This window comes from Paenibacillus sp. MB22_1 (genome assembly GCF_047200555.1).
Lineage (GTDB): Bacteria > Bacillota > Bacilli > Paenibacillales > Paenibacillaceae > Fontibacillus > Fontibacillus phoenicis.
In genome coordinates this window covers 195,515-382,500 of the sequence record NZ_JBLADV010000002.1, presented here as the reverse complement: position 1 = coordinate 382,500, position 186,986 = coordinate 195,515, and the positions used below count along the sequence as shown (strand labels likewise).

Annotated in this window: 172 protein-coding genes, 16 tRNA genes, 1 rRNA gene, 3 pseudogenes, 4 riboswitches and 1 other annotated feature (2 of these 197 running past the window's edge); of the genes and pseudogenes, 145 read left to right on the top strand and 47 right to left on the bottom strand. The window is 51.9% G+C overall.

Annotated elements, in window-relative coordinates:
* From ACL02P_RS13500 to ACL02P_RS13420, 17 genes are all read left to right on the top strand, one after another.
* A 23S ribosomal RNA gene (locus tag ACL02P_RS13500) occupies positions 1-2,049 on the top strand; it begins 883 nt to the left of the window's first position.
* Between the two features lie 67 nt (positions 2,050-2,116).
* A tRNA-Asn gene (locus ACL02P_RS13495) sits at positions 2,117-2,189 on the top strand.
* A gap of 66 nt (positions 2,190-2,255) precedes the next feature.
* A tRNA-Ser gene (locus ACL02P_RS13490) sits at positions 2,256-2,347 on the top strand.
* Positions 2,348-2,365: 18 nt separating this feature from the next.
* A tRNA-Glu gene (locus ACL02P_RS13485) sits at positions 2,366-2,437 on the top strand.
* A 90-nt stretch (positions 2,438-2,527) separates the two neighbouring features.
* Positions 2,528-2,603: transfer RNA gene (locus tag ACL02P_RS13480), tRNA-Val, on the top strand.
* Positions 2,604-2,691: 88 nt separating this feature from the next.
* Positions 2,692-2,765 (top strand) — tRNA-Met (locus ACL02P_RS13475).
* Between the two features lie 35 nt (positions 2,766-2,800).
* Positions 2,801-2,877 (top strand) — tRNA-Asp (locus ACL02P_RS13470).
* Between the two features lie 15 nt (positions 2,878-2,892).
* A tRNA-Phe gene (locus tag ACL02P_RS13465) sits at positions 2,893-2,968 on the top strand.
* 20 nt (positions 2,969-2,988) lie between these two features.
* Positions 2,989-3,065 (top strand) — tRNA-Thr (locus ACL02P_RS13460).
* Between the two features lie 3 nt (positions 3,066-3,068).
* Positions 3,069-3,154, top strand: a tRNA-Tyr gene (locus tag ACL02P_RS13455).
* A 7-nt stretch (positions 3,155-3,161) separates the two neighbouring features.
* Positions 3,162-3,235 (top strand) — tRNA-Trp (locus ACL02P_RS13450).
* 30 nt (positions 3,236-3,265) lie between these two features.
* Positions 3,266-3,341: transfer RNA gene (locus ACL02P_RS13445), tRNA-His, on the top strand.
* 21 nt (positions 3,342-3,362) lie between these two features.
* Positions 3,363-3,434, top strand: a tRNA-Gln gene (locus ACL02P_RS13440).
* 5 nt (positions 3,435-3,439) lie between these two features.
* Positions 3,440-3,514 (top strand) — tRNA-Gly (locus ACL02P_RS13435).
* An 11-nt stretch (positions 3,515-3,525) separates the two neighbouring features.
* Positions 3,526-3,599 (top strand) — tRNA-Cys (locus tag ACL02P_RS13430).
* Positions 3,600-3,609: 10 nt separating this feature from the next.
* A tRNA-Leu gene (locus ACL02P_RS13425) sits at positions 3,610-3,695 on the top strand.
* A gap of 23 nt (positions 3,696-3,718) precedes the next feature.
* A tRNA-Leu gene (locus ACL02P_RS13420) sits at positions 3,719-3,802 on the top strand.
* A 119-nt stretch (positions 3,803-3,921) separates the two neighbouring features.
* Here the strand turns inward: ACL02P_RS13420 and ACL02P_RS13415 are convergent.
* Both ACL02P_RS13415 and ACL02P_RS13410 read right to left on the bottom strand, forming a co-directional pair.
* Entirely contained in the window at positions 3,922-4,287 is a 366-nt protein-coding gene (locus ACL02P_RS13415; RefSeq protein ID WP_009224686.1) for an ArsR/SmtB family transcription factor, read from the bottom strand.
* Positions 4,288-4,358: 71 nt separating this feature from the next.
* Positions 4,359-4,655: a hypothetical protein gene (locus ACL02P_RS13410; protein ID WP_009224687.1), complete on the bottom strand. Its 297-nt coding sequence runs from the start codon at positions 4,653-4,655 to the stop codon at positions 4,359-4,361.
* Between the two features lie 269 nt (positions 4,656-4,924).
* Between ACL02P_RS13410 and ACL02P_RS13405 the strand changes: the two genes are divergently transcribed.
* The 4 genes from ACL02P_RS13405 to ACL02P_RS13390 all read left to right on the top strand — a co-directional run bounded on the left by ACL02P_RS13405 (position 4,925) and on the right by ACL02P_RS13390 (position 11,031).
* Entirely contained in the window at positions 4,925-6,514 is a 1,590-nt protein-coding gene (locus tag ACL02P_RS13405) for an IS5 family transposase (protein ID WP_051425225.1), read from the top strand.
* Positions 6,515-7,043: 529 nt separating this feature from the next.
* Positions 7,044-8,717 (top strand): spore germination protein, encoded by a 1,674-nt coding sequence (locus ACL02P_RS13400; RefSeq protein WP_412837474.1) that lies wholly within the window; start codon positions 7,044-7,046, stop codon positions 8,715-8,717.
* Between the two features lie 24 nt (positions 8,718-8,741).
* Positions 8,742-9,845: a spore germination protein gene (locus ACL02P_RS13395; RefSeq protein WP_260071649.1), complete on the top strand. Its 1,104-nt coding sequence runs from the start codon at positions 8,742-8,744 to the stop codon at positions 9,843-9,845.
* Complete coding sequence (locus ACL02P_RS13390; protein WP_260071648.1) at positions 9,838-11,031, top strand: Ger(x)C family spore germination protein; 1,194 nt, start codon at positions 9,838-9,840, stop codon at positions 11,029-11,031. The genes ACL02P_RS13395 and ACL02P_RS13390 overlap by 8 nt, the downstream gene beginning before the upstream one ends.
* On the opposite strand, the gene ACL02P_RS13385 is transcribed toward ACL02P_RS13390, so the two are convergent.
* Positions 11,010-11,405 (bottom strand): hypothetical protein, encoded by a 396-nt coding sequence (locus ACL02P_RS13385; protein ID WP_412837473.1) that lies wholly within the window; start codon positions 11,403-11,405, stop codon positions 11,010-11,012. The genes ACL02P_RS13390 and ACL02P_RS13385 overlap by 22 nt on opposite strands.
* A 234-nt stretch (positions 11,406-11,639) precedes the next feature.
* On the opposite strand from ACL02P_RS13385, the gene ACL02P_RS13380 reads away from it, so the two are divergent.
* The 8 genes from ACL02P_RS13380 (at position 11,640) to ACL02P_RS13345 (ending at position 25,237) form a co-directional block, all read left to right on the top strand.
* Positions 11,640-12,890 carry a GntR family transcriptional regulator gene (locus tag ACL02P_RS13380; protein ID WP_260071646.1) on the top strand — a complete coding sequence of 417 codons (1,251 nt, stop codon included), beginning with the start codon at positions 11,640-11,642 and terminating at the stop codon, positions 12,888-12,890.
* 191 nt (positions 12,891-13,081) lie between these two features.
* A complete protein-coding gene (locus ACL02P_RS13375; RefSeq protein ID WP_260071645.1) occupies positions 13,082-14,071 on the top strand; it encodes a carbohydrate ABC transporter permease in 990 nt (329 codons plus the stop codon).
* Entirely contained in the window at positions 14,049-14,972 is a 924-nt protein-coding gene (locus tag ACL02P_RS13370; protein ID WP_412837472.1) for a carbohydrate ABC transporter permease, read from the top strand. Before ACL02P_RS13375 ends, ACL02P_RS13370 begins: the two co-directional genes overlap by 23 nt.
* A gap of 144 nt (positions 14,973-15,116) precedes the next feature.
* Positions 15,117-16,586: an extracellular solute-binding protein gene (locus ACL02P_RS13365; protein ID WP_323077740.1), complete on the top strand. Its 1,470-nt coding sequence runs from the start codon at positions 15,117-15,119 to the stop codon at positions 16,584-16,586.
* A gap of 24 nt (positions 16,587-16,610) precedes the next feature.
* Complete coding sequence (locus tag ACL02P_RS13360; protein WP_412837471.1) at positions 16,611-19,652, top strand: alpha-mannosidase; 3,042 nt, start codon at positions 16,611-16,613, stop codon at positions 19,650-19,652.
* An 82-nt stretch (positions 19,653-19,734) separates the two neighbouring features.
* The gene (locus ACL02P_RS13355; protein WP_339300158.1) at positions 19,735-22,062 is read left to right on the top strand and encodes a hypothetical protein; all 2,328 of its coding nucleotides are present in this window, start codon (positions 19,735-19,737) and stop codon (positions 22,060-22,062) included.
* Between the two features lie 68 nt (positions 22,063-22,130).
* The gene (locus ACL02P_RS13350) at positions 22,131-24,161 is read left to right on the top strand and encodes a glutaminase domain-containing protein (RefSeq protein ID WP_412837470.1); all 2,031 of its coding nucleotides are present in this window, start codon (positions 22,131-22,133) and stop codon (positions 24,159-24,161) included.
* 233 nt (positions 24,162-24,394) lie between these two features.
* Entirely contained in the window at positions 24,395-25,237 is an 843-nt protein-coding gene (locus tag ACL02P_RS13345) for an aldo/keto reductase (RefSeq protein ID WP_009224699.1), read from the top strand.
* Between the two features lie 61 nt (positions 25,238-25,298).
* Here the strand turns inward: ACL02P_RS13345 and ACL02P_RS13340 are convergent, their stop codons facing one another.
* From ACL02P_RS13340 to ACL02P_RS13325, 4 genes are all read right to left on the bottom strand, one after another.
* Entirely contained in the window at positions 25,299-26,156 is an 858-nt protein-coding gene (locus ACL02P_RS13340; protein WP_412837469.1) for a YitT family protein, read from the bottom strand.
* A gap of 146 nt (positions 26,157-26,302) precedes the next feature.
* The gene (locus ACL02P_RS13335) at positions 26,303-26,794 is read right to left on the bottom strand and encodes a cation:proton antiporter regulatory subunit (RefSeq protein ID WP_412837468.1); all 492 of its coding nucleotides are present in this window, start codon (positions 26,792-26,794) and stop codon (positions 26,303-26,305) included.
* Positions 26,795-27,012: 218 nt separating this feature from the next.
* Positions 27,013-28,341: an IS1380 family transposase gene (locus tag ACL02P_RS13330; RefSeq protein WP_009227150.1), complete on the bottom strand. Its 1,329-nt coding sequence runs from the start codon at positions 28,339-28,341 to the stop codon at positions 27,013-27,015.
* 204 nt (positions 28,342-28,545) lie between these two features.
* Complete coding sequence (locus ACL02P_RS13325; protein WP_412837467.1) at positions 28,546-28,899, bottom strand: hypothetical protein; 354 nt, start codon at positions 28,897-28,899, stop codon at positions 28,546-28,548.
* A 313-nt stretch (positions 28,900-29,212) separates the two neighbouring features.
* On the opposite strand from ACL02P_RS13325, the gene ACL02P_RS13320 reads away from it, so the two are divergent.
* The 3 genes and pseudogenes from ACL02P_RS13320 to ACL02P_RS13310 all read left to right on the top strand — a co-directional run.
* Complete coding sequence (locus tag ACL02P_RS13320) at positions 29,213-30,766, top strand: NADH dehydrogenase subunit 5 (RefSeq protein WP_412837466.1); 1,554 nt, start codon at positions 29,213-29,215, stop codon at positions 30,764-30,766.
* Positions 30,760-33,381 (top strand): DUF2309 domain-containing protein, encoded by a 2,622-nt coding sequence (locus tag ACL02P_RS13315; protein WP_412838248.1) that lies wholly within the window; start codon positions 30,760-30,762, stop codon positions 33,379-33,381. The genes ACL02P_RS13320 and ACL02P_RS13315 overlap by 7 nt, the downstream gene beginning before the upstream one ends.
* Before the next feature lie 17 nt (positions 33,382-33,398).
* Positions 33,399-33,650, top strand: a pseudogene (locus tag ACL02P_RS13310) (DUF2294 domain-containing protein); the annotation flags it as partial.
* 26 nt (positions 33,651-33,676) lie between these two features.
* Here ACL02P_RS13310 and ACL02P_RS13305 read toward each other — a convergent pair.
* Positions 33,677-34,582 carry an IS1595 family transposase gene (locus ACL02P_RS13305; RefSeq protein ID WP_412836674.1) on the bottom strand — a complete coding sequence of 302 codons (906 nt, stop codon included), beginning with the start codon at positions 34,580-34,582 and terminating at the stop codon, positions 33,677-33,679.
* Positions 34,583-34,675: 93 nt separating this feature from the next.
* Here ACL02P_RS13305 and ACL02P_RS13300 point away from each other — a divergent pair, with 93 nt between their 5' ends.
* Together ACL02P_RS13300 and ACL02P_RS13295 are read left to right on the top strand one after the other, a co-directional pair.
* Complete coding sequence (locus ACL02P_RS13300) at positions 34,676-34,825, top strand: Na-translocating system protein MpsC family protein (protein WP_412838247.1); 150 nt, start codon at positions 34,676-34,678, stop codon at positions 34,823-34,825.
* Positions 34,816-35,322 (top strand): hypothetical protein, encoded by a 507-nt coding sequence (locus tag ACL02P_RS13295; RefSeq protein ID WP_412837465.1) that lies wholly within the window; start codon positions 34,816-34,818, stop codon positions 35,320-35,322. The genes ACL02P_RS13300 and ACL02P_RS13295 overlap by 10 nt, the downstream gene beginning before the upstream one ends.
* Before the next feature lie 526 nt (positions 35,323-35,848).
* Here ACL02P_RS13295 and ACL02P_RS13290 read toward each other — a convergent pair.
* Positions 35,849-37,029: pseudogene (locus tag ACL02P_RS13290) on the bottom strand (IS1380 family transposase).
* Here ACL02P_RS13290 and ACL02P_RS13285 point away from each other — a divergent pair.
* The 3 genes from ACL02P_RS13285 (at position 36,950) to ACL02P_RS13275 (ending at position 40,022) form a co-directional block, all read left to right on the top strand.
* Positions 36,950-37,501 (top strand): hypothetical protein, encoded by a 552-nt coding sequence (locus ACL02P_RS13285; RefSeq protein WP_412838283.1) that lies wholly within the window; start codon positions 36,950-36,952, stop codon positions 37,499-37,501. The pseudogene ACL02P_RS13290 and the gene ACL02P_RS13285 sit on opposite strands and share 80 nt — an antisense overlap.
* A gap of 37 nt (positions 37,502-37,538) precedes the next feature.
* Positions 37,539-37,907 (top strand): Ger(x)C family spore germination C-terminal domain-containing protein, encoded by a 369-nt coding sequence (locus ACL02P_RS13280; protein WP_412838246.1) that lies wholly within the window; start codon positions 37,539-37,541, stop codon positions 37,905-37,907.
* 393 nt (positions 37,908-38,300) lie between these two features.
* The gene (locus ACL02P_RS13275; RefSeq protein ID WP_412837464.1) at positions 38,301-40,022 is read left to right on the top strand and encodes a methyl-accepting chemotaxis protein; all 1,722 of its coding nucleotides are present in this window, start codon (positions 38,301-38,303) and stop codon (positions 40,020-40,022) included.
* Between the two features lie 398 nt (positions 40,023-40,420).
* On the opposite strand, the gene ACL02P_RS13270 is transcribed toward ACL02P_RS13275, so the two are convergent.
* Positions 40,421-40,792 (bottom strand): hypothetical protein, encoded by a 372-nt coding sequence (locus tag ACL02P_RS13270; protein ID WP_412837463.1) that lies wholly within the window; start codon positions 40,790-40,792, stop codon positions 40,421-40,423.
* A 145-nt stretch (positions 40,793-40,937) separates the two neighbouring features.
* Positions 40,938-41,104, top strand: a riboswitch (cyclic di-AMP (ydaO/yuaA leader).
* 66 nt (positions 41,105-41,170) lie between these two features.
* On the opposite strand from ACL02P_RS13270, the gene ACL02P_RS13265 reads away from it, so the two are divergent.
* From ACL02P_RS13265 to ACL02P_RS13255, 3 genes are all read left to right on the top strand, one after another.
* A complete protein-coding gene (locus ACL02P_RS13265) occupies positions 41,171-42,514 on the top strand; it encodes a TrkH family potassium uptake protein (RefSeq protein ID WP_412837462.1) in 1,344 nt (447 codons plus the stop codon).
* Between the two features lie 17 nt (positions 42,515-42,531).
* Positions 42,532-43,194, top strand: coding sequence for a potassium channel family protein (locus ACL02P_RS13260; RefSeq protein WP_412837461.1), 663 nt, complete (start codon positions 42,532-42,534; stop codon positions 43,192-43,194).
* A gap of 135 nt (positions 43,195-43,329) precedes the next feature.
* Positions 43,330-44,964: an IS5-like element ISPaen2 family transposase gene (locus tag ACL02P_RS13255; protein ID WP_412837460.1), complete on the top strand. Its 1,635-nt coding sequence runs from the start codon at positions 43,330-43,332 to the stop codon at positions 44,962-44,964.
* A gap of 515 nt (positions 44,965-45,479) precedes the next feature.
* On the opposite strand, the gene ACL02P_RS13250 is transcribed toward ACL02P_RS13255, so the two are convergent.
* Positions 45,480-46,322: a YitT family protein gene (locus tag ACL02P_RS13250; protein ID WP_412837459.1), complete on the bottom strand. Its 843-nt coding sequence runs from the start codon at positions 46,320-46,322 to the stop codon at positions 45,480-45,482.
* Positions 46,323-46,953: 631 nt separating this feature from the next.
* Between ACL02P_RS13250 and ACL02P_RS13245 the strand changes: the two genes are divergently transcribed.
* From ACL02P_RS13245 to ACL02P_RS13185, 13 genes are all read left to right on the top strand, one after another.
* Entirely contained in the window at positions 46,954-49,830 is a 2,877-nt protein-coding gene (locus tag ACL02P_RS13245; RefSeq protein WP_009224707.1) for a Na+/H+ antiporter subunit A, read from the top strand.
* Entirely contained in the window at positions 49,821-50,159 is a 339-nt protein-coding gene (locus tag ACL02P_RS13240; protein WP_009224708.1) for a Na(+)/H(+) antiporter subunit C, read from the top strand. The genes ACL02P_RS13245 and ACL02P_RS13240 overlap by 10 nt, the downstream gene beginning before the upstream one ends.
* Positions 50,152-51,627, top strand: a complete 1,476-nt coding sequence (locus ACL02P_RS13235; RefSeq protein WP_009224709.1) for a Na+/H+ antiporter subunit D — start codon at positions 50,152-50,154, stop codon at positions 51,625-51,627. The genes ACL02P_RS13240 and ACL02P_RS13235 overlap by 8 nt, the downstream gene beginning before the upstream one ends.
* Before the next feature lie 43 nt (positions 51,628-51,670).
* Positions 51,671-52,156, top strand: a complete 486-nt coding sequence (locus ACL02P_RS13230; RefSeq protein WP_009224710.1) for a Na+/H+ antiporter subunit E — start codon at positions 51,671-51,673, stop codon at positions 52,154-52,156.
* A complete protein-coding gene (locus tag ACL02P_RS13225) occupies positions 52,153-52,443 on the top strand; it encodes a Na(+)/H(+) antiporter subunit F1 (RefSeq protein WP_009224711.1) in 291 nt (96 codons plus the stop codon). Before ACL02P_RS13230 ends, ACL02P_RS13225 begins: the two co-directional genes overlap by 4 nt.
* A complete protein-coding gene (gene mnhG, locus ACL02P_RS13220; RefSeq protein ID WP_009224712.1) occupies positions 52,421-52,795 on the top strand; it encodes a monovalent cation/H(+) antiporter subunit G in 375 nt (124 codons plus the stop codon). The genes ACL02P_RS13225 and mnhG overlap by 23 nt, the downstream gene beginning before the upstream one ends.
* Positions 52,796-53,005: 210 nt before the next feature.
* Positions 53,006-53,302: a hypothetical protein gene (locus tag ACL02P_RS13215; RefSeq protein WP_036644963.1), complete on the top strand. Its 297-nt coding sequence runs from the start codon at positions 53,006-53,008 to the stop codon at positions 53,300-53,302.
* Positions 53,303-53,363: 61 nt separating this feature from the next.
* Positions 53,364-54,038: a PspA/IM30 family protein gene (locus ACL02P_RS13210; protein WP_323077731.1), complete on the top strand. Its 675-nt coding sequence runs from the start codon at positions 53,364-53,366 to the stop codon at positions 54,036-54,038.
* Between the two features lie 6 nt (positions 54,039-54,044).
* Positions 54,045-54,545 (top strand): PspC domain-containing protein, encoded by a 501-nt coding sequence (locus tag ACL02P_RS13205; protein WP_412837458.1) that lies wholly within the window; start codon positions 54,045-54,047, stop codon positions 54,543-54,545.
* 3 nt (positions 54,546-54,548) lie between these two features.
* The gene (locus tag ACL02P_RS13200; protein WP_016310893.1) at positions 54,549-55,250 is read left to right on the top strand and encodes a PspA/IM30 family protein; all 702 of its coding nucleotides are present in this window, start codon (positions 54,549-54,551) and stop codon (positions 55,248-55,250) included.
* A 114-nt stretch (positions 55,251-55,364) separates the two neighbouring features.
* Positions 55,365-56,015 carry a cell wall-active antibiotics response protein LiaF gene (gene liaF, locus ACL02P_RS13195; RefSeq protein WP_412837457.1) on the top strand — a complete coding sequence of 217 codons (651 nt, stop codon included), beginning with the start codon at positions 55,365-55,367 and terminating at the stop codon, positions 56,013-56,015.
* Between the two features lie 18 nt (positions 56,016-56,033).
* A complete protein-coding gene (locus ACL02P_RS13190; protein WP_412837456.1) occupies positions 56,034-57,116 on the top strand; it encodes a histidine kinase in 1,083 nt (360 codons plus the stop codon).
* Entirely contained in the window at positions 57,091-57,744 is a 654-nt protein-coding gene (locus tag ACL02P_RS13185) for a response regulator transcription factor (protein WP_028538810.1), read from the top strand. The genes ACL02P_RS13190 and ACL02P_RS13185 overlap by 26 nt, the downstream gene beginning before the upstream one ends.
* Before the next feature lie 135 nt (positions 57,745-57,879).
* Here the strand turns inward: ACL02P_RS13185 and ACL02P_RS13180 are convergent, their stop codons facing one another.
* The 3 genes from ACL02P_RS13180 to ACL02P_RS13170 form a co-directional block, all read right to left on the bottom strand.
* Complete coding sequence (locus ACL02P_RS13180; protein WP_009224720.1) at positions 57,880-59,022, bottom strand: Ger(x)C family spore germination C-terminal domain-containing protein; 1,143 nt, start codon at positions 59,020-59,022, stop codon at positions 57,880-57,882.
* A gap of 76 nt (positions 59,023-59,098) precedes the next feature.
* Positions 59,099-60,397: a spore germination protein gene (locus ACL02P_RS13175; RefSeq protein WP_412837455.1), complete on the bottom strand. Its 1,299-nt coding sequence runs from the start codon at positions 60,395-60,397 to the stop codon at positions 59,099-59,101.
* Positions 60,360-61,439 (bottom strand): GerAB/ArcD/ProY family transporter, encoded by a 1,080-nt coding sequence (locus ACL02P_RS13170; protein WP_412837454.1) that lies wholly within the window; start codon positions 61,437-61,439, stop codon positions 60,360-60,362. The genes ACL02P_RS13175 and ACL02P_RS13170 overlap by 38 nt, the downstream gene beginning before the upstream one ends.
* Before the next feature lie 107 nt (positions 61,440-61,546).
* On the opposite strand from ACL02P_RS13170, the gene ACL02P_RS13165 reads away from it, so the two are divergent.
* The 4 genes from ACL02P_RS13165 (at position 61,547) to ACL02P_RS13150 (ending at position 66,560) form a co-directional block, all read left to right on the top strand.
* Entirely contained in the window at positions 61,547-62,359 is an 813-nt protein-coding gene (locus tag ACL02P_RS13165) for a hypothetical protein (protein WP_412837453.1), read from the top strand.
* A gap of 27 nt (positions 62,360-62,386) precedes the next feature.
* Entirely contained in the window at positions 62,387-63,142 is a 756-nt protein-coding gene (locus ACL02P_RS13160) for a fused MFS/spermidine synthase (RefSeq protein ID WP_339300138.1), read from the top strand.
* A gap of 122 nt (positions 63,143-63,264) precedes the next feature.
* Positions 63,265-64,815: a glucose-6-phosphate dehydrogenase gene (gene zwf, locus ACL02P_RS13155; protein ID WP_412837452.1), complete on the top strand. Its 1,551-nt coding sequence runs from the start codon at positions 63,265-63,267 to the stop codon at positions 64,813-64,815.
* A 161-nt stretch (positions 64,816-64,976) separates the two neighbouring features.
* Positions 64,977-66,560, top strand: a complete 1,584-nt coding sequence (locus ACL02P_RS13150; protein ID WP_412837451.1) for a peptide chain release factor 3 — start codon at positions 64,977-64,979, stop codon at positions 66,558-66,560.
* Positions 66,561-66,637: 77 nt separating this feature from the next.
* On the opposite strand, the gene sspI is transcribed toward ACL02P_RS13150, so the two are convergent.
* Positions 66,638-66,874, bottom strand: a complete 237-nt coding sequence (gene sspI / locus ACL02P_RS13145) for a small acid-soluble spore protein SspI (RefSeq protein ID WP_009224726.1) — start codon at positions 66,872-66,874, stop codon at positions 66,638-66,640.
* A 439-nt stretch (positions 66,875-67,313) separates the two neighbouring features.
* On the opposite strand from sspI, the gene ACL02P_RS13140 reads away from it, so the two are divergent.
* Positions 67,314-67,988, top strand: coding sequence for a potassium channel family protein (locus ACL02P_RS13140; protein ID WP_412837450.1), 675 nt, complete (start codon positions 67,314-67,316; stop codon positions 67,986-67,988).
* Positions 67,989-68,203: 215 nt separating this feature from the next.
* On the opposite strand, the gene ACL02P_RS13135 is transcribed toward ACL02P_RS13140, so the two are convergent.
* A complete protein-coding gene (locus tag ACL02P_RS13135; protein ID WP_016310842.1) occupies positions 68,204-69,448 on the bottom strand; it encodes an IS110 family transposase in 1,245 nt (414 codons plus the stop codon).
* Positions 69,449-69,854: 406 nt separating this feature from the next.
* Between ACL02P_RS13135 and ACL02P_RS13130 the strand changes: the two genes are divergently transcribed.
* Positions 69,855-70,661, top strand: a complete 807-nt coding sequence (locus ACL02P_RS13130) for a TrmH family RNA methyltransferase (protein WP_260070575.1) — start codon at positions 69,855-69,857, stop codon at positions 70,659-70,661.
* 2 nt (positions 70,662-70,663) lie between these two features.
* Here the strand turns inward: ACL02P_RS13130 and ACL02P_RS13125 are convergent, their stop codons facing one another.
* Positions 70,664-72,475, bottom strand: coding sequence for a sensor histidine kinase (locus tag ACL02P_RS13125; protein ID WP_260070572.1), 1,812 nt, complete (start codon positions 72,473-72,475; stop codon positions 70,664-70,666).
* A 71-nt stretch (positions 72,476-72,546) separates the two neighbouring features.
* On the opposite strand from ACL02P_RS13125, the gene ACL02P_RS13120 reads away from it, so the two are divergent.
* The 9 genes from ACL02P_RS13120 to ACL02P_RS13080 all read left to right on the top strand — a co-directional run bounded on the left by ACL02P_RS13120 (position 72,547) and on the right by ACL02P_RS13080 (position 83,536).
* Positions 72,547-73,956 (top strand): response regulator transcription factor, encoded by a 1,410-nt coding sequence (locus ACL02P_RS13120; protein ID WP_412837449.1) that lies wholly within the window; start codon positions 72,547-72,549, stop codon positions 73,954-73,956.
* Between the two features lie 35 nt (positions 73,957-73,991).
* On the top strand, positions 73,992-75,443 hold the full coding sequence (locus ACL02P_RS13115; protein WP_412837448.1) for an ABC transporter substrate-binding protein: 1,452 nt from the start codon (positions 73,992-73,994) through the stop codon (positions 75,441-75,443).
* Positions 75,444-75,686: 243 nt separating this feature from the next.
* Positions 75,687-76,853, top strand: a complete 1,167-nt coding sequence (locus ACL02P_RS13110; protein ID WP_260070569.1) for a substrate-binding domain-containing protein — start codon at positions 75,687-75,689, stop codon at positions 76,851-76,853.
* Positions 76,854-76,922: 69 nt separating this feature from the next.
* Positions 76,923-78,422 (top strand): sugar ABC transporter ATP-binding protein, encoded by a 1,500-nt coding sequence (locus tag ACL02P_RS13105; RefSeq protein WP_260070568.1) that lies wholly within the window; start codon positions 76,923-76,925, stop codon positions 78,420-78,422.
* A complete protein-coding gene (locus tag ACL02P_RS13100) occupies positions 78,403-79,386 on the top strand; it encodes an ABC transporter permease (protein WP_260070567.1) in 984 nt (327 codons plus the stop codon). Before ACL02P_RS13105 ends, ACL02P_RS13100 begins: the two co-directional genes overlap by 20 nt.
* A gap of 25 nt (positions 79,387-79,411) precedes the next feature.
* Positions 79,412-80,581: a Gfo/Idh/MocA family protein gene (locus ACL02P_RS13095; RefSeq protein WP_412837447.1), complete on the top strand. Its 1,170-nt coding sequence runs from the start codon at positions 79,412-79,414 to the stop codon at positions 80,579-80,581.
* Positions 80,582-80,606: 25 nt separating this feature from the next.
* Positions 80,607-81,644 carry a zinc-dependent alcohol dehydrogenase family protein gene (locus ACL02P_RS13090; RefSeq protein ID WP_260070565.1) on the top strand — a complete coding sequence of 346 codons (1,038 nt, stop codon included), beginning with the start codon at positions 80,607-80,609 and terminating at the stop codon, positions 81,642-81,644.
* Positions 81,645-81,689: 45 nt separating this feature from the next.
* Positions 81,690-82,535 carry a sugar phosphate isomerase/epimerase family protein gene (locus tag ACL02P_RS13085; protein WP_260070564.1) on the top strand — a complete coding sequence of 282 codons (846 nt, stop codon included), beginning with the start codon at positions 81,690-81,692 and terminating at the stop codon, positions 82,533-82,535.
* Positions 82,536-82,567: 32 nt separating this feature from the next.
* Entirely contained in the window at positions 82,568-83,536 is a 969-nt protein-coding gene (locus tag ACL02P_RS13080; RefSeq protein ID WP_260070563.1) for a sugar phosphate isomerase/epimerase family protein, read from the top strand.
* A gap of 8 nt (positions 83,537-83,544) precedes the next feature.
* On the opposite strand, the gene ACL02P_RS13075 is transcribed toward ACL02P_RS13080, so the two are convergent.
* Positions 83,545-83,907: a hypothetical protein gene (locus ACL02P_RS13075; RefSeq protein ID WP_260070562.1), complete on the bottom strand. Its 363-nt coding sequence runs from the start codon at positions 83,905-83,907 to the stop codon at positions 83,545-83,547.
* Between the two features lie 217 nt (positions 83,908-84,124).
* Between ACL02P_RS13075 and yunB the strand changes: the two genes are divergently transcribed.
* Positions 84,125-85,015, top strand: a complete 891-nt coding sequence (gene yunB / locus ACL02P_RS13070) for a sporulation protein YunB (protein ID WP_412837446.1) — start codon at positions 84,125-84,127, stop codon at positions 85,013-85,015.
* An 11-nt stretch (positions 85,016-85,026) separates the two neighbouring features.
* Here the strand turns inward: yunB and ACL02P_RS13065 are convergent, their stop codons facing one another.
* Entirely contained in the window at positions 85,027-86,079 is a 1,053-nt protein-coding gene (locus tag ACL02P_RS13065) for a M23 family metallopeptidase (RefSeq protein ID WP_412837445.1), read from the bottom strand.
* Between the two features lie 165 nt (positions 86,080-86,244).
* Between ACL02P_RS13065 and lipA the strand changes: the two genes are divergently transcribed.
* Together lipA and ACL02P_RS13055 are read left to right on the top strand one after the other, a co-directional pair.
* Positions 86,245-87,141, top strand: a complete 897-nt coding sequence (lipA, locus tag ACL02P_RS13060; RefSeq protein WP_412837444.1) for a lipoyl synthase — start codon at positions 86,245-86,247, stop codon at positions 87,139-87,141.
* A gap of 20 nt (positions 87,142-87,161) precedes the next feature.
* Positions 87,162-87,524 (top strand): YutD family protein, encoded by a 363-nt coding sequence (locus tag ACL02P_RS13055; protein WP_009224733.1) that lies wholly within the window; start codon positions 87,162-87,164, stop codon positions 87,522-87,524.
* A 30-nt stretch (positions 87,525-87,554) separates the two neighbouring features.
* Here the strand turns inward: ACL02P_RS13055 and ACL02P_RS13050 are convergent, their stop codons facing one another.
* The 3 genes from ACL02P_RS13050 to ylbJ all read right to left on the bottom strand — a co-directional run bounded on the left by ACL02P_RS13050 (position 87,555) and on the right by ylbJ (position 91,244).
* Entirely contained in the window at positions 87,555-89,048 is a 1,494-nt protein-coding gene (locus ACL02P_RS13050) for a S41 family peptidase (RefSeq protein WP_050769737.1), read from the bottom strand.
* Positions 89,049-89,105: 57 nt separating this feature from the next.
* On the bottom strand, positions 89,106-89,909 hold the full coding sequence (locus tag ACL02P_RS13045) for an NAD kinase (protein WP_036645006.1): 804 nt from the start codon (positions 89,907-89,909) through the stop codon (positions 89,106-89,108).
* Between the two features lie 111 nt (positions 89,910-90,020).
* On the bottom strand, positions 90,021-91,244 hold the full coding sequence (gene ylbJ, locus ACL02P_RS13040; RefSeq protein ID WP_412837443.1) for a sporulation integral membrane protein YlbJ: 1,224 nt from the start codon (positions 91,242-91,244) through the stop codon (positions 90,021-90,023).
* A 325-nt stretch (positions 91,245-91,569) separates the two neighbouring features.
* Between ylbJ and ACL02P_RS13035 the strand changes: the two genes are divergently transcribed.
* Positions 91,570-91,947 carry a globin gene (locus tag ACL02P_RS13035; protein ID WP_009224737.1) on the top strand — a complete coding sequence of 126 codons (378 nt, stop codon included), beginning with the start codon at positions 91,570-91,572 and terminating at the stop codon, positions 91,945-91,947.
* A 54-nt stretch (positions 91,948-92,001) separates the two neighbouring features.
* Positions 92,002-92,700 carry a DUF2225 domain-containing protein gene (locus tag ACL02P_RS13030; protein ID WP_260070558.1) on the top strand — a complete coding sequence of 233 codons (699 nt, stop codon included), beginning with the start codon at positions 92,002-92,004 and terminating at the stop codon, positions 92,698-92,700.
* 105 nt (positions 92,701-92,805) lie between these two features.
* Here the strand turns inward: ACL02P_RS13030 and ACL02P_RS13025 are convergent, their stop codons facing one another.
* Positions 92,806-93,036 carry a hypothetical protein gene (locus ACL02P_RS13025; RefSeq protein WP_412837442.1) on the bottom strand — a complete coding sequence of 77 codons (231 nt, stop codon included), beginning with the start codon at positions 93,034-93,036 and terminating at the stop codon, positions 92,806-92,808.
* Positions 93,033-93,236, bottom strand: coding sequence for a YycC family protein (locus ACL02P_RS13020; RefSeq protein WP_036644968.1), 204 nt, complete (start codon positions 93,234-93,236; stop codon positions 93,033-93,035). The genes ACL02P_RS13025 and ACL02P_RS13020 overlap by 4 nt, the downstream gene beginning before the upstream one ends.
* A gap of 110 nt (positions 93,237-93,346) precedes the next feature.
* Between ACL02P_RS13020 and ACL02P_RS13015 the strand changes: the two genes are divergently transcribed.
* Both ACL02P_RS13015 and ACL02P_RS13010 read left to right on the top strand, forming a co-directional pair.
* The gene (locus ACL02P_RS13015) at positions 93,347-95,149 is read left to right on the top strand and encodes a M3 family oligoendopeptidase (RefSeq protein WP_323077685.1); all 1,803 of its coding nucleotides are present in this window, start codon (positions 93,347-93,349) and stop codon (positions 95,147-95,149) included.
* 208 nt (positions 95,150-95,357) lie between these two features.
* Complete coding sequence (locus tag ACL02P_RS13010; protein ID WP_009224742.1) at positions 95,358-95,774, top strand: hypothetical protein; 417 nt, start codon at positions 95,358-95,360, stop codon at positions 95,772-95,774.
* Between the two features lie 79 nt (positions 95,775-95,853).
* Here the strand turns inward: ACL02P_RS13010 and ACL02P_RS13005 are convergent, their stop codons facing one another.
* On the bottom strand, positions 95,854-96,081 hold the full coding sequence (locus ACL02P_RS13005; RefSeq protein WP_016310922.1) for an alpha/beta-type small acid-soluble spore protein: 228 nt from the start codon (positions 96,079-96,081) through the stop codon (positions 95,854-95,856).
* Positions 96,082-96,245: 164 nt separating this feature from the next.
* A complete protein-coding gene (locus ACL02P_RS13000) occupies positions 96,246-97,235 on the bottom strand; it encodes an aldose 1-epimerase (RefSeq protein ID WP_412837441.1) in 990 nt (329 codons plus the stop codon).
* A gap of 121 nt (positions 97,236-97,356) precedes the next feature.
* Positions 97,357-97,631, top strand: a binding site (T-box leader).
* An 80-nt stretch (positions 97,632-97,711) separates the two neighbouring features.
* Here ACL02P_RS13000 and trpS point away from each other — a divergent pair.
* From trpS to ACL02P_RS12985, 3 genes are all read left to right on the top strand, one after another.
* A complete protein-coding gene (trpS, locus tag ACL02P_RS12995) occupies positions 97,712-98,695 on the top strand; it encodes a tryptophan--tRNA ligase (protein ID WP_009224745.1) in 984 nt (327 codons plus the stop codon).
* A gap of 227 nt (positions 98,696-98,922) precedes the next feature.
* Positions 98,923-99,861 (top strand): heme o synthase, encoded by a 939-nt coding sequence (gene cyoE / locus ACL02P_RS12990; RefSeq protein WP_009224746.1) that lies wholly within the window; start codon positions 98,923-98,925, stop codon positions 99,859-99,861.
* Between the two features lie 15 nt (positions 99,862-99,876).
* Positions 99,877-100,476 (top strand): SCO family protein, encoded by a 600-nt coding sequence (locus tag ACL02P_RS12985; protein WP_412837440.1) that lies wholly within the window; start codon positions 99,877-99,879, stop codon positions 100,474-100,476.
* Between the two features lie 12 nt (positions 100,477-100,488).
* On the opposite strand, the gene ACL02P_RS12980 is transcribed toward ACL02P_RS12985, so the two are convergent.
* The 3 genes from ACL02P_RS12980 to ACL02P_RS12970 form a co-directional block, all read right to left on the bottom strand.
* Positions 100,489-100,848 (bottom strand): toprim domain-containing protein, encoded by a 360-nt coding sequence (locus ACL02P_RS12980; RefSeq protein ID WP_036644969.1) that lies wholly within the window; start codon positions 100,846-100,848, stop codon positions 100,489-100,491.
* Between the two features lie 130 nt (positions 100,849-100,978).
* Positions 100,979-103,057, bottom strand: a complete 2,079-nt coding sequence (locus ACL02P_RS12975; RefSeq protein ID WP_412837439.1) for a serine hydrolase domain-containing protein — start codon at positions 103,055-103,057, stop codon at positions 100,979-100,981.
* 433 nt (positions 103,058-103,490) lie between these two features.
* Positions 103,491-104,660: an MFS transporter gene (locus tag ACL02P_RS12970; RefSeq protein ID WP_009224750.1), complete on the bottom strand. Its 1,170-nt coding sequence runs from the start codon at positions 104,658-104,660 to the stop codon at positions 103,491-103,493.
* A 304-nt stretch (positions 104,661-104,964) separates the two neighbouring features.
* Here ACL02P_RS12970 and ACL02P_RS12965 point away from each other — a divergent pair, with 304 nt between their 5' ends.
* From ACL02P_RS12965 to ACL02P_RS12925, 9 genes are all read left to right on the top strand, one after another.
* Positions 104,965-105,408 (top strand): hypothetical protein, encoded by a 444-nt coding sequence (locus tag ACL02P_RS12965; RefSeq protein ID WP_009224751.1) that lies wholly within the window; start codon positions 104,965-104,967, stop codon positions 105,406-105,408.
* A 44-nt stretch (positions 105,409-105,452) separates the two neighbouring features.
* On the top strand, positions 105,453-106,613 hold the full coding sequence (locus tag ACL02P_RS12960) for a transglutaminase domain-containing protein (protein WP_260070552.1): 1,161 nt from the start codon (positions 105,453-105,455) through the stop codon (positions 106,611-106,613).
* Between the two features lie 226 nt (positions 106,614-106,839).
* Positions 106,840-108,876, top strand: a complete 2,037-nt coding sequence (locus ACL02P_RS12955) for a peptidoglycan D,D-transpeptidase FtsI family protein (RefSeq protein WP_412838245.1) — start codon at positions 106,840-106,842, stop codon at positions 108,874-108,876.
* Between the two features lie 100 nt (positions 108,877-108,976).
* Positions 108,977-110,977 (top strand): peptidoglycan D,D-transpeptidase FtsI family protein, encoded by a 2,001-nt coding sequence (locus tag ACL02P_RS12950; RefSeq protein WP_412838244.1) that lies wholly within the window; start codon positions 108,977-108,979, stop codon positions 110,975-110,977.
* A 198-nt stretch (positions 110,978-111,175) separates the two neighbouring features.
* Positions 111,176-112,150: a metal ABC transporter solute-binding protein, Zn/Mn family gene (locus ACL02P_RS12945; RefSeq protein WP_009224755.1), complete on the top strand. Its 975-nt coding sequence runs from the start codon at positions 111,176-111,178 to the stop codon at positions 112,148-112,150.
* A gap of 21 nt (positions 112,151-112,171) precedes the next feature.
* Positions 112,172-112,930 carry a metal ABC transporter ATP-binding protein gene (locus ACL02P_RS12940; RefSeq protein WP_009224756.1) on the top strand — a complete coding sequence of 253 codons (759 nt, stop codon included), beginning with the start codon at positions 112,172-112,174 and terminating at the stop codon, positions 112,928-112,930.
* A gap of 4 nt (positions 112,931-112,934) precedes the next feature.
* Entirely contained in the window at positions 112,935-113,897 is a 963-nt protein-coding gene (locus ACL02P_RS12935) for a metal ABC transporter permease (protein WP_260070551.1), read from the top strand.
* 1 nt (position 113,898) lies between these two features.
* Positions 113,899-114,792 (top strand): metal ABC transporter permease, encoded by an 894-nt coding sequence (locus ACL02P_RS12930; protein WP_009224758.1) that lies wholly within the window; start codon positions 113,899-113,901, stop codon positions 114,790-114,792.
* Between the two features lie 202 nt (positions 114,793-114,994).
* On the top strand, positions 114,995-115,798 hold the full coding sequence (locus ACL02P_RS12925) for a prohibitin family protein (protein WP_323079134.1): 804 nt from the start codon (positions 114,995-114,997) through the stop codon (positions 115,796-115,798).
* A 115-nt stretch (positions 115,799-115,913) separates the two neighbouring features.
* On the opposite strand, the gene ACL02P_RS12920 is transcribed toward ACL02P_RS12925, so the two are convergent.
* Entirely contained in the window at positions 115,914-116,951 is a 1,038-nt protein-coding gene (locus ACL02P_RS12920) for a LacI family DNA-binding transcriptional regulator (protein ID WP_323077674.1), read from the bottom strand.
* A 494-nt stretch (positions 116,952-117,445) separates the two neighbouring features.
* Here ACL02P_RS12920 and ACL02P_RS12915 point away from each other — a divergent pair, with 494 nt between their 5' ends.
* The 8 genes from ACL02P_RS12915 (at position 117,446) to ACL02P_RS12880 (ending at position 128,821) form a co-directional block, all read left to right on the top strand.
* The gene (locus ACL02P_RS12915; RefSeq protein WP_412838243.1) at positions 117,446-118,369 is read left to right on the top strand and encodes an ABC transporter permease; all 924 of its coding nucleotides are present in this window, start codon (positions 117,446-117,448) and stop codon (positions 118,367-118,369) included.
* Between the two features lie 44 nt (positions 118,370-118,413).
* On the top strand, positions 118,414-119,295 hold the full coding sequence (locus ACL02P_RS12910) for a carbohydrate ABC transporter permease (RefSeq protein WP_412837438.1): 882 nt from the start codon (positions 118,414-118,416) through the stop codon (positions 119,293-119,295).
* Positions 119,296-119,351: 56 nt separating this feature from the next.
* Positions 119,352-120,962: an ABC transporter substrate-binding protein gene (locus tag ACL02P_RS12905; RefSeq protein ID WP_339300089.1), complete on the top strand. Its 1,611-nt coding sequence runs from the start codon at positions 119,352-119,354 to the stop codon at positions 120,960-120,962.
* Between the two features lie 75 nt (positions 120,963-121,037).
* Positions 121,038-122,492, top strand: coding sequence for a glycoside hydrolase family 32 protein (locus ACL02P_RS12900; RefSeq protein ID WP_028539808.1), 1,455 nt, complete (start codon positions 121,038-121,040; stop codon positions 122,490-122,492).
* Positions 122,493-122,571: 79 nt separating this feature from the next.
* Positions 122,572-123,462: an ROK family protein gene (locus ACL02P_RS12895; RefSeq protein WP_412837437.1), complete on the top strand. Its 891-nt coding sequence runs from the start codon at positions 122,572-122,574 to the stop codon at positions 123,460-123,462.
* Between the two features lie 119 nt (positions 123,463-123,581).
* Positions 123,582-127,409 (top strand): GH32 C-terminal domain-containing protein, encoded by a 3,828-nt coding sequence (locus tag ACL02P_RS12890; protein WP_412837436.1) that lies wholly within the window; start codon positions 123,582-123,584, stop codon positions 127,407-127,409.
* A gap of 115 nt (positions 127,410-127,524) precedes the next feature.
* On the top strand, positions 127,525-128,325 hold the full coding sequence (locus ACL02P_RS12885) for a Cof-type HAD-IIB family hydrolase (RefSeq protein ID WP_323079132.1): 801 nt from the start codon (positions 127,525-127,527) through the stop codon (positions 128,323-128,325).
* Positions 128,326-128,335: 10 nt separating this feature from the next.
* Positions 128,336-128,821, top strand: coding sequence for a DUF456 domain-containing protein (locus ACL02P_RS12880; RefSeq protein WP_036645012.1), 486 nt, complete (start codon positions 128,336-128,338; stop codon positions 128,819-128,821).
* Positions 128,822-128,926: 105 nt separating this feature from the next.
* Here ACL02P_RS12880 and ACL02P_RS12875 read toward each other — a convergent pair whose 3' ends face one another.
* Positions 128,927-130,291 (bottom strand): ISNCY family transposase, encoded by a 1,365-nt coding sequence (locus ACL02P_RS12875; RefSeq protein ID WP_019007868.1) that lies wholly within the window; start codon positions 130,289-130,291, stop codon positions 128,927-128,929.
* A gap of 212 nt (positions 130,292-130,503) precedes the next feature.
* On the opposite strand from ACL02P_RS12875, the gene ACL02P_RS12870 reads away from it, so the two are divergent.
* Positions 130,504-132,138, top strand: a complete 1,635-nt coding sequence (locus ACL02P_RS12870; protein ID WP_009224762.1) for a polysaccharide biosynthesis protein — start codon at positions 130,504-130,506, stop codon at positions 132,136-132,138.
* A gap of 403 nt (positions 132,139-132,541) precedes the next feature.
* Here ACL02P_RS12870 and ACL02P_RS12865 read toward each other — a convergent pair whose 3' ends face one another.
* Complete coding sequence (locus tag ACL02P_RS12865; RefSeq protein WP_412837435.1) at positions 132,542-133,840, bottom strand: DUF2515 family protein; 1,299 nt, start codon at positions 133,838-133,840, stop codon at positions 132,542-132,544.
* Positions 133,841-133,987: 147 nt separating this feature from the next.
* On the opposite strand from ACL02P_RS12865, the gene ACL02P_RS12860 reads away from it, so the two are divergent.
* From ACL02P_RS12860 to ACL02P_RS12825, 8 genes are all read left to right on the top strand, one after another.
* Complete coding sequence (locus ACL02P_RS12860; RefSeq protein WP_260070548.1) at positions 133,988-134,356, top strand: thioredoxin family protein; 369 nt, start codon at positions 133,988-133,990, stop codon at positions 134,354-134,356.
* A 148-nt stretch (positions 134,357-134,504) separates the two neighbouring features.
* Positions 134,505-135,500: a heme A synthase gene (locus ACL02P_RS12855; protein WP_323077663.1), complete on the top strand. Its 996-nt coding sequence runs from the start codon at positions 134,505-134,507 to the stop codon at positions 135,498-135,500.
* Positions 135,501-135,674: 174 nt separating this feature from the next.
* Complete coding sequence (locus tag ACL02P_RS12850) at positions 135,675-137,441, top strand: UbiD family decarboxylase (protein ID WP_412837434.1); 1,767 nt, start codon at positions 135,675-135,677, stop codon at positions 137,439-137,441.
* Between the two features lie 14 nt (positions 137,442-137,455).
* Positions 137,456-138,172 (top strand): Cthe_2314 family HEPN domain-containing protein, encoded by a 717-nt coding sequence (locus tag ACL02P_RS12845; RefSeq protein ID WP_009224767.1) that lies wholly within the window; start codon positions 137,456-137,458, stop codon positions 138,170-138,172.
* Between the two features lie 127 nt (positions 138,173-138,299).
* Positions 138,300-138,457, top strand: a riboswitch (SAM riboswitch).
* 202 nt (positions 138,458-138,659) lie between these two features.
* Entirely contained in the window at positions 138,660-139,673 is a 1,014-nt protein-coding gene (locus ACL02P_RS12840) for a methionine ABC transporter ATP-binding protein (RefSeq protein WP_009224768.1), read from the top strand.
* Positions 139,673-140,341, top strand: coding sequence for a methionine ABC transporter permease (locus ACL02P_RS12835; RefSeq protein ID WP_009224769.1), 669 nt, complete (start codon positions 139,673-139,675; stop codon positions 140,339-140,341). The genes ACL02P_RS12840 and ACL02P_RS12835 overlap by 1 nt, the downstream gene beginning before the upstream one ends.
* A 60-nt stretch (positions 140,342-140,401) precedes the next feature.
* The gene (locus ACL02P_RS12830; RefSeq protein ID WP_009224770.1) at positions 140,402-141,283 is read left to right on the top strand and encodes a MetQ/NlpA family ABC transporter substrate-binding protein; all 882 of its coding nucleotides are present in this window, start codon (positions 140,402-140,404) and stop codon (positions 141,281-141,283) included.
* Positions 141,284-141,682: 399 nt separating this feature from the next.
* The gene (locus ACL02P_RS12825) at positions 141,683-142,456 is read left to right on the top strand and encodes an SDR family oxidoreductase (protein WP_009224771.1); all 774 of its coding nucleotides are present in this window, start codon (positions 141,683-141,685) and stop codon (positions 142,454-142,456) included.
* A gap of 105 nt (positions 142,457-142,561) precedes the next feature.
* On the opposite strand, the gene ACL02P_RS12820 is transcribed toward ACL02P_RS12825, so the two are convergent.
* Complete coding sequence (locus ACL02P_RS12820; protein ID WP_009224772.1) at positions 142,562-142,807, bottom strand: NifU family protein; 246 nt, start codon at positions 142,805-142,807, stop codon at positions 142,562-142,564.
* 78 nt (positions 142,808-142,885) lie between these two features.
* Between ACL02P_RS12820 and ACL02P_RS12815 the strand changes: the two genes are divergently transcribed.
* Complete coding sequence (locus ACL02P_RS12815; RefSeq protein ID WP_323077661.1) at positions 142,886-143,119, top strand: YuzB family protein; 234 nt, start codon at positions 142,886-142,888, stop codon at positions 143,117-143,119.
* A gap of 22 nt (positions 143,120-143,141) precedes the next feature.
* Here the strand turns inward: ACL02P_RS12815 and mqnE are convergent, their stop codons facing one another.
* A complete protein-coding gene (gene mqnE / locus ACL02P_RS12810) occupies positions 143,142-144,248 on the bottom strand; it encodes an aminofutalosine synthase MqnE (RefSeq protein WP_412837433.1) in 1,107 nt (368 codons plus the stop codon).
* A gap of 196 nt (positions 144,249-144,444) precedes the next feature.
* On the opposite strand from mqnE, the gene ACL02P_RS12805 reads away from it, so the two are divergent.
* The 4 genes from ACL02P_RS12805 (at position 144,445) to ACL02P_RS12790 (ending at position 147,904) form a co-directional block, all read left to right on the top strand.
* A complete protein-coding gene (locus tag ACL02P_RS12805; RefSeq protein WP_009224775.1) occupies positions 144,445-144,801 on the top strand; it encodes a HesB/IscA family protein in 357 nt (118 codons plus the stop codon).
* A 236-nt stretch (positions 144,802-145,037) separates the two neighbouring features.
* On the top strand, positions 145,038-146,072 hold the full coding sequence (locus tag ACL02P_RS12800) for a tyrosine-type recombinase/integrase (protein WP_412837432.1): 1,035 nt from the start codon (positions 145,038-145,040) through the stop codon (positions 146,070-146,072).
* Between the two features lie 14 nt (positions 146,073-146,086).
* Positions 146,087-146,875, top strand: a complete 789-nt coding sequence (locus tag ACL02P_RS12795; protein ID WP_412837431.1) for a helix-turn-helix domain-containing protein — start codon at positions 146,087-146,089, stop codon at positions 146,873-146,875.
* A gap of 822 nt (positions 146,876-147,697) precedes the next feature.
* Positions 147,698-147,904, top strand: coding sequence for a hypothetical protein (locus ACL02P_RS12790; RefSeq protein ID WP_412837430.1), 207 nt, complete (start codon positions 147,698-147,700; stop codon positions 147,902-147,904).
* Between the two features lie 44 nt (positions 147,905-147,948).
* Here the strand turns inward: ACL02P_RS12790 and ACL02P_RS12785 are convergent, their stop codons facing one another.
* Both ACL02P_RS12785 and ACL02P_RS12780 read right to left on the bottom strand, forming a co-directional pair.
* Positions 147,949-148,407: a DUF3102 domain-containing protein gene (locus ACL02P_RS12785; protein WP_412838242.1), complete on the bottom strand. Its 459-nt coding sequence runs from the start codon at positions 148,405-148,407 to the stop codon at positions 147,949-147,951.
* A 200-nt stretch (positions 148,408-148,607) separates the two neighbouring features.
* Positions 148,608-148,811, bottom strand: coding sequence for a helix-turn-helix domain-containing protein (locus ACL02P_RS12780; RefSeq protein WP_412837429.1), 204 nt, complete (start codon positions 148,809-148,811; stop codon positions 148,608-148,610).
* Positions 148,812-148,980: 169 nt separating this feature from the next.
* On the opposite strand from ACL02P_RS12780, the gene ACL02P_RS12775 reads away from it, so the two are divergent.
* The 21 genes and pseudogenes from ACL02P_RS12775 to ACL02P_RS12675 all read left to right on the top strand — a co-directional run.
* Positions 148,981-149,661, top strand: coding sequence for a hypothetical protein (locus ACL02P_RS12775; RefSeq protein ID WP_412837428.1), 681 nt, complete (start codon positions 148,981-148,983; stop codon positions 149,659-149,661).
* Positions 149,651-149,848, top strand: coding sequence for a hypothetical protein (locus ACL02P_RS12770; RefSeq protein WP_412837427.1), 198 nt, complete (start codon positions 149,651-149,653; stop codon positions 149,846-149,848). The genes ACL02P_RS12775 and ACL02P_RS12770 overlap by 11 nt, the downstream gene beginning before the upstream one ends.
* Complete coding sequence (locus ACL02P_RS12765; RefSeq protein ID WP_412837426.1) at positions 149,838-150,344, top strand: hypothetical protein; 507 nt, start codon at positions 149,838-149,840, stop codon at positions 150,342-150,344. The genes ACL02P_RS12770 and ACL02P_RS12765 overlap by 11 nt, the downstream gene beginning before the upstream one ends.
* A gap of 689 nt (positions 150,345-151,033) precedes the next feature.
* Positions 151,034-151,390, top strand: a complete 357-nt coding sequence (locus ACL02P_RS12760) for a hypothetical protein (protein ID WP_412837425.1) — start codon at positions 151,034-151,036, stop codon at positions 151,388-151,390.
* 75 nt (positions 151,391-151,465) lie between these two features.
* Positions 151,466-151,726 (top strand): helix-turn-helix domain-containing protein, encoded by a 261-nt coding sequence (locus ACL02P_RS12755; protein WP_412837424.1) that lies wholly within the window; start codon positions 151,466-151,468, stop codon positions 151,724-151,726.
* A 20-nt stretch (positions 151,727-151,746) separates the two neighbouring features.
* Complete coding sequence (locus tag ACL02P_RS12750) at positions 151,747-152,232, top strand: hypothetical protein (RefSeq protein WP_412837423.1); 486 nt, start codon at positions 151,747-151,749, stop codon at positions 152,230-152,232.
* Between the two features lie 470 nt (positions 152,233-152,702).
* Positions 152,703-152,981: a helix-turn-helix domain-containing protein gene (locus tag ACL02P_RS12745; protein WP_412837422.1), complete on the top strand. Its 279-nt coding sequence runs from the start codon at positions 152,703-152,705 to the stop codon at positions 152,979-152,981.
* 433 nt (positions 152,982-153,414) lie between these two features.
* Entirely contained in the window at positions 153,415-154,392 is a 978-nt protein-coding gene (locus tag ACL02P_RS12740; RefSeq protein WP_412837421.1) for a hypothetical protein, read from the top strand.
* 86 nt (positions 154,393-154,478) lie between these two features.
* A complete protein-coding gene (locus ACL02P_RS12735; RefSeq protein ID WP_412837420.1) occupies positions 154,479-154,856 on the top strand; it encodes a hypothetical protein in 378 nt (125 codons plus the stop codon).
* 675 nt (positions 154,857-155,531) lie between these two features.
* Positions 155,532-155,900 (top strand): hypothetical protein, encoded by a 369-nt coding sequence (locus ACL02P_RS12730; protein ID WP_412837419.1) that lies wholly within the window; start codon positions 155,532-155,534, stop codon positions 155,898-155,900.
* 1 nt (position 155,901) lies between these two features.
* A complete protein-coding gene (locus ACL02P_RS12725) occupies positions 155,902-156,231 on the top strand; it encodes a cold-shock protein (RefSeq protein ID WP_412837418.1) in 330 nt (109 codons plus the stop codon).
* Positions 156,228-156,518, top strand: coding sequence for a hypothetical protein (locus ACL02P_RS12720; protein WP_412837417.1), 291 nt, complete (start codon positions 156,228-156,230; stop codon positions 156,516-156,518). The genes ACL02P_RS12725 and ACL02P_RS12720 overlap by 4 nt, the downstream gene beginning before the upstream one ends.
* 18 nt (positions 156,519-156,536) lie before the next feature.
* Positions 156,537-157,409, top strand: coding sequence for a hypothetical protein (locus ACL02P_RS12715; RefSeq protein ID WP_412837416.1), 873 nt, complete (start codon positions 156,537-156,539; stop codon positions 157,407-157,409).
* Positions 157,406-157,669: a hypothetical protein gene (locus ACL02P_RS12710; protein WP_412837415.1), complete on the top strand. Its 264-nt coding sequence runs from the start codon at positions 157,406-157,408 to the stop codon at positions 157,667-157,669. The genes ACL02P_RS12715 and ACL02P_RS12710 overlap by 4 nt, the downstream gene beginning before the upstream one ends.
* 63 nt (positions 157,670-157,732) lie before the next feature.
* Positions 157,733-158,131, top strand: coding sequence for a hypothetical protein (locus ACL02P_RS12705; protein ID WP_412837414.1), 399 nt, complete (start codon positions 157,733-157,735; stop codon positions 158,129-158,131).
* A complete protein-coding gene (locus tag ACL02P_RS12700; protein ID WP_412837413.1) occupies positions 158,131-158,556 on the top strand; it encodes a hypothetical protein in 426 nt (141 codons plus the stop codon). Before ACL02P_RS12705 ends, ACL02P_RS12700 begins: the two co-directional genes overlap by 1 nt.
* Positions 158,557-158,571: 15 nt before the next feature.
* Positions 158,572-159,789 (top strand): hypothetical protein, encoded by a 1,218-nt coding sequence (locus ACL02P_RS12695; RefSeq protein ID WP_412837412.1) that lies wholly within the window; start codon positions 158,572-158,574, stop codon positions 159,787-159,789.
* A 13-nt stretch (positions 159,790-159,802) separates the two neighbouring features.
* Positions 159,803-160,003, top strand: coding sequence for a hypothetical protein (locus ACL02P_RS12690; RefSeq protein ID WP_412837411.1), 201 nt, complete (start codon positions 159,803-159,805; stop codon positions 160,001-160,003).
* Positions 160,000-160,605, top strand: coding sequence for a hypothetical protein (locus ACL02P_RS12685; protein WP_412837410.1), 606 nt, complete (start codon positions 160,000-160,002; stop codon positions 160,603-160,605). The genes ACL02P_RS12690 and ACL02P_RS12685 overlap by 4 nt, the downstream gene beginning before the upstream one ends.
* The gene (locus ACL02P_RS12680; RefSeq protein ID WP_009224801.1) at positions 160,580-161,044 is read left to right on the top strand and encodes a phBC6A51 family helix-turn-helix protein; all 465 of its coding nucleotides are present in this window, start codon (positions 160,580-160,582) and stop codon (positions 161,042-161,044) included. Before ACL02P_RS12685 ends, ACL02P_RS12680 begins: the two co-directional genes overlap by 26 nt.
* Positions 161,045-161,767: 723 nt before the next feature.
* Positions 161,768-161,863, top strand: a pseudogene (locus ACL02P_RS12675) (iron-sulfur cluster assembly accessory protein); the annotation flags it as partial.
* Positions 161,864-161,907: 44 nt separating this feature from the next.
* Here ACL02P_RS12675 and ACL02P_RS12670 read toward each other — a convergent pair.
* Positions 161,908-163,101 carry an AI-2E family transporter gene (locus ACL02P_RS12670; RefSeq protein ID WP_260070543.1) on the bottom strand — a complete coding sequence of 398 codons (1,194 nt, stop codon included), beginning with the start codon at positions 163,099-163,101 and terminating at the stop codon, positions 161,908-161,910.
* 170 nt (positions 163,102-163,271) lie between these two features.
* Positions 163,272-163,496 carry a hypothetical protein gene (locus ACL02P_RS12665; RefSeq protein WP_009224804.1) on the bottom strand — a complete coding sequence of 75 codons (225 nt, stop codon included), beginning with the start codon at positions 163,494-163,496 and terminating at the stop codon, positions 163,272-163,274.
* A gap of 196 nt (positions 163,497-163,692) precedes the next feature.
* Here ACL02P_RS12665 and ACL02P_RS12660 point away from each other — a divergent pair, with 196 nt between their 5' ends.
* Together ACL02P_RS12660 and sda are read left to right on the top strand one after the other, a co-directional pair.
* On the top strand, positions 163,693-164,355 hold the full coding sequence (locus tag ACL02P_RS12660; RefSeq protein WP_009224805.1) for a YheC/YheD family protein: 663 nt from the start codon (positions 163,693-163,695) through the stop codon (positions 164,353-164,355).
* Between the two features lie 224 nt (positions 164,356-164,579).
* Positions 164,580-164,723 carry a sporulation histidine kinase inhibitor Sda gene (gene sda / locus ACL02P_RS12655; RefSeq protein ID WP_028540204.1) on the top strand — a complete coding sequence of 48 codons (144 nt, stop codon included), beginning with the start codon at positions 164,580-164,582 and terminating at the stop codon, positions 164,721-164,723.
* Positions 164,724-165,117: 394 nt separating this feature from the next.
* Here the strand turns inward: sda and ACL02P_RS12650 are convergent, their stop codons facing one another.
* Complete coding sequence (locus ACL02P_RS12650) at positions 165,118-166,116, bottom strand: NAD(P)/FAD-dependent oxidoreductase (protein WP_323077613.1); 999 nt, start codon at positions 166,114-166,116, stop codon at positions 165,118-165,120.
* 441 nt (positions 166,117-166,557) lie between these two features.
* On the opposite strand from ACL02P_RS12650, the gene ACL02P_RS12645 reads away from it, so the two are divergent.
* Positions 166,558-167,751: an NAD(P)/FAD-dependent oxidoreductase gene (locus ACL02P_RS12645; protein WP_009224808.1), complete on the top strand. Its 1,194-nt coding sequence runs from the start codon at positions 166,558-166,560 to the stop codon at positions 167,749-167,751.
* A gap of 1 nt (position 167,752) precedes the next feature.
* Positions 167,753-168,004 (top strand): hypothetical protein, encoded by a 252-nt coding sequence (locus ACL02P_RS12640; RefSeq protein WP_260070541.1) that lies wholly within the window; start codon positions 167,753-167,755, stop codon positions 168,002-168,004.
* A 170-nt stretch (positions 168,005-168,174) separates the two neighbouring features.
* On the opposite strand, the gene hemQ is transcribed toward ACL02P_RS12640, so the two are convergent.
* Complete coding sequence (gene hemQ, locus ACL02P_RS12635) at positions 168,175-168,921, bottom strand: hydrogen peroxide-dependent heme synthase (RefSeq protein WP_412837409.1); 747 nt, start codon at positions 168,919-168,921, stop codon at positions 168,175-168,177.
* 214 nt (positions 168,922-169,135) lie between these two features.
* Here hemQ and ACL02P_RS12630 point away from each other — a divergent pair, with 214 nt between their 5' ends.
* On the top strand, positions 169,136-169,429 hold the full coding sequence (locus ACL02P_RS12630; protein ID WP_009224811.1) for a YuiB family protein: 294 nt from the start codon (positions 169,136-169,138) through the stop codon (positions 169,427-169,429).
* Between the two features lie 76 nt (positions 169,430-169,505).
* Here the strand turns inward: ACL02P_RS12630 and ACL02P_RS12625 are convergent, their stop codons facing one another.
* From ACL02P_RS12625 to ACL02P_RS12610, 4 genes are all read right to left on the bottom strand, one after another.
* Positions 169,506-169,841 carry a helix-turn-helix domain-containing protein gene (locus ACL02P_RS12625; RefSeq protein WP_009224812.1) on the bottom strand — a complete coding sequence of 112 codons (336 nt, stop codon included), beginning with the start codon at positions 169,839-169,841 and terminating at the stop codon, positions 169,506-169,508.
* A 148-nt stretch (positions 169,842-169,989) separates the two neighbouring features.
* Positions 169,990-170,577, bottom strand: a complete 588-nt coding sequence (locus ACL02P_RS12620) for a CalY family protein (protein WP_260070539.1) — start codon at positions 170,575-170,577, stop codon at positions 169,990-169,992.
* Positions 170,578-170,668: 91 nt separating this feature from the next.
* Positions 170,669-171,274 carry a signal peptidase I SipW gene (gene sipW / locus ACL02P_RS12615; protein WP_412837408.1) on the bottom strand — a complete coding sequence of 202 codons (606 nt, stop codon included), beginning with the start codon at positions 171,272-171,274 and terminating at the stop codon, positions 170,669-170,671.
* 1 nt (position 171,275) lies between these two features.
* The gene (locus ACL02P_RS12610) at positions 171,276-172,535 is read right to left on the bottom strand and encodes a hypothetical protein (RefSeq protein WP_412837407.1); all 1,260 of its coding nucleotides are present in this window, start codon (positions 172,533-172,535) and stop codon (positions 171,276-171,278) included.
* 461 nt (positions 172,536-172,996) lie between these two features.
* A riboswitch (cyclic di-GMP riboswitch) is annotated at positions 172,997-173,081 on the top strand.
* A gap of 39 nt (positions 173,082-173,120) precedes the next feature.
* Between ACL02P_RS12610 and ACL02P_RS12605 the strand changes: the two genes are divergently transcribed.
* The 3 genes from ACL02P_RS12605 (at position 173,121) to dnaI (ending at position 176,038) form a co-directional block, all read left to right on the top strand.
* Complete coding sequence (locus tag ACL02P_RS12605) at positions 173,121-173,294, top strand: anti-repressor SinI family protein (protein ID WP_260070536.1); 174 nt, start codon at positions 173,121-173,123, stop codon at positions 173,292-173,294.
* 202 nt (positions 173,295-173,496) lie between these two features.
* Positions 173,497-175,047, top strand: a complete 1,551-nt coding sequence (locus tag ACL02P_RS12600; protein WP_260070535.1) for a DnaD domain protein — start codon at positions 173,497-173,499, stop codon at positions 175,045-175,047.
* 37 nt (positions 175,048-175,084) lie between these two features.
* Positions 175,085-176,038, top strand: coding sequence for a primosomal protein DnaI (gene dnaI, locus ACL02P_RS12595; RefSeq protein ID WP_009224818.1), 954 nt, complete (start codon positions 175,085-175,087; stop codon positions 176,036-176,038).
* A gap of 93 nt (positions 176,039-176,131) precedes the next feature.
* Here the strand turns inward: dnaI and ACL02P_RS12590 are convergent, their stop codons facing one another.
* Positions 176,132-176,287: a hypothetical protein gene (locus ACL02P_RS12590; RefSeq protein ID WP_009224819.1), complete on the bottom strand. Its 156-nt coding sequence runs from the start codon at positions 176,285-176,287 to the stop codon at positions 176,132-176,134.
* A gap of 272 nt (positions 176,288-176,559) precedes the next feature.
* On the opposite strand from ACL02P_RS12590, the gene trxA reads away from it, so the two are divergent.
* Positions 176,560-176,877, top strand: coding sequence for a thioredoxin (gene trxA, locus ACL02P_RS12585; protein ID WP_009224820.1), 318 nt, complete (start codon positions 176,560-176,562; stop codon positions 176,875-176,877).
* 144 nt (positions 176,878-177,021) lie between these two features.
* A complete protein-coding gene (uvrC, locus tag ACL02P_RS12580; protein WP_412838241.1) occupies positions 177,022-178,839 on the top strand; it encodes an excinuclease ABC subunit UvrC in 1,818 nt (605 codons plus the stop codon).
* On the opposite strand, the gene ACL02P_RS12575 is transcribed toward uvrC, so the two are convergent.
* A complete protein-coding gene (locus tag ACL02P_RS12575; RefSeq protein ID WP_397376598.1) occupies positions 178,799-180,511 on the bottom strand; it encodes a CPBP family intramembrane glutamic endopeptidase in 1,713 nt (570 codons plus the stop codon). The genes uvrC and ACL02P_RS12575 overlap by 41 nt on opposite strands.
* Positions 180,512-180,860: 349 nt before the next feature.
* A riboswitch (cyclic di-AMP (ydaO/yuaA leader) is annotated at positions 180,861-181,023 on the top strand.
* Between the two features lie 67 nt (positions 181,024-181,090).
* On the opposite strand from ACL02P_RS12575, the gene ACL02P_RS12570 reads away from it, so the two are divergent.
* From ACL02P_RS12570 to ACL02P_RS12560, 3 genes are read left to right on the top strand one after another with little or no spacing between them, the layout of a single operon-like run.
* Entirely contained in the window at positions 181,091-182,434 is a 1,344-nt protein-coding gene (locus ACL02P_RS12570) for a TrkH family potassium uptake protein (RefSeq protein ID WP_009224823.1), read from the top strand.
* A 17-nt stretch (positions 182,435-182,451) separates the two neighbouring features.
* Entirely contained in the window at positions 182,452-183,114 is a 663-nt protein-coding gene (locus tag ACL02P_RS12565; protein WP_009224824.1) for a potassium channel family protein, read from the top strand.
* A gap of 42 nt (positions 183,115-183,156) precedes the next feature.
* Positions 183,157-184,437, top strand: a complete 1,281-nt coding sequence (locus ACL02P_RS12560) for an ArsB/NhaD family transporter (RefSeq protein ID WP_009224825.1) — start codon at positions 183,157-183,159, stop codon at positions 184,435-184,437.
* Between the two features lie 99 nt (positions 184,438-184,536).
* On the opposite strand, the gene ACL02P_RS12555 is transcribed toward ACL02P_RS12560, so the two are convergent.
* The gene (locus tag ACL02P_RS12555; RefSeq protein WP_009224826.1) at positions 184,537-185,448 is read right to left on the bottom strand and encodes a LysR family transcriptional regulator; all 912 of its coding nucleotides are present in this window, start codon (positions 185,446-185,448) and stop codon (positions 184,537-184,539) included.
* 283 nt (positions 185,449-185,731) lie between these two features.
* Here ACL02P_RS12555 and ACL02P_RS12550 point away from each other — a divergent pair, with 283 nt between their 5' ends.
* Together ACL02P_RS12550 and sdhA are read left to right on the top strand one after the other, a co-directional pair.
* Complete coding sequence (locus ACL02P_RS12550; RefSeq protein WP_009224827.1) at positions 185,732-186,403, top strand: succinate dehydrogenase cytochrome b558 subunit; 672 nt, start codon at positions 185,732-185,734, stop codon at positions 186,401-186,403.
* Between the two features lie 126 nt (positions 186,404-186,529).
* Positions 186,530-186,986 carry the 5' portion of a succinate dehydrogenase flavoprotein subunit gene (gene sdhA / locus ACL02P_RS12545; RefSeq protein WP_009224828.1) on the top strand. The gene runs 1,289 nt beyond the window's last position, so only the first 457 of its 1,746 coding nucleotides appear in the window; the start codon lies at positions 186,530-186,532; its stop codon lies beyond the right edge, outside the window.

Here is a 186,986-nt window from a genome sequence, read left to right as displayed (position 1 = left end):
AGCCTCGGTGGGACAGTCGTGGAGGTAGAGCACTGATTGGGTGCGGGGCCCGCCAAGGGTTACCAAGCTCAGTCAAACTCCGAATGCCATAGACTGAATAACCGGGAGTCAGACAGTGAGTGCTAAGATCCATTGTCAAAAGGGAAACAGCCCAGACCATCAGCTAAGGTCCCCAAGTGTGTGTTAAGTGGGAAAGGATGTGGAGTTGCACAGACAACCAGGATGTTGGCTTAGAAGCAGCCACCATTTAAAGAGTGCGTAATAGCTCACTGGTCGAGTGACTCTGCGCCGAAAATGTAACGGGGCTAAACACACCACCGAAGCTATGGCTTGATATGTATGTATCAGGGGTAGGGGGGCGTTGTGTATAGGTTGAAGTCAGACCGGAAGGACTGGTGGACAGTACACAAGTGAGAATGCCGGTATGAGTAACGAAAAGATCAGTGAGAATCTGATCCGCCGAAAGCCTAAGGGTTCCTGAGGAAGGTTCGTCCGCTCAGGGTAAGTCGGGACCTAAGGCGAGGCCGAAAGGCGTAGTCGAAGGACAACAGGTAGAAATTCCTGTACCACCGTAATCCGTTATGAGCGATGGGGTGACGCAGTAGGGTAGTGACGCGAGCTGATGGATGCTCGTCCAAGCAGTGAGGCTGGTGTGTAGGCAAATCCGCACACCGATAAGGCTAGGCTGTGATGGGGAGGGAAAATTTACAGTACCGAAGGTCATGATCTCACACTGCCAAGAAAAGCCTCTAGCCAGGAGAAGGTGCCCGTACCGCAAACCGACACAGGTAGGCGAGAAGAGAATTCTAAGGCGCGCGGAAGAACTCTCGTTAAGGAACTCGGCAAAATGACCCCGTAACTTCGGGAGAAGGGGTGCCTCGGTAGGGTGAATAGCCCGAGGGGGCCGCAGTGAAAAGGCCCAAGCGACTGTTTAGCAAAAACACAGGTCTGTGCGAAGCCGCAAGGCGAAGTATACGGGCTGACGCCTGCCCGGTGCTGGAAGGTTAAGGGGAGCGGTTAGGGTTTAGCCCGAAGCTGTGAACCGAAGCCCCAGTAAACGGCGGCCGTAACTATAACGGTCCTAAGGTAGCGAAATTCCTTGTCAGGTAAATTCTGACCCGCACGAATGGCGTAACGACTTGGGCGCTGTCTCAACGAGAGATCCGGTGAAATTTTAATACCTGTGAAGATGCAGGTTACCCGCGACAAGACGGAAAGACCCCATGGAGCTTTACTGCAGCTTGATATTGGACTTGGATACGATTTGTACAGGATAGGTGGGAGCCTAGGAAGCCGGAGCGCCAGCTTCGGTGGAGGCGCCGTTGGGATACCACCCTGATCGTATCTAGGTTCTAACCTGGTACCGTAATCCGGTACGGGGACAGTGTCAGGTGGGCAGTTTGACTGGGGCGGTCGCCTCCTAAAGAGTAACGGAGGCGCCCCAAGGTTCCCTCAGAATGGTTGGAAATCATTCGAAGAGTGCAAAGGCAGAAGGGAGCTTGACTGCGAGACTGACAAGTCGAGCAGGGACGAAAGTCGGGCTTAGTGATCCGGTGGTACCGCATGGAAGGGCCATCGCTCAACGGATAAAAGCTACCCTGGGGATAACAGGCTTATCTCCCCCAAGAGTCCACATCGACGGGGAGGTTTGGCACCTCGATGTCGGCTCATCGCATCCTGGGGCTGAAGTAGGTCCCAAGGGTTGGGCTGTTCGCCCATTAAAGCGGTACGCGAGCTGGGTTCAGAACGTCGTGAGACAGTTCGGTCCCTATCTGTCGTGGGCGTAGGAAATTTGAGAGGAGCTGTCCTTAGTACGAGAGGACCGGGATGGACGCACCGCTGGTGTACCAGTTGTTCCGCCAGGAGCACAGCTGGGTAGCTAAGTGCGGACGGGATAAGCGCTGAAAGCATCTAAGCGTGAAGCCCCCCTCAAGATGAGATTTCCCAATTTAGTAAGACCCCTTGAAGACGACAAGGTTGATAGGCCTGAGGTGGAAGTGCCGTAAGGCATGGAGCTGACAGGTACTAATCGGTCGAGGGCTTATCCAAAAAATAAAATGCAAATCTAGTTTCGTATCCAGTTTTCAAGGATTCAACCTTGAAAACTTCATAATGTTCCCTGATAGCTCAGTCGGTAGAGCACTCGACTGTTAATCGAGTTGTCACAGGTTCGAGTCCTGTTCGGGGAGTCAAAGTCCCAGGAAGTAGGTTATACTTCTGAGATACACTTCATAACTTCCTGGGATCCTATATCTGGAGAGGTGTCCGAGTTGGCCGAAGGAGCACGATTGGAAATCGTGTAGGCGTCACAAGCGTCTCGAGGGTTCGAATCCCTCTCTCTCCGCCATTATTATTCTTTCTACATGGCCCGTTGGTCAAGGGGTTAAGACACCTCCCTTTCACGGAGGTAACAGGGGTTCGAATCCCCTACGGGTCATTTCTTCCCTTCATGATTTCAAGTTGATTTTGCTGACTGACTTGATTTCTGAATGGGGGATCTGTTACAATATAACTTGTCCTTTCCCATGGAGGCTTAGCTCAGCTGGGAGAGCATCTGCCTTACAAGCAGAGGGTCGGGGGTTCGATCCCCTCAGCCTCCACCATAAAACTTCACTTTTTGGGGTGAAGTTGAGTCTCTGAAGTATATTCCGATTACTTTTCGGGGACCCCAAAATAAAATAGTATTATTGACGCGGGGTGGAGCAGCCCGGTAGCTCGTCGGGCTCATAACCCGAAGGCCGCAGGTTCAAATCCTGCCCCCGCAATTATCCTCTTTAAGAGGATGCAATCATTCTAGTGTGGAGCCGTGGTGTAGAGGCCTAACATGCCTGCCTGTCACGCAGGAGACCGCGGGTTCGAATCCCGTCGGCTCCGCCATTTAACTTCATATAAGGCTCGGTAGCTCAGTTGGTAGAGCAGAGGACTGAAAATCCTCGTGTCGGCGGTTCGATTCCGTCCCGAGCCACCATTCAACAATGTTGTTGAAGAGCCGGTGTAGCTCAATTGGTAGAGCAACTGACTTGTAATCAGTAGGTTTGGGGGTTCAAGTCCTCTCGCCGGCACCACGTGGAGGCTTAGCGAAGTGGCCAAACGCAGCAGACTGTAAATCTGTTCTCTTACGAGTTCGGTGGTTCGAATCCATCAGCCTCCACCAGTTTCCTAGGGGCATAGTTTAAAGGTAGAACAAAGGTCTCCAAAACCTTTGGTGTGGGTTCAATTCCTGCTGCCCCTGCCACATTTTTTCACTTGATAACTTTATATTATGGCGGTCGTGGCGAAGGGGTTAACGCACCGGATTGTGGCTCCGGCATTCGTGGGTTCAAGTCCCATCGATCGCCCCATTTCTTTCCAATCAAATATAGTGGGGATTAGCCAAGCGGTAAGGCAACGGACTTTGACTCCGTCATGCATAGGTTCGAATCCTATATCCCCAGTTTAAGCGGACGTGGCTCAGCGGTAGAGCATCGCCTTGCCAAGGCGAGGGTCGCGGGTTCGATTCCCGTCGTCCGCTCCATTCTATATTATGGCGCCATAGCCAAGTGGTAAGGCACAGCTCTGCAAAAGCTTTATCCCCAGTTCGAATCTGGGTGGCGCCTCCATTGATACTTCGCGGGAGTGGCGGAATCGGCAGACGCACAGGACTTAAAATCCTGCGGTAGGTGACTACCGTACCAGTTCAAGTCTGGTCTTCCGCACTTTTGATTAAAACTTTATATGTGCCGGTGTGGCGGAATGGCAGACGCGCTCGACTCAAAATCGAGTGGGGAGACCCGTGGAGGTTCGAGTCCTCTCACCGGTACCAACTGTGAAATTAAGCTCTTGGGATCAGGAATCCTAAGGGCTTTTTTATTGTTTAGGAAATTATGCTCGGTGGTGTAATCTGTGTCTACTATTCAGTCTAGCAGCAGAAAGTAGCGTTTTTTAGCCATGGTTGTACTTTATGAAGAGGCGACTTTGCTCGATATGCGTGTCGTCAAGTGAATAATAGACCGTTTTTCCAACCTTGCGCCGCTTAACAATTCTGAGGTTGCGCAAATATCGCAGTTGATGAGAAACGGCCGATTGACCCATTTCGAGGAGCACTGTCAGGTCGTGCACGCAAAGCTCCCTTTTTAGCAAGGCGCTGATGATTTTGACGCGCGTCGGATCGCTGAAAGCCTTAAACCAGTCGGCAAATTGAACCGCTGCTTGGTTATCGATAAGCTCCGCCTTGATAGCTTTTAAATCAACGAGTGTGCCCGAGCAGTTCGTATCACATTCTTTCGCTGTATTTATGGACTGTGTCATGGACTATCCCCTTCTGTAAGGCGTTTGCATCATTTTATCAAAAAAAGATTGGTTAAACGAAATTATTACAATTAAGCGACTGTTGTCATCACAATAACATATAAGGCTATAACGAGCAAAACGCTGAGCGAAACGGCGAGATACGCATTTTTGTTTTTTTGGAACAAGTAAAATATGGCGGCGATATATCCCAATGCAATAACAATATAAATAAAGATCATCGTATTTAGGCGGAGCTGAAGCTCCGCATTTTCATAACCTTGATGAATCATAGGGATTGCTTGTCCATAAGGAAGGGCCAAAGCATTTAGGTATTCGGGCGCAACCGCATTTGTCAAGTAAAGTCCGGACAGTACAATGACCAGCATCGCGAGCGTTGCTACGGGGTGGAACCATGACAGGAAGCGGCGCCAGGAGTGTACAGGTTTAAACTAACCTGCCACCAGCAATGTGCCGGACCAGATTGCAACCGCAAGAAAATGAAGCGTGTACGTAGGGCTTGCTGAACGAACAAAAAATCCTTATTCCACAAGGGATTTGAGCTACTTTTGTCGAATTTATCTGCAAGGAAAACATAGAAAATTGGCAAAAAACCTTGCAGATGGAGTGAGCGAACGTGTTCGTGCCGAATCGGGATATGGCAGATCTGTTGGAAAATTTCTACTTACCCTTTGGCGGGAAGCTTAATCCTGGGAATCGCTGGGTACAGCTTGCCGCACTCATCCCTTGGGATAAAGTGGAAGAGAAATACTTCCAATCCTTCTCATCGATCGGCATCGGTCAAAAAGCATATTCGGTTCGCATTGCACTCGGTGCCCTCATCATCAAGGAGCGCCTTGGTTTAAGTGATCGGGAGACCACGCTGCAGATCCAGGAAAATCCGTATTTGCAGTTTTTTCTCGGCTACAAGGAGTACGTGGACGCAGAGCCGTTTCATCATTCGCTTATGACGCATTTTCGGGAACGACTCAGCATCGAGATCCTTGCGGAGGTCAATGATTGGATTGCACAAGCGGCATTGAAAGCGGAACAAGAAGAAGCTGCAACATCTAAATCCAAGAAACCATCGAGACGAGACAACGATGACGACGACACCGGCGGTTCTCAGTTGACCATGATGGAGTCAGAGAAAGCTCTCACCATTCCCGAGGAAGTTCATGCCCCGGCTAAGAATCACCGCAACGCGACAAAACGGTTCCATGATTTGCCGCCCGCGTGCGAGCCGACAGCAAACGCCATGAATAAGGGAACCCTCATGCTGGACGCTACATGCGCACCTGCGGACATCAAATATCCAACGGATCTGGGGCTCTTGAATCATGCCCGAGAAATCCTCGAAGATATCATCGATGTGTTGCACCATCCCCATATCGGACAGATGGAAAAACCGCGAACCTACCGCAAGCAAGCCCGAAAAGCGTTCCTGGGCGTCTCCAAACAACGCAAAGCGTCAGGCAAAGTGATTCGAAAAGCCGTTAAGAAGCAACTCGGCTATGTGGGCAGAGATTTGCGAATCATTGAAGAACTCATAAAGCACACGCCGCTTGCGGTACTGTGCAAAAGACAATATCGCTTGCTTCTCGTGATCTCGGAGCTATACCGGCAGCAGCGTGACATGATGGAGAACAAGACGCATACCGTACCGGATCGCATTGTGAGCATCGAACAGCCGCATGTTCGTCCGATCGTCCGCGGCAAAGCCGGCGCTAACGTGGAATTCGGCGCTAAAATCGCCGCCAGTCTGGTTGATGGCTACGCCTGGATCGAAACGGCTGGGTGGGACAGCTTCAACGAGGCGACCACGCTGCAGGATTCGGTGGAAGCGTACAAACAGCGGTTCGGATATTTTCCCGCCGTCATTCTGGCCGACAAGATCTACCGCAATCGCGATAACCTGAACTACTGCAAGGAACGTGGGATTCGTCTTAGCGGACCGAAGCTTGGCAGGCCATCCAAAGAACAACGTGACGCCGATGATCGAAAGCAAGAGAAGCAAGACGCTGCACAGCGCAATGCGATCGAAGGAAAGTTCGGCGAAGGCAAACGCAAGTTGGGTTTGGGCCGAATTTGCGCCCGCGGTGCTCATACAAGTTTAACTGTCATCGCTATCCAGTTTCTGGTTATGAACCTGGAACGGCGACTGCGGGTTCTTTTTTTCTCTTTTTTCAGATTCATTGCGTTCCGTCCGATTTTTTGCATGAAAACTGCAAAGAAAATCACGGTCTAGGCTCATGCGTTGCGAGCAGCTTAAATTGATCTTGTTCAGCAAGCCCTACGTAATGAGCCCTATATTGCCGTACCAGGCGACAAGGTGGTGTTGAATTCCAGCCGAATTTGGCCGATTGCAGTGTTTACCACTTCATCCTGGATTGGGGAAGAAGAGGTCAGCTTGGTATGCGCCGAGGTAATCGTTGGAGAGACAAAGGTAAACATCGTAATAAAGAAAATACTTTTCTCATAAAAATATCGCTCCGATCATGTGTGATAAGTTCAGATTCTTTCGCGAATAATGAAGATGCGAATTAAATATCATTGACATACACCATAGGGCGTGATCTATATATCCCCATATGATCATATATGAATAAGCGTTCGTGTGTAAATTATCCTTTGGAGCCGAGGAAAGCTTAGGGAAGGAATAGTTGATGTAAGGCTCCCCGGCAAACCAGATTCACGTTGCACAGCGTGGAAAGGAAATGAATATATAAACCGTTTTTGGGGAAATTAATCCAAATAAATGATTAAGGTGATCTATCGTGTGGTCGACAATCACAGAATATATCCCCGACTGGCCGACTTTCATGCTGGCCGGGGTTACTCTGCTCATTCCTCTCCTCATTTTTGCGTTGCATCGCTGGTTTCGCTCGATTGTCACGGATAAGCACGGGCGCTCAAGGGAAGGATTAACGACAGACCGTGTTTTTCTGGAAACTCATAATAGTACGGATTCGCAGCTGTCCGGCGAATATGAAATCGATCTTATGCATCTTAAAGAAACGATCGGCCAAAATGACGACGTTCATTTTCGAGAATACGAACTCGCCGGGTTTGGTGCGCGAGCGGTACTGATCTTTGTTGACGGTATGCAAGATGAACAGTTGATTAATAGCCACATTATGCAAGTGCTTATGCTGAAGTCGGATAACAGTGCTCAGCAAGGGATGAAGTTTCCCCCGGAGGAGGGGTTAGTTTCCTACTTCAAACAAAACCTACTGCCGGTTACCGAACTAACGGAAGTCGTTGGCAAACGGGAACTCAGAGAATCGATTCTCGCAGGGTATACGGCTTTAATGGTTGAAGGAATGGCGTGCGCGCTGCTTGTGGGCACCCCCTGCGTTAAATCCAGGGCGATAACGGAGCCAACTTCGGAAGCGCTGCTGCGGGGGCCAAGATTGGGCTTTACCGAAATCCTGAGCGATAATACAGCGATGCTCCGGCTCCAAGGACGGACGGAACAAATGGAAATCAAGAAATACGTTGTCGGCAACGTAATCAAGCGGGATCTTGCGATTGTCTACATGAAAAACATTGTGAATCCGGAGTTGCTGCAGGAAGTGGAGCAACGCATCGCCAAGATCGATCTGGATTACATTGCCGAATCCGGCTATGTCGAGCAACTGATCGAAGACGACATCCTAAGTCCTTTTCAACAGGCGCAAAATACGGAACGTCCGGACCGGGTCATGAGCGCCTTGGTGGAGGGGAGAATCGCCTTACTCCTGGATGGAACCCCCTTTGCGCTCATTGTTCCGGTGACCTTCAGCATGCTGCTGCAGTCCCCGGAAGATTATTACGAACGATGGATGGCAGGGTCACTTTTACGGATGCTGCGTTTTGTTGCGGCATTTATGTCTCTCATAATTCCAGCGATGTATATTTCATTTATTTCTTTTCATCCCGGACTGATTCCGACGGAATTAGCCATTACGATTATCGAGGCACGCCAACGGGTTCCATTTCCGTCGTTGATCGAAGTATTAATCATGGAAGTTTCGATCGAAATTTTGCGGGAAGCGGGGGTTCGGCTGCCCAGGCCCATCGGCTCCGCGATGGGCATCGTCGGCGGTCTGATTATCGGAGAGGCCGCCGTTCAGGCGGGGATCGTTAGTCCGTTTCTGGTCATCGTCGTTTCGGTAACCGCCATCGCTTCCTTTTCGATTCCGATGTACAGTGCAGGAATCACATTGCGTATGTTGCGATTCGTAGGCATGTTTTTTGCAGCAGTACTGGGGATATTCGGTACGATATTGTTTTTTTTGCTGATTTGCAGCCATCTGACCAAGCTGGAAAGCTTCGGTGTGCCATATGTCACGCCCTTTTCGCCGATCCGTATCGGCGACTGGAAGGACTTGTTCGTCCGTGCGCCCTTGACATTAATGAAACGCAGACCCGAATTGTTGAAGACGGTCCGCAAACAACGCAGATCTTAAACCGAAAAGCCAGGAGGGGATCACTTGTTTATTCGTACCAACGACAAAATCACCTCATCGCAAGCGGTCATCTTTATGACCAACAGTGTTCTGGGAGCTGGCATTCTAACGTTGCCCCGGGATGTGACCGAAAAAATGCGTACCCCGGATTCCTGGCTGTCTGTATTGCTGGGAGGCGTCGTTGTGATGCTCGCGGTGCTGCTCATGGTCAAATTAAGCCAGCAGTTTCCGGGAAGCACGATTTTTGAGTTTTCTCAAAAAATTGTCGGGAAAGTGATGGGCAGTATAATGTCCCTCCTGATCACCGTTTATTTTCTGGTGTTGGCCGGATTTGAGATTCGCGCTCTGGCAGAGGTGGATATCTTTTTATTGCTGGAAGGTACCCCCATATGGGCTGTCATTATTCCGTTCATCTGGACGGCGGCCTATTTGATTTCTGGAGGAATCAACAGCATTGCCCGCTTGTGTCAAATTATTTTTCCTGTGAGTATCCTGATTTTGCTGCTTAGCTTATTTTTCAGCATGAGGATGTTTGATATCAATCACTTGCGGCCTTTTCTCGGTGAAGGATTGCCTCCGGTGTTCAATGGCTTGAAATCGACAATGCTTATTTTTGCGGGCGGTGAAGTCGTTTTGTATTTAGTTGGCCATATGGAGCACCCCGAGAAAGCGGTTAAGGCGATATTGGCTGGCTTGAGTATTCCGTTCGTTCTTTATTTTTGCGCCACCGTGATCGTCGTGGGAAGCATGTCGGTTGACGCCGTTCTAAGAAGCACCTGGCCGACGCTTGATCTTTTGCGAAGCTTTGAAGTCACCGGTTTGTTTTTTGAACGACTTGAATTTCCGTTTTTGGTCATCTGGTTAATGCAGATGTTTTGCAATTTCACTATCTTTTTCTTTACGACGGTCTTGGGCGTATCGAAAATAATGCGCATAAAATTCCCAACCGCGCTCTTTGCACTGATGCCGGTGGTTTTTATCGTCGCTCTTGTTCCCAAAAACATGAACGACTTATTTACGCTTGGCAGCGCCGTCGGAAACACCAGCATGATAATTTTCGCTTTAGTTACGATTCCGTTATCAACCGTATACCTAATTCGGAAGAAGGGACTCAAACCGAATGCGTAAGCGCCGTATTTTGTCGCTGTTTCTTGCCGCTGGCCTGCTTGCGTTGCAAACAGGTTGTTGGAGCAGTAAAGAAATTGAAGATTTAAGCTTGTATATCGGATTGGCCTTGGATGCGGGAGAACCGACGACCGTTGAACGGGAGCTGGAGAAACAAGGAGGAAATTATCCTAAGCGAAATCTGATTACGGCTACGATCCAGATCGTTCCGATGGGAAACTTCAGCAGCGACAAACAATCAGGGGGTCAAGGGAGGAAAAGCGAATTTCTGAATATGTCGGAAACCGGGGATTCTCTGTTTGAAATCATGCGGCAGTATTCGCTTCGCCTGAAGCGGGCGGTCATCGGCCAGCATTTGAAGGTGATCGTCGTATCTACTGAGTTGGTTCGTCAGCAGAGCATCGACAAACTGATGGATTTCGTGCTTCGCGATAACGATACACGCCCTAGCTGCATCGTATTATTGAGCAAAGGGAAGGCGAGAAAAACGCTGGAAATGACGCATTCCGGAGATCCCCCCGCTTTCAAGCTGAGGGACATGCTGCAAGAACGTTTTAGGACCGGCAAAATTATGAATGAGGTGAATCTGACCGAGTTGAATGAGAGGTTGGGCACCAAGCAGAGCTTTCTCCTGCAGGAGGTGTCTAAGTACGGTGGGGAAACGAAATTTACGGGAGCGGGGATAATCAAAGGGTCGACCGGCAAATGGATCGGCACATTGGATCAAACGGACGTGGAGAGCATTGCTTGGATTCAAGGCGATGTTGAAGGTGGGGTGATCAAAAGCTATGATTGGCGAAATGAAACGATCACTTACGAGGTTGAAGACGAGAAGACGCAAATCACCCCCCGGATCGAGGAAGGGCGGCTTTCGTTTCATGTCAAGATTGAATCGGAAGGGCGGTTAATCGAAAACTGGGATCTTGAGGAAGACCCCTCCAAAACCGAATTTTTGGAGAAAGCAAAGAAGATCTTCGAAAAAAGGCTAAACCAAATGCTCGAGACGACGATGCATAAAATGCAGTCAGAATATAAAACCGATGTGGCTGGGTTCGGCAACCGGTTGAGGATCACGCACCCTAAATACTGGAAGGAAGTCGAAAGCCATTGGGACGACGTTTTTAGCCGTACGCCGGTGACCTTTGACATCGACTTTACGATTACGGATTACGGTGCATCCAAGAAATGAACGACATCCTCGACAGCCCAAAGCAGGGCCAAAGGATCGATTGAATCCCCAACCGATTCTTTGGCCCTGCGATGTTGATTGTATCGGAAATTGTCGCCTTCGCTGAAGGTGTAGGTCACTTCTACGGAGCTGAATTCACCCGCAACGTCGCTGCTGACCATCCGAGATAAGCGTTCCCGGTGGAGACTTTGTAACGTCGGCACATCCAGCTGTTTTACTTTCCCGAAGTTTGGAAGCGCTTGTAATTTAGGCCAGCTGATCGTATTCTTGGACGCGGTTTCCACTGAGGATTGTGCCGATGCAGAGGTGGTACCTAAGGATAAGGACATGGTGCAGAATAAAATGAGACAAGTCATCGTTATTTTGCGAAACAAATGCGTTCACCTCGTATCCTCATATTAGGGCTCGTAGACAGGTTCCTTGAAGCGCTGAATCACAAATCCCCTCCTTTTTTTACGAAAGTGTAAAGAAAACGATAGAACGTGTATAATATGTTTAATATATCCAATAGTCAATGTCAAGCGAGTGAATGACTTGAAATAGATTGACGAAATGCTATAAATGATATAATGTAAATATATGGGGAGAAATAAGATAGGAGAAGTCTTATGCAAAACGAACGTAAACCGTTATATATGCAGATTCAACAGCACTTCAAAGAAATGATCCTGCAGGGCAAACTGCGGGAGAACGATAAGATCCCCTCGGAAAAAGAGTTAATGGAACAGTTCGACGTCAGCCGAATTACGGTAGCCAATGCCTTGATGCAGCTGGCGAAGGACGGCTGGATCTACCGGATCCCCGGGCGGGGAAGCTTCGTCAGCGAAGGCATCGGTGAGCTGCTGCAACGCCATCAAGGCTCTCTGGCGGAGGGGGGATCATGGCCCGTGCTGGACGGAAATGCGGGGGCGCCGGTCCATCATCTCGGAGCGTTAAACGGAGGGGTAGCTGACCCTTCGCTGGGAGGGATCGAAGCCGCATCCCATATTCCGGGGCGCACCACGATCGGGCTAATTATGCCGATGCTGGTAGACTATTTTGCCATTCGGCTGCTTCAAGGAATTAATAACATCCTTGAAGACAGTCCATACAGCCTGCAGATCGTCTTGACGTACAATTCCATTGACCGGGAGAAGGAAGCGATCAACGATCTGATTCGCAAAGGGGCCGCCGGGCTGATTATTTTCCCAAGTGATGCGGAAACGTACAATGAGGAAATTTTAGCCCTGAAGATGCGAGGTTACCCGTTTGTGCTCCTCGATCGGTATTTGCCGGGAGTAGCTACGAACTTGTCGCGCAGCGACGGCTTAATCGGCGGACAGCTTGCCGTTGACTATTTGTGGGGCCTGGGGCATCGCGACATCGCCATTTGCTCCGATTCGCCGTTGCCTACAATTACAGTGGAGGAACGGATTAACGGATATATGGAGGCGCTCAAACAGAAGGGAGCGATGATTAATCCGGCACTGATCCTCACCGATTTCAATGTGGATTACAGCGAGATCGACAAGAAGCACCCCTTGTACCGGTTTATCAAGAACCAGATTGCTACCGCTTATATCACACTGAACGGACGGCTTGGCCTGCACATCTACTCAATATGTAAAGAATTAGGGCTTCGGGTGCCGGAGGACATCTCGATCCTGACGTTTGATGATCCTTCGCCGGGGCTGCATGAATGGGGATTCTTCTCGCATATTTCGCAATCGGAAATCGAGATGGGAGAAGCCGCAGCCCGGATTTTGCGGGACATTCTCGAGAAGCCTGAGCTTAAGGATGCGGGGTATACTAAAGTCATCCTGGAGCCAAAATTAATTGAAAGTCAATCTACGGGACCCCTTGCAAAACGAGTAAAGTAAGTAGATTGACAGGGCACCTGCTTGCCCTTGCAAGCTAGGTGTCTTTTTTTATGCTAAATTAGCAATAAATGATATATCTAATTCTTGACATAAATGACATAGTAAAATATAGTTAATATTACAAATAGATAATACAACTTAGAACAAAAGCTTTATCAGTGCACTTCACAGTAAGGAGGGTTGCTTGGACGATGGAAACCGCGGGATTACAGAAGCGAAAAGCAACGCAGCGCAGGTTAGGGAAGCACAAAGATGCTTTGATCGCCGCCGTTATCCTCGTGCCGATGTTTTTGGCATGGTTGGTGGTTTCGGGTTTTCCCACTTTGTTCGGGTTCGTGTTAGGGTTCTTCGAATGGGTGGGGTTGGCAGATACACCTAATTTCATCTGGTTCGATAACTTCATCAGCTTCTTTCAAAACCCGGTGTACACGGATGCATTGTGGAGGTCGATCTGGCTGGGCGGACTGGTCACGGTCATTACGCTGGGAGCAGGCTTTTTTGCTGCACTGCTGATGAACCTGCCGCTGTTCGGCAAAGGGTTTTATCGTTCCATTTGGTACATCCCCGCCATCACGGCAACGGTTGCGACCACGCAAGTATTCAACATTTTTCTGGATTCGAACAATGGGGTCATCAACAACCTGCTGAAAGCGATGGGCAAGGAACCGATCGTATGGCAGTACTCCGTCGGATGGGGCATTTTCTGGATTGTGGTCTATTCAGTCTGGAAAGGGGTAGGCGGTGCAGCCTTAATCTGGTTGGCCGGTCTGCAATCCGTGGATTTGTCCTTGTACGAGGCGGCGGAAATCGATGGTGCGGGACGGTGGCATAAGCTGCGGTATGTCACGTTGCCAGGGTTAAAACCCATCGCGACGTATATCGTCATTACGAACTTGATCGCAGCGATCCAGATTTACGAGCAGGTATTATTCATCACGAACGGCGGGCCTTACGGGCAAACCGAAGTGCTGGTGTTCCGTATTTACCGGGACGGCTTCTGGGACTTCAATTTGGGGATGGCTGGCGCTTCCTCACTGATCATGGCCTTGATCGTTATTGTTGTGACTGTGCTGTACTACAACTGGTCAACGAAATCCGATCGTCGGACAAGCATTCCGATCAAGCCCGTCAAACCCGCGAAAAAGGAGGCGCTCCCACATGCCCAGTCCACTGAACGCTAAAGTTAGCAAACAGTTTAAGCCCGTTCATTTACTGGGACATCTCATTCTTCTTGGCGTTGGGCTCATTTTGCTGTACCCGTTGATCTTTATGGTGCTTGCCGGTTTTTTCACCAAGACGGAATTCTCCTCAACGGTGTTAGGCATCTTCCCGCTTCCTAAAGCGCCAACGCTGGAGAACTTCAAGGCGCTGATCGCTGGGTCCACGGATGCTGCAGTAGCCACTTATATGAAGAACTCGCTGATTCGTACAGCTTACAACACGTTTTGGGCAATTTTGACTTCATTTTTGGCTGGATACGTGTTCGCGCGGCTGCGGTTTAAAGGGCGGGATACGATCTTCCTGATCATGCTTGCCACCCAGATGATTCCCGGGACGCTGGCGATCATTCCGACTTACCTTGAATTTGCCCGCTTCCCGTTTGCCGGGGGAAACGATATCTTTACCGGCGGAACCGGTATTCTGAACTCCTGGTGGGTTTACTTGATCGGTGGGCCTAGCATCAATATTATGGGGACGTTTCTGGTGAAGCAGTCGCTGGAAAAGGTGCCGCTGGAAATCGACGAAGCCGCTATTGTGGATGGGGCCGGGACGATCCGGTTGATCTTCCAGATTCTATTCCCGCTGCAGCTGCCGATTATGGCGTTTATCGCGATCACGACAGCGCTGGGAACGTGGAACGATTTTATTACACCGTTCTTCTATACAACGGACGACAGTTTGCAAACGCTTCCTGCGGCGATCACGCGGATTTCCTCCGTTGGGGCAAGCCCGGGTGCCGTGATCAACTATCCGATGATTATTACCCTGAGCCTTGGCATCACGATTCCTGCGCTGCTGATCTTTGCCTTCTTCCAGAAGTATATTGTGCAGGGCCTGGCGAACACAGGTATCAAAGGTTAGGAAGGCCGGGAACTCATTTCAATGTAGAAGGTGCACTGCGGTCCGTTATGGATCGAACCGATGAAAACAGTTCAACACCCGTATTGAAAACTTGACTTAATGGACACTCACGCTGAATAAAATGACTTTTGGAGGGGTTCAAGCATGTTGTTGAAAAAGATGCATGTCATGTTTCTATCGCTGTTGCTCATCGCCTTGTTAGCAGGTTGCGGATCTGGGGGCGGCAACACAGGTGGCAATCAAGCCGCGAACACCCCGGGAACCAGCCAGAATGGGGCTTCGGGAAATGAAGGTTCGTCGTCAACTGAAGGCGCTACCATTACCGTATTAAATGAAGGAGCCGTAGCGATTGGCGTCGGGGTGCTGAGCGAGCTGCTGGAGAAAAGCAAGGAAAAAACGATCGCCGACGAGACGCTGAATCCCCGGATTACAGAGGAGGATTACAACTATACGCCTGGTCAGCCGCTGAAAAAAGCCGGCGTCTTCCCGTACTATTATCAATCGATTATCAACGAGAAAATGAAAAGCAAAAACATTACGGTCAAAACCGAGGACTGGGGTTGGGGCGAACCGCTGATCCAGAAGCAAACAGCGGGATTCCTGGCGAAAAACATGCCCGACATCATCGTTGGGGAAACACAAATGCCTGGGTTTGCCCAACAGGGATTGCTTGAGCCGTTCCCGGACGACATGGCCCAAGAAATTCGCGAAAAAGTAGCCCCGGCAGCCTGGAAGCCGATGGAGTATGACGGCAAAATTTACGGTTTTGCCTCGCAACCTGGCGTTAGCAGCTTGTTCTGGAACAAGAAGCTGGTGCAGGAGGCAGGCCTGGATCCGGACAAAGCGCCAGCAACCTGGGATGAGCTGTTGGCTAACGTGAAGAAGGTAACGGAAGCAGGCAAAGGGAAGTTCTACGGCGGCGGGGTCTATGCCGGGCCGAATGCCGGCGGGTATTTGCGGTATGGTACCTTGCTTGTTATCAATGGCGGAGGATTTGCGGATGATCAAGGCCAACCTGTCTTTAACTCCGATGCCAACGTAGAAACGGTACAGTTCTTGAAAGAGCTTAACGCCAACCATCCGGCTGGATTGATGGTGAACACTACTGAAGGAACGTATTTCGACGCGTTTAAAAAAGGACAAATCGCATATCTGATCGATGGACCGTGGCGTGCGATCGAGAGCTCGCAAATCGGAATCGATTACGGAATGTCGCAAATTCCGCTGTCCCCGAATGGCAAAGCCGGCAATATCACCATCGGCGCCGCGTTCCATGCCGTACCGAAGGATGCAAAGAACAAGGAAGCTGCATTTGAGTATATCCGCGCGATGTACAGCGAGGAGATCCAACAACTGATCGCCGATACAGGCGTCCGGTCTCCTGTACTGAAATCGGTGGCTGAGACCGATGCATATAAAGAGGCGCATCCGGAAATGTATCAGCACTATCTGGCGATGGCCGGCAATGTGCAAGGGTTGCCAACGTTTAAGAATTCAGACTCCAAGGTATGGCAAATCTTTGGTGAAGCCGTGACGAAAGCGTTAATGACCAAGGAGGATATCAAGTCTATTCTGGATGACGCTCAGAAGAAAGCGGAGGCCTATACCAAGTAAATTATATTGAAAGAGTGATGCAGCATGCCGTATGAAACGAACCACATTATGATCCAAAAGGCAAAGCAAAGGCTTGCCAAACTGCAGGATTACATTTACCGCCCGATTGCCGGGCTTGAGGTTGAAGCTTGGGTAACGAAAGAGCCGGTCCCTTACGCCGAGCGAATGAGCGGCCGGCACATACGGCTTCAGCCCGGGGATAAATGGGGAGAGCTGTGGGATTGCGCCTGGTTTCATTTTCAAGGGACCGTACCGGAAACGGCCGCTGGCCAAAAAGTCGTTCTGTTGATCGATATTAATGGAGAATTATGTCTCGTGGATGAAGCGGGAACCCCGCGACAAGGCTTAACGAACGTTAGCTCCGAATTCGACTACAGCCTAGGTCGGCCTGGTAAGCGGGTGGTGGACGTCAGCGCTGCCGCCCGAGGCGGGGAAACGATCAATCTGTGGGGAGACGGCGGCTGCAATGACCTATTTGGACATTATCGCAGCGGAACGCTGAAGGAAGCGGACATCGCTATTTGCCATGAGGAAGCCCGGCAACTGGCCTACGATCTGGAAGTGTTAATCGAGCTGGTTGAGCAGCTGCCGGATTCCAGCGCCAGAAAAGCCCAGGTCCTGCAATCCGTCTACGAGGCAGCTCTTCAGCTGTCGGAGATCAATGAGGAATCGGTACGCTTGGCGAAAGCGCATGTGGCCCGCGAATTGGCGAAGAAAGGCGGGGATTCCGTCCTGACGATCAGCGCCATCGGCCATGCGCATATCGACCTGGCCTGGCTGTGGCCGATCCGCGAAACGATCCGCAAAGGAGCCCGGACTTTCTCTACGGCGCTGCGGAACATGGAGAAGTATCCGAGTTACGTCTTTGGCGCAAGCCAGCCGCAGCTGTACCAGTGGATGAAGGAGCACTATCCGCAGCTGTACGCCGAAGTGAAGGAGCGGGTCTGCGAAGGACGCTGGGAAGCGCAAGGCGCGATGTGGGTCGAACCGGATACGAACATCTCCGGCGGCGAAGCATTAGTGCGGCAAATCCTGTATGGCAAGCGATTCTTCCGTGAGGAGTTCGGCAAGGACATGAAGGTGCTGTGGCTGCCTGACGTCTTTGGGTATACGGGCAGTCTGCCGCAGCTGCTGAAGAAGTCCGGCGTCGACTATATGATGACGCAGAAACTCTCCTGGAGCACCTACAATACGCATCCGCACCACAGCTTCCTGTGGGAAGGCATTGACGGGACGAAGGTGCTGACGCACCTGCCGCCGGAGGATACCTATAACAGCCCAGCGGCCCCGCGATCGCTGACCAAGATCGAGCGGGACTATCTCGATCGGAACGTCTCGGAGCATGCGCTGATGCTGTTTGGGATCGGCGACGGCGGCGGTGGACCAGGAGAAGAGCACCTGGAGCGGCTTGAGCGGGAGGTGAACCTGCTGGGACTCCCGCCGGTCGTTCAGGAGCCTGCGATCACCTTCTTCAAGCGGCTGGAACAAGAGGCTTCGCGGTTCCAAACGTACCGCGGTGAGTTGTATCTGGAGAAGCACCAAGGGACATTAACCACGCAGGCGCGCAACAAGTGGTATAACCGCAAGCTGGAAAAAGCACTGCGTGAGCTTGAATTCGCGGCTTCGCTGCAGATTGCCCTGGGCGAAAGCCCTGCAGAGTACCCTGCCGCCCGGTTGGAGAAGATCTGGAAGGAAGTGCTCTTATACCAATTCCATGATATTTTGCCAGGATCTTCGATCACCCGGGTGTACGACGAGTCGCTGGAGCGCTACGCTCAGCTGCTGGAGGAAGTCCAAACGATGATTGCGGAAGCTTATGGACGAATCGCTGGGCGGTCCGGAGCTGCCGCCGGTGAAATTGTTCTGTTCAATTCCTTGCCTTGGGACCGGCAGGAATGGGTAGAGATCGGCGGAAGCTGGAAGTATGTGCAAGTGCCGGCGATGAGCTGGCGCAAGCTCACGGAGGCTGCGGCAGAACCATCGGCTTCGGAACAAGCATTGATTGCCGAGGACTTCCGGCTGGAGAATGAACGGCTTGCGGTTCGGTTTGCCGAGAACGGCAGCATCGTGTCGCTGTACGATAAGGCCGCCGGACGGGAAGCGGTTCAGCCGGGCGCTGAGGCCAACGTATTTACCGTCTACCATGATGACGGCGATGCCTGGGATTTCCCGCGCGACTATCGCGATACGATTGCTGGAACGATGACGCTGGAAAGCCGACGCGCTTACGTTTCGGGGCCGCAGGCGGTTGTTGAGCAGGTTTACCGCTTTTGGGAATCGACGTTAAAGCAAACGATCCGCTTGCTGCAAGGTGATGGTCTGCTGCGCTTCGATACGGAAGCTGATTGGCGAGAAACGGGTAAAATGCTCCGGGTTGCTTTCCCGGTGGCCGTTGTGAGCGATCAGGTGAACTGCGAAATTCAGTTTGGGGTGTTAAAGCGGCCGACGACGCGGAATAATGCGATCGAATTTGCCCGCGACGAAATCTGCGCTCACCATTATCTCGATCTGTCGCAGCCGGATTATGGCGTGGCGCTGCTCAACGACAGCAAATACGGGCACAGCGTGGAAGGCAACGTGCTGGATTTGAACCTGCTGCGCAGCCCGGGATATCCGGATCCGCAGGCCGATCGGGCGGAGCATCGCTTCACTTATGCTTTGTACCCGCATGCGGGCGACTTTATCCAAGCCGGCGTATACCGCAAAGGCTATGAGCTGAACATTCCGATTGCATCCGCAGCGGCCATCCCGGTGACGCCTCAAGGCGGCGGGAAGTCTGACAGCAGTTCCTTGCACGGGAAAGCTTTCCTTACGATCGATCATCCTAACGTGATGGTGGAAGCGGTGAAGAAGGCCGAGGACAGCGATCATCTGATCGTTCGTCTGTACGAAACGGCAGGAGCTGGGGCGGATGGAGAGCTGAGCTTTGGGCCGGCTTGCCGAACCATTGAAGAGGTGAATCTGCTGGAGGAGCCGATCGGGCTGCTAGCAGAAAATACGGATCGGATTCGCTTGCAATTTACACCGTTTGAGATCAAATCGATTCGCGTTCAGTTGGCTGAATGATGGATAGAGTGTAGAGGTTATAAGTTAGCTGTGAATGAGGTTGGCTGTGAACGAACTCTAAGTTACAAGGGAGGGCTTAGGCGTGACGGGAAGAGCACGGGCGGAAGAACGGACCGGATTTCAGGAAAGCGGCGCTTATCATGCGGCCTATGATCTGCAGACGGATTTTGTGATGGTGTACGGCATTGGGGAGTCGATGCCTCAGCGCATTCGCGAATGGGCGGAGCGGGGCTACCATGTGCATCTCATGACCGGGGTGTCCTGGGGCGGTTACCAGGACTATCTGAACGGCCGTGTTGACGGCCGCTCCCATTGGGACGAAGCCCAGAAATATCAAGACGGCGAGACGATCATCCACGGAACCTCGGTGGATATTCCCTACATGGTGCCAACCATCAGCTATGCGAATTTTCTCATCGAGCGGATTCGGCCGGCTGTGGATGCCGGTGTGGAGGCCATTCACCTGGAGGAACCGGAATTCTGGGTGGAAGGCGGATACTCTGAGGCATTCCAGCGTGAATGGCGCAATTACTATAACGAGCCTTGGCAACCGCCCCATACTTCGGAGGACGCGCAATTCCGCGCCTCCAAGCTGAAGGCTTATCTGTACACGCGTTGTTTGGACCGTATCTGCTCGGCGTTGAAGGAATATTCGCTGGTCCGGTATAATCGACCGCTGCGTTTTTTTGTACCCACCCACAGCTTGATTAACTACACCCAATGGCGGATCGTCAGTCCGGAATCCCGGCTGCTCGACTTGCCGGCGATTGACGGTTATATCGCCCAAATTTGGACGGGGACATCACGCACCGCGAACGTATACGAAGGGAAACGTGCGGAGCGGACATTCGAGACGGCGTTCCTGGAATATGGCATCATGCAGGAACTGGTGCGCGGGACGCACCGCCGCATGTGGTTCCTGCACGATCCGATCGAGGACGATCCGACACGGACGTGGATCGATTACCGCGAGAACTACACGAAGACGCTGATCGCTTCGCTGCTGCATCCGGCGGTTTCGCGCTATGAGGTTGCCCCTTGGCCGCGGCGGATCTTTCAGGGCCAATATCCTTCCGCGGACGGCAACGGCAAAGAGGGGATTCCGTCCGATTACGCGACCGTGCTGCTGAACGTAATGCATACGCTCGGGAATATGGACCAGGAGGAGGTCCAGGTGTACGGCAATACCGCCGTCACCGGCGTGCTTCTGGCCGATTCAGCCATGTTCCAGCGGAAACGGATTGGGACGCAAACGTCCGGTTTTATGCAAAAATACGACGGGACGAACGAGGTGGAGTTGACCGATGATTCGGCGGTGGAGTTGCTGAACTTCTCGCCTTTTTATGGGCTGACGCTGCCGCTTGTCAAGCATGGGCTGCCGGTACGGCCGGTCCAGCTTGATAACGTTCGGCGGTTCCCGGGATATTTGGATGACTACCGCGTGCTGGTTTTAAGCTATGAATTTATGAAGCCGGAATTCCCGGATTTGCATAACGCTTTGGCCCAATGGGTGCGGGAAGGCGGAGCGTTGATTTACGTTGGAGACGACAGTGATCCGTATCACCGGGTACGGGAATGGTGGAATCAGGGACGGCGACGCTACGATTCTCCTCGGGCTCATCTATTCGAATGTCTCGGCTTGCCAAGCGCGGCCGGGGCAGCAGCAGAAGGCATCACCCGAGTTGGCGCTGGGTTAGTCAGCTACTTGCCGTTGCGGCCGAATCGGATCGCGGAGAGTGCAGAGGCGGCGGAACGCTATCGCGCCGCAGTACGGGAAGCGATGGAGCTGCTGGGTAGCGGGGAAGCGCCTGCGGCGGCGGGGGATTCACCCGCAGCGCAGACAGCTGCTGAAGGCTCCGCAGAAGGAAAGCCGGCTCCAGCAGACGCGCTCCGTTGGGAACCAGTCAACTATTTTCATCTCCGCCGCGGTCCGTATGTGATCGCTTCCGTCATGACCGAGTCAGTCAGCGATGCGCCGCTGGAGCTCGAAGGACTTTTCGCTGACTTGCTTGATCCCGGTTTGCCGGTCAAAGAGCAAGTTGCGGTGCAACCCGGACGCCAGGCCTTACTTTATGATTTAGCATACACCGGGCCGGGCAGCCACAGCACCGACTCCGAACCCGGCTCCAAAGTGATTGCTGCATCCTCCCGGATTGAGGATTATCGCGAGGATGAAACCGCCATTACGTTTACGGCCAAGGGGCCTCGACCGCTGCAGGCCGTGGCGCGGATTCGCTGTGAAGCGAGACCAACGGCGGTGACGGCAGAAGTGTTGGGACCGCAGCAGGAAGACGGCTCTGCTTCGGCGCCAATCATCTCCCTGCAGTTCGAATGGGACGCGAAGTCACACACGTTGCTCCTTCATTACGAGCATGGAGATGGAGGAACCCGCATCACCGTGACGAAATAGGAAACGAAGTTTAACAGATAAAAAGTGATTTAACAAATCGCGAGATCCAGATAGGAGGCAGATTACAAATGAACACAAAATTGCGTCCACCGGCAGTACCTTTGGTCACCGTTGATCCCTTTTTCAGCGTCTGGTCGATGGCTGATCGTCTGACCGACGATTTCACTCGCCATTGGACCGGGCGTCGGCAGGCGTTCACCGGCCTGGTGTATATCGACGGCGTAGCCTGGCGGTTTGCCGGACGCGTCGAGTCTAACCCGGAACGGTATTATACAGAGCCGGAGGCGATGAACCAAACCGGACTTGAAGTCACGCCGCTCTCCACCCGCTATCAGTTCGAGGCGGGAGGAGTTGCGCTGGACGTGACCTTTACAAGTCCGCTGCTGCCGGACGATCTGGAGCTGCTGTCGCGGCCGGCTTCCTATGTCGCTTTCCGCGTGCGTTCCCTCGACGGGAAGCCCCACCAAGTGCGGGTCTATGTCGACGTAACCGGGGAATGGTGCGTTAATGAAACCGATCAGGCGATTACTTGGCAACAAGAGGTGCAGGGAGACCTCACCGTACTGCAGGTCCGACATGTCGAGCAGAACCCGCTCCATAGCTCCGGCGATGACCAGCGGATCGATTGGGGCACTTTCATGCTGGCCGTCAAGCAGACGCCGGATGTAGAGACCTATCTGGATCAGGCACAGATTCGCAAGCAATTCGTTCGGGAAGGTGAAATTCGCCTGAAGGAAGGTTCGACTCCGCTTTCTCAACCACAGCCCGTTCGCGAGGCCGAGCTCGCTATGGCTTCGGTGTGGAATGTCGGTGAAGTGACCGGAACGGACGAGAAGACGCACTTAATCGTTCTTGCCTATGACGACGTATATGCGATTGAGTATTTTGGTCAGCCTTTGGAGGCGTATTGGAGAAAAGACGGGAAAACCTTCTCGACCCTGCTCAGCGAAGCGTTTCGGGATTATCCGGACGTTCTTGCACGCTGCGATTCCTTTGATGCCAAGCTGCGCGAGGACGCAATCCGCGCCGGCGGGGAGAAATATGCCGATATCCTGTCCTTATCCTACCGGCAGGCGATTGCAGCGCATAAACTGGTCCTTGATCCTGAGGGACAGGTGCTGTTCATGTCGAAGGAATGCTTCAGTAACGGCTGTATTGCCACGGTGGACGTGAGCTACCCTTCAATTCCGCTGTTCTTGCTGTACCAGCCGGAGCTGGTCCGAGGCATGATGCGTCCGATCTTCAAATACGCCGCCAGCGACGCCTGGACGTTTGAATTTGCTCCGCATGACGTGGGTCAATATCCGCTGGCCAACGGTCAGGTTTACGGCGAGAACAAGCTGGAGGGGCAAATGCCGGTGGAGGAGTGCGGCAATATGCTGGTCATGGCGGCCGCAGTTACGCTGGCTGACGGGAATACAAGCTTCGTTCAGGAGCATCGTGAGTTGCTCGCCCAATGGTCCAACTATCTGGTGAAGCATGGGCTTGATCCGGAGCATCAATTGTGTACCGACGATTTCGCAGGGCATCTGGCACGCAATGCGAACCTGTCAGCGAAAGCCGTGATGGGCGTTGCCAGCTATGGGCTGTTATGCGAACTGCTGGGCGATCAGGAACAAGCGGAGCGTTACCGCAAAGCCTCTGCCGAAATGGCGCGCCAGTGGGAAGTGCTCGCCGCCGATCCGAGCGATGAGAACCATACACTGCTCGCCTTTGGTCAGCCGGGGACCTGGAGTCTAAAATATAACCTCGTCTGGGACGGCATCTTCGGAACTGGCTTGTTCAATCAGGAAATCATCCGCCGTGAAGTGGCATGGTATCAGAAGAAACAGGAACGGTATGGCACACCGCTGGATAATCGGGCAGCCTATACGAAGGCCGACTGGCTCGTCTGGGCGGGGGCGCTCGCGGAGACGCGCGAAGACTTCCAGCGGATCGTTGAGCCGCTCTGGGTATTCCTGAACGAGACGCCGGACCGCGTACCGTTCACGGATTGGTACGACACGAAGACGGCGCGGCAGATCGGCTTTCAGCATCGGACGGTAGTTGGCGGCTTGTTCATCAAGCTGCTGAAAGATCGTGGATGGGATCGTGCGTAGTATTTGAATCTATTCGATATTTCGAATAAAATTTGCCAGTTCACACCGAAAAAAGCGATTCTATTCGATATTTCAGATAGAATCTTGGTTTTGGGCCGACTTCGACGCAAATCTATTCGAAATTTTATACACATTCCGCAGAAATCGCCGCTTTCGGCGATTTCTGTTCGTTTTTTCATATAGATTCGATTATGATAGTCTGAGAGAGTACTTATCCGAAAGGAGTGTTCATCTTGGGTCATATCATTCCGGAAATGACGTTAAATGACGGTTTGAAGCTGCCGGTGGTCGGGCTGGGAACCTACACGCTCCGTGGCAGCGAAGGTGTGCAGTCAATCGTTCACGCGATCCGCTCCGGCTATCGTTTGCTGGATTCCGCGTATAACTACGAGAACGAGGGAACGGTTGGTGAGGCGGTAAGGCGTTCTGCGGTACCGAGGGAAGAGCTGATCATCACGTCCAAGCTGCCCGGGCGTTACCACACGTACGATAAAGCGGTCAAGGCGATCCAGGAATCGTTGTACCGGGCGCAGCTGGATTACTACGATCTGTATTTGATTCATTGGCCCAATCCGATTCAAGGGCATTACGTGGAAGCGTGGCAAGCTCTAATCGACGCCCGAAAATGGGGGCTGATCCGCTCCATCGGCGTCAGCAATTTCTTGCCGGACCACCTGGACCGCCTGATCGAGCAAACGGGCGTGACGCCAAGCGTAAACCAGATTGAGCTGCATCCGTTCTTTAATCAGGCCGAGCAGCGCAAATATCATGAAGCGCACGGAATCGTCACGGAATCCTGGAGCCCGCTGGCCCATGGCAATGAGGTGTTGCAGCATGAGACGCTCCGGCAAATCGCCGAACGGCATGGCAAGTCGGTGTCCCAAATTATTTTGCGTTGGCATTATCAGCTGGGCGCTGTATCCATCCCGAAATCGGCCTCTGCAGCTCGGCAGATCGAGAACCTCACGATCTTTGACTTTACATTGGACGAGGAAGAGATGAAGCAGATCAATGGCTTATCCCGTCCGGACGGGCGGATTAGAAACCAGGATCCTGCCGTTTACGAAGAATTTTAATATTTACGCGTACCCCCGAAAACGAACGAGCCGCAGGAGTAAATTCCTGCGGCTCATTTCGTTAGTTCCTTGGAAGAAACGTAATTTCACTCTCGCGGTCGCATTGATGGACGATGGAAATCAAGCGGGACCGCTCCAACCGATGGCATTGGAATTCCAAAATGCCCATCCCTTCCTCGTCCCCGGGTGCTTCGGGATCCAGCCGATAAACGGCCGAACGGTTCAGATATCGAAGCAGCTCCCCCTGGATGGCGGCGCAATGCCGGCTCTTAATCCGCACCGTTAGGGTGAAGATCCCACCTTGGACCGGAAGTTTGACGGCTTCGAAGGCGGACAGGTAGGCGATAACCGAATAGAGGGCCTGCAGAAAGCCAAAATGAAAGCCCGCACCGATCAGGATCAGACAGTTCAGCATCAGCAAGATCCGCTCCGGGGACAATCTGCCATATTGGAGCTGCTTCACGGCTTTCTCCGCAACGTCCAGCGCCCCTCCAAAACGCAGGGCTAAACCAAGCCCAAGTCCCAGTGATAATCCCCCGATCAGCGCTGCCAGCAGCGGCTCGTCAATCAGGGAAGGATAAGGATGGAGCACAAGCGTCCCCAATGAAAATACCAATACGCCCAGCACTGTGAAGATCCCGTAGGACCAGTTGATATTTTTACGATATAGAAAGAGCAAGGGCAGATTCAACAAGAACAAGAACAATCCAAGCCGCATCTCCGTCTTTAACGCCAACAATGCGGATAATCCGGTCATTCCTCCAACGACAATGCTATGGGGCATCAAGAACAGCTCTAAGCCGACCGATGCAAGCAATGCGCCGGCGATGACGCCGGCAGCATGGCCAAACGTCGGAATTAGTGTCTTGAAGCCGCCGCGGGTCTTCCGGGAGGAATGAATTCTTAACTGGTGTTTCAAACCGACCCCTCCTTACTGGATAAACCCATCATCAAGGGCAGGCGGTTCTTATACCAAGCAACGGATAGATCGCGGACGGTAGATCATCGGATCGCCGCGATCAGGGCGAAGGACAAACCGCCTTCAGCACGAGATGATCCAATGAATTATTTTCCGCTTAATAGGATCTGTCTGATTTGCTGTTGATGGAGCCGTTCGCCAAGCACGACCACCGTCGCCTCGGAGGTCAGCATCAGATCAGGTCCGGGATTGATGTGTTTCTTGTGGTTCTTCTCGATTACGGCGATGATCGTCGCTCCAGAACGCTGACGAATTTTCAACTCGCCGATGGTTTTGCCAATCGCTTTATAGTTCGAATCTAATTTATACCACTCAATGATCAGATCGCCTAAAGCCACTTCAATGTTCTCCATTGCTGTTGGCTTATATGCCGCACCGCTAATAATGGCAGAGACGTATCGCGCTTCATCGTCATTTAAAGTTACCATAGAGACACTGTTGTCTGGATCATCCTCGTCGAAATGAGATAATTCGCGCCGTCCATCATTATGAATAACGATCGAGAGTTTGTCGCCGCTGCGGGCCTGGACCACGAATTGTTTACCGATTCCTGGCAGATCTGTTTCTTTGAGATTCATTTGAGTCAAGCCTCCAGTTTTTAGAGTCATTTTCCATTTTGGGTATTACCTGAATCCGTGACGCTTTGTATTGCTCGATTGAAAATCTGGTTGTTATTGTAAAATGTGCGATTTTTGACGCTGACAAACTGTTTAATGAGATCGCACTCTGATGGAGCGCATGATCAAACAGACCTTGGCTGACAAGGCCTTATTGACCCCTATAACATTCCATCCTGTCAGGTAAAGGCACAGTAAATACGACGGATAACGGGAAACCACGGACTGTTGCAGCCGAAATTGAATCGAATACCTCGCGCATGTCGAACCAATCTTGCCGCCATGTAAATAATATTCTGGATAACCGTACGAATACGGCGACGCTGCACGTTGTTTCGAATCGGCGAGTCATGCTCACGCAGACTCTCCTGGCCGATGATTCGAAGAAGGTTATAGGCAAACAAGCCGGCATGCAGTACGAGATCATTCGTTGCGAATTTTCCTGCAGGCAGACGCTCCAAATCCAAATCGGTTTTGATTTCGCTGTGGAATTGCTCACTTGTCCCATGATCGCGGTAAAGCTCAATCACTCGTGACGGGGCACAGCGAAGCGACGTCCAATAGACGCTCACTTCAATTTCCGGGAACAGCAACACTTGTCCATCCCGATCAATCGTTCGATGAATGACGTGGAACACTTGGCGAAGGGGGCGGTCGAATCCCTTTTCGCGAAATTCTATCGCGCCGATATATTCGACTTTTCCTTCGCGCTGCTGGCAGGCGATTCCCGTCGTTTCCGCAATGCGCAGCCACATTTCCTTCGGTTCTCTGCGGAGATTGGCCTTGATGATATAGTCGGCTTTCTCGCGATGACAAACATGCAAATTTTCGGCGCTGTCGTTTCCAGCGTCCATGCGAATGAGCAGCGGCAGGTCCGTTGCACGTTTGGCGTATGCGATGCTCTGTTCTAAAAATGCGGCTGTTCCCTTCTGGCAATGCACACTGCCCTCACGCAGTTCCACATTAACGCCATAGCCTTCTTGGCCCAGGTAGGCAAAGATGGGAGCATAGCCGTCAGTCCCTTTGTAAGTACGAGATACGCCTTCTTTCTTTGTGCCGGAATTGTCGAAAGGAGATACGTCGATATCCAGCGGCGCATAAGCCTTTTCACCTGCTGTCAGCCCTGTTAATGGAGCCTTTACCTTGCGAATGAGATCAGCGGATTCCTCAAGTAAAATCCGGTTCCATTCCGGCGTCTGTGCTGCGGCGTCAAGACGCTGGCGAAGAGTCGGGCTGGAGGGGACTTTTTGGAGCTGAAGGCAGATTGTGAATACATCGTCTTTTCGAAACGGCTCAATATGGTCAAAGTCGCTCTTGCCTTGGCAGAGCAGGCCCAGATAGCTCTTCATGACATCGGCGTGGGAATGAATCGGTGTTTTCATACTTTTGATCTTTGTATGATTCAGGCGCTTTCTAAGTCCAGTATGCGCAAGCAAAGCGCCAACGGTTGCAAGACCGGCGTGAGTAGAGAGAATTAACTCTTTCGAGCGGACAAATTGGATCTTCATAGAGCACCTCTCAGGTGAAATTGGAAAAGTTATGATTTTCTTTTAATTTCTTTACCGGAGGTGCTTTTTCCTTCAATTATCTTTAATTTTCAAAGAACCTTTATCACGGATTCAGGTATTACAAAATGAGCCTCATGCGATTTCGTTTTAAAAAAAACGTGTAGGTCATGCAGGAGACTGGATCAAAAAACGATACAACTTCGGTTAAGCCACGAACATGCTCGTAAATTTGATGGGCATAAGCAGACGCCGCTTTAACAGCAGGCAGAATAACGGTCGGAAACACGCCCATGGCGCCAGCAGCATAAAGCTGATCAAGGCCGGGACGGCATCCAGTTGATGCGGGGTTCTGTCGATAAACAGCTTGCCGTAAGACGGTGTACTATTGAGGCGAAGTGATACCTTGTTCTGCACATGGCCATAATCGGTCTCAAGCGTCTCTTCCCCACGAGACTCTGCATGAACGGGGGATGAAATAAAGGAAGGGAGGGACAACGCCAGGACCAACGTCAATACCACCACAGCTAACCAACGAAGCCTTAGTTGTTGCGTTGTCATGCGTAATCCCTCCCCTCGACATCTATTTACTTATCTTAAGGATAACATATCGGCGTCATTCTTTCCAAAGCTATACAGCGTTCTTTTCATTATTGACAGATTGCTGAATAAGAATTATTATAAACTGTATATTTGTCAATAGCGTTCAAGAATATTTTAGCAAACAGTTAATTTAATTGACTGGGTTGAAAAGATAAATTCTTGACCAGAGATTTAAGGAATCAGGTAGACTTTTCAAAAGCGTGAAGAAGCTAGTTGAAAGTAAACCGGCAATTTTCTGGAATTCGTGGCGTTAAGACCGCGGAACCCGAAGTTGTCGGTTTTTTATTTTAAGATTTTATTGAAAGGAACGTTGTATGTGCTAATTCCAACTCTTTTTTTGGGATTTATTGGAATGTCATTGTTGAGCGGTTTTGTGATAACCTGTCTCAAAGCTCCGTTAAATTATATTCCCTTTCACCTTGGAATCTTGTCACTTCCTCCTGTCATTGGGCTTCTGTCGCTGGTCTTATCATCTGCAGGCGTAAGCTGCGGTCCGTGGTACTTTGATCGCTTGTCCTGGCTAATGGCATGGTTTGTAACCACGATCAGCTTTTTTGTTCAGAAGTACTCCATGCGCTACTTGCTTGCGGACCAATCTTATCGTAAATACTTTGCCCTGTTGACGATCACTGCAGCAGCTGCTTCGGTCACCTGGCTGAGTAACGACTTTCGCTTGTTATTGGCAGGTTGGGGGGTGACTTTGTGGGGACTAACCGGGCTTATCGGGTTGAGGAAAGAATGGCCTGCCACAAGACACGCAGCGGCGTTAAGCGGTAAGCTCTTGGGAGCAAGTTGGATATTGTTGTCGGTCACGGTATTATGGATTGCCTACAGAACAGGAATTTGGGAGTTTTCGTTGCTTTCGCAAAGTAGCTTGGATGAGCTTCATGCATCAGAGAGATTATTCTTGAATATGCTGCTTTTTATTTCAGTTATGATTCCGGCAGCGCAGTGGCCGTTTCAGCGATGGTTGCTGGACTCGGCTGTTGCGCCAACGCCAATATCCGCAGTAATGCATGCAGGGATTGTGAATGGCGGTGGAATATTCTTGACTCGATTGGCTCCGCTGGCCACTGAACATAGTCAGCTGATTCTTCTGATTACTTCGAGCCTTTCTGTGTTGCTGGGAACCGGATTTATGTTGGTTCAGGTCGATTACAAGCGGCAACTGGTAGGTTCCACTATAGCACAGATGGGCTTTATGCTGGTTCAATGTGCATTAGGCTCCTATTGGGCGGCTATTGCTCACGCAGTACTGCATGGTTTGTTTAAGGCGACACTATTTTTGCAATCCGGTTCGGTGGCGAAACCTAAAGACAGTGTTCCTCATGCTTCCAAGTCCCCGGCAAGTTTATGGATCATTGCTGGAGGAGCTATAAGTCTTGTAGGAGGAACAGGAATCTGGATCAGTTCACATGTGGAGTCCTATCAAGTGATCAGCGCTGTAATTTTTGGCCTATCCGCATTTATATCCTGGATGCAAGTTGTAGCTTCCGGACGCGGCTGGATCAGCAAGATAACGGGTATGATACTGGTTGCTGGAACCGCGGTCTTGTTTAATGTAATTCACAAAGCATTTAAACAGATGTTGCATCCTGCGTTGCCTGAAGGTACAACATTGTCTGTGACAATTGCATTTATTTTCCTGCTCGTTATTGTGATGTGCAATCTGCTTTTTGCATGGTTTATTCGCAATCGAACACTACCGGTTTCCGTTATTGTTTATCTTTGGCTTTTGCGGTTAAGCGAACCGCAAAACAATGCGGTCGAAGTCCGTACCAGGAGACCTATTTCAACCTCAGTCGGAAGGAGGACGCAATATTGATGAATACAGTTACTACATTTGACCAGTCGTCTAATTCAGACAAACAATTATATTTTTCTCGCTTGAAAATAAATGGATTTGTCCAGTCGGCCCTGAAAGTTATAGTTCCGCTTGATCCGATTCACAGATTTGCGGCGCGCAGTCCGTGGGCTGGGCTAGAAGAGCAATCATTTGAGCAAACGGCTCGTCAGCAAATGCAAATATGCGGGATTGATATCTTTCCTAGTGAAGCAATATTGTGTCAAGCTAGAAATCAAGGCGAAATTCGGGAGGAGGTTATCGAAAAACTGTTGCAGAAATGGCTTGATATGCAGTTTCTAGAGTTGCCCAGAAAGGCGGCAGAGCAGTTTTGTCGTGCCGCACTTAAGCTGGACCAACCACCTGAGGCATTGTTAGAAGCGCCAGAGTTATCAGCTTTGGTCCAAAAAGTAAAACGAACCGGGTTCCGTATTTCGGAAAGCGATGCAGTTCAAACATACACCAGACGTTTGGAACAACAGTTAGGTATCGATCTGGCTAGCCACCTGGATCGCTACCTAATTAAATGGTGTAAATTATTTTTGGACGAATCACAAGCTTCCTGGTCGATGCCGTTTCGCGAAAAAGGATTTTACAGCGCATGGAAAAAAATCATTTGGTATGAACCGGGTTTGACGAAAGAAATGCGCAAGCTTCTGAAATTTTTGCCCGAAACTTCCGAAGAGACACTTTCGGCCGCTTTGTCTGCTTTAAATATTCCTGAATCCATGACAGAAGACTATCTGAGGGCACATTTGCTTGCCTTGCCTGGCTGGGCAGGTGCGATGTTGTGGCGTTCACAGCACAACAGCCAACCCAATACATTGATGACGGACTATTTGGCAGTGCGGATTTGGATGGAATGGGCTTTGCTTCAATCTTATCTTCCAATGCTGAAGCCTGAAAAAGAAGTTCATGTGTCTGTTAAGCCCTTATTAGCCGAGGCTATTCATTGGGCAGGAATGCCGTTGGACTTATGGTCAGGGTTATCGGTCGAAGAAATCAAAGCGCGAATTATGCTGGCATACCGTTTTGATCATTTTGCCAAAAAGCACCTGTTATTGGAAGCGTGGGAAGAAACCTTTGAACATGGTATAAGAGAAATAATAATTTCTGAAGGATTAACCATTGAGCAAAATACAGTACCCGTTTCAGCTCAATTTGTATTCTGTATCGATGTTCGGTCAGAACCTTTGCGACGGAAAATTGAACAATCTGGGCCATTCGAAACTCTGGGAACAGCAGGCTTCTTTGGCTTGCCGATCGAGAAGAATGAGCTTGGGTCCATTCATACTCATTCTTCCTTGCCAGTAATTAGCAAACCTGAATTAAGGGTTGTTGAAATTTCAACTGAATCAGAGACGGATAAGTATCAGCGAAGGAAACAACTATTCAGTTCCATTCACAATGCTCTCCAGACAATGAAGCAAAATCTCTTGACCAGCTTGTTGATGCCGGAGATCTTCGCCCCTTGGTTCAGCATGCAGTTGTTTTTCCGCAGCATCCTGCCTCGGGCAACGGGGAGAGTGACCCGCAAAGCTCAAGAAGCATGGATGAGCAAGCCTGAAACTGATTTTGAAATCTATCACCGATCTGAATGGCCTGACAGGCTTACGTGTGAGGAGAAGACAAGTTATGTAAAGCAGGCCTTAGTTTCTATGGGACTTACTGAACAATTTGCTCCGCTGGTTGTCTTCTGCGGTCATGGAAGCAGGAGCGCCAATAACCCGTATGCCTCCGCACTGGACTGCGGAGCTTGCGGAGGGGCTTCGGGAGGCTTCAATGCGCGTCTACTGGCAAAGTTATGCAATGAAAGAGAAATTAGGAATGCACTAGCAGCAACGGGGATATTGATTCCGGAGTATACGACTTTTGCTGCCGCCGAACATGTCACCACAGTGGATGAGATAAACTGGTTGTATATGCCCGATCTTTCAAAAGAAGCTCATAGAGCGTTAATTCGTGTCCAAAGCGTGCTGCCGGATATCAGCGAACAGGTTAAAACTGAAAGGATAAGAAAGCTGCCCAATATTCATCTGATTTCAAATGATCCTAAAGCGGCAGCAGAACGTTTGGCGGAAGATTGGAGCGAGTTGCGTCCGGAATGGGGATTGGCAGGCAATGCCGCAATAATTATAGGAGAACGCAAGCTTACAATGAACAGTGATCTGGATGGGAGAGTATTTCTTCATAATTATCAGTGGCAAAAGGATACAAACGGAGCGATACTTGAAAGCATTATTGCAGGGCCTGTTCAGGTAGCGCAATGGATCAATTTGCAGTATTATGCGTCTGCGGTTGTACCACACTACTATGGAAGCGGCGACAAAGCCACACAGACAGTAACTTCCGGTATTGGCGTCATGCAGGGGAATGCCAGCGATTTATTATCTGGTCTTCCCTGGCAAACCGTCATGCGGACAGAGGGGGAATTATATCATACTCCATTAAGATTGCTTGTAGTCGTTCAGGCGCCTGAAGAATACGTGGATCGATTGTTGAGGAATGTTCCAGAATTCCGTCAAAAGATACGAAACCGTTGGTTACGTCTGGCATCCATTGATTCGGAAGGACATTGGAAAAGCTGGTCGTTATAAGAAGAGGAGGAGAATTCTTGGATAAAACCAAAGGAACGCTGGAAGCGGAAATAAGTAAAGCGTTGACCAATTGGGAAAAAAGTTATCTCGGGCGGGGGTCTGTTTTTGTCAAGTCAGATATCTTGAGGGATATGATTATTGTTACCATGCAAAAAGTTCTGACTCCTGCCGAATATTCGTTGTGTCAGGATAAAGAAGGCCTGCTGCATGTGAAGACGAATCGAAATCGTCTGGTTGAATCCGGTGTTGAAGATTTGAAAAAAATTATTTGAATATCAAGTTAGCTCCGCTAAGGTCAAGATATGAGTTTCTGGTAGGTGATGGTGTCGGTTGAAACACAGGCTGTCAGCAGTCGATTGAACAACTGGCCTTCAAACCGTCTGCGGTTGGTGCGGAAGCAAAATTCATCCAAATACGCTTGCAGGTGCTTGGGAGCCAGACCATGATAGGTGCCGCCAATAAACGCTTTGGCATTGGAAATCATCGTGTGCAGCCATTTCAGATGATCGGGGTTTTCCTTGACGTTAAACTCGAGCGGCTGGTGATCGTAACCTTCCTCCGCGAGCTTGCGATACGAGCGGTACGCATCGCTGCTGATGGTGGCACCGGGCTCGATATGGTGCCGGGCAAAATCGACCAGCGTCTTGCCTTTGACATTCGGAATGACCTTCATTTTCACATATTTCGGCGCTCCTTTTCTGTCCAGCGATACGGCTGCCAGTACAGGGGTTTGTTCCGTGCCGCGACCGCGTTTGCCGCCTTCGGTCGGCGCCCCAAAGAACGCGTCATCCAGTTCGACCAAACCGGCCAGTTGGTAGTGGGCATCGCGATCTCCCATGGCTTTGCGAATCTTGTGAAGCATTAACCATGCTGTGGGGTAGGAGATTTCCAGTTCGCGCGAAAGGAAAACCGCGGAAACGCCGCGTTTATCGTGCGCCACAAGGAAAATCGCCCAGAACCAGGTCAGCAGCGGCGTATGGGATTTATGCATAATGGTGCCGGCGGTAACCGAAGCCTGATACTTGCAGCGCGTGCATTGATACAGCTTACGGCTTTCCAGAAAGTAGAACGCATCGTGCTCGCATTTGGGGCAACAGAAGCCGTTCGGCCAGCGAATCTGAAACAGATGCTCGCGGCATGCGTCTTCCGAATGAAATTTCTCTTGAAATCTCTTTAACGTCATCGCTTCTTGTTGTGCCATGCCAACCACTCCCGAACACTCGTTTGCACCTAGTATATCAAACAAATGTTCGTATGTGAAGGATTTGCTGAGGCAACTTGATATTCAAAAAAAATTATCCTGGATATCACCGGTCTGGAAGTGTTGAGCTTCTTCACTGATGTCAGCACCCAGACCGGTGAGCGAGTGATGTTGTTCAAGCTTGCAAGCAATTTGGAGAAACTTGTTTCAAACCGCTCGAAGGAGGTGATTCGATGGATATAAACCAACAAAAAATACTGCTGTTGACAGGAATTAACCAAAAAATTGAATCCGAGATATATGAAGTGATTCGGACTAAACCGGAAGGCATAGTGACGTTGCATGCTGCAGGTCCATTGATTGTTCATCAGTACGGCGATTTAATGCGGACCATACTATTACTAGTATATAGTGAAGGTATCAAAGACATTTATGTGGTCGGGGTACATGAGCAGCATTATAATATTGATGATGCCCCGAATTTATACGATCACCTTTACAGGAACTTGGAATTTAGAGATAAACTGCAAGTAATAGATTATTTATTCAGCAGTAACCAGATCGAATTCCCCAATATCAGCTTGAAGGAATGGCTGGCAGGCGGCAAATTTGTGCATGAGAGCGTACACCGAAGTGTTGAAATGCTGCGCAATCATCCATTAATGCCTTCAGACGTCAGGATTTACGGTTTATTCCAGAATGAAGGCAGGGAAATTGTTCAGTTTCCATCCGTGTTGTAAATCCGTATCGTATTATTTGTATCGTTGATCAATTTCAAACTTGCCATTGCGGTGGCGATCAGCGTATTTGGCTTATCCGAAATTCCCACAGCAAACTCCCCATTCGGCATAGTCGATCGGTCGTGCTCAAACTGATTAGAGACTTCGTTTCGCTATGCCTGTAAGCGCATGATGCAAAAGCAACTGGTTTTCTCAAACTTCACATGGATAATCAGAGTGCCCCTTAAGGCAGAGGAAAAACTATCTGCATTAGCTTGCGGGGGCATGAGAAACTCCTTCTTAAAATTAAGTGGATGATCCCTTACGCCAGCACCGGACCTTGATCTTATGGACTTTCATTCAGGATAATGAACCTGAATTTCGAAAGCGCATAAGATCAGTGCAAGATGCTAAAGCAATGGCGACTTAAGATGTAAAAATGTAGGAGTTTTCCATGCCCAGTGGAGACAGAAGCTTGCAACAGATGGTCTTTCCCCCTCCCCAATGAAGAGGCAGTCCATATTTCCATGTAAAATTTTGCTGATCATCACTCTAACTGCGCCACTCGAACCTCGATTCGTTTCCAGACATGACGGCTGGGAAAGTCCTTCGCAAGCTTTAGTATGACAGAGCGGCCATGCCGAATGAGCGTCGCGGCGCAATAAAAGAACTCCAGACGGAACCGGGCAATCGTATAGCCTTGATGGACTGGCTCACAGCAGTTACGTTTGAAGCGCTCGAACAAATTGTAGGCAAGCAGCTTGATCAGCAGATCCAGACCATTGGCTTTAAAATCACCTGTCGCAATGCGATCGATGGAAAACCCGTTCTTAGCTTCCTTGATGTAATTTTCCATGCAGCAGCGTTGGTTGTAGAAGCGCCACAAATCGATCGGTTCCCAATCCAGATTGGTCACGATCGCTTCGTATTGCCAATCTTCGTCAAACACGATGCGGCTCTGGTCGTCAACGCACACTTGCGCCTTACGAATGACCGCTACGCGGGGGGACCTTTTCCAAGACGTTGCTTTGTAAATCAAGGTGATGCCTTCGATGATCCAGTCCTCGTCAACATAACGTGTCCAGTAGCGGCAAGTCCCGACTTCAGCCGCCAGTCGCTTGGTCCATTTGAGTTTGCCGACATAGCCGATGCGGTGCTGCTCCCACAAGCTGTAAAAATCTTCACCACCAAAACCTTTGTCGAACCTTGCGTACTTCACCTTGTGTTCTCCAATCAGGCCAAACGTTTGATTTAAGAATTCGGTGGCATCGGTGGAGGAATGCGTATTTCCCGGTCGAAGCACGGCGTTCAAGCTAAGCCGGCTCTGACCTTCAAAAGCGAGCAGGGGATGATAGCTTTTGCGTCCGGGCTTATGCGGATTCGTGCCCTTGGCCGCGTTGGACTGATCGCCGTACACGGTCTCCACCGTGGAATCCAGATCGAGAATCAGCTCAGGTGGCAAGCAGGGTCGAATGATCTCTTGATTCAGCCTCCGCAGTTCGTTATCCAGAGAGGGACAGGAACGCCCAAGCCGGATCAATTCCTTGTACAGCAGACTGTAATGCGGGCAGCGTCCGCCGAGAAAGCGCCTCAGCAGCACATCGCCTCCGGCAGTTTGATTTTTTCGAGAAAAGCCAGGAAGATTTTGATGCCGCCGAAGCTCGAAGCGATACGTTCGAAATTCAGGTTGAATACTTCAGAAATCGGGGATTCTCTTCTGGAAATCATGCGGCAGTATTCTCTTCGATTGGAGCGGGCAGTCATTGGCCATCATTTAAAGGTGATTGTAGTATCCACCACCTTGGTTCGAAACCAAAGTATTGACAAGCTGATGGATTTCGTGCTTCGAGATAACGATATACGGCCTAGTTGTATCGTGCTTTTAAGCAAAAAGTTGGCGAGGGAAACATTAGAGACGGGACATCCTGGAGAAGTCCCGGCCTTCATATTGAGAGATACTCCTCGTGGGCGCTTTAGAACCAGCAAAATCATGAAAGAAGTGAATCTGACTGAGCTGAATGAAAGGTTAGGATCCAAGCAGAGCTTCCTTTTGCAGGAGGTGTCTAAACGCGGAGACGAAATACTGTTTACGGGCGCCGGGATTATTAAAGGGGCTACTGGCAAATGGATCGGTACATTGGATCAAACAGACGTAGAAAGCATTGCCTGGATTCAAGGCGATATTGAAGGGGGGCATTAAAACCTATGATTGACGCAATGAACCACTAACCTACGAAATTGAAAGCGAGAAATCCCGAATTATTCCTCAGATTGAAGAAGGTCGCCTTTCCTTTTATGTCACGATTGAATCGAAAGGCCGTTTAATTGAAAATTGGGATATTGAAGAAGATCCCTCCAAACCGGAATTTTTGGATAGGGCGAAAAAAGCTTCTGAAAATAGGCTAAACCAGATGATCAATGCGACAATGCAGAAGATACAGTCAAAATATAAAACGGATGTGGCTGGATTTGGTGATAGCTTGAGGATTGCGAATCCTAAATATTGGAGGAGGGTTGAAAATCATTGGGACGACGTCTTTAGCCAAACACCTGTGACTTTTGAGATTAAGTTATCGATCACGGATTATGGTGCCTCAAAACAATGAACCAGGCTACCCTTATTTAGAAATCGTCGAGCATTACAGCTGAGCACACTCGATGACTTTCTCTCAATAGTTGGCTTTCAAAGTCCGATCTGTTATTGCAGTTGATTGGAGATTATGAGTACTACTTTTAGGAAATATGAACCCGATGTTGTTTTCGTGTATAATGTGATTTAAATCAATAAACCTTTGGAATAACCTTGCATAAGGAGGATTTTATGTTCAAAATAATGGATTGCTGATGATACAGCGTTTATGAGGATGATGCTGAAAGAGATTGTAAAGGAAAGTGGTTTTGAAGTAATAGCGGAAGCTGAGAATGGCAAAGAGGCTGTTCAATATTTCACAATGTCCTGATCTGAATTCTACTTTACATCAAGGGGAAATCTATTATTTATGAAAAATCTATTCATTCGTTTTAACCGTATACAGAACAAGATTGGGCTTGGCTTTCTCGTGGTTGTCATTTTTTTTGTCTTTGCTCTTATCAGCGTAATTCAACAACTATCTTCTTTTGAGAGAGAGACGCGATTGATTACGGATCATGACATGCAGGTACATAGTCTTGCCCAGTCCATCGAGAAGGATTTGGTGGATATGGAAACTGGTCAAAGAGGATTTGTTATAACCGGTGAAAACAAATATCTGGAACCTTACACCAATGGCAAAGTTAACTGGCAGAGGCATTATGATGCCCTCTATCAGCTTGTTGCAGATAATCCTGACCAACAAGAGAATTTGAAAGCTATTCGTGAAAATGTCGAACACTGGATTCAAAGCTCAGGCGAGGAAGCAATTACATTAAAAAAGGCCAATGACAACAAAGGCATTCAGCAGTTTTTTCAGAACGACCCGGGGAAAGAGGCTATGGATTCCATACGTGAGCAGCTTTCGTCATTTCGTTCCATGGAAAAGCAGCTTACGATGAAGAGAGTAGCGGATCTTGAAAAGAAAAATGGTCAACTCCGGTTACAACTGTACGGTTCTTTCTTTATAATTCTCATCGTATCTGTAATCTCTGCCATCTTTACAGGTACACTAACAACCAAGAACGTACGTAAAGTAGAAAAAGCGATTGCTGAAATCGCTTCTTCCGGTGGCAACCTGACAAAACGAATTACAGTAAAAACCAAAGATGAAACAAAAGATTTGGCGGATCAAACCAATTTAATGTTATCCAGTCTCCAAAATATGATCACTGATATACAAGGCAACACTCTGGAATTGGAACGATCCTCATCCATATTGAAGGCTGGTGCAGAAGAGGGAGCCAATTCCGCCGATCAAATATCTGAATCAGTTAGACGCGTAGCGCAGGGGGCAGAGCACCAAGTCTCACAGGCGCAAGAGATGTCTGCGATCTTGCAACAAATGGTATCTGGACTGGAACAGGTTGCTGTGACGTCAGTCGATGCTTCCAAACTTGCTAAACGAGCACAATCCGTCGCTACGAGAAGTGCCGGTGAGATGCGTGATACTGCGAAAAAAATAAGCAAGATGGAAGAAACATTTTCCGACATTCAAGCTTCAGCTCTAGAACTGGCATCGTTGTCCGAGAAAATACGGGATGTCGTTACATATATTCAGGAGGTCTCCACCCAGACCAATTTGCTGTCACTGAACGCTGCTATTGAGGCGGCGCGCGCTGGCGATCAAGGCCAAGGTTTTGCCGTCGTAGCCGGAGAAATCCGCAAACTGGCAGATCAGGCGGCGTATTCGACTCGTGAAATTCATGAAACTATCGAAGTGATGTTAAACGGAATAAACGGACTGGTCCAAAAGCTAGAAGAGAACAGTCGTGGCGTCAAGGACGGGATTCAAGCCATGTTGAAAGCTGGAGATTCTTTCCAGACTATTACGAACGAAGTGGACAGTTTGAGTGTTCAAGTTATGGATGTTGCTTCTTCTGTGGGGCAAATGTCTGTCGGGAGCAAAGCGATCGAAGGTTCTATTAGAGAGATCACGAGGATTACTGAAGAGACCGCCTCGTTCGCTGAAGAGGTCTCAGCTATGACTGAAGAGCAGGCGGCCACAAGTCGTGAAATGTTCCAAACCGCTCTCCAGCTTAACGAAATGTCAGATTCCCTGAAAGCGTTAGTTGGAAGATTTAAAGTCTGAGTGCAAGTCCCGATTTCCTTGTCTTAAGGAGAACGGGACTTTTTTAGGTGTAAATGAAAGCTTCTTGAAACTGTATAGACTGGAGTTGACATGAATTCTGCCGCTTTCATTACCACTCCACCTCCGGTTGAACGGATACGGATATTTTAGTTGAAGACGTATTGCAGAAGGACAACGTCTTCGAAAACACAATTATCTTCTGGAATGGTGACCAGGCTTTAACTTGTATCTTCCTGTATTAGTTAATTGGACATGGATACTTACATTTCGTAACGCATCCTGATGCAAAACAAAATGATGTTTGGTCTCCATCCGATGCCATAACTCGGGATGGTGTCGATACAGCGGTTCTGCCAAATTGTAGATATCGACCTCACGCATAAAGCCCTTAAGGTAAGTCAGACGAATTTGCCTTTCCATTTTTTTCTTTGCAAGGTCGAGTAATTCTTCTTCGGATATATTCTGATGTAAACACGAAGACCTTGAACTGACGGTAGAATTCGCACTTTTGGCTTCTCCATGACGAGAACAGCTACTGACTGGGTCCCACGTTCGAGATAAAGTGGCGAACGAACCATCTTTTTATACATCCAGGGGAATCCTTTTCCGACGCATACAGGGGCTTCCTTCGTCTTTTGCTGGCCTTCCAGCTTAGCAACGCTGGAAAAATCCATTAATTGCAAGTAAACAATGTACTTTATTATAGTCAATACAAAATTACCCGCCAGACGAAAAGTAAAAATGACGAGAAACGGCAATAACTTTGGCAAGTCTACGCATCATTTAGATTGGGGGCGAAGTTGATCTGCACAATTCCTTATTTCGTCTTTTTCTGGTCTTTTTCTTGAAAATAGAGCTTTGTGGCGAGACGCAATAAAGGATATAATCCATTTGACAAAAATGAATGAAAACAATTGAAAAGATTGGCCGAATTTCGTAATGAAAACGGGGGAACCATATATTTTGGGGTGAATTTCCCGGAGCTTCAACTTCATATATGGGAGGATGAAGCGTCCGCGAATAGGGCAACTGGGCATGTCCGAATCCGTCAGCTAACCTCGTAGGCCTGTGCATCAGGAACCAAACACCGAAAGGCATTGGATTTCCAGTGCTTTTTTTCTTTTGTTCTTTTTCAGAACGACGATGAGGTGAACGCATTGCATTCCAGGAAAATCAACCTTTCTCCGCCGCAGATATTGGTGATCGGCTTTGCGCTCATTATTTTGCTGGGGGCGTTGCTGCTCATGTTGCCAATTTCCAGCACAACCGGGGAACCCCTTCCGTTTGTCGACGCATTGTTCACGGCTACTTCAGCAACTTGTGTTACGGGGTTGGTCGTAGTCGATACCGGCACCTATTTTTCAACATTTGGACAAGTCGTGATCATCCTCCTAATCCAGATTGGAGGGCTTGGGTTTATGACCATGGCCACTTTGTTTTCCCTTGTCCTGAAACGAAAAATATCGTTAAAAGACCGACTCATCCTCCAAGAAGCGATGAACCAAAACTCTGTTGAAGGAATCGTACGCTTAATCCGCAAAGTTTTGTTATATTCGCTCCTTATTGAATCCAGTGCGGCGGTGATGTTTGCGATCCGCTGGTCATTTGATATGCCGATTGGTCGGGCGCTGTATTTTGGAGTTTGGCACGCGGTCTCAATGTTCAATAACGCCGGGTTTGACTTGTTTGGTGGATATCAAAGCTTCACGAAGTACGTTGCTGATCCGATCGTGAACTTTGTTGCGATGTTTCTGATCGTCTCGGGAGGGATCGGATTTATTGTACTGTCTGACGTATTTGAGTTGCGAAAGCGGCGGAAGCTGTCGTTGCATTCGAGGGTGGTATTGACGATGACGTTGGCGCTGATTGTGATCGGGGCGATAGTCATTTTCATCTTTGAGTTCACGAACTCGAAGACGCTTGCTCAACTCAGTTGGAGCGGCAAGATCTGGGGTTCGTTTTTCCAATCGGTGACACCGCGTACGGCGGGAGCCAACACGCTGGATATTGGGGCATTGCGGCAGGCAACGCAATTCTTTATGATCATCCTGATGTTTATTGGAGCCTCCCCAGGCTCGACGGGGGGCGGTATTAAAACGACCACATTTACGATTCTGATCGGCTCGGTTGGCTCAATGATTCGCGGAAGGACTGACCTGGTCCTGTTCCGATTCCGGATGGCCGGGGAACGGGTCTTCAAGGCGCTTACGATCACGATGCTAGCCTTATTCCTTGTCATAGCAGTGGCAATGGTATTGTCTACCACGGAGGACGCGAGCTTTCTATCGATTTTGTTTGAAACCACTTCGGCTTTCGGCACGGTCGGATTGACGATGGGATTGACGGGGAAACTGACGGTTATCGGTAAAATTATCATCAGCTTCACCATGTTCGCCGGTCGGCTCGGGCCGCTGACGCTTGCTTATGCGCTTGGTCCGAAGAAAGGAAAAGAGCTGTACCGCCATCCAGAAGGCAAAATCATTATTGGATAAGGGGAAAACGGGCAAAAATGAAAAAGCAGCAGTTTGTGATCATCGGCTTGGGGCGCTTCGGCTCGAGTCTGGCCTTGAAACTGATGGAGTTAGGGTATGAGGTTCTGGGCATCGACCGGAATGAAGAGATCGTGGAAGAATTTGGCGATCGGCTCACGCATACGGTTGTCGCCGATGCTACAGAAGAAGAGGTGCTGAAGTCGCTGGGGGTTCGCAATTTCGATTGCGGCATCGTGGCGATTGGCACCGATATTCAAATGAGCATCCTGACGGCCATTCTCCTCAAAGACCTGGGCATTCAAACGGTAGTTGCCAAGGCGATCTCCCTTCTGCACGGTCGAGCTTTAGAGAAGCTGGGGGTGGATCGGGTGATTTATCCGGAACGCGACATGGGGGTTCGTGTGGCCCATCAGCTGGTTACTCCAAATTTGCTGGATTATATTGAACTGTCGAAGGAATACAGCATCGTAGAAATGAAAGTTCCCGCTTGCTTGAACCATAAAAGCATAGGTGACCTCAATATGCGGGCACGCTTTGGCTGCAGCATCGTGGCGATCCACCGCAATAGCGGCATCCTGATTGCTCCCACCGCGATGGATCAGCTTAATGAAGGCGACATTATGGTTATCATCGGATCAAAGAAAAATATCGAGCAATTTGAATCCATCATCAATTCCTAAGTAGGGCTTGCTGAACACTAAAAAAAAACAACAAAAACCGCATAACAACAAGGATTTTAAGGCCCATTTGTCGAAATCATATGCAAAGGAAATGCTTGAAAACCACCTAAAACCTTTGCAGATGGAGTGACGAAGATGTTTAAGCCGACCGCGCACCTCGATAATCAATTGATCCTGCCTGGCGATTTCTTTCTGCCCTTTGGCGGAAAGCTGGACGAGGACAATCGCTGGGTCCAGTTGGCGCGGTTGGTGCCGTGGGCGGAGGCTGAGAAAACATACGGTCAATTTTTCAAAGACACCTTTCGCGGCCAGCAAACGATCAGTCTTCGGATGGGGCTCGGTGCGCTCATCATTCAGGAGCGAATGCAACTGACCGACAGAGAAACGTTGGAGTCGATCAGCGAAAATCCTTACATGCAATACTTCATTGGTCTGCCTGGATTCGTCATGAAGCCACCGTTCCATCACTCCATGATGACGCATTTCCGCAAGCGTCTGACGGACGTGCTGGCAGAGTTGAATGAGATCGTCGCCACCGAAGGTGCGAAGGAAACGAAAGATGATGATGACAGCAACAACGCGACCGGCGGCGGTAAAGGCCAAGGGAAGCGCTCGAAGAAGCGCGCCTCTGATGAAGAAGTCGAGCAGCAAACCATGTTTGCACAATCGCAAGTCGCATCGTCAGAAGCAGCGTCTCCCGTGGAGTCGATGGCTACAAAGTCAGAGGTTTCTGAAACGAATAAACTTGTTTGCGAAGCGCATCCGAAATCGACCGCAGAATGGGAAGCCCCTGAGCAGCCGAATCAAGGGACCGTGCTGGTGGATGCCACCTGTGCGCCGGCGGATGTGGCGTATCCGACCGATCTGAATCTGTTGAATGAAGCGCGGGAGAAGCTCGAAGCGATCATCGATACGCTGCATGAGCCGGTCATCGGACAAATGGCGAAACCGCGCACGTACCGAGAAAAAGCGCGCAAACAGTTTCTGGCCGTTTCCAAGCAACGCAGACCGGGGCCGAAAGTGATTCGCAAAGCGATCAGGAGGCAACTCGGTTACGTTGGACGGAACCTCTCCATCATCGCCGAGCAAGCCAAGTCGCAACCGCTCACGCTACTTGGCCGCAAAGCCTATCGCGACCTGCTGGTGATTCACGAACTGTACCGTCAGCAGCTTCACATGTACAACGAGCGTTCCCACCAGATGGAAGACCGGATCGTCAGCATTCATCAGCCGCATGTCAGGCCGATCGTGCGCGGGAAAGCCAAGGCGCGCGTCGAGTTCGGAGCCAAGATCGCGGTAAGCATGACGAAGGGCTACGCGTTCCTTGATCGGCTATCTTGGGATAACTTCAACGAGAGCACGACGCTCATGGACGTGATCGAGAAGTATCGCAGCCGCATGGGATTCTATCCGGCTGTCGTCCAAGCGGATCAGATCTACCGCACACGCGAAAACCGGAGATTCTGCAAACAGCATGGGATTCGGCTCAGCGGACCGGCACTGGGACGCAAGCCGAAAAACGGCCCGACAAGCGAAGATAGGCAAGTGGCCAAACAGGATACCGGAGAACGAAACGCAATCGAAGGCAAGTTCGGAGAAGGCAAGCGCAAGTACGGGCTTGGCTGTATTCGAGCACGCCTTGCAAAGACAAGTGAATCCGTGATTACGCTGCAACTTCTGGTGATGAACCTGGAGCGCAGGCTCCGCGTTCTTTTTTGCCTCATTTTTACGCTGCTATCTCGCAGTCGCCTAGCCATGAGTTTCGGTTAAAGAATCGTTCAGCAAGCCCTAAGTAGGGTGGGATGGTGGCTTACTAGAACATCTTTACCACAACGCGGAACAGATGCTTGACAGCGTTGCTGAGTACTTTCAGTGATTTTTTGTTTCCGGGATGCAGCAAGGGTGTGAGTGGAATCCATGATGATGGTTTTGGACTGAGTCCTTTCTCGATGCAATGGCGTACAACGCCCTTGAGCACTTTACGTCCAATCGCTGGGGACGCAGGTCAATCTGGCTTCGATCATGGGAGCTTTGTCCTGCGCGTACGATCTGCCGGAGTCCCGGTTGTGGAAAGATCACAGAGCAGGCCTGGAAAAAGCGTTGCAAGGGGTGGGGCTGCCGGAAAGCGACCGCGCCGAGCTTATACCGGGTGATCTTCGAGAGTGGAGAGTGACCGGTGAAGCTGGTCGTTCAACCGCTGCTGGAAGTGGACGGGGGGCCCGGTGCGATGCCGTCGGAAAAAGAAACCGGGCATAATCCTTTCCTTAGAGGACGGTTGTAAAAATTCAGTAAAACTTAATTTCACTTTCACGGTCACATTGTTGCACAAGGGAGATTAGACGCGGCCTTTCCAGCGTGTGGCATTTACATTCCAAAATCCCTATTCCGTCTTCTGTTTTTCCAGGTTCTTTAAGGATGATAGAAGAACAGTTCAGGTAACGTAGCATTTCTTTTTGAATATCTTCGCAATGTTTGGTGCTGATCCGGACCTTTTGAGTTAAGAAGCCCACTTGTAAAGGAAGTTTGCAGGCTTCGAGAAAGGATAGGTACGCAACTGCCGAATAGATGGCTTGCATTAAACCAAATTGAAAGATAACTCCAATCAGGATCATGCAGTTTAGCAGCAATAGGCTCCATTGTGGGTAAAGTTCACCGTCGAATGAACGTTCGATCGTTTTTTTCAATATGTCCAATTCTGCCTCAAACCGGAGAGCTAAACCAAATCCAAGCCCTAATAAGGCTCCTCCAATTAGCGCCGACGGGAGTGGCCCTATAGTCAGAGAAGGGGAGGGTCGGAGTACAAGTGTCCCCAATGAAAAGACCGACAAACCTATGACAGTAAAAGTTTCGCGAGACAAAGAATTTTTTTTTCGATTAAGCAGCATAATTATAACATTAAGAAAAAACAGGAACAGCGCAAGTCTGAATTCAGTAAGTAGTGCGAGTAAGGCAGATAAACCTGTTATTCCTCCCACTACGATGCCATGAGGCATAAGGAAAAACACTAGGCTCACAGAAGCAAGTGATGCACCAGTAATAATTCCGGTAACGCGGATCAAATTTGAAACAGGGGGCCTTGAACTGCTACTGGATTTTCTGAGTAAATGAACTCTTACTTGATATTTCATATCGCCCTCCTGGCTCGGTAGAGGCTGCATTTACAGCATGTACATTAATTATTATAACAGGTATTAGTTCTGACATCGAGGAGTTATATTTCAGGTGGAACCAGATCTCAAACAAAGTTTGCTTGGCTGGATTAGCAATTTCTTTTGTTCTATGGTTGTATGTGTTTTGATTTTCTTATATATTCCCTTGAAGAAAAAGGAGATACTCGCTGGACTTGAATGTGAAACGGACGATTTGGATCTTCCTGAATCATGAAATTCGAATGTGAATCAGAAACTCTGGACTCCAGTTCTCTGCCTGCTGCCAAGACAATGAGAAATATACTGCAGCAAACGAACAATTTCCTTAACACGGAATCACTCCTTTCGATAATTAAGTGATTCCCTATAAGGATTGAAGATATACGAACTCTTGATTACAGACCTTTACAATGTAATGGAAAGCCGTTATATTATTTAATACAGGAAATTTGTAAAATTGAATTATGGATTGAACCGGAGGAGCCTGCCAATTGGGCTCCTTTTGTCTATTTTAAGGGATACTGGAGGTATGATCATGGAGTAATTGGAAGGCGAAATATGGAAACACTAAAGAAATCTGGAACATCTGTGAGGACTGGAGGGTATTCGTTTGTCGCTACTTCATGCTGTTATCATGGCGCCATTTTTAATTGCCGCATTCATCCCGTTGTTGCGCAAGAAAAATATGAGCCGCATCCATCCCGGATGGTTTGTTCTATGGCTGCCGGTTTTGTTATTTTTGTACTTTCTTTCGCACATTCCCGCCGTAAACGAAGTGAAATCTTATTCTGCCGCGATGCTTTGGATGCCGTCGCTCGATGTCGATTTTTCGTTCTATCTGGACGGTCTGGCTCTGCTGTTCGCTTTGTTGATTACAGGCATGGGTGCGCTGGTCGTGTTGTATTCCATTTATTATATGGACAAAGATAAAGAAGCGGTTCATCGCTTTTACGTCTTCTTGTTCCTGTTCATGGGAGCCATGCTCGGCGTAGTCATCTCCGACAATCTGATGGTCTTGTACGGCTTTTGGGAGTTAACCAGCATTTCTTCGTTTCTGTTGATCTCTTTCTGGCATATGAGAGAAGAGGCGCGTTACGGGGCGTTAAAATCGATGCTGATCACCGTATTCGGGGGGCTGGCCATGTTGACCGGCTTCCTTATGCTTTACGTGATGACGGGAACCTTTAGTATTCGAGGAATCATTGTGCAGCATGGGGTGGTTTTTGACCATCCGTTATTTGTTCCTGCTCTCGTCCTCGTACTGCTCGGTGCATTCACAAAGTCGGCGCAATTCCCCTTCCACATCTGGCTACCGGATGCTATGGAAGCACCGACCCCGGTCAGTGCCTACTTGCATTCAGCCACGATGGTCAAGGCAGGGATTTATTTGGTTGCTCGGTTAACGCCTGTTTTTGGGGCGAACGGCACATGGTTTTGGCTGTTGTCTGCTGTGGGCTTGTTCACGATGATTTTCGCCTCGTTTCGAGCGATTAAACAGCATGATCTAAAAGGGATGCTTGCTTTTTCTACCATAAGTCAATTGGGGCTCATCATGTCTTTGCTGGGCGTTGGCTCAGCGGGCGGTGCGGTAGCCGGCAACAGCATGCTATATACCGCCGCTACGACCGCCGCTATTTTTCACATCATTAACCACGCGATCTTTAAGGGCTCATTGTTTATGGTTGTTGGGATTGTGGATCACGAGACGGGTACCCGCGATATACGCAGGCTCGGAGGCTTGATGTCGCTGATGCCGATTACGTTTACGATCGCAGTAATCGGCGCATTTTCCATGGCAGGTATTCCGCCGTTTAATGGATTTTTGAGCAAGGAAATGTTCTTCACCGGAATGTTGAACGTTTGGAGTTTGGATATCTGGAATGTTCAAACTTTCCGCATCCTGTTCCCGATCATTGCTTGGATCGGAAGCGTATTTACGTTCGGGTACAGCATGGTGCTCGTGTTCAAGACGTTTACGGGAAAATTCAAACCGGACCAGCTTGAGAAAAAACCGCATGAAGCCCCGCTAGGCATGCTGATTTCTCCCGTGATCCTGGTTGCATTGGCGGTCACGATTGGTTTATACCCTAACTTTCTTTCGCACACCTTAATCGCTCCTGCAGTCGCTGCGGTGCATCCAGGACTGCTTGCAGCCGGTGAGCATTTTGAGGTTCACATCAGCATGTGGCACGGTTGGACCCCGGAAGTGTTTATGACCCTCGGTGTCATCGTAGCTGGCGTACTGCTTTATGTCGGATATGGAAAGTTCCGTTCAATCAGAGAGACTTGGGAGCGTTCGTTTACGTTAAATCGGGTTTATGACCTGGGATTAAGCGGAATGGAACGATCGTCGCGCCGATTGACAGACCGTTACATGAACGGTTCGGTCCGGCGTTATCTGATGTATATCTTTGTATTCCTCATTGCCTCTCTTGGGGGGACGATGATTGCAACGCAGAGCTTTTCGCTGAATATGGAGAATTACTCTTCGGTAACCCTGTATGAGATGGTTATCGTGGCCGTACTGGCGATTTCCGCCTTGTCCGTGCCGTTTGCTTCTGCGCGAATTCCCGCAATCATCATGACGGGCGCCGTTGGTTATATGGTGACGTTGCTATTTGTCATTTTCCGGGCCCCCGATTTGGCGTTAACTCAAATGATCGTCGAGACCGTATCCGTAACGTTGTTTTTGCTCTGTTTCTATCACTTGCCCAAACTGAAGAAGGAGAAAAACAGCCAGAGATTTCAACTGACTCGGCTTATGATTTCACTGGGGGTTGGTGTCATGATGACGCTGATCGCTCTTAGTGCGGGGGGCGTCAAGCCATTTGCATCGATCGCAGATTATTTCCTGGATAATAGTTATGAATTGGGCGGCGGTAATAATGTGGTTAACGTGATTCTCGTGGATTTCCGCGGGTTTGATACAATGCTGGAGATTACTGTATTAGGAATTGCAGCACTGTCTATCTTTTCAATGATCCGTCTTAGTCTTGCATCTGACCACCTGGGAGTTAAGCTTTCGTATGGGAAGCTTGAACCAAGGCCAGTCCGCAAAAGAAATGACGTGATTTTTAAAACAACTTCCAGAGTAACTGTTTTTCTTATCTTGATCTACTCCCTATTTTTGTTTCTGGCCGGACACAACAATCCCGGCGGCGGGTTTATAGGCGGACTGATGACGGCGTCGTCACTGGTATTGCTGGCACTCGCTTTTGGGAAGGGGACAATGGGCAATATTGTTACGGTTGATTTTCGCAAAATGATCGCTGTAGGGCTGCTAATCGCCTATCTTACAGGCCTGGGTTCACTTTTGTTTAATGTGCCATTCTTGACTCACGCCTTTAATCACTTCCATTTGCCGATTCTGGGCGATGTTGAATTGGCAACGGCTGTCTTGTTCGACCTTGGTGTCTATTTGACGGTAGTGGGCGTAACCATGACGATCATATTATCGATAGGAGGGGACAAAAAGTCATGGAATTAATCATGTCTTTGGCCGTAGGCATTTTGTTTATGGTCGGGGTGTATCTCATCCTATCCAAAAACCTGCTTCGAATCATCCTGGGGACGTCTTTGCTAACGCATGGCGTTCATCTGCTTCTGCTTACGATGGCTCGGTTGAAAAACGGAGCGGCTCCACTTCTCGGGGAGAACGCTTCATCTTATGTTGATCCTGTTCCTCAGGCACTCATTTTAACATCGATCGTCATTAGCTTTGGAGTTACTTCGTTTTTTCTCGTTTTGGCTTATAAGGTCTATCAGAAGCTGGGGACAGATGATATGGAGGAGCTAAGGGGGGAAGAGGATGAATAATCTGCTTGTGTTTCCGCTGATCATTCCTTTGCTCACCGCGGTGGCGTTGATTTTTGGCCATAACCGGATCATGCTTCAGCGTTGGATAAGTTTGGTCGGTTCGCTGATCCATCTCGTGGTATCCTGTTTGATCGTGCGCCAAGTACATCATGATGGGATTCAAACCCTGTATATGGGGGGGTGGCTTCCACCCTACGGGATTATATTTGTAGCGGACATGTTCGCTGCTCTGCTGGTGCTGTCCACTTCTGTTGTCAGCTTGGCCTGTTTGTTATATGCCTTTCGGACGATCGGCCAGGATCGGGAGCGCTACTATTTCTATCCCTTCTTTCAGTTCTTGATCGTGGGCGTTTGCGGGTCGTTTCTGACTGGGGATTTGTTCAATCTGTTTGTTTGTTTTGAAGTGATGCTTATCGCCTCCTATGCTCTGATTGTACTCGGTGGGACCAAACGCCAACTGCGGGAAACCCTAAAGTATATTTTGATTAACATCGTCTCTTCAGCGCTGTTCGTCGCTGCCGTAGCTTACTTGTACTCCGTAACGGGGACGCTGAATATGGCTCACCTGTCCGTACGAATTGCGGAGCTTGAGCAAGCTGGGATCTTGACGGTGATTGCCGTTATGTTATTGACTGTGTTCGCGCTGAAGGCAGGTCTGCTGCTGTTCTTTTGGCTTCCCGGTTCGTATAGTGCGCCTCCTGCCGCGGTTAGAGCGGTTTTCGCCGCTTTGCTTACCAAAGTAGGGTTATATGCCATCGTAAGGACGGTAACGCTCCTCTTCCCCTATCAACCGGACCTTATACGTGACGGGATCGGCTTGATGGCGATGGCGACGATGGTTCTCGGCGGAATCGGCGCGGTTGCTTACACCAATATTCACAAGATCATTAACTATAACGTGATCCTGGGTATCGGTTTTATCGGCTTTGGGATCGCCGTCGGAAATCATGCCTCGATGGATGGGGTGATCTTTTACCTGCTGCACGATATGTTGGCCAAAGCGCTATTGTTCCTGCTTGGCGGTATGCTGATCAAAGCGGCCGGGACGGAGGATTTAAGGGAAATGGGCGGTCTGATCAAGCGTTATCCATTGCTCGGATGGTTGTTCTTCATTGTGACGCTGGCACTCGTCGGAGTACCGCCACTCAGCGGTTTTCCGGGAAAAATGCTGATGCTCCGCGGAGGCCTGGAATCCGGAAATGTTCTGTTGACCGCAGTAGCGGTCCTTTCAAGCCTGTTGGTTTTATATTCCTTAATTCGAGTGTTTATCGGGGCTTTTTTGGGGGAAGAAAAGCGCAGCGAAATCGGCGAGGAGAGTTTTAAAGGTTTATTGGCTATTACCTTCGGCTTGCTTGTGCTGCTCGTCGGGATGGGACTGGGTGCCGAAGAGATCTATGCCTTCGTATCGCAAGCAGGTCGTATCCTCGTAACTCCTGAATTATATGTAGAAGCCGTATTAAAGAGGTGAGCCTTATCACCCCGACCGATATTTTGAACGAGGAGTAGATGGTATGTTTATGCAAATATTGCTGAACCTTCTAATTGCCGTCATCTGGATGTTCTTGAATAGCAGCTGGTCCGCTTCAGGATTTTTGATCGGTTTTGTGATCGGACTGGTACTCATCGGCCTGTTTAGAAGGATTTGGCCTAACGACTTTTATTTGAAAAAGGTTTGGGCAATTCTGAAGCTATTGATGTTGTTTAACAAGGAATTGGTTGTTTCCAGCATTACGGTGATTCGGCAAATCGTACGTCCGAGGTTGAACATACAACCGGGTATCTTCGCTTACTCAACCGAGTTAAGAAGTGACTGGGAGCTTACGTTGTTGTCCTGCCTGATTACGCTGACTCCGGGGACGCTCACGCTTGAGGTCTTGTCGGATGGGAACACGAACACATTATATATTCATGCCATGGATGTAGCAGATGCGGAGCTCCTGGTTAATCAGATCCGCGGCTCGTTTGAACGGGCGATTATGGAGGTGACGCGCAAGTGATGTCGACTTTTCTGTATCTGGCTTTGGGTATCCTGTCCTTGTCCATTTTCGGTTGCTTGTTTCGGTTGCTTAAGGGGCCGTCGCTGCCTGATCGGATTATGAGTCTGGATTCCATCGGAATTAATATGCTGGCGATGATCGCTGTTTTTTCCATGTTCCAGCAAACGAAAGCTTATATCGATATCATTTTGCTAATTGGCATTCTTACATTTATCGGTACGGCCTCATTGGCTAGATTTATCGAAAGGGGGATCGTGTTCGAAGATGGAGATCACGAAAACAGGTGAAGTTTTGATTGGGATTATCGTGCTACTCGGTGCGCTTCTTAGTGCACTTAGCACCTTTGGACTTCTGCGTCTTCCTGACACTTACTTACGCTCGCATGCGGCCACGAAAAGCACGACGCTGGGTATATTGTTTATTCTGGGTGCCGCCTTCTTTTACTTCTTGATTTATTTGGATTATGCCGATGCAAGCGCCAAGCTGCTTCTTGGCATTGTGTTTGTGTTTGTTACTGCTCCTGTTGCCGGGCATTTGAACGGCAGGGCTGCTTATCGCAGCGGAGTCCCCTTATGGGAGCAAAGCGTTCGGGACGACCTGAAGAAGGAGTTCGACCGCCAAAGCTCAGCCCCAAAGTGAAAGGAACTGGCATCGGTACTTACCGGTGCCAGTTTTTAATTGGTTCAATTGTTTACGATATGGAGGCTGCGAGTTGCGCCTCCTCCAGGCTGAGCGTATCCTCGACTTAGGTCTAGGGTGAAAAACCGTCCCCAGTCCGTTTTGGATAACCCGTAATCATCCTAGAATAGAGACATAAGGTTGATCAAATGAGAGGCGGTGAAATATTCAATGAGAACCAATCGACCGAATGTATTTGCTATTGTACTGATTGCCCTTGGCGCACTGATTCTGCTGGGCAAGTTAACTCCTTTCCTAGGCAGCCTGTTCGGACTGGTGATTGCGATTGTCATGATCGGTCTCGGCTATTACGGGATTCGACGGGGGAACGCCTTCTTCGGATGGCTGGTGTTGATTTTCGGGGTCATTTCCTTGATCTCCAAGCTGGCCTGGCTGATCGTTCCGCTCTTAGGTATTGGATTAATCGTTTACGGTATCTCTTCCTTAAGAGGCAAACGGAGTTACTGATTGATTAAATACATGCAGATGAACTTGAATGTGAACCGAAAGGTTAGGAGGGAAGGATGTCATGAGTGTATTTCGTCGAGTACGAGATATTACGGTAGCTACTCTAAATGAGAAGTTGGAACAATCGCAGGATCCGGTTCGCTTGATCGACCAATTTCTGATAGAAACGCGGCAGGAAATTGCGGAAGCCGAGAAGCTTCATTATCAATACAGCGGACATGCGAAGCAATTGAAGCAGCAGGTCGATCAAGCCAAGGTCATGCGCGACAAACGTGAGGAACAAGCGCTGCTTGCTTTGAAAGCAGGCGAGGAGCACTTGGCGAAGCTGGCCCTGCAGGAGAAGATGCTGTACGAGGAAAAGGTGGAACAATACACCGAGTTGTACACGCAAAGCATAGAATCGCTGCAGGAATTAGAAGCCCAGCTAAACGAATTGAAGACCGAATATCAGGTCGTATACAACAAACGGCAGTACTACTATGCAAGAATGGAGACGCTTCGTTTACAGCAGCGGATGAACCAGCGGATGAACGGTTACGGCGTGCAGGATGTGCCGAAGATGTTCCATCGCTTGGAGGACCGGGTGTCCGATATGGAATGGGAAGCCCGCAGCCTGCGCGAATTGCGGAGAGCGGGTTCGGATTTCTTGAACCAAGCCGGCTCCGCCATCCAATCGACTCTGGAACAGGAGCTCTCCCGCTTGAAGCAGAAGCTAAATAACCAGCGAGAGGAGTAAGAATCGATGGGAAGACCCTTGTACCGATCCAGACGGGATCGCTGGATCAGCGGTTTGATCGGAGGGCTCGGAGAATATTTCGGAATTCACGTCGGCGTGCTCCGGTTGATCGCTTTTCTTAGCATATTTTTTACCGGCGGGACAACGATCTTTATCTACTTCATCGCTACCTTGGTGATCTCCAAGGAGCCATATCAGCCCCACGATCCGTACTATCATGGCGGATGGCCGGGCAGCGGCCCGCATCCGGGTTACGGCGGTAAACGCCGGGACTTCTACGAGGATCAACGCTTTGGTCCCCGTCCACCGTACGGTAATCCAACCGGTAATACTTACGGAACCCAGCCGCCGCAATACGGCGCAGGTGCTTCGGGAGCCGGCTTCCAGTCCGCTCCGGGTGCATCCAGTCTGGATTCTATGATGGAAGATATTGAGAAGAAAGCCTTGAAAAAAGAATTGGAAGAGCTGCGTAAGAAGCTCTCCGAATACGAGAAGGGAGAAGTGTAAACGATGGGAGTATTCAAAAGAATTAAAGATATTACGAAAGCGTCTGTAAATGATTTGCTGGATAAGGTGGAAGACCCGATTGTCATGCTGAACCAATACCTGCGCGATATGGAGGCTGAAATTCGCGACGCCGAAGTGACTGTTGCGAAGCAAATGGCCAACGAGCGCCGGATGAAGCAACGTCTGGATGAAGCGATCCGTATCTCTGCACAACGGGAGGCTCAAGCTGAGCTGGCACTCCGCAATGGGCAGGAGGAAGTTGCCCGCAAAATGCTGGAGGAGAAAATCCATTACGACCAAAAGCAAACGGAATTCGCCGAGCTGCACGCGCAAGCTGAAGCACATGCTGCCGAACTCAAACAGCAGCTGCACGATATGAAAGACGAGTTCTATAAACTGCGCAACAAACGGAACGAGCTGGTAAGCCGTGCGCAAATGGCGAAAGCCAGAAAGCAAATGTCGCAAATCAGCACGCTGCATACGATCGAAAGCGGCAACGCTTCGCTCGGATTCCACCGGATGGAAGAGAAGATCATGCAACTGGAAGCAGAAGCCGAAGTTGCGGGCATGGTTTATCGTGGATCCTCGTCTTCCCCTTACATCAGCCCGGCTGATGCCGAGAAGCAGTTGAAAGTGGATGCGCAGCTTGAAGCGCTGAAAGCAAAATTGAACCCATCCGCAGCCCGCGAAGAAGACAAGGAATAGGTACACGTCCGCTGGACATTGTGATATTCTAAATACTGGTGAAGCCATACGGTATGGGAGGCCATGCCGTTATGGCTTTTTACGACTCTATGAACCTGCAGGGAGGTGCGGCACATGGATACACGGAAAAGGTTCTTAGCCATCGGCTTAATCGGATTTGGCTTACTGTTGATTTTCGGGAAGTGGCTGAGTTTCTTTACCATTGTCGCCCTCTTTTTGCTTGGGTTCGGCATATATAAAATCCGGCAAGGGGAACAGGTCAAGACCGGCTATATCTTGATGGCGGTCGGCAGCGGACTCATCCTGCTGGACCATTTTATGCTGATCTTGGCGATTCTGATGATCTCGCTGGGGTACTACTACGCGAAAGTTCGCAAAACCCAACCGCAAGGCAATTACGTGCAGAAGCAAAACATCACCTCCAGCATCCGCTGGGACCGCGATCCGTGGAACTTGCGGAACACAAGCATGTGGCATGTGCTTGGCGAGCTTGACATCGATTTATCGCTGGCGATGATGGAAGGTGGGCATAACGTCCTCATGTTTCAAGGGATTGTCGGGGACGTGGATTTAGTGATTCCGGAGGATTACGGCGTGGAGATCGAAGCGTTTGTCCTGTTCGGACAAATCGATTTCAGCCACGACAAAGAGACGGGCATGCTCAATCGGCTGTATTGGAAGTCGCCGAACTACGAGGTCCGTGACCAAAAAGTGAAAATCATCATTTCCTATCTTGTAGGAGATGTCGATATACGATTACTTTAGACAGGAGGAACGTCCCGCATGAAATCGAAAAAGCCGAGCAACATGGTCTCCCGCAGCATGCGCGGAGGGATTCTCCTGTCTATTATTACGATGGCAGCCACCATTTATGTGATGTATACATATGGGTATTTTCAGCCTCAACCGTCCTGGGCGACGGCCATAAAAGCCGGCACGATGCTGCTCTCACTGCTTCTTATCATCGGAGCAGCTCACGGGTTCTTTCTAGGGTATCGCCCCAAACGACAGATTGACGGTTTGCGTGAAGCTTTGTTGCAATGGGAGAAGGGCAATCAAACCGGGAGCGTTCCCAAGCTCGGCGAAGACGAACTGGGCCGACTGGCAGAGCAGCTGGAGCGGATCGGCAAACGCTGGGAGGAGCAGGTGTCCTCGCTGCAGCGGTTATCCACGCACAACGCCCAGTTGGCCGAGCAAGCCCGGGTATCGGCGATCGTGGAGGAGCGGCAGAGGCTGGCCCGCGAATTGCATGACGCCGTATCCCAGCAGCTGTTTGCCATCTCGATGACGGCTACGGCTGTGGGACGTACGCTGGAGAAGGATTTCGACAAAGCGCAGCGTCAGGTCGAACTCATTGAGGAGATGGCGTCGGTGGCGCAGTCGGAGATGCGCGCGCTGCTGCTGCATCTGCGTCCGGTCTATCTTGAAGGCAAGGAATTGTCGCAGGGCTTAAGCGATTTGGTCAAAGAGCTAAAGACGAAGGTGCCGATGGATTTAACCCTGGAGATCGACGAGGATTTGAATTTAGGCAAAGGGATTGAAAACCATCTGTTCCGCATCATCCAGGAAGCGATGTCCAATACGCTGCGCCACGCCAAGGCGGACAAGATGGAGATTCGGATTCACCGCCGGGGCGAAGCAGTTAAGGTGACGCTGCGCGACAACGGGATCGGCTTCGAGATGGACGACAAGAAGCAGGCTTCGTACGGCTTGTCGACGATGCAGGAGCGCATCCACGAGATCGGCGGATCGATTCAGTTTATCACCGCGCCCGGCAAAGGGACGCGTATTGAGATATCCGTTCCACTAATTCATGAAGAAAGCGGGGATGAAGGCAGTCATGGAGATGGAAGACAAGGAGATTAAAGTACTGCTTGTGGATGACCATGAGATGGTAAGAATCGGCCTGGCGGCGGTGCTGGGCACCGAAGAAGGGATCGAGGTTGTCGGAGAGGCCAGCAGCGGGGAGGAAGGAATTCGCCTGGCGCAGGAGTACCGGCCTGACGTCGTGCTGATGGACCTGGTGATGGAAGGCATGGACGGCATCGAAGCGACTCGGCAGCTGCTTGCCTTGCATCCGGACTGTAAAGTCATCGTGCTCACCAGCTATCTTGATGACGAGAAGATGTATCCCGTGATCGAAGCCGGGGCGTTCAGCTATTTGCTGAAAACGTCGCGCGCTTCCGAGATCGCTGAGGCGATTCGCGCAGCAGCCCGCGGCCAATCGGTATTGGAGTCGCAGGTCGCTTCCAAGATGATGAACCGGTTCCGCCAACCAAAGGTGGAGGCTCCGGCTCACGAAGAGCTGACCGAGCGCGAAATGGACGTTCTGCGTTTGCTGGCTCAAGGGAAATCGAATCAGGATATCGCCGACGAGCTGATCATCGGGATCAAAACGGTGAAATTCCATGTCACCAATATTTTAGCGAAGCTTGGCGTAGAGGACCGCACGCAGGCGGCTATTTACGCATACAAAAACGGGTTGGCGGAGTGAATTTCTGCCAAACCGTTTTCTTAAGATATCAGAAAGTATAAACTTCGGGGCATTGGCATCCTGATATCGCAAGAAAAAACTTCCGCTAAACGCGGTCTGTCTACTTTGAATGTACGTCGATAGACGTTTTTCTTATTAGTTCAACAAGTTATAGGCTGAGGAGTGAACGAGGGTCACCTCGGCCTGGACCTGATCCAATTCCATGATGGAAATCAGGGACTTTCCTTGGGAACGGAGCTGCTTCCACCGCGCCTGGTCATAGCGGTAGAGCTTCTCTTCCAGATTGTATAGGTCGATATGGCGAGCCTTCGCAATGTCGAAGGAACGCCTGATTTCGCGTTCGATGGTCTCTTCGGCCAAGGCACGGAGCCGGGCGGCGGCAATCCCGCCTCCCGCCCCTACCTCCGTGATATAGGCTTTGGCGCGCACGTTCAAATTGATCCGAATGGGGTCACTACCCGCGCCGATTTGTACGTCCGGATCGCGATGCGCGATATTGATCGTCACCGGGGATCCATCCTCTAAGGATAAAGGCAACGGAAAGCTGATCATTCTGTGGAATGCCACGTATCTCGCCCCCTGAAGCATTGCCGGGTCAACTTGTCCACGGTTGCGGCCTTGTGCGATGGCATATGCGCCGACGAGCTTGATTTGAGGAATAGGTTTGCCCTCCCCCTTCCAAACCTCGTCAGTCCAGCTGATCAGGGGTAACAGCCTCGTCACCGCAGGCTCCTTCACCCCGTCCATCAGCTTGATGAGCCGAATGGGCTCGACGAAAGAATAGAGTTTAAATAATTCTTCGGGTTCAAGCAGCCCCGAATTCAGCACCGACTCATTCAGAAGGGAGATGCTCGCAAACACATCGGGAATTTGCTTGTCGGTGCCAAACACCCAAGGCGTGTACCGAAGATCACGGGTTTGGATCAAGCCGTTGACGGCTTCCGGCAAATGCTTGTCCAGCAGCGCTTTGGAGAAGATGATCGTTCGGACATGCGTCCAGGACGTCCGTTGCTGCGAGGCGGGGTAGAGCGAAATCAAAGCCTCGTCGATCGTCTTCCCCTCGCCTTTTCCGATCCAAACCTTCCCGTTTCCGGTTTCAACCGCCCCCTCTTGTTTAGCAATCTCTGCAAAATCCAGCAACTGGGCATAAATGATGAAACGGCCATCCGCATAATCGACACCCAATGCGGTGATAAAATTGATATTTTGCGCCTCTTTCATATCCCAACAGCCCGTCAGCAGCAGGATCAGCGCAAGGAAAGCCCGGATCGCTCTCAAGGCTTGTCCCTCCTTGCCGTTTGATCCAGCGGATGCAGAATGCGGGGCCGCCTCTTCACGGATTTCGACGGCTTCTTCAGGACCGCTTCGGCAAAGTCGCTTTTGACGAACGGGGAAAATGGCGATATAGATAAGGCACGCCATAGGACTCTAATGAGGCAAGGTAAAGGATTAGACCGATAAAACCGATCAGGAACCCGAACATCCCAAAGATGGAGGACAACAGCAAAATCACGATGCGAAGTTGGGCTGTCGTACCGCTTAACGTCTGATTCTCTAAGGTCGAACTGGCGACGATGGCGATCGCCACGGCGACGATGATGGTCGGCGAGGTGATCCCGGCGCGGATGGCGGCATCTCCGATAATCAGGCCGCCTACGACCGTTATCGTTTGTCCCATGGCATGGGGTAATCTTTTGCCTGCCTCGTTAAAGATCTCGAACAGAAACAGCATGACGAAGGTTTCAAACGGGACCGGAAACGGCAAGCCATGCCTCGATTTGCTGATGGTTGCCAGCAGCGGGACGGGGATTTGCTCCAGATTAAAACTGGTTAACGCGACATAGAAGCCCGGGAGAAACAGCCCGACGGTCAGTCCGATGAGTCTGAGCACTTTTTGCACGGACACGATGTAATAAGGGGTGTTGGCATCCTCTGGAGAAATCAGCAGATTCATCAAGGTCACAGGAGCAACGATGGCGATCGGATTCCCATCGGCCAACACGGCAAATCGGCCCGCCAGCAGGGCATCGACAACGTAGTCCGGTCTCCCCGAGTAATCGGTCAGCGGGAATAAGGCTCGTTTATGCGCTCCCTTCACGACGGATTCGATATACGAGGTGCCGATAATTGCATCGGTGTCAATCTCGTACAATCGCTTTCGAGCCTCTGCGAGAATGTCCGGGTTAATAACATCTTGAATATAAAAAAGCGCAATGCGCGTTTCCCCCCGCGTCCCTTTGATGATCTCTTCCACCCCCAGGGAAGCGGTCCGTAGCCGTTTTCGAATCAACCCGATGTTGGTCGTCAGGTTTTCAGTAAAGCCGTCACGGGCTCCCTTGACGGCCGATTCCGTACTGGCTTCTTCGGGGGAACGGCCTGGCGGGTTCGAAATATCGCAGCTGAAGAAGGTCTGGTTGTATTCAAAATAAAGGACCAGCTTGCCGGAGTAGACTTGAAGAGTAAGACGATGCAGCAAGTCCGGCCCTTCGATCCGGTTTAACGGCAAATAGGGATTGGCTCCGAACGCCTCGATTCCGATATTGGCCTGTTCCCGACACAGTTCAGCAAGCCGCGGATAGACCACCTCGCTCAACTGTTTCAAATCCGTCATCGGCTCACAATAGATTAAGGTGATCGAACGCCCCGGCTCCATCCCGGCAGCAAACGGGCGAAGCTTGACGTCGGAGGAAGTCTGGAAATATTGGATCAGGAACGGAATGTCGATCCGGTCTTCTTGTTGGCCGGACGGCCGGTCGCTGAAACACGATGTCGGTAAAGGTATAACAGCTAAGTAAAATCAGGATGAATGCGAGGACCGCGAGCAATGTGGGTCTCCAACGGGGATTTTGCTTCTTCCACATATCCGCGATGACGATCATCGCAAAGGAAATACGGATAAAGCTGCCCGACAACCATTGACAGATCGAGAAAAAATCGGTTTGCGATACGTATTTGCCAAAACCGGCGATTCTCCATTCCTCATAAGCCGGGTAACGCTGAACGGCCGCCTCAAACGGGTTGAACTCGGTGATGGCGCCGGTCAGTGGACCCAGCATTAGACCAAGCAGAATCAGACTGAACACGATGAATTGGATTCTGGTTAATGGGGCCTTCAGGTATGGGTGAAGGAAGAAGACAAAAAAGATCTCGAACAACCCGGCACAGGCGTACAATACTCCCTTGAAAACCGGAATCCATCCCTGTTCCAAGAGAGGGAACAGCAGACTGTAATCTTTGAATTCGACGTTGACGATGGCGACATAGAAGCCAAGCAGTACAACAAGCGGCAGCAAGATACCGGAGGTGACGGCGATTGTTTTCATGCCCTTCAGCGCCCCAACGAAACAAAGCAGCATCAAGATCAACGAGCTGGCCAAAACCGGAGTGTAAGGCAGAAACGTCACCTTCATCCACATTACGGTATCATATAAACTGAACCACGCCGTAGCGAAGAAGAACGCTGTCATCGCCCATTGAAACCCAAAAGCAGGAATTCGGCCCAGCCGATGGCGAATCCATTCGGGAAGAGGTTGGGTTCCAATCCGGGACGAAGTGTAACGAATGAGGCAGACCACAAGTGCAAATGGCACGGCGGACAGTAGCACGGAAAACCAGGCATCCCGTTTGGCGATTTGCAGCAAGGCCGGGATGATGAAGACATGGTTTATGAGTCCGAGGGCCAACATCAACGTCATGATAGCCTGAAAATTCGTAGCTTTCGGCGAGCGGATTATAAGCTTCCCCATCCTGATAGGTTTTGGCTCTATACATTGAGTTATTATTCGCAGAGGAGGCGCGTGACATGCAAAACCGCAAGTTATGGAGTATTGGGTTGTTGATCCTCGTTTGCGCGATGCTGCTGGTCGGCCTGCAACGGATCCAAGCGACTGAGCAAGAAGCGGCCGTTCCAGATTCACTGAAAGACGCGGAGCAGCAGTTGGACGCGCTGGTTGCGATAGGCAGGGCCGTAACGTCGGATCCGTTTCGGATGACACTGAAATGGCAAGGTGAATGGAACTCGCTGCTTTCCGCAGAGGAAGCGGCCGGGGTGTTAGCCAGCCGGTTGGGGCTGTCGAATCCGGAGGCGGGGACTGTTCAAGGGCGGACGGTTTATGAGTCCCAAGGTCAGATCGAGGGGATTCGCGCCGAGCTGGAGCTGATCACACTGGAAGAGGGCAAGAATTATGCGATGCTTCGCTTGGAGGCCGCCGGCGGGGATCCGGCGATATGGGAGCAACTTCAGGAAGCCCAACGGATGGCTGGGGAATCGCTGGCAGATGAAGGCGTCGATACGCGATGGAATGCAGCAATACAGGGGATGGCCTGGCCCGCATCCGCTACAGATGAGGGGACGGACTCCGGTGAACCCGTGCTCGCCGCGACGCTTGACCGCTTGGAATCGCAAATTGAGCGATCCGCCAAACTGAAGTTGAAGCAAGTCGAAGCGTTTGGGGACGAAGGGACGGCCAGCCGCACATATCGGGTGGATCCCTTGCCGATCACCGTCCTCAGCGGCGATCATCACGTGGCATTGCAGATGGCTGTCCATCGCAACAGCGGCACCGGGATGGATGAGATTACGATCGGTACGCCGCTGCTAACCGTAGAATATTAGAGATCGTGAAGGAGGCAACGGGGACTCGTGCAACATCTGCTGCTGCATCAGCAAAGCTGCTCGGAAATCTTCGTCTATGAAACGGACGAATTATACGGCGAGCGCGGGGCGTTTCGCGTCCTGCAATTCGCCAGCAAGGCGGTGCAAGGCGCAATGGATATGAACCGGCCCGAACGGATCATACTGGAATATCCACGGGCGATGTTGTATTTGCTTCAGCGCCATGTTCCCGATCCCGGACGGGTGTTCATCATCGGCCATGGAACGGGAACGATCGCCAGCCATTTGAGCAGGAGCGACGTTATTGTGGCGGAGATTGATCCGGTGGTGGCGGAAATTAGCCGCAACTTTTTCGGCTATACGGGTGATTCGGTACGCATCGGTGACGGGCGTTCTTTGCTTGAAGAAGAGAAGCCGAATTCCTTCGACGGAATTATCGTGGATGCGTTCTCCGAACAGGGTACGCCGGGCCATTTAACGTCGCTTGGTTTTTTTCAGTTGGCGGCAGAAAGACTGGATCGGGAAGGGATCCTGCTTCTGAATCTATTTGGCCGAGGGGCAGAAGACGCATGGATTGCCGCGCTCACTGCCACGTTGCGGGAAGTGATGGAGTATGTCCGGGTGTTTTCGCTGCCGGCAGGTCAGCCTCATGAACCGCGGAATATGCTGATCGCGGGCAGCCGCAAACCGATTCAGTATCAAGCCCACGGCATGGCCGGGTTTGTTGAGGTCGAGCCTCCAGCGGGGTATATCATTTATGACCCCATATCTATAGATAGATGATGGAATCCGTCAGGCGAATGTGCTAAAATGGCATCACATCCCGTGATGCCTTGTAAAGAGATGTCATTGATCGGGAATGAAGTTTTAAATTCACCAATCTTACATAGAAAGAATGAGGAGCCATGGCTGACAATTTCTCACAACCAACAGTTCAGCCCCCAGGGGCGGTATTTTTTATTTTCGGGGCTACCGGAGACTTAGCGCGCCGCAAGCTCTTCCCGGCCATCTATTCCTTGTATCGCGAAGGGAAATTGGCCGAGGATTTCGCCGTCATCGGTGTAGCCCGGCGTCCGCGTTCGGACGAGGAATTCAAGGATGACCTGTATCGTTCGATTGAGGAATTTTGCCGATATAAGATCGACGACCAGGAGCAATGGGGGCGCTTTGCGGAGCATTTTTCCTACAAATCGCTGGACATCAATAACGTTGACGGTTATCACGAACTCAGAGAACTGACCGAGTCCATGGAAGCGCGGTTTGGGATTCCCGGAAACCGTCTGTTCTACTTGGCTTTGGCGCCGGAGCTGTTCGGCAGCGTATCCTTTAACCTGCAGAAGGGCGGCATGTTGAATACGAGCGGCTGGCACCGGTTGGTGATTGAGAAGCCGTTTGGGTATGATCTGCAGTCTGCTCAGAAGCTGAACGAAGAGCTGAGTCAGGTATTTAAAGAAGAGGAAATTTACCGGATCGACCACTATCTCGGCAAGGAGATGGTGCAGAACATTGAAGTGATTCGCTTTGCGAATGCTTTCTTCGAGCCGCTCTGGAACAACAAGCATATCGCCAATGTGCAAATTACGCTCAGCGAGACGGTTGGCGTGGAAGAACGCGGCGGATATTACGATCATGCCGGTGCGTTGCGTGACATGGGGCAGAACCATATGCTGCAAATGCTCACGATGATCGCCATGGAGCCGCCAAGCCGCTTGTACGCGGAGGACATCCGCGACGAGAAGGTGAAGGTGCTGCGCTCACTGCGTCCGTATGAATCGGTGCAAGAAGTGAAGGAGAACGTGGTTCGCGGGCAATATATCGCAGGGGAAGCGAAAGGCAAGAAGCTTCCGGGTTATCGTGAGGAGGACAAGGTTGACCCGAACTCCAATACCGAAACGTATTTTGCGGCCAAAGTGTTCGTTGACAATTTCCGCTGGGCCGGCGTGCCGTTCTATATTCGCACCGGGAAGCGGCTCCCCGTCAAAACGACGGAGGTCGTTGTGGAATTCAAGGCGATGCCAACGAATGTCTATCTCGGTCAGAAGCACAAGCTGGAGCCGAACCTCCTCGTGATCCGCGTGAATCCGATGGAGGGCATTTACATCAAGATTAATGCCAAGAAGCCGGGTTCGGAATCGCAAATCCAGCCGCTGGCGATGGACTTTTGCCAAAGCTGCCTGGTGGGGATCAACTCGCCGGAGGCTTATGAACGCTTGATCTACGATGCGGCTCAAGGGGATTCGACGTATTTCACCCGTTGGGACGAAGTGGCGGCGGCTTGGGCCTTCGTTGATCGAATCGCCGCCGCTTGGGCGCAAAATCCGTCCGACATCAGTACGTATCCTGCCGGTTCTTGGGGGCCGAAGGAAGCGGACGAGCTGCTGGCGAAGGACGGCTTCCACTGGTGGCCGGTGAACGGCCAGGAGGAAGACAACGTCGTTTGGATTAACCCGAATTAATGCTGCGTTGACCGTGAACGATCCGGCCTATGGGCGAATAGAATAGGTTTAGCTGGAAACACCTTCATGTCCCGTCTGGGCGTAAGGTGTTTTTGCTTAACGGAAGGACAAAATATGTTACAATAGAGAACGTGAATTTGTGGAACGAGAGGAAAGTGAGCATGAGCAAAGCATTGGACCAAGTGCTGCAGCAGGAAGTGGACAAACGGCGTACGTTTGCAATCATTTCCCACCCGGACGCCGGGAAAACGACGCTGACCGAAAAACTGCTGCTGTTCGGCGGCGCGATTCGCCTCGCCGGATCGGTCAAGGCGCGCAAAGCGAGCAAACACGCGACAAGTGACTGGATGGAAATCGAGAAGCAGCGGGGGATTTCCGTTACTTCTTCCGTCATGCAGTTTGATTATAACGGCCATCGGGTGAACATCTTGGATACGCCGGGCCACCAAGACTTCTCGGAGGATACGTACCGGACGCTGACCGCAGCAGACAGCGCCGTCATGTTGATCGACGTGGCGAAGGGCGTTGAGGCCCAGACGATCAAGCTGTTCCAGGTCTGCGCGAAGCGGGGCATTCCGATTTTCACCTTCATAAACAAGCTGGACCGGGAAGGCCGGAACCCGTTTGAACTGATGGAGGAAATCGAGCAGGTGCTGGGCATCCGCTCCGTGCCGATGAACTGGCCGATTGGGATGGGCCGCGAGCTGTCGGGTGTGTATGACCGGATGAAAAACCAGGTTGAGCTGTTCCAGGGAGACGACCACTCCACGATCCAGGTGAAGAAGGTGGATGGGTATACCGATCCAGTGATTCGCGAAATGGCTGGCGAATATCTCCATGATCAGCTGTGTCAGGATCTGGAACTGTTGGATGTGGCGGGGGACCCGTTTGATTTTGAGAAGGTTCGCCGCGGCGAATTAACGCCGGTGTTTTTCGGCAGCGCGGTGAACAATTTTGGCGTGCAGACGTTCCTGGAGAACTTCCTGCAGTTGGCTCCAAAGCCGACGCCGCGCCGCAGTACCCAAGGCTTGATTGAACCTACGAACGAGAAGTTCTCGGGGTACGTGTTCAAAATCCAGGCGAACATGAACCCGGCCCACCGCGACCGGATCGCCTTCCTGCGCATTGTCTCGGGCAAGTTCGAACGCGGCATGACGGTGAAGCATGTGCGGGCGGGCAAGGAGATCAAGCTGTCCCAGCCGCAGCAATTCCTGGCCCAGGATCGGGATATCGTCAGCGAAGCGTATCCCGGGGACATCGTCGGGTTATTTGACCCGGGGATTTTCCGGATCGGCGACTCGCTAAGCCAAGGCAGTGAAATCGTATTTGACGAGCTGCCGACGTTCTCGCCGGAGATTTTCGCCAAGGTGACGGTGAAGAACGCGCTGAAGCATAAGCAATACCAGAAGGGGATCGACCAACTGACCGAGGAAGGCACGATTCAGGTGTTCACGACGGTCGGATTTGAAGATACGCTGCTGGGCGTGGTTGGGCAACTGCAGTTCGAGGTGTTTGAATACCGGATGAAGAGCGAATATGGCGTGGATGTCCAGCTTCAACGGATGCCGTACCAGTTCGCGCGCTGGATCGTAGGCGACAAAATCGACCCGTCCAAGTTCCGGATCAATTCCACGCTGGTGAAGGATAAGAAAGGCAATTATGTCGCGTTGTTCGAAAATGAATACGCGATGCGGACGGCGATGGAGAAAAATCCAGACGCCAAGTTCCTGGAGACCACACCTTAAGAAGTGAAGGTCCGCAGCCTCCCGGACAAAGGAAAGACCGCCCTTGGACAGGGCGGTCTTTGTTGTAGCGGGCAGTTCTATTTCAATGGTTTGAGGCTAGCCTGATCCACTTGCTGCTTGAGCACGGATACCAGTTCATTTTGTTTGGACGTATCGATATGCTTCCAGATCGTTTCGAAGACGACGCCAAGACCTGGCAGTGCGGCTTCCTGAGCGTCGATCGAACCTTCGATCATCTCCCGCAGCCCTTGCTCGTCTTTGCCGTGAATTTTGTGCATAATCGCTTGACGCAGGTCGAGTGTAATGGATGGCATTTAGTTTCCCTCCTTGAAATATGTGACTTGCCCGGTGTTAATTTGCCCGATTGGAACTGGGATAATGCGATCTGATGTGCTCTGGATATGATTTGCATCTGATCCGACAAATCAGGACGTGAGGTGGTCTGGAACCTCAGCCAGACCGCGGTTGCGATGTAACGGACCGTAATGACGTTATTTTTTCATTTCCCGGATATTTCCCGTTCTAATGGACTCCAGAGCTCTTATTGGGCTGTTTCGGCGGGGATGACACTAGTTTGACTGAAAATAAGGTCTTCTCAGTCCGTTAAACTCAGGGAACTGTGCCAAGCTGAGCAATAACGTCTCTGGTGTCCGTTAGTGCATCTCTTGCCTCGGCTGCTGCCCTCCCCCATGCTCCTTCCTAACAAGATTGTGGTATACTAATTCGGATGGATAAAATATGGGTGGTGAGAGCATGGCAAATGCAGCGAAGAAACAGTTTGCCGTGATCGGTATGGGGCGGTTTGGCTTAAGCGTGGCAACGGCGCTCAGCAGCATGGGCTTTGACGTGCTGGCGATCGATGCGGATGAACATCATACGCAGGCCGTGGCCAATCTGGTCACGCACGCCGTAACCGCGGATTCCACCGATGAAGATGCGCTGCGCGCACTAGGGATTCGGAATTTTGACGTCGTTGTCGTGGCGATTGGGGAAGACATCCAGGCCAGCATTTTGACAACGCTGATCCTGAAAGATCTGGGCGGGCCGCTGATTGTGGTGAAGGCGCAAAATGAATTACATGGCAAAGTGTTGCAGAAAATTGGGGCCGATAAGGTCATTTTCCCGGAACGGGATATGGGGCTTCGGGTGGCACATCATCTGACTTCACCGAACGTCTTGGATTACATCGAATTGTCCGACGAGTACAGCATCGTAGAGATGCGCGTCAGCTCGCAGATGATCGGCAAAAACCTGAAGGAGCTGGATATTCGCGCCCGGTTTGGCTGCAACGTAATGGCGATCAAGCACGGCAGCAAAATGAATATCTCCCCTTCGGCATCGGTTCCGCTGACGGAGGAGGACGTGCTCGTCATCGTCGGCGAGAAAGGCGATTTGACGAAGCTCGAGCTGGCTTACGCGGAGGAGTAAGACGAGCCTCGCTTCGTGAGCGACGGATCATTTTTAAACCATGTTAAGTCCAGCGGTATGATGTCAAGCTGTTGATTTAATCGAATTGGAAATTTCCCGTGCCTGTTGAGCGCGGAGTCACGAAAAAAGGGCGCATCAAACCAAACCCAGCCAAAAACCATGTCAGATACCAGATTTTTACTGGGAATTCGTGAAGGACTAAGGCAAAGGAGGCGTTAATCCTTGGCGCTATTCACCTTCCTTCGAGGCGTGTAGAGTTGGCCGCTGCGTAGCAGCACATCGACCAGACGCACGAGTTTTCTTGCCGTTAAGACGAGGGCGCGTTTGTGTTGATTCTTGGGCACTTCGTGATACTTCTTCCGGTAATATTCACCGAATTCTTCATCGCGCATCCTAACCGAGTTGGCAGCTTCAACGAGGTAGTAGCGCAGGAATCGGTTGCCGGATTTGATGCGGGCGGTGTCCTCCGCCTCGAAGACGCCGGACTGGTGCCTGCGCCACGTCAGACCCGCGTACTTGGCGACGGCGGCTTGATCCTTGAACCGTTCAATATCGCCGAGTTCGCCGAGCAGACCGGCTGCATAGACTTTGCCGATGCCGGGCACTGACAGCAAGCACTGAGCGCCTTGAATGCCGTCGAGGACCCGCTCGATCGCTTTGTCGAGATCCTTGAGCTGCTTCTGGATGCTGCGGATGGATTCGATGGAGGTGCCGAGCACCAGGTCAATCGAATCCTCCACGACCTTGGACAGCCGATAGGAGGCGCGGGCAGCTTGCTGAATGCAGCGGGCGACCCGCTCGGGATCGGGGAAACGATTGCGTCCCTTGTCCCGCAGATAGTCGGCCAGATCGGCCACGTCCATCTCGGCGATGTCATCGAGGCTGAACTTCTCGGAGAGCATCTCCATGAGCGCATGGCCAAACACGGAGCTGTCGACCTCGGTTGTAAACGCATTGCACTTGTAGAACAGGTTCTGCAAGAAGTACTGCTTCTCGCGAGCCAAGTTATGGACCAAGTGGAAACGCATGCGCGTGAGGCGTTGAAGGGCGACATACTGCTCCTGCATGACGATGGTGGTCGTCAGGCGGCCGAAGCGCAGGCGATCCGCAATGACCCAGGCGTCGAGCCGGTCGGTCTTGTCCATATCCGCATAGGCTTCTCTGAACTTGCTGATGAGCTTGGGGTTCAAGGTGAACACCTTGGCCTTGCGCTCTCGAAGCGCTGGATCCTGATGCAGGTACATGGCAGGGTGCCAGCTGTAGACGGAAGTGGCTTCCAAGCCGATGTGAATCTCGGTGACGGCCAACTTGTCCGCTGCAGCGACGATTTGGTCACGCAAGTGCGAGGCGCCATTCAAATTGTTTTTGACAGTGAGTGTCTCAAGCTTGTCACCGTCAGCGTTCATGAAACACGCTTCGAGCTCTTGCGAGCTCACGTCAATACCGACAAAAAGCTTCAAGTGAAATTCCTCCTTTCGCTAGGGATTCAGGGAATGGACGCTCCGGGATGCCTCCGGCGCACGCGCAGATCTATCACCCTCGCGTATGAGGACACACTTCGGGCCATGAGCTGCCCCGGATCTGCTAAAACCGGGCATGGGATGCCGAAGGGAACAGCCAGCGGGTAAGAAGCTCAGACGCGTACCGGAGAAACAGACTTAAGGAGTAGACGATGCTACTGGAGGCAGAAGGATTTCCCCGAATGGACCCTACGTTCCATTGTCCAGAGGCATACCGGAAAGTCCAGTCCCTGATGGAATTTTCAAAGAACAAGCTGGAAATTTGAAGGCTGTTTTCCATCCCCCGGGGGGATGGAAATGAACCTAAAAGAGCTTTTTAAAGATACTATACGAGGATGGAAAAGATATGAAAATTTTGTCTGCACAGAACCCTCGCGTCAAGGAATGGGCGGGGCTGCTTGAGAAGAAAAATCGGGACAAGCAAGGGAAATATCTGATTGAGGGCATTCACCTCGTGCAGGAGGCGTTGCAGTCGCGGGCGGACGTGGAATGCGTCTGCTATGACCTCGAGCACGGCATTCCGGTCGAGCTGAAGGCTGCGGCGTCCGCCGGGCTGGACGTCGACTGGATCGGCGTGTCCGCCGCCGTGATCGCCAAGTGCAGCGATACGAAGTCGCCGCAGCCGGTGTTCGCGGTCGTGCGCAAGGACCGCGGGACGGTCGCTCCGCTCCTTGCGAAGGAGCGGAGCTTGGTGGTCGTGCTCGACGGTGTGCAGGACCCCGGCAACGTCGGCACGATCATCCGCAGCGCCGATGCGGTTGCGGCGGACGGGGTCATCGTCGGCTCTGGCTGCGCCGACATCTACGGGCCTAAGGTGCTGCGCGCCACCATGGGCTCGCTGTTCCACCTGCCGGTCGTGCATGCCGACCTGGCAGAGGTGCTACCGCAGGCGAAGCAGCTGGGCATCCGGCTGGCCGGCACCAGCCTGCAGGCGGCGGCGAACTGCTTCGCCTACGATTTCACGCAGCCCGTGTGGCTGCTGTTTGGCAGCGAAGGCGGCGGCCTTAGCCCGGCGGTCCGCGAGCTCATGGACGATGGGCTGCTGATCCCGATGCGCGGCAAGGCCGAATCGCTGAACGTGGCGATGGCCGCGTCCGTGCTGCTCTATGAGGCGATGCGGCAACGGTATTTTTCAACCGGTAAAAATTCCTAGATTCATTCCGCTTCCCGCCGCGCGGGCAAGTGGAATTCCACGCACGTGCCTTCTTCTGGCGAGCTGTCGATCCGAAAGTACGCCTGTTCGCCATAGACGATAACGAACCGGCGGTAGGCGTTGTAGATGCCGGTATGCTTTTTGAAGAAAGGGTCCTCCGTCTCGCCGCCGCTTTCGATCATCCGGTGCAGCTTCTCTAGCACTTCCTCCGGGATGCCCATCCCCGTATTGTAAACCCTAACCCGCAAATATTCCTCGAACAGCTCCACGCTGATCCTAAGCAGGAACTCCTCCGCGCCCATCGCGGGGCTCCAACCGTATTTGATGGCATTTTCAACATAAGGCTGAATACTCAGTTTCATGACCGGAAACGATAAAGCTTCGGGGGCGATATCGAAATCGGCCCGGACATCCCTGCCGTTGCGGTAGTAATGGATCGTTAGGAAATTCCGGATATAGCCAATTTCTTCTTGCAGCGAAGCCCACCCGCTATCGTTGCGAACCGTGTATCTCATCATGCGGGAGACTGACTGCACCATTTCCCCCACCGCCTCGCCGTTATTGCGGATGGCATAGGATTCGATCGTCTCAAGGGTGTTGAACAAAAAGTGGGGATTGATTTGCGCTTGAAGCTGCAGAAGCTCCCGCTCCTTCTCTTTCATTTTCGACTGGTAAACCTCGCGTTCCATATCCTGCAGCTTCACCAAGGTCTGGTTATAGCTTTGGATGAGGAAGCCGATTTCATCCCGGTGCTTGGGCTCGGGAACCGGAACATATTGGCCGCGCCCGAGATGCTTCATTCCTTTATGCAGGTTGTACAGCGGCTGCAAAATCTTGTTCATGACCGGAAAAGCCATTATTAACGCCGCGGCCAGGCTGATTCCGGCAATCAAAAGGGTCAGCCGGAAAGTCTGCACGGCGCCTTCTTTGATCCGGTCCAGGGGAGCCATCCAAATTAGCCCCCATCCCGGTTCCGACAGCTCTGTGTAACTGGCCTCATACTCTTTGCCTGCCGAAGCGAATAAAAAATGGCTTTGCTTCTCCGGCTCCCGATCTGCCCGCGCAAACAGAAAATCGCTAAGCAGCTTCTCATTCAGCGGCTCGCCCGATACGGCGGTTCTTAAGTCGGTATGGTACAGCACAAGCTGGCCGCCGGCGTTACTCTGCCCGCTGCCGAGCATATCGGTCAATTGATCCTCCCGGATCTCGATCACAAACCAGGACATCGTCTCTCCGGTATCGACGTTAATGATCGGGCGCACATAGGAAAAGACGCGGTCTTGGGTATACGAAATATACTTTATGGGATGCGGAGGCAGCAGCCGGGGCGACGTTACGGACAGCAACGATTGATACATCGGATCGTCCTCAAAGGAATAATCGGGGTTCAATCTTTTCTGGTACGACTCGAAATAGACTTTGCCCGCGCGATCCAGATACAGCGTGCCGAGCACTTCGGGATGGAATTGCAGAGAGCTTTGGATGATGGAGCGGAACTTCAGGATATGATCGGCCTGATCGGACAAATGGCCGGCTGGCGAGTTTACATATTTCTGGAAATTTGGATCGGTGAACAGATTGTCGAAGGATTGGTTCAGATTTTGCAAATAACCGCTCACCTCTTTGGCGACAAACTGCATGTATTGGCTGGAAATCAACGCCGAATAACTGGTGCTGGAGCGGTACATGAACAGCTCGGAACTGCCGCTTACCAGAAAAATAGGGATGATCGACAGGAGGATTAACAAAATAAACAGTTTGAGCTTTAAGGATAAATGGTTTACTATTCGTTTAAGAGATTTTACCGGCTGCAATTGATGTTCCCCCCTTAGCTAAAAATCTCTTTTCCGCACAAGCTTCAGCCACGCTTGAAGGAGTGAAAAAGATGAAAATTTGCGTTGCCGATGACGAGATGGAAGTTAGGCTTAGTATTATTCAAAAGCTGACGGCTTTATTTCGCGATGAGCAGATTTTCGATGTCGGGTTTGGCCGTCAGGCGGCGGAGCAGATTAAGCTGGTTAAGCCCGATCTGGTGTTTCTCGATATTCGTATGCCCGAGATGGACGGGATTGAAATTCTACGCTTTTTGAAGGAGACAAGCTCCCGGATCCATGTAGTGATTATATCAGGGTACGATGAGTTTGAATATGCTCGGAAATCGCTTCAATTGGGTGCGATGGATTATTTGTTAAAACCTGCCGACCGAACCCAGCTATCTGAGATTGTCGAAAAAGTGCAGAAAGAGTTGACCGCTGCTCTTCTTACGGAGCTCGATTTGCTCGTCTCCAAGGAGCCTGGAGTACGGGCGATTCTGAAGGAGATCCATCCGGTCAACGCAAGCCTATGGTTTGATGAGCGAATATGGAAGCGCATACAATTTGAGGATGGGCCGCCGTCGGCGGATTTTCTCTCCCGGGAAATACTGCTTACGTTTGTTACGGATGCGGGAAGCCGGGGAAAGGTCGTGCAAACCAATCTGGATCAAGGCGGAGGGTGCTTTAGGGAAAAGAAGAAATTTGCCGAAGCGCTGCTGCTTGAATATCGGAGGAACCGGCAAACCGTTTTTTTTCAGCTTAAAGGTGAAGAGGCGGCGCTCAACCCGAAAGAGCGGAAGGCGGCGGCGAAGCGGGCCGCGAAAATGCGGCAGGAGATGATCAGCCGGGCCAGAGGCGGAGATTTTGCAGGACTTGAGCGCGACCTTGAGCGATGGTTTGACTGCTTGGAGCAAGCTGGGTATGAGGAGCTGCAGAAGGAATGCGGTTATCTGATGTCGCTCTTGGATGAAGGGCTAAGCAAGCAGGAGATCATTTATCTGGAAGAAGATACCTTATTTTACTGGGCCGATTGGGTAGCAAGGCATCGTACTTGGGATGAGCTGAAGGGTAAAATCAAAAAAATAGTCCTTGGCGGAGTTAAGGCGCTAAAAAACCTTGAACAGCAGCAGGAGCAGAACGCTTCCGGGCTGCAGCCTTGGCTTCTTGAAGCGCTCCGCCTTGTCGAAAACTGCAGTGACCCGAACGTAAGCCTAGAATGGATCGCCGAGGAGGTCAACGTCCACCCGGTTACGTTAAGCCGAATCTTCAAGCAGCAGACCGGCATGAATTTTGTGAAATATTTGACGCAGAAGCGGCTCCGCATGGCCCGGACTCTGCTACTTGAAACGAACAAAAAAATCAATGAAATCGCGGAAGAGGTCGGATATGCGGATTACCCTTATTTCCGGAGTAAGTTTAAGAAGGAGTTCGGACTGTCTCCCTCCGAGTTTCGCAAAAGTCACGGTATAGCGTCGGATTAACTCTGGGAACATACAGCATGTAAGGGGGGAAAAGTATGAACAAAAACCACGTGCTACTCCTGAAGATCGTTTTTACGCTGCTGGCCTTCGCGGCCGGCACCGGCTGCTTGAACCGCATGATCGAGCCAGCGAAGCCGGACGAGAAGGAGAGCCGGGCGCAGCAGCAGGTGCTTCGCGTGCTGTACTCAAACCATGAAGCCGGGCCGGAAGCCGTTATCGACGCCATGGAGACGTATTCCCGGCAGACCGGCATCCGCATCGAAGTGGAGGCGCTCCCCTACAACAATCTTCAGGAAAAGGTGTTCTCGGAGCTTGCGCAGGGGAAGGGAACCTATGATCTGATCGCAGTCGATACTCCATGGATGCCCAAAGTGATTGAGCATCTGGAGCCGCTAAGCTCCTATATCAAGCAGTCGAATCATCCGGATTCGATCAAGCTGGACGATTTTATCGCCAAAGTCTTCCTGGACACTTCCGTCTTTAGGCCGGACTCTCCCCAAGCGGAGCCTCCTTCGCTGGAGACGGTAAGTTTAGACGGGATTACATCGGCCGGTTTTGAAATATGGAGCCTGCCGATTCAATCGAACGCGCTGACGGTCAGCTATCGCAAAGACCTGTTTGAATCGCCGCAGTATCGGGAAGAATTCCGGCGATTGTATGGCCGGGAGCTTGAGATTCCCCGCACCTTCGGCGAATATGCCCAAGTCGCCAAGTTTTTTACCCGGGATACGGATGGCGACGGCAAGACGGACTTGTACGGAACGACGTTGATGGGAAGCCGGCACGAAGCGAATTTCGTGGATTTCAAATCCTTCCTCAACTCCTTTGGCGGCCGTTTGTTTGACGATGATTTTGAGCCGGCTCTTCAGAGCAAGGAAGGGGTAGAGGCGCTGCAAACTTACGGGAGCTGGATTAACGAGTACAAGATTACGCCGCCGGACGTCTTAACCTATACGTGGGACGAAGTCTCCGTCGTGTTCGAATTCGGAAAAGCGGCGATGGGGATGAACTATCACAACATGAGGCTGAATCCGAAGGTCGGCGGAGAAGTGGGGTACTTTATGTTTCCGGGAACGATGGAAGGCGGCGCTTTGATCCGAGGCCCCCATTTCGGTTCTTGGGGCCTGGCGATCAACCGTTACTCCCGGCAGAAGGAGGACGCTTATGCGCTGGCGGAATATTTGACGAGTCCTCAGTCCCAGATGGGGTATTTGAAGTTTAACCACCATGTGACCCGCAAATCGGCTTATGAACAAGCTCAGCATATCACCGATCCGTCCCTCCGCGAGTATTACCGCGTACTTGGAGATTCGTTAAGAGTCGGCGTAGGCCGGCCGCGCATCACGAATTACGAACAAGTATCGGATGCGGTGCAGTCCGCTGTCCATGAATACCTCACCGGCGAAAAAACGGCGCAAGACGCGCTTTCCGATGCGGCGGCGGAGGTGAGAGGGCTGATGCGGCAGGCCGGATACCATAAAAGTTAAGATGAACCTCCAACAAACACATCCAACCTAGAGCGAACATCCGCTCATCCCGGAGCGCCGTTTCTTGCGGGCGCGCCGGGATTTTTTTATGCCCGGAGCCGGGTGTGTTGTAAGCGCTAAAAACATCCCCCCACATAGCTAAATTCGTCTTCTATTTCAAGCCGATCCGGCGCTCTATACTGTGGGTATCAAGCAGCCGGGGGACAGCTTGAAAGCGATCACAAAATACCAGGGGGGAACAAAATGAAAAAAGTATGGATGGGAACTTGCCTGGCGCTTGCGCTTAGTCTTGCGATTGCAGGCTGCGGCAAGCAAAACGCCGCAACCAACACCGGAGCCGGGCAGGAGAATCCGAATTACAGCGCCACTTCGGGGCCGCTTACGATCAACCCGAATATTCCCGACCTCGAGGTGCTCGATAAAGGTCCGGGCGGCGTGCAGGCCGTATCGGCCAAGTCGCTGAAGCTTACCGAGGAGGAGCTTCAGAAGATCAAGGAAGGGAAATACAAAGCGGCGATTGTCATGCACTACTCCGGTACGGACTATATGTCCGCCGCTGTGAACGCCATGAAGAATACGTTCAAACAAATGGGCATCGAAGTCATAGCCGTAACGGATGCGCAGTTCAAGGCGGAGAAGCAGGTGAACGATATCGAAACCGTGCTCGCCAAGAAGCCGGATGTGATGATTTCCGTGCCGGTCGATTCGGTATCGACCGCGGGCGCTTACAAGAAAGCCGTTCAGCAAGGCGTCAAGCTGGTATTTATGGATGGGGCGGCTGACGGGCTTGTCGCAGGCAAGGATTATATCAGCATTGTGTCGGGCGACAACTACGGCAACGGCGTCCTGGCGGCTGACATTATGGCCGAAAAGCTTGGCGGGAAAGGCAAAGTCGGCATCGTGTACCATGACGTGAACTTCTTTGTGACGAAGAACCGTTCGGATGCTTTTGAAGCGACGATAAAAGAAAAATACCCGAATATTGAAATCGTCACCAAGGGCGGTATTACAGATCCCAATAAAGGGCAGGAGGTTGCTGCCGGAATGCTAACCAAGTATCCCGATATCGACGGCATCTTTGCTCCCTGGGACGTGCCGGCAGAAGGCGTGATGGCCGCGGCCCGCACGGCGGGGCGAAATGATCTGGTGGTGACGACAGTCGATCTGGGAACCAACGTCGCGATCTCGATTGCTTCGGACGGCATCGTGAAAGGGCTTGGCGCGCAGCTTCCATATGACCAGGGGGTAGCGCAGGCAATCCTGGCAGGCTATGCCCTGTTGGGCAAGGAGGCGCCCGCTTACGTGGCTTCTCCGGCGATCAAAGTCACAAAAGAGAATGTGCTTGAGAGCTGGAAGCTGATCTACGGCGTAGACGCTCCCGACAGCGTGAAGAACGCCGCGGCAAAGTAACCAAATTTGCGGAAGCGGGGACGGCCTGCAAACCGTTCCCTTGCTTCCTGGTAAAGAAGGTGAGACATCATGGACCGTAACGTACTCGAAATGAAAGGCATCAGCAAAGCGTTTAACGGCGTCAAGGTTCTGCAAAACGTTGACTTTTCCTTAAAAAAGGGCGAAGTACACGCCTTGATGGGCGGGAATGGAGCCGGAAAATCGACGCTGATGAAAATACTGACCGGTGTTTACAACGCCGATCAGGGAGAGATTTATATCGATGGCGAGCCGGTAAGCATCAAAAGTTTCGAGGACGCGCAAAAGAATAAAATTTCGATGATTTTTCAAGAGTTCAGCTTAATTCCCACGTTAACCGTGTCCCAGAATATTTTTCTCGGCAGGGAAGCCAAAACGGCGGCAGGTCTGCTTGACGATAAGGAGAACGAGCGCAAGACGGAGCGGCTTCTCCATGAACTCGGCGTAAACATCAAGCCTACGGAACTGGTGCAAAATCTGGGCGTCGGCTATTGGCAGATGACCGAAATCGCCAAAGCGCTGTCGCAGGAAGCCAAAATATTGATCATGGATGAACCGACCTCTTCGCTGACCAAGAGCGAAACGGAAATTTTGTTCTCTTTTATCAGACGTCTGAAAGAAAAAGATTATTCCATTATCTATATTTCCCACCGGATGGATGAAATTTTTCAAATCTGCGACCGCGTCACCGTGATGAGAGACGGAAAGAAGGTTACGACGGAAGTGATCGCCGAGACGGATATGGATACGGTGATCCAGCATATCGTGGGCATGGAGTTCAACAAAGCGTTTGAGTGGAAAGAGCGGAGCTATTCGACCGATTTGACGCCGGTGCTGGAAGTGAAGAAGCTGACCTCGGGAACGAAGGTTAAGGATGTCAGCCTGCGCGTCTATCCGGGAGAAATTGTCGGCATAGCCGGGTTAATGGGAAGCGGAAGAACGGAGCTATTGCGGGCGATCTTCGGAATCGCGCCCATCGAAAGCGGCGAAATTTTGATCGAAGGGAAGCCAAAGAAGATCGGCAGCGTGCGCGACGCGATCGAAGCCGGGCTGGCGCTGATCCCGGAGGACCGACGGATGCAGGGACTGGTGCTTCAGCACAGCGTAAAGGAGAACATGATCCTGCCGATTTTGTCCAAGCTGAAGAAAGGATTGCTACTGGACGACAGAAAATCGAACCAAATCAGCGAGCGCTTTGTGCGGAAGCTGAATATTAAGACGGATGGCATTTTTAAGCAGGTGAATCTTCTGTCCGGAGGCAATCAGCAAAAAATCGTCTTGGCCAAATGGCTGGCTAACGAACCGACGGTGCTGCTGCTGGACGAGCCGACCATCGGCGTGGATATCGGAGCGAAGACGGAAATCATTGATATCGTGCGGGAAATGGCCGACAGCGGCAAAGGAATTGTTGTTGTTTCTTCGGAACTCCCCGAACTTCTGGCGCTTAGCGATCGGGTGATCGTGCTGCATGAAGGACGCGTCAAAAGAGAACTTGATCGCAGAGACATTCAATCAGAGGAGGAGCTGCAATATGCAATCCAGGGATTCTAACGTGCAGACGGCCAAAACGGCGCTTAGCCTCAAAAAATTCGATTGGCGGGATTATATCGTTTATTTGGCGTTTGTAGGCGTGTTCATTTATTTTTCCGCCATGCTGTTTGACGACGGATTCCTTACGGTCGGCAATCTGCTCAATATCGTAAGGCAGACGACGACCATTACGCTGATGGCGCTTGCCATGACCTTCGTCATTAGCACGGGGGAAATCGACCTGTCGGTCGGCTCCATCACCGCCCTATCCTCGCTGGTCGGCGCGCTTGCGCTGCAAGCCGGATTCGGGCTTCTTGGCGGCTTGATCGCCGGGGTAGGCGCGGGCCTTATCATCGGCCTCATTAACGGGCTTCTGGTGACCAAGGTGGCGATCCCCTCCTTCCTCGTTACCTTAGGGACGATGGGGGCGGTCAAAGGGATGGCGATGTGGATTACGGGAACGGCTCCGGTATCCATTGTCCATGAACAGTTCAACTTTATTTTCGGATCGGGGGATATCGGTCCTGTGCCGATTCTGCTGATTTGGACTTTAGTCTTCACGGTGATCGCCCATATTCTGCTTCGCAAAACCTCCTTTGGCCGGCAAGTGCTGGCGATCGGCGGGAACGAGAGCGCGGCGCGTTTCTCCGGCGTCAAGACGATGAAAGTGAAGCTTTGGGTGTTCTTGGGCACGGGCTTTATGGCCGGATTGGCCGGGCTCTTGTATGCGGGGCGCATGAACGCCGGACGATTTTCCTTCGGCGAAGGAGACGAGCTGTCGGTTATTGCCGCGGTCATTCTGGGCGGCACTAGCCTGTTCGGAGGAGTGGGCACGATCATTGGCACGGTTGTCGGCTCGCTCATGATCGGAACGATTAACAACGGGCTGATCATTATGGGACTGGACGTCAGCCAGCAAATGATCATTAAGGGATTGATTATTATTCTGGCGGTAGCTTTCGGCAAAAAAGCGATGAAGAAATAAGAACCGAATTGGGGAGGACGGAGAGATGAACAAGACGATCAACGTTGGCATTATCGGGAGCGGATTTATCGGACCGGCCCATATCGAAGCGATCCGCAGGCTGGGATTCGTTCAGGTCGTCGCCATCGCCGAGCAAAATGAGGAAAAAGCCCGGGCTGTCGCCGAGAAGCTGAATATTCCTAAGGCTTACGGGGATTACAAGGAACTGCTTAGCGATCCGGACATCGACGCGGTTCACAACTGTACGCCCAACCATCTGCATTTTGAAATCAACAAAGCGATCATGGAAGCGGGCAAACATGTACTGTCGGAAAAGCCGCTGGCCATGGATGCCAAGGAAAGCGCGGAGCTGGTTAGGCTGGCGAGAGAAAAAGGGGTTGTCCATGGAGTCAACTTTAACTACAGACAGTACCCTATGATGAAACAGGTTGCGGAAATGGTTCGACGTGGCGATCTCGGCAGTGTCTACCTTGTTCACGGCGGCTACCAGCAGGATTGGCTCCTGTACGACACGGATTTCAACTGGCGGCTGGCTAAGGAGGTGGGCGGAAAATCCCGCGCTGTGGCGGATATCGGCTCCCACTGGTGCGATACGGTGCAGTATGTGACCGGGAAGCGGATTAAGGAAGTGTTAGCCGACCTTTGGACCGTACATCCGGTGCGCAAAAAACCGAAGGTAGCCCAAGTCACGTACAGCGGCCAGGCGCCGGACGGCGATGGCTATGACCCGGTGGAGGTCAGCACGGAGGATTATGCGTCGGTGTTGATTCATTTTGAAGACGGCACTAAAGGGGTGTTTACCGTTTCGCAAGTAAGCGCAGGCCGCAAGAACCGGCTCAGCTTCGAGCTAAGCGGAAGCGAAAAATCCGTGTTCTGGGACCAGGAAGAGCCTGCCCGGCTGTGGATCGGGCATAGGGACCAGCCGAATCAGACGCTGATGGCGGACCCGGGGCTGTTCTATGAAGGAGCGAGGGACGTGGTTCATTATCCCGGAGGACATACCGAAGGCTGGCCGGATTCGATCAAAAATATGATGCTTCGCTATTACACCTTTATCCGGGAGGGGAAAGATCTGCTTAAGGAAAGGGCGGATTTTGCCACCTTTGAAGACGGGCACTTATCGATGTGTATTACGGATGCGATTCTGCAAAGCCATGAGCAAAAACGATGGGTTCAGGTTCAGCATCTGCTCTAATAAAAAAAATTGGGAGGGACCAGACATGAGTACGACGATGAAAGCGGTCAGTTTTCCGGGGAACAAAGCGGTGGAGATCAGGGAGGTGCCGATTCCGGCTCCGGGCCCGAGAGAAGTGCTGATCCAAATGAAGGCGTCGGCGATTTGCCGCAGCGACATGAGCTTGTATTACGGGAACAAAGGCGTCGTCGGGCAAGGCAATACCGGAGCCGTGTATCCGGGCCATGAGCCGGCCGGACAAATCGTACAGACAGGTGAGGGCGTTGAGCGCTTCAAGCCCGGCGACCGGGTAGCGGTCTATCTGGCGGTCGGCTGCGGCGAATGCCAGTTCTGCAAGAGCGGCTATAAAATGTTCTGTAAAGAATGGAAGTGCATCGGGTTTGACCGGCATGGCGGGGACGCCGACTACATCGCTGTACCGGAGGACAACTGCATGAGAATTCCGGACGGCATGAGCTATGTTACGGCCGCGGTGTCCACGGATGCCGTAGGCACCCTGTACCATGCCCAGAAAAGACTGGCCGTCAGCGGCCGCGACACCATTGTGATCTTTGGCCTCGGTCCGATGGGCGGCGCTGGCGTCATGGTGGCTAAAGGGCTGGGAGCGACGGTGATTGCCGTGGATATGCTGGACGAGCGCCTGGAGATCGCCAAAGAGCTCGGCGCGGACTATACGATTAACGCCAAGGAAAATGTATTGGAGCGTCTGTCGGAGATCACGGGAGGACGCGGCGTCGACGCAGGCATCGACTGCTCCGGCAATCCGGTTGCGCAAAATACGATTCTGGACAGCCTTCGCCCGCACGGCCGAGCCGCCTTTATTGGAGAGGGCAAAGAAGTAACGATCAAGCCGAGCGAGCAATTGATCCGTAAACAGATAACGGTGATGGGCTCCTGGTATTTCCCGATTTTCGAATATGACGAGATCGCTAAGTTTATTCAGGATAAGCGTCTGCCGGTGGAAAAGCTGGTATCGCACACCTTCAAGATCGAGGAGGCGGAAACGGCGTTCCGGATGTTCGATGAGAGAAAAACGGAAAAAGCCGTGTTCGTCTGGGAATAAAGAAGCCGGATACCCCAATTTATTCCATATAAGGAGAGATCGAATATGAAAGGCATCTCATTCAACACTTGGACGTACAGCGGGTTCCCGGTATGGGTTCCTTCTTACCCGCTGGAAGAGGCGATCCGCAGAATCGCTTCCTTCGGTTATGACGGCATTGAAATCGGCTGCGCCAGCCCGCATGCCTGGCCTGAGACGGTGACGAAGGAACGCCGCGCCGACATTCTGAAGCTGCTCAAAGCGGAGAATCTGAAGGTATCGTCGATGCTGCCCGCTCCGGGGGGCGGGCCCGGCAACAATCCAAGCTCGCCGATCGCGGAGGAGCGCCGGTACACGATCAATCATTACAAGGATGTGCTTCGTTTAGCCCATGATTGGGAATGTCCTACCGTCATGTACATTGCCGGTTGGGTCGTGTACGGCACGCCGCAGTCGGACGCCTGGAATTACAGCCTGGAGGGGCTCGTCGAAATCGGCAACTATGCGAAGGAGCTCGGCATTACGATCGTTGTCGAACCGACGCCGGCGGACAGCAATCTAATCGAAACCGCCGACGATGCGCTGCTGCTAAGCGAACAGTCGGGCCTGTCCAACGTCAAAGTCATGTTCGACACCTTCCATGCCCTGTACCGCAACGAAGTGGCAAGCGATTATGTGTACCGGATGGCGGACAAGCTGCATCATGTGCATCTGGCGGACAGCGACCGCCTGCCTCCGGGACAAGGACGCTGCGACTTTACGGAAGTCTTCAAAGCGCTCAAAGCGATCAATTACGACGGTTACCTTTCCATGGAAGTCGGGTTCCATACGCGGCAGGCGGAGCCGGACTGGTATGCGAAAACTTCCATCGAATATGTGAGAGCGAAATTGAAGGAACTGGATTGGGAGTAGTTATGTAGCTGGAATAAAGGAGGATGAGCGGGATGAAGTTAGGCGTGTTTACCGTTATATTTCAAGATTTGCCGTTCGAGGATATGCTCGACCGGGTGAAGAGCTACGGTATTGAAGCGGTTGAAATCGGTACAGGAGGATATCCGGGCAGCGCTCACTTGAATGCCGATCTGCTATTGACCGACGAGCGCAAGAGAGATCGGTTTTTGGCCGCGATTCAAGAGAGAGGGCTGACGATCTCGGCGCTTAGTTGCCACGGCAACCCGCTCCATCCGAATAAGGAGCTCGCCCGGGAGTACCACGAAGCTTGGAGGAAAACGGTTCTGCTCGCTTCCAAGCTGGGAGTGGACACGGTGGTCGGATTTTCAGGATGTCCGGGCGATTCGCCGGATGCCAAGCGGCCAAACTGGGTCACCTGCGCGTGGCCGCCTGAATATTTGGAAACGTTGGAATGGCAGTGGCAGAAGGTTGCCATCCCCTATTGGAAAGATGAAGAGCGGTTTGCCAGAAGCCACAGCGTAAAAATCGCTCTGGAAATGCATCCCGGATTCCTGGTGTACAATCCGGAAACTTGCCTTAAGTTGCGCGAGCATACCGGCCCCAACCTCGGAGCGAACCTCGACCCGAGCCATTTGTTATGGCAGGGCATCGATGTTGCGGAAGCGATTCGGATGCTGGCGGAACAGGACGCCTTATTTTATGTTCATGCGAAGGATACGAACCTGTCTTCGAGGAATGTGGCCCGTAACGGCGTACTGGACACCAAACCTTATACCGATTGGCTGAACCGTTCCTGGACTTTCCGCAGCGTAGGCTGGGGTCATGACGCGTCGGTCTGGAAAGAGATCGTCAGCACGCTAAGAATGGCAGGCTACGATAACGTCATCAGCATCGAGCATGAAGACGGATTGGCTTCGGTGCATGAGGGACTCTCCAAAGCGGTGGGATTTTTAAAAGAATGCATGCTCACCGAACCTCCTGTTGATGCTTGGTGGGCTTAAAGGCGTTATTACCCGGCGCTTTCAGGGCAGTTTAATTTCACGCAGAGCGCTTTTTGGTTTAATTGCAGATCTTTCATGTATGTATCGATTTTTGCCGCCAGATGATTGATGATGATTCGCTCGGCTTCCTCAATATGTCCCTCCCTGCAAAACACGGAAGCTATCAACCTGCCGTCGCAGTAATGCTTCGTTTCCAGCACGGCGGTGTTGAGCTTCTCTTTATACAGTCTTTTTACGGGGCCGGTTGCCGCTTTGATTTCATAATAACGGTTTGTTTCGATCAGCAGTTTCCATGGCGTGACCTTGAATTCCAATTGATCTTTGTGCAAATTGCCGACGACCTGATACAAAAACTTTTTGGAGCTGTTCATGCTGAAAATCCCCTTGCAAGACGGTTTATATTTTGTATAATTATGCGATTTGTAGCAATGATTAAGTATAATTTACCAACAAACGATTCTAATGAACTATAAAACAAAAAAGCTTGAAAAACAAGGGCAAAGCGCCAAACAATCCGCTTCGTCCTTCTTTTTTTTCCTGTCCGGCATAATTTGTATAGTAGTGTTACCGCTGCAGGGGGGATGAAACATGCGGATACGACGACGACGCGGATGGCGAAGCCGAACAAGGCGGCCGAAGCATAGACGGACGATTTGGATCGTTCTTGTGATCATCACGGTGATCGGCTTGGTGCAATTTGTGCAGTATGTCGAACGCCGGATGACAGGGCCTATCATTCATCTGGCGCAAATTCGAGTCAAGCAAATCGCGACAGAATCCATTAATGACGCCATCACCGCGCAAGTCGCTAATCAACAACAGGTCGAAGAATTGATCGATTGGAAGATGGGCGATAACGGGAAAATTACCGGGTTTATGCTCAACTACTCGGCCCATATGAAGGTGACGTCTGAAACGATTCAAACGGTGCGGCATACGCTGGTGGAAGTCGCTCGATTATCGGAATCCATCCCGCTGGGGCAGGCTCTCGGCAGTCCGATCCTGGCTTCCTTTGGTCCCAGCATCCCGATCAAAATCGAGCCCAAAGGGGATGTGAAGGTTGACCTGAATACCCGGCAACAGGATGCCGGGATTAATATGATTCTTGTCGAAGTGTACCTACGGGTAAAAACGGAGCTGGCCGTAGTCGTCCCGTTTGACATGGAGTCGCAGACGGTCGAAACGGAAATCCCGGTGTCCTACCTGCTTGTGGTCGGAGATGTGCCGATGTACTACTATGACAGTAAGGGCAACCCGGTTGGTGAAGGCCAGGCAAATGCACCCAACATTGCGCTTCCGGTGCTGCCCGGTGACAAGGATACGACCGAGCCGCTAACAAAGGATAAAGCGGTTTTGCCGGATGGAACTGGAGGAACAGGGGATTCCAATTCCGCTGGGAATACAGAGGCCGGAAACAAGGAATCAAGCTCGGAGGAGTCGGAAAGCTCAGAGACATCCGATGCGGGGGGACATGAATAAAAGGGCGCCGATTATTTGGTCGCCCTTTTATTTTTTTTGGAACGTTCGGCTTGCTCCCATTTCTTCAGCAGAGGGTAAGGATCAAACGCCCATTCCGTGCTTCCCGTATCCCGATAGATTCCGTAATGCAGATGCGGCGGGAATTTTCCCGACGTTCCTGGCGGGCCATATCCGCTGCTACCGACCCAGCCGATCGTTTGCCCGGGTTCGACGAAATGACCGACCTCGATTCCTTTCTCATAACCTTGCAGATGCGCATAATAGTGGTATCGGTTCTGGATATCCCGGATACCGATGCGCCAGCCCCCGTAGGGGTTCCAACCTTTTGTTTCCACAATCCCGTAGCAGACGCTGCGTACCGTGACGCCCATCGGGGCAAAAATATCCGTTCCCTCATGGATTCGGAGGCCGCCCCAGCCGCGCCGATCTCCCCAGGTATCGCGATAGGTATAGGAACTGCGCAGCGGAAGCGGAAAGGCGCTGTCCGTTAAGTCCAGCTTGCCCCAGTGCTTGTACATTTTCGCGAATTGGCGAATCCGTTCGACGGCAGCATCATTTTGATAATAACGCCATAAGGCGATGCGGAAATCCTCATCTTGATAGCCAAAGCTGGTTAAGTAAGAAGCCAAGGTGTACAAGGCGTCTCGATCGTTCTTCGGATCGGCCGCGCCATCTGCGGTGGCGTCTTTCCCGACGCCGCCAAACAGTTCGATGGTGGCTGGATTCCGGTCCTCGGGATCGGGATTCAGCGGCCCAGTCCAGAACGCTTCCTTGAAGCGAAATCCGGTTACGCGCTGCTCTTGCTGTTGTTCCTTACGCGGCGTGATGGTGCGTTCATATTGATCCACAGCCGCAAGCCAATACCAGGGAACATTCGTCAACAACTCCATTTCTTCGTACAAGGTGCGTCGTTGCTGATATACGCTGACTACCGCCTTCTCTGCTGTTCCTGGAGCGTTCGCCTCTGCAGCGCCTATGCCGGATATCGGCCAAAATGAGGTAATCAGCATCACGCAGGCGATGCACCAGAGCGCTTTGCCGCGGGCAAACCGTTGAGACTTCAAGGCAAGTATTCCTCCTTCGCCTTTATTTTGCACGCGATTCGTGACCCTCTTAGATTGAGGCAAACGCTGTTTTTTTATTCCATATGCGAAGTAGGTTTTTCCAGCGGTTTCATGATATAATAAATGGCGCTACAGCTTATATCACAAGAAGGAAGGTCTTGCGCTTTGGCTAAACAAATCCAGGAACCGAAACCGGATTGGATTCGTATCAAATTGACGACAGGTGACAACTATCAAGACATCAAGCAGATGATGCGCTCCAAAACTTTGCATACCGTTTGCGAAGAAGCGCGTTGTCCGAATATATATGAGTGCTGGGCCAACCGGACGGCAACGTTTATGATTTTAGGCGATATCTGTACGCGGGCATGCCGCTTCTGTGCGGTAAATACCGGGATGCCAACTGAGCTCGATTTGCAGGAGCCGCAGCGCGTGGCTGAAGCAACGGAGCAGATGAATTTGCGACACTGCGTTGTGACCAGCGTAGCCCGGGACGATTTGAAGGACGGCGGGGCAAGCATTTTTGCCGGGACGATTAAGGCGATCCGGGAACGCTTGCCGTTCTGCAGCGTAGAAGTGCTTATTCCAGATTTTCAGGGGGATGAGGAAGCGCTGCGGATCGTGATGGATGCGAAGCCGGATATTCTGAACCACAACATCGAAACGGTGGAACGGTTATCTGACCGCGTTCGCGCGAAGGCGAAATACCGCCGCTCCTTGGAGCTGCTCCGGCGGGCGAAGGAGATGCGGCCGGAGATTCCAACGAAGTCCAGCATTATGCTGGGTGTCGGGGAAGAGTGGGACGAGATTTTGCAGGCGATGGACGATCTGCGGGCCGTGGACTGCGATATTTTGACGATCGGGCAATATTTGCAGCCTACTCCGCAGCACCTGCGCGTAGAGAAGTATTATAAGCCTGAACAGTTTGCAGAGTTGAAGGAAGAAGGCATGAAGCGCGGCTTCAGCCACGTGGAATCCGGCCCGCTCGTGCGCAGCTCGTATCACGCGCATGAACAGGTCCAATCGGCCAAGAAACAAGCCGGCGTACCCGTTTTGCCGTAAACCGAAAGGAGGATGGAGCTTTGATTCAAATTGGCGGCAGAACCTACGAATTGATTCGGAATTATCGGGATGCGTGGGATCCTGAAGCGTTTAAGCAGCGTTACAGCGAAGTGCTTGACCGCTATGATTACATTATTGGGGATTGGGGTTACGAGAAGCTCCGCCTCAAGGGTTTTCTGCGGGACAACCATCCCAAGGCCAATCGGGATACCGCGTATTCCGGCATCACGGATTATATTAACGAATACTGCAATTTCGGCTGTGCTTATTTCGTTCTTCAGAAGGTGCGGGACAACCATAAGGACAAGGACGCAGCGAAGGACAAAGATGCCGGAAACGGTAAAGACGTTCAAGTACAGGAAACAGAAACGGCCCCCGAATAATCGGGAGGCCGTTTCTGTTGTTTTATGTTATTACTTCATAGATAAGTTCAGTATACCTTGTTTATAGCTCCATGTCAGCTTCGGATATTTCTTCTGGAACTCGTGCAGCTCGAGATAAGCTTCACCATCTACAACTTTGATCGTTTTGGCAGCCAAGGTAAATCCGGTTTGCTTCCCAAGCGAATCGGTGATGGTTAACTTCCCGTTCTTCGAATTCCACACCGGCGTTCCTTGAATCAGCGACGATAATAAGCGGGAAGGGGCGTAAATGAGTTTGCCGTCCTGAATCACATCGATATATCCCGGGAAAGCCGCTCCGTTAATGTTCAGCGAGGCAGGTCCGCCGGATACGCTGATATGCCGTACCCCGGCTGCATACATCCCGGTAATCAACTGCGCTGCTGCATTGTTCTTCACCTCAACGTCCGGCTTCAGCCCCACATGGTTGAAATCCAGCTTATTTGGCGTCAAGTAGGCTTGGACTGTCAGCTTCAATGAGCTGCCGTTGGACAGCGGGAATACGTTCTGAATGCGCGCCTTCCCGTAAGTTTGATCCCCCACAACCTTGGCGATTCCGTTGTCGCGCAGCGCCCCCGTCAAGATTTCCGATGCGCTGGCGGTCAGACCGTTGGTCAGCACCACGACCGGCATCCCGATGTCTTGGCCACCCGTGATTTCAACGGGCTGCAGCTCTCCGCTTTGGCCGGAGGTGTACATCAGGATCCCCTCCTTCATGAACTGCTTGGCGATGTTGGCCGCCGATTCGACGTAACCGCCAAGATTGTCACGCAGGTCCAGTACGAGAGCGCCAATCCCTTCCTTGCGCAGGGCGGCTAATTTTTGCGCAAATTCCTCATCCGCTGTATCGGAGAAGGAGGTCACGGCGATGTAGCCGACCTTGCTGGAAGGAATGACCTTGCCGGTGACGGAAGGCAATGAGAAATGCGCTCTTGTGATCGGAAATACTAGAGCCTGTCCGTTACGGTTGATCGTAATGGTGACTTGGGTATTTTCCTCCCCTTGAATCCGTGCGACATCCTCGCTGCTGGTTACCGGCTTCGCATCCACCTTGGTGATGATATCGCCTGCCAGAAGGCCGGCTTTGGAGGCTGGAGAATTGGGCAACACGTCGGTGATGTACAGCTTGTTGTTATAGAAGCGAAGCGTAACTCCGATGCCAACGAACTCCTGATTTACGCTATTCTCGAAGCTCTCCAGTTCATCCTTGGAATAGTAATCGCTATAGGGATCGTCCAGCGTATAAACCATGCCGCGTATCGCATTATCGAGAAACTCCTGACGCTCAACGCCTTCAATGTTGTAGGCTTCCAGGTAGTTCAGCACTTCCTGAAGTGTCTGAAGGTCTGTGGAGGTTTCTGACGTTCCCAGCTGAATGATCGTTCCAGCTGCGGTGGTACCGGCAGCGCCTGCCGTCCCGGCCGCTCCAACCGTCTGGGGCAAGCCCAGCAAGGCGAGGGACAACATCGGGATGAATGCATACTTGCGGAATGAGCTTAAGATCATATTCAGTTCTTCCTTTACAATATTTTCGATATCCAAAGAGCTTGTCAGACCTGCCGATTAGTCCAGGAACGCATTGCGGACCCGGTTCCAAAACGGAAACGGCCGATAACGGACAAAGCTGATCTTCTGATCCGACACCTGGCAGCGTACGGACACTAGATCGTCCATCGGCAGGTTGACGTGGTCAATGGTCAGCAATAAGCGCTGTTCCTTGCGCGAATAAATGTCGCAATGATGATGCTTGGGCAGCACCAACGGAGAGCCTAGCGTCCGGAACACCCGATTGTTGATCGAAGCGATCTCTGTGATCTGCAGCGCTTCAATCGTCGGATGGATCATCGCTCCCCCCAAGCTCTTGTTATAGGCAGTACTGCCGGAGGGGGTGGATACGCAAATGCCGTCGCCGCGGAACATTTCGAACATTTGGTCATTGATGTCCACTTGGGCAACCACAGTGCCATCGACGCCCTTCAGCGTAAATTCGTTTAAGCAAATGTGGGAAGAGCTGCCCGACCTCTTCTGAATCTCCAGATCGATTAAGGGGTAACGGACGATGCGCGGCCTGAGCAAGCCGGGATCTGCATGACCGCTCATCATTTCCACCAGCTCAGGAATTTCGTCGGCTTTCCAGTCGGCGTAAAAGCCCAGATGGCCCGTGTGAATTCCTACAAATGCGATGGAAGGAATCTGATCGATAAACGTATGGAAGGCATGAAGCATTGTGCCGTCTCCGCCGATGGAGACAACGATGTCCGGGGATTTCGCATCCAGCTCAAGCCCATGCTGCGCAGCAAGCTTATGAAAGGTTTGGCTTAATTCCACAGACAGCTGATCGCCGCGGTCAAGTACAAAGTATCTCAAGTTGACAAGCTCCTTTGAAAAAGGCTGTTCAAAAACGAACATTATTTTGAACATGCGCTTGAATATCCTTTTGTAAAGATCATAATCAATTCGTCCGCAGAACACAACGTTTCATTTTCGGTGCCGCTGGCGGCGAATGATTTCGGCCAGGAATGACAAAATAAGTAGGATGGCCAGGGTCACCAGGAAGAAACGGGACGCTCCCGGAACAGCACCCCAACCGTAAAGCACTTCTTGGCCTCCAAACTCAGGAGGATGAATCGCCCACGCCGGCGCGGCCCCCATCAGGGGGTTCCAGAGAAGCAGCAACAGCCCGGCGGAAATCACGGCATGAAGGAACCTAGCGATTAGAAAAGGAAAATAACGCAGGTCAGCTCCATTTAAGATGCTGGCCACTTGGGCATGAACCGATAAGCCGCCCCAAGAGAGAATGAAAGCTGCTGCTGCGGCTTTGAACTGCAAAGGGATTCCCTCCGGCGCCGCGGATGCTTTAGCGCCCAAGGTGACTTCAAACAAGCCGCCCATGAGGGGCTCGGCTAACTGGCTGGGCAGACCCAGCAGCGGCAGCAGCTGTTGGAACCCGGTATATAGGAAGCCCATGAAGCCCGAAGCGGTGAGCACCTCCAGGATCACGGAAAAAAATACGACCAGGCCGCCTACTACGGTCATCAGCTGCAGGGAGGAGGCAACTGCCTGCCGCAGCAGCTCTCCGAGGCTGCGTCCGTCCTGAACCCGGGCTTCATGCATGGCCTTAAGCGCCAGCTTCAGGCTGAAGCGCCCGGATTCATCGCCTTCACCGGGATCTGCCGGCAAGTTTCGGTCCGGACGGTAGAAGCGCATGACCAGGCCGATCAGCAGGGCCCCTCCATAATGGGTCAAAGCGAGCGCCCCGGCCAGCTTCGGATTGCCAAAGAAGCCGACAGAGACCGCCCCGATGAGAAAGATGGGGTCGGATGACGTCGTGAACGAGACAAGTCGTTCTCCCTCTACCCGGGAAACGAGCCGTTGCTCGCGCAGCTTGGTCGCCAGCTTGGCGCTGACGGGGTAGCCGGAAGCAAACCCCATCGCCAGCACGAACCCGCCGCTGCCCGGGATCCGAAACAAGGGCTTCATCAGCGGGTCCAGCAGCTTGCCGAGAAAATGCACAATCCCAAAGCCTAGCAGCACTTCGGATATGACGAAGAACGGGAATAGGGACGGGAACAGCACGTCCCACCAGATGGCGAGGCCGCGAACCCCTGCCTGCCAGGAAGCTTCCGGGTAACAGGCCATCAGAACGGCCAGCATCAGCGCGGCAACGAGCAACAAAACAGCCGTTAAGCGTTGGAATTTCATGGGTACGCCTCCACATCAAATCATAGTGAAGTGTATGAAATGAATGGGACAAACAGCACAAAAAAATAAAGGAAGCGGTTTCAAAAAAGGGCTGATATTTTTGAGCTTCTATGCTAAAATGATGCTTAAGACCAATATAGAACTTTAGTACCAGCTATCATTTGATCAAACATGGTGCAGCAGCCAAATTTTGAGGATGGAGTGATGTTCATGAGCATTGTCGCAGCTACTGATAGATTGAAAGACCGCATTCGAGTAGAAGCTCCTTTGGTAGGAGCTTTTATTTTTTTTTGATATAATAAGGAAAAACGGAGGCGGTGAACAGATGAATCAAGGCTTGAGTTTATACGACAACCTCGGCGGAGAAGAGACGATTCGGCGGTTGGTGGAAGCCTTCTATCCGCGGGTTCAACGTGATCCGTTGTTAGGACCCTTATTCCCGGAAGACATTACTCCGGTCATGGAGAAGCAATTTATGTTCTTGTCGCAGTTTTTTGGAGGCCCGTCCCTCTACTCTGATGCCTTTGGTCATCCGATGATGCGTGCCCGGCATTTGCCGTTTCCGGTGACGACGGAACGCGCCGAGGCTTGGCTGGCCTGCATGAAAGCTGCGCTGGAGGAGATTGGAGTCGAGGAGCCGCTGCGAGGGATCGTGCTGGAGCGTCTGTCCGGCCCGGCTTTTCATTTCGTGAACACACCTTAGACCGATGAACTAATGTGCCGGGCAGGGCAGATTATTGAAAGGAAGTAGGACGTTTTGGAACTTGAACCGCTTTATCAGATCAAGGTCACTTGCATCCATTGCCAGAGTGAATTTTCGACCTCGCGTGTGCGTCCGAGCTTTAAACGGGCTGTACGTACGGATACGGATTTTTGCGGCTATTATCAGAAGGAGAATCCGGATTATTACGTCGTTCGGGTATGCCCGTCCTGCGGTTTTGCTTCGACGGAAAATTCGGTATCCCGCTTGACCGACCGGCAAAGAGCCCTCTTCCAAGAGGCGATCGGCAGCCGGTTTAACCAGAAGGACTATGGCGGGCGCCGGGATTGGGAGACTGCGATGGAGACGTACAAGCTGGCGCTGATTTGCGCACAAACCATCGGCGAAACCGACCGGATTATTGCCAGCTTGCTGCATCATATTGCTTGGTTGTATCGATACAAGAACAACGTCGAACAGGAGAAGCGTTTTCTGGAGTATTCGCTGGAAGCCTACATCCGCGTTTACGAAAAAGAAGGCGTCGGCGGCAGCGATGCCCGCCTGATGTATTTGATCGGCGAGCTGAACCGGCGGATTGGCAAGTACAACGACGCAGTCAAATGGTTTGGGCGCGTCATTAATGACAAGCGGATCATGGATGCGGCGATGATTCGGGCATCCCGCGAGCAATGGGCGCTGCTGCGCGAAGAAATGATGAATGGCGGACATGAGCTGCCTGAGGAAATGCGCGGTTGACGGAACGGACAAGCAGACATCCAAGCGTAGACATGACGAAGGGCCGTATCCAGAGGAAACGGCCCTTTAGATCGCTAAAGGCGACCTGGTCACATTACGTTATTTCTACCGGACAACCTTATCGGTTAACAGGTAATCGTTGTCACAGTCAAGGACATGTAGCTTGTTCCCGCAGCAGGGGAAGACGAGCAGCTTCTTCTTCCCCTCGTGGATCGATTTCAACTCGCGGGGCTTCAGAGGCAGCAGCACGTTACGGCTGGAGCAAAATGGGCACTCATGGACATACACGTCCCCCATGACAACATCATAAGGCCACGTTTGGTTACAGGGGATCATGAATGCTCCGGTTCGTGACCGGCTTGGCTGGCATCTCCGGCTTCCGCTTCTGCGGAAGGCTGGCCTGCTTCTTCTTTCGCCAGTTCTGCGATTTTTTGCATTAAAATGTGCTGCGGCATATGCATAAGGTGCTCGACCGGCACCTTGAGTTTTGCGGCTAATTTCACGGCGGTATCCGCCGATATTTGCAACGGTCTCATGGAAATCCCCCCTGTATTCAGACAAGCGTTATAATAGAGCATCCTCTACTAGCATACACTGTTATCCCATAAGGCATCAATTATAAACGATACGGAAAGGAAGCGAACTTATGTCAAGATTCGTAGGAACCCTTCAACCCACTTGGGACCTAGAAACGATTTTCCCGGGAGGCTCTGCCTCCAAAGCGCTGCGAGATCATCTGGATGCTCTGGAACGGGACATTGCCGCATACCAGGCGAAACTGCAAGAGCTGCAGGCCCCGTCTACTGTAGAAGAGACCAAGGCGTTGGACAGCCTGATTGTGGATCTGCAAGCAGCAGACAGCCGTCTGTCCGAAGCCGGCAGCTTTATCGGCTGTTTGACGGCGCAAGACCAGCACGACAAGAAAGCTCTCCAGCTTGACGCCAAAGTCACTTCGTTAAACGCTGCATTCAATAACGTGATGACTTTATTCTGGAACCTGCTCCGATTGACGAACGATGAGGTGTGGGAAGCTTGGATGCAGCGGGAGGAAATCGCGCCGATCTCCTTCTTGCTTCGCGAGAAACGGGAGCAAGCGCGGGAGAAGCTTGCGCCGGAGCTGGAAAATCTGGTTTCCGATCTGGCAGTAGACGGTTACCACGGCTGGGGTCAGCATTATGATACGATCGTTGCCAAAGTGGGAGTCCCCTTTGAAGAGGACAATGGTGAGGTCAAAATGCTATCCGTCGGCCAAGCGGCCAACAAGCTGGATGATCCGGACCGGAACGTGCGCGAGCGCGTGTTTCCAAAATGGGAGGAAGCCTGGACCAAAGCGGAGGACTATTGTGCTGATGCGCTGAACCGCTTGGCAGGGTTCCGGATCAAATTGTACGAGAAACGCGGATGGGACGATATCCTGAAGGAACCGCTGGCCCTTAACCGGATGTCCAAAGCCACGCTGGATGCGATGTGGCAAGTGATCGTCGAGAACAAGCCGAAATTCGTCGCTTATCTGGAGCGCAAAGCCAAGCTGCTTGGGGTGGAGAAATTAAGCTGGACCGACGTGGATTCCCCGCTGGGCCAAGCCGCCGGCAAAATTACGTACGAACAGGCGGCCGAAGACATCGTCCAGCAGTTTGGCAAATTTAGCCCGAAGCTGGCGGAGTTCGCCACCATGGCGTTTAACAAGCGCTGGATCGAGGCCGAGGACCGTCCTGGTAAACGGCCGGGGGGATTCTGTACCTCTCTGCCGCTGAGCAAGCAGACGCGGATCTTCATGACGTTTGGCGGGAACGTATCCAACGTATATACGTTGGCGCATGAGCTGGGGCACGCCTATCACCAGTACGTGATGGAGGAGCTGCCGAGATTTAGTCAGGATTACGCGATGAACGTCGCGGAGACCGCTTCGACCTTCGCGGAAATGATCCTGGCTGACGCCTTCGTCAAAAATGCGGCAGATGATCAGCAGAAAATTGTTCTGCTCGCCGATAAGGTGCAAAATTCGATCAGCTTCTTCATGAATATTCATGCCCGCTTCTTGTTTGAAACCCGGTTCTATGAGAAACGCCGGCAGGGATTTTTGGATGCCGCCGAGTTGTGTGAATTGATGGAAGAAGCACAGCGCGAAGCCTTCCAGGGGGCGCTGGGCAGCTATCACCCGCATTTCTGGGCATCCAAGCTGCATTTCTATATCACAGATGTGCCTTTCTATAATTTCCCTTACACCTTTGGGTACATGTTCAGCACCGGAATTTATGCGCAAGCGCTGCGTGAAGGCCCAAGCTTTGCGGCGAAATATGATGCGCTGCTGCAAGACACCGGCCGGATGACGGTGGAAGAGCTGGCTGCCAAGCATCTGGGCGTGGATTTAACGAAGCCGGATTTTTGGCGCGATGCGATGGCGGTATGTGTGGCCGACGTTGACGCTTTCTTGGAATTAACCCAATAACCAACTGTATCTGCTTCACAGGTTTAGGTCCTCGAAAGAGGGCCTTTTTTGTTGCAGCATTTTGTCGGAAGATAGAAGAAAATATTGGACGAACAAGACATAATTAGTCAATATATAGCATAATGTTGATGTAAAAGGAAATTTAACCTATAATGTGACATAAGACCTATACCATAGGTTGCATTCTTTGGGGGAAAGGTGGGAGAATATGCTGAAAGCCGAGCAACTATCGCTGGTTAGGCAGATCGACATGGTTTTTAAGGAACTGGAGGAGGAGCTGTCGGGATTAACTTCGGGTACCGTATTTCTGCAGATCCGGAATAATACCATCGGGAAGTTTGGCATCCGCCACAATCCGATTGCGGGTCGAAACGGGCAGCTTAGTGAAGAACCCTACGGACTAAATGCAGAACAGATCCACTCTTTTCGAAAAATGGCGATTGAAGCGCTGAAGTACAAGCGGTACTGGACGCATGGCGAGATCAGCTACGAATTTGCCCTGCGCCAAGGGGCCGTAGTCGTGGATGCAATCATGGAATCGAATTATAACATGGCCAATTTGCTGATCCAACGGTATCCGCAGAAGGAGAAAGGCGCTAGTACATACCGAAAGCTGTCTTCCTAAAGGGTTCAACATTCAAGGGAAACAGGCGATCTGCTAAGCAGACCGCCTGTTTCTATAGAGGGTAATGGGAGGATGCAAGTTACAGGTTCGAACGACCCGACAACTGTTGCTCCGCCATTTGAACCAAACGTTTCGTGATATAGCCCCCAAGAGAACCGGTTTCACGGGAAGTATAGTTCCCATAGTAACCGTCTTGCGGAATTTGTACGCCCAATTCCTGAGCTGCTTCCATTTTCAGTTGTTGCAGCGCAGCAGTTGCTTGAGGAACAATAAGGTTATTACGGCTTCCGCGGCTTTGACCTGCCATGTTTGTCACCTCCTTTGGCGTTTGTGATGTTAGTATGGTTCGTAGGGTGCAAAATATGCGGGGAGCTTCAAAGCTATGGCAGTGGTAATGATTTCTTCTCGCCGAGAAGATTTGTTATCACGAAAAAAACGCCTTCCAACGGAAGGCGGAAATTTTGAAAAAGGTTAAGCTTCGTTATCATCACCGGTATTCGGATAGATCATTTCTAGGGAAAGATTTAATTCCAACGTTTGTTGCGGCGTCAATTCGATCAGCCCGGTCTCACTGGCGGGAAGGTTCAAATTTGGAGCGTCCGGCAACCAAGTGTATGGTTCAATGCAGAAGAATTGATCCGCTTCCCCCTTGGAGTAGATCACCCAAAATTTAAAATACTCAGGATCCGCTGCGTAGCGCAGGCCATAGCCGTCGTCGCGCAGCATCAACGCTTCGACCGGCTTATCTCCGATTCGCAGCATCGTATCGCAATTCACGCCTTGCAGATTCATGCCCGAGTTTAACGCATCCCATATCCCTAGCGGAGCGGTCTTTCCGTTAGGAATGTTCTCCTCGTCCAATTCGTAAAGCTCCGTCACCGGCAACTTCACTTTCCAGCGCCCAGGCTCGCCGTCAATTCGAAACCAGGTATGCAACCCCAAACCGAAGGGGGCCGGGTTTTGACCCAGGTGCGTAATTTTGAAGGTTTGCGTTAATCTTGCCCCTTGCAGTCTGAGCGTCATTTCCAGCTTCAAGGGCTCAGGATATTGACGGATCCAATTTGGATCGTCAGAGGTTTTGAATTCCGTTGTGATGGTGCAGCCTTCGTCGTCTTCTTCGATATCGCTCACGCACCAGCTTTGCGTACGGTGCAGACCGTGGATGTGGTTGTCATTTGCCGTATTGCGATCAAATTGATATTCTTGCCCGGCATACGTGAATTTCCCTCTGCGAATGCGTCCGGGGGGAGTTAAGAGCGGGATGCCGAAATGATATGGCTTCTGCAGGTAGAAATCAAGTTCGTTCTCTTCTGGATGACGCAGCACATCGCGCTGCTGGACATTGTCCCATATACGAATGACGTTATTTCCTAGGCGAGGTAGCAGCGTGACTTCAAGCTCGCGGCTATGTAAGATGTACGTATCGTAACCGTTCCATTGCCCTTTGGTCACCTTTTTCATATCGTTGCTCCTTTTCCCACATAATCAGTTCCTTAAGCTAGACTAATCATAACACTTTTTGCGTAAGACGAAAAATAGATTTGACACCACCGCTGGTGTTATTTATGATGATAGGCATAACGAGAAAGCGTTGATGAGGGGAAGTAAGCGAAGTTTCCGTTCTGCAGAAAGCCGGTGGTTGATGCGAACCGGTGAAGGAGCTTGTGCCGAATGGGCCTCGGAGCGCCAGGTTGAACGCAAGAGGCGGCGAGCCTGTTGTCAGTAGGCCGGCCGGGTCATCCACGTTACGGATTGGAAAGGCTGATCTTGTTGAGGCATCGCGTCTAAGCTGACCGCGAACCCCAATGCTCCAACCATCAGCAAATAAGGGTGGCACCACGGTCTCACGTCCCTTGCGGGCGCGGGGCCTTTTTGCATTTTACCAAAACCGGGGTCTTACTCATGCAGCATTTGAATCAAAGGGAGGAATTTTCGTCATGAAGAGAGTATTATCTGGCATCCAGCCCAGCGGCAAACTGACACTAGGCAATTACATCGGGGCTATTAAGAACTTCGTGGAGCTGCAGCATGATCATGCCTGCAACTTTATGATCGTGGATTTGCACGCGATCACCGTTCCGCAGGAACCGGCAGCATTGACGGAGCAATCCGAAGCGGTTGCGGCGCTTTATCTCGCGGCCGGTATCGATCCGAATAAAGCAAATGTTTATCTGCAATCCCATGTGATGCAGCATGCCCAGCTCGGATGGCTGCTGACGACGCTCACCTCGATGGGCGAACTTGAACGAATGACCCAATTTAAAGACAAATCGGCCGGGAAGGAATCCGTTGGGGTTGGGCTGTTCGTCTATCCTGCTTTGATGGCGGCGGACATCTTGATTTATAACGCTGACCTGGTACCGGTTGGGGATGACCAGAAGCAGCATTTGGAATTAACCCGTGATTTAGCAGGACGGTTTAACCATCGGTTTGGCGAATACTTTACGCTGCCGGAGCCGTACATTCCTGAGGTTGGGGCACGCATCATGTCGCTGGATGATGCCTCCAAGAAAATGAGCAAAAGCAATCCGAACCCAGGCAGCTATATCGCTTTGCTGGACACGCCGGACGAAATCCGTAAGAAGATCAGCCGGGCAACGACCGATTCCGGACGCGAAGTGAGATTCGATCCGGCGACGAAACCGGAGATCAGCAACCTGATTACAATCTATAGCCAATGCTCGGGACTGACTATCGCAGAAGTGGAGCAGCGGTATGAAGGGCAAATGTATGGTCCGTTCAAAAAAGACTTGGCCGAAGTGGTCGTCAGTGTGCTGGAGCCGCTCCAACAGCGGTACCGTGAAATCCGCGAGTCGGGCGAGCTGCGCAGCATCTTGCGCCAAGGGGCGGAGCGCGCTTCCGAAATGGCTGAGAAAACGCTGCAGGATGTTCAGCGCCTGATGGGGTTTGTCGGAAAATAAACGATATTTTGAAAGAAAGCCGCCGGCTGCGCCCGGCGGCTAATTGTGTCACTAAATTGTCATAGTTAATGCGCGATATTCCATCGATTGTCAAACATTTCAGGGTTTTGATATGATAAAGTTTATAGCGTAAGGGTAAAAACGTTGAACGTTTTATGAATGATCAATAGAGGTAAACCTAAACCTAAACTGAACTTTATTTCAAATATAGGAGGAATGAATCGCGCGTGGACAAACCATTAAGTGTTCAGGCTTCTTCGGAATCCGCTGCGTTGTCCGTGAGACCTACTCCTCCGGGAGAGACGGCGACTTGGAGAGATTTTATCGCCTTAACGAAACCGGGCATTTTGCGTTCGAATCTGATTGCGGCGTTTGCCGGGTTTTGGGTGGCTTCCCGCTGGGAGCTTGATTATATTCAATTAATTGTCATGTTGCTGGGGACGACGCTGGTGATGGCATCGTCCTGTGTCTTTAACAATTACTTCGACCGGGAGATGGATACGAAGATGGCCCGGACGAAGAATCGCGTCCTCCCCACGGGGAAGCTGGCTCCGAAGACGGTGTTATGGTATGCCGTCATCTTGGGAGTGCTGGGCCTTTCAGTGTTGTTTATTTTCTCCGGTCTGCTGGCCGGGTTGTTTGGTGCGGTAGGGATGTTTGTCTACGTGGTGGTGTATACGCTGTGGCTTAAGCGGAGCTCGACCTGGAGTACGTCGGTTGGTGCCATCTCCGGCGCCATGCCGCCTGTCATTGGCTATGTTGCGGCATCGGGACGGATCGATTTGGGAACTTGGATGCTGTTCGCCCTGTTGTTCCTCTGGCAACCGCCCCATTTCTGGGCGCTGGGGATTCGCCGTACCGAGGAATACCGGGCCGCTGGCTTCCCGCTGTTGCCGGTCGTGAAGGGCATTCCGCGCACGAAGTTGCAGATGATCCCTTATCTTGCATTGCTGATTCCGATTCCGATTTTGATGTATGCCTACGGCTATACGGGCGTTTGGTTCCTCATCATCGGCTGCCTACTGTCGGTAGCTTGGCTGCTCATGGCACTTCAGGGATTCCGGGCTAAGGATAACGACGCTTGGGCGAAACGGGTATTTATTTTCTCAGTGAACTATTTAACGATTGCTTTAATCGTGATGATCTTGGATACGGTAAGGTTGTAATTAGGGGGATGGGGAATGGCGGTTTTGAAGAAATATAAATGGACATGGATTCTGCTGGCCATCTGCGTGATTCTAGCCGGTTATCTGCTCTGGGATACGTATGCGAAGCCTAAGCTTCCGGTGATCCGTCCTGTTGCGGATTTTAGCATGGAGAACGTAGACGGCAAGACGGTGACGCTGCAGGATACGAATGGCAAAGTCCGGCTGTTTTATTTCTTCTTCGCCAACTGCCCTGACGTTTGCCCGATCACAACCTTTCGGCTGAGCCAAGTACAGGATATTTTGAAAGAGAAAGGCTTGTTCGGCAAAGATGCTTCGATCGTCTCGATCACGTTTGATCCGGAACGTGATACGCTGGAGAACATCAAGGCGTTTGGGGATAAATTCAAAGCGGATTATTCCGGCTGGTATTTCCTGCGCGGGGATCAGCAGAAGACGATCGACCTGGCGATGGACTCCTTTAAAATTCTGATCGACAAGGATGCGGATGGGAATTTCGTGCATATGGATCTCATCGGTCTCGTAGACCGTAAGGGCCAACTGCGGGAAATTTACCGGCCGGAGGCGACGCCGGATGAAATCGCTGCGGGTGTGATCAGCCTCGTCAAGGAGTAACTCACTTCGCGATCAAAACTTGTCATAGGAAGCCGGTGTTGGGGGATAGACAATGTATTCCTCCAGCCCGGCTTTTTCTAATTGGGCGATCAGGTATTCATCGGGCGTTCCTTCGACTCCGGCATATCCCCGTCTTGTATAAATTTGCTCCGCATCGGGAAAAGCATCCCGAAGTACGCCGCGAATCCGTTTGCCGGAAGGATCGTTGTCGAGGAACAGAAACAACTCGTCATCCTTGACCTTCTTGCGCAAGCTCTCCAGCTTCTCAGTGTTTAACGTACCAAACGTACAATAAATGCGGACTTCTTCGTCTAATAAGCGCCGCAGCTTGCTGCGGTCGTTCTTCCCTTCCACGATAATGCTAATTGGCAAAATAAATCCCCTCCGGGCTAAAGCGTAAACCTCCAAGCTGGGGTCGTTACGCTTCTAGTTTATACCCGGGAGGGGACTTCATGCAAAACTGCTAGAAATTAGATAAGAAAATAAGGACAAGTATTATCGATTAGTTCAATTCAATGCCAAAACGCATGCCTGGATCGCCAATAAACACAATGGTTCCGTTCTCGGGCAGTTTCACTTGGTTACTGCCGCTGGCCACCGAGAAGTTCACGCAAGCCCCGGCGGCGTCATAAACCGCAAAGGATGCCTTGGCTGGCAGATCTACGGTGATCGTCTTTCCAGCGGCTTTCGCCGGAATGGTGAACCAACGGGCTTGCTCAGACGGCTGCAAGGTCACCGTGGACTTCTTGCCGGGGTACAACTCTTGGATTTGATCACCGCTGAGGTACAAGGAGCCGGCGGCCTCCAAATATTCGCTTCCGCCTTGGGTAAAGAAGCGGTATTCTGCGGAATCCCGGCTGCCTGTCGTTGGAACCTGATGTTTGCCCATCAGCGTATCAGGGCCCGTAATTTGTTTGTCCATCACGTAACCGGGCAAGCTGTCCGTACGGTTCACTTGAACGACCGGCAACATCATGAAGTAAGCCATCGAGCTGTATTTTTCCGATACGAGGTAATAACTTTTCCCATCGCGTTGCTTCCAGGCTACCTCAACTTCCGGTGAAATGGCGTTTTCCTCCAATTTCTCCGCGGAATACAGATTAAGCGCGAGCTGACCTAATTCAGGAACGGTGGCGTATTGTCTTTGCCATAGATAGGTGCGCCCGTTCTTCTCCTTCACGAAGCTGACCTTCAGTGAGCCGTCTTCGCTGACAAAGGTGCCGTCTTTCGTATAAACAAGCTTGGGAAGTCCTAACGATTCGCCAGGTGCAAACGGGGATGTGATTTGGATTTCACCATCTGCAACATCGATGCGGAACAGCTGGTTGGTTGCCCCATAATATCCGCTGAACTGCTTGAGTTCTTCAGGCATGTCCGCTTGTTCCGGCGAACCAAAGGACTTGGCCGGCTTAAACTCCGTGATTGTGCCCTTCTCCTTCAACGCTTGGAGCAGCAGTTCGTTCGCTAGCAATTGGTTCAGCGAGCTGGAGCCCCCAGAGGAGAGAACCGCCGCCGCCATTTGGTGGTCCGGCAACACGACCAGTTCAGCATGATACATCAGTGTATCGCCGCCTTTGGCCAATGCTTGGATGCCGTATTCATTAAAGGGAAACAGCTTTACGCTGTCCCAGCCTAAACCAAAATCAAAGCTGTTGTCGGTATCCTGAGGCCAGATTCCTCTTTTATATTCCGGCTGTGCCGTCACTTTAGCGGCTTGTTTGGACAAAATGCTGTCCGCTTCGCCCGTAAACAAACCGGCAAATTTCACCAGGTCTTCGGCGGTCGAGTAAACGCCGCCCGTCCCAATCACATTCACCGTTTCCTTCGGCAATGGCTCTGGACTTCCAGGTGCATAGATTGCGGCAAGCTTGCCAAAGTCCAGACCATCCTGCGGCGTCAGCGTATGCTTCATGCCCAGCGGTACGGTGAATTCCTGGTGGATAAAGTCAGTAAAATCCATCCCGCTGACGCGTTCAACTAAAATTTCCGCCAGTGTAAACCCGTCGTTGCTGTACACGGAATACGCACCTGGGTCGGCCTTCAGAGATCGATTGGCCAGTTGGTCAAGCAGCGTATCATGCGCATAAGGGTCGTTGTCTTCGAACAAAAACGCGTTGGCAAGACTGGATCCCTGTAGTCCTGCGGAGTGGTTCAGCAGCATGCGCGGCGTGATCTGCTTGTACCGCTCGTCCTTCATCTTGAACTCCGCGATATAATTCACCAACGGCGAATCGAGGTTGATTTTGCCTTGATCGACCAGTTTCATGACCGCAGCGGTCGTAAACATTTTGCTGGTGGAGCCGATGCCGTACATCGTTTCAGAGGTTAGCGGGATCTTTCCTTCAGGATCGTTCTTGCCGGCTTGCCCCGAAACGATGAGCTTGCCATGGTCGACCAGAGCGTACTGAACGCTGGTTGTTCCGTAAGTATCGGTGAGCAATGCGGCCTTTGCGGCGGCGATTTCCTCCAATCCCTGCGGTGCGGTGTTGGTCGGCGGAGTCTCGGCTGCCATAGCACCTCCAGGCAACCATAGCGTAAGCGTAAGAATGATGGCAAAAATCGCGTTTCGTTTCTTCTTCAACTAGAGCCCTCCCTAAAATTTGATCTATTTTTAGTTACGTTAACAAAGGAGGGAAGGGTTCATCTTTTTCGGAACATTATGGAAATTTAGTACTTTAGAAACCCCATAAACAAAAGCGGCCTGCCCGAGGGCAGACCGGTGTGCAGGGGTCAGTAGCGATTGCAAGAATTAATAAAAAGGAGCACGGAGGATGATTACCAGTAAGATGTACAACACGAGGATCGTCCCCGTCGTTGTCCAGAATCCATAGCCAGGAACCACCGGGCCCGGTCCGCAATTGTCAATGCCGCCCATTCAAGTTCACCCCGCTTTCAAACATGATCGGTTACTACACGATTATCTTATGTAGGACCCTATCATGTGCCCTGTGCGGCAGCCTAACCTTGGATGAAAAATCCGTTGCACTTGTCCCGTAGGCTTAAAAGGACATGGATCAGTGGTGTCCGGTGCCCGCGCCAACTGGGGGCGGCAGGGTTGCGGTGAACTTTCTGGGCGGGACGATGATGATGGCAAGCATCAGCACGAAAAAGGCTAAGAAGTAAGGGGAATAGCTGCCGTGCATCGCTCCCGCGACAATCGGGCCGATAAAGGAACCCAGCGACATGGCGATCGATTGCAGTGAAAACACGGTACCCAGCCGTTTTCCGCCGCTTAAATCGATAAACAACGAAGCTATGGCCGGGTACACGACCCCTTTAGCCATCCCTAAGACCACAAGCACGACGGGAAGCGGAATGAACTCAAATGCGGCCAGGGCAAAGAAAGATAAGGCGATCCCCAGAACGCCGATGCTGGCTCTTAAATAAGGGGAATAACGGCTCAAAAATAACATCGACAGCGTGACCAGCGCCCCTAAGCTGATAATGGAAAAATAGAAGCCTGTATTCATGATCCCCTCGGCTCCGCCGGCTTGCAGCGGCAGTTCAAAAAACAAAATGCCCTGGGAGCAGGCGACGGCGAGCGGCAGCACATAATAGCGCAAAGGGATTACATTGATCTTCACCGGTACCCGTGACTTCACAGAGCCCGATTTGGCCAGACCTTCCGCAACCAAACGGGGAGGCTCCTTGATCGTAAAAATGGCAATGATGCCCGTCGAGATCAACAGCCAGCCCAGCATTTGAAAGGCGATGGAAAAGCCGGATTGGGCGACAAGGAAAGCGCCGGCGGCCGGTGACACGACGGAAGCAACGGTATGCATCACCCCGTGACCGGCCATCAGCTTACCTTGCTGTACCGGATTTTTGGACAGCGAGGCGAGCATCGCCAGACAGGCCGGGGACAGGAAGGCGAGCACAAAACCGCTGATGGAGCGCAGCACGAGCAGCTGCCAAGGCTCCGTTACATGGGCTTGAAGCAGCAGAACCCCGCCGGCAGTCACCAGGCTGAAGATCATGTACGGCTTGCTGCCGTGACGGTCGACGCCCTGGCCGGCGAGCAGGTTGCCCGGCAGATGCGTCAGCGCATAAATCCCCATCATCCAGCCGATAAACGTCGGCGCGGCTCCCAGCGACAAGGCAAACGGAGTTAGGATCGGGTACTGGGCGTGCAGATCGAAGAAAGCCAGAAACATAAAGAAGTACAGCCAAAAGGCGATTTTCACGCGTCGCCCCTCCTTTGCGTAGAATGAACGTTAGTATTACTTGTACGCTCCCCAGGACGAACTTATTACCCCCAGGCAGCTGCGCTCAGCTACTCGATCCAAGCTTCATCCAACCTTCTCGGTGATGAAAAGCCTTTGCGGCTTTCCATCACGAAGTAGAACGAAGATGTGGTTCGGCGTAAATGCTTGAAATCCGCGGGATTGGGGGTTAAGCTGACATGGTCTTGGGCCATCATGTATAATGGGTTAGAATCAAAATGCAGAAATCAAAAATCATGGAAAATCTAATTATGGAGGATTCATCATGTTTGATGTACAAGTATGGACTGAATTTCTGAAAGAAAATTGGCTGGTGATCGTCGTAGCGCTGGTCATTCTCTTCCTTGTGCTGAATTTTGTAAGAACGGTCGTCAAATGGGCGCTGGTGCTGATCATCGCCGCATTTATCGTGATTTACAGCGGCATCACGCTTAAGGATATCGGGGATGCGGTAGCAACGGTGAAGGAACAAGCCCTCGACATCAGTAAAACTGAAGCGTTGAACATGATGAAAAATGAAGCGAAGGAAGCCCAAATGACGCAAAATCCGGACGGTTCGTTTACCATTACGACCCCGAATCTGGAGGTTACCGGACAAGCGGGCAGCGATAAAGTGAAAGTATCGTTCCGCGGGGTTTCGTTGGGCGAATGGTCGATGAACGACACGCTTGAGGCATTTATCCAGGAAGCGAAACGGAATTCTCAATAACCCTAAGAAAAATACAACTTACACCTAGATTGACGGAGGAGCTTATGAAGCTGGACATGACGACATTGCTGCAAACGCTAAGCGAATATAACTGGATCACGGTGCTGCTGCTTGCCGTGCTTCTCGGCTCGGTGCTGCAGGGATTGGTGCGCGGAGCCTCCCGCTCGGCAGGCCGTCTGTTCACGCTATTAAGCGGCGGCGTCTTATCGCTGGTTGGCATTGCGATTGCCATCCCATTAACGATGTGGTTATCTCCGAAGGTTCAGACTTGGTTGACGGAGCTGCCGCTGCCGGATCGGGAGCTGGCTCAGTGGGAGCAGGTTCTGTACATGCTGGTCATGGCGGTACGGGATTTTCCGCTGATGCGATTTGCCGTCGTTTTCCTTCTGCTCTATTGGATCATACGTACCTTGGCGGGTTTTGCGATGCTGTTCGTTCGCGGGGGGAGCGGTCTGTTCGGCTGGCTGTTTTCCGGCGGGGACCGTCCGGCTTCGCTGCTGAGCCGTTTGGCCGGCGCCGGGATCGGCGCGGTGATTGGTGCGGCGCGATGTATGATGCTGATCGCCATGTTGTTTATTGTTGTGACGTTGTATCCGAACAGCGGGTTCAGCCGTTACGTGGAAGCCTCGCCGGTCTACCAGCAAGGGGCGAGAACGGTCATTGAGCCGCTTACCGGCAATTTGATCAAGGAGAAGCTACCGGTATTCACGCGCAGCGTAGAAGCAGAGCTTGGCAGCATCCTTCAACAGAAATACGAAGTCATTGATGCTAACATTCCCGAATCCATTGAGCTGGCTGCAGCAGAGATCACCAAAGGGGCCGATACGGATGAAGAGAAGGCCCGGCGGTTGTACGACTGGGTTGGAACCCGGGTGTCATACGATTACGATAAAGTGAAAGACTATGAGGAAAAAGGCATCTGGCATGAGCAAACACCGCAAATGACGTTTGATACGAAACGCGGGGTGTGCATCGATTATGCCCGGCTCTATGCCGTCATGGCTAGAACCGTTGGGCTTCAGGTGAAGGTCGTGACCGGACTTGGATACGACGGGCAAGGCGGGTACGGTCCTCATGCCTGGAACGAGGTTTATTTGTCAGAGAAAAACGCCTGGATTCCGCTGGATTCGACTTGGGCCAAAAGCGGCGACTGGTTTAATCCGCCGGCGTTCAGCGAAACCCACGTCCCCAATAAGCTGATTTGAGCCTTGGCTGCGGAAAAAACCGGGCAACATGGGATCTGGGTCGTGCGATTCGGCACGCAAATCATGCGGAAAAAATGCTGGAAAGGGGGCGTAACTTCACCGCCCCTTATTTCGTTATGGTACTATAGAGTAGTTGACTTCAAGAAATGAGGATTTAAGGGAAAGAAAGTAGGGAAACGCCTTGAAAAGCACTTATGCGAAGGATCCGCAAGAACAAGAAATCGCAATGCAACGCCATTTTAACATTCGGCTAAACATGTTTTTCTTTAGTGCTTTTGCCATATTTACCGTCATCATCGTACGTTTGGCCATATTACAGTTTGTAGAAGGCCCGACGTTATCCAAACAGGAGAGCAACCTGCGCGTCAAGGACGTGCCGCTGGCTCCAACCCGTGGAACGATCTATGCAGCGGGGGGCGAGAAGTTGGCCTATTCCACGCCGGTTCAATCGCTGTATATCACGCTGCAGAAAGACTACAGCAATTCCACGGATAAAGGAAAAGCCAATCGTCCGGAAGCTTTGGCTTTGGCCAAGAAGCTGAAGGAGGTTTTCGATAGATTAGGTTCGCCGGAGACCCAAATGACGGAAGAGGAAATCATCAAGGCAATGGACCTTGATTACCGGCAATATAACGGGTTTACGCCGCGCCGAATCAAAATCGATTTGACACCTGAAGAAGTCGCTTATTTCTTGGAACGGAAAAGTGAATTTCCGGGGATCGACATCGTCGAGGAGAGCATCCGCCATTACGATCCCGATACGGTAGCCGTGCAAACGATCGGTTATATCAGGAAGTTTAAAGGGGCATCCACATCGCTGGAGAAGTACAAGCAGATCCGGGAAGCGAAGAACGATGATCCGGCGATGCAATACACGGAAAACGAGGACGTCGGATACGACGGCCTGGAGCTGTACTATCAGGACGAGCTGCGCGGGAAGAACGGCTACAAGAGCGTGCCGATCGATCCGCGGAACATGGCCACCGGGATCCCGGAAATCACACCGCCGGAAAAAGGCCATGATCTCCATACGACGATCAACAAAAACATTCAGATGGTCGCTGAGCAGGCGATCCTTGACCAGATCGAGTGGGTTCATACCCACCCGGTATCCGGCAAGGTTCATCCCAACGCCAAAACTGGCTACGCGGTTGCGATGGAAGTGGAGACCGGCAACGTAGTGGCCATGGCCAGCATGCCGGACTACGATACCAACGTGTGGCAATCCGGCGGGGTGTCTCCTGAGAATTGGAGCAAAATCTCTTCCAACTATCAGAACGGGACGATCACGCCGATTAGTTCGGGTCGGTCAGGGCATAACATGGAATCCGTTATTTTGTTGGGTTCAACCATTAAGCCGTTATCAGTGTTAATCGGACTTAACGAAGGTTTGTTTACGACAAGTACCTATTATAACGATACAGGAATTGCATATTTTGGGAAAAACAATTCCGCAAGCGTCCGCAACTCCCAACGCCATGCCTACGGCTCCATCGATCCGGCTGGCGCGATCCGTCACTCATCGAACACCTTTATGGTCGATATGGTCGGTGAGAAGCTCTACAACAAATACGGATCTAAAGGGATTGAAATCTGGGACAACTATATGAAGCAGTTTGGTCTAGGTGTTTCGACCGGTGTGGATCTGCCAAATGAATATTTGGGCAAGCTGGAGTATACAAATGAATCGGAGACAGCATTATCAAGGCTTGTCTATGCTTCCTTTGGACAACAAGGGAAATACACCGCGATGCAGCTCGCCCAATATACAACGACTTTGGCTACACGAGGGAAACGCATGGAACCGCATCTCGTCAGCAAAATTACCGATACGGACGGCAATATCGTCAAGGAGTTCAAGCCGGTAGTTCTAAATGAGGTTAAGTTTAACAATGCTTATTGGAACGAGATTATCGGAGGAATGGAGACCGATGTCTCCTTTGCTTTCTCGGGTTTCCCTTACGATTTTGCCAGAAAAACCGGAACCTCGGAGCAATGGGCTAACGGTGCCAATCGCGACAACGGCGTGTTTATCGCTTTCGCCCCTCGGGAGAATCCGAAGCTGGCGGTAGCGGTCGTCATTCCGGAAGGCGGCTTTGGTGCCTACAGCGCCGCGCCGGTTGCCCGCAAAATTTTTGATGCGTATGATCAGGAATATGGCTTGGACGGGGTTCCGAAGAAGACCAAAAACCAAAATCAGCAACAGACAGACAATAACGCTTCACAGCAAAACGGGAATCAAACCGAGCAAACGAATCCTTAATTGAATCCAATGACAGCAACGACCTTTTCGCAGAGATGTTGAAAAGGTCGTTTTTTGATGGGAAGGAAGATTCATCACTTCGAGGGAGGCGGAAATGAAGATGAACAAATACGTCATCGAGGATCCTCAGGAACAGCAAGCCTCCATAAGGCGGCATTTCCATATTCGGCTTAATCTGTTTTTCTTCAGTGCCTTCGCGATGTTCACCCTTATCATTATCCGACTTGCCATCTTGCAGTTTGTCGAAGGACCATCGATCTCCATGGAAGAGGTGAAAATGAGGTTCCGGGATGTCCCAATGCCGCCGGTCCGGGGTTCGATTCTGGCCGCAGGGGGAGAGAAGTTGGCCTATTCCACGCCGATCCAAACCTTATATTTGACTTTGCAGAAAAGTAACTACGATCCGACGACCGAAGCGGGTAGAGCGAATTTGGCGGAAGCTGCGGCGCTGGCTAAAGAGCTGAAGAAGGTGTTTGACACGTATGGCGATCCGAACGCACAGATGTCGGAAGAAGAGATTCTGGATGCGATGGATTTGAAATTCCGCCGCAGCGGCGGGTTTGCTCCACGCCGAATCAAGAGCAATCTGACTGAACAAGAAACCGCGTATTTCCTTGCTCAAAAAAGCAGGTTTCTTGGTATAGACATCATTGAGGAGTCGGTGCGGCATTATGATCCTGATTTGATAGCGGTGCAGACGGTAGGTTACCTGAAGAAGTTCCAATCCACCTACGATTTGGATTGGTATAAGCCGATTCGGGAACGAAGGGATGCAGACCCGGCGCTGCAATACACGGAAGAGGAGTTTGCCGGCTTCGACGGGTTGGAGTTGTATTATCAGCAAGAGCTGCGTGGTAAGAACGGTTATAAACGCGTTCCAATTGATCCGCGAAACATGGCGAATGGCGTAGCCGAAATCGTCCCACCGGTAAAAGGCTATGACCTGCATACAACAATAAATAAAAACGTACAGCAAGCAGCGGAACAGGCAATCCTCGATCAAATCGAGTGGGTCCATCACAATCCCGTATCCGGAAGTGTGCATCCTCATGCCAAAACGGGTTATGCCGTGGCGATGGAAGTAGATACCGGAAACGTCATCGTTATGGCCAGCATGCCGGACTATGATACGAATGTATGGCAATCCGGCGGGGTATCTGAAGAGGTGTGGAGCCAAATTTCGTCAAACTATCGAAACGGTACGATCACACCGTTTTCCTCCGGGCGCTCTGGCCATAATTTCGACTCGACGGTGTACCTGGGATCAACGATCAAACCGCTGTCAGTGTTAATCGGCCTAAACGAAGGTTTGTTTACGACAAAAACGAAATATAGCGACCGCGGGATCGCCTATTTCGGCCGCAACGACTCAGCGAGTGTGCGAAATTCCTCCGGGCATGTCTACGGCTCCATCTATCCGAAAGATGCCATCCGCTTCTCGTCCAATGCGTTTATGGTCGATATGGTGGGGGAGGAGCTGTACAACAAATATCGAACCCAAGGGATTGAGGTTTGGGACGAATATATGAAGCAATTTGGCTTGGGCGTTTCCACGGGCATTGATTTGCCAGGTGAATATTTGGGGATCTTGGATTATAAGGATGAAAGGGAAACGGCGTTGGCCCGTTTGGCTTATGCTTCCTTCGGGCAGCAGGGCAAATATACGACGATGCAGTTGGCGCAATATACTGCGACGCTAGCCAATCGGGGGAAGCGCATGCAACCTAGACTTGTGCAAAAAATAACCGATGCCGAAGGCCGTTTGGTGATGCAATTTGAGCCGAAGGTGTTAAATGAAGTCAAGATGAAGGACGCCTATTGGGACGAAGTCATCGACGGGATGCGAACCGACGTGAGCGCCTTTGGTGGGTTTCCGTACGATTTTGCGCGCAAGACGGGGACTTCCCAGCAAGCCTATAAGAACAAGTTGTTGGATAACGGCGTGTTTATTGCGTTTGCACCAAGGGAGAAGCCGAAGCTGGCGGTGGCGGTTGTTATTCCCGAAGGGGGCTTTGGGGCTCACAGCGCGGCACCGGTTGCCCGGAAAATTTTTGATGCGTACGATCGGGAATACGGTTTGGACGGCAACCCCAAGAAATAATCATAAGATTGAACGAAGCCTTGCTCGCGATGAGCAGGCTTTTTTTGTTTCGGAGGAAATTCCTCTTGCTTTTTGGGAATCTTTTGATTAAAATTTGCCCTAAGGAAACTTTTTTATATAAATAAAACAAAAAGAGATCAAGTAAACAAGTATTCACTTGTACAACATTAGGTAAAGTTCGAGGAGAGGAGAAGCGTAATGGACGAAATGAGGATTAAGAAAAGCCCGTTTGAAAGGGCTAAAATGACGCTGGGCGTGTTGGCGTTAATCGTATTGGCGGCTTGTTCCAAAGTAGAGGGTCAGGCGGATCATGTTCGCGCATCGGCTAATGATTCGCCAGTCAAGGTGGTGGCTACGATCGGAATGATCACAGATGTCGTTCAGGAGGTTGGCGGCGAGCAGGTCGAGGTCACCGGTCTGATGGGCCCAGGAGTGGACCCGCATTTATACAAGGCATCGCAGGGGGATATCGAGAAGCTGGATAAGGCGGAGGTTGTTTTTTACGGCGGTTTGCATCTGGAAGGGAAAATGACGGAGATTTTTGAGAAATTGGAGCAGAAGAAGCGGACCGTGGCGGTGTCGAAGGACATTGATCCGAGCGAATTGCGCTCAGGTGCGGATGCCGGGGGCACGCAGTACGATCCGCATATCTGGTTTAACGTCCGGCATTGGATAACAGCGACCCAAACGATTCGCGACACGCTGTCGGCCTATGATCCAGACCATGCGGACGTCTACCGGAAGAACGCCGAGGCGTATATCGCCGAATTGGAGAAGCTGGATGCGGAAGTGAAGGAGCGGATCGCTGAAATTCCCGAGCAGGACCGGGTGCTGGTTACGGCCCATGATGCGTTTGGTTACTTCGGAGATGCCTACGGCATCCAAGTGATGGGCCTGCAGGGGATCAGTACGGCGGCGGAATACGGATCAAAGGATGTCGCCAAGCTCCGGGACTTCCTGGTTGAGAACAAGATCAAAGCTGTATTCGTTGAATCGAGCATTCCGACCAAATCGATGGAAGCGGTGATTGCCGGAGCTGCAGAGCTGGGGCATACGGTGAAAATTGGCGGTGAGCTGTATTCCGACTCGCTGGGGGAACCAGGCTCAGAAGCGGACACCTACATCGAGATGGTCCGTCATAATGTCAACACGATCGTTGAGGCATTGAAATAACTCAAGGAAGGGTGATCCGATATGAATGTTTATCCGCTTGAAGTCAACCGATTAACCGTCGCTTATCAGAAAAAGCCGGTGTTAAGATCGGTCTCTTTTCACATCCCGGAGGGGCAGTTGATTGGGATTCTGGGTCCCAACGGAGCGGGGAAATCCACGCTGCTCAAAGCCGTACTGGGGTTGCTTCCGACCCTGGACGGTGAAGTTCGCATCTATGGCAAATCCTATCGGGAGCAGCGCAAATTGATCGGCTATGTGCCGCAGCGCGAATCGGTGGATTGGGATTTCCCAACCCATGCGCTGGATGTCGTGATGATGGGCCGTTACGGCCAGCTTGGCTGGTTTCGCCGCCCCGGAGCGAAGGAACGGCAAATCGCGCTGGAGTGTCTGGCGAAGGTAGGGATGGCGGAGTATGCCGGGCGTCAGATCAGCCAGTTATCCGGCGGTCAGCAGCAACGGGTGTTTCTGGCCCGGGCTTTGGCACAAAACGCGCAGGTGTATTTTATGGATGAACCGTTTGCCGGTGTCGATGCCACCACGGAAAAAGCGATCATTGCCCTGCTGCACGAATTAAAGGAGCAAGGGAAAACGGTGCTGGTGGTGCATCACGATTTATCCACGGTGAAGGAATATTTTGATCACGTGCTGCTGCTGAACGGTGAATTGATTGATGCCGGACCTACCGGGGAGACGTTTACACCGGAAAATTTGCACAAGACCTACGGTGGGAAGATTGCCATGCTGGCCGATTTCGGCGCGGTGCCTGCGGGGACGGTGTGATGCGATGCTAACAACATTATGGCAATGGATAACGGATCCGAACCTGCAATGGATCTTAATGGGATCTTTGTTGCTCGGCTTGGGCAGCGGCGTTATCGGCTCTTTCACTTATCTTCGCAAGCAAAGCTTGCTTGGGGATGCGTTAGCGCATGCCGCGCTGCCGGGGATTTGCATCGCCTTTATGCTAAGCGGTGTCAAATCGGTGGGCCTGTTTATGCTTGGGGCCATCCTCGCCGGGATGGCGGCGACGTTTGGCATCTCTGCCATTACCCGCTACACGCGGATCAAGCAGGACGCGGCGCTTGGAATCGTATTGTCGGTGTTCTTTGGCATCGGCATCGTGCTGCTGACCCAGATCCAGCACAGCGGCAACGGGAACCAAAGCGGGCTCGACAAATACATGTTTGGCCAGGCGGCTTCGATGATGCTGGCTGACGTTTACTTGATGGGTGCGGTGTCCGTGCTGCTGATTGCGATATGCGCACTGCTCTTTAAGGAGTTGAAGCTGGTGAGCTTTGATCCCGGCTTTGCGAGGGGCATGGGGCTTAACGTGGCCTTCCTTGAGCAGTTGCTGTTGCTGATGACCGTGGTGGCGGTTGTCGTGGGCATTCAAGCCGTGGGTGTCGTGCTGGTAGCCGCCTTATTAATCACCCCGGCGGTTGCTGCGCGGTACTGGACCGACGCGCTGGGTGTGATGGTCGTGCTGGCCGGCGCTTTCGGAGCGCTGTCAGGGGTCACCGGTACGCTGATCAGCTCCACTTTGTCGAACCTGCCGACTGGGCCGGTGACAGTGTTAGCGGCGACCGCCTTGTTTTTCGTCTCCGCCGTGTTTGCGCCAAATCGGGGGCTGCTGGCCAAGTGGATACGCCGCTGGCGCAGCCGCAGCGAAATACAGCAACCGATGGAGCTGGCGATGATCCGGCAGGCTGGAAACACGGTGAATGCAGCCGAGAGGGGAGCGGAATAACATGGCCGATTTTTGGATTATTTTGACCGGCACGCTGGTCGCGGCGACGTGTGGAATTTTGGGTTGCTTTTTGGTATTGCGAAAAATGGCCATGGTCGGGGATGCCATCAGCCACTCCGTGCTGCCTGGCATCGCCATCGCGTTTCTGATCAGCAGCTCGCGGGACTCCTTACTGATGCTGATTGGGGCCGCCGTGCTGGGGCTGATCACCGTGTTCCTGATCCAGGCGCTGCAGCAAAGCGGCCTGCAATCCGATGCCTCAATCGGCATCGTGTTTACGGCGCTGTTCGCCGTTGGTGTGATCCTGATCAGCCGGAACGCTTCGCATATTGACCTGGACCTGGATTGCGTGTTGTTCGGCGAAATCGCCTATGTCCAATGGGACACCTGGATTTGGAACGGCTACGATATGGGGCCGGTTGCCGTCTGGATGCTGGGCGGGACGCTGCTTATCGTGCTCGCGGCCATCCTGCTCTTCTACAAGCAGTTTAAGCTATGTGCCTTTGATCCCGCGTTAGCGGCTGCAGTCGGCATCCCGGTTGCGTTGTTCCACTATCTGCTGATGGGGCTCGTATCGCTGTCGACGGTGGCTTCTTTTGAGAGCGTAGGGGCGATCCTGGTCGTCGGCATGTTGATTATCCCGGCCTCGGCAGCTTATCTGCTGACCGATCGGTTGAGTGTAATGCTCGGTTATAGCGTGCTGATCGGGGCGATAAGCGCAGCCGGCGGTTACTATGCGGCCAAATGGCTGGACGCTTCCATCGCCGGCTCAATGGTAACGGTAGCCGGGATGTTGTTCCTGCTGGCGTTGCTCTTTTCGCCGAAGCATGGTTTGATCGCCCGGTTCGGGAAGAAGCACCGGAAACGCGATGGGCTGCATTCTGCGGCGGTTTAAGGCAGCGGAACCGTATTCGATGAACGTAGAAGACGATGGTTAACATGAATCCGACACACTTTTGTCAAGTTTTTGCCACCAAGCGACGGCCTTCTCCGTATTACTTATTAAAGTTAGCCGGTCAATCGGTCCGGCTAGACCACATATTAAGGGGAGAGGGATTCATATGGAGACAGGTACGCAGCAGCAAACAAAGAGGAATATGTCCGTGGGGAAATGGATTTCTACGGCCATCATCGTCATCGTCGTCCTGATCGTCGGATCCAACAGTTATGCGCAGGTCGAATACGGTCATGTCGGCTTGTACAAAACGTTCGGGAAGTTAAACGATAATATTTTGGCTCCGGGCATGCATTTCAAAATACCGTTTGTTCAAACCGTCATTCAGGTGAATACGCAGGTTACCAAAACGGAAACGGACACGACCGCATCATCCAAGGACCTGCAGCCGGTTTCGACGCATGTTGCCGTCAACTATTCGGTGAACAAGGATTCGGCCTACAATCTGATGAACAATATCGGCGGCAATTACGATACGGTCATCATTAACCCGGCTGTGCAGGAAATCGTCAAAGAGGTGACGGCACGGTACCAAGCCGAGGATTTGATCGCCAAGCGCGATGTGGTTGCCGGGGAGATTAGCGAGCATTTAACTTCCCGTTTGGCCAAATATGACTTGATCGTTAACGAAATTAACATCGTCAACTTTAAGTTCTCCGACGCGTTTAACCAATCGATCGAAGCGAAGCAGGTTGCTCAGCAGCAGGCGCTGAAAGCGAGCAACGACCTGAAGCGGATTCAGATTGAAGCGCAGCAGAAGATCGCTCAGGCCGAAGCCGAGGCAGAAGCGCTGAAGCTGAAGAAGCAGGAGGTTACGCCGGAGCTGGTACAGCTGAAGCAGATCGAAGTGCAGGAGAAGGCGCTGGAAAAATGGGACGGCAAGCTCCCGCAAGTCACGGGCGGCGCCACACCTTTCATTGATATTGAGTCGCTGACCAATCAATAATAATCGCATCAAATAATATGGGCCCTCGCTCTTTATAAAGAAAGGGGGTTCAGATCATCCGGGCCGCCCTTGAAGGGCGGCCTTTCTATTACCTCAAGTATAATGGGAAAGAGCCTCAGATGATATTCGGCGTGGAATCCCGGATAATTGGCTTGGTGTAGATATGGGAAACCTGATAAGGTTGATTCGGGTTGTTAATCCGCGAGAGAAGCATTTCGGCTGCCTTTATCCCCATCTCGTTGCTGAAAATATGGACTGTCGTCAAATGAGGTTCGACAATCACGGATTCGGGGCCGTTGTCGAAACCGCAGATGGCGATATCCTGCGGAATCGACAGTTTTTTGTTCTTCAAAGCCTTCATGACACTGACAGCAATGTAGTCGTTTGCGCAGACAAAAACAGAAGGGAGATGCGGTATCCCGGCCATCCGCTCGTCCATCCATTCGGGATGAGAGAAGAATCGGTCGTCGTCAACCACGCACTGGGACAAATCAAGGGTTATGCCAGCTTCAGTCAGCGCACGATTAAATCCGGTCCATCGCTCGTTAAAGCTTCGGCAATGGTTATAATCGCCGACGAATCCGAAAGTTTTGTACCCGCCATCAATCAATTTCTTGGTAAGTTGATAGGTGCTGTGTTCATTCTCCATCAGCAGCACGTCGGCACGAAAATCTGGATAGCAAACGTAAGCCGAGCAGTCGATAAAGATGGTCGGGATGCCAAGCTCGGTGATGAGCTTGCTGTATTCCAGGTCAAACAACTCGATGCAGATGATGCCGTCCACATTGGCTGCGTCGAAATTGTTCGGCAACGATAAGGTCTGTTGCTCAATGTCCCTGATAATATGGATGGACAGGTTGTAGCCTTCGGCGCTGATTCTTTTTTCCAGACCGCTGATCAGGGTGGAGCCGAAATGGGATGTATTCGGCAAGTTCTCCGTCAGCAAAGCAATGTTGCCCGAACTCTTGGACAATAGACTGTCGCTGTCCATAAATGCAAACTGCTTGTATTTCAGCTCAATGGCCTTTCTAATCACTTTATTGCGCGTTTCCGCCGGGATGCTCTCGCTCCCGTTCAACGCTTTGGAGGCCGTGTTGCGGGAAATCCCCAAAGCATCGGCGATATCCTGAATCGTTACTTTTTCCTTCGCCATTATTTCACCTCTATGAAAAGCCGCAATTACGATAAATAGCGGTTTGATTATGTATGTTCTCTCTCAAATGTATAATAGATCAAAAAAAATAGCAACATTAATTTTACATATGCACAATTGTTGTTTACATTATAAAACTTGTGATTGTCAAATAAATCGCTGAGATATGAGATGAAATCGTTGACTCAGCCTAGGATAGAACGTAAGAATTGTACGATTTTTTTGCCGAATTCGGTCGAATTATCATTTTTTTCAAATAAACAAGCGTTTTTGTGAAATAAAAGTGGCAATATATTTAGCAAATGCACAAATAATATTTTTACAAATTGTATTGACTTCAATGATTTGCTTTGATAAATTGTAAATGAAACAGGGTGCATCCAATTAGCAAATGTCATTTATGCAAGCCCTTACTTGTTAAGAAAATGTAAACTAAATGGGGGAACGGAGGAAAAAAATTGCAAAGCATAATAAAGGGCGGACAGAGAAAGACAGTGCCTGGAAAAACTCGCGGACAAAGCCTTTTGGAATATTTGCGGAAATACGGTTTTCTCTACTTGCTGCTTGCTCCGGCCTTGATCTTAACCTTGATCTTTAAGTACGGGCCGATGTATGGTGCGGTGATCGCGTTTAAAGATTTTAGCCCGATCAAAGGCATTTTGGGCAGCGATTGGGTGGGGCTTAAAAATTTCGACAAGTTTCTGTCTTCGCCCAATTTTGAAGTTATTTTTATGAATACGCTTAAATTAAGCTTGCTTGGGCTTGTCTTCAGTTTTCCCGTGCCGATCCTGCTGGCGCTGATGCTGAATCAGGTCCGCCGGGCGGGGGTGAAGAAGAACATTCAGCTGTTTTTGTACGCTCCCAACTTCATCTCGGTTGTGGTCGTTGTCGGGATGCTGTTCATCTTCCTGTCGCCAACAGGCCCGATCAATCAACTGTTCGTCTGGTCCACCAATGAACCGATCATGTTCATGTCGCGCCCGGAGTATTTCAGGTGGATTTATATTTTGTCGGATATCTGGACCGGAGCGGGGTGGTCTTCCATCATTTATGTGGCCGCGCTTGCGAACGTCGACCCGGAGCTGCATCATGCAGCCCACCTGGACGGCGCCAACCTGCTCCAGCGGATCCGCCACATCGATTTGCCAACGATCCGTCCGATTATGGCGATCGTGTTCATCCTTGCTGCGGGCGGGATTATGTCGATCGGGTTCGAGAAGGCTTACCTGATGCAGACGGCCATGAACCTGCCGACCTCGGAAATCATTCCGACCTACGTATACAAAATCGGTTTGCAGTCCGGAGATTACGCTTACTCCGCTGCGGTGGGACTGTTCAACTCCATCATTAATGTCATCTTGCTCGTGACCGTGAACTTTGCGGTTAAAAAGCTGAACGAGGGCGAAGGTCTCTACTGATGAGGCAGTAGAACTCGCACTGTTATCGAAAGGAGCCAACTGCCATGCCCATCAAACATTCGAAATTCGACCGTTTTCTACTGGCTTTAAACGTCGCCGGGTTAGCGTTCGCCGTACTGATCGTCGTCGTCCCGCTGATATATGTTGTCGTGGCTTCGTTCATGGACCCTTCCGTGCTTCTCAGCCGCGGCTTGTCCTTCCATATTGCCGACTGGACGCTGGACGGTTATGAGAAGATTCTGACCAATCCCGCGATGATCCGGGGATTTGCGAATGCCGTACTGTACTCGGTCTCCTTCGCTTTGATCACCGTGACGGTATCGATCTTTGCGGGCTATGCCCTCTCAGATCACCGACTGGTTGGCCGCCGCTTTTTTATGACATTGTTTTTGATCACGATGTTTTTCGGCGGCGGGCTCATTCCGACTTATCTCCTGGTCAAGGAGTTAGGCATGATCGATACGGTCTGGGCGGTGATTATCCCCGGCGCAGTCAACGTATGGAACATTATTTTGTCCCGGACGTTTTTCAAAGGCGTGCCGAACGAACTGAAGGAGGCCGCCAACGTCGACGGCGCCTCCGAAGCGAAAATCTTTTTCCGCATCGTGCTGCCGCTTTCCAAACCGATCGTTTTCGTGCTCGCGCTATATGCCTTCGTCGGCCAATGGAACGCATATTTCGACGCGATGATCTACCTTGACAATCCAAACTTGCATCCGCTGCAACTTGTGCTCCGCTCGATTCTGATTCAGAACCAGGTCGATCCCGGCATGATTGCAGACCAGTTGGCTATGGCGGAAATGAAGCGGCTGTCGGAGATGATCAAGTACGCGGCGATCGTGATTTCGAGCCTTCCGCTCGTCGTAATGTATCCTTTTTTTCAGAAATATTTCGAGAAAGGTGTCATGGTCGGCTCCCTGAAATAACGGCCGGCTGCACATAAAAGCATTGCCTAAAGCACAAATCCGGGAGGTTAAAGACAATGAAAAAAAGCCAAAATTTGAAACTCACGTGCAAAGCCATATCCTTATCCGTGCTTGCATCCGCTCTGCTGCTGTCCGCCTGCGGCAATGGGAAAAGTGCAGGTTCAGCCGACAAGGAGCCGGATCCGAGCGGAAAAATCACGCTGAACATGATGACGCAAAGCTCGCCACTGGCGCCCGCAAATCCTAACGACAAGCTGATTTTCAAGCGGCTGGAGGAAAAAACGAACGTCCATATCAATTGGAAGAACTTCACCAAGGACGTGTTCGTGGAAAAAAGAAATCTCGCCATGGCCAGCGGCGATCTTCCCGACGCAATTTTCGACGCTGGCTACAGCGATTATGAGCTGCTCAAGCTGGCCAAGGACGGAGCGATTATCCCCTTGAACGATCTGATCGAGCAACATATGCCGAATTTCAGAAAGGTACTGGACGAAGCGCCAGAATACAAGGCGATGATCACCGCGCCGGATGGTAACATTTACGCTTTTCCGTGGATCGAGGAGCTCGGCACGGGCAAGGAGCGAATTCAGGCTGTCGATGCCGTTCCGTGGATCAATGTGGAGTGGCTGAACAAGCTGGGCCTGGAAATGCCGAGAACGACGGAGGAATTGAAGCAGGTGCTGATCGCCTTCAAAACCCAGGATCCGAACGGAAACGGGCAGGCTGACGAAATTCCGCTCTCCTTTATCAATAAGCCGGGAGCCGAGGATTTGGTGTTTCTGTTCGCCGCGTTTGGCCTGGGTGAAAATCCCGATCACGCGGTGGTGACGAACGAAGGGAAGGTCGTATTTACGCCAGCGGAAGAAGGCTACAAAAACGCCGTGAAATATATCAACGAGCTGTACAAAGAAGGACTCATCGATGTCGAAGCGTACACGCAAGACTGGAGCACGTATCTGGCTAAAGGCAAGGACCATAGATACGGCTTGTACTTCACCTGGGATAAGAGCAATATCACGGGCGCTAATGACAGCTACGAGGTTATGCCGCCATTAGCCGGGCCGAGCGGTGAAATCAATGTGGCTCAAACGAATGCGCTGGGCTTTCACCGCGGCCGGATGGTCATTACGAGCGCTAATCAAAACCTGGAGGCGACGGCCAAATGGGTGGATCAGATGTACGAACCGATCCAATCTGTACAGAACAACTGGGGCACTTACGGTGACGAGACACAGCAAAATATCTTTGAGTATGACGAAGCAAGCAACAGCCTGAAGCATTTACCGCTAAACGGAACCGCTCCGGTCGAACTGCGCGAAAAAACGAGCGTCGGTGGCCCGCTGGCGATCCTGGACAGCTATTTTGGCAAATATACCACCGTACCAGATGACGCCAAGGAAAGAATGCGAATCGTCAAGGAGGTTATGGCACCACATATGAAGTCGGAGCAGGCGATGCCCAATGTGTTCCATTCAATCGATGAACTGGAACGCTTGACGACGATTGAGACAGACCTCTTCGCCTATGTGCTGAGAAAGCGCACTGAATGGTACCAAAACGGCAAAATCGATGAGGAGTGGAGCAGTTATTTGCAGGAGCTGGATCGTTTGGGACTGCAGGAGTGGCTCAAAATTAAACAAGACGGCTATGACCGGGCAACGAAGTAGTAATTGGAGAAGTGATTGAGAATTTCCTTGATAGAAAAAAAGATTTCATTAAGGGATAGAAGGAGAGATGCTGGAATGTCTACAATCGCCAAGCAAAACTACAGAGGCAGATATCATTTCTCACCGGAGAAGAACTGGATGAACGATCCGAACGGATTGGTTTATTTTGCCGGAGAATACCATCTGTTCTATCAATATTATCCACACGGAACGGTCCACGGGCCAATGCACTGGGGTCATGCCGTAAGCGAAGATCTGGTTCATTGGGAGGAGCTTGACATTGCGCTCTTCCCTGACGAGAACGGAACAATTTTCTCGGGAAGTGCGGTAGTGGACTGGGACAATACCACAGGCTTTTTCGGAGAGGAGCCGGGGATGGTCGCGATTTTCACACATCACCTTGAATCGGAAGGAACAACTCCCGTCCAGACTCAAAGCATCGCCTACAGCAAGGATAAAGGCAGAACATGGACGAAATATGCGGGAAATCCGGTGTTGAGACATGAACGCTTCGTTGATTTTCGCGATCCCAAGGTAATTTGGCATAAAGGTACTCGGCGCTGGGTTATGATCATAGCTTGCGGGCAGACAGTCTGTCTGTATCATTCTCCTGATCTAAAAACATGGACGTTCGGTAGCGAATTCGGCAGCGGAATCGGTTTCCATGAGGCGGTTTGGGAATGTCCCGATTTGTTCCCGCTGGCGGTTGATGGGGATGCCTCCCGACAAAAATGGGTGATGCTGGTCAGCGTGGGCGATCATCCAGCTTATGCGGAAGGGTCGAGAACGCAGTATTTTACCGGGGATTTCGACGGCGTGACATTCACGCCCGACGAAGACTCGCGGAATGTCCGCTGGCTGGACCATGGCCGGGATAATTACGCGGGCGTTAGTTGGTCCGATATTCCAGCAGAGGATGGCAGACGGTTGCTGATTGGCTGGATGAGCAACTGGAAGTATGCACAGCTGACACCGACGGAATCATTTCGAGGCGCGATGACGGTACCGCGGGAACTTGCGTTAGAATCCCGTAACGGAACGACCGTTCTAACGCAGAGACCAGTTCGAGAACTGGAGCGTGTGCGCCGAACGGTGCTCAGCCTGGCGAATGTCGCTGCCGGGGAAGTGGAAGTCGCACTGCGTTCCTTGCGGCTGGACAGCTTCGAACTGGTTGCAGAAGCTGCACCCGGCGCGTCCTTTGCCTTTAAGGTCAGAGCGGGGGATGGCCAGGAGACGGTTGTCGGCGTGAACGCGGCTTCCGGTGAGGTCTATGTAGACCGCACGAAGTCGGGGCAGCATGAGTTCCACGAGCAATTCCGCGGCGTACACTCAGCCAAGCTGCATTCCGCAGGGGAAAAGCTCGAGCTGCGCATTTTCGTGGACCGAGCCTCCGTCGAAGTGTTTGCCAATGCCGGGGAGGCGGTCATTACCGATCTGATCTTCCCTGGACCGGAGGCCACCGGCATATCTCTGGCGGCGGAAACGGAATTTGTTCTGAAGTTGCTGACGATTTATGAGCTTGCACCATAAGCGGTCGTTAAATGAGGCCGATGAAATATACAAGATGCGGGACCACCTTAGTACTGTATCAAAAAAGGAGACAACGACAATGCGCATAGGAGCAATTGAGGCTGGCGGGACAAAATTCGTCTGCGGCATTGGGGATGAGTATGGTGTGATTGAGGACAGCATCAGTTTTCCAACAGAAAGTCCGGAGATTACGCTTGGCAAAGCGATTGCTTATTTGAAGGACAAACGGGTGGAGGCGATTGGGGTCGGGTCATTTGGCCCCATCGATCTTCGGCAAGACAGCCCCACCTACGGCTATGTGACCACAACGCCGAAACCCGGTTGGAGCCGGTTCGATTTCCTCGGCGCGCTGAGCCGCGAATTCTCGGTCCCCTTGGGCTGGGATACCGACGTGAACGCGGCCGCGCTGGGGGAAGCGGCGTGGGGGGCCGCCCGGGGCCTGAACAGCTGCCTGTATTATACGGTGGGAACGGGCGTTGGGATCGGCGTCTATCTGGAAGGCCGGCTGGTGCATGGGCTGGTTCATCCGGAGGGCGGCCATGTGCCGGTAAGGCGGCACCCGGGAGATGATTTCGCGGGCCGCTGCCCGTATCACGGCGATTGCCTGGAAGGCATGGCGGCGGGGCCTGCGATCGAAGCCCGCTGGAAAGTCAAAGGGGATGAGCTGCCAGGGAATCATCCCGCTTGGGAAATCGAGGCGTTTTATCTTGCCCAGTCGATTACGGGGGCGATGCTCTTGGTCTCGCCGGAAAAGGTCATCCTGGGAGGCGGGGTCATGCAGCAGCCCCAGCTGTTTCCGTTGATCCGGGAGGCAGTGCGCCGGAACCTGAACGGGTACGTAAACGCCGGCGAGATTTTGGAGCGCATGGAGGAGTATATCGTGCCTCCCGGCCTTGGGCAGCAGGCAGGGCTTTGCGGCGCTCTGGCATTGGGGCTGAAGGCGTTAACCGGGCGGCTTCCTTCTTCTTAAGCGAAAGCGAAGAAAACGGCGAAGAGGGCGTGCCGGAGGGAGGCGTGGCCGTGATCCATGCCCTCCTGTACCGGAAGCCGAAGTTGTTTGTATCTCTCACTAGGAAATGAGGGTGTGTCATGGGCAAAAGCAAATCCGTATTATCCATCCTTTTGTCCTCCGCACTTATTTTTGCCGGGCTTGATGCAGGGATAGTCCGGGCGGCAGGTGCGGAGACGGAAACGGGAAAGGAGGCTAACGCAATTTTTGAAAGCGCAACCAAATTAGAGACGAATTTGACTGGCTGGCGAATCGAGGGAAAAGGCCGAATGGAGACGGTGGAGCAGGGGCTTCTGCTCGTCTCGGAGCCGAGGGAGAACGTGATGGCCCTGACGGAAACCCGGGCGGCCGATTTTATCTATGAAGCCGACGTCATGGTAACGGAGAGGCAGGCGGACGCCACGTTGGTATTCCGCTCCAATCAGGACGGTTGGTCCTCCTACATGCTTCAACTCGTGCTGAACGCGGGGTTGATCCGGCTAAAGGACGCGAGCGGAGAAGGCAAGCTGCGGGAAGAACGGCGGGTGGATTTGGCCGAGGGAGAAATCTATCATCTAAAGGTCAAGGCCGAAGGAAGCCGACTTCAGGTGTATTGGGGAGACCGCTATGAACCGTTAATTGACGTGCATGATGAGGCTTACGCTTCCGGGTATTTGGGCCTGAACGTTTGGGACGGTTCCGCGCTGTTTCAGAACGTGAAGGTCAGCGAACTGAACAGCAATTTAGGCGCGGCGATCGCGAGTTCGGGAGCTTGGCAGCCGGACCTGCGGGGGGAGCTGGGAACGGCGGACGGTTCCCGGCGGGCTCTGCGGATATATGAGGGTTATGAACGGGATCTCGTGCTGGAAGGAAACGTGTCTTTTGCCGCCGATCAGGGGGATGCTGGTTTGCGGTTCAGAGCGAACGAGCAGGGGACGGACGGATACGAGGCGGCTTTGCGAAAAGACGGCGGCCAGGTTTGGGCGGAGCTGAGAAAAGCGGACGGCCGCGTCATCGCGGCCTCGGAACGTGCTTACCCGTCAGCTTCCAAAGCAAGGCACCATCTGGAAATCCATGCGCTCGGGAGCCGGATTCAGGTCTATGTGGACGGATACACCGAACCGGCTGTGGATGCCGTTGACAATAGTTATGCGGACGGTCACGCGGGATTTGCGGTATCCGGGGGAGCGGCATATTTTCAGGACGTCTATTTGACTGCGGCCAATGATTATTATATGGAAAAATACCGCCCCGACTACCATTATTCGCCCGCCCGCGGGTCGGCAAGCGATCCGAACGGACTGGTCTATTACGAAGGGGAATACCATCTGTTTCATCAGGATGGCGGAACTTGGGCGCACGCGGTCAGCACCGATCTCGTTCAATGGAAGCGCTTGCCCATCGCTTTGCCCTGGAACGATTTGGGCCATGTCTGGTCGGGTTCGGCCGTCGCCGATCTCCACAATGCCTCCGGCTTGTTCGCGGATTCCGGGGGCAAAGGCCTGCTTGCTTATTATACTTCCTATAATCCGGACCGCCCGAACGGCAACCAGCGCATTGGGCTGGCGTACAGCAAGGATCGCGGCCGCACCTGGGAGTACGCCGCAGAGCGCCCGATCGTGATCGAAAATCCGGGCAAGCAGGGGGACGATCCGGGAGGATGGGATTTTCGCGATCCCAAGGTCGTGCGGGACGAAGAACATAACCGCTGGGTTATGGTTGTGTCCGGCGGCGACCATATCCGCTTTTTCACTTCGACCAACCTGATCGACTGGACGCTGACCGACAACTTCGGATACGGGGCTTATGTCCGCGGCGGCGTGTGGGAGTGCCCCGATTTGTTCCAACTGGCTGTGGACGGTACGGTCAAGAAAAAATGGGTGCTCATGATCAGTACGGGTGCCAACCCGAATACGCAGGGTTCGTCGGCGGAGTATTTTATTGGGGAGCTTACTCCCGAAGGCAAGTTCGTTAACGACAACCCTGCCGGCAAGGTGCTGGCGACCGATTACGGAAAAGAGTACTACGCCTCTATGTCTTTTGCCGGTATGCCGGATGGACGCAGGGTAATGCTGGCCTGGATGACGAACTGGGATTACCCGTTTGCTTTTCCGACCGAGGGTTGGAAGGGGGTTCTAAGCATTCCGCGCGAGTTAACGCTGCAGAAGACGAACGAGGGAATCCGCCTGGCACAGGCGCCGATCCGTGAGCTGGAATCGCTGCGCGGCCAGCTGCTGTTTGCGGCGTCGGACCGCCTCGTCCAAGCGGATAGGGAGAATTTACTGAAAGGCGTGTCCTCCGGAGCCTATGAAATTGAAGCCGAAATTGAAATTCCCCAGGCCAGCAATGTGAGCGAATTTGGTTTCCGCCTCCGGGAGGGAGCCGGAAAGCGGACGGTCGTCGGGTACAAAACAAAAGAGAACGAGATTTACGTGGATCGCTCCCTTTCCGGCGACACCGGCTTCTCCGACCGGTTCAGCACGCTTCATCAGGCGCCGCTTCAGCCGGACAACCGGCGCGTGAAGCTGCGGATTTACGTGGACGATTCCTCGCTGGAGGTATTCGGAGGGGATGGCCGCGTAGTATTTTCGGAGGTGATTTTTCCCGATCCTGCGCACCGTGAAATGAGCCTTTTTACTGTAGGTGGAGAGGTGAACGTGGTTTCCTTGAAAGTGCACGCACTAACAAACGTATGGAACAAGGCGGCGGAGAGCCAAACCTCCATCGTGATGGACACGAGCCCGCAGCAAATGGGGCTGGGGGACACCCGGACCTTGTATGCGGCGGTGAACGGCGGCGTGAAAGGCGGGTGCAGCGGCGGTTCGGACGTCAACCAAAATCAGCCGATCCGCTGGGAGACGAGCGATCCGCAAGTCGTGGCCATCGCCTCGTTCGATCAGCGGCAGGCGGTGATTCGCGCGGCCGGCCAAGGAGAGGCGGTGATTACCGCCTCCACTCCGAACGGGAAAGCGTCGGCCAGCGTACCGGTGAAGGTGTTTGCCGGGGAGTTCCATACGAATCTGATCGGCTGGGCTCCCGATTTGGCGGCATCCTCCTGGGTGGCGACGGAGCGGGGCATCCGCGGCAGCTACTGGAGCGACGCTCACTATGTGGCGGAGGAGACGGCCGGGGATTTTGTATATGAGGCCGAAATGACGCTGGACGAAAAGGGCGGAGCGGGCTCAGTTCTATTCCGGGCGAGCCGGGACGGGCGCAGCGGGTACTATTTTAATATCGATCCGAATATGAAAGCCTTCCGCTTGTTTTACAAAATCGATGGCGCATTTGCCGACCGCCAGGTGCTGGCCAACGTGCCGGCATTCATCCAGCAGGGAAAGAAATACGCCATCGTTATCGAAGCGGACGGGCCGCGTATCCGGATTTCCGTGGATGGTGCAGGGATCATTGACCTTACCGACGGAACGTTTGCGGAAGGGCATTTCGGCCTTCACGTCTTTGGCGGCGCGGCGTATTACCAAAACGTCAACGTCAGCCGGGTGGAGCAGGCCAAGCTGCGGAAGACAAGCTTCGTTAACGCCGGCGCGAACACGTCGCTGTATGCAGCGAAAGCGGAAAACGGCGAACCGGTCGCGCTGCTCCCGGCCGGGGATGGGGAGGCGTCCTCCCGGACTTGGGTTATGGTGCCGACCGGAGACGAGTTGGGCTCCTATTCGATTCGCACCGCCGCGGGAGGCAAAGCTTTGGACCTCGATACCGGGCAAAACAAACTCCAGCTGTACGATTATCTCGGCTACGACAATCAGCGCTGGCTGCTTCGCGACAATGGCGACGGCACGGTAGCCATTCTGTCGCTTCACAACCAGCAAGCGCTTGAAGCTTCGGCGGACAGCGGCTCCTTGTACTTGAACGAACCGGATCCGGCGCTGGACCGGCAAAAATGGCAAGTGGTCGATGTCGGTGCTCCGTGATGCTTCGGTTTTTATAGTTATAGCTTCCGGATTGGTTAATTAAGGGTTCCCAATTAGCGGAGAATTTTCTTCTGCTTGGGAGCTCTTTTTGTTGGGTTTCCGGGATTATGGTAAAATGGCGGTATGCTGTTTAGAGAGTCAGAAACTTGCGGATGGGGGGAGCTGTCTGTTGTTGAAATATAAACTGTTAGCGCTCGATATGGATGGAACTTTGCTGAACGACGATCTGCAAATCTCGCCGGAGACAGAACGTTGGATTCGGAAAGCGGCGGCTGCCGGGGTTCATGTCTGCTTGTCAACGGGACGCGGTTACCGGGAGGCGGTTCCGTATGGCGATCAGCTTGACCTTGGGACGCCAATGATTACGGTGAATGGAAGCGAGGTTTGGAAGTCGCCGCATGAGCTGTATCGTCGGGTGCTGCTTGATCGATCGCTCGTTTCGCGAATGTACGACATTTCCCGGGAAAAGAATGTCTGGTTCTGGGCCTACGCCGTGGAAGGCAATTATAACGAAGGGAACTGGCAACCGGAATTGTTGGAACAGAATCATTGGATGAAGTTTGGCTATTTTACCGAGGATGATGAGGTGAGGGGAGAGATATTGCGGGAGCTGCAAGCGATGGGCGGCCTTGAAATCACGAATTCCTCGCCGCACAACTTGGAGATCAATCCGAAAGGGATCAGCAAGGCCAGCGGCATACAGACGGTGTGCGGGCTGCTTGGGCTGGAGATGTCCGAAGTCGTCGCGATCGGAGACAGCTTAAATGACTTGGCTGCGATTGAAGCCGCGGGTCTGGGGGTTGCGATGGGGAACGCCCAGGAGGCCGTGAAGGAGAAGGCCGATGTCGTGACCACGTCGAATAATGAAGATGGCATTGCCTGGATTATTCGGGATTATATTTTGACAGGGGTGTGAGAAAATGGCGCTGTCCGTGATTGGCTGGATTTTGGTGATTGCCCTGTTTGCCGTGGGGATGGCCGGAGCGGTGTATCCCGTATTGCCTGGGGTGCTCGCCATATATTTTGCCTTTTTTGTGTACGGATGGTTTTTCTCGTTTGAGTCGTTTGGCCCCTTCTTCTGGATTCTACAAACGTTGATCGTGGTCGCGCTGATGGTGGCGGATTATGCGGTCGGGGCTTGGGGCGTCAAAAAATTCGGCGGCAGCAAGCTGTCCGTCTGGCTTAGCACGATCGGCATTATCATCGGTCCGTTTGTTATTCCGGCTTTTGGTCTGGTACTAGGGCCGTTGCTGGGTGCAATGATCGGGGAATTGATTAAGGGCGAGTCGCTCACCAAATCGTTTAAAGTGGGCATTGGTTCCGTCGTTGGCTTGTTTAGCAGCATGGTGGTCAAGGTGATTTTACAGCTGGTGATGATCATCGTGTTTATCATTTGGATCGTTGCATTTTAGTTTTCATTCTAGTTAGTTGCTCCTGAAAAAGTCGATTTTCAAAAATAGTTTCGGGTTGCTGGCTGGGTTGTGAGGGGGAACTTTCCCTAATGATCGGTTTCCATGTTAGTTTTGGAGCATTTTTGCCGCTCTTTGCAGGTTGTGGGTCAGAATCCCGAAGCCGACCCAGCATTTTGAGCCGACAAAGCCCCGATACCTGCTGCGGTTCAAACCGTACTTCCGCTTGAGAAGACTAATCTTCGCTTCTCCAGCTGCACGGTAACGCTGCAAGTCTTTGAACCATAATTCGTTTTCGTACTCGGATCGGGCAATGCCTTTTTTGCCCTTTCGCGGCAAGCTAGCTCGCTTCACACCAAGTTCGGTAATGGCCGTTTCGTTCTTCTTGCTTGAGAAACCGCGGTCGGTCGCTACAGCTTGCGGCGCTTTGCCGAATTGCTTGATATGCGCCTGTACAGCGGGAACGAGCAGTTCATCATCCGAGGGGTTCCCCTCGTAGACAGCGTAGCCGGTCACAAAGCCGCTTTCCGTCTCGTCGATTCGCACCTTGTAGCCGAACTCAGTTCCTTTGGCCAGCTTACCTTTCTTAATCGGTCTTGCTTCCGGGTCAAAGAAACTGACGATCCGATCTGCGATGATTCGATTGCCGGAAACGACCTGTTTGGCTTGTTCCAACAACTTGCCGGTTAGCGTGACCGCCTCGGTCAGTTTGGTTTTACTTTGTCGAAGAGCAGCTTTGCCCTTGTCTTGCAGTTTCTCGATAACGGCTTGCGCCTTGTTCACAACGTTCTCGGCTACTTCGATTACGCTCCCAGTGATCCGGTCAACTTCTTCCCAAGATTCACGGGTGCGGCGACGTAGAACTTTCGCGATGGACAGAATCTTTTCCTTGATTTCTGCCGTACGATCTTCAAAGCCTTGAACAGTGTGGGAGGCGACTTTCCGGATTTTCTGAATCGTTCGAGTGATGACTTTTACGCCATCTTGCAACAGCGTAGCGTCTGTCGGGTGATGGATGTCGGATTCCACAACCGTCGTATCCGTGCGCAATTTGCGGGTTTTCAGAACGGCTTTTTCCTCACACTGCTTTACGAGTGCGGCATTGATGTCTTCGACGATCTTGTCGCCGTAGCGTTTGCGGGCATAGATGAGCGTAGACGGGTCGGGCATCGGTTCGTCGATGGCAAACCGGCAGAACATTCGCCATGTGATGCTGTCACCGACTTCCTTCACGAGTGACTCGTAGCCCAAATTGTATTTATGCTTCAGGACCATAAGACGGATGTACTTTTCAATTGCAAGCGTAGGACGGCCGCTTTTCTTGCCTTTCGGGTGCAACTCAGTAAACGGTTGAAGAAAACGGTCGTCGTCCAGTAATTGATCTATGATTGCAAGCTCGACCGGCAACTTTCTAACAGATTCCGGGAGAATGGCATCCCAGATGGTCAATTGCTCGTCTCGAAGTTTCAACATTTTCTTCACCTCTTGGAAGGATTCCCGAGGGCTTCTGTTGAACTCCTATAGCAAAGGAATTCTTCCCTCGGGGTGTGGAACTTTGTTATCTCGTCAATAACAATTTCCATTTTGAGGTGCTGAATTCCTTTTAATTATGCTCAAAACACCCTGACTTTTTCAGGGGAAACTAGTTAGCACTTATATGGATTGCGGGAAAGAAGGAATTGCTTTTGTCCAAGAAGGAATCGTTTATTAAAGGCACGTTAATTTTGGCGGGAGCCGCGCTGATCGCAAGGGTGCTTGGCTTGTTCCAGCGCGTTCCGTTGGAGCACATCCTTGGAGATATCGGGAACGCGTCGTATTCGCAAGCGAATGCGGCGTATTTCATGCTGTTAACTTTAGCAACGGCGGGGATCCCGAGTACGCTGAGCAAAATGGTGTCGGAGCGGCACGCGCTGAACCGGCCGGAGGAGGCGCGGCGCGTGTACCAGGCGGCGCTGCTCTTTGCCGGTGTGGCGGGCTTGGTCATGTTCGTGCTGCTGTATGCCTTGGCGCCCTATTATGCGGAAGCTTCCGGCGTTCCGGAATCGGTGATGGCCATTCGTGCCCTGGCGCCGGCCTTGCTGCTGTTCCCGCTGATCGCTATGATCCGAGGTTACTTGCAAGGTCGGAATATCATGATCGCCGGGGGGGTTTCACAGGTCATCGAGCAGATCGTGCGGGTGGCGGCCGGCATTATTTTGGCGTTCGTGTTGTTCCACTGGGGCTATTCGGGCGAAAAGATCGCGGCCGGCGCGACGTTTGGCGCGGTGCTCGGCGGAGTTGCCGCACTGATCGTGATGTTGGTGTACAGCATGAAGCTGCAGCGGAAAGACCAGGCCGCGGGGCGAGGAAAGCCGCGGGGCGATTCCGGTCGTCTGCCGTTTAAGCGGATCTATGCGGAGATCTTTAAGCTGTCGATTCCGATCGTGCTAACCGCGCTGGCGGTACCGGCGGTCAACTTCATCGATAACTCGATCCTGAAGCCGTTGCTGACCGGGCAAATCGGCTCCGGACAAGCCACCTACATCCTCGGGATCCTCGGCAACCGGGCGCAGATGATCGCCGGGATTCCGCCGATTCTGGCGATTGCGCTCAGCCAATCGCTGGTGCCGATCATCTCCGCCGCATACGCGCGGAAGGACCAGGAACATCTCCAGCGTCAGGTCACCCTGGCGATGCGAGTCGCAGTGTTGAGCGGGATGCCGATTATCCTTGCGCTGGGCACGGCGGCTTACTCTGTGAACGGGCTGCTGTTCAGCACCCGGGACGGCAGCAGCATCGTGGCGTTGCTGACGTATGCGACGATTTTTCAAATTACGATGATGACCAGTAACTCGATTCTGCTTGGGGTAGGCAAAGCTAATTTGTCGATGGTGCACGTGGCCATCGGGATTCTCGTGAAGCTGGCGGCCAGCTATGTGTTTGCGCAGTTTTGGGGGATATATGGCATCATTATCGCCACCGGACTCTGCTTCTTTGTCATCACGCTGCTGAACGTTCGGGCGATGAAGCAAATCGTGCCGTTCTCGCTCATGGGCAGCCGCTGGGGCGGTTTCCTGGTGACGGTCGTGGTGTTGTCCGGTGTCGGCTACGGCCTGAACCAGGCCGGAATTCAAATGGTGGACCTGATGCCGGCGCGGGTCGCCTTCTTCCTGACCTGCTGTATCGTTGGCGTGGCAGTAGTCGCACTTTACCCAGTGCTGCTCATCCTGCTGCGCGTCGTCCGGAAGGACGAGCTGGCTAGCTACCCAGCCCCCCTCCGCAAAATCCTCTCCCCGCTCATGCGCCTGCAACGCGGCGGCCGAGATCGTCAAGTTCAGTGAGGAAGAAGTACGTCGGGGATGCTTTGATGTAGCTTTTGCACGATTATCCCATTGGCTCAGGAAAGCTAGAAGTGCGAGGGGATGCCACACGCGGTTGCAGAGGGGCGGGCGGTAGGTTGATGGGTAAAGCTCGGCTAACTAAGGTATCCTGCGTGAGCGCTTTTGCATGATTATCCCTTTGGTTAAGGAAAGGTGGAAGGTACGAGGGGATGCCTCATGTGGTTGCAGTGGGGTGAGCGGCAGGGCGTTGGGTAAAATGTATATTCACTTGTGTTGCTTTTGAGTTACCTGATCATACGGGATAATGGTGAAAAAGAGCTGGCAAGGGAGGTCCCTCGGGGGGAGGAGGGTAGACGAAGACGGGAGCGGGGGTGACGTTCAACTCAACCTCAACCCCGGTCAGTCAATGCTCCTCCACCGCATCGTGCACAAATGCGGTGGTGAGGATGCCGTTCCTGTGCGAGCGGCTGATGTCGCACAGGAACGGCGCCTTTGGCGCGCTGATGTCGTCCAGCGCGCGGGTGTCTTTGAGCCAGTCCTCCCTAGAGATTGGCTCGTAGGCGGTGTCGCCCCAAGCGCTCAGCAGCTTGGGGCTGTAGAGACGCTGGCCCGGCGGCAGCGTCTCCTGGGCGAGAAGCTCTGACCCCTGCACTTTGGCGGTCAGAGCTTCTTCCAAATTGGCCGTGAACAGTTCCGGCCAATAATCGGCCCGCGAGCCGCTGTGCGGCACGCTCGCGGCGAAGCGCTCCGCGCCGCTGCGCACGGCGCGGTAGCCCATCAGCATCGCGTACAGGCTCTTGCCTAACGCGATGCGGGCCTGCAGGCTGCCGAAGTCGGAGACGGTGCGCCCCGCAAGGCGGCGCATTTTACCCCCGGCAGCCCCGTCCACTCCCGCCGCTTCGCTCAGCGGGAACACCACCTGGTTTAATCCAGCCAGGCTGAACAGGCGGAAGTTCATTTTTTCCGTGACATGCTTCTGGAAGTAAGGATGGCGCACCACGCGTTTCTCAATATAATTCTGCTCGTTGATGATGAGTCCGACGGTCAGCAAGGCGCTGCCGCGGTCGATCCAAAACCGCTCCCAAAACGGCCGCATAAAACGGGAAACGTGAAAATACGGCAGCAAGTGGAACCGGCTGGCTCCGAACTCCCGGCTAATCATGTACAGTCTAAGCTGCGGATAAGCGTCCTGAAAAATCAGGGCGTTGCAACGTTCCAGAAACCGATACGTGAGCCGTTTCTCTTCGGCATCAATCACATCAGCCATTCGGCTGCTGTGCAGGTCTGTCATGTTCCAGCCGGCGTTTCGCGAGACCATATGCGCGAGGAAAGCCCAGTGCAGCTCCGGGCAAGCTTGATAGCAGGCGAGATAAGCCGCCGTCCGGCTGATGTTGTTCGCACCGGCCAAACGGGTTTCCTCAGCGATTGCTTCGGCCAACTGCAAATCCTCGGCGCTGTAATCTTCACCTGCTGACGCCGTCCGAGCGGCCGCAGTGCGCCGCAGCAACTCCTCGATCTCGCTGATGACCGTACGGGCGGCCGCTTCGTTCCAGCCCAAATCAACCGTCTCTTTCCGCAATTCAGAAGAATCGGAAAGCACGGCGGTTTTGTTTTTGAGCATGGTTGAGATTGCGGCGGGCAGGCTGGACATCCATCTTCTCAGGTTGACAGCCTTCCCATTGTCTTGGCGGTGGTCCCCCATGGATTCCGCCTCCCTTCTACCTTAGATCGAGCGTCCGAATATTTGGCGGCCGGCTAGGCATAATACGATCTAGTATGTCCAAAAAGATTGACTTCCACTCCCGCTTCTGGTTGACTAGAAGTATCCTGATGAAAGGAAGGATCATCCATGAAAAAAATTACGTCCCCCGCGGAATTTCAAGTCAGCATTCAATCCAGCAACTTAATCGTAGCGGTCTTTAAAGCCGACTGGTGCTCGGATTGTAAATTCATAGATCCGTTTATGCCTGAGGTTGAGGCGAAATACGAAGGTCGACTGACGTTGATTGAGGTCGATGTGGACCAAGTTGGCGAGGTCAGCCAGGAGCAAAACATTCTCGGTATCCCCAGCTTTGTCGCCTATACCGACGGCCGCGAGCTGGTTCGGTTCGTGAACAAACTCCGCAAATCCCGTGAGGAAATTGAGGATTTCCTGAACAAGGCGTTGGATGTGTATCATACGCTCCATGACACGCCGGAAACCCGGGATACGTTATAATCCAAAAATCAAACGCCATTATATTCATCACACCGCCGCAGGGAAATCCCTTGCGGCGGTGTCGATTTTTCAACATTTTCTATGAAAGTGGTTACTTGATCGGTTATAATGAAAAGGATTAGCGATTAACTTAAAGGTGTGAACCGTTTTGCATACGAAATCTTTAAAATGGCTCAGTTACGCCTCTTGTTTTGTCATGTTCCTGGCGACGCTTGGGGGCAGCGTTGTGACCAAAACGGAATCAGGACTCGGCTGCGGCAATGATTGGCCGCTCTGTCACGGGAAGTTTGTCCCGGCTCATACGCTCGCTTCCATGATCGAATATTCTCACCGGGCAGTCAGCGGGGCGGCCGGTTTGTTTTCTTTGGCGGCGTTTGTCGCGTTTTGGATGTATCGGAAGAACCGCAAGGATCTGCAGTTGTATTCCTTGATGGCCTTAGTTTTTGTCATGGTGCAGGCCGTGATGGGAGCGATGGCGGTCATTTACCCGACGTCGTCCGCCGTTATGGCGCTGCATTTCGGGTTCTCGTTGATCGCATTCGCCAGCTCGATCATGCTGGTTCTAGGCGTTCGCGAGGAAGAACGCGGACAAGCTGACCGCAGCGCGGGGCGCCGTCCGCAGGACCCTATGCGCCCATCTGGCTCGGCAGCCCGCGTGTCTAAAGCGTTCCGCAATCTGACCTGGTTTGCGACGGGCTATACGTATATCGTCGTTTATCTCGGTGCCTATGTCAGCCATACGGACTCGGCGGGCGGATGCAGCGGCTGGCCGCTATGTAACGGTCAGCTCATTCCCGGATTATCCGGCGGAGAAGGGATCGCCTTTATTCACCGGGTTGCGGCCGCTCTGTTGCTGGTCGTGATCGCAACGGTTGGCCATTTTGCCTTCCGCAAGCATCCGGAACTGCCGGACATCCGCAAGCTGGGCGTTGCTGCAACGGTGCTGGTGATCGTTCAAGTGTTGACCGGGGCGACCATCGCGCTGACGTTAAACAATTACCACGTTTATCTCTTCGCTTCGCTGGCCCATATTATCGTGTTGGCCTCCTTGTTTGGGGTCTTGTGCTATTTAAGCGTCCGAACCTGGCAGTTGAGCCGAACAGCCAAGGAGGCACAGGCTGCGCCGGCTGACAAAGCCGTTTAACTGGCACTTCTTGACGTCCGGCTTCGGCGTGACTTCCGCGATTACGTCGGGATTGTCATGAATCTGTAGAATGACAGGGCCTCCCGAGGAGTGTGAGGTAAGGTATACTTTTGTCTATAGTGTAAAGTGATGCAACGATCGGGTGATGACCCGGTCTTTTAGGAGGATCAGGAGATGAGCTACAAGAACCTGCGTCAATGGATCGATGCACTGCAAAAAGAAAACGACCTGGCGATCATCGATGTGCCGGTTGATCCTTACCTGGAGTTGGCCGAAATTCACCGGCGGGTCATTGACGACGGCGGCCCGGCTTTGCTGTTTACCAATGTCAAAGGTACGCCTTTCCCCGTGGCAACGAATCTGTTCGGAACGCCTCGCCGGGTGGAGATGGCCTTTGGTCCCCGGCCTGAACAGCTTGCTAACCAACTGGTTGACGCGATACATAAACTGCTGCCGCCGACACCTAAAGCGATTTGGAATGAGCGCGGGCTAATCCGCGACGTACTGAAGGTCGGCATGAGAACGGTATCCAAAAAAGACGCCCCCATTCTGGACGTCTGCCGAACGGAAGCGCCGCTGAAGGACCTGCCGAAGGTGACCAGCTGGCAGAAGGACGGTGGCCCGTTTATTACACTGCCGCTTGTATATACGGAAAATCCGCTGCAGCCAAAAGAAAACAATCTGGGGATGTACCGGATCCAATTGTATGATGACCAAACTACCGGCGTGCACTGGCAAATCCAAAAAGGCGGAGGGTTCCACTACCATGAGGCGGAGAAACGCGGCGAGCCGTTGCCGGTATCCGTGTTCCTGGGCGGACCTCCAGCCATGATCGCCTCGGCGATCTCGCCGGTGCCTGAGCATCTGTCCGAGCTGCTGGTCGCTTCCTTCATTCTCGGCGAGAAGCTGCCGATGGCTGAAAACCCGCTGGGCGGCCACCGCATTCCGGCCGAATCGGAATTCGCCATCTTTGGGCTGGTGCCTCCGCATGAACGCCGACTCGAAGGTCCCTTCGGCGACCACTTTGGATATTATTCCTTGCAGCATGAATTCCCGGTGCTGCACGTCGGACATATGTGGCATCGGAAGGATGCTATCTACCCGGCGACGATCGTCGGTAAACCGCGTCAGGAGGATTATTATCTAGGCGATTTCCTGCAAAAGCTGCTGTCGCCAGCCTTCCCGATCGTAATGCCGAATGTGCGCTCGCTATGGACGTATGCGGAGAGCGGGTTCCATGCGCTGAGCTCGGCGGTCGTCCGTGAGAGCTATTCCCGCGAAGCGCTGGTGTCCGCCTTCCGCATTCTGGGTGAAGGCCAGCTCTCGCTGACCAAATTCCTCATGCTGACGGACAAGCTGATTGATCTCGCAGATTTCCGTCTGCTGCTGAAGACGGTGCTGGAACGTTTTGATCCGCGCACGGATCTGTTCATTCTAAACAACACCTCGCATGATACGCTGGATTATACCGGCCATAAGCTGAACCACGGCAGTAAGGCGATTCTGATCGGCGTAGGCGAGCCGATGCGCGAGCTGCCCCGGGCGTACGAAGAAGGTGAAATCGCGGAAATCGATGCGATCCAAGTTTTTCATGACGGATGTCTTGTCGTTTCTGGTGCATCCTATGAGGACGAGCCGGAGCTTGCTGAGCGTCTGCTGGGCCGTCTTCGCGAACGCGGGACCGCTTGGCCGCTTGTGGTATTGGTGGATAACGCCGAAGCGGCGGCCCATGATCAAACGGCGTTCCTGTGGACGGTGTTTACGCGGTTTAATCCGGCCGGCGACATTTACGCGGCTTCCGAGGTGCGTCAGCATCATCTGTCCTACAGTTTGCCGCTGGTCATTGATGCCCGCATGAAGCCGGGTTATCCGGATGAGCTGTTCCCGCAAGAGGATATCGTGTCCTTGGTGGATCAGCGTTGGAAATCCTACTTTCTGTGAAAAGGGGAATGCCTATGCTGCGAAGCTTGCTTGGGGAGCCGCCTCGCCAAAACGAGGGGCGGTTGGCCGAAACGATCAGCGCGATGACGCAGACCGTGAGGCTGCTGCAGAAGGAAATCAAGGAGCATCAAGACCCTACGCATGATTTCCGCAAGCTGGAGATTTGGGTGCACGGCTTGATCACTTCGTTGGATGAGCTCGAACAATGCTTATATGCCGCCACCTTTTTTCGCAAAAAGGTACATACCGAATTCGTTGAAGACATGGATCCGGTTGAACGGGCGGATTATGCAAGATATGTGTATTTTTACAAGGACGGATTCATTCGCGTGTTCTCGGCGCTGGACAAGCTCGGGACGGTGCTCAATGAACTGTTTGATTTGAACACATCGAAGGTGAAGTCGCGTTTCTCTTATTTTACCGTGCTGCGCCAATTTGCTGCTTTGAAGACTCACACCGAGCTGGGGAACCGGTTGAACGCGATTAAAGAGACGTACCGGGAAGCGCTGGGCGTGTTGCGGCGCCGGAGAAATACGGAGATTCACTACATGAACTCGGAGATGAAGGACGACTTGTGGCAACGGCATCAAGCGTTGTTCGGAAAGGTCGCTCTGGAGGACTTGGATCAGCATATCCGTGAGCTTGAGCAGGGATACCAAATGGTTTGCGAAACCTATTTCACGGTTTTTGACTACATCAATCATAGATGGAAAAAAATTACGGCGATCTAACCCGATCGCCATTCTTATTTTTCCTCTTTACAAAACGAACAAAACTCATTATACTCATCAATAGTTTTACATGACAGGTTAACAACGATGTAATCTCGCAAATGACTCTTTTAATTTCATATTTTATTTCTTATCGAGAGAGGCGGAGGGAAAGGCCCGATGAAGCCCAGCAACCGATTCGCCCGTGAAATGATTTGCAGGATGTAGCGCACTCGTCACGGCGGAATGTCATGGTGCTAATTCCTTCAAAACCGATGTGATTTACTCGGTTTTGGCAGATGAGAAGGCATTGTCTTTACGTAAAGAGAGCCCTTTGAATCTGTTAGGGCTCTTTTTCTTTAAGATATCAGAAAGTATAAACTTCGGGGCATTGGCATCCTGATATCGCAAGACAAACTTCCGCTAAACGCGGTCTGTCTACTTTGAATGTACGTCGATAGACGTTTTTCTTATATTTACATCATGCTAGGAACAGGAGGTTAGCCGATTGATTGAACTTAAGGGCATTACGAAAATCTATCGCACCAAAAAAACGGCGACCCCCGCACTGTCCGGATTAAATCTGAGCGTTCGCAAAGGGGAAATCTTCGGCGTCATCGGTCATTCCGGTGCCGGCAAGAGCACGTTGATCCGCTGCATCAATTTGCTGGAGCGCCCGACCGAAGGTGAGGTGTGGGTCGGCGGGGTTGAGCTGACGAAGCTCGGTAAGCGTGAGCTGCAGCAGCAGCGCCGCAAGATCGGCATGATTTTTCAACATTTCAACCTGCTGTCATCGGCTACCGTTTATGATAATATCGCATTTCCGCTGACGCTGATCGGAACGCCGAAGGCGGCCATCGCGGAGAAGGTCAATGAGCTGCTGGCTCTCGTCGGCTTGGAGGAGCATCGTCACAAGTATCCGGCGCAGCTCTCCGGTGGTCAGAAGCAGCGCGTCGGCATCGCCCGGGCCTTGGCCAGCGAACCGGATGTGCTGCTGTGCGACGAGGCCACTTCGGCGCTGGATCCACAGACGACGGATTCCATCCTGAAGCTGCTGCTGGACATCAACAAGCGGTTCCAGCTGACGATCCTGCTGATTACGCACGAGATGCATGTCATCCAAAGCATCTGCGACCGTGTGGCGGTTATTCACCAAGGAGGCATCGTGGAAGAGGGGCCGGTGACGGAGGTGTTCCTGAAGCCGAAACATCCGGTGACCCGGGAGTTTATCCACCGGGAGTCAGGGGACGAAGGCTTGAAGCTGGCGACTTCGGTTCCGCATCCTGCGTGGGCGAAGCTGGTGAAAATCACGTTCCTGGGAGCGAAAACCTACGAATCGGTGTTGTCCCAGGTCGTTCGGGAAACCGGCGTCAACTTTGCCATCCTGCAAGGCACGATCTCAGCGATTAAGGATATCCCGTACGGTCAACTGACCGTATCGTTTGAAGGCGAAGATGACCAGGTGGAGCGCACGCTGTCGCTCCTGCGGGAACGCGACCTTGACGTGGAGGTGATCGAATAATGCGTGGATTGGATCTCGGAACCATCGATTGGGCAGAGATGGGTGTGGCCACGCTGGACACCCTAAAGATGATGGGTTTTGCAACCTTGTTTACTTTCTTGATCGGGCTTCCGCTCGGGGTGTTGCTGTACACCTTCTCGCGTTCTCAATCCTTGGTATTAGGATGGGTTTACCGGATAATTTCGCTAATTGTTAACATCCTTCGCTCGGTTCCGTTCATTATCTTGATCGTTGCGTTAATTCCGGTTACGCGGGCGATCATGGGCGTATCCACCGGTGTGGAGGGGACGATTCCGCCGCTGGTGATCGGAGCAGCCCCGTTCTTCGCCCGGTTGGTGGAAACGGCGCTGCGCGAGGTGGATCGCGGAGTGATCGAAGCTTCCCAAGCGATGGGCGCTTCCTCGTTCCAGATCATTCGCAAGGTGCTGCTGCCGGAATCGCTGCCCGGCCTGATCGCGGGCATGACGATTACCGTAGTCACGCTGGTGTCCTATACCGCCATGTCGGGCATGGTCGGCGGCGGTGGTCTCGGCGACCTGGCGATCCGTTACGGGTATTACCGGTACGAGACGGGAATCATGATCGTTTCGGTGATTTTTATGGTCATTCTGGTGCAGGTGCTGCAAATGCTGGGTGACCGCTTGGTGATTTATTTTACGCGGAAATAAGGAAACTTAAATATATAGAAGCATCCTTATTCAAAAAACCTTTAAGGGGGAGAACCTGCAATGAAAAAATGGACTTTATCTTTGTTAACGCTCGTATTGGTACTGGTACTGGCTGCTTGCGGCAGCAATAACGCCGCCAATAACGGGGCAGCAGGTAACACGGCAGGCGAAACGTCGGCAGCTGAAGGGAACGCCGCAGATACGGGGAACCAAACCGCAGCCGAGCCAGTGAAGCTGGTTGTAGGTGCGACCGTGCCTCATGCGGACATCTTGAAATTTATTGCACCGAAGCTGAAGGAAGAAGGCGTTGAGCTGGAAGTTAAAGAATTCACCGATTATGTGCAACCCAACGTACAGCTGTATGAAAAAGAGTTGGATGCGAACTACTTCCAACATCAGCCTTACCTGGACGAACAAAATGCCCAAAACGGCTTTGATCTCGTTCCGGTTGTAGGGGTTCACGTTGAACCGTTTGGCGCTTACTCCAACAAATACAAATCCGCTGACGAGCTTCCGGACGGTGCTACAATCGCGATCCCGAACGACCCAACCAACGGCGGCCGCGCGTTGCTGTTGCTGCAGAAGCAAGGGTTGATCAAACTGAAGGATGACGCTGGAATCACAGCAACGGCTAAAGACATCGTAGAAAATCCGAAAAACCTGAAATTCAAAGAAACGGATGCAGCTATGCTGCCTCGTCTGCTGCCTGAAGTGGATCTGGCGCTGATCAATACGAACTTCGCGCTGGAAGCGAAGCTGAATCCGACGAAGGATGCTTTGTTCATCGAGGATAAAGATTCGCCATACACGAACCTTCTGGTAGCTCGCCCGGACAATAAAGATTCCGAAGCGATCCAGAAGCTGGCGAAGGCGCTGACTTCCGACGAAGTCCGCACGTTCATCAACGACACCTATGATGGTGCTTTGGTACCGGTATTCTAAGTAGCAAGAAGCAGAAATGTCCCGTTGCGTGTGCAGCGGGATTTTTTTGTTTTCCTGCCAGTTTGAAGCGTCCATTGCATCTCAACTGTAAAACTGCAGTTCATTTTCGGCAAATCGCCCGATTTATGGCCTGTGAAATGTAAAAGTGCATTCGATTGGAGGCAATTTGGCCCCAAAAGACGCTTCTGACGGGAAATCAACTGTACTTTTGCATTTGAAAGCTTAATGTCAGGGCATTTTGGTGAAAATCAACTGCACTTTTGCATTTAAAGAGCGCTGTTTCGTCGTGGAGCATGGGGGGAGCGCAAAAGAACGGGATAGAACGCCGCGGCGGTTTGTGGGAATCCTTTAAATCTTTTATACTTAAAGGAACAGCACCTGGGAGGAGGAGAAGGAACGTTGCATGGCAAAGTTGCCTTAATTACCGGGAGCGCCAAAGGCCTCGGGAAGAAAACAGCGCTGACGCTGGCAGAACAAGGCTGCCATATCGCGCTGAATTACGTACATAGCAAAGCGGAAGCGCTCTCCCTCCAATCGGACATCGAGCGCCTGGGCGTCCGCTGCATCGCAGTGCAAGCCGACGTTTCGCGCCGGGAGCAAATCGAGGACCTGGCCCGTCAAGTGAACGAGCAGCTCGGCACGATTGACATCCTGGTCAACAACGCCGGACCGTTTATCCGCGAACGCAAGCTGTTTGCCGACTACAGCCAGAGTGAAGTGCTGGCCATGATCGAAGGGAATTTGGTGGGCAGTCTGCTGCTGGATCATCTTGTGCTGCCGGGGATGCGGGAGAAACGATGGGGGCGGATCATCCATTTTGGATTTGGTCATGCCGCTGAATCGCGCGCCTGGCCGCATCGGGCGGTCTATGCCGCAGCCAAAACCGGGCTGGTGTCCTTTACGAAGACGCTGGCCGTCGAGGAAGCCCCATACGGCATCACCGTCAATATGGTTTGCCCCGGCGACATTCGCGGGAGTCAGAAAGAGATGTCGATACATGAAGTTCGGGGGCTCCGCGATGGGGAGACGCCGCTGGGGCGTCCCGGAAGCGGGGAGGATATCGCCCGCGTCATTGCGTTTTTGTGCCATTCGGACTCGGATTTCATCACTGGCAATATCATGGACATCTCCGGCGGACTCGACCCGATCCGTCCGTGGATCAAGCCTTCTTAAGCGGGTCTGTCAGACCCAACAAAAAAACCCGGCCTTCCGACATCTTGCCGGAGCCGGGTTTGTTTAAACCCTCCTGCTGAAGAGCGATCATTCATGGATTGCGAATTAAAATACTTGTACGACCTCTTCTACGCCTTCCACTTCTTCAAACAGAGCGCGTTCGATCCCTGCTTTGAGGGTGATCGTGGAGCTTGGGCAGCTGCCGCAGGCACCCATCAATTTCAGTTTCACGATGCCGTCTTCTACGTCGACGAGTTCGACGTCGCCACCGTCACGTTGCAGGAAAGGCCGCAGTTTGTCCAATACTTCCAATACTTCATCATACAATTTATCTTGTACGTTTTCACTCATTGTTTTCAACTCCTTTCTTGCCTTATTATATTACAAAAAGTCAAAAATTTAAATGCTTCTTCATGGGGAGGACGGAAGATGAAACCGATCCTTGAATATTGTACGAATAATGCCAGTTTAGGTACGGACGAAGCGATTTGGAAAGTGAAGGAGCAAGTCGATTGCGATATCTATGAATACGGCTGCCTCACCGCTTGCGGCACGTGTTATTTGTTTCCGTACGTGCTGGTTGACGGCGAGCAGGTGGAGGGGGAAGATGCCGACCAGTTAGCCGAACGAATCCTGCAAAAAATTAGGGAGACCCATCCGTAACGAAAGGTTCCCCCTGACGAAATTATTCGTAGACCCGAAGCTCGTTGTAGAACGTATCCCGTTCAACCGGAATGCGCCCGGCCCCTTTGACGAGCCAGATCAGCTCTTTTAACGTCAATCCTTCCGGGGTTTGCGCGCCTGCCGCATGGCTGATTTGCTCCTTCAGGATCGTGCCGTGTACGTCCGAGGCCCCAAAGGTTAAGGCCACCTGCGTCAGCTGGACGCCGATATTGATAAAGTAAGCTTTGATGTGCTGAATGTTATCCAGCATCAAGCGGCTGATCGCGATCGTCTTGAGGTCCTCGAAGGCCGAATTGCGGCGCATGATGCTGGCGTTCTTGTTTCGCGGCTGCATGGACAACGGGATAAACACCTGGAACCCGCCGGTTTCGTCCTGCAGATCGCGGATCTGCATCATATGGCGGATGCGATCCTCATAGGATTCGATAGAGCCGTAGAGCATCGTGGTTGGGGTCTTCATTCCCAGCCGGTGCGCCGTCCGATGGACGTCCAGATATTGGTCGACGTTGGCTTTCTCGACCTTCATCTTTTCCCGATATTGGTCGGACAAGATTTCCGCGCCGCCGCCGGTTAAGGATTCGAGGCCGGCTTCCTGCAGTCGCATCAGCACTTCCTTCGTGCTCAGGCCGCTGAGCCGGGTGAAGAATTCGATCTCCGCCGCCGTATACGCCTTGATGGTCACATGCGGGAAATTCTCTTTCAGCGCTTTGAGCGAGTCCACGTAATATTGGAACGGTACGTGGTTGTTGTGCCCGCCTACGATATGGAACTCACGGACGCCCGGAGTGATGTGCTGCTTCACGTAAGCGACCATTTCCTCCCCGGAAAGCGTATAAGCCCCTTCTTCTCCTTGATCCTTGCGGAAGCTGCAAAACGCACAATGAGATTCGCAGACGTTCGTGAAGTAGAGGCTCATATTTTCGATAAAATATACCTTTTTCCCGTTCTTACGCAGGTTAACTTCATTCGCTAATTGCCCGATCGTCAATATATCATTGCTTTCATATAGATAGACACCGTCTTCGAGGTTGAGACGTTCGCCTTGGCGGACTTTGTCCACAATTTCGGCCATTCTCTTGTCGGTGTTTGGGGTGACTACAGTGAACATGACGTTCCCTCCGTTTCCAATTACATGAAATGCCTCGTATCCTAACAGTATGAATTACCTACCTAATTATAAACCTCACATTCCAAGCGGGCAATAAGCCTAGGGCGAAGATTAAAGATTGGCAACTAGAAAAATCACAGTTGTTGAGCGATTGGAGGAGAAGGAGTATAATTTTTCGTAAAGGAGTGAGTGCATAATGATTAATATCAGCGACAGCGCCCTGGCGCGGATTAAAGATATGATAGCCCAAGAAGAAACACCCAATATGTTCCTGCGTGTCGGAGTGAATCCCGGCGGCTGCAGCGGCTTCTCCTACGGGATGGGCCTTGATGATCAGGAGAGCGAACAGGATGTCTATATGGACATCAAGGGGCTGAAGGTCGTCGTAGATAAGGACAGCATCCGTTATCTGAACGGCCTGGAGATCGACTTCAAGGAATCCGGCTTGAGCGGCGGCTTCACCATCCACAACCCGAACGCCATCGCCACCTGCGGATGCGGTCAATCGTTCCGCTTTAAGGACGAGGAAGGTGCGCCGCAACCTTGCGATTGATAAACGCAGTAACGACGCGGGTTCTCCGGTTTCATATTCCGTCGATCTGAACGGAAGCCGATACGGAAGCCCAAGCGCGAACGAACGTTTGGGGATGCGGATAACGGCGGAAATTTGAGCGTTAACAATCCCGAATAGTGTACGTTAACAACCCTAAAATACGCGTTTCAGGGTTGAGGATCACGGCCTCTTTTACGTATAATCTCGCGATTATATCGTATTGGAGGTCGTTTTTTATGGCACTCAAAAAACGGGAACGGCGCGTACCTAACGGGGCTCGTACGCTGCACGAATATCCGCGGATTAAACTGGACCAGGCGATTGACTTTGTAATAAGCGCGAAGAAAGCGGAGGGTTTGCGCGAAAGGACACTCACAGATTACGCGAAGCATTATGGCTACTTCGTCGATTGGTTGCGGGAGGCGCACGCTGACGTTGAATACGTGGACGAGGTTACTACGCAGATGGTTCGCGACCATATTTCGTATTTGAAATACGATCGGACGCGGTATGAGGGGCACAAGTACATACCGACGAAGGAGCAGCGCGTCGGACTATCGGACACAACTGTCAATATACGGCTGCGGACGCTTAAAGCGATATTTAACCAGTTGGAGCGTGACGATTTGATCGAAGTTAACCCGTTCGCGAAGGTGAAGCTGTTGCGCCAGGACGTGGATCTTACGAACTGTCTGACGGACGACGAAGTTAAGGCGATCCTAGCGCAGCCGAACCGCCGCGATTTCGTGGGATTTCGCGATTACGTGGGGATCGTGACGCTTTTAGATAGCGGTCTCCGGATTTCGGAGTTGCTCAAACTTCGCGCCGGCGACATCGATTTTCCGACGCGGTTTATCGTACTGCCCGGTGAAATGAACAAAAACCGGAAGCCGCGCATGGTCCCGATATCCGCACACACCGCGAAGCTCCTCCTGCAGCTTATTGAAGAAAACCGTAAGTTCTTTTCGACGGATCGCCTTTTTATGTCCTCGTTTGGGGAGCCGATCTCTCCGAACCATTTCAATAAACGGCTGAAATATTACGGGGAAAAAGCGGGAGTGGCTGGCAAGAAGATGACCGCGCACGTCTACCGTCACACTTGGGCCCGCGCGATGGTCCTAAACGGTGCTGATCCGTTTACGATTCAGAAAATGGGCGGTTGGGCCGACATGCGTACGATGCGGCGATACGTGCAGATGGATACGGACGACTTGCGCAAGAGTCATGATGAATTTTCGCCAACGAATCGGTTTATTAAGAAGCGGAATTAGGAGGGCGTGCGCTAATGTCGACGACAAATAAAGGCGGTATTGTCCGCGTATCCAAGCGCGACTCCTCATATGCGATCATTGACCCGTATTTTCTATCGGACGAACGCCTTACATGGAAAGCGAAGGGGCTGCTCGGCTATTTATTGTCTAAGCCGTCTAACTGGCGCGTTTATGTATCAGACCTCATCAGACGTTCAAAAGACGGAAAAGACGCGGTATATTCGGCGTTGCGCGAGTTAGAAGCCGCCGGGTACATTGAGCGCCGCCAAACGCGCGATCCCGAAACGCAGCGCATTACCGGTTACGAGACGGTGGTATTCGAGCGCCCGGTTGAACCGTTAGACGAAACGGAAGGGCCGGAACCAGACGCGGCTTCTCCATACGCGGAAAATCCGGATATGGAAAATCCAATTACGGAGAATCCGCCCCTAGTAATTAATGATTTAAATAATAATGACTTAAAAAATGACTGTATGTATGACGGGCGCGACGAATCCGACCCGTTTATGTCCGCGCTTCACCGCCGCCTATCCGCGATCCCGCTAAACGATACTCACGCAGTCGGCGACTTTTACTTCGCGGACATCTACGCGGCCCTTCTGCGCCATTTTCCCGGTCGCCTCGATCCGGAAGTAATCGACCTGGCCGCGGAGCGATACGTCATGACTGCGATAGATATGCGGACAGGCTTGCCGCGGATCGACGTAATTAATCCGGTAGGCTTGTTTGTTGACGCTTATAAAACGGCCCTGGCGCAGTATAAGGCGCTCCGGTACAAGCGCAGGCGGGCGGCGGCTCAGTGAATACATATACCGCACTCTTTCCGCTCATTTACCGCGAAATTAGCCGCTCTAGCCGCGTCTGAATACTAGCGGTAGGGCAGGCGTATCTAAGCGCTAATTTCACGTAAAAGGCGCGGGGATGGTGCGACGTCGTCCGTTCTTGGACATGCGTTGCGATTTCTTGCCACGTGGCAAGATTTTCACCGCCTCTAAATTCCACGACGTCGTGGATTCTCCATAAGTTTCCGTAAAGTGCGCGGAGTCCTGCGTGTAACCACGTGGAGACATCGGTTCCGAGCGGATGTCTTGTCGATAAGACGTTTGTAACGACGTCGTTACGTCCATACCTCGCTACATCGGAACATCGGGGTTCCCATTGACCGCGGAATCAAATCGGGACGACAATGTAACTCGCGTGTTACGTTGGTGCCACGGGGCACCGACCTCACCAAACTGTCCGTAAGCGCGCGGAGTCTAGCATGTTCGAACGTTCTAACGTTCCGACGTCAGGCCCTGCGATCTCCACACATTTGAGTGTACGCACGCTGGCGAGCGCCTAGGGTATTTACAATACATATACCCTTTTCATCATATTCGAGCGCCCCGGCAACATCGACACCGACAAAGTGGGGCTTCCGATTAATAGGGAACGAAACTCGGGTTTCTCTCCGGGTTTTCGTTGTACGTGCGCAAGCCGAGATCCCACCGTTGGTAAGGATACGGTAAGTTACCGCCCTCTCCGAGATGTTCCCACGTGTACGAAATTGCACTTAAAAGGTTTATTTATCCCCTTTAGGGGACCGCGCAGGAATCTTTAATAGTCCGAAGGGAGCGAAATAAACGATGAAGATCGACTGGAAACGTAAATTATCTTCGCGCAAATTCTGGGCGCTGCTGGCCGCACTCGCTACGTCAATTCTGGCGGCGGCTGGCGCGGGTGAGTCCGTAACGATGCAGGTGACCGGCGTCATTGGCGCGGTGGGTGCGTGTGTTGCGTATATGCTGGCGGAAAGTTACGCGGACGGGAACGGAAATAAAACGGAGGAATAACGTAAAAGGGGCGTGAGCCGACGGAGTTGCGCCCCATTTTTGCGTCAAATTACCGCCCTGACCCCGTTACCCCTCCGATAACACTCCGCGCAGGTGAAGGCCGCTGATTTCGCGTAAAATCCACGGAAAACGCGCGGTAAATGTGCGCGTGCCTCCGCCTTCTCTCGCGCTTCCCTCTCCCGCTCACATCGTTCGCGTTCTTCTTTAAGTGCCGCCTTAACTTCGCGCAGCTCGCGCACGGTCATTTCGTCGACTGTTTTGGTCGCGCCTGTTGACGGGATCGTGTGCGGGCGTTCGCGTTCTTCGGGCGGTAGCGTTGCGATTTCGTAGAGGGCGGAAATTCCAATTTGACTCGACGTCGAGTCGTCTCCGCCCAACTCATCGAATACTACGATGAATTTATCCGCTGTTTTTCTATCCATTCCGATAGATTCCGAGCACCAACGCGACCACTGACCGTGAACCAAATCGTTCTCCTTGACGTGTTTCAACCGCCGCCCAATTTCGAAAATCGCTTCGCCGGCGACGCGCTTGTAGGCGTTGATTTCGGCGGTGATTGTGGGAAGGTCGGAACACGAACAGTATTCGGGTTTGGGGCGTCGCGAAAACGAAAAAAAAAAGACCGCGGACTCAACGGTCGGCGGCCGGGATGTACGTTTTGCATATTAAGTAGGTTTATTTATTCACAGTATGTGAAATGGTGTTACTTCTCGATGTATTCAATCAGTTCCCCTGGTGTTACCTTCAGTCCTTTACATAGAGCATCCAAAGTAGGAAAGTCGATCCGCGCATTGGCGTTTGTAGCCAGCGCTTTAATAGTGTTTCGGCTTATCTTTGTAATTTCGACTACATCTTTTTGAGTTAACCCTTTGGCCTCCATAATTTTATCCAACGAAAAGCGTATCATAAAAATTCCTCCAAAATAAACAAGTAAACTAGTTGACAAGCAGACTAGTTGCGTTTAAACTAGTAAACAAGATAACAAGTCAACTAGCTGACATGTTACCAAGTCTACTTTTAATACGGTTATCATACCAAAAAGTTTCATTCTTATCAAATTAGGAGGTTATTACGCTATGACCAAAGCAATTATTACCCCGACCGTTACTCTCGGATATTACCGTAACGCGCGCACGCACCTTATCGAAATCACACTCGGTCAAGGTCGCGCGGCCAAACGTACCACCGTACACTCAACGCTATTCATCGCGATATTTCCGGACGTAGACCGGCGCTGGACCGGCGGCACGATCGACGCAAACCCTTCGCAACTCTACGCGCTCGGCCTCGGCCCCAAACCGCGCAAAGAGATGACGGTCAAGCTCGCCGACATGCCGTACCAAGTGCGCTATGTCTACGCGCCACAAATCGACCGCTATATTGCGCGCCTGCTTGGGACGCGCCAAGAGATATCGTCTAATCCGCGGCACTTCCGACATGTAACCGGCGTATCATCCCGCGCGGCTCTTGGTTCCGTATCGTTAACGGCGGACCAGGCGCGCGCCCTCGGCTTTATTATCGCGGAAGAGGAGGTGGCGGCAGATGAAATATCGGAACACCGCTATATCTGCGTTCTCGACCGCGACGGCTGGCGGATCACCGTCAACGTATTTACCCCGCGGCCGGTTACGAAAGACGAGTTACGCGGCCTTGCGATTGATCGCGCAATTGAGCACTTAGCGCTAACTGGTATTGACGCGCAGCCTGACGAGTTTGAGCCGGTCGGATTTCGGGAGGTGACGCCGTATGTCGACTAAAACGACCGCCGATCGCATCACATATTTTACGCGCAAAGCTAATCAATACGGGGCGCGCCGTTATGACTACCTCCGGTGGCGTACCGCTAAGAGGCCGCCAGCTGGGCGATTTAACCGCCTGATGGCGTACAAGGCGGCCGTGACTCGGTTGATTCTCGCGGAGAGGGGTGCGCGCCTTGACGTTTAGTGAGCTTTACGCGTCATTGTCCGATATCAAGCGCTGGCATCGGCGGTGTGTCGTATCCTCCGGGGCCGGTGACGTCTATGACGCTGACGCATCGTTTGATGACGCGGTGCTTCGGCTCGCGGCCCGGGATGACATAACGGACTTCCGGCGGCTGCTATATGTACATCTACGATACAAGCGGATTGAGCTATGGCGCAAAAATGCCCGCTGGCAAAGTCGCGTCTACTATCCGGAAGAATACGAGGAGTTCGGCGCGACCGCTGACCGTACCGAACCGGATCGGGCCGGGTTTATCCGCGAACTCCTCGATCGGAGTAACGAGCCGGTCGCAGCACTTATCACGGATATGGCGCTGAAAACCGACGGCGACGAATCAATCAGCGCGATAACCGGACGTGCCGGACTGCACCATAATACTGCGTTTCGAGCCCTCCGGCGACTTCGGCGGTATTACGACGCGGATAAGGACGGGGACTTAGCGGAGTATCTAGCGTAACGCGCTCTCCGATGATGCCGACCGCGCCAACGGTCGATAAGCGGAGGAGACGCGCGTTATATCCCGTACCTGCCGGCCGCCGACCGGTGGGATCGCCATGCGGGAGTTTTATCGTCGGACGGCGCCAAACGTTCGATGATCGGAACACTATTCCGGTCGGTTCTGCGCCAACAGTTCCGGCCGGATACACAATTTCCTGCGGTGGGAGATCGGAACACCGCGATTATCGCAAGCGGGCGGCCGGTCATTCGCGCGGTGAGGGATCGCGATAAGAAGAGCGGGAGGTGGGAGAACACGAGGTATACGGTGTTACCGATTAGTCAGCTTGCGATTTTCGACGCGGAGCCTGAATTGTTGGATACTGGATAGTTTTTACAGTCCATGTCACAGGTTACCGACACGGTGACCACCGACACGGTAAACGATGACACTAACTATAACCATGGTTTTAACAAGAACCACTATATAACAAGATAAAACATTACCGCTTCGGTTAAATTCGCTGTCGCGAACTAAACCTCGCGGAACAATTAATATCAAATACCTTTCTGCCGCGGATAAGAGATTGTAGTAATAAACATCTCTATGCGCGTAGATCAAGAAGTTAACTCGAAGAAGTATCTCAAGTAGTCACAACCGGGAGCCTGGCCGCACGCCGCCCCGCAAATATCAAACGGAGGTGCAGTCGCATGATTAACGTAAAAATGACGGAGGATTTTGTACTCACAACGGACGGAACGCAATTCATCGTAAAGGAGCGCAAGCTCGTCGACCCGACGCTAGCCCCGAACTGGAAGGCGCGGAAAGAGGCGAAGCCGGAACTCGATCCAACGCCGCGCGAAACGTGGGTCGACGCTGGATACTATGGGCTTACGCCCTCCGGACTCGTTGCCGCGCTCAATAGCGTGCGCATCAAAGCGGCCGCCCGCGGTAATGCTGAAACGCTCGAGCAGTTTATCGCGGAGTTGACGGCGCAGACGGTCGCTATTGTAGACGCGCTATCGTCGGGCGCGTTACGTGATTTTCGCGTGGAATTAGCGTCGTAAGGCGGAGCGGAGGGGAAACGGTAGGGCGGCGTTTAGTGGCGCTAATTTAACAGTAAAACGAAAGGAGAACGCATCATGACGATAACGCCGGAGACGTTACGGATTATCCGCCAAGTCTATCGGTTGACCTTGGAAGAAATGGCCGCGGTGCTCGATACCTCAACGGCCGGAGTTTGGCGGTTGGAACACGGTGAAAGGCCGATAACGGCGGACATCGCCGCGCTGATTAAGGCGGAGTTTGAACTGACGCCGGAGAAACTTGCGCGTGTCCTGGAAATTTACGAGGAAACAGGCGGTCGAGCGGCAAGGCGCGTTAGGGTAATGCGGCCGGCATAAAATACGAGGGAGGTGGCGAGTTGAAATTGCGAATACCAAAAGGGTACACACCGAGCACATACGAACAGCTCGCGGAATTAGCGGGCTTACCAGTGAGTGAGGCGCGGCGTTGCGCGGATGAAATGGCTGCGGCCGGCATAGTCAGCTTGATTAAACACGGCGACGACCCGCGCATTAAACGGTGCGAAGTCTGCGGTTATCCATTTCGCGATAAGACGCGACCAGGAAACGCGAAGGTCTGCGGCGATACTTGCAAGACAACGCGGAAAACGGTCCAACGGGCGGAGCAACGGAAGGTAAAGCCGGCGCGCGGGGTAACAGTCAAACCGAATAAGCAGATCCGCTACGTTTGGTGGCTGGAATATCCGTATTGGGTAACGGAGAAGTGGATGCTTAATCACGTCGGGAGCTACGAGCGGCCGCGTGATCCGGACAAGCTTGCGTATATAATAGCGGCGAAAGAGCGGGCGGAAAGGATGGGCGGGCGGAAAAAAGTTTCCGGGTGAGGTTGTATTCTGCTCATTTTGTTGACCTAGAAGATAAGGAAAGAATTTTTTGCGAACATGGTTGTTTTTTGCTCGAATATGTGCCTACTGTATATGAGGGAAGTTAGCTGGCGACATTTTTCTATATATGAGAGGTTGTTTTCTTTGAATTTTTGTATCTGGATATATGAAAGCCGCGGTCAAAAATTTCTACTAGAAGCACGATAAAAGTCCTGATTTCACGGGCAATAAGGGGAAGGTGCTTTTTTCGTTTATACGTATATTTTGTCCGGATATGTGTCTACTGTATATGTAAAAATAGTTTTTTTTCGCGCTCATACCTGCTTTTTGTGCCGTTAGCTGGCCTCGTATTACGAAGGGAACTATAAGCAAAACTGCAAACGTGCCGGATGCTCGGCGGTGCGGGAGCGGTTCTTTTTTATTTCACATAAAGGCAAGAAAATTTTATTAACAGGAAAGGAGAGAGAACAATGTTAAAAATCACGCGCAGTGAACTGTACAAGATCCGGAAAGCACTCGGCCTCACACTCGACGAAATGGGCGCGCTCATAAACGTATCTGGCCCGCAGCTACACTACATCGAAAGAGGAAACCGCAGATTGAAAACGGAGCATATCGCCTTATTAACGCGTGAACTCGATCTCACACCGGAGAGACTGGCGCGCCTACTAGCGGTCTATGATGCGGAAGAGTCTGCGGATACACTCAAGGAACGAGCGCGGCATAAACTCGCTAAGATTGCGCGGTAAAACGGAGTATTACGTATGTTCCCGTACGTCCATAATGGACGAGCGCGAACTACCTTTCGTCGCTACGCTCCTCACCACTGCGGCCAAAACCGGGCCTTGTGGGATTATTATATATCTTCTGCCGCGTCAGAGAAGTTGATGATCTTTATCCGCGGTAGAAATAGATATGGTGCCGAAGGTGCGAAGCAACAAGGCCGACGGGGCCGGTAGGCGACGGCGACACATCATTGAACAATCTCACGTTTACTCATGATGCGCATCAATGAAGTAGTTCATGATGGCGTGATAGTTTCTGTGCGCGTCGATGAAGAATCATAATAATAAAAAACAGATAATAAGCACAAGAAGTGGTCTAAATCAGCTTTATCCCTTATGGGACGGGCGATTCGATAGTTTTTTGTTTGACCCGAAAGGGAGAGGATTTTCTGAGAATATGACCCGAAAGGGAGAGGATTTTCTGAACGAACGATCTCGCCGCGAGCGACGCCTAGAAAGGCAGATTGCCCGCCGCATAGAAAAGCGCCACGGCCGCCGCATTAATGAGACTCTAAACGGTGGAGTGATCCGAAACGGCCGCGTTATTTCGCCTGATGGCGTCGACATGTCGCATCGGTTCGAGATTTTACCGGTTAGGCCGGAAAGTACAGTACGTTACGTTCGTAACCGCTCGGCAATCGAAGAGTTCTCCGCGGAAAATGGCGGCTATGTGTGGGGCCTGTTTAAGTCGAGCGTAACAATGGAGATACAGTGGTCGAAGCACGGTCTAACTCAGTCAGATTTTGCGCGCCTTATGTTTATCGGCACCTATGTTGACTATGACGGAGTTTTGCGGCATCCTAACGGCCGTCTGATCACGCGCGAATCTATGGCGGAGTTAATCGGAATACACCGGACTAAGTTCGACGAGTTCTTTTCAAAGCTGAAAGCTGTGCCTATCATCAAAGTCGCGGAAGATGGCGTTATTTATATGAGCTCGGACGTTTTCCAGCGCGGCAAAATTGCGAAAGGTGAATACGTCGATCGCATCCGGGTATATCGCGACACGGTGCGTAAACTGTACGAAAAGTACGGTAAAGGGCGTTCGGTCCGGCAGCTCGGAATTATTTATTCGGTTGTTCCTTTTGTTCATCGCAACTTAAATATCGTTTGCTACAATCCGCTAGAGAAACATGAAGATAACATACAGCCTATTACGCTAGACAAACTGGCGCTAATCCTTGGTTACCAGAACGCGACCAAGTTCAAAGCTGCGTTGCGAGCGATCGAAATTAATGGACAGCCGGTCTTTGCATTCGTAGAGGACATCCACGATGGCCGTAAGCGTCGTATTATCGTTAATCCTCGCGTTATTTTTGCAGGAAATTTTGAAGGATTGCAGGCATGTAGAGCACTTGTTGCGCTTTTTAATTAAGCCGAACGAGGCGGCATATCCTCGGGCAACACGCAGGGAAAAATCCAAAGGCAAAACTGCTAGGCCGCTGAATGGATGAGTAGTAGATGCAAGATAAGCACGTAACAATCGTTAAGTACGCTGAGGACAAACGCCCGCTCAAGATCGTGCCGTACATTGTGCGTAACGACGGCGACCGCGGAGTATTATGGGAGATTATACTCTTCGTCGAGGCGAACGCAAACGCCCCGCATCACCTCGCGAAAATGTCCGAACCGAAGTTTTACGCGTTAGTCGAGCGCCTATCAACGTTGGCCTGCCGCAAGTTCTCGCCGATGGCGCAATGGGGCGTCACCAAAGCGGAGATCCGCGGCATCGTCTTATTTACGCTAAAGGCCGCCATTGCTGCCGGGACCTGGCCGGAGTCTTACGAAGTTTCGCGGGATACGTTCGTGAGATTCGGAGGACGTTACCGCGATGAATAACCGAATTAAGACACTCGCGCGTAATCAGTGCGCTAACTTCTGCGGCACTAACGGTTGCCAACTCGAACCAAACGGACAACCGCGCTGCAACTTCTTCCGCGAGGACGAGCAAGCCCGACCGTATATCGAATCGGGTTCTTTGCGCTGCCTTTATTTTGAGCGCGCCGTATTGCCGACCGATCCCGCGCTATCGGACGCTTACTTTGCCGCGGATGCAGAGCCGGGCGACAAGTGCGCTGCGTGCGGATTACCATTCGCGCGTCGATCGAACAGGCAACGTTATTGTCCGACATGCGCGGAGGTACGGCGTAGGGATTGGGATCGAGCGCGGAAGGGACGCAAGACCGCCCTATAATTCCGCATTTAGACGCTTGAAATCCGCGTCAGATGTGGGTTTGTAGACACTAGATTAAGAGATAGGATGAATTACCCTAGCTTAAATCCTAAATGCGGAAATTGCAGAAAAGGGTACCGAATATGAGGGGAGGAACACGATTGGATGACCGACGGGAGGACGCGAAACGTTACTGTCCTTATTTTCGGGGCTCTGACGGATGCACTTGCGCGCTACTGGCGGCGATTAACAAGACAGACACACGTTGCAAGGTCTGGCGCGGTGCTGAGTCGATTCGCTGCCGATACTTGGATACGCAAATATGCCGGAGGTGACGCGGAATGACCGTAACAGTCTATCAGTACGTTTTTGTGGACCGCGATAAGACGCGCGTACACACGACGTTGGTAAACGATGCCGGCGCGGTGCTCAACCGGCGGATCGAAAATTACGCTGCTTATCCGCTCAAGCAAATTGCGGACGAGCACGCGAAGTACATGCTCCGCGTTCTAAAGCGCAGCCTTGCGCCGGATCGCGTTATCTACGACTGTAATATCCGGGGCCGCGTCGAATATACGGCTACGGAGAGCGGATTTAAAGGCGAGTTAACGTATCATCCGCGCATGGACAAGGCGGAGAACGTGCGTCTGCAGTGGGCGGACGATCCGGATGATTCCGAGCAAGATGAGGACGAGGAAGAGGAGGAGTAACATGCTATATCCAGTGGCTAAGACATGGGACGGACTTAACGGTGAGGAGATGGCGGAGGTATTTTCGCGAATCGGACCGAGCCTCGGCAAATCACCGGTCGCGCCGCCAAAAGAGAAACGCAAAAAAGCGGACACCAGCCGCAAGCGTGGCGTTGTCAAGTTCATCAACGCGCAAGAGGGTTACGGATTTATCTCTATTTTCGGCGCGGACGACTTGCATTTTAGCGTACCGGGCGGCGTGAAATTAATGCGCGGCGATCACGTAACGTTTGAGGTTGGCGAGGACGCACGCGGCAGGCTGACCGCTAAAGACGTGAGGTTGGCGCGATGATTACCGCGCGGGGATTAATCGGCGGGGACACCGGTGTTACGACGCGCCGGATCACGCCGCAACCAGCGAAACAACCGCAGCAGACGTTAACGGTGCGCCGCCGGGTAACAACGAGTCCGGGCGATATGTACGCGACGGTTACGTTTGAGGCGTTAGACCAGGCGGGAGCCGTTGTGCGCGCGGAGTCAATGCGGACCCGGCAACCGGTCATGTTGAGCGCAATTATACCGCGCCAGCAGGACTTTATCGACGGTTTGGCCGCGGAAGGTTACAAGGTAAAAAACTAATTTAAAGGGGAATGATATATGTCTTATCAAAAGGCGAAAGCAAGTTTGCAAAGAGCACGCGAGATCGAGCAATCTTCAAGCGGTATGATGCTGGCATTTAAGCGGGGTCTTGCCGCGGAGCTAGCTAAAGTCGATTCGGACCGCCGGCTTACAGAAGAGGGGAAAATGGAGGCCAAAGCCGAAACGAAGCAAAAGCACGCAATTGAGTTTCTGCAAAAAACACACACAATGAAGCAGGAATATGTTGCAAACATCAAAAAGGCGATCCGCGAGGCCGAAAAGGTGCTTTATACACCGCCGAGGAAACCGGACGCGACCAAACTCGGCCGCTTTGAGGACGCCCTTAGATCGCTCAAAACGGAGCTCATGTTTGCCACATCGCAAAGGTCGGCTCTTGAAAAGTTACGCGGATTTATTGATAAACTTGACGATCCGTATCTTGCCAAGCGGGTACGTGATGACTTTGCGGACATCGCGCCGAAATTACTAGCGGCACCAGGCGACGGCACTATCGCAAAGGGTGACATCAAAGTATCTGTGCGCGCCGAGCTTGGGGAGATGTACGATAATCTACTCAAACCGTACCAGACGGAGGATTACCGCGGGGCCGGCGAAGTCCTTGAAATTGCGCAGATGCTCGCCGAGGATTCGCGAATCCACCGCAGCCCGATCGTTAATGACGCGGCAAGAGAAGCATATGGCGAAGAGTATGCGCGGTATATCAATGATACCGAATCATTTTTCGCGGAACATCCGGAGCACACGCCGGAGCCGTTTGTTGACGAAGAGGACGCAAGCGCTCGCCAAACAGCGGAAGATATCGCTTGGATTTACAAAGACGATGAAAATCCGACGTTGAACGTTGGGGCTGCAGGAAGTGATGCGGAGTGAGTGCGGAAGCGCTGGAACTCGCGAATAAGCGACTTGTCCGAGCGGAGTTTCTGATCGCGTCGCGTAACGCCGGTGTGCGCCCGGAGGCGCTAGACGCTGCGTATAAACTCGCCGATTTGTCCGGCGTCACTATTGACGATCACGGCAAAGTGTGGGGCGTAGATGATGCGATCGAGGAGCTCCGCAACAAGAGCGATTATTTGTTTACGCCCGTCGAAAAACCGAAGCCCAAAGTGCTTGGCGGCCCAAGCGGAAATTAAATAAGTACCGAGGGAGCTGGCGCTTAACGCGCTGGCTTCTTTTAATTTGGAGGTGTGGATACTTTGATTGAGTTTGAATTTGATGAGCTTTTTAATGGGTTAGATCGATCTAAAAAACACGTGCGGGAAAGTGCTAAGGCCGGCGTAACCGCTGCTGTGTATAGTTTATTGGATGAATCACGCAATGAAGCTCCCTTGGACAAAGGCGTGCTCCGGACAACTGCAGGAACCAATATCGAAGTTGAAGGGGACACAGTTACGGGCGAAGTGTTTTATTCCGCGACCGAAACGACAAAGTCGGGCGAGCGCGTCAACTACGCGGTTATCCTGCACGAAATGGGAGAATTTAAGAATCCGACGACGCCAGGCACGCGCCCGAAATGGCTAGAGCGCCCGCTCAAACGCGACGCCAAGAAATACAATCGCATGATCGCGTCGGCGATTAAAAAAGGGCTGAAATAATGGATTACCAACCGAACGAAATAACATTCGCGCACATTTCAATTTTGAATAACGAAGCGGGCCAGATCGCCGCCGGCGTCGAACTATCCAAGCGCAGGATCGCGGAGGACGGGCGGCCATACTACGATCTCTATCACGTATTGTCGCTTTACTATACCGGTTCAATCCGCCAAAAAATACCGGTGATTGCAGCGGATATTTTGCGCTGCGTTGATCCGGAGACAAAGCGGCTTGTTATGCGCTCTAACGTGCCTCATTTCCGGCAGTGGCGGTATTACGAGCGGTTGATTAACGTTTTTGCTGCGAGCCGGGGAGTCGCGGTGAAGATTAACTATGATATCCGGGTCCCGCGCAAGTTTCCAGATACGGTAAAGCTGGCGGATGATGCGGGGCGGCGTGGTGTTTCGTTGGACTGCGCGCTATAAGAGGGAGGGGTTCATTTGAGTTTATGTGTTTCATTTTACTTAAACGGAAATATTTACGTATTCGCGGATACGCGTGTTTCGGCGTACAAAAACGGCCGGAGCTATTACGTCCACGACAACTATAATAAGTTGCGCCAGGTGGGTGACAAAGTAGTATTCACGTCCGGAGAGCTTGAGATTTGCGATAATCTTTTTGCGGCTATTGATGAACGGAGTACAGTCGATGATATTGCGGAGGCTGCCCGCAAAGCCTATAACGATTTCAAACGCGCGAATCCGGACTATGACGGCGGTAAATATGGTATCGAGTTTGGCGCGTATGTCCACGCAATTGAGGACGGCGTGCCTGTATATTACCAACTCCGCTATATCGACGATTTTAAAGTAGAGCGCCGGGTCCCGAACAATCAGGAGTTATTCGCGGTGGCCGGAAGATCGGAGGAGGCACTCGCCCATATTGCGAAATTGGCCGGGCGGAACATACCGATCGATACCGCGATTCTCCGGACATACGAGCACCTTGCGAACGAATTTATTGGCGGAAATCTCGTGCGGTATACTGTAATGCCCGGCGGCGTCGAGCGCCTTGTCCGTCCGATCCGTGATACAAAGCCGCTGCGGATGTGGCCGGTTAGAGGCGCGTCATTACATGCGGATATGCAGGGGAACGTTGTCGCGCGAAAGATTACGCTGACAGGAACGGTTGAGAACTCGTCAATCAATACGTCGACGATCAATGCAGGGACGATTAACGGAGGAACTATCAACGGCGCGCAGATTATTGGCGGCAGTATTACGTCTAACACGGACATTAATATTAACCGAGATATCCGCGTAGGCAACAATATCTATCTCGGATTAACGGGCCAAACGAATGACCGGCGTATTGAGTTCGTTGATAGCGGACCTTATCGGTCGTACATCGGGTTTACTAACGCGACAAAACAGCTTGAACTCTACGCGGCCAACGATATTCGCATCAATAGCGGCCTTAATGTATCGCTAAATGCGGCTTATGACGTTAACGTTAACGCAAACCGCGTCATTATTCCGTTTAATACTTACCTCGGGTCAGCCTCGTCCAGTAATCGCCTGGTCATGCAGGCGGACCTCGGCGGTAAAGCCAACGTAGAGGATGCAGGCTATAATCTTACGTTTGACACAAGCACGCGCAACCTCAAGATGTACAATCGGTATGGCGATCTAATGGCGCAAGTTAACATACCGAAATAATTGGAGGGACACGATGCAAGCGCGCAACTTACTCGAATGTACGATCGATTTAACGCAGCCGCTCCCGGAGTTGACCGCCGTTATTTCCGCGGTACTCTCCGCGCTGCCAGACGTAGACACGCGCCTGGCCGTACTGCACGCGTTAGAAGACCGGGTTACTACCGCGCTGCTTACGTTAGAAGACGAGATCGGAGAGGAAGGAGTCAGCAAATGACCCATATGACGAACGATGAAATACGCCTTGACATCGCGGCATTAACGGAGCGTCTGCGCCAAATCCGCATTGAACAAGGGCGCCCGGCCGATCCGCCAGAACGCAGGAAATGCGTCGATATTCCGTTATCGCTCGCGCTGGTCGAACGCCTGCAGCCATTCCGGGCCATTGCGGTTAGATATGCGTCGATTCTGGCGGCCGGCCAAGTTACGCGGATTGACATGGATAAGCTTGCGGGTTACGCTGAAATGGCGCGCCTCTTGCGTCATTCGGTCGGCTTCTTCTGCGGGCTGCATGCGCTCGGGGCTAGCGGTGTGCTGGCGGCTATGAAGCGCATAAACACTTTAATTGACGCGGGAAGAACCGACGAGATTAACACTAACGAGGAAATGCGCGGAGTTCACTTCTGTATCGAGTGGATGACGAAGGACGAAGGGCTCCGCCATGACGCATACGACCACCGAGATAAATACGACGGGGATGCGCGAATAGAAGCAGAGCGCTTGTTATCCGATCCGGTCGCGCTACAGGCCGCGATTGATAAAGCGTCTAAAGAAATAGAGGAGGACGATATCTATGAGCAGACAACGCAAAGCGCTTGAGGCGCAACTAACTGAACAGCAACGGAGAGCCGCGCAGCTTTTAGTCGCGAACGAGTGGGGCGAATTGCTCGGCGAGAACGGCAAAAAGAAGACGATGCAAGAACTGGCGGACGAAATCGGGATCGCGCGGAGTACGTTGTTTGAGTGGAAGTCGCAAGAACATTTCGCGGCATACGTGAACTATCTGGCCGAGCGCAACCTTGACGCTATGCGGTCGGAGGTGTACGTTCAACTTATGCGTGCGATCCGCGGTGGAGCGAACGGGATTCCTTCCGTTAAAGCGCTCGATTTATTCATGCGTCGTTACGGATTGCTCACCGATCGAACTGTCGTAGAAGACATGCGAGATACGGTCGAGACGCGACGCAAAACAGACGAGGAGATTCGCGCGGAGATTGACGAATTGAACGCGATGATTGACGGTACAAAGGCGAGTTAAGGCGTAATGAGTCCGTAGTGATTGCGCTTGTGATGGCGTGTAACCATGCGGATTACAGGCGCTTTTACTTCGGATTCTTTCGGACTTAGCGTAAATAACCTGCAGCGGGCGCGTGGCGTGTGCGCCTCTGCAAACTCGGGGGTTCAGCGGTTATATTTCGCCTGTTCACGCTGCATAAACGATGTATAAACGCCTCAATCCGCAGTGAATAATTTACCAGCGGAAATTACGATAATCCGCGCCACTACGCGAAATCTACTGGAAATGTATATACAGTGAATAACGCCTGTTTATGCAAGATCGGCGGAAATTGCGTAGTGGTGCGGGTTCGCGGCGTCCGGAATGGATTGCGGATTGCACATTATCAACCCCGCGCGATTGCATACGAATGTATATCGTAACGTGTACGGATAAGGCCGGCCGCTGACCCCCAAGCCACCCCCTCGCCGGCGGCTCATCAGGCCCCCGCACAATCGACATAGCAAAATTAACTCTGGTGGTAATTAATGTAAATAATTATGCGCGCCAATCCGGAATTTTACTATAGAAGAAACGCGCCCACTATTGCGAATATTATCAGCGTTATGGTACAATACGGTTAACGAGATTATGCGCCATAGAGGCGCGTGATTAACGAGTCTATCCGGTGATTAACAATCCGGCTCTGCGCGGTTAAAACGTTGATCTGACGCGGTTTTAGCCGAGCGCAAGCCTTGCGCCAAATTCACCATCCACAACCCGAACGCCATCGCCACCTGCGGATGCGGTCAATCGTTCCGCTTTAAGGACGAGGAAGGTGCGCCGCAACCTTGCGATTGATTGGAAAATAATAAGGGACTCTTCCATCTGGAAGAGTCCTTTTTTCATGGTTGCGTTTCAGTTGGAGGCTCGCGAAGGTCAAGCTGATCAGGGGCAGGCGCATCCGGCTCCTCATACAAATGGGACCGCCGTTCGAACCATTGGAACAGATGGGTGAAAATTACTTTCAGCACAGCGTAGCCCGGCACGGCGAGAATCACGCCCAGGACGCCAAACAGATTGCCGGCGGTGAGGATCACGAAGATGATCGTGATCGGGTGAATGCGCAGCGTCTTGCCCATGATTTGCGGCGAAATGAACTTGCCTTCAACGAGCTGGACAACCGTCCAGACGACGATCAGCTTCAGCAGCATGATCGGCGAGGTGACGATGGCCACAATGATCGCCGGAGTAATCGCGATAGCCGGCCCGAGATACGGGACGACGCTCGTGAACGAAGCGATGATCGCCAGCGTCAGCGAATAATCCAGGCCGATGATCACGAAGCCGACATACATCAGCGCCCCGATGCAGAAGCTGACGATGATTTGCCCGCGGATATAAGAGCTAATTTGGCTGTTCATCTCGGTCATCACATGGTGCGTTTGTTCACGGAAGCGAACGGGCACGTAACGCAGGATGAACTCCGGCAGCTTCTTGCCGTCCTTTAACAGATAAAATAAGATGAACGGCATGGTGATGATCGCCAGGACGACGTTCTTGACGGCTCCAAGGAATCCGCCGATGCCGGACCAGGCGTTGTTCAACAAAGCGGTCCCTCGCTCCGACAGCGTGTTGGACAGGTCGTCCAGATTAAAGCCGGTCGACTCTTGGACCTGATGGAAGAAGTTGCTGCCGATCAAGCTTTCGAACTGCCGCTGCACCTCAGACGTATATCTTGGTAAATTTTCGATCAAACTCAGAATCTGTGCCTGAACCAACGGGATAACGGTCATAATGAGCACCGTGAGGATCCCCGCGATCAACAAATATAACCCGGTAATCGTGTATACCCGGCGAATGCGCTTCGTTTCCAGCCAATCCACCAGCGGGTTGAGCAGATAATAGATCGCTCCGGTGAGCAGAATCGGGAGCAAGACGGTTTTGAACAGCACCGTAATGGGTTTGAACACAAACGGAATATGGGCGAACACCAGAATATTCAAGCCAATCAGCAAGACGACGAGCAAAAACACTACGAAACGGTTATTTAGAAAAAACCTTTTGAATCGGTCCCCCCAAGGTTGCGTACTTCCCATGCCAATAGAACCTCCTGTATCTTTCTACTATCCCAAGTAACGATAATTTCTATGTAGTAATACGCAGAAATGGGTTTTGGTTCCCATCTTTTTTATGGAAAAAAGCCCGGATGCCATCCGCAAGCGATGCTCCGAGCTTTTCCTGTGCGGTCAGGCACTCCCGACTTGCTTTAGAAAAATTGACGATTCACCATCATGACGACCATACAGGCCGCTGCCAGAGAAAAGACGATACAGCCGATGCCGAGACCCTTACGCGTTGTCCTGGCCATTTTGATGCCCGTGAGGAACAATGCGACGGTAATGCCGGCCAGCACCAACGACATGGCGATCATGGCAAACCAATAGAGGACCTCGAACAGAGCTGCCTCAAATGAAGAACCCTCTGTATTCAAAGCTTGTGAACTCTCCTTCCTCTGCTAGTCATAGACTAACGTCTCCCCTTAATATACGCGAAATCCCTCGCTTTGCATAGAAAGAGCCTGCCTGACAGCCTTACCGGAGAAAGGGCTTAAGCCTTGGACAATCATCCAAGAATACGAATCTACAAATGAGTACTATACCGTATAGTGAGAGGAAGGGGATGGTGTCATGGCGGGGAGACAATTAGCCAATAAGTGGCTCAAGACCGAAGCGCTTCTCAGCAACGCGGTCGTGGCCGCCCACATACCGCAAACCCGATTGTACAGTGCCGATTCGTTAAGGAGCATGCTGCATCAGTTCGGCATGGTCGTCATTAAACCCCTCCGCGGCGGCGGGGGTTATGGTGTGATTAAGGTAACTTACGCAGGCGGAGTTTATGCTTATACCTATTTGTCCCGAACACGCGCGTTTTCCAGCTTTGAGGCGATGTTTCGTTCCTTAAACCGAGTGAAGGTCGGACGTAAGTATATGATCCAGCAAGGTATTCATTTGGCCCGCATCGCCGGGCGCCCGATCGACTATCGCGTGAAGGTCGTTAAAGAGAACGAAGTTTGGGTCTATCGCTCCATGGTCGGCCGGTTAGCCCGCCCTGGGCTGTTCGTGACCAACTTGTCCAAGGGAGGGACGATGCTTAGTGCCCGCGCAGGGCTCAGCCGCTCACTGGGCCGCAAAATCGCCGCCAGCAAGCGACGGGAGATGCGTACGTTAACGAATCTTTGTGTACAGATTCTAGAGGCTCGGTTTCCGGGGATCGGGCAGCTTGGTTTTGATTATGGCGTGGATCGGAACGGGAAGATCTGGATTTTTGAGGTCAATACGCGGCCACAATAAGCTCGGATTGTCGGAAAATAAAAAAATTTTTGGTGAAAAATGGGAACGGGTGTCCTGTGAATAACTTTTGTCCACATTATCCCACTAGCTTTTTCAACGGTTTTCGATATTTACTAACACGTTATTCACAGGATTTCCACAAGGGTTTGTGGATAACAAGAACACTTGTTCTACTAAACTTTTCCTGTTATGATGGGGAAAATACTAGAAAGGATGTGTTATCAATGGCGCTGTTAACGGATGAGTTGCTCCTGGAATCCTACCAGAAGGCGACCGAACTGCAGTTGGATCGGGAGTTTATCGCACTGCTGTTAGCAGAGATTCGCAAACGCGAATTAGAGCTTGCCGCGCCGTCCGTTTTGCACTAATTGTGGACAACCTGGCTAACTTCTTTAAGAAGGATAAAATTATCCCCAACCATCAAGGCGCCCGCCAGGCGTTGACATGATAAATATAAGCTTCATGACAATGCGGACACTGAACGACATGTTCGCAGCCCGAAGGAATACGCGCGGAGATGGCTGAGGTATACTGATCAGCGGATCCGTAGGGGCTGTAAGGCCCAGCGTAATCTTCTTTTTTTCCAGCATTCTCAAGAATGTGTCCGCAATCGGGGCAGGTGGCGTTTAATGAAGCCAAACCGTTGCATAACGGGCATATATATGGCAAAGGGTATCTCTCCTTTACGATATGATCTTCCGTAAAGGTAAGATACCCTTTTGTTTACTAGAACATGTAAGAACGTGAAATCACTGCTTCTAGTTACAACTTCAAGTTACTGCTGTGACCTGGGGACAGCTTCGCTTCTGGATCGATATAGACCTTAGCGTTGTTGACCGCTGTCGGTGCTTCGCCGAATCCGACCGCAATCAGGTCCAATTTGCCGGGATATGTCGTAATGTCACCGGCGGCAAAAATGCCGGGAATCGAGCTTTCCATCCGGGAATCGACGACAATAGCGTTGCCTTCAATCTCAAGGCCCCATTCTGCGATCGGTCCGAGCGACGAGACAAATCCGAAGTTGACGATCACGTCGTCCACAACGATCTCTTGGGTTTCCTTCGTTTTAACGTCTGCCAGTGTGACGCGTTCGATGCGCTCGTCACCGTGCAGCTCTGCGATTTCCGTAGGCGTAATGACCTGGACGCGGGAAGCCATCAGCTTCTCAACGCTGTGCTCATGCGCCCGGAATTTATCGCGGCGGTGAATCAGCGTCACCTGCTCAGCGATCGGCTCAAGCATCAATGCCCAGTCCACAGCGGAGTCGCCGCCGCCGCTAATCAGCACTTTCTTGCCGTGGAAGCGGTTCATGTCGCTAACGAAATAATGCAGGTTCGTTTTCTCGAAACGGGCGGCGTTCTCCAGATCCAGACGACGAGGCTCAAAGGCGCCGACTCCTGCGGTAATGATGATGGCGCGCGCATAGTGAACACCTTTATCGGTGGTCACCACAAAATGGCGCTCTTCTTTCTTCTCAATTTGCAGCACCCGTTCCTCCAGACGCACGTCCGGCTCGAAAAGCTTTAATTGTTCATGCAGGTTGTTGATCAGCTCTTGGCCGGTCACTTTAGGAAAGCCAGCCACGTCGTAAATATATTTCTCAGGGTAAAGGGCAGCAACTTGCCCCCCAAGCTGAGGCATACTTTCAATCAGTTTGACGGAAGCCTTTCTCATTCCGCCGTAAAATGCAGCAAACATGCCCGCCGGTCCACCACCGACAATCAGAAGATCCGTGAATTCGGCGTTATTTTGGGTTGACACGTGTCAAACACCTCCAGATGGTTTCTTTTTCTTTCTGCAACTATAATGTCAATTCTACTTTATTATAATCGTCGTATCCCTAGTTTGGAAAGGCAAGATGAAAACTGTCGAAAATCTGGAATATAATCCGTTGAAAGTCCTATAATTACGGGTAAAATAAGACTTGATCTTTTAGGCAAAAGCCGATATCATTCAAATGTATGCATTCATATTTGTGACGAAAAAAGTACATTTATGATTATACGACAGAAGACTTTTGCTCATCCTACAAATAAGGTTTAAACTAATACTAAAATGTGACAAATGTCTCTGGATTGACCTAATGGGATGACTGAAACGGTTTGAGTTGGTATAGACTGGGTTTTTATGTGTTAATTTTCACATTGCGTTTTTGGCTTTAATCAAATATAGAGTGCGTAATATTGGAAGGAGAACAATTACATGAGTACCATACCCAAAATAGTGATTCTTGGTGCGGGTTATGGCGGCATTCTTACCGCGCAGCGGCTGCAGAAAGAGTTGAATTACAATGAAGCGGACGTTACTCTGGTGAATCGGCACGACTATCACTACTTCACGACGCATCTGCATATGCCGGCTGCCGGGACGGATTCCATTGAACATACCCGAGTGGCAATATCCAAATTAATTGACGAATTTAAAATCGACCTTGTGAAATCGAATGTACAGGAGATTCGTCTGGCCGACAAGAAGGTCGTGCTGCAGGACGGAACCCTTTCTTATGATTATCTGGTGATCGCGCTGGGCGGCGAACCGGAATCCTTTGGCATCCCGGGCCTGACGGAATATGCGATGACGATCCGCAGTATCAATTCCGTTCGCTTAATTCGCCAGCATATCGAATATCAATTCGCGCTTTACAAAATGGACGAAAGCCGGACCGACCGATTGAACTTCGTCGTTGGCGGCGCGGGCTTCAGCGGCATTGAATTCGTTGCCGAGCTGGCTGATCGGATCCCGCAGCTGTGCAAGGAATACGACGTTGATCCGAACTTTGTTAACGTGTACAACGTTGAAGCTGCACCAACGGTTCTGCCAGGCTTCGATCCGGAGCTGGTCGAATACGCGATGGACGTGCTGAAGAAGAAGGGCGTACAGTTCAAGATTGGCGTAGCGATCAAGGAATGCACGCCGGATGGTGTTATCTTGGCCACCGGAGAGGAAATTAAGTCGCAAACCGTCATTTGGACAGGCGGCATCCGTGGCAACCGTCTTATCGAAGCGGCAGGCTTCGAGACAGCGCGCGGTCGCGTGAAGGTCGACGATTATTTGCGGGCACCTGGCCATGATAACGTCTTTATCATCGGGGACAATTCGCTGATGTTTAATCCGGAAGGGCGTCCATACCCACCTACGGCGCAAATTGCCATGCAGCAAGGGGTGACCTGTGCGCAAAACGTGGTGGCGGCCATTCGCGGCAAAGAGCTCAAGAAATTTGTGTTCAGCAATAAAGGAACCGTGGCTTCGCTGGGCAAAGGGGAAGCCATCGCCAGCGCGTTTGGCAAGAAATATAAAGGTTGGGTTGCTGCCCAATTAAAGAAGCTGGTGGATATGCGTTACCTGTTCATTATCGGCGGGATTCCGCTGGTGTTGAAGAAAGGAAGATTCTTCTAAGATGCGTCACTGCAGCGTACAGGTTCGGGGGCTGTTGACGCGGGACGAGCTGGATCGCTATAACGCCTTGATGGAAGTGGGATCTTACCTGGAATCGCAGCAGCGTTACGATTTGGCTTATACGGTGCAGAAGGAAGTGGACCTTCTGATCCAGCCGGCCATCGAACGGCTGAAGGAGAAGAGCCGCGAACGCGACCGGGCGACCGCGGAGTTCCTGAAGTCGCTGGAGGCAGAGGCCGAAGGGGAAGATTAAACGAACAAAAGGGTGTGCCGCCCGAGGCTGGCACACCCTTCTTTTTTAAGATATCAGAAAGTATAAACTTCGGAGCTTCCGCTTCCTGATATCACAAGAAAAACTACCGCTAACCGCGGTCTGTCTTCCTAGAATATACGTCGATAGACGTTTTTCTTATCTATATGGAATTACACTTTCAACATCTCGTCCAAACGCTCTGCATTCAGCAGATTGCCGACGTAAAAGGCACCAAACTCGCCAAAACGTGCGCTGACCTCGTCAAACCGCATTTCATAGACCAGCTTCTTGAATTGCAAGGCATCGTCGGCGAACAGGGTAACGCCCCATTCCCAATCGTCGAGGCCTACGGAACCAGTGATGATCTGCTTCACTTTACCTGCATAGCTGCGGCCGATCAGGCCATGGCTGCGCATCAATTCGCGGCGCTCTTCCATCGTCAGCATGTACCAGTTGTCGGTGAGATCGCGCTTTTTGTTCATTGGATAGAAGCAGATATGGTTGGTCTTCGGCAGGATCGGCTGCAAACGGGCCATCACTTCCGGATTCGCCTTCGGGTCACCGCCGCCGGATGCGAGATAATTGCTAAGTTCTACGACGCTGACGTAGGAGTATGCTTTGGTTGTATATTCAGCAAAGGTTGTTTTGTTGAAGGCCGTCTCCAGGGCGTTCAGCTCTTCCAGGCTTTCGCGCAGGTGCATGAACACGAGATCGGCTTTCTGTCCGACGATCGAATACACCGCGGTGCTGCCGGTTTTGGATTCCTCCATCAATTCCCATTCTTTCAGGAACGTATGCAGCTCCTCCAGGGCTCCGGCGCGTTCTTCGTCATCCGCCGCTTTCCAGGCGGTCCAATCGATGGTGCGGAAATCGTGAAGCGCATACCAACCTTCTAAGGTTAGGGTAGCTTCGTTCATGTATAATCACTCCTAGATTCAATCTGATCCTCATTTACGAATTGCCAATACGTATCTTATTGTATCGCAAGGAGCCTAGACGGGGCAAATCGATTCACTCCATTTTCATGTAAAGTTCATTGCTTCGTTACATAATATCTAGTAAACTAACTACTAGCTTGATTTAGTGTGATGAATGTTATAGTTACCTCTAAGAAGGGTGGGGGAGCGATCGATGGGCTGGCTCATCGTACTGGTGCTGATGGTTCTCTTCTTCGTGATGATGTTCGGCATCGGTTTCATTTTGAATATGTTAATGAAAACAACCTGGTTTCCGGCATACGTCTTTATCATCGTGATTTTGCCCATTGTGGTCTATACGCTGTGGGACCATGAACAGAGCTTTGGGACCTATCTCGCATCGTTCCGGCTGGTCGATTATTTGACGGCGTTCGCCGGGCTGTGCGGGGCGATCCTAAGCGGATGGACGATCCGAAAACTGCGGTTGGGCGGGTACAAAATGTTTTAAAAAAAGCGCGAGTACCGTCGGGGGATAACCCTGAGGTCTCGCGCTTTTTCTGTGTGTACTTTTTCTCTGTGTACCGTTATTCCTGCTGGCCTCGCTTCCATTTCTGATATTCAAGGAATTCCTTAAATTCCTTCTTGCTGACGCCCGAAGTCATAGCTTCCTGCACCAACTCCGACCATTCCGGATCAAGTAATTCCGGTGCGGGGCGGTCGCCATACAATAGCAGGTTGATCGAGACGTTAAGAGCGTCGGCTATCTTCTCAATGAAGGAAATAGAGGGATTCGATTGAATATTGCGCTCAACGTTGCTGAGATAGGATTTTGCCACATCTGCCTTCTCCGCCAGCTCGGACAAGGAGTACCCTCGGTCCTGCCGAAGTTTCTGAATACGCTCGCCAATATGTTCTGCCATGTAGCCGTCGCCCTTCTATCAGAAATAATTTGATGTCATTATATCAGAATAACCGGGATCGGACAAAGGTGTTAAGTCGGAAATTCAACCAAACAAAGAACACCTTAGTCCCAGATCGGGGTAAGGTGTTCTGCTTAAATTTCTCAAATTATCTAATTTGACCGTCGCCTTGTTTCGCTTCAAACGTCCACGTCAGGTTCAGCGTGTCGCCTTGGAATTGGTTTTGGTCTTGACCGTTGTCCACGAATTCAAAAGCAACGGCCAACGTGTCGGTAGTGCCGGCTCTTAAGCCGCTGCGCTCGCCGAGGAAGAAGCCTCTTTCAACGGCGTCCGGTGTTTGATTTTGCAGGTCATAGAGCGTAGTTTCCCAAATGACGTCATTCAGCTTGTCGATATTGTTCAGGAATTTTACCTTAATATGTTTACCAAAATCGTCCGTGTTGTCTGGAGCGCCGGCTTTATTCGTCACCGTGTAGCTCGTTTTCAACAGAACTTCTTTAATGTCAAGCGTTCCGTCATTTTTGAGCTTGAACGTACGAGGAATCGTGTCACCTGGTTTCAAGTTGTTAAGATTTACAATCGCTGTTGGATCAGCGTTGATATCCAATGTACCTGCGGCGAACGTCCCAGTCGTTTCGACCGTATCGCTAAAGTAAGCGAACGTTCCTCCGCCGATCAATGTCAAACCGAGTGCTGCAGTTGCTACCCCAAAACCTAATGTCTTTTTGATACCCATTCCTGAATTCCTCCCTGATCTTAAATAAATTTTTTATATATAGCATCCTTATGTATACATAAGGAGAACAACCAAATCATTAGTGCTGAGCTTAGGTTGATGCGTCAATGACGTCAGGGTGCTTGGTGTCCAATTGCGATTGATTCGCTTCCGGTTTTTTTTCTTCCAGACTGGCGATGGCTTTCCACAGCGTAACCACCGCGTACAGGAACAAGAGGATCCCTGGGATGATCAACAGGGTGACATTCCCCGTCTTCGTTCCAGCGAAGCTTAAGAAATAGCCCACGTACGGAACGTTAAATCCGGTATAGACGCCGGTCACATTCGCGGGGTGCACCAATTCCGAATCGGCGGAATCGTTATTATCGCCTTTCGTCCGGTACAGCACCTGGCCGTTTTGTTCGTCCTGTGTCACCTCGATGATGCGGTGGGTAATCAGCTTGTTATCGCCTGACCGGAAGGTGATGACGTCGCCGACGTTGAAACGGGTCATATCGCCGCCCGGCTTAATGGCCGCAACGGAACCGGTAGGGATGGAAGGCTCCATCGAGCCGGACAAGACCGTTTTCAGCTGATAGCCGTAGAAGTTCGGTTCGCTGCCGGAAATCTTTGAGAGGACCACCGAGCCTGCCACGGTAAAAAAGGCAACCGCCATCAGGAACGTCAGCGCGTTTCCTAACCATTTACGAATACGCATGTTATTCACCTACTTCTGAAGGAATCGCGTCCTCATTCTCGTCATCGTCATCCTCTTCATCCCCGTCGTCGTTCAAATCGATGGGCAGTTCATCCTCCGGTTTCGTCAGGATAAGACTGTCCAATGGATTTGGCTGCTCGGGGGGCAGCAGAGGTTCTAGCCCCGGTGTGCCGCTGCTAGCCGGCGCATCCGGCGGAAGGGTTGCAGATTCATCCTCTGCAACACCATCTTCTTCTGCAGGAGGTTGGACTGCTCCATCACCGGAATCGCCCACCGTCGGAGGGGGTTCTTCCTCCAACTGCTTTAATCGTTCCAGCTCCGCCAGCCGCTGTGCTTCCGCTTCTGCCAACAGTTGAGCCCGCTGCGCTTCGAGACTGGAAATCTCGGCAGTTAAGCCTGCGATTGCCGATTCCAGAGAAGCATGTACGCTCTCAAAGTACGTGCGCTCTTCGCCGGCGACCGGATCGCTGAGGGCACTTAAATCATCGGCCGACCGGGACGAAAACGGGCTGGCAAAAGCGATAGCAACAAAGCCGTTGGTCGAGAGGCTAAACTCAGATTGATGGACGGAGCGCAGGTAGCTTAAGATCTCCTGTAACGTCCCGCGAAGCGGGCCGGATAGCAAACTGCTGCCCTTCAGGAGATCCGCAATCCGGTCAAGCACCGTAGTTTGCGTGAGCTCGGCACAATTCGGCTCCAGGCCGTTTAATGAAGTCAGTAGCCCTTGAATCACGGCGGTCGCTGCCGTGATTTCCTGCACCAGCTCTTGCCAAGTGGACTGATTCAGCGCCAGTTGCTGCTGCAGCTGCTGGATTGTGGCGTTCAGCTCGCTAATCCGTGCCGATAAGCCTTCGGCTGCGTCCAGCTGCAGGCTTGCGGAGAAATCTGCGGAACCTTCCGAGCTGACCGGTCCGTCGCCGCTGGAGTACACCGCATCGGTTGAAGACGGGGGCAGCGGAAGACTGGTGGCCGGATCACTCGCATTCGGAAGAGCCGGAGACGAGATCGGAGTTGTTGTATCTATCGAAGCGCGGATTAGGCTTGCTCCGATAAGTCTCCCTTTTAAGGAAGCGGCTCGGTTCAAATGCTCGGCCAACATCGCGAGCTGGCTTTCGATTTGGCTTGGAAAGACTCGGCACGCCTTGATTTCCGTGTTATCTTCGCGTGTGCTGGTGAATTCGCCGAAGGTTGTGCCAACCTGCTGAGAAGTCCACAAGAGCAGAGTTGAGAGAATTAATCCGGACTGCAGCGATTTGACCATGTTTTGCTTCTTCCGTTTTTTGCGTAGTTTACGGATTACTTCAGCTCGGGATCTTCGCAGAATAGTCGCTCCTTTCTAGGTATGGTCCGTTATGTTCGTTAATATGTTCGTTATTAAGAACAAACACCGTGATTTGAATATACCTGAAATGGTTAACGTTAGGAAAGGCGCAAATCCAGTGATTTGTTCTTAATAAAGAACATTTATCTATTGTTTTCTTTAAAAATCTGACTAATTCACGGGATTTCACGATTTATTGTTCTCTATAAGAAACAATTCCTAGTACTTGACAAGCGGTGGTTCAATATGACAAGAACATTAGGGATTAAACAAAAAAAGCTAACCTTTTCGATGAAAACGGTATGCCGAACTTACGTGGAATGACATACTTTTCAAATTTGAGACGTTATAATAAGTACCAAGATGCATACTGACTAAGGAGATCCATTGGCATCAGAAGCACCAGATAAGGGTAAACCTGTTGAAAAGCAGGGGCACAAAGTCTCAGATCTAAGGTAGGAATACTAAGATGGCTGGACTGCCTGGGGACAAAACCAAAATAATGATCTTAGGAGGAGATTGTTGTTGAAGAAGTCCGCCCAGGTTATTTCTTATGATCGGTTCCCCGGAAACGTTGACCCGGAATGGGTGATTTTGCTCGCCATGGCAAAGGAGGAGGGGGTCTCCATTGATGAGGTTCGGCGTTTTTTAGCCGGAGATCGCCCTTATTTAAAAGAGTGGCATTTACATAACAAATAGATGATAAAGAAGAGGGAGTAAAGGGCCGCCCCATCAGGGGGACGGTTCTTTTTTGTGCTTATTCCGGCGTAAAACATTGTCCCGGCGAGGCTCAGGAAGAAAAAGGGAGATTTTTGTAAGCTGGGGGCGATTCAGGACGGCGTCTTTTATGCTAAAATAGAGGAAGTCTATTTGTACGTGATAGGGAAGGAGCGATGAAGCCGTGCGCATGAACAACATGCTGCATTTTACCGAAAATCACCGTTATTGCGTATACCGTGACTTCGGACTCAGTCCCGTCGATGGCAAAATGCTAGGTTTGATCTATCAACCGATGGTCGGGGCGTTCGCGATTTCGCTGTACCGGCTGCTGGTAGAGCATGTTCCTCAGGAGCAGGTTGGATATTCGGACGTCGAGCAGCAGCGGAAGCTGTTCCTGACCCTTGGCCTCGATCCAAGCGAGAAAGGGCGGAAGTTTCTCATCGAGCAGACTTCCCGGTTGGAGGCGGTGGGGCTGCTTCAGACGAACCGGCTCTATGTTCCGGACAGCGACGATTATATCTACGAATATGAGCTTCAGGCACCGCTGGCGCCGGCGGAATTTTTCCGGACCCAGCACCTGACTTTGCTGCTACGAGACAAGATCGGGAAATTCGCGGTCCTGTCTCTGCGGGAGCAGTTGTTCCGCGGAGAACCGGAGGCGTGGTCAGGGGTTGGCCTGAATAAGGAAAATATTACGGTTCCGTTCTATGAGATCTTTGAGCTGAACACCCATTCCATTGATTACGAGCTGGAGCAGGCGATTGCCGAGACGTCGATCGCCAGGCAGCCGGGGCTCAAGCTGGCTTTGGAAGAGGATGCGATCAACTATGCGGACATCATCCTGCGTTTTCCGCGTGAGTCCCAGAATCGCTCCTTCGTTGAGGCGCTTCGCTTTGACCCGGAAGGGATGGGCGTGGTGAATTATGTTGCCCGCAAGTACGATTTAAGCGTCCAGGATATTTGCCGGCTGCTGGATGAAGACGGCGTCTTTGATCCGGGCGGCGGGATTCTGCTGGATGCACTCCAGCACAAGGCCAACCTGCAGTTCCGCCAAGGCAAGCGCCGTCAGGAGGAACGCGAGGTAGCTTACGGCAAAATCGTCGCGTTGCGCGGCGAGGAGCCGAAAGCGGCGGCCGCTTCCGCTCAAGCGGGGAACGTGGCCGAGGAGGTTGCGGTACAGATGGAGTATTACGTTGACGTACCGCCGCAATTCCAAAGCAAATGCGATATTCACCAATATAATATGATGCTTCGCAATGAGCCGTATACCCGGTTACTGAAGACGTTCTTTCCGGGATCGATTCCGGACAACCTGCTGGACATTTTTGAGAAAATCGATTTGAACTACAAGCTGCCCGGCGAAGTAATCAACGTACTGATCCATTATTTGATGTCTTTGCTCACTTCTGGCGGGGAGCAGCGGATCAATCGCAATTTCATCGATGCGATCGCAGCCAACATGCTGCTTAAGCAGATCAACACGTATGAGCAGGCCGTACAATATATCCGCGACCAATCGAAGGTGAAGGAGAAGGTCAAGGAGAAGGCGGGCGGCGCCGCCTCCGGTGGAGGACGGGCGCGAACCTACGGCAGCCGGGGAGCGAAGCCGAAGCCGGAAATCCCGATTGTGGAACGGACTGGCCAGGAGACCGCCGTATCGGAAGAAGAATTTGCTGAGCTGATTAAGATGGCGGAACGCATGCAATCCGGAAAGCATAAAAAAGAAGTCTGAATCCGTTTAGGCTTGGGGAAGGAAGGTGACACAACCAATGGAATCACTTGGGGAACTGCTTACGCAGATGAAAAGCACGCAATTCAAACAACGCTCCGAGGAGCTGACCGCACGTCTGATGAATGACCCGCTGGTAAGGGAACTCCGGGACCAACATCCGGAGCTGGAACAGGAGCAGCTGACGCGCGGGATGGCCAAGCTGTATCAATACATCAACGACAGCAAGCACTGCGCCAACTGCCCGGGCTTGGAGCAATGTCCCAACGATTTCCCCGGCCATTTCACGAAGCTGACGGTCGAGCAGGTGGGCGGGAGCCCGCAGCTTGTAGATCGTCAGGTGCCATGCCCCAAGCAACTGCAATATGAGCGCGAATTGTCCGTCAAGAAACGGATTCATAGCTTTTATGTGGATGAGCGGGCGCTGGAAGCCGGTTATGACGAAGTGGAAATCATGACGAAGGATGCCATGCGTGCGCCGGCGGTAGGGCAAGTGTTCCGCTATATTAATGAAACGAAGGAATCCGGCCTGCAAACGAAAGGGCTGTATCTGGAAGGTCCGTTTGGCACCGGCAAAACGTTCTTGATGTGCTATTTGCTGCACGAACTGGCCAAGGAAGGTTACTCCGGCGCCATCGTTTATATGCCGGAATTCGTGGAAGAGCTGAAGAGCATGCTGCAGGACAGCGACAAGCTGCGCGAAACGGTGGAAATGATGAAGCAGGTGGATCTGCTGATCTTTGACGATATCGGTGCAGAGAACCTGAATCCGTGGGTGCGCGACCATGTCATGGGCGCGATTTTGAATTATCGGATGAACCGGAAGCCCACGTTCTACACGTCAAACTATTCCTTGAGTGCGTTGGAGAAGCATTTGAGCTTTACGAGCAAGGACGGGGAAGAGCGGCATAAGGGCCAACGGTTAATGGATCGGATTGCCCCGTTCGTGAACGTTGTTCAGGTGAATGGGACGAATAAGCGCGGCCAAGCCTAATAACGGAATACTGCGGACAAAGATAAAGAGCCGAGCACATCCCTTATCGGGGGATCGCCCGGCTCTTTCGTTAATTCGAGGTCTGGTTACCGCCTAGCTGGCGATAAATTTAATGATGACCATGCCGAAGAAAATTACGATCATAAACGTCAACATGCCAAAAAAGCCGTTCATCAAATCAAACAGATCGTTGCGGGGTTCTTCGTTGATATGCTGCCGCGGATCGTTCGCATGCGTGTTAGCATCCATGGCGACGGGCCTCCTCAGGAAATTATCGTCTCGTCAATGAAATATGTCATAGACAATCCGTTTTCAGGTTATTCTTAGTATAACCAAACTTTTTTCGTTTTGTAAAGAAGGCGTTACCATACACTTTCTTTTTTTCAGTGTAGTGTGGTATAATGAGTTCGGCAACAGCTTTTTGGGCTGACTGCTCCAATTTTTTTGTCTAACTATCCAGTTGTTCGCGTTTGTGTCACTAAAGTGCCAGGCCGGGCAACCCAAATAAGGAGGAAATTATCATGGCTATCGTGAACGTATCCGATCAGTCCTTCAATGCTGAAATCGAAGGACAAGGTCCGGTTCTTGTTGATTTTTGGGCTCCATGGTGCGGCCCTTGCAAAATGATCGCTCCGATTCTGGAGGAGCTGGATGCAGAAGTAGGTGACTCCGTGAAGATCGCCAAGCTGAACGTGGATGATAACCCGGAAACAGCTTCCCGTTTCGGCGTGATGAGCATTCCTACACTGATCCTGTTCAAAGACGGTCAACCGGTCGATAAAATCGTCGGATTGAACTCGAAGGATACGCTGAAGAACCTGATCGCTAAACATCAATAATCCAGACGATCAGGCGCGTCGCTTGACGCCTTTGATGACGCCTCCGGTTTGGGCCGGAGGCGTTTTCTGCGTTAACTTGGAGTGGAGAAAGGAGGAGGAAGCTTGGACACATCGGCCAATGAAACGTTAAGTTACGAGAAAGCGATGGAGCGAATCCAACATAAACTGGCGCTGCTGCCCGATTCCCCGGGTTGTTACTTAATGAAGAACAAAGACGGTAAGATCATTTACGTCGGCAAAGCCAAGGTGCTGAAGAACCGGGTCCGTTCCTATTTTACAGGCAGCCATAACGGGAAAACCCAGCTGCTCGTATCCGAGATCCGCGACTTCGAATACATCGTGACCGCGAGCAATATGGAAGCACTTATCCTGGAATGTAACCTGATTAAAGAACATCATCCGCGTTACAATATCCTCCTGAAGGATGACAAGACTTTCCCCTATATCAAAATTACGAATGAACCGCATCCCCGGCTGGAAGTGACCCGGCGGGTGCTTAAAGATAAAGCAAAATATTTTGGTCCGTATCCGAACGCCTACGCGGCTCAGCAAACGAAGAAGCTGCTCGACCGCATGTATCCGCTGCGCAAATGCAATGTGATGCCGAAGGAAGTGTGCTTGTATTATCACATCGGCCAATGCTTGGCACCTTGCGTATATGAGGTCGAGAAGGAAACGTATGAGAAGATGACGCAGGAGATCATCTCGTTCCTGAGCGGCGGGCATGTGGAGATCAAGAAAGAGCTGGAGCGCAAAATGCACGAGGCAGCCGAGGCCCTGCAATTCGAGCGAGCTAAGGAGCTGCGCGACCAAATCATTAACATTGATGCGGTGATGGAGAAGCAGAAGATTACGGTGACCGATGCGAAGGACCGCGACGTGTTTGGGTATGCCGTAGACAAGGGCTGGATGTGCGTGCAGATTCTATACATGCGTCAGGGAAAAATGATCGAACGGCATGCGTCGGTCTTTCCGTTTTACGGCGACGCCTATGGCGATTTTATGTCCTACGTGACGCAGTATTACAGCGATAACCCGGCTTTGCCGCAGGAGATTCTGCTGCCGGAGAAGCCGGAGGATCAAGAGGAGGCCGGCGCGCTCGATGCTCCAACCGCCTTGCAGGAGTGGCTGGGGGTGAAGACGCTGGTGCCGCAACGCGGCTTAAAGCGGCAAATGACCAAAATGGCCGAGGAGAACGCGCGCGTGACGCTGGACGAGAAGTTCCGCCTGATCGAACGGGATGAGGAACGCACCTCGAAGGCGGCCGAGAACCTCGGCAAAGCGATTGGCCTGGAGTCGGTGTCGCGGATCGAAGCGTTTGATAACTCCAACATCCAAGGGTCGAACCCGGTCTCAGCCATGGTGGTGTTCATTGACGGCAAGCCGGCCAAGAAGGAATACCGCAAATATAAAGTAAAAACCGTGAAGGGCCCGGACGATTACGAGACGATGCGCGAGGTCATCCGCCGTCGCTATGAGCGGGTGCTGAAGGAGAATTTACCGCGGCCTGACCTAATCGTGGTCGACGGAGGCAAGGGGCAGATCTCTGCGGCTACCGATGTGCTGGAGAACGAGCTGGGCCTACACATCCCGGTATGCGGCCTCGTGAAGGACGCCAAGCATAAAACCGCACAGCTGATGGCGTTTGATCCGCCGGAGCCGGTTTATCTGCCGCGCGACAGCCAGGAGTTCTACCTGCTGCAGCGGATTCAGGACGAGGTGCACCGCTTCGCCATTTCGTTCCATCGCGAACAGCGGGCCAAGTCGATGGTCGCCTCACGGCTGGACTCGATCCCCGGCATCGGGGAGAAACGCCGGAAGGCGCTGCTTAAGCACTTTGGATCGCTGAAAAAAATTAAAGAGGCCTCCGTCGAAGACTTTCGGCCTCTTTCTATCGGGGATAAATTAGCCCGTCAAATCCTTAATGCCCTTCGGGACGAAGATCCGCCAGAGGAGTCATAACATACGGCTCCTCTTTTTGTTGCGGCGTCGGGGTCTTCCGCTCCTTGCTTGGCGGGTTAAACAAGTAAATCACATACGCAACGATCGCCGGCAAGGCGATGTAGAACAACCCGGCGACGATGTTCAGCGCTCCGCCCATAAACATCAGGCTCAGCGACATCAGGATGCTGTCGAAGATGACGTGCGAGAAGACAACGGTCGCGAAGCCGTAGCGCAGGAACACGAAGCTGAACAGCAGTCCGATAAAGGTTAATTCGATCGGGCGCGAAATGACCGGATAAATCGGATACAACGTGTGGCCAAACGCCCAGATTAAGGTCGACAGCAGGCAGGCGATAAAGGTGCTGCGGAACATTTTCTTCAGCATTGGGATCCCGAACAAGCGATACACCGCTTCTTCTCCGATCCCTGCCACCCAAGCCAGCAGCGGAAACAATAGCGGGTACACCATGTTGTAAGGCGATTGCGTCGCATCGGTCGTGGACCAGGTATGAATCGTTTGCTCTAAAATGAAGAAAACAACGGATTGAACGCCTAACAGGATCAATGCCCAGGCATACCCGTCAGCCACGGAGGTCAGGATGGAACGGCCGTACCCTTCTTCCCGTGATCGCGCCCACAAGTTGATGCCGTTCTTCCGCCACAGTCCATCGCCGCCCACCAGCGAGAAGTACACGGAAGCGGCGAGGAACAACGTCACCAGACCTTGGAAGAAGAGGCCAAAGATGAGCACGCCGGATTCAAGACCGTCTTTTTGGAACACGGGGATCATGTTGATCGTTCCAATCGTGGATAGCACGAAGTAAGCCGAAGCCAGGAAAATACCCCGCTTAAACGAGGTATGGGCCCGCGTCAGCGCGCTGTAGACGATCGCCAGAATCGCCAGCACGAACGTCAACAGGGCGTATCCGGCATAGGTGAGCCAGCTGGCGATTTTCGTCTGTCCGGCGACGTAGTCCTGATGAGCCTGCGGTACGGTAAAATAGCTCTCCAACGAGGAAACCTTGCCGTATTCGAAGCTGAGCTTGATTTCCGCTTGCGATTCGCCTAACGTGTAGCCATTGATATGGTAGAGGAGGCCCACATCCCCTTCACCGGAGGCCAGCTCCAGATCGCTTGGTTTAAATCCAAAGGCGTTCAGGTAAGGCTGTGCCAGCTCTTCTTTCTCCGCTAACGTTAAATCCCCCTCCCATGCCTTCATGGAATCGGTGGTTTCCGATCCTACATCAAGCATCATCTGCTTGGTGGCGTTGCTGGAGGAACTGATCTCCTCGAAGCCGACGACTTGACCGGTGGTCATATGGACATCCACGGTCACGGCGCTTAACGATTCGGTGGGGTCCGTGTAACGGACACGAAATACGTCATATGGAAATTGCTTGTCATACGTTTTTAAGTATGGGGCGAGCAGATCGGCTTTGGTTAAGTAACCAAACAGATCGGAACGCGTTTCGTATGTAATCAATGCTTTATCCTTCGTGGGATTCGGCAGGTCGATCCCAAGTACGGATTGGACAAATTCACTTGCATGGGCAGCTGCTTCCGGTTTGCTGATCACCTCATTTGCTTGCTGCAGCTGCAAGGACTCCGAATCGGTGGTCGGAAACAGTTGAACGGCGACGAACACAATGAATCCTAGGGCGGCCAGCAGCCACAGATTTTTGGTCTTCATCCTGCGGCGGCCATTTGACGTCAAAGGGGAACTCACTCGCAAAACTCCTTTGTTATTAAGTTGAATGAAATCGGGAACACGTACTCTTCTTATATTATGAGGTATGTTTTTCCCTCAAGTACGTCAAAGTAAAGATAACACAGCTATCCCCCCTGCGCCAGACGGAGGGCAAAATTGACGAGAAACGGCAAAAACTTCGGCAAGTCTACGCATCATTTAGATTGGGGGCGAACTTAATCTGCACAATCCCTGATTTCGTCCTTTTCTGGTCTTTTTCTTGAAAATAGAGCTTTGTGGCGGGACGGAATAAGGGATATAATCCATTTGACGAAAAATGATTGAAAACAATTGAAAAGATTGGCCGAATTTCGCAACGAAAACGGGGGAACCGTATATTTTGGGGTGAATTTCACGGAGCTTCAACTCCCAGCAAGGGGATATGTTCCGCGAATAGGGCAACTGGGCATGTCCGAATCCGTCAGCTAACCTCGTAGGCCTGTGCATCAGGAACCAAACACCGAAAGGCATTGGATTTCCAGTGCTTTTTTTCTTTTGTGTTTTTTTCAGAACGATGATGAGGTGAACGCGTTGCATACCAAGAAAATTAACCTTTCTCCGCCGCAGATATTGGTGACTGGGTTTGCGATCATTATTTTGCTGGGTGCGCTACTGCTCATGCTGCCGATTTCCAGTACGACCGGGGAAACACTCCCGTTCGTCGACGCACTGTTCACGGCTACTTCAGCAACCTGTGTTACGGGGTTGGTCGTGGTTGATACCGGGACCTATTTTTCAACCTTTGGACAAGTCGTGATCGTCCTGCTGATCCAGATTGGGGGGCTTGGGTTTATGACCATGGCCACTTTGTTCTCCCTTGTCCTGAAACGAAAAATATCGCTAAAAGACCGTCTCATCCTCCAAGAAGCGATGAACCAAAACTCTGTGGAAGGAATCGTACGGTTAATCCGCAAAGTTCTGTTGTATTCGCTCGTTATTGAATCCAGTGCGGCGCTGATGTTTGCGATTCGATGGTCATTCGATATGCCGATTGGTAGGGCGCTGTATTTCGGAGTTTGGCACGCGGTCTCGATGTTCAATAATGCAGGGTTTGACCTGTTTGGTGAATATCAAAGCTTCACGAAGTACGTTGCTGATCCGATCGTGAACTTCGTTGCGATGTTTCTGATCGTCTCGGGCGGGATCGGATTTATCGTACTGTCCGACGTATTCGAGTTTCGGAAGCGGCGGAAGCTGTCGTTGCATTCGAAGGTGGTATTGTCGATGACGTCGGTGCTGATCGTGATCGGGGCGTTAGTCATTTTCATCTTTGAGTTCACGAACTCGCGTACGCTTGCTCAGCTCAGTTGGAGCGGCAAGATCTGGGGTTCGTTTTTCCAATCGGTGACGCCGCGTACGGCGGGAGCCAACACGCTGGATATTGGGTCATTACGGCAGGCAACGCAATTCTTCATGATCATCCTGATGTTTATCGGGGCCTCCCCAGGCTCTACGGGGGGCGGAATTAAGACGACCACATTTACGATTCTGGTCGGCTCGGTTGGTTCGATGATTCGCGGAAGGACTGACCTAGTCCTGTTCAGGTACCGGATGGCCGGGGAACGGGTCTTTAAGGCGCTTACGATCACGATGCTTGCCTTATTCCTGGTCTTAGCAGTGGCAATGGTATTGTCTACCACGGAGGACGCGAGCTTTTTATCGATTTTGTTTGAAACCACTTCGGCTTTCGGCACGGTCGGACTTACGATGGGGTTGACGGGGAAACTAACGGTTATCGGTAAAATTATCATCAGCTTCACCATGTTCGCCGGTCGGCTCGGGCCGCTGACGCTTGCTTATGCGCTCGGTCCGAAGAAAGGAAAAGAGCTGTACCGCCATCCAGAAGGCAAAATCATTATTGGATAAGGGGAAAACGGGCAAAAATGAAAAAGCAGCAGTTTGTGATCATCGGCTTGGGGCGCTTCGGCTCGAGTCTGGCCTTGGAATTGATGGAGTTAGGATATGAGGTTCTGGGCATCGACCGGAATGAAGAGATCGTGGAAGAACTTAGCGATCGGCTCACGCATACGGTTGTCGCCGATGCTACAGAAGAAGAGGTGCTGAAGTCGCTGGGGGTTCGTAATTTCGATTGCGGGATCGTAGCGATTGGCACCGACATTCAAATGAGCATCCTGGCAGCTATTCTCCTCAAAGATCTTGGCATTAAAACGGTAGTTGCCAAAGCGATCTCGCTTCTGCACGGCCGAGCTCTGGAGAAGCTGGGGGTGGATCGGGTGATTTATCCAGAACGCGACATGGGGGTTCGTGTGGCCCATCAGCTGGTTACTCCAAATTTGCTGGATTATATTGAACTGTCGAAGGAATACAGCATCGTAGAAATGAAAGTTCCCACTTGCTTGAACCATAAAAGCATAGGTGACCTCAATATGCGGGCACGCTTTGGCTGCAGCATCGTGGCGATTCACCGCAATGGCGGTATTTTGGTTGCTCCCACTGCGATGGATCAGTTAAATGAAGGCGACATTATGGTTATTATAGGAGCAAAGAAAAATATCGAGCAATTTGAATCAATCATCAATCCTTAATAAGATGGTAAGATGGCTTACTAGCATGGAACGGAGAGAAGTATGGAACAACAGGCCATTTGGGCTTTAATCATTTTTTTGCTGACCTACGCACTCATTATATCTGAGAAAATTCACCGAACGGTGCTGGCTATGGCTGGTGCGGCGTTCATGATAATCTTTGGCATCCTTGATCAGGAGAGCGCAGTGCATCATATTGATTTTAATACGCTGGGACTCTTGATCGGGATGATGATCATCGTGAATACGACAGCCAAGACCGGTTTATTCACGTACATCGGCATATGGACGGCCAAGCTGGCCAAAGGCAATCCGATCACTCTGCTGTGGTTGCTGGCGCTGATCACCGCGATAGGTTCGGCATTCCTGGATAACGTAACGACCATTATTTTGATGGTCCCGGTGGCATTTAGCATTACGCGGAGGTTGAGGGTTCAGGCGTTCCCTTACCTCTTTTCTATGATTCTTGCCACGAATATCGGCGGGACGGCGACTTTAATCGGAGACCCTCCCAACATTATGATTGGCAGCGCCGTGAAGGAACTGACCTTCGTAGCCTTCATGCAAAATTTGACGCCAGTCGTGTTGATCATTTTGGCAGTGATTCTGCCGCTTGTGATCGTGATCTTCCGCAAAGAGTTGAAAAAGGCTTATGCTCATCAACAGAGCTTGATGGAGATCAGTCTGGAGGGCTTGATTACGGAGAAAAAGCTGCTCACCCAATGCCTGATCGCCTTGGGGTTGACCTTGTTGGGCTTTTTCCTTCATCAATACATACATCTGGAAACGGCTACTATTGCGCTGGCTGGCGCCTTCTTGCTGCTGCTCATGACCGGCGAGCACGTGATGGAACAAGCCTTCCGTTCGGTGGAATGGCCCACCATCTTCTTTTTCGTGGGTTTGTTCGTATTGGTCGGAGGGTTGGTTGAAACGGGAATCATTACGAGAGTGGCCGAAGAGGTGATGCGCCTGACTGGAGGCGATCCGCTAACCACCTCGATGCTGATCCTCTGGCTGAGTGCTTTGGCGTCGGCGTTTATCGACAATATTCCGCTGGTGGCGACGATGATTCCGATGATCCAAGACATGGGCGGAATGGGGATTCAGCACCTGGAGCCGCTATGGTGGAGCCTATCGCTTGGCGCTTGTCTCGGTGGAAACGGAACATTAATCGGAGCCAGCGCCAATTTGATCGCTGCTGGGATGTCCGCCAAGGAAGGGGAACCGATCAGCTTCCTAAAATATTTGAAATACGGGCTGCCGCTGATGATCGTCACCATTTTGATCTCCAGCCTCTACGTTTATTTGCGATACTTCATTTAAAATAGACAAGCTGCCGCTAATCCAGGTTTTAGCCTGAAGGAGCGGCAGCTTTTTTGGTGTAACGAATAGCTGTTTAGGTTCGGGTGGATCATGGTGGCGTTAGAGCGGCAATTCTTTCACGAGGGTTTCGCGGATTTGCGTGATCCATTCCTTCGTTTCGCTCGTCAGCTCCGATTTGTCGCCATATACGAGACAGGTTTCGCGCCGTGTCTGGGCCAGTTCTGGAATCGGCACGGTCAGCAGGCCGTTATCCCGCAGCAGCGGCATACGCAGGTACGATTTGGGCAATAGCGCGGCTGCTTTACAGATCGGCAGCAGGCGGACGATCGCTTCAAACGAATCGATTTCCATGCGAATATCGGGCACGATGCTGTAGCGTCCAAACAGGTCGTCGATCAGCCGGCGATACCAAGTTCCCTTGGAAAATACGATCATCGGCCGACCGTTCAGATCGTCCATGATCAGACGGCGCTTCTGCCCGGCGGCGGCTAGCTCATGCCCTTTGGGAACGACCAACTCGAGGTGGTCTTTGAACAGCGGCAAGCATTTCAAGCCCGTCTCGTTCACCAGGGAGGCCACGACGCCGAAGTCCACTCTCTTCTCGCGGACATAAGAGACGATTTCATGGGTTTTGCCGGTAACGAGCTTCAATTCGATATCTGGAAACTTCTCCATTAATGAGGTCACGAGCGGCGGCAGGGTGGTTTGGATCGTCGTCAGGCTGGCGCCTAACGTGACGATACGGCGCTCCGCTGCCTTGATTCGGGACACGGTCTGCAGGAAGTTCTGGTGGCGTTGCCGCTGTTCCAGCGCATATTGGTAAGCTTCCTGCCCGACGCGGGTCAGCTCGAGTCTTTTCCCTTTGCGGTGAAACAGGGAGACCCCCCACTCCTCCTCCAACTTGGCGATTTTCCGCGAAAGGGCGGGCTGGGACAGGTTTAACAGCTTGGATGCTTTGTTCAAACTGGATTGCTCCACGACGGTGGTGAACACCAGCAACTCTTCCAGCATGGGTTACCTCCTTTTTCTGGGTGAAGGACAAGATTCGACAGGTTAGCTTATGCGAATTTGTTATAATGATTAATAAATATATTGCAATTCCATTATAAGATAAAAAGGAGTAACATGAAAAGTGACACAAGTTGTTCACAAGTAACTGGAGGTACAAAGGGGTTTTACCGACTGCGGTGTGGTATTTATCATATTCAACCTCCGCGCCCCCGTAAGGTCGAATCTTGAGTGAAATTGCGCAAGTTGAAACGGATGATGGAATGAGAAAGGGGTATACGCATTTATGAAAGGGTTTTATTCCAGAAAACTGCACTCGCTGCTGGGCGTCATTCCGCTGGGATTTTTCCTGCTGGAGCACATGATCACCAACTTTTCGGCGGTGGAAGGCGGGAGCGAAGGCTTTAGGGAAGCTGTCGCGTTCCTGAACAGCCTGCCGCTCGTCTTGGTTTTGGAGATTTTTGGGATCTGGCTGCCGCTCTTGTATCACGGGGTTTACGGGCTTTATATTGCGTTTCAGGCGAAGCCGAACAATCGGCGGTTCCCAACCGAGCGCAACCTGCGTTATTTGTTGCAGCGGATTACCGGCGTTATCGCGTTTGTGTTCGTGATCTGGCACGTGGTGGAGACCCGTGTACAGGTAGCGCTGGGCAATGTGGAGCATGAGGAATTGGGCGGCTTGATGCATGAGATCGTCAGCAACCCGCTTCTCTTCACGTTGTATATCATTGGGGTCGTGTCGGCGGCCTTCCACTTTACGAATGGATTGTGGTCGTTCCTCGTCAGCTGGGGCGTGACAGTCGGCCCGCGGTCGCAACGTGTGTCCTCCTATATTTGCATGGGCTTGTTCGCGATCGTTGCTATCATGTTCGTGTGGTCGCTGATCGCATTCCGCGGCTCGGAATTCCAAGCCGAAGGCACTGCCTTGCTGGAGACGGCAAAGGCTTGGATGGCTTAGGCTTTGTTCGTAGATGACTCGTTTGAAGTAACGCTCACAAAACTAAGCGAATGCTTCCGGTGCAAGTTTTGTACGAAGCATTTCCGTTGAAGTATCGCTCACAAAACTTTTAGGAGTTGAAAGCAAATGGCTAAACAAAGCTTAATCGTCGTTGGCGGCGGCTTGGCCGGCTTGATGGCTACGATCAAATCAGCCGAAGCAGGCGTGCCGGTACAGCTGTTTTCCCTTGTGCCGGTAAAACGTTCCCACTCGGTGTGCGCGCAAGGCGGCATTAACGGGGCCGTGAATACGAAAGGCGAAGGCGACTCGCCTTGGGAGCATTTTGACGATACCGTATACGGCGGGGATTTCCTGGCCAACCAACCGCCGGTGAAGGCGATGTGCGAAGCTGCACCTGGCATCATTCACTTGATGGACCGGATGGGCGTCATGTTCAACCGCACGCCGGAGGGGCTGCTTGATTTCCGCCGGTTCGGCGGGACGAAGCATCACCGCACGGCGTTTGCCGGAGCAACGACCGGACAACAGCTGCTGTACGCGCTGGATGAGCAGGTACGCCGTCATGAAGCGGCCGGCCTGGTCA

Bases quoted from the DNA above. Each gene is read 5' to 3' on its own strand.
- ACL02P_RS13415 (WP_009224686.1), bottom strand. From the start codon at position 4,287: ATGACACAGTCCATAAATACAGCGAAAGAATGTGATACGAACTGCTCG.
- ACL02P_RS13410 (WP_009224687.1), bottom strand. From the start codon at position 4,655: ATGCTGGTCATTGTACTGTCCGGACTTTACTTGACAAATGCGGTTGCG.
- ACL02P_RS13405 (WP_051425225.1), top strand. From the start codon at position 4,925: ATGGCAGATCTGTTGGAAAATTTCTACTTACCCTTTGGCGGGAAGCTT.
- ACL02P_RS13390 (WP_260071648.1), top strand. From the start codon at position 9,838: ATGCGTAAGCGCCGTATTTTGTCGCTGTTTCTTGCCGCTGGCCTGCTT.
- ACL02P_RS13380 (WP_260071646.1), top strand. From the start codon at position 11,640: ATGCAAAACGAACGTAAACCGTTATATATGCAGATTCAACAGCACTTC.
- ACL02P_RS13375 (WP_260071645.1), top strand. From the start codon at position 13,082: ATGGAAACCGCGGGATTACAGAAGCGAAAAGCAACGCAGCGCAGGTTA.
- ACL02P_RS13370 (WP_412837472.1), top strand. From the start codon at position 14,049: ATGCCCAGTCCACTGAACGCTAAAGTTAGCAAACAGTTTAAGCCCGTT.
- ACL02P_RS13365 (WP_323077740.1), top strand. From the start codon at position 15,117: ATGTTGTTGAAAAAGATGCATGTCATGTTTCTATCGCTGTTGCTCATC.
- ACL02P_RS13360 (WP_412837471.1), top strand. From the start codon at position 16,611: ATGCCGTATGAAACGAACCACATTATGATCCAAAAGGCAAAGCAAAGG.
- ACL02P_RS13350 (WP_412837470.1), top strand. From the start codon at position 22,131: ATGAACACAAAATTGCGTCCACCGGCAGTACCTTTGGTCACCGTTGAT.
- ACL02P_RS13335 (WP_412837468.1), bottom strand. From the start codon at position 26,794: ATGAATCTCAAAGAAACAGATCTGCCAGGAATCGGTAAACAATTCGTG.
- ACL02P_RS13330 (WP_009227150.1), bottom strand. From the start codon at position 28,341: ATGAAGATCCAATTTGTCCGCTCGAAAGAGTTAATTCTCTCTACTCAC.
- ACL02P_RS13325 (WP_412837467.1), bottom strand. From the start codon at position 28,899: ATGACAACGCAACAACTAAGGCTTCGTTGGTTAGCTGTGGTGGTATTG.
- ACL02P_RS13305 (WP_412836674.1), bottom strand. From the start codon at position 34,582: ATGGCACAACAAGAAGCGATGACGTTAAAGAGATTTCAAGAGAAATTT.
- ACL02P_RS13295 (WP_412837465.1), top strand. From the start codon at position 34,816: ATGGATATAAACCAACAAAAAATACTGCTGTTGACAGGAATTAACCAA.
- ACL02P_RS13285 (WP_412838283.1), top strand. From the start codon at position 36,950: ATGCCGCCGAAGCTCGAAGCGATACGTTCGAAATTCAGGTTGAATACT.
- ACL02P_RS13275 (WP_412837464.1), top strand. From the start codon at position 38,301: ATGAAAAATCTATTCATTCGTTTTAACCGTATACAGAACAAGATTGGG.
- ACL02P_RS13260 (WP_412837461.1), top strand. From the start codon at position 42,532: ATGAAAAAGCAGCAGTTTGTGATCATCGGCTTGGGGCGCTTCGGCTCG.
- ACL02P_RS13255 (WP_412837460.1), top strand. From the start codon at position 43,330: ATGTTTAAGCCGACCGCGCACCTCGATAATCAATTGATCCTGCCTGGC.
- ACL02P_RS13250 (WP_412837459.1), bottom strand. From the start codon at position 46,322: ATGAAATATCAAGTAAGAGTTCATTTACTCAGAAAATCCAGTAGCAGT.
- ACL02P_RS13240 (WP_009224708.1), top strand. From the start codon at position 49,821: ATGGAATTAATCATGTCTTTGGCCGTAGGCATTTTGTTTATGGTCGGG.
- ACL02P_RS13235 (WP_009224709.1), top strand. From the start codon at position 50,152: ATGAATAATCTGCTTGTGTTTCCGCTGATCATTCCTTTGCTCACCGCG.
- ACL02P_RS13230 (WP_009224710.1), top strand. From the start codon at position 51,671: ATGTTTATGCAAATATTGCTGAACCTTCTAATTGCCGTCATCTGGATG.
- mnhG (WP_009224712.1), top strand. From the start codon at position 52,421: ATGGAGATCACGAAAACAGGTGAAGTTTTGATTGGGATTATCGTGCTA.
- ACL02P_RS13215 (WP_036644963.1), top strand. From the start codon at position 53,006: ATGAGAACCAATCGACCGAATGTATTTGCTATTGTACTGATTGCCCTT.
- ACL02P_RS13210 (WP_323077731.1), top strand. From the start codon at position 53,364: ATGAGTGTATTTCGTCGAGTACGAGATATTACGGTAGCTACTCTAAAT.
- ACL02P_RS13205 (WP_412837458.1), top strand. From the start codon at position 54,045: ATGGGAAGACCCTTGTACCGATCCAGACGGGATCGCTGGATCAGCGGT.
- ACL02P_RS13200 (WP_016310893.1), top strand. From the start codon at position 54,549: ATGGGAGTATTCAAAAGAATTAAAGATATTACGAAAGCGTCTGTAAAT.
- liaF (WP_412837457.1), top strand. From the start codon at position 55,365: ATGGATACACGGAAAAGGTTCTTAGCCATCGGCTTAATCGGATTTGGC.
- ACL02P_RS13190 (WP_412837456.1), top strand. From the start codon at position 56,034: ATGAAATCGAAAAAGCCGAGCAACATGGTCTCCCGCAGCATGCGCGGA.
- ACL02P_RS13185 (WP_028538810.1), top strand. From the start codon at position 57,091: ATGGAGATGGAAGACAAGGAGATTAAAGTACTGCTTGTGGATGACCAT.
- ACL02P_RS13175 (WP_412837455.1), bottom strand. From the start codon at position 60,397: ATGGAGCCGGGGCGTTCGATCACCTTAATCTATTGTGAGCCGATGACG.
- ACL02P_RS13170 (WP_412837454.1), bottom strand. From the start codon at position 61,439: ATGACGTTGATGTTGGCCCTCGGACTCATAAACCATGTCTTCATCATC.
- ACL02P_RS13165 (WP_412837453.1), top strand. From the start codon at position 61,547: ATGCAAAACCGCAAGTTATGGAGTATTGGGTTGTTGATCCTCGTTTGC.
- zwf (WP_412837452.1), top strand. From the start codon at position 63,265: ATGGCTGACAATTTCTCACAACCAACAGTTCAGCCCCCAGGGGCGGTA.
- ACL02P_RS13150 (WP_412837451.1), top strand. From the start codon at position 64,977: ATGAGCAAAGCATTGGACCAAGTGCTGCAGCAGGAAGTGGACAAACGG.
- sspI (WP_009224726.1), bottom strand. From the start codon at position 66,874: ATGCCATCCATTACACTCGACCTGCGTCAAGCGATTATGCACAAAATT.
- ACL02P_RS13140 (WP_412837450.1), top strand. From the start codon at position 67,314: ATGGCAAATGCAGCGAAGAAACAGTTTGCCGTGATCGGTATGGGGCGG.
- ACL02P_RS13130 (WP_260070575.1), top strand. From the start codon at position 69,855: ATGAAAATTTTGTCTGCACAGAACCCTCGCGTCAAGGAATGGGCGGGG.
- ACL02P_RS13120 (WP_412837449.1), top strand. From the start codon at position 72,547: ATGAAAATTTGCGTTGCCGATGACGAGATGGAAGTTAGGCTTAGTATT.
- ACL02P_RS13115 (WP_412837448.1), top strand. From the start codon at position 73,992: ATGAACAAAAACCACGTGCTACTCCTGAAGATCGTTTTTACGCTGCTG.
- ACL02P_RS13110 (WP_260070569.1), top strand. From the start codon at position 75,687: ATGAAAAAAGTATGGATGGGAACTTGCCTGGCGCTTGCGCTTAGTCTT.
- ACL02P_RS13105 (WP_260070568.1), top strand. From the start codon at position 76,923: ATGGACCGTAACGTACTCGAAATGAAAGGCATCAGCAAAGCGTTTAAC.
- ACL02P_RS13100 (WP_260070567.1), top strand. From the start codon at position 78,403: ATGCAATCCAGGGATTCTAACGTGCAGACGGCCAAAACGGCGCTTAGC.
- ACL02P_RS13095 (WP_412837447.1), top strand. From the start codon at position 79,412: ATGAACAAGACGATCAACGTTGGCATTATCGGGAGCGGATTTATCGGA.
- ACL02P_RS13090 (WP_260070565.1), top strand. From the start codon at position 80,607: ATGAGTACGACGATGAAAGCGGTCAGTTTTCCGGGGAACAAAGCGGTG.
- ACL02P_RS13085 (WP_260070564.1), top strand. From the start codon at position 81,690: ATGAAAGGCATCTCATTCAACACTTGGACGTACAGCGGGTTCCCGGTA.
- ACL02P_RS13080 (WP_260070563.1), top strand. From the start codon at position 82,568: ATGAAGTTAGGCGTGTTTACCGTTATATTTCAAGATTTGCCGTTCGAG.
- ACL02P_RS13075 (WP_260070562.1), bottom strand. From the start codon at position 83,907: ATGAACAGCTCCAAAAAGTTTTTGTATCAGGTCGTCGGCAATTTGCAC.
- yunB (WP_412837446.1), top strand. From the start codon at position 84,125: ATGCGGATACGACGACGACGCGGATGGCGAAGCCGAACAAGGCGGCCG.
- ACL02P_RS13050 (WP_050769737.1), bottom strand. From the start codon at position 89,048: ATGATCTTAAGCTCATTCCGCAAGTATGCATTCATCCCGATGTTGTCC.
- ylbJ (WP_412837443.1), bottom strand. From the start codon at position 91,244: ATGAAATTCCAACGCTTAACGGCTGTTTTGTTGCTCGTTGCCGCGCTG.
- ACL02P_RS13035 (WP_009224737.1), top strand. From the start codon at position 91,570: ATGAATCAAGGCTTGAGTTTATACGACAACCTCGGCGGAGAAGAGACG.
- ACL02P_RS13025 (WP_412837442.1), bottom strand. From the start codon at position 93,036: ATGATCCCCTGTAACCAAACGTGGCCTTATGATGTTGTCATGGGGGAC.
- ACL02P_RS13020 (WP_036644968.1), bottom strand. From the start codon at position 93,236: ATGAGACCGTTGCAAATATCGGCGGATACCGCCGTGAAATTAGCCGCA.
- ACL02P_RS13015 (WP_323077685.1), top strand. From the start codon at position 93,347: ATGTCAAGATTCGTAGGAACCCTTCAACCCACTTGGGACCTAGAAACG.
- ACL02P_RS13010 (WP_009224742.1), top strand. From the start codon at position 95,358: ATGCTGAAAGCCGAGCAACTATCGCTGGTTAGGCAGATCGACATGGTT.
- ACL02P_RS13005 (WP_016310922.1), bottom strand. From the start codon at position 96,081: ATGGCAGGTCAAAGCCGCGGAAGCCGTAATAACCTTATTGTTCCTCAA.
- ACL02P_RS13000 (WP_412837441.1), bottom strand. From the start codon at position 97,235: ATGAAAAAGGTGACCAAAGGGCAATGGAACGGTTACGATACGTACATC.
- trpS (WP_009224745.1), top strand. From the start codon at position 97,712: ATGAAGAGAGTATTATCTGGCATCCAGCCCAGCGGCAAACTGACACTA.
- ACL02P_RS12985 (WP_412837440.1), top strand. From the start codon at position 99,877: ATGGCGGTTTTGAAGAAATATAAATGGACATGGATTCTGCTGGCCATC.
- ACL02P_RS12965 (WP_009224751.1), top strand. From the start codon at position 104,965: ATGTTTGATGTACAAGTATGGACTGAATTTCTGAAAGAAAATTGGCTG.
- ACL02P_RS12960 (WP_260070552.1), top strand. From the start codon at position 105,453: ATGAAGCTGGACATGACGACATTGCTGCAAACGCTAAGCGAATATAAC.
- ACL02P_RS12955 (WP_412838245.1), top strand. From the start codon at position 106,840: ATGCAACGCCATTTTAACATTCGGCTAAACATGTTTTTCTTTAGTGCT.
- ACL02P_RS12950 (WP_412838244.1), top strand. From the start codon at position 108,977: ATGAACAAATACGTCATCGAGGATCCTCAGGAACAGCAAGCCTCCATA.
- ACL02P_RS12945 (WP_009224755.1), top strand. From the start codon at position 111,176: ATGGACGAAATGAGGATTAAGAAAAGCCCGTTTGAAAGGGCTAAAATG.
- ACL02P_RS12940 (WP_009224756.1), top strand. From the start codon at position 112,172: ATGAATGTTTATCCGCTTGAAGTCAACCGATTAACCGTCGCTTATCAG.
- ACL02P_RS12935 (WP_260070551.1), top strand. From the start codon at position 112,935: ATGCTAACAACATTATGGCAATGGATAACGGATCCGAACCTGCAATGG.
- ACL02P_RS12930 (WP_009224758.1), top strand. From the start codon at position 113,899: ATGGCCGATTTTTGGATTATTTTGACCGGCACGCTGGTCGCGGCGACG.
- ACL02P_RS12925 (WP_323079134.1), top strand. From the start codon at position 114,995: ATGTCCGTGGGGAAATGGATTTCTACGGCCATCATCGTCATCGTCGTC.
- ACL02P_RS12920 (WP_323077674.1), bottom strand. From the start codon at position 116,951: ATGGCGAAGGAAAAAGTAACGATTCAGGATATCGCCGATGCTTTGGGG.
- ACL02P_RS12910 (WP_412837438.1), top strand. From the start codon at position 118,414: ATGCCCATCAAACATTCGAAATTCGACCGTTTTCTACTGGCTTTAAAC.
- ACL02P_RS12905 (WP_339300089.1), top strand. From the start codon at position 119,352: ATGAAAAAAAGCCAAAATTTGAAACTCACGTGCAAAGCCATATCCTTA.
- ACL02P_RS12900 (WP_028539808.1), top strand. From the start codon at position 121,038: ATGTCTACAATCGCCAAGCAAAACTACAGAGGCAGATATCATTTCTCA.
- ACL02P_RS12895 (WP_412837437.1), top strand. From the start codon at position 122,572: ATGCGCATAGGAGCAATTGAGGCTGGCGGGACAAAATTCGTCTGCGGC.
- ACL02P_RS12890 (WP_412837436.1), top strand. From the start codon at position 123,582: ATGGGCAAAAGCAAATCCGTATTATCCATCCTTTTGTCCTCCGCACTT.
- ACL02P_RS12885 (WP_323079132.1), top strand. From the start codon at position 127,525: ATGGCGGTATGCTGTTTAGAGAGTCAGAAACTTGCGGATGGGGGGAGC.
- ACL02P_RS12875 (WP_019007868.1), bottom strand. From the start codon at position 130,291: ATGTTGAAACTTCGAGACGAGCAATTGACCATCTGGGATGCCATTCTC.
- ACL02P_RS12865 (WP_412837435.1), bottom strand. From the start codon at position 133,840: ATGGGGGACCACCGCCAAGACAATGGGAAGGCTGTCAACCTGAGAAGA.
- ACL02P_RS12860 (WP_260070548.1), top strand. From the start codon at position 133,988: ATGAAAAAAATTACGTCCCCCGCGGAATTTCAAGTCAGCATTCAATCC.
- ACL02P_RS12850 (WP_412837434.1), top strand. From the start codon at position 135,675: ATGAGCTACAAGAACCTGCGTCAATGGATCGATGCACTGCAAAAAGAA.
- ACL02P_RS12845 (WP_009224767.1), top strand. From the start codon at position 137,456: ATGCTGCGAAGCTTGCTTGGGGAGCCGCCTCGCCAAAACGAGGGGCGG.
- ACL02P_RS12835 (WP_009224769.1), top strand. From the start codon at position 139,673: ATGCGTGGATTGGATCTCGGAACCATCGATTGGGCAGAGATGGGTGTG.
- ACL02P_RS12830 (WP_009224770.1), top strand. From the start codon at position 140,402: ATGAAAAAATGGACTTTATCTTTGTTAACGCTCGTATTGGTACTGGTA.
- ACL02P_RS12820 (WP_009224772.1), bottom strand. From the start codon at position 142,807: ATGAGTGAAAACGTACAAGATAAATTGTATGATGAAGTATTGGAAGTA.
- ACL02P_RS12815 (WP_323077661.1), top strand. From the start codon at position 142,886: ATGAAACCGATCCTTGAATATTGTACGAATAATGCCAGTTTAGGTACG.
- mqnE (WP_412837433.1), bottom strand. From the start codon at position 144,248: ATGTTCACTGTAGTCACCCCAAACACCGACAAGAGAATGGCCGAAATT.
- ACL02P_RS12805 (WP_009224775.1), top strand. From the start codon at position 144,445: ATGATTAATATCAGCGACAGCGCCCTGGCGCGGATTAAAGATATGATA.
- ACL02P_RS12800 (WP_412837432.1), top strand. From the start codon at position 145,038: ATGGCACTCAAAAAACGGGAACGGCGCGTACCTAACGGGGCTCGTACG.
- ACL02P_RS12795 (WP_412837431.1), top strand. From the start codon at position 146,087: ATGTCGACGACAAATAAAGGCGGTATTGTCCGCGTATCCAAGCGCGAC.
- ACL02P_RS12790 (WP_412837430.1), top strand. From the start codon at position 147,698: ATGAAGATCGACTGGAAACGTAAATTATCTTCGCGCAAATTCTGGGCG.
- ACL02P_RS12780 (WP_412837429.1), bottom strand. From the start codon at position 148,811: ATGATACGCTTTTCGTTGGATAAAATTATGGAGGCCAAAGGGTTAACT.
- ACL02P_RS12775 (WP_412837428.1), top strand. From the start codon at position 148,981: ATGACCAAAGCAATTATTACCCCGACCGTTACTCTCGGATATTACCGT.
- ACL02P_RS12770 (WP_412837427.1), top strand. From the start codon at position 149,651: ATGTCGACTAAAACGACCGCCGATCGCATCACATATTTTACGCGCAAA.
- ACL02P_RS12760 (WP_412837425.1), top strand. From the start codon at position 151,034: ATGATTAACGTAAAAATGACGGAGGATTTTGTACTCACAACGGACGGA.
- ACL02P_RS12755 (WP_412837424.1), top strand. From the start codon at position 151,466: ATGACGATAACGCCGGAGACGTTACGGATTATCCGCCAAGTCTATCGG.
- ACL02P_RS12745 (WP_412837422.1), top strand. From the start codon at position 152,703: ATGTTAAAAATCACGCGCAGTGAACTGTACAAGATCCGGAAAGCACTC.
- ACL02P_RS12740 (WP_412837421.1), top strand. From the start codon at position 153,415: ATGACCCGAAAGGGAGAGGATTTTCTGAACGAACGATCTCGCCGCGAG.
- ACL02P_RS12735 (WP_412837420.1), top strand. From the start codon at position 154,479: ATGCAAGATAAGCACGTAACAATCGTTAAGTACGCTGAGGACAAACGC.
- ACL02P_RS12730 (WP_412837419.1), top strand. From the start codon at position 155,532: ATGACCGTAACAGTCTATCAGTACGTTTTTGTGGACCGCGATAAGACG.
- ACL02P_RS12725 (WP_412837418.1), top strand. From the start codon at position 155,902: ATGCTATATCCAGTGGCTAAGACATGGGACGGACTTAACGGTGAGGAG.
- ACL02P_RS12720 (WP_412837417.1), top strand. From the start codon at position 156,228: ATGATTACCGCGCGGGGATTAATCGGCGGGGACACCGGTGTTACGACG.
- ACL02P_RS12715 (WP_412837416.1), top strand. From the start codon at position 156,537: ATGTCTTATCAAAAGGCGAAAGCAAGTTTGCAAAGAGCACGCGAGATC.
- ACL02P_RS12700 (WP_412837413.1), top strand. From the start codon at position 158,131: ATGGATTACCAACCGAACGAAATAACATTCGCGCACATTTCAATTTTG.
- ACL02P_RS12690 (WP_412837411.1), top strand. From the start codon at position 159,803: ATGCAAGCGCGCAACTTACTCGAATGTACGATCGATTTAACGCAGCCG.
- ACL02P_RS12685 (WP_412837410.1), top strand. From the start codon at position 160,000: ATGACCCATATGACGAACGATGAAATACGCCTTGACATCGCGGCATTA.
- ACL02P_RS12680 (WP_009224801.1), top strand. From the start codon at position 160,580: ATGAGCAGACAACGCAAAGCGCTTGAGGCGCAACTAACTGAACAGCAA.
- ACL02P_RS12670 (WP_260070543.1), bottom strand. From the start codon at position 163,101: ATGGGAAGTACGCAACCTTGGGGGGACCGATTCAAAAGGTTTTTTCTA.
- ACL02P_RS12660 (WP_009224805.1), top strand. From the start codon at position 163,693: ATGGCGGGGAGACAATTAGCCAATAAGTGGCTCAAGACCGAAGCGCTT.
- sda (WP_028540204.1), top strand. From the start codon at position 164,580: ATGGCGCTGTTAACGGATGAGTTGCTCCTGGAATCCTACCAGAAGGCG.
- ACL02P_RS12645 (WP_009224808.1), top strand. From the start codon at position 166,558: ATGAGTACCATACCCAAAATAGTGATTCTTGGTGCGGGTTATGGCGGC.
- ACL02P_RS12640 (WP_260070541.1), top strand. From the start codon at position 167,753: ATGCGTCACTGCAGCGTACAGGTTCGGGGGCTGTTGACGCGGGACGAG.
- hemQ (WP_412837409.1), bottom strand. From the start codon at position 168,921: ATGAACGAAGCTACCCTAACCTTAGAAGGTTGGTATGCGCTTCACGAT.
- ACL02P_RS12630 (WP_009224811.1), top strand. From the start codon at position 169,136: ATGGGCTGGCTCATCGTACTGGTGCTGATGGTTCTCTTCTTCGTGATG.
- ACL02P_RS12625 (WP_009224812.1), bottom strand. From the start codon at position 169,841: ATGGCAGAACATATTGGCGAGCGTATTCAGAAACTTCGGCAGGACCGA.
- ACL02P_RS12620 (WP_260070539.1), bottom strand. From the start codon at position 170,577: ATGGGTATCAAAAAGACATTAGGTTTTGGGGTAGCAACTGCAGCACTC.
- sipW (WP_412837408.1), bottom strand. From the start codon at position 171,274: ATGCGTATTCGTAAATGGTTAGGAAACGCGCTGACGTTCCTGATGGCG.
- ACL02P_RS12610 (WP_412837407.1), bottom strand. From the start codon at position 172,535: ATGGTCAAATCGCTGCAGTCCGGATTAATTCTCTCAACTCTGCTCTTG.
- dnaI (WP_009224818.1), top strand. From the start codon at position 175,085: ATGGAATCACTTGGGGAACTGCTTACGCAGATGAAAAGCACGCAATTC.
- ACL02P_RS12590 (WP_009224819.1), bottom strand. From the start codon at position 176,287: ATGGATGCTAACACGCATGCGAACGATCCGCGGCAGCATATCAACGAA.
- trxA (WP_009224820.1), top strand. From the start codon at position 176,560: ATGGCTATCGTGAACGTATCCGATCAGTCCTTCAATGCTGAAATCGAA.
- uvrC (WP_412838241.1), top strand. From the start codon at position 177,022: ATGGAGCGAATCCAACATAAACTGGCGCTGCTGCCCGATTCCCCGGGT.
- ACL02P_RS12575 (WP_397376598.1), bottom strand. From the start codon at position 180,511: ATGAAGACCAAAAATCTGTGGCTGCTGGCCGCCCTAGGATTCATTGTG.
- ACL02P_RS12565 (WP_009224824.1), top strand. From the start codon at position 182,452: ATGAAAAAGCAGCAGTTTGTGATCATCGGCTTGGGGCGCTTCGGCTCG.
- ACL02P_RS12560 (WP_009224825.1), top strand. From the start codon at position 183,157: ATGGAACAACAGGCCATTTGGGCTTTAATCATTTTTTTGCTGACCTAC.
- ACL02P_RS12555 (WP_009224826.1), bottom strand. From the start codon at position 185,448: ATGCTGGAAGAGTTGCTGGTGTTCACCACCGTCGTGGAGCAATCCAGT.
- ACL02P_RS12550 (WP_009224827.1), top strand. From the start codon at position 185,732: ATGAAAGGGTTTTATTCCAGAAAACTGCACTCGCTGCTGGGCGTCATT.